Consider the following 230,686-nt stretch of genomic DNA (forward strand, 5'->3'; position numbering starts at 1 on the left):
CGATAATATTTAGGAGCTATGTAATTGAATTTATCGGAAAACGACTGTGACACACCGTATATCTCCTGCTGGTTTTCATCAGGAATATATTTGTAAATATCCCGGTTAAACCAGCCTACAAATCCGCGCAATACCTGTAAAAAAACAAAACTGGGAATGAGCTCATTGATCTGCCCTACAAAATGAACTTCCTGTTTTTCCATCAATTCCTTTGCAAGAATTCCGTAAATCAGCCCGCGTTCGTAAGGCGCACCTTCCAGGTACATCTCCCAGATACCGTGCTTATTTTTCCTGAGCCAGCAATTTCCAACCGCATAATGGTCTTTCCCAAGCTGCATGCGCTTGTAACTGTCGAGAGTTTTATTACTTTCAATTTTCGGAGTCGGCAGATTGATCCGCCACAGAAAAATGCCAAATAGAACGCCGATTACCAGGAGGATAATAGAAACAGCTTTGAGGGCAGATCTTAGAACTTTGTTTCTGGGCAACATAAATTGTTCATCACACAGCCGGATAAGAACAAGCTGTTTTACATTCAAAATTAACAATAAATGGGGATCTGTTATATAAAAACCATCGCACCCGGCGCCCTGCTGGGAATGTGGCACATGACAGAATCCTGGCAGGAGCTTGCATCCCAGGTCGATCTTCCTGCGCCGGAAATGGATAAATTGACTTCTATTCAAAAAGATAAAAGAAAAATCGAATGGTTATCCTGCCGGCTGTTACTTCAAAAAATGATCAGCTCGTCGCCGGTTGTGCGCCACGACTCGAACCGAAAACCGTATATCCCAGACAGTAATATTCAACTGTCTATATCCCATTCAGGTGAATATGCGAGTGTCTATATCAATAATTCCAGATCTGTGGGCGTGGATATCCAGGAAATGAAACCGTCGATTTCGAAGGGAATTGACTATTTTTTGAATGCGGAAGAACAGCAATGGATCGATGCGGCCGACAATCTGCTTTTGCATTTAATGTGGTCGGCCAAGGAATCGGCCTTCAAATATGCCGGTAATGCGGATCTGGATTTAAAAAAACACTTTACGATTAGCCATTTTGAACGCAACCAAAATGGTCAGTTTGAGGTTTTGATTTCAAATCAGAGAGAATTGGAGCGACTGGATATTGCTTACGATACTTTCGAAAATTACGTTTTGACCTGGACGCTGTAACTTCACTGCAAGCTCCCTAACCCGATCACCGATGCGCAGATCCTTTACTTTTCTGTTCCTTTTCATTGCCACTACCCTTTCTGCCCAAGTTCCCTCGCTTTCTTCCAGCGAAATTTTTCAGAATATCAAGAAATTAAATGTGCTGGGCTCGGTACTGTACATCGCCGCTCACCCCGACGATGAAAATACGCTGATGCTTTCCTATTTATCAAAGGATCAAATGGTTAGGACCGGCTACCTTTCACTGACCCGCGGCGACGGAGGCCAGAATCTGATCGGTGCGGAACAAGGTTACAATATCGGTGTGATCAGAACGCAGGAGCTGCTCGGTGCAAGAAGAATTGACGGGGCGCAGCAGTTTTTTTCGAGGGCCTACGATTTTGGTTTTTCCAAGACAAAGGATGAAACGCTGCATTTTTGGGATGCTGAGAAAGTGCAGGGCGACGTCGTTTGGATGATCCGGAAATTTCAACCCGATGTAATTATCACCCGTTTTCCGCCAGATCCAAGAGCCGGCCACGGGCATCACCAAACCTCCGCCTATTTGGCTGAGGAAGGTTTTAAGCTCGCCGCCGACCCAAATTCATATCCCGATCAGCTGAAATTTGTGAAACCCTGGCAGGCGAAAAGGTTGGTTTGGAACACCTATACACCCGGATTTACCAACAAAAAACCTGAGGAGGAAAAAACGCCGTTCATATCGATCGAGATTGGCGGTTACAATCCGATACTGGGAAAATCTTATACCGAAATTGCGGCCGAAAGTCGTAGTCAGCATAAAAGTCAGGGATTTGGCAGTGCGCCACAACGAGGTGAGCGGATTGATTTCTTTTTACATAAAGTCGGCCAGCCTGCGCAGAAAAGTCTTTTCGACAATGTAGATATTAGCTGGAAACGCATTAAGGGAAGTGAAAAAGTGCAGGCGCTAATCACGTCGACCATCAAAAACTTTTCGGTAAATAAACCATCAGCGTCGATCGCTGATCTGTTAAAAATCAACACAGAACTGAATCGACTGGACACTGCAAACATTTATATTAAGGCAAAAAAAGAAGAAGTCCGCGACCTGATCGTACAGTGTGCCGGGCTCTGGTTTGAATCTAATCCAAATGAGTTTTCAGCAGTTGCGGGCGATCTGGCGGCGGTGAATATTTCGGTTGTAAAACGGTCGGATGTTCCTGTAAAACTGGTTTCTCTGGGTTGGATTGGTAATAAAAAGGATAGCCTGGTCAACCTGGCATTGAACCAGAATGAACTCAATGCATTCGCTATTAAGGCAAAATTACCTGACAATCTGCCGATTAGTCAACCTTACTGGCTAGAAAAACCGATTGAAAAAGGCATATTCCAGATCGATAAGCAACAGGATATCGGTTACCCTGAAAATCGCCCGGCTACTGTTACCCATTTCACTTTTGATATTGGCGGTCAGCAGTTTACATTCACGAGACCGTGGATTTTTAAATACGCTGATCCGGCTGAGGGTGAAATTTACAGGCCTTTTGAAATTCGTCCGGCGGTAACCACAACCATTGTTGAGCCAGTTTATATTTTCGCCTCAGCCGAGCCTAAAACCGTTACTATGGTCGTGGAGGCACAAAAGAATAATGTGAATGGGACCGTTAAACCGGAAATCCCGGCGGGCTGGAAATCAGTTCCAGAATCTGCCAGCTTTACATTGGAGAACAAATACCAGCAACAATATTTCTCTTTCATTATCACTCCACCTATTGATAATCAGGAGGTTTCTTTAAAAGCTACCGCGATAGTCGACAGAAAAACGTTTGATAGGTCGATCAGAACAATCTCCTACCGGCACATTCCATCGCAGACCATATTCCCCGTTTCAGAGGCAAGACTTGCCAAGATTGATGTAAAAACCACGGCTAAAAACATCGGTTACATTGCCGGAGCCGGCGACGACGTTCCGACTGCATTGCGCCAGATGGATTGCCAGGTCACTATGCTGAATGCAGCAGGACTTTCGAAAGACCTTGGGCAATTCGATGCGATAGTAGTTGGGGTACGTGCTTATAACACAGAGGACTATCTTGCAAACTACCAGGCAAAACTGATGGATTATGTGAAAAATGGCGGTACTATGGTCGTGCAATACACGATTCCCGGACAAAAAGTAAAACAGATCGGGCCATTTCCGATACAACTGGGCAGGGAGCGAGTAACGGAGGAAGATGCGGAAATGCGTTTCTTAGTGCCCGAAAGTCCGTTGCTGAATACACCTAACAAGATCACGCAGAAGGATTTCGAAGGCTGGGTGCAGGAACGTGGCTTGTATTTTGCTGCGGATTGGGACAAACAAAATTATCAGGCATTGTTTTCGGCAAATGATGAAACCGAGAGCGCCAAGGAAGGCAGCGTTTTGTACGCAAAATATGGAAAAGGACATTACATATATACCGGACTATCCTTTTTTCGCGAATTGCCGGCAGGCGTTACTGGTGCCTACCGGCTATTCGCGAATATGATCTCCGTCGGTAAAAAATAGGTAGAGAACCTATTTGACGTTTTTCCGACGGTTTCTTTGAAAATCTTCTAAAACAAATCCACCGAGTCCCTGCAAATTACTGTAATACGCGCGGCCGTTATTTACTTGTGTGAAGTTTTGCACAAACTGCTTTAAGTATGGATCGGTGGCGATCATGAAGGTAGTCACCGGAATGTCCAGCCTGCGGCATTGTGCGGCTAGTGTAAGGGTTTTATTGATGATTTTACGGTCGAGACCGAAGCTGTTTTTATAATATCTGATACCTTCTTTCAAACAGGTGGGTTTGCCGTCGGTGATCATGAAAATCTGCTTGTTACGCGTCTTTTTTCTGCGTAAAATGTCCATTGCCAATTCCAGACCTGCCACTGTATTCGTGTGATAAGGTCCCACTTCCAGGTAAGGCAAATCTTTGATCTGGATCTGCCACGCGTCGTTTCCGAAGACAATAATATCCAGAGAGTCTTTTGGGTATTTGCTGCGGATCAGTTCGGCCAAAGCCAATGCAACTTTCTTTGCCGGCGTAATGCGGTCCTCCCCATATAATATCATCGAGTGGCTGATATCGATCATAACGACCGTTGCAGTCGTAGTTTTCTGTTCACGTTCCACGACTTCCAGGTCATTTTCCATCAAAGTGAAATCGCCGATACCGTGGTTAACCTGCGCGTTTTTGATAGATTCCGTCATCGCGATCTGATCCAGTGTATCGCCGAATTGAAACTGACGAATATCACTGCTTAGCTCGTCGCCCACGCCCATGTGCGGTGTGTGGTGATTTCCGCCTGTCTTCGATCTTTTTAGTTTACCAAAAATTTCATCGAGCGCACTTTTGCGGATACTTTTCTCCGCTTTCGGCGTCATAATAATCTTACTTTCGCCTTCCTGCTGCTCTTCGGTGATATAGCCTTTCTTTTTCAGATCATCGAAAAAGTCACCTATTCCGTACGAATCGTTGGTAAGGTTATATTGACGATCGAGCTCGCTGAGCCACGACATAGCTTCACTTACGTCGCCCGACGTCATAAGCAGTAACTGCTGAAAAATATCGAAAAGCTGATCAAACTTACTATTGGCTCCCTGCTCAGGTGGAGTATATTTAGAAAAACGATGTCCCCGCATTGTAATCTGGTGTTTTTTAGAAAGCCTTTAACAAATTCGGCTACTTCCAAGTTAATTGAAAGTAGCCGAATTTCAATAATTTATCCGCGATGAACTAAGCTTCTTCCGCGCAGAATTCTTCGAATGCCATTTGCAAATGTTGCGCGATCATCTCGGCAGAGCGACCCTCAATGTGGTGACGTTCAACGAAATGAATCAACTCACCATCTTTGAAAAGCGCAACCGCCGGAGAAGACGGAGGATAAGGAAGTGTATACTCGCGCATTTTCGCAGTAGCTTCCACATCAGCACCTGCAAATACAGTTGCCAGGTGATCCGGCTTGATCTCGCTGCGTGAAAGTGCCGCGCGAACGCCCGGACGAGCCGCGCCTGCTGCGCAACCACAAACTGAATTGATAACAACCAAAGCAGTTCCTTTGGTATTCTGCATGAAGTTGTCTACTTCTTCCGCACTTGTCAAATCCTGAAAACCAGCATTAACAAGCTCAGCTTTCATTGGGGCCACTAATTGTGGTGGATACATATCTCTAAAATTTTTATGGTTATACTTATTAAACTTCGGCTTTCGCCCTCACATAAATCCTAACTCCAGCTTTGCCTCTTCGGACATCATTTCAGTCGTGTAAGGCGGATCAAAAGTCAGCTCAACGCTCACATCATTTACACCTTCCACTTCCCTGATCTTTTGTTCCACTTCGCCTGGTAATGTGCCGGCAGATGGGCACGATGGAGAAGTTAATGTCATGGAAACGAACACGTTATTAACGGGAAATACTTTAAGGTCGTAAATTAGGCCTAATTCATAAACGTCAACCGGGATCTCCGGATCGTACACCGTTTTGATCGCCTTGACAACTTCTTCCCGCAATTCTGATTCTGACATTTCTATATTAGTTTCTAAATGACTTCCTATTGATTTACTGATTTCGCCTGGTATGCTATTCCGTACGCTTTCATTTGTTTCAGCATCGCGGCCAGCCCGTTTGATCTGGTTTGGGCAAGGTGCTGGTGTAACCCGATGCGTTCCATAAAGTAAAGATCTGCGCTTGCAATTTCCTCCGGTGTGTGCCCTGAAAGCACCTTTACCAGCATACTTACCAAACCACGCACTATAATCGCATCGCTATCCGCCTCAAACTTTAAAAGATCACTTTCCATATAAGCATTAAGCCAAACCCTGGATTGACAACCCTTGATAATATTTTCCTCCGTTTTGTATTGTTCTTCAAGCGGCGGGAATTGCTTGGCGAGATCTATAATATACTCGTACTTGCTCTCCCACTCATCAAACAATTCAAAATCCGAAATTAGTTCGTCCTGTATCTCGTTTATCGTCATTGTATCAAATTATTCAACGGACCTTTAAATTATGCAACGGCCGTTCTTGTCTCTACCCAGTTTATAATTGATTCCGCAGTTTCCAAGCCTGCCTTCGAAACATCTGAGATTGGATTACCATCATAACCCATCGCCAAATGCAGTGTGTCATAAGCACCATTGAATGCATTAAGCACTTTCTTGTCCATTTTCGAAAGGCGTTCCTTGTACCAGTCTACGTCTTTTCTCTTTTTGGACTTCTCATCAAATAGTGCATCCAACGCTACCAGAACGCCAGTATAGGCGGCGTGGCCTGCCAGCTTTACATACTTTTTATCCTGATAATAGCCATCCTCTTTTCTGGCTTTCTCCCTCAAAATTTCCTTCGCATTATTCAGATAACGCTTTGCTTCCTGTACTGTGTTGGGCATCTGTGTATATAGTTTGGTTCATACAAAGGATAAATTACAAAAATTATCCAAGCATCCTCTTCACCTTATGCAAGCCCTTTATCAGAAGGTCAATTTCCTCGGTTGTATTGTAAACAGCAAAAGAAGCGCGGGAGGTTCCGGTGATATTAAAGCGGTTCATGAGCGGCTGGGTACAGTGATGTCCCGTACGCACAGCAATACCCTGTTGATCGAGTAAAACGCCGATATCCTGGTGGTGAATTCCATCTATTACAAAGGAAAGTACACTTACTTTGTTCTTCGCTTTTCCAATAATCTTCAATCCTTCAATCTCGCTAACAGCCTCAGTGGCATATTTCAGCAGCCCATTTTCATAAGTGGCGATATTGGATTTGCCCAAAGTATCCACATAATCCAATGCGTATTTCGCTGCTACCACGTCTGCTATATTCGGCGTTCCGGCTTCGAACTTGTATGGAAGCTCGTTATAAGTTGTTTTTTCAAAAGTAACTTCCTTAATCATTTCCCCGCCGCCACGGTAAGGCGGCATTGCATTCAGCAGATCCTTTTTACCATACAAAATTCCCAATCCCGTAGGTCCGTAAATTTTGTGAAGGGAAAGTGCGTAAAAGTCGCAACCGAGATCCTGCACGTCAATATGAAAATGTGAACTCGCCTGAGCACCGTCAATTAGCACCTTAGCTCCTACCGCGTGTGCTTTTTCAATGATCTCTTTGATCGGATTAATAGTGCCGAGTGAATTCGAAACGTGCACGACAGACACAAACTTGGTACGCTCGGTCAGCAGCTTTTCATATTCATCCATCAGCAAATCGCCGTTATCATCGATTGGGATCACTTTTAAAATACATCCCTTTTCTTCACACAGCATTTGCCAGGGGACGATATTGGAGTGGTGCTCCATCGTAGAAATGATCACTTCGTCGCCTTCTTTCAGGAATTTCCTTCCATAAGTCGAAGCGACCAGGTTGATCCCGTCCGTCGTTCCATAAGTGAATATGATCTCCTCAGAAAACTCCGCATTCACAAAAGACTGCATCCTTTTCCTTGTCTGCTCGAATGCAGCAGTTGCCTTTTCGGCCAGGTGGTGGATTCCGCGATGGATGTTGGCATTGTAATGCTCATAATAACCCGACAATGCATCCAAAACCAATCTTGGCTTCTGCGTAGTAGCTGCATTATCAAAATAAACCAGTTGTTTTCCATTGATCACCTCATTCAGAATGGGGAAATCATTTCGGATCGAAGCAATATCTAAGGAAGTCTTCATGAGTGCTATTTTAGAAAAATACCCAACCCAAATAATTGAGTTGGGCGACAATAAGTGTGTCCTGTTATTGCAGAACTATTATTTTGAAGCTAATTTCTCAGCAATTACATTTTCAAGATATTCGCGGATGGAGTCTATTCTTATTTGCGAAACTACATCTGCGCAGAAAGCAAACATCAACAGGGATAATGCTTCTGGCCGGGATATTCCACGCGACCGCATGTAAAATAACGCTTCCTCGTCAATCTGTCCGGTTGTAGTTCCGTGCGAGCATTTTACATCATCCGCATAAATTTCAAGCTGCGGTTTTGTGTTCATACTTGCCTCGGGCGACAGCACGATGTTTTTGCAAGATTGAAAAGCATTCGTTTTCTGAGCGTCAGGCCGAACGAAGATTTTTCCATTGAAAACCCCTTTCGACTTATCTCTCAAAATCCCTTTGTATAATTCGTTACTTTCAGAATTCGGCTTGCGGTGATCAGCAACGGTATGATTATCAACGTGCTGCGTTCCGTCTGGAAAATACAGCCCATACATATGCGCCTCGCAGCGTTCGCCGTCGAGGATGATATTCAGGTTATTTCTGGTAAAACGACCATTTAATGTCACAGTACCTGCATAAAACTGGGACCTGGCGAGCATACGAACCTGCGTAGTGCCGATATGGTACGCCTGTTCACTCTCATTCTGAACCTTATAATATTCAACGCCAGCCTCTTCACCTACGTAAATTTCTGTTACCGCATTGGTGAAAGAGCGGCCGCTCCCCAGTGTCCGGAAAGCTTCTGCCATTTTCAAGTGCGAATTCCTGCCCACCGCGATGATATTTCTCGGCTGGTTTCCCACATTCTGAGTCCGCGCATCTGCTACAAAACGCAGGATTACAGGGTGCTCAACAGTTTGGTTATCAGGCACGTGAATGAATATGCCGTCTTGCGCAAAAGCCGTATTCAATTCGGTAAATCCTTCGCCGCTTTCTTTGGTAAGCTCGTTGAAATAAGTATTAACCAGCTGCGGATCTTTTTTTATAGCTTCCGAAAGTGAAGAAATCGTGATCTGGGCTTGCGAAGATACCATTCGCGACAGCTCCGCATTGTACCGACCATTTACGAAATAGATAATATTCGCATCCTGTTCCGGAATTTTAAGATCTTCCAGATCAGCCAGGACAACATTGCTTTCGGAATTAAAATTATAAGATTCATTCACCAACTCCTTTACACTTGAGTATTTCCACTCTTCATTCCGCACGGTTGGAAAGCCTAGCTGATCAAACCGGGCAAGGGCAGCACGCTTTTTCTGATGAAAAGCAGAGGCAGCCTCGCCATTCATGACAGATTCGCGGGCGTAAAAATCCGTGATCAGCTTGGTTTTTAAATCTATTGTCTCGGTAGTCATTGATTTTTGTATTAGGTAACTTTAATGTTAAGAAACTGTAAATTTGACGTTTACTTAACTTCTTAACTCAACGCTTCCACTTCTGCTTTAATCCAGTCGTAGCCTTTTTCTTCCAGTTCCAAAGCCAATTCTTTCGGACCCGATTTCACTATTCTTCCTTTATAAAGCACGTGAACAAAATCAGGCACGATGTAATCCAGTAATCGCTGATAATGGGTTACCACGATCGCAGCCCTCTCAGGAGAGCGAAGTGAGTTAACACCCTCTGCCACAATTCTTAATGCATCAATATCCAGACCGGAATCTGTTTCGTCCAAAATGGCCAGTTTCGGTTCAAGTACCGCCATTTGAAATATTTCGTTGCGCTTTTTTTCTCCGCCTGAAAATCCTTCGTTCAATGCGCGCTTCAAAAGTGAATCGTTCATGCTGACCAGCTTAGCCTTTTCACGTACCATTTTCAGAAACTGCGCAGCGTCAAGCGGGCTTTCGCCTCTGTACTTACGAATTTCATTTACAGCCGTTTTCAAAAAGTTAATAGTCGTAACACCCGGAATCTCAACAGGATATTGGAATGCAAGGAATATACCTTCTGCTGCTCTTTCCTCAGGTGCCATTTCCAGAATTCCTTTTCCTTCAAAAAGAACACTTCCGCCTGTCACTTCGTATTCCTCTCTCCCCGCAAGGACCGAAGCCAAGGTACTCTTTCCGGATCCGTTTGGACCCATAATCGCATGGACCTCACCCGCTTTCACTTCCAGATTGATTCCTTTTAATATTTCCTTGCCTTCAATTGAGGCACGTAAGTCGTTTATCGAGAGCATAACTGATTTATTCTTAATATGTAGTTCGTGGCAATTTTACCGCAAAAGTAACACGTTTTAGGCGTAAATGAAAATGGACAGGAACGAACGAAACGTGTGCCACAGTATACCTACAACCTTTTTAAACACACCCTTGTTCCCGTGAAAATGATATTCCGCAACAAAATCCGGCTAAGTCTGCCGGGCTGGTAGCAACAATTTTTAATTGCCACGGAAAGCCTTACTTTGCGGTTTTGGCAGCCACATCACTTCACTATAAATATGGATCAGTCAAGAGATTTCGGAATTAACGTTTCGACGGAAACAGGAACGCTCAAACGGCTCCTGATACACAGTCCTGACCGCGGATTAGGCAAAGTTGTGCCCAGCAAGGCGCAGGACTGGCTTTTTGAGGATATTGTGCACCTGGATACCATGCGCCGCGGCGAGTACGATTACTACGTGAAGCTGCTCCTGTATTTTCTTGATCCCGAAAAAATAAAGGGAAAATTGGCAGAGATCGACGCCGACGAAACCAGGTCATTTTATATCCCCGGTTCTGAAAAGTACTTCGATTCTGATCGCGTAGTTGATATTCAAAAACTGCTGGGCGAGATATTACAGGATAGCAATACTCGCATTAAACTGACTGCGGCGATCTGTGGTATTGAAAAATGTTCGTTCAGGATCCACGAAGAACTTAATACCTACGATCCGCACGAGCTGGCGAAAATATTCATTTCTGGCTCCTGCCCCGATAAAAAAATGCTGTTTGCCCCGCTCCCCAACCTGATTTTCATGCGGGATATAGGGATAGTGATTAACAAGCATATCTTGTTGAACAAACCAGCCAAATCGGCACGCACGCGGGAATCGATATTGGCCCAGTTTGTTTTCTTCTACCACCCGATGTTCGCGCAGATCCGGCAGAATCTGATTGAAATTCCGGATAACGAAAACCATTTCCTGCTTCCTGATGATGAAAAAGCCAGCGACTACCACCGCTGCACATTGGAAGGAGGCGATGTAATGACCGTCGCGCCGAACCACTTATTAATAGGTTGCAGCGAGCGCACGAGCATTTACGCGGCGCAGCAGGTGATGAAAATTCTTTTCGAACAAGATATAGTTCAAAAGATCACGATCATCAAAATCCCGAAGAAGCGGGATTACATGCATATTGACACCATATTTACACAGGTCAAAAAGAATGTGTGGGTACTGCTGGGCTCGCTCGCAAGACTGGGCGATGAGGCTAAAAAGAAAGATGTACTGCATTTTCTCGCGCCGGTCGACGTAAATAAGGAATTCAGGATATTGCAATTCAAAAAAGGAAGCGAACAGCAACCAAAGGAAATCGAGAATCTCGAAGAACTCCTCGCCGAGATCAGTACCGAAGATCTGGGCAGTACGGAACCGGTACAATTCATATACTCCGGCGACAACGAATTTCCCTATGGAGAACGCGAGCAATGGACAGATTCCTGCAACTTACTTGCCTTGAAAGACGGTGTGGTGATCGGCTACGACCGAAATGACAAAACGCTGGAAGCATTCCGAAAAAAGGGATTTACGATCATCAGCGCACAGCATCTGTTGCAGGAATTTGAGGCCGGCACCCTTTCACCCGACACATTAACTGACACATTTATCACACTCCCATCGGCAGAATTATCGCGTGCACGCGGCGGCTCGCATTGTATGAGCATGCCGATTTTACGTGAATCTTAATATTGTAATCGTGGGATATCAATTGTAAATTGCTGTTAAAAAATACTCCTATGCGCGTTATCACTTCATCTGCACAAATTCAGCCACAATCCACTCCCCGGATCATGATGATCCGGCCGGCACGATTTGGTTTCAATGAGGAAACGGCTGTCAGCAACACGTTCCAGCAGCAGACTTCCCCGATCGACGAGTCGCTCACCGATGCACAAACGGCAGAGGAAGAATTTGAGCTGATGGTTGACCAGCTCACCAAGGCAGGCGTAGATCTCCGCATATTTGATGATACCGACGATATTGTTCGACCTGACGCAGTTTTTTCCAATAACTGGGTTTCATTTCACCAGAGTGGAAAAGTGGTACTGTATCCGATGATGGCTCAAAATCGAAGGTTGGAACGCCGGCATGATATCATTGAAGCACTGGGAAATGATTTTAATATTGAAGAGATCATTGACCTGACCTATTTCGAAGAGCAAGGGAAATTCCTGGAAGGTACCGGCAGCATGGTGCTCGACAGGCGATATAAAATTGCTTATGCCTGCCTTTCTCCCCGCACACACCCGGAGGTACTGGCCGCATTCGCAGAGGCAATGGACTACGAAACCGTGTCATTTTCCGCATTTGATGAAAACGATAAGCCAGTCTATCATACCAATGTGATCATGTGTGTGGGCGATATATTCGCGATCATTTGTCTGGAAGCGATCAAAAATCCCGACGAGCGGCAAATGGTACGGGCTGCCCTGGAAGAAACAGGCAAATACATTGTAGAGATTTCACTGGAACAGGTTCGGCATTTTGCAGGTAATATGCTGATGGTGAGAAATAAGCTGCTTGAAAAGTTTCTAATTATGTCAACGCAGGCTTATGAAGCACTTACACCGCAGCAGATCAAGGAATTAAATGAATATGCGCGCCTGCTGCACACGGATCTTTCTTTCATAGAAACATACGGAGGAGGCTCTGCCCGCTGCATGATGACCGAAATACACTTACCTGTCAAATAAAAAAAATGCTCCTCACTGGGAGCATTTTTTGCAATTCATAACCCTACATTAAATGCCTAGTCTCTGATTTCCGCCTTAGCTTTTGAAATCTTTTCATTTGTCTTAGCCTTGAAATCGTCCCACTTATCAGCAGTTTCGTTCTCGACATCATTCCACGAAGCTTTCAGCTCCTCTTTTTCTTTATTAAGCTCAACTTTGCGCTCGCGCCATTTGGCTTTTTCCTTATCAGCAGCTTTATCCATTTTGGCGTCAGCTTCTTCAATTTTTCTATCCAGTTTCGCTACTGCTTCATCAATATCCTTTTTCAGTGAAGCTTTATCTTCCTTAACTTTTGCTTCAAAATCGTTCCCCGCATCTTTGATATCCGCTTTGGCTTCATCGACATTTTCATCCATGTCGTTTTTAGCTTCCTCAACCGTTTCGTTGGCCGAATCTTTCGTTTTTTCCGAACAGCTGGTCATTGTCAGCATTCCCATGGTCAGCATGGAAGCAACCATCAAAGTGATCTTTTTCATAATTGGGATTTTTAGTAAAATTCTCTTGGTTTGAATGTTCTTATTCAAAACGTATAGTACAAAAAGCTTACCACGCGTATATGGCTCGCTTTTTTAAGCATTTGTGGAACTTAATTCTCAAAGCAGCTTTTATCTGTCGCTGCACTGAACTTAGCGACGGTGTATTAAGTTTGTTGGTAAATACGCCCTCCTGATCTCCATACAATCATATTTGCATTTTATCGGTATTCAAAATAGTCCTATGCGCTTTATTTACCCGCTCATCCTGCCCCTTATACTATGCTTTGATAGCTTCCAGGCCACCGCACAAACAGATAGTTCTGCAACGCGTCAGTTGGAGGAAGTAACCGTGAATGCCTACGAATCAAGAAGCAACCCGCTCGCGACGACAGCCACAGTAGCACTTATCGGCCGTCGCGCACTCGACCGCTTTCCATCGACAACGTGGGCAAATGCGATTAATACGGTTCCCGGCGTAAAAATGGAAGAACGCTCACCTGGCAGCTACCGGTTCTCAGTAAGGGGCAGCCTGATCCGCTCACCATTCGGGGTCAGGAATGTAAAATTTTACTGGAACGGAATACCGTTTACAGACGCCAGCGGCAACACGCCCCTGAATACGATAGATTACAATGCAGTGCAGGGAATGGAGATTATCAAAGGTCCGGGCAGCAGCATTTACGGAGCCGGCACAGGCGGCGTAGTATTATTGCAAAGCCAGCCCGACAATGCATTTCAGAACCGGGTAGAGCAGAGCGTAAGTTTTGGTAAATATGGTTTTCAGAGCCGGAACACAGCTGTTCAGATCGGTGATATTTCTATTCAATATGGTCACAGTGAGCAGGATGGTTACCGAAACCACAGCGCTATGGCACGTGACGCGATCCGCTTCACATCTTCTTCTGCAATAGGAGAAAAAGGCACATTATCCCTGCTAGGAATGTATTCTGATCTATATTATCAAACGCCCGGCGGCATTAATCTGGCCCAATACCAAAATGATCCGCGACTTGCCCGCCAGTCGACACCGACTGTGCCTGGCAGTGAGGCGCAACGTGCAGCCATTTATACAAGATTAGCATTAGTAGGCGCCAATTATACCATTCAGCTTTCCGATAACTGGTCACAATCGACGGCCTTATACCTGACCTATACCGACTTTGCGAACCCATTTATTTCAAACTATGAAAAAAGGGATGAAAACGGAATCGGGGGAAGAAATTTCTGGCAAAACCGATCCGAGTTTGGCAATGTAAAAACCAAATGGACAAGCGGCTTTGAGTGGCAATACAGCAAATCCGCCCAACGGAATTACGACAATTTGGGCGGTATACCGGGCGAGCAACAGACTGTGGAAGATATCCGCACATCCAACATTTCTGCGTTTACCCAGCTGGAAGCTGTGCTGCTGACGGATCTGACACTGAGCGCGGGAGTGAGTTATAATTCATTTAAATACAAATACGAGCGCTTTTTCGAACTGCCTTATGAAAAAGACCAGCGGAATTTCGACGGCATTTTTGTACCCCGGTTCGCAGCCAACAAGATCATCGCCAGGAACTGGGCTGTTACCGCCTCTTACAGCGGCGGCTTCTCCCCTCCTACCCTTCAGGAAGTTCGTCCCTCGGCAGGCGGATTTCGCAAAGATCTGAATGCAGAGCGCGGAATGAATACCGAGATCGGTATCAGAAGAACCGGCAAACGCATTGCTGGTGAAGTAAGTCTGTACCATTTCGGACTGAAAGAAACCATCGTGCGCAGAACGAACGAGGCTGGCTCGGAGTATTTTATCAATGCTGGAAAAACCAGACAAAACGGGCTGGAATACACAATCTCGTATGATATTGTATCCAGTCCGCAACTGCCAGTCGCGCTGAAATTGTGGACGAATGGTACCTACACCAAGTATACTTTTGAGAATTTCCAGCAGGCGGATGTGGACCTGAGCGGCAAGTTTATTCCGGGTATCCCACGTTTCTCGCAAACTTCCGGACTCGATATATTGCTCAAATATGGCCTTTCTGCATTTTTGACTTACCAGAATGCAGATGCGATGTATTTGAATGACGCGAATACAGTCAAAAATACACCTTACAGTCAGTGGAATGCGCGTGTAAGCTGGAAGCGGAACTGGGGCAGCCATTTTTACAGCGAGCTTTCGGCATCAGCGGAAAAAGTGAATGCGGGAATTTACAGCCTTGGGTACGATCTGAATGCATTCGGAAACCGTTACTACAACAGTGCGCCAAAAAATAACCTCTGGGCTGGCGTGAAGATCGGCTGGGAGTGGCAGAAAAATCAGAAGTAATGCATTTATACATTCACATACCTTTTTGCAAACAGGCTTGTCACTATTGTGATTTTCATTTCAGTACCAATACTGCGGGCAAAGAGGCAATGGTGGAGGCGATTGCAAAGGAAATTGTACTCCGCAAATCGTACCTGCCCGATTCCAATATAGAAACCATTTACTTCGGCGGAGGCACACCGTCAGTGTTGAGTCGACTTGAATTAGAGCTGTTGATGCAGACAATCGGGGAGCATTTCACTATTGCTGCCGACGCAGAGATTACACTCGAAGCCAATCCAGACGACCTAAGTCAAAGTAAACTTGAAATATTTTTTCAGGCGGGTATAAATAGGTTAAGTATTGGAATACAGTCTTTTAATGAAGATCATCTCCAATTTCTCAACCGGGTGCATTCAGCGCAGGAAGCTGAAAATTGTGTAAGGCTGGCCAAACAGATCGGGATCAATAATATTTCCATTGACCTTATTTACGCAATACCTGCACCCGACCACAGCATTCTAAAAAGTGACCTTCAAAAAGCATTCGAACTGGACGTTGCGCACATTTCTGCGTATTGCCTTACCATAGAGCCGCAAACGGTTTTTGGAAACTGGCTGAAAAGGGATAAGATCAAGCCTATTAATGAAGAATTTGCGGCCGTGCAATTTGAAATACTTATTGAAACACTGGCCCAAAACGGCTATGAGCAATACGAGATCTCAAACTTTGCCAGAAACAAGCAATATAGCCGCCACAATAGCTCCTACTGGAAGCAGCGACCTTATCTGGGTGTAGGTCCGAGCGCGCATTCCTATAATGGTACAAGCCGCGAGTTCAATGTGGCTAACAATGCAAAATATGTGCAGGCTATTCAGGCTGGCAGCATTCCGGCAACTTATGAAATATTGACCGCGGCGGATCAGACCAATGAATACCTGCTAACCGGTCTGCGTACGAAATGGGGCGTAAACAGCGGGAAACTGGAAAGTTTATCAGGAGGTAAATTCGCAATGCTGCATCAAAAAGAGCTGGCGGATATGAAGAAAAATGGCTGGCTCAGGGAAGAATCGGGAAGTTTGCTGCTTACAGCATCCGGCAAGCTTTTCGCTGACCGTATCGCCAGCGACCTGTTTATCGACTGAACTTCCCGGAAAAAACCAGGAAGTTCAGTATGAAAGGTGATTAAACCAATTCTGCATTCAATGTAATCTCCGCATTCAATAACTGCGAGATCGGGCATTCTTTTTTAGCCTTTTCCGCGATTGTAGCAAATTGCTCAGCCGAGATATCAGGCACCGATGCTTTCAACTCGATCGCACTTTTTACTACCTGTCCTTTTGACGGATCCAGGCTCACAGTTGCAGTTGCGTTGAGCTCGTCGGCAGTAAAACCTTCCGCATTCAGCTCAAAGCTCAGTTTCATTGCAAAACATCCTGCATGTGCAGCTGCGATCAGCTCCTCAGGGTTAGTACCTTTTCCCTCTGCAAAACGGGTATTGAAAGAATATTGCGTGTTTTCAAGAACGGTACTTTGCGTGCTGATTGTACCAGCTCCTTCTTTTCCAGTTCCTTTCCAGACTGCTGTGGCCTTGCGATTTATCATCTGATTCGTGTTTGAAATTGATTGATTTAATTAAAAAAACTTGGTATTAGCGTAAAGTAACATGTCCGTAGCATCTACGCAAATTATTATATTATTAAGGCCCGGCAATAAAAAAGATATAAAATCAGTTCCAGAAAGTGCCTGTACTAACCGTTTTCGGCCAATTCGTTAATGAAAGTTAATGTTTCGCGTACGATTAAACTTTATTATTGCAGCACAATCTAAAACCATATTTTCACTTACTTTCAATTTTTAATTTTAGCATATCATGAACAAAAAACTCATCCCCCTGCTGCTTGTACTTGTTGCATTGTTTCAAGGCTGCCGCGGCCCGGAAGGAGATCCCGGCGCTGATGGTGTCAATGTAGTAGGTTCAACCATAGATCTGGTCGACGTGAATTTTAATGCCGGCAATAATTTTGAATACTCGATGTCTTATGACAGGGCTGAACTCGAAGTGTTGGAATCTGACGCACTACTGATCTACGTTCGCTGGGAAGACGTCGAATCGGGAAATCAAACTGTTAAGACTTTCCGCCTGATGCCGCAAACTGCTTTCTTAACTGGTAACCAGATCCTGACCTACAATTACGATCAGACGATCAGTGACTTCTCGATATTTTTGGACGGAACTGCAAACCTGGCGAATCTTCCTGCTGCCTATACACAGGATCAGGAATTCCGGATCGTAGTAATTCCTGCTGATTTTGTGGCCCGGAAAAACGGAGCCGTTGATTATAACGATTACGATGCAGTTGTAAAAGCATTCAATATCGACGAATCTAAAATCCGCAAAGTATCGGCAAAATAAGCTGGAACAATTTTTTAATTATATCTTACTGAAAATATAATCTCAAATCCGGTAATCAATTTACCGGATTTCCTTTTACCTATGAAAATCGCGTTCAACACACTTCTGTTTCTGTTTTTTTCGGTTTCCATCTGCTCAGCGCAAAGCTTTGCCGATGAAACCAACAAGTTTCGGGAGCACTATAAGAAAGAGTTTCTGACAACCGGAAATTCGCCTTTAAAAAAGAAAGATCTCCCCTACCTGCGTTTCTACGAGCCCGATTCAGCATTCAAGGTTAAGGCGAGGTTTGAGAAAGTAAAAGGTCAGCCTTTCGAAATGCCGACTTACAGCGGGATTAATAAAACTTATGTCAGGTACGGGATATTGAAATTCCGGGTGAATGGAAGAAGGCAGACACTTACCGTGTACCGGAGTTTGAGCTTGCAGGCGAACGCCAAATACAAGGATTACCTGTTTATCCCATTTAAAGACAAAACGAATGGAAGCGAATCCTACGGAGGCGGCCGTTATATTGACCTTAAAACGACTGATATCAAGGATAATAGCTATGTGATTGACTTTAACAAAGCATACAATCCATATTGCGCATATAGTGTAGGATACAACTGCCCGATCCCGCCAAGCGCCAATCACCTTGCCGTGGCTATCAGTGCAGGGGAAAAGAAATTTGGTAAAGAAAGCGAGGAAGCTAGCCTGAAATAGGAGTTTCTTTCCATTCAAAAAGGATATATTCCCCATCTTCCGAATCGCCGACCTGACTTCGAAAACCTTCATTTCTCAGATAAAAATCAACTGCCGGCCGGTTTTTTACCAAACATTTCAGAGTCGCTTTTCCGCTCAGTTTTTGGAGCGATTTATGTAAAAGCGCCTTTCCTATACCCTGATGCTGACGGGCTGCATTTACATACAAGTGGTGAATAAAATGACCCGGCACCCAAAGCGATGCAAATCCAACTATTTCCTCTCCTGACTTGGCAACAAGGATAAATTCGCCCTCGGTATCGCTGTCGAATGAAATCCTGCCAAGTTGCTCCTCGTTGAACCAGGTGAATGTGGCGCGATAAGAACCTTCATAAAGCCGCGCTACCGCCTCTCGTTCTTCCTCCTCAAAATCTGAAATAGTAATGGAGTTTAGCGTATGGTCGCTCATTAACATGATAGTAAGAACATAAAAAAAGCCTAACGAAACAGTCAGGCTCCAATTAGAATAGGCTTGATTATGCTGCAAGAAAGTTCTTCTGCTTCATAATGCGTTCAAATACTTTGATATCGTGTTCAGATGTAAATATGCTGAAAGGCAGATACAAAAACTGGCCTTTTGAAATCACCAGCACATAAGCGTCTTTGTCTTTATAAGCATCCATAATCTGCTCCCATTTCATCACACTGCCTTCTTTTTGATTCAGCTTCATCAAAATCTGGCGGTTGTCAATCTCGTACTGAAATTTCTCAAACATCGGCTTATACTGTGCGAGCTGGGTAATACCCGTAAACTGGATCAGCCAAAAAAGTACGTAAAGGATCACGCCGACAAAAACTGTAATATAGATCCAGTAGTTAGGATAAACGTCTGTCAGGTTCAGTACTGCGTTGACCAGGATCAGGGCAATAGGAAGAAGCGCCCATTTGATCTGCGTTTTGAAAAAGTAACGCATGGCCAGCGAAATGTATTTTTTTGTAGGTAATGCATACCTTTTTGTACGAACCGCCGCAGGGTTCGTGGGCATTTGATAAACGGGTTGGTGTTTGTTCACCGAAACTTTGGCCATAACTTAATTTAAATTAACAATTCTGATTTCTACCCGATAAGGATCAATAGGGTTGCAAAATAAAGTGCAAAGTTAGGAAAAACCGTCCGACATATCAGAAAGGCATTGAAATAAAAACCAGTTAAGAGATTTTAGTGTAATTTGTCTTTCTTAACTGCGTTGAAGAAGTAAATATGCCTTTTTGATCCGATCCGATGAGTTTTCTGTTTCCGTCTTTTTTGTGGGGTTTACTGGCCGTATCTGTTCCGATTGCGATTCACATCTTCAACTTTCGTCGCACAAAAAGGGTCTTTTTCACCAATGTAGCTTTCCTCAAAGCAGTTGATACCAAAACGCGCTCAGTCCGGCAGATCAAACACTGGCTGGTTTTGGCGACGCGTATTCTGGCCATTATCTGTTTGGCAATTGCTTTTGCCCAGCCATTTCTTCCCGCGAAAAATAACCTCTCAGTAAACAGGCAGGGCATTACCAGCCTTTATCTGGATAATTCGTTCAGCATGGAAAGCGAGCTGAACAACAAGAGGTACCTTGATATTGCCACGCAGCGGCTCAGCGATTTGCTGGGTATCTTCAAAAATTCGGCCTCGCTGCAACTGGTAACCAACGATTTCTCTGCACAGGAACAAGGACTTTACCCCGCGGAAAAGCTGCGCGACCGGCTTACTACCATCAATCTGTCCAATACCCCGAGAACATTCGAGCAGATTTACCTGCGCCAGCAAAATCTCATTTCCCGGCACCAGCAACAAGGAAGCAACCAGCTTTTCTGGTTCTCTGATTTTCAAAAAAGCACCGCGGGCGACTTGTCTAAAATCAAAGCAGATACAACGAACCAGCTCTTTCTGGTCCCGGTTCAGGCAGCGGCCGAGAAAAACATATTCGTCGATTCTACCTGGCTTAATACCCCGTTTATCCGCGAGCTTCAAAACAATATACTTTTTGTAAAAGTCAGCAACTCAGGGACGGAAGAGGCTAAGAATGTGGTACTTAAACTGAGCCTGGATAATACGCAGGCTTCGACCGCGTCCGTTAGTGTGCCTGCGAACGGCAGCGCTACCGCGAAATTCAACTTCAACCTGAAAGGGAAAGGTTACAAAAAAGGACAGATCACTTTCGACGATTTCCCGGTAACCTTCGACAACGATTACTTCTTCGTCCTCAACTCCTCTCCGCTGATCCGGGTATTGCATATTTACGGTCAGAAATCGGCCGGAAACTATATTGAAAATGTGTACGACAATGACAGCCTATTCACATTACAGAGTTACAGTGCGCAAAACGTCGATCCCGGACTGATTAAAAATGCAGATCTGGTAGTACTGGAAGGTGTCAATCAGGTCTCGGGCACTTTGCCTCAGGAATTACAGGATTTTGTTCGGAAAGGCGGGAGTCTGGCCCTGCTGCCTTCGGCTAACCCACAGGCAGAAAGCTACGGCGGATTTCTGGCTAACCTGGGCGTGAGAGGGTTGAATGTGGCTGGCAATGCGGCTCCTAATCCGGTTGACCTTGCTGCGCCCGATCGTAATAACCCGTTTTTCAGCGACGTTTTTGAAGAATCTGTCCGCCAGGAAATGAACCTGAATTTACCTACTGCTTCAACGGTACTCAGCTGGTCGAGCTCCGGCCAGCCGCTGCTTTCACTGCGCAATGGGCAAGTTTATCTGAGTCAAATTTCTGCCGGTCTAGGTAAATTATACCTTTTTGCTGCGCCCCTAAATCCGGAATATGGAAAAGTGGCTCAGCACGCGATCTTCGTTCCGGTCATGTATAAAATTGCCGCGGCCAGTGTCCGTGCGCAGCGTACTTCCTTCAAGTTTGACGAAGATCCGATCAGTCTTTCCGTGACCGGCACCGAAGCTAATTCAATATATAAGTTGCGAAGAAATAAAACGGAGGTAATCCCCGTGCAACGCCTGGCTGGCAACCAGCTGCTACTGGGTATTCCGCAGGGCGATCAGCTGGGAGAAGGATTGGCTGCCGGTTATTACGAGTTGGTGAAAAACGACAAAACAGAGCAGATCATCGCGCTCAACCACAACAGCGCCGAATCGAAATTGCAATTCTACTCCCCCACCGAGCTCCGGACGTTGTTTGCCGGACAGAAAAATGTCCAGGTATTCGACCGGATCGACGACGATGCATTTGCCACAGCGTTTCAGCAGCAAAACATGGGCACTTATCTGTGGAAGTATTTTTTATATGCCGCACTCTTCCTTTTATTGCTGGAAATCGCATTGATCAGGCTGATGAAGTGAGTCGGCTGCATTGTCGAAATTCTTCACATTTTTGCCAAAAGACGCCGTTTGTGTTTTATGTTAGCGGTTTTTACACCAATTTTGCGTGGTAAAATTTAATTATTAAATGCTTTCATACCGAATTGGAATTCTCGGAGGCGGCCAGTTGGGTTTAATGCTTTTGCAAGCTGCTGTCGACTGGAACCTCGATATCCATGTCCTGGATCCTGACGCTGAGGCTCCGTGCAAACAAATTGCCCCCCATTTCCGCCAGGGTTCCCTGCAAGATTTTGATACTGTTTATGATTTTGGAAAAGACCTTGATGTAATTACCATCGAGATCGAAAAAGTGAATGTAGACGCGCTGGAAAAGCTTGAAAAAGAGGGAAAGAAAATTTATCCCCAGCCTTCTGTAATTCGCAAAATCCAGGATAAGCGCATTCAGAAACAGTTTTATCTGGACAACAACCTTCCCACTTCCGATTTTATATTAACCGAAAATCGGGAAGAAGTTTCAAACCATATTTCATTTTTACCCGCATTTCATAAGCTGGGTAAAGATGGTTACGATGGCCGCGGCGTGCAGCGCATTGCATCAGCCGAAGATATTCCAAAAGCATTCGATCAGCCGGGCCTTTTAGAGAAAGCCGTTGATTTTGATAAAGAGCTGGCTGTGCTTGTCGCGCGTAACAGTGCGGGCGAAACGGCTACTTTCCCGACTGTGGAAATGGTTTTTCATCCCGAACTCAACCTCGTAGAATACCTTTTTGCACCTGCGGAAATCAATGCGCAGGTCAATGCAAAAGCACAGGAGATCGCTGTTAAAACTGCCGAGGCATTTCAGATAGTAGGTCTGCTGGCCGTTGAGCTTTTCCTCACCAAAGACGGTGAAGTACTAATTAATGAAGTAGCACCGCGCCCGCATAACAGCGGCCACCACACGATCCGCGCAAATGCAACTTCTCAATATGAACAGCATTGGCGGGCGATTCTGGGGTTACCTCTGGGAAGCACGCAGGCTTACGGACCGTCTGCGATGGTAAATCTGCTTGGCGAAGACGGTTTTCAAGGACCGGCAGTTTATGAAGGAATGGAAAAGCTTTTGGCGCAGGAACAGGTATTTCCTTTTTTATATTGGAAAAAACAAACCAAACCTTTCCGTAAAATGGGCCACATCACAATTATGGACAACAGTCTTTCTGCTTTGAAGGAAAAGGTGGAATTTGTGAAAAACAATATCAGGGTAATAAGTACAGAATCTAAGCATTGACCAGATGGTAGGTATAATAATGGGAAGTCTTTCGGATTCCAAAGTAATGCAGCTGGCCGCCGACGCACTGACCGAGCTGGGGATAGATTTCGAAATGGAGATCGTTTCTGCACACCGCACGCCGGAGCGAATGTTGGACTATGCAGCTACTGCCCGTTCGCGCGGCTTAAAGGTGATCATTGCCGGAGCAGGCGGAGCGGCACATTTGCCGGGTATGGTAGCCTCACTCACTTCTTTACCCGTAATAGGTGTACCGGTACTTTCAAGCAACTCGATCGACGGCTGGGATTCCGTACTTTCCATATTGCAAATGCCGGCTGGCGTACCTGTTGCCACTGTGGCTCTGGACGGTGCCCGAAACGCAGGAATTCTTGCCGCTCAGATTATCGGCGCCAGCGACGAAGCGACTGGAAAACGGCTGGATGCATTCAAGGAAAGCTTAAAAGACAAAGTTTCGACGATGAACGAGGAATTGAAAAAGCAACTTGCAAAGTAACCCTTGTTTATTATTTTCGTGTATTATATTAACTCCACTAAAAATTGAATAACGGCTAAATTATGGAAGACGAATTCGCTAAAAAAAGAAATATCCGTCCTACTGAAAAGTCTAATTTACCGGTCGTTACACTGTTGGTGTTAGTTCTTTTGGTATTAGCCATGCTTTATGTCGGCTATGAATATATCTCTGATAGTTCTTCCAATTCCGAGGAACTGACCTCCGTAGTGGTAGACTCTACATTAAGTGAAACCACTGTGGGTGAACCGGTTACCGACGAGCCGCTCGATGTAGTAGAAACCGAAAAAGCCGAACCTATTACCAAAGATCCTGTTGCAGAAAAGCCGGCAGTATCTGCAAAAGAAACCAAACCCACTGTATCTGCTGCTTCATTGGGCGGACAGGAAATCACGCATTCCGTACAAAGCGGCGAAACGTTTTCCAGCATTGCATCCAGATATAACCTCAAAACTGAAACTTTACAGGGCCTTAATCCTGGTGTATCTGATGTTAAGTCAGGGGTTACCAAGTTAAAAATCCAGGTGCAGACGGTCCACACGGTGGGGCCGGGCGATGTACTGAGGGTAGTTGCGGGAAAATATGGCGTGACAAAAGAAGCATTAATGAAAGCAAATGGCAGGTCGAAAGACTTTTCAGAGCGCGGCGAAAAACTGATTGTTCCTTTCGCTTCCAGAAAATAGAAAGCACTTTCCTTCAATACAAAAATCCCGACTCAAACCGAGCCGGGATTTTTTTGCACTTATAGGAAGGATTTATAATACTTTATCAAAAACCACCTGGTCCTCTTCCACCGTCTCCGCGGTTTCGGAAGCCGCCGCCTTCTCCCTCGTAATCACGTCTGCGGTTGCTGTCTCCAGATGGCATTTTACCGAAATTCTTCAATGTATAAGTGAAAGTCAGCATCGCATATTGGGTCAGCACACGGTTGGTAACGTCCTGCACGTAAGTTTCGGTTACATTACGGGTGATGCTGTTGTTTTGTTTCAGGATATCAAAAACGGTCAGTTTGAGCTCGCCAGCATTGTTTTTCAGGAATTTCTTACCCACGCTCGCATTCCATAAGGTGAAGTTTTGATTAAAGCCTTCTCCCAGCCCACGGTACGATTGATTGTTGATATCACTCTGCACCACAAATCCCTTACCAAATATCCAGTTTACCCGACCGGTAACACCCTGCGTATAATAGTTATTGTTCAGATTCGGCTGAATGGAGTTGCGGACGATATTGTAATTTCCGGAATAGGAAACCGTAAAATCCAGCTTTTCACTCACATTACTGCTTAGCACAAGTCCCTGAGATACAGCATAAGTATTAGAGAAATTGGGCACATTGTTGATCATCCCCGGCGATCGCACATAGTTGAATCCGGTCGTAACATTCAGGTTCAGTTTCAATGGCGCAATTGGTTTTCCATAAGCCAGGAACGAGCGTGCATTCCAGCTTCCGTCCACGTTGATCGGCGAAGTCAGTCTCGCGCCGCGTTCCAGTACAATTCCGCTCGGCAAAGTCGTTGGTTCCTGCGCGATAATCGTCGAATTCACGATAGCATTGTTAGTTTGTGTCAAAAAAACCATCGCATTCAGGCTGTACGGACGGGCTGCCCCTGCAAGTGAATAGCGCACATTGAACATATTGCGGTATTCCTGTTTCAGATTTGGATTACCTGCGGTCAATGAAAGCGGATTGCTGTTGTCGATCACATTCTGCAACTGCGAGATCGAAGGCTGGCTGGTCGAGCTGCGGAAAGATGTCCTGAACTGCGTACCCGTTTTCGAGCGGTAAGTCAGCATAAAGTTCGGCAGGAAATTAGTGAAAGACTGATCCACTTTCGTATTATAAGGCGCAAGCTGCTGACTATACAGACCTGTATTCTGAAAATCGACACCCAGGTTCGCCGACCAGCTGTTTTTCCGGTAGCGATAGCCCAGCCCGGCGCGGTTAGTCACATAGCGGTTGTCAAAATTGTTGGAAAGCAATGTGTCCAGATCCGTGTAAGTATTTTCGTCGAAACTCATATTGAAAGTCTCTCTGCTGGAATTACTGTTACTCACGGTCAGCCCGTAGTTCAGCTGTAACTGTCCCGTTTTGCTGATCGGCTCGGTGTAAATCACATTCCCGCCAAGCGTAACTCCGTCGGAATAGGTATAGCTCAACTGATCGGTTGTATCGCCTCTCACTGAAAACTCGGGAAGGCCGAAATTGGCATAATATAAGTTACGGGAATATAGATTCCGTGTTCCATTGCGGTCGTTCAGCTGGGTATTTACGTTCAAACTGATCGTGCGGCCCTTTTTCTCAAAACTGTGGCGAAACAAAAGATCATTTGAAAAATTGTAGCCTTTATTCAAATTGCTTTGCGTATTGTCCAGCCCATTGATCTTGCTCCCGTTGGCCAGTGTGGTAAGTCCCGTTTTGAAACTCCCCGACTGGTTATCCTGGAAATTGAGGCGCGGCGTTACGATGAGTGAATTTTTGGGGTCAATATTATATTCAACTCGAAAGTTCAGGCGGTGATTTGCATTGGTACTTGACGTGCGGCTCGCTTCATTGTAAAACTGGTTGCTGTCTGCCTGCGCCAGAAAATATTCCTGCGAAGTAGTTTGCTCATTTACATTCCCGGTGCGGTTGAAAAAATAGCTGCCGGTTACCTCCACTTTTTTACCAAACTTATTGGCATAGTTGAGTCCGAAAGAATTGGTACCGGTAATGCCGCTCTGGTTTCCAACCATAAAGTTACCCGAAGAGCCGCCGCCACGACCGCCGCCGCCTGTTACCCCCAGCAGATCCTGGCCCGAGAAATTCTGCATATTGATATTGTTACTCAACCCGATCACCGAAATGCGCTGGTCGCCTTTGAAGAAACTGACGTTACCGCCCGCCTGGTACCGGTTATCTAATCCATAACCAGCAAATACCTTCCCGAACTGGCCCATTTTGCGATCGGCTTTGGTCACGATATTGATCGTTTTCTGCCCGTTCCCATCGTCAAATCCAGTGAACTGCGCCTGGTCACTGAGCTTGTCAAAAACTTCGATTTTATCAACAATTTCTGCGGGAAGAGATTTTAAGGTAAGTGCGGCATCGTCACCGAAAAACGGCTTTCCATCCACCAAAACGCGGTTTACAGTTTCTCCATGCGCAGTTACCGTTCCATTTGTAACAGTAATGCCAGGCATTTTCTGGATCAGATCTTCTGTCGTTGCATCAGGATTCGTCTTGAATGCGGCCGCATTGAATTGGGTTGTATCACCCTTCTGCTCCATCGCCGTCACTTGCCCGATTACTTTAACTTCTTTCAGGTTTGCGACTGCTTCGGTGAGCTGGATCGTGCCCAGATCCTGCGATTCGCTGGTAAGTGTAATTATTTTGGTAAAATCCTTATAGCTGAGGTAAGTTACCTTTACCAGATAGGCGGTTTCTTTGGAAAGTCCCGTAAAAGAAAACTTACCATTTACGTCCGTAGTAACATATTCCGGCTTGGCATCAGGAACATTCCTGCTCACCGCGACATAGGCGCCTACCACCGCAGACCGGTTCAGGCTGTCAACAACGGTGCCCGAAATTTGGGCATTCTGTGCCTGAGCTAAGCTGCCAAATAGCAATGCCAGGATCAGTACGGCGGAGGAAATATATCGTTTCATGATTTCTGTAAAGGTTTCTGGAAGTTTAGAGCGATCCCCGCAGGGAAGGTTTAACTATAACTCCCAAATAACCCCCACAATCGATAGAAGCCCCAACTTTTACCGATCAATCAGCCATATACGTCGACGAGTTTCAATCACCTATTTAAGCCATTTTTTCAGCAAACCTTCGTATTGACTGAGAAATAGCTCGTACGCCCGTTTTAATTCCGGGAGCGCTTCGGCCAGCGTGCTCGTATCGTCAGATTTCAGGCGCCATTCTGCATCGCGCGCAATCTCGGCTACCTGTGAAACGCCCACGGTTCCGCCACTTCCTTTCAATGTATGCAGATTGCTTTTTACAGTCGGAATATCCCCCGCCGCAAATGCAGTGAGCGCCCCTTCCACGAGCTCATTGGATTCTGTAACGAAGTCTTCAAACACTGACCATACCAGATCTGCGCCTCCTATTCCATTCAGCTGGTCGATGATTTCTTTGTCCAAAACAGGAATCACAGGCTCGGCAACAGGCGCGAGCTGAACCGGTTCCGGCTTGGCGAGATGTTTATTTCCGATTAATTCACGCACTTTCTGTACCAAAGTCTGCGCGCGGATTGGTTTTGCAATATAATCGTCCATTCCCTGACTGATAAACCGGTCGCGGTCTTCCTTCATCGAATAGGCTGTCATCGCAACGATCGGCGGCAGTGCCTGAAATTTTTTGCGGAGCTCCTGCGAGGTTTCCACACCATCCATATCCGGCATTTGAATATCCATAAAAATGATATCATAAAACGGCTGCCCTGCATTGAAACGCGCCTCCACGATTTCAATAGCCTTGAAACCACTCTCTGCCAGATCCACTTCACAGCCCGACTTTTTCAGGATTTCATTAGCCACTTTCCTGTTCACCGCATTATCGTCGACCAGCAAAATGGTAGGATGATAATTGGCGAATACGTTCTCAATGGGTACCTCTTCCAGCTGCGCGACGTTACTTACAAGCGCGCCGGTGGTTTCAGTTGTTTCAAATGTAAACCAGAAAGTGCTGCCTTGGCCCAGTACCGATTCCACGCCAATATCTCCATTCATTAATTCACAAAGCTGCTTTGAGATCGCGAGCCCTAGTCCCGTTCCACCGAAGGATTTGCGGGAAGAATTGTCTAGTTGTGTAAAAGAAGTGAACAAAATCTGCCTGTCAGTAGCGCTGATCCCTATTCCCGAATCCTGCACTTCCACTTTGATCTTATTTCTGATCCCATCCTTCTTTAACAGTGTTAAGAAAACTTTCACTGCGCCATTTTCTGTGAATTTGAGCGCATTGGAGGTTAAATTCGATAGTATCTGTAAAAGTCGGGTTTGGTCGGCAAGAATGAAACGTGGAATATCTTCGGCGATATGGTAGGTAAGTGTATTGTTTTTGCTCTTCGCGGTCTGCCCGAAAAGTGAAACCAGTTTTAGCAAAAGCTCTTCGACCGAAATCGGGCTCTGGTGCAGTTCCATTTTCCCGGCCTCAATTTTCGAAAGGTCAAGAATATCATTTAAAATGTTGAGCAAAGTTTCCGACGAGCGTTTGATCGTCAACACATAGTCGCGCTGCTCTACATTCAAAGGCGTTTCGCCCAGCAAGTCGATCATCCCGATCACGCCGTTCATCGGGGTACGTATTTCGTGGCTCATATTCGCCAGGAAACCTTCTTTTACTTTCAACGACCTTTCCGCGTGCTCTTTCGCTTTCAGCAATTCGAGCTCATTCCGTTTCAGCTCGGTAATATCGCGGGCAAGTACCGCCACTTCTGTCGGCTTACCTTTTTCGTTCGAGAACATCAGCATATTGATCATAAACTGCCGCTCGGTACCGTCTTTTCGGGGCAGCGTGATCTCGAAATTGCGCAGACTTTTTGTTTTCCGAAGCCGGATCAATGCAGAGTGTATCCGTTTTTTATCCTGAAAAAATTCAAGCACTTTGTGCCCGATCACTTCCTCTGGCAAATATCCCAGCCTTTTCAGCACCGACTGGCTGATCATCGTGATCTCCCCCTGGCGGTTGATCCGGCAATAGATATCCTGTAAATTTTCAAATATCCCCCTGAAAAGCTCCTCACTATGCCGGAGCGATAATTCCGCTTCCTTACGCCGGGTAATATCCCGGGCGATACCCGATACTTCCTCGATCACTCCATCTGCGTAGTGAATAGGGTTCAGGTAAAATTCAAGCCACATATTCCCACCATCGTTCCGATCGATCTTGAACTCAAAATACTGCGCCTCGCCCCTAAGTGCCTGACGGTATTTGGTTTCCAACGTGCGGCGGTTGCTATTACCCACCATCCGCCAGCCGAATTTCTCCGTACTCGATTGCAGCGACGGTCTCACACCCAACTGGTTCTGAATCAGATCAGCATAGTTTCTATTAAAAGAAGTCAGTTGCAGCGACTTATTCACCGACCAGATTAAATGCGAACTGCTATCGAAGATCGCATTCAGCCGGGCTACATATTTGCTCAGTTCCTCCTCACTTTGCTTTCTGGCGATCGCGAGCGCAACCTGCCCTGAAATGAATTCCAGCAGTTCCAGGTCCCGCGCATCGAACATATTGGGATCGTCGTACGATTTCACGCCGATTATTCCGGTAACCCTGTCCCCGATGCGCAGCGGCACACAAAGCAGCTGCTTTGGTGTAATTCCGTATAAATAGAGGCTGTTGGTTTTGGCCAGCTGCTCGATATCTCCATCCGAAAGAAAGAGCGGCTTATTAGAGGCGATCGCATATTCAGTTACCCCATTTCCCAGCTTCCTTTTCGTAAATCTTACATTGCCCTGAAAGTACTGATCTACGTAATAGGGAAAATAAATGAAGCTTTTGCTCGGATCGTAAAGCGCAATGAAAAAGTTTTTAACATCGATAATCTTTCCTAGCTCTTCATGAATGCTTTGGTAAAAATCGTCGAGGTTCTGGGTGGTAACAGTCCAGTTTGCGATGCTGTAATACAGGTTCTGAGCCTTTTCAGCGCGTATTTTTTGGGTAAAATCATTTAAAATAAACCTGAAAGCATTCGGTTTCCCACTGTCGTACCGGCAGTTCACACTTCCAGCCACAAACACTTTTTTCCCTTCCCTGCTCAGAAAAACCGCCTCGAATCGCGGATTAGGATTGCCCAGCTCAATCTCTTTCAGCTGCGCGAGTGCTTCCTCCTTATGCTGTGGATGCAGAATATCTTCCATCCGCATCGACGCGATTTCGTCTAGGCCGTAACCCAGCACTTCGCGCCACGCTTTGTTGACGAATATGAACTTCCCGTCAATCGCCACCAGCTGGATCAGGTCGCTGGTATTGTCCACCAGGTCCTGCAATTGTGAGTTGGATTTGGAGATCGAAGATTCCATGCGCCGCCGCCGGGTAATATCATCTCCGACTAGCGTAATGCATTCTATCTCATCGTTTTCCCGCTGGATCAATACGGAATTGATAGAAAAAGTACGGACTGTTCCTTTTCGAGCGATAAATGGAATTTCGCGCTGTTCGAGCTTCCTTTTGCCCTGAATACCTTCTTCCAGCATTTGCCTTACTTCGTCTTCTTCATCCTTCGGGATCAACCTGTCGAATATACTTTGCCCCACCAGATCCGATTCCAGCCAGCCCGTTTTCATCAGTGCGTGGGCGCTGATATTTCGGATCACGAAGTCAGGCGAAAAGGTAATCCCAATCAAATTAAGGTGTTGCAGTGTAGCGTGTATAGTTTGCCAGTGAGTCTGGGACAATATCATTTCCATGGTTCGGGATCAGGGCATATTTAAGGTTCTCTACAATTCTTTATTCGATAAATCTACGAATTAAGACGTAATTTTGGTCTGTGAAAACGAATTATAAAAAACCCGATGAATGGAAAGTCAGGGCCAAAAAACACCTCGGCCAGCACTTTTTAAAAGACTTAAATATCGCACAACTCATAGCCGACGGACTGTCCGGTCACAGCGGTTATAAGCAGGTTCTGGAAATCGGACCGGGTATGGGCGTACTTACCCAATTCCTCTTGCCGAAGACTGAATTTACCACCTCTGTGATAGAAATTGACCGCGAATCGGTCGCCTATCTGCACGCACATTTCCCGCTGCTTTCAGAACGGATCATTGAAGGTGATTTTCTGAAATTCAATCCGGCGGACCACTTTTCGGAGCCTTTCGCGATCATCGGAAATTTCCCCTATAATATCTCTTCCCAGATCTTTTTCAGGGCGCTCGAAATCCGGGACCGCATTCCGGAGATCGTTTGCATGTTGCAGAAAGAAGTTGCGCAACGCATTGCTTCGCCGCCGGGAAATAAGGACTACGGAATCCTGAGTGTGTTTTTGCAGGCATTTTATGATATTGATTACCTGGTAACCGTGCCGCCGGGCGCGTTTAACCCGCCGCCAAAAGTCCAGTCGGGCGTGATCAGACTTCGACGTAATCAGGTTACGCATTTAGATTGTGATGAGAAAAAGTTCTTTACTGTTGTAAAAACGGGCTTTAACCAAAGGCGAAAGACACTGAGAAATGCCTTGAAGCCGATAGGCACATTTCCAGAACACCCACTGCTCGACAAGCGGGCCGAACAACTGAGTGTCAGCGACTTTGTTGAGCTCACAAAAATCGCCGAAACGCTCTCCAACGATCCAATATCCTCGTAGAAATCGAGTTAAGCTAAAAGCAAACCGCCCACCCGCTAAAAGCTGCGACAATGACATTTGAATTAACACAACTATACGTCGACCATATTCAGGAGCTGATCGAGAAGAAGGATTCTGCTGCCATCCGCGGCGAGATGGAGAACCTTTTTCCGGCAGATATTACCAGTCTGGTATACGAGCTCGAAACGGAGAGCGCGAAATTTCTGGTTAACCAACTTAACCTGGAAACCGGGGCGGCGATCCTGGCTGATATGGACCCGGACGAGCGCCGCGAGTTTTTGAAGGCATTTACTTCCGAGGAAATTTCGGGTTTTGTCAATCTTTTCGATTCTGATGATGCGGTGGATTTGCTGAATGAGCAGCCAATACGTGTCAGAGAGGAGGTTATTGCCCTTTTGGAAGACCGTGAGCAGGCGCGTTTTATCCTTGATCTGCTGCATTACGATGAAGATGTGGCGGGTGGTTTGATGCAGAAAGAGCTCGTGAAAGCGAATGTAAACTGGAATGTAAATCAGTGTATTGAAGAGTTACGGAAGCAGGCGGAGGATGTTGGGAAGGTGTATGCAGTGTACGTGGTGGACGATTTTGGCAAGCTGCACGGGATATTATCTCTCAAAAAGATCGTATTAGCCCATAAGAATACCAAGATTGAGAGTCTTTACGACAAGGATGTGATTTTTGTGGAAACGTACCGTCCTGCCGTAGAAGTAGCGGAACTTATGCAACGCTATGACCTTGATGCACTGCCGGTTGTGAATGTGCAGGGGAAGTTATTGGGCCGTATTACGATCGATGACGTGATCGACGTGATCACCGATCTCGCCAGTTCGGACACACTGGCAATGGCGGGTATTACGGGTGATGTAGAGGAAGATGATACGATCTGGCAACAAACCAAAGCTCGCCTTCCCTGGCTTCTGGTGGGAATGATGGGAGGAATACTCGCCGCGAAATTCATCAGTTTTTTCGAAGGTGATCTTAAAATAATCCCCGCAATGGCTGCATTTATACCTATTATCGGCTCAACCGGCGGGAATGTGGGCATTCAGACTTCTTCGATTATCCTGCAAAGTCTGGCTGATAAAACGGGGATTGATACCACGGTGGGCCAGCGTTTGATCAGAATGTTTGCAGTTGCATTTATCAATGGCATGATCATCAGCCTGATCGTTTTTGGATTTAATCTACTGATAGGCAATGAATTGAGTCTCGCAATTGTGGTTTCGACTGCGTTGATGTCTGTTGTGTTCCTTGCTTCCTTTATGGGCACGATAACCCCCATTTTACTGGAAAGAATTGGCATTAACCCGGCTGTGGCCTCGGGTCCGTTTATTACAACGGCCAATGACCTGATCGGTTACGGTGTATATTTCGGTCTGGCGCACATGCTGCTGCATTTATAAAACCGCAAATTTAGCATTCGCTTAGGCTGATCGGAATATTCACTGCCAGGCCACCTTCCGAGGTTTCTTTATAGCGATTGTTCATGTCCAGCGCGGTCTGCCACATGGTTTTCACCACATTATCAAGTGACACTTTCGCATTCTGAGGATTACTCTGCAATGCAAGCTGACAAGCAGTGATCGCCTTGATCGCGCCCATTGTATTCCGCTCAATGCAAGGGATTTGCACCAAACCACCCACGGGATCACAGGTAAGTCCGAGATGATGCTCCATTGCAATTTCCGCCGCCATCAGGCACTGCTCCACCGTTCCGCCCGAAACCTGGGCCAATCCAGCCGCCGCCATTGCAGACGATACACCGATCTCCGCCTGACAGCCGCCCATTGCCGCAGAAATTGTCGCGCCTTTCTTGAATATGCTACCTATCTCGCCTGCAGTAAGCATGAACTTGAAAATATCCTCTTCGGTACCTCCGCAAAAAGTGATACAGTATTGGATCACAGCCGGGATTACGCCCGCGGCCCCATTTGTTGGAGCTGTCACTACCCTGCTGAATGAGGCATTTTGCTCGTTTACAGCCAATGCAAAACAACTGACCCAGTCGAGCGTGTAATTAAATCCGGCGCCGCCGCTACGGATTCTGCTCATCCAGTCGGTACAGTCGCTGCACGTTTGTTCTTTGAGTAATTTCTGGTTTAATGCGGCTGCGCGTCTTCTTACCTGCAATCCGCCGGGAAGCTCGCCGCTGGTTTGGCAACCGAGGAATATGCTATCCTGCATGGCGTGCCAGATATGCATCAGCTCGCTTCGAATAGCGTCTTCATTCTTCCATACTTTCTCATTTTCCAAAACGATTTCCCAGATTGCCTTGCCAGAAGATTTGTGCCATTTTAGCAGATCTGCGGCATAGTCGACGGGATATGGTAATTGTACCGGCGTCGCAGAAGCATCCTTTTCACCTTCCTGAATGACAAAACCGCCGCCTATCGAGAAGTAGGTTTCTTCAACTATTCCACTAACGCCACAGTCTGCGACAAATTTTAAACCATTAGGGTGAAAGGGAAGCGACTCGTTTTTGTGGAAGATAACATTGTCTTTTTGAGCGAAGCGAACTTGCATTTCACCGTGCAGCATGGTGGTTTCGGTCGCAGCTATATCTGCCAGTATCTGGTCAATCGAAGTTGTCTCAATGGTAACCGGATCGTACCCGCTTAGTCCTAATATCACGGCGATATCGGTACCGTGCCCCTTTCCGGTTTTGGCCAGAGAACCGTATAAATGGACGTTAACCGAAATCACCTTTTCCAGGTCAACACGGCTTTTAATCACATTAAGGAACCGCTGCGCCGCCCGCCACGGCCCCAAAGTGTGAGAACTCGAAGGCCCGATACCAATCTTAAAAATATCAAACACCGAAATCCGTTCCTCCTTCATTTGTGAAAACTTGTGCTACTTGTCAACAATCACTTTCCCGGCGACCTGGCCGTTGATCGTTACAATGTACAATCCTTCTTTGAGTTCTGATATGTTTATTTTCTCTTCGCCTTTTTGTAAAATCCGCGAAATAGCCATGCGGCCGGACTGAGTTAATATTTGGACTTCTGACTCAGTTTCTTGATTCCTTGGTTTAATAACAATATAATCTTTGGCAGGCGAAGGAAAAACCTGAGCTGAACTATATTTCCCCAGATTACTAGCGGCGATTTTTGAATAGGCAAAGCTTCCATCCAAATCCTGCATTTTCAGGCGATAGTAATATAAATCGCTCGTCAGGTTTTTGTCAAGATATTCGTAATCCGTATTTTTTTGATTTTCCCCGGAAACAATAGATACTATTTTGATAAAATTGACACCATCCTCACTCCTCTCCACATCAAAGTGACTGAATCCGATTTCAATCGCGGTTTTCCAGCGTAACCGAATTGCATTTCTTTCTTCCTGCTGCGCTTCAAATGAGACCAGTTTTACGGGAAGCGGCGGTTCATTCAGACAAGCAATCTGCATTTTCTGCGCATTCGCAGCCAGTCCAAAATCTGGGTTATTAATGATCGTATTCCCGTAGGTCGATAAATTCGTAAAATCTCCGTTCAGGCTTACCCTGCGCCCATTCATTCCATCACACCAATCGTCGGTCCAAGTCCAGGCGAGCCAGCCTACATTGTGCGTTTTGCAGCTTTGAAGGAGATCGGTATAATTGGCAATCGCATTGGAACAGGGCCCGGTGGCATCCTGCACATTCGCAATTTCACCCAACACAACCGGAAAAGTCGCATCCGCGATTTGCTGAACCCGCGCTTCCATTGCAGCTGCATTATCCGCATACCAATATCCGTGTGCGCTCATGATCACATTATGAAGCGGATCCTGCGTTTTTAGTTCTTCTCCCGCTTGCAAAGCAATGTCAAGACTTTGCCCGCAATCCGGCGCATCTATCATGATCGGCACCTCTATTCCTGCCGTTCGAAGCTCAGAAATGACATTTTTATAATGATTCAGCCAGGTAGTGTATGCGGTAGTTTGGTTTGAAGCCCATTTGACATTCCCGAATTCATTGGCCACATTGACGATCACAAAACCCCGGTGCTTATTCACCAGATCGAGTACCTCCTGCTGTTTCCACCACGGAAGTACCATCGTATTGAATTTTGCATAATCATCTGAGCAAGTCACATCATGCAATTCAATAATCGACATAATACCAGCCTTGCGAAAGCGGGTTACGACAACATCTAAATCTGCTATTGAATACGTTTTCCAGCCGCTCTGCCTGTTTGCATACCATTGAATACGAACCGAATTAGGATTGGCTTTGATGATTTCGGCCGAAAGTTCGTCGTTCACATTCGTCGGATCTCCATTAATATTTGCTGGAAACTCCCAATCATCGGCCAATGAATAATTCACGCCCATTGGGACAAACGGTTGATCGCAGGGGCTCAGGATACTTTTGCCTTGGGTGTGAATGGTTCCTTCCGCGTGCGTCGGCTCCTCGGTTAAGGGAGCGCACGACGGAGCATCCGCAATGCTATAATTTTTAACAAAATCCCAGATTGCCTGGTTTGGATTGAAATTTGAAGTCACCGGCCAAGCGTGCCCCATTCCCTGCACCCTGATCAGGGAAACTTCCTTTGTTGCAGGCGGACTACCAACGCAAAATTTCAGCTTCGTTACATTGGGAGCGATCACCTCGTTGGGCAAAGTGTAAGTGGTTTTATTGCAACTGTAATACGACCATTGCGTCAGCGGCCACTCCGTCCAGGGTGTGGGTGTGTGATTGGGATCCGGATAAGTGACAACTGCATCTGCATCACCGTGAATGTGCAGGATCGGGACGGGTTTAAAATTGGGGCTGCTGAAATAAGAATAGTTTCCATTATTCGCATACATATTTCCGGCAACCGGCGCGAATGCAGCGATTTTACCGGGTAAGTTGACCGCCAGATTATAGGTCATAAATCCGCCAGCCGACAGTCCGGTCGCGTATACTTTCTTTGCGTCGATATGATAGGTATTGCAGAAATAGTCAATGAGGTCGGAAGTGAATACTGCATCTTTGGTTTGGTCGATCGCACGGTGCCAGCCGCCGCCATCTGAATCTGCATTTGGATAAACGACGATAAAATTATTTGCATCGGCAGTCGCATTGAACCCCGTCGTGTTCCTGATATTTGCGCCCGACCCGTTATCGCCGTGAAAAACAAATAGTAGCGGCAGGTCCTCCGGCACTGACGTGCCCGGCGCGTGAAAAATAAATGTGCGGGTTTTCCCCGAAGAAGTAATGGATCCACTTACGTCTAAACCCCAGGAAAGATTAAGATTGGTTAAACTAGATATCAAAAAAAGCGTTACTATGCGCATATATCTTTTCATAACCCACTCAATGTTAGTATGTAAGAACCAAAATCAAATTGAAGGTAGCATTAAAAAAAGAATATATTCTATCATAGCATTCAAACTAATTCGTCATTTATTTCTCGGTTTGGAGATTATTAGGTTCAGACTTAAAATTTTGAAAAAGCTATTTTAGAAGAATTAAGTGATCGGAATACTGGCTACTTTTGAATGTTACAATTCCAGGGTTATAAGCATTTTATGATAGCAGTTGTTCAGCGCGTCAGCAGCGCATCCGTCACGATCGACGGGATGGTTAGCGGAGAAATTCAGGCAGGATTTTTAGTATTAATAGGAATAACCCACCTCGATACTAGCGAGGACGTAGAATGGCTCGGGAAAAAGATTGTCGGCCTCAGGGTATTCGGCGACGAGGAAGGCAAAATGAATCTAGATCTAAAATCAGTCGATGGTAATATCCTGCTTGTAAGTCAGTTCACTTTGCACGCTAGTACAAAAAAAGGGAACAGACCTTCATTCATTGAAGCAGCGAAAGCAGATATCGCTATTCCACTATACGAGGAAATGATCAGATTTTTAACCAGAGAAACAGGTAAACAAATCCAATGCGGCCAATTCGGCGCCGACATGAAAGTAGCCATACTAAACGACGGCCCCGTAACCATCATCATCGACTCGAAGAATAGGGTTTAAAGGAGGAAGGGAGGAAAGGAGGAAGGGAGGAAGGGAGGAAAGGAGGAAAGGAGGAAAGGAGGAAGTTACTAAGTTGTCGACTCTCCGCGATCGCCTCATTCACAAAACACATAATGCCACACACCAAAGAAAGTCGCAGCGCGACGCAACACAAGTAGTCGCAGAGCGACGTAACATCGGTAAAACATGACAATACAGCAAGCCCAGGACGACGTTGATCAATGGATCAAAACCTACGGTGTCCGATACTTTTCGGAACTGACGAATATGACAATCCTGACAGAGGAAGTAGGCGAAATGGCCCGGATCATGGCGAGGACTTATGGTGATCAGTCTTTCAAAAAGAGTGATCTCGGAAAAGACCTGGGCGATGAAATGGCGGATGTACTTTGGGTATTGATCTGCATTGCAAACCAAACCGGCATTAATCTGACTGAGGCGCTGGAAAAGAATATCGCCAAGAAAACGGAGCGCGATAAAGACCGGCACAAGCAAAACCCGAAATTATTATAGCAGGTACGAAACGCAAAAAAGCCCGATAAATCGGGCTTTTTCACTGCTATATCTGCAAAATTACATATCAAGTAATAACCTCATCGGATCTTCCAAAAGCTGTTTTACACGAACCAGGAAGCTCACTGAATCTTTTCCGTCGATTGTACGGTGATCGTAGGAAAGTGCTACGTACATGATCGGGCGAACAACGATTTGTCCATCCACTACAACTGCACGCTCCACGATATTGTGCATTCCCAGGATCGCCGATTGAGGCGCATTGATAATCGGTGTCGACATCATTGAACCGAAGGTTCCGCCGTTTGTAATTGTAAAAGTTCCGCCAGACATTTCATCCATGCCCAATTTACCGTCCCGCGCACGCACTGCAAGCCGAACAATTTCTTTTTCAATAGCTGCGAAAGAAAGTGTCTCTGCATTGCGGATTACAGGAACCACCAACCCGCGAGGCGTTGATACTGCTACTGAAATATCCGCGAAATCGTTATAAACCAGCTCTTCTCCGTCGATAGACGCATTCACTACGGGGAAGTCTTTCAATGCAACCGTAACTGCCTTTACGAAGAATGACATAAAGCCCAGACCGACTTCGTGTTTCTCCTTAAACTTATCTTTGAATTTGTTACGCAGATCCATCACCGGCTTCATATCCACTTCGTTGAAAGTGGTGAGCATGGCTGTTTCGTTTTTCACAGCTACCAGTCGGCGGGCGATCGTTTTACGCAACGATGACATTTTCTCGCGGCGTTGCGATCTTGCTCCTGCTGGTGCAGGCGCGGCTGCAGCTGGTTTCGCAGGTGCACTTGCTGGCTGAGCCGCAGCGGCTGGCTTGCTGCCGGCTTTCAACGCATCATCCTTCATTATTTTTCCACCTGATCCCGAACCATTTACATCTTTCGGATCGATACCTCTTTCGGCAAGGATCTTAGCTGCAACCGGGGAAGCGTGTTTTTCACTATATGCTTTGTCGCCCTGGCCGGCAGATGGTGCCTGTCCGGCAGCTTGGGCTGCTGGCTGGGAAGCCGCAGATCCGCCTGCACCCGGCTCGATTGTACAAATAACTGCACCGATCGATAAGGTATCTCCTTCCTGGCCCACGATTCTTAACGTTCCAGCGGCTTCCGCAGGAAGCTCAAAAGTGGCTTTATCAGATTCCAGCTCGCAAAGGATTTCGTCCACTTCCACGTGGTCACCATCTTTTTTGCTCCAAGAAGCAATGGTAACCTCCGTGATCGACTCGCCTACTGCGGGCACTTTCATTTCGTATGCTTTGCCACCGGCAGCGGGAGCTTGCGCAACAGCGGCAGGTTCGGCAGCTTTATCTTCGACTTTATCTGCGGCCGGTTCTACTGGCGCAGCAGCTTCGGGTTTCGCAGCATTTGCATCTTGCTTGGGAGCAGACGGGGCGGCTCCGTTTGCGGCTGAATCGATCGTGGCGATCAGGTCACCGATGTTGAGCGTATCTCCTTCCTGTGCTTTTATGTGCAGGGTACCTTCTGCTTCCGCGGTCAATTCAAAAGTTGCTTTATCTGAATCCAGCCCGCAAATAACTTCGTCCATTTTAACAAAGTCACCGTCATTTTTGAACCAGTTCCCTATTGTAACCTCCGTGATAGACTCGCCAACAGGCGGTACTTTTATTTCAATTTCAGCCATTTTATCTGCAATCTTGTTGTCGAATTAAGTCTTAATTTATTGAAATTATCATTCAAAAGCTCTGGAAATAATCTCAGCCTGCTCTTTCGCATGAATTTTCGAGAAGCCGGTCGAGGGCGAAGCGCTTGATTCACGGGCGATTACTGACAGAGGTTTAGCACCTTTGTACATCCGCAACATGAACGTCCATCCGCCCATATTGAAAGGTTCTTCCTGTACCCAATATACTTTTGCATCAGGATATTGATTCAAATGCGCATCAACCTGCGTTTGCGGGAAGGGGTGCATTTGTTCAAGACGAATAATTGCGACATCGTCCCTCTTATCTGCCTGCTGTCTTTCGTAAAGTTCATAATACAGCTTTCCGGTGCACAGCAGCACTTTTTTCACTTTCTTCGGATCTGCGTAAGTATCTCCGATCGTTTCCTGGAAAGATCCGTTCACGAGGCTGTCCATCGGAGAAATACATAGCGGGTGACGCAGCATCGATTTTGGCGACATTACTACCAGCGGCTTGCGGAAAGGAAATTTCAACTGACGGCGCAGCAAGTGGAAGAAGTTGGCCGGTGTAGTTACATTGGCGACGATCAGGTTGTAATTAGCTGAAAGCTGCAAATACCTTTCCGGGCGCGCATTAGAGTGTTCCGGTCCCTGGCCTTCGTATCCGTGTGGCAACAGCATTACCAAGCCGGTCCAGCGATCCCATTTGGTTTCACTTGAAGTCACAAACTGATCAATGATCACCTGGGTGCCATTTGCAAAGTCTCCAAACTGCGCTTCCCAAATCACCAATGCATTCGGGTTCGCCATGGAATAGCCGAATTCAAAACCTAAAACCCCATACTCAGAAAGCAGCGAGTTGTAGATCATAAATGGACCCTGACCTTCCTGAATATGTTGCAAACTGTTGTAAGCCGCATTCGTTTCCACATCCCGTAGCACCGCGTGACGGTGTGAGAATGTACCACGCTGCACATCTTGTCCGCTCAGTCTTACAATATTTCCTTCAACAAGAATAGAACCGTAAGCAAGCAGCTCGGCTGTTGCCCAGTTCACTTCTTTTTTATCAAATATCATCTGCTCACGATCTTTCAGCAGCTTGTCAATTTGTTTTAATCTGTTAAAATTCTCGGGAGTTGTCGTCAGCGCCTTACCGATTTTTTGAAGTACGTCCAGCGGCACGCCAGTCTCAGGTGATTTTTCAAAATCCTCTGGTTTCGACTTGCGCAGCGTATGCCACTCCTGTTCTAATTTTGGTAAAGTATAAGGCAACGTCTTTTGCTTCACCATATCCAGACGCTCCTGCAACAGCTGTTTGAACTCTTTGTCCATATTAGCTGCGAGTTGCGCATCAATGTCACCACGCTCTGCAAGTGTTTTTTGATAGATTTCCCTCGGATTCTGGTGATTTTCGATCGATTTGTAAAGAACCGGTTGTGTAAACTTAGGTTCATCTGCTTCATTATGTCCGTGACGACGGTAGCAGACCATATCGATAAAGATGTCCTTATTGAATTTCTGGCGGTATTCCACAGCCAGTCGCATACAGTAAACAACCGCTTCCGGATCGTCACCATTTACGTGCAATACCGGCGCGTCAACGATTTTGGCGATATCAGTACAGTAAATACTAGATCTCGCGTCGATGAAGTCAGTTGTGAAACCAACCTGGTTATTGATCACAAAGTGAATGGTACCACCTGTGTAATATCCGTTCAGCGCCGACATTTGGGTTACTTCATACACGATACCCTGTCCTGCAACAGCCGCATCGCCGTGGATCAGAACAGGCAGAACGCGATCGTAATCGCTGTCGTACATGCCGTCAGCACGGGCGCGGATATAACCTTCAACCACCGGATTAACTGCTTCCAGGTGAGAGGGGTTTGGTGCAAGTTTCAAATGTACCTTGTTTCCGTCTTTCGTAGTTATCTGGCTTGCGAAACCCATGTGGTATTTCACGTCACCATCACCCCAAACCTGATCTGGCAAATTACCTTCGAACTCGTTAAAGATCTGTCCGTAAGTTTTCTGCATGATATTGGCGAGCACATTCAAGCGTCCGCGGTGCGCCATTCCGATCATCACTTCTACCACGCCCATTTCGGCGGCTTTGTTGATCATCGCGTCCAGTGCGGGAATTGTAGTCTCCCCACCTTCCAGTGAAAAACGCTTTTGGCCAAGGTATTTGGTGTGCAGGAAATTTTCGAAAACTACCGCCTCATTGAGTTTCGACAAAATATGTTTTTTCTCATCTACTGAGAAATCCATATGCAATGCTTCTTTCTCAATTTTCTTGCGCAGCCAGCTTTTTTGCTCGCGGTCGCGGATGTATAGATATTCGAAACCGATATTTCTGGTATAGATCGTTTTAAGCGATTCTACAATTTCTTTCAGTGTAGCCGGTCTTCCAAAAACCTCAACTCCCGCTTCAAAAACGGTTTCGAGATCTTCGGGGCCCAAATTAAAATCTGTGATTTCCAGTTGTGGCCGACGGTCTTTTCTCTTCTGAATCGGGTTGGTTGTGGCCATTAAGTGACCACGTGAGCGGAATCCGCGGATGAGGTGAACCACCTCCATTTCCTTGCGTATTCTGCCAGGATCGGGCTTTCCAACGGTGGCAGCTTCTTTGCCGGAAGCGGCTGCGCTGGTGTGTCCGTTTCCGTTTATCGGATACTTCTGAAAGAAGTCAAACCCTTCGAAAAATTTCTGCCAACCTTCGTCGACTGAGGTGGCATCTTGCTTGTAGGAATTGTACAATTCCTCTATGTAAGAGGCGTCGGAATTAGCTATATAAGTGTATTTATCCATCACAAAAGTGATTATTTCATTTATGGCACAAAGGTACGAGACTTATGTAAAGATTACGAATAAAATCTCCTTTTAACTTGATTGAAAAACATTTCCATTGGTCACAGGACTAATATTTTTGAAATCCTTTGGGGTTCGGAACAAATTTCAGCATAAGCTCGTGAACACCCTTCGGACCCGAATATGAGGCGTAAATTTGCTCTGCTGTACGGGTGCTGTAAAAATACCCCAGCCGCACATTCCGGCCCACCTGGACCTCGGCAGATAATTGCAAATAATCGACATTTGAAGAGAATCCACTATATCCTCCGCCAATCCGGTAGGAAGCACCAATACCCACTTTTTCACTAAACCAAAAACGCGTACCAAGGTCGAACCTCAGCTTGCGATCTTTCTCCTGAACAAACAAAACATGCGGCAACATCAATATCTCGTCGCCCACATCATAGCTGCCTCCGGCCATGATGTAGAGCGGCCGCCGGTAAACATCCAGCGCAGCCTGCTGTCCCAATCTCTGACTCAGCAATTCCGGCTTCGACACACCAATATATAATTGATCAGACCGAAGCCAGGCACCAATACCAAACGTCCCCAAAGCGCGGTTGTTGCTCAGATACCCCGATTGGTCCGCCACGGGCAGTACATTAATCCCGCCCTGCGCCCCTAATCCGAGTTTCCAATCATCAGAAAAAGCCAGGTGATAAGCAAATGAGGCCGAGAAACCGGTTGTTGTAAAATAACTCGTCTGATCATTAAGCGCCTGAAAACCAATACCGAATTTCCCATTCGCCACGGTACCGTCGGCCGCAAAAGTCTGACTCGAAGGTGAGTTCCGGATATTGATCCATTTCCGACGGAACATCGCCGTCATATTAAAATCTTCCCGAACGCCGGTAAATCCCGGGTTGATCGACATCGGATTCTGAACATATTGTTCGTAAAGCACCTCGCGTTGTGCAGATACTGACTGCCAGCCTGTTGCGAGAAAAAGCGCTGCGATAAGAAATCTCCTCAAAGTGTAATGTGTGTTCATTCTGTTCAAATTTTTGTAAATAATGCTGTACAGATACCAAAAATGGCAGAAGACGTGATCTTCTGCCATCTTAATAACCGTATTAATTTGAGTTTATACTTATCAAAACAATTAAAAATCGTAGCCTAATGTTACGTAAGGAATAGCTTTGTTTGTGTAACCGTTGTCAACTCCCCACGCATAATCGAACTTCGCGTAAAATCCGAACAATGTCGTTCTCACACCCATTCCATAGCCCATTAAATACGGGTTTTTATAGTTTGTAACTGTCGCGCGGAAAGGATCGTCCTCAGTACCAATGATCTGTGTATTCAAACTGTTGTTTTCACTAAACGGCCCCTTCCCTGTCCAGGCAGTTCCAATATCGCCAAAACCGACGATCTGGAAGTTCCGCAGGAAGCTGGAAGTAATAGCGCCGCGATACAGGTATTTCACCAGCGGAATGCGGAGTTCCGCATTTACGAGCATATAGCTGGTTCCTGAAAGCCTGTTCAGATTGAAACCACGCAGGTTGGTGGCAAAATCAGCAAAGAAAATATCCCGGTTATCTCTCTGAAAATTCAGCGGATTCTCGCCGGTACGGTTTTCCTTCCTATTTCCGAGCCAGTTTTCCATTCCGCCCAGAATATTTTGTTTTGGCGCTTTTCCCCCTGAGTGGCTGGCAGCCGCGCGGATCGCCAGGATCAGGTCTCTGTGAATTTTCTGATAGTGACGGAAATCAAGACTTACCCGATTGAAACTTTCATTTCCATTCGTCAGCCCCTGATGCATATCGTAGCGCAGTTTGAACCGCGTACCTTCCATCATATTCATTCCATTCACACGCGTATTATCGAACACATATTCACTCCGCAACCCGCCATAATTGGACGCCATATCCGGATTAGCCAGTATGTACACGTCGATCATTCGCGTCGATGAAAACATCGGCGATAACGAGAACCTGCTGGTTGTTGAAAACGGATACGAAGCCGTGAACATCAGTTGATTGAACCGGTATTTCTGAGGAGCACCCTCGGTATCGACATACAAACTCTTGCGGTCAAAACGAGCGCCGAAGTCGATGCGGTAGGTGTTATTCATGTATTCACCAAACAAATCGGTGTTCCTGAAATTCGACGAAAGGAATACCCCGGCTTTTATCACGTGGTTTTCCAAAAGGTCATTCATGGAGATCGACTGCGCGAAACCGAATCCTCTGATCGGATCGATGCGCCAATCGGAGCTGGCATCGTTTGTTATAAATAAACCTTTGTAATTGGTAGGTCCTTTAATTGCGATATTCTCACGAGTCGCCTTCGGTCGTGATAATGCGCCCGGAGTAGTCGGGAAGCTTCCGCGGTTTCTTCTGGATTCAAAGGATTTCAAAACATCCTCGTCGAATTCATAATTGTCCGTATCAACCTCTCCATTTTTCAAAGCCAGTTTCGGCGTTTCGGAGGCTTGCTGAGCTGCTTTTGCCGCGGTATCTGGTTGCGCAGCTGCATTACCACCGCCAGCCGCCGCAGTACCCGGGGTCAATGCCGGCGTATTGATCGCAGCGTCAATATTGAATGAATTCTTGTACGCAGCTACATAGTAACCATCGTTTAAATACGTGTACGCAAGCGCACCGCCCGATTTGGTGTTGACATCGGCGTTGCGGATATTCTGAATGTGATTGGTAAGCTGCGAGGTCGAGGAAGAAGCTCTGTTATATCTGAACAGATTATTCACTCCTTTTCCATTTGACAAATAGACAATATCAGTTGCGTCAGCATACACAGGCACTATTTTCGACTTTCCATCACCCTGCACCAGCTTGATCATATTGGAAGACCTTGGCGTACCGTCGTGCTCGAATATTGTATATAAAGAAGAAATCGATTTGTAATTTCCTTTGTCACCGGTACCCACAGAGTCAACAGGACGATTTGAAGAAAACACTACTTTCCTGGAAGAACCCTGAACGAACCTGGGTGAAAGGTCGTCATAAAGGTCATTGGTCAATGCAAGCGGCGAAGCGCGAGCTACGCTGATCAGGAACAAGTCATTCTGCCCGCCTTTGTCAGCGCTGACAGCCAGCATGGTACCGTCATTTGAAACGTCCATATCTACGATCTGGTCAAGTCCGCGGATATTGCGTTTCAACTTCACCTTCACCTTTTTAGTACCTATATTTTCATAGATATACAAATTCTTTCGATCGTTTTCGGTAGCAAGGATCGCAAGTTGGTTGTTGCGGAACCAACCCAGCAAAGGAGGCTGTGTTTTTGCTCTTCCACCTACCAGATCCAGCTTGCCCTGACGCACAATTTTCTTCGAACCGCTCTCACTATCAAATATATACACCCTATACCGGCCGTTTTTGATCTCGCTCACAGCAGTAAACTTTTTGTCCTGAGAGATCTTGATCACCGCACTTGCGTCGGACACATTGAATTCGTTCAGCTTATATTTCCACGACGGGCTGGGCTCGGCGTAAAACTGCTCGGCATTTTTGTTTTGGTTGAGATAATAGGCTTTCCATTCGCGCAGGAAGCGATTGTAGGATTGAATGCCCAATGTACTTGTGATACTGGTCTGCTCGGTGCGGATAATGCGGGTAAGGTTGAGAATATCAGATATTTTGTCCTTTCCGTAGCGCTCGGCAATGTAGTTCCAAATCGACTGTCCGACCAGCGTCGCGTCGTTTCCGGTCATTAATGTAGGCTTTCTTACATTCCGGTTTTTGAAAAAATCCCGCATGTAATCGTTCAGCTCAGGCGACCAGCCGTCGGCAATGTAAGCCGCGGTACCTGACATAAACCACTCAGGGAGCGTCAGAAGCAAGGAACTTTGCAGCGCCTCCTTCATATTGCCGCCGTAAAGCATATCGTAAACAAAGAGCAAACTAATATCCTTCACCAGCTTTTTACGAAAACCAACCTGATCTCCGGTATACGCCACTTCTACGCGCGACTGCGAAAGGTCCAGCTTTTGTTCATTGAGGTTATCCAGCGTAGACAGGCCCATATTGCTCTGTTCCAGCTCGGCGGGAGAATTGTAAAGGAAGATCTTAACGCGGCTGTAAGGAGTCCAGCCAAGAATATCTGTGATTTTATCGAACTCACTTTCAGCATATTGCGCAGTCAACTTGGCCAGCGCAGTTCCACCCTGATAGTGGTAAATTTCGAAATTGGTGGTCCGGAAAATCTTCCAGTTGAAGGTTTTGTACTGAATCCGGTTTTTGCCAAATGTTTCCTGAGAAGGATAGCGTTGCGCAACTGACTGGGATACAACTCCTAAAACCGCTAGTAAACCGACCGAAAAGGTTAATCTGTATATGTGTTTTATGCTCATAAATGCTTAGGCTGACTTCAACGGAAATATAACGAAAAATACCTCTGAATATTAACTAACGGATTCAATTCTTTGCCGTTTTCAAGATGCTCCGCAAGCTGCCTCGCAAAAAACGGTCCGAGCGTTACTCCCTTCGTTCCTAACCCATTGAATATAGCCACATTAGCATGATCCGGATGGATACCAATCAGCGGGCGGCGGTCTTTCACGGAGGGCCTCACTCCCGCGCTGGCAGAGGTAATCCGATAAGGTATCCTGATCAAAGCTTCCAGTTTTTCATTTATTTCCGCTGTCCCCGAATCAGTCGGTTCCCAGTCGAGCGGATCCCAGGAATACGTCGCTCCTACCCGCATTGAGTGCTCCTTTACCGGCAACATGAATATTCCCTGATTCACAATATACCCGGGCAATACCTGATCCGTGGCCACTTCCAGGATCTGACCTTTAACCGGCGCAAACGGCAGCCACTCAAAAAACGGATTATTTACACCAAAAAATCCCTGACAAAAAACAACTGTCCCAAAACTCAAATCCTTCCAGAATACACTTTCCGGCTCAACCCGGAGATCGGCAAGAGCGAATGTGGATTCCATGTAACTATCTAATTCAGAGAGCAACTCCCTGCTCTTTTCCAAAAACAAAGGCAGATCAACCCAGCCCGCCTGGATCACTTCCAAACCACCAAAGCGTGACTCGACATAATGCGATAAATCAGTTCGGTTGTCGGCGGCAATGTAGGGTGAAATGGAAGGGTCGGCTGTTTGAGCGAGATACGTATTCTGCTCTTCAATCGATCGGAACGGACGAAAAATGGGTGTGGAATAGATCAATTTACAGTTTAACCTGCTTTCAAGGTCACCGTAGAATTTTTGGGCATAAGGAAAAAGATCGTCTGCAAGCCAGGTTTTTACCAGCTTTTTGCCGGTTAGAGGATTAAAAATTCCGGCGGCTACTTTGGTTGAAGAAGGCATGGAAGAATCGCCGATCACTAATACCTTTTTCCCCATTTCCAGCAAATGCAAAGCCAGTGAGGTACCAGCGAGGCCTTGCCCGACAATCAGATAATCGTAGTCTTTTGGAGTCATTGCTGGATCTTGCTGGCATTTCGGCGACGTAGCGAAAGTCCGATCTGCTCGTCGGCTAGGCGTACTACCAATTCCACCTGCTCGTCGAGTGTCATCAGTGAATTGTCAATATAAACAGCATCTTCCGCCTGCCTGAGTGGACTTTCGGCGCGGTGCGTATCAATGTGATCGCGCATTTTCAGATTTTCGGCGATTTCGGCCAGCCCTACCAGCTCGCCCTTTTCCAAAAGCTCGGTTTGCCGGCGCTGGGCGCGGATCAGCGGGTCTGCGGTCATGAAAATTTTTAGTTCGGCCTGCGGAAAAACGACAGTCCCAATATCTCGACCATCCATAACAATACCTTTCATTTTCCCCATTCGCTGCTGCTGCGCAACCAATGCGTGCCGGACTTCCGCAATCGCGCTCACGTCGCTTACTTTTTCAGAAACATACATTTTCCGGATTTCATCTTCCACATTAATACCATTCAGATAAGTATCATTGCGGCCCAGCTCGGCGTGGCGACGGAAGGAAATTTGAATCGAGTTGAGCGCCTGTTCTACTTCCTTCGGGTTCGTAAGTGTAATATGGTTTTGTATAAAATAGAGCGTCACCGCCCGATACATGGCGCCTGTGTCGATATAAGGATAGTTGAGCTGCTTTGCAACCTGTTTTGCAGTTGTGCTTTTGCCACAGCTGGAATAGCCATCGATTGCAACAATGATTTTTGGCATAGTTTAGTGAAGTAATTTCTGGCCGCAAAGAAAATTCACAGAGCAGAAATGAGAATATCGTGAACTATGCAAAAATAGAGGAAAGTACCAGCCGAGGTCTTTTTTCAGCCAAGTTTTTAATCGTAAAAGAAATTATCACAGAGCGAGCCTGACAAACAAATGTTCATCTAATACGACTCCGTTTTTGATAATAGCTTTGTGATGAACTGCTTCCAGCTCGTACCCTGCCTTTTCGAGCACGCGTTTGGAAGCACTATTTGTTTCAAATACACCTGCAAACAATCTGGTAATGGAGGTATTTTGAAAGATCCAGTCGGTCATCTGAACCAATGCGGCGGTAGCTATATTCTTTCCCCAGTAAGGTTCGCCCAGCCAGTAGCCGATCTCTGCATTATTACGATAAATGTCTTCCTGGCGCAGCACACCTATTCCACCCACAAATTCGTCCTGATAAAAAACAGCCCGCTGAAATGCGTTTGCATTTACTTTGCTGCACATATCGATCCAGTAATGTGCATCGGCGAGCGAGTACGGACTCGGGAAATTATCCCGGACGTGGGCCGCTATTTTCGGGTTATCCGCAAGCAAAGCCAGCCGATCGACCATATTCCGATGAAATTGTCTCAGCTCGACCTGCTCTTGCATTTTTTAGAAGTCTTCAACCAAAAATATCACCATACTCCGGGCCCCGTGTGCGCCTACCACCAGTGACTGCTCAATATCAGCGGTTTTCGACGGACCAGCAATAAAACATCCCCAACCGGTGGTATCCGTCAATCGCTCGTAGGCGTCGTGCATATTGTTCACGATCGCGCTTCTGGGTATTGCCAGTGCCAGATTTTGGGTGATAAAAGGCAGAACGCGGTGTGGAAGATAATTGTCCGAGATCCACACCGCCCCATTTTCAGCGACACCGAATTCTGCTTTTAAGATCAATATCTCGATCATTTCCAGCTCGTGCGGATCCGCTACATTTAAACTGAAATCCGCCCAGATATTTAGCTCGGGAATGGTCGTGGCTTTATTTACAACCCCCTCATATAATTCACCCGCCTTTACAGCCAGTTCTTCCCAGTTTTTTACAATAACAACTTCGGTGTAAATAGCGGTCAGCGTTTCGATAAACTTGCTTTCCGTATCTTCATATTGACTGTCAAAGCGGATATTAGCCGGCAGCGAAGTGCGCTCAGGCTTGTTCAGCCGGATCTTGCGCAGCATTTCTTCTCTTGTTTGCATGTTACTCTTTACGGTTACGAACGTACCAGTCACGGAAACTTTCCTTCGGCGGCTCCGGCATATCCCGCTGCTTGTACCAGGGATTCAGGCTGTTATTGACCATAAATGGAACGGTCCGCATCACCGACCTGCCCAGCCTCCCCGACCACTGGTAAAAACGCGGCTGCGATAATACCATCGACATCGCACGGATCCCAATTCCTTTTGTCTGCGGCACGTGCCCGCCTTTCGCCAGTACCTGCCTCCATTTATATAGCTGATCGTGAATATCGATTTTGACCGGACAAACATTGGAGCAGCTTCCGCATAAAGTGCTTGCAAAAGGCAGATCGGCGTTTTTGGTCATATCCAGGTTAGGCGCCAGGATCGAACCGATCGGGCCGGCCACCGCATTGTGGTAGCTGTGCCCGCCGCTTCTGCGGTACACCGGACAAGTATTCATACAAGCGCCACAGCGAATGCATTTTAATGAATTCCGGAAATCTGCGCGCCCAAGTTGGGTAGTACGCCCGTTATCCACTATAATAATATGCATTTCCTGACCTTCACGCGGCTTTTTGAAGTGACTGTTATAGGCAGTAACGGGCTGACCGGTAGCACTTCGAGCCAGCAATCTCAAAAATACGCCCAGATGCTCCTGCTTAGGGATGATCTTTTCGAAACCCATACTTGCAATATGAATATCAGCCAGATGCGCACCCATATCTGCATTCCCTTCATTGGTTGCCACTACAAAAGCGCCTGTATCGGCAACTGCGAAGTTGACGCCTGTTAATGCCGCACGGCGGGTCATGAATTTGTCACGTAAATGCTGACGCGCCGCCTCGGCGAGGTATTGCGGGTCAGTGGCGCCGGCTTCCGTTCCAAGATGTTCGTGGAAAAGGTCGCCGATATCTTTCTTCTTTAAATGTATAGCCGGCAGCACAATGTGGCTCGGCGGCTCATTCCGGAGCTGCACAATCCGTTCGCCCAGGTCAGTATCAATTACGTCAATTCCGTTTTTCGATAAAAACTCATTCATGTGACATTCCTCGGTCAGCATGGATTTGCTTTTTACCATGGCGGTAATGCCGTGTTGTTTGAGCAGGTTCAGTACAATTTCATTGTGCTCTGCCGCATTGGCGGCCCAATGTACGTGTACCCCATTCTCTTTTGCCTTTTGCTCAAACTGAACAAGCAGCTCGTCCATTGCCGACAAAACGTAGTTTTTGATCTGCGATGCCGTTTCTCTCAGCTCTTCCCATTCGGGCAGCAACTTGGAGGATTTGTCCCGTTTCTGGCGCACAAACCATAGCGTTTCATCGTGCCAGTCTACGTACGGTTCATCCCTGTTGAAGACTTCCGAAGCCTCGGAATGCTCCATGATTGTTTTAGACATAGTTATCTTAACAATTTAGTAATAGTACTTTTAAAAGAATAAGAATTGTACTTTTCACATTCGTTGCATTATTTGAAGTTTTGAATTTGTTTAAAGAACAACTTTCAAAAATTAAAAAATTTCCTATTTCATTGTAATGCAATATCTTATACTTTTGAATCACAAAGTTTTTCGATCGAAGATCGGAGTCTTAAATAAAGTTTAGTTTAACTTTTTTTAGACACATTAAAATTTTCACTCCTATGAAAACCAAAAACACTCTCATTATCGCAGCCTTAACAGGCTTACTTCTATCAGGTTCTGCCTTGAATTCATTCGCGCAGGACACCAACGTATCTGTTGAAAACACAAAGTCAGCTTCTGACAACCTGAGCATTCTTCAGATTAAACCAATGCAATTCCGCGTTTCATATAATAACCCGGTTTCGAACACTGTTGCAGTGCGGATCCTGGATACTGAAAACAATGTTCTGTTCTCAGAAAACAAGCGTGTCAACACGAACTATCTGAAATATTTCGACTTATCGACCCTGAATGACGGTACTTATACCTTCGAAATCACGGACGGAAAAGAGAAAGCTTCACAATCGTTTGACATTTTGACTACAACCAGCCGCGTTGTTTCTTCAATCAACTAACAACAAGCTGTTCTCAGATTCTGATTAGCGTGGTACGCCACGCCTTCCGTAAACTTTGTAAATGCCGGGACTCACACGATGGGTTCCGGTATTTGTTTTTTTACCGCACTATTAAGAATTTCAGCAATGTGCTTGATCTGCACATTCGAGTTACTTCTTTTCAAAATCCCGCCTAAATGCATCAGGCAGCTCATATCCGAGCCGGTAATATATTCTGCATTGTGCCTGATATGGTCCGCTACCCTGTCTTTTCCCATTTTGACAGAAACTGCTTCTTCACTCACACAAAAGGTCCCGCCAAATCCGCAGCATTCGTCAGTCCTGTCCAGATCGATCAGTTCCAGTCCTTTTACCTGTTTCAATAAAAAAACCGGCTTCGAAAAGGGCGCTGCATTCAGCTCAGACATTTGTGAAAGATGCAGCCCGCGCTGACCGTGGCAACCCTGATGCAGTCCGACCCTGTACGGAAACTCGGCTTCTATATGTTCTATTTTTAAAATATCAGTCATAAACTCAACGAGTTCATACACTCTTTTTCTGAGCACTTTTGATTCGTCGGCCCTGTTATCTGCCTTCAAATGCTCTTTGATATGCAGTACGCAGCTTCCAGAGGGTGAAACCACATAGTCACAATCCGAAAACAGATCGAAAAAAAGGTTATCGCATGGACGGGCGAGATGCTCGAAACCGGAGTTGGCCATCGGCTGCCCGCAACAGGTTTGATTTGTTGGAAATGTAACCCGGCAGCCCAGCTTTTCGAGTAATTCAAGGGTAGCGATTCCTACCTGCGGATAAAACTGGTCCACGTAGCAGGGAATAAATAATCCGATTTTGAGGCTTGAGTAGTTCATTTTTACCAGAATTCAATGGTGGCAATTATAGGATAGTGATCGGAAACGCCGGGATAATTTCTAAGCACTTTATAGTTTTTAATGCGAACCTTGGTATTAAGCAATGCAAAAATATAGTCGAGCCGGTCGCCGGGAAGTCCCTCGTTCCAGGTCTGCAATTGTGATCCCTGCGCCGCGTCCTGCCAGTTTTTCCGGAAAGAGAAGTACGGCTGTTCGTTCGGTCTCGCGCCCATATCCATTCCGATCAATACCGGCTGAATGCTGTTGACGAGCATTTGGTTAATGTAAGCCGCCTGCAACGCCCTATCCATGACCGACGCATATTCCAGTCTCGAATTACACATCCGGAACGTGAGTCCGCGCACCGGGTTGACCAATCCGCACAACAACACTTTCGGATCTGCGCCGGCGGTCGTAGGAAGCTGAATGGTCTGGGTATTTTCGAAATGCCATTTAGACAAAATCCCCACTCCCTGCGACCCATTTTCCGACCTGTCGGCTTCACCGTACACATAATGCATTCCGGTTTGCACAGCAATTTGCCGGAGCTGGAACTGCGTTTTTCCTTTATCAACCAGACTATCAACCGCTTGCAATGCGATCAGATCAGGTTTATGGTCTGCAATAATTTTCAGAATATCCCGCAGATTCGACTCCTCGTCCATATTCAGTCCATGCCGGATATTGAAGCTCATCACTTTTACCTCCAAGGCACGGCGGGGTTGTGACGCAGATAAGCTGCACGATATGATTGTAATGAATAAAAAGTAGCCTAATCTGCTCAACCTGCTCAATTACTGGTACACAATCCGTTTTCTTTTATGGTCAGAGGGCAAATATCTGGTTCATCAAAACCCACTTTTCGCCAGGTTTCGCTTCGGGCAGCGCCTGCTGATATTTCCACATCAGCTGCTCCCATTCCTGGACTTTCTCATTCGCCGCATCCATTTCTGCTTTCTTTTCAAAACTAAAATCGTCTTCCGTTTCCATGATCATAAAAAGGCGGTTGCCGAGCCGGTAAATATCCATTACCGTAATGCCCGCGTCGCGTATGCTTTTCTCGATCTCCGGTCTGATCTGCTTATGGTAACCTTCGTATTCGCTGATCATTTCAGGATCATTGACCAAATCCACGGTAAGACAGTATCTTTTCATTTTTATTAAATATCAAGATTGTAAAAATCGACTGCATTCTGTCCCATTACGCGCTTCGCCTCAGAGTCTGAAAACATGCTCAGATAATCGGTCAGAATACCTTTTGCACCTTCGTATTCGGCGGCTACCAGACAAACCGGCCAGTCGGAGCCGAACATCAGCCGCTCAGTACCAAATGCTTCAAAAACAACATCGAGGTAAGGTCTGAAATCCGCTTTCTCCCAGTTTTGCCAATCTGCTTCGGTTACCATTCCAGACACTTTACAGCTCACATTCGGAAGCTCGGCCAGTGCCCGTATATCGTCGGCCCAAGGTTGCATTTGCCCATTTTTGATCAACGGTTTGGCAATATGATCAAGCACGAAATGCACATTAGGTAGCTTCACAGCGAAGTTGAATGCCTCTTTCAGCTGATTTTGATGGATCAGAATATCGTAAGTGAAATCAAATGCGACCAGCTGCCCTACTCCTTTTATAAAATCAGGTTGTAGTAAAAAACCTTCCGGCTGCCCCTGCGCTACGTGCCGGAACCCTTTCAGCTTTTCAAACTGAGAGTACTTTTCCAACTTATCATACAGATCCGCTGAAAACAGATCCACCCAGCCCACTACACCTTTTACAATATCATTCGCTTCCGCGAGTTGCAGCAAAAATTCAGTTTCCGAATCCGTGGAAGAAGCCTGTACCGCCACACAACCGTTTACGCCATTCGCTTTTAACACCGGTTTGAGATTTTCCGGCAAAAAGTTTTTGCGGATCACCCCCATTTCCGGCGTGATCCAAGAATCCCGCTCCTCATCAAATATCCAGAAATGCTGGTGGCTGTCGATTGTCATGATTTTGTTATTTAGTAGGTCATTAATTGTCATTAGTGGTCATTATTGGTCACTTGTTGTCATTGGTGGTCAGTGGTGGTTGGGTATTGTTATAAATTAAAGCAACAAATGACCCAATGACAATCAGTGACTATAAATGACAATCAATGACTATCAATGACTATACCTGACTCCTACTCCACCCCACCGCTTCCTGCTTCTGGCTTCCCAATTTCTCAATACCCAGCTCTACTACATCTCCTGGTTTCAGATAAACCTGCGGCTTCATGCCTAATCCAACTCCTGCCGGCGTTCCGGTGGTGATCATATCGCCCGGGAGTAATGTCATGAACTGGCTCAGGTAGCTGATCAGGAATGGTACCTGGAATATCATATCCGAAGTATTGCTGTCCTGGATCTTTTTTCCATTGAGACTCAGCCACAGATCGAGTGCATTCGCGTCGCCCACTTCGTCTGCCGTGACCATATATGGCCCGATCGGCGCGAATGTGTCGTTACTTTTTCCTTTCACCCATTGCCCGCCACGTTCCATTTGAAATGCGCGTTCGGAGTAATCGTTGTGAACTGCGTAACCGGCCACATAGTCAAGCGCGTCACTTTCTTCGACATAACTTGCTCTTTTACCGATAATTACGGCCAATTCTACTTCCCAATCCGTTTTTTCAGAATTTCTTGGAATAACAACCTGATCGAAAGGACCGCAAATCGCGGAGGTGGATTTGAAGAAAACAATAGGCTCCTTCGGCAGTTCGGTCGCGCCGGATTCGTAAGCGTGCTTGGCGTAGTTCATTCCAATGCAAACAATTTTGGAAGGACGCGCAATGCAGGAACCGTATCTGAACCCGTCTTCTACAACCGGCGCACTGGCTGCATTGGTATTCAGCCACTCGGACAAACGGTTCAAACCGTCCGTCGCAAAGAACTTTTCATTGTAATCCTCGCCGAATGCAGAGACATCTATTTTTTTACCGTCAGCAAGTTCAACACCTGGTTTCTCCTGCTCAAAAGCACCAAATCGGAATAGTTTCATGTTTTTTTTGGCCGTTAGCTATTAGCGGTTAGCAGTTAGCTATTGACCTTTATAGTTTATTAATCATTTCAAATTCAACTCAGCTAGAAGCTATCTTTTAAGAGCTAAAAGCTAATATCAAATAGCTAACAGCTAACAGCTAACATCCCTCTCAATTATTCAACTTCTCAAATCCTCCGTCGATCAGATAATCGCAGCCGGTGATGAAGCCAGCTTCGTCGGAGCAGAGGTATAATGCCAATGCGCCGATTTCTTCGGGTTTCGCCATTCTGCCGATCGGTTGTGTTTTGGAGAGTTTTTCAAACATTTCTTCTTCTTTGCCGGGATAATTTTTAGCAATAAATCCGTCTACAAAAGGAGTATGTACCCGCGCCGGGGAAATGCTGTTGCAGCGGATTCCGTCGTGCAGGTAGTCCCGCGCGACCGATAATGTCATTGAATAAACCGCTCCTTTTGCAGTAGAATAGGCAAAACGATCAGGTATACCCACGGTTGCAGCGATAGAAGCCATATTCAGGATCACACCACCGCCATTGGATTTCAAATGCGGAATAGTCGCCATCAGGCAGTTGTAAACACCTTTAACATTGACACTTAAAATCCTGTCAAAATCAATTTCGGAAGTAGTGTCCGCCTTACCAATATGCGCGATCCCGGCATTATTTACCAGAATATGAATAGGAGACGCGGTGGCGATCGCATTGATCACATTTACCACATCGGCTTGTTTGGAAATATCGAGCGCGTGCGCTTCGGCTTTTCCACCGTCGGCTGTGATCTCATTTACAACCTGATTAGCGAGTTCCAGATTGAGCTCTAATATATGTACCGTAGCCCCCTGCTTTGCAAAGGTTTTCGAGATCGCGAGACCAATGCCGCTTGCGCCGCCGGTTACAAGCGCTGTTTTTCCACTTAAATCAAACATGCATTAATGATTAGTATTTAAGAAAAAGGCCTTTTTTGACGATATCTACCTCGTTTTATCGTCAATTGATGCTATTCAAAATCAAAGTGACACCCCGCGTTTCCATGGAATGAAGTCGTCCTGACCCAGTTGCTGCGCTTTCGTTAGCTCCCCGCTGGCCACTTTGATGACGTATTCAAGTAATGCTTCGGCGTTCTGTTCGATACTCTGCGTTCCGTCCACCACCGGCCCGCAATCGAAATCGATCACGTCGGGCATTCGGTTGGCTAGTGACGAGTTGGTCGCTACTTTGGCTACCGGGCAAATCGGATTACCTGTTGGTGTTCCTAAGCCAGTTGTAAATAGGATAATGTTAGCGCCCGCGGCAGTTTGTCCGGTAGTCGCTTCCACGTCATTTCCCGGTGTACAAACCAACTGGAGTCCTGGGCCGGTCGCTCTTTCAGTGTAGTTCAAAACGTCGGCTATGTACGCGTTTCCGCCTTTTTTGGCAGCGCCGGCAGATTTAATCGCATCGGTGATCAGTCCGTCCTTAATATTTCCAGGAGACGGATTGAATGCAAATGCAGAACCAACTGCCTCGGCCTTACCGGCATAATCACGCATTAGTTTCTCAAACTTCGCCGCCTTTTCTTCGGTCACGCAGCGGTTCAGCAACTCCTGTTCTACGCCATTCAACTCAGGGAATTCAGCGAGTAAAGTTTGTCCTCCGATACCAACTACCAGGTCGGATAAATGTCCTAAAACCGGGTTTGCGGATATTCCTGAAAAACCGTCTGAACCGCCACATTTTAATCCAACTGAAAGTTTGGAAAGTGGCGCTGCTGATCTTTCAAACTCATTTATCTTGGTAAGTCCCAAAAACGTTTCCTTCGTCGCACCTGACATCAGCGAGTACTCGGTTCCTTTTTGGTGTTCAAATGCAAAAAATGGCTTATTGAAATGTGGATCACGCTTTTTGATCTCGTCTTCCAACGTTTTCAGTTCTGAATTTTGGCAACCCAAACTTAAAACGGTAATGCCCGCAACATTCGGGTGTACCGCATAAGCTGCAAAAAGTGCGCATAAAGTATTGGCATCGAGCCTGGTACCGCCGCAACCGCCTTCGTGCGTCAGGAATTTCACGCCATCCACATTTTGAAAAGGACGTTCTGGTTTCTTTTTTGCGGCAACCGGCGCGTCTACAAACGGTTGCAAATTCCGGATCGTCCGCATATCGCCCTGCTGATACAAATGCAGAAACTCCCGCACCTGATCGCGGTAAATATCGGTTTGCGCATAGCCCAGCTCGCGTTCAAATGCATCTTTCATGATCAGAACGTTGCGATTTTCGCAAAAAACGAGCGGCACTACCAGCCAGTAATTATAGGTACCCACGCGCCCGTCTTCTCGATGATAACCGTTGAAAGTGCGGCCAAGCCACTTGCTCACATCAGGTTGCGTATAGGAATATGGCTGGCGATTAGCAGTACTGTAATCGTGCGCGTCGTGTTTCAAATTGAAGGTTGTGATCGGCTCGCCGCGCTTGATCGGCTGCGTCGCCCGGCCCACCAGCACGCCATACATAATGATCGCGCCGCCTGTTTCAATATCTTCTGTAACAAACTTATGCTTCGCCGACACGCCATATTGAAGGTCGTAAGCAGCGCCGTCGAGCGATACCTGGGAACCCGCAGGCTGATCCCGCAACGCAACTATTACATTATCAGAAGGATGTACTTTTAAAAGCTGTGAAGCCATAATTTATTTACAATTAATACAGATCAGGATAGTGAATGATATTGAAATCTATCAACAAAACAACATAATATTTCAATACTATAAATGAATATGATAGCAAATTTTTCAACTATATTGGCATATATTAAGGCATTACACAACATTATTGTAATTATTTGTGAAACCCCAGCTGCTAAAAGTCCCGAAAGGGCTGCAAAAATCGTTCAGTATCAGGCAGGACGTGGTGCTGTATTTTTACAACCGCTGGCACTACCATCCCGAACTCGAACTGATTCATATCGAGCAAGGTTCTGGTACTCAATTTGTTGGAGATAATATCAGCAGCTTTCAAAATGGCGATCTACTTTTGATCGGACCAAACTTGCCGCATTACTGGCGCTGTGATGAGAAATATTTTCAGAGGGAAAGTCAGTTGTACGCCCAGGCTACGGTTGTCCATTTTTCCGAATCCATTTTTGGCAAAACATTTCTTGAACTTCCCGAAAATAAATCGATTGCCGAACTGCTCTTTAAGGCAAGATTGGGAATGAAAATATCAGGGAATGGTACTGAAAAAGTTAAAAAGCTATTGAAGGAGTTACTGAATGCACAAAATGGCAACTCGATTATTTCCCTCTTGCAAATACTGGAAAGCCTCTCCCATTGCCCAGGCGTGCAGCTTTTGACAGACAAACCTTATCTCGACGAATTCGACCAATTTGATACCGATCGAATTAACCATATATATCAGTACTCGCTGAGCAATTTCCAGAAGAAGATTTCGATCGAGGAAATTTCGGAAGTGGCCAATATCAGCCCGCATTCATTTTGCCGGTATTTCAAAAGTCGCAGCCGGAAAACGTATTCCCAGTTCCTGCTGGAATTACGGGTCGGGCATGCTTGTAAGTTGCTGTCAGAAGCCAAAATACCCGTTGCGCGCGTTTGTTTCGAAAGCGGGTTCAACAACTTTGCCAACTTCAATAAATACTTCAAACTGCATACGGGCAAAAGTCCGCTGCAATACCAGAAGGAATTCCGGAAAATCCCGATTTCCAGTCACCTCAACAACCTCGCTGCTACATTATGAAAGTGAATATTGTCAATATCCTGCAAAAAAACATTTACGAAGCCGAGCTGAAAATCTCAGGCAAACATATTGAATCCATTGTAAAGCTGGGGCCGGAAAATCCCGCATTATCTTATGCATTACCTGGTTTCGTAGATGCGCACGTACATATTGAAAGCTCGATGCTCACGCCCGCGCAGTTTGCCCGGTTGGCTGTGGTGCATGGTACCGTCGCCACGGTTTCTGATCCGCACGAAATCGGGAATGTACTGGGTTTGCCCGGGGTGGATTTTATGATTGAGGACGGAAAAAGGGTTCCTTTCAAATTTTGCTTCGGTGCGCCGTCCTGCGTTCCGGCTACGGTTTTTGAAACTGCGGGAGCTGTTATCGATGCAGAACAGGTGGGACAGTTATTGTCAAGAGAAGATATTGATTATCTGGCGGAGGTGATGAATTTCCCTGGGGTATTGAATGAAGATCCCGATATGATGGCGAAGATCGCCTGGGCCAGGCATTATAATAAGGTTGTTGACGGACACGCGCCAGGCTTACGGGGAGAAGCTGCCAAATTGTATGCATCCAATGGCATAAGTACTGATCATGAATGCTTTACGTATGATGAAGCCCGTGAGAAAATTGACTATGGCGTAAAAATCCTCATTCGCGAAGGAAGTGCTGCCAAGAACTTTGAAGCACTGATCCCACTGATCGCAGAGTTCCCGGAAAAAATCATGTTCTGCTCCGACGACAAACATCCCGATAATCTGGTGGAAGAACATATTAATGTGCTGATCAAACGTGCGTTGGCGTCGGGTTATGATCTATGGAATGTCCTGCTCGCTGCCTGCATTAACCCGGTGTTGCATTACAGTTTGCCGGTAGGATTGCTAAAAACGGGCGACGCAGCCGATTTCGTACTGATTGATAATTTGCAAGATTTCAATTTGCTGGAAACGTGGATCGATGGGGAGCAGGTCGCAAAAAATGGCATTTCAAATATCCCTGACCTAAAAAGTACGCATTTAAACCACTTCGACTGCGATTTCAAAACTGCTGCTGATTTTGCACTTAATAATGAATATGCCGGTGAGGGCAGAAATGAAGTAAGGGTAATCGAGGCATTCGATGGTCAACTGATTACCGGCCAGGCGATTGAGCAGCTGATAGTTTCGAATAAAACAATAGAAAGTGACCCGGAAATTGATGTATTGAAAATAGTAGTGGTGAACCGCTATCAAAACGCAATACCGGCTGTTGCATTTATCAAAAATTTCGGATTAAAAGAAGGTGCGATCGCATCTTCCGTAGCGCACGATTCGCATAATATCATTGCGGTAGGCGTGAATGATGAGCTTATAGCCCAGGCAGTTAACCTGATTATTGGTGCAAAAGGCGGTGTGGCGGCAGTGGGTAACGGAGAGGAGAAATTGTTGCCTTTGCCAATCGCCGGATTGATGAGTGACGAGGATGGATACAAGGTGGCTGCCAGTTATACAGAGATTGACCAGTTTGTAAAAAAGGAGCTGAAAGCAACGTTACAATCTCCATTTATGACCTTGTCTTTCATGGCATTACTGGTAATTCCCTCGCTCAAATTAAGTGATAAAGGCCTTTTTGACGGGGATAATTTTCGATTTGTCCCATTAAGTATTTGATAAGTTACATATAATTCGAAATAGCAGAATTAAACTTTGAAATATAATTTTAGGATGAAAATATTTTTTAAATACGTTTTTTTATAAATATATTTACAAGTGTTATAATGACCCTTATTTCAATATCCAATTCCTAACCCCAATCAAAATCCTTTCCAAACAATGGCTCACCTACGCTACAAGCAAGAAGAAGAACTCTGTTTTTGGGATCAGTTCAGAAAAGGCGATGAAAATGCTTATGCATGCCTGTACCGCTCTTACGTTCACATTCTTTACCAGTATTGCTCACAGTTTACGATTGACAAACCACTAATTAAAGATTGCATTCACGACCTTTTCGTGGAACTCTGGAGAAACCGAATGACGCTGGGTGATACCACTTCCGTTCGGTTTTATTTGATGGCGTCTATCAAGAGAAAGCTGGTTCGCCACCTGAACGCGCAGCAGAAGCATACAAGCAATGAAGATATTCCGGTTGAATACTGGCATATCAACACGCCTTCTCACGAAAATCACCTGATTTCTGAGGAAGAGTTCGAATCGACGAACCAGCATTTAAACGTAGCGATCAACGGGCTTCCCCGTCGCCAGCGTGAGGCTATTTTCCTGAAATTTTACATGAACCTGAACAACCACGAGATCGCGGACCTGATGAAAATCAATATCCAATCGGTTTACAATCTGGTTTTCGGTGCATTAGGTAATCTTAAAAAACAAATGACTCTGGACAGGCTTACATTCTAAGCTTACAAGATCTCAGAATACGAGCGTGGCGAACTTAGCCACGCTTTTTTTGTTACTTATTTTACCAAAAACAAACTAAATACACTTCAATGACCGCACTAACCACTCCCCTTGCCGAGCGCCTTCGCCCCAGAACACTGGACGATTTCGTTGGTCAGGAGAAATTGTTAGGCCCGAAAGGACCACTTCGCCGGGCGATATTACAGAATGCGATTCCCTCCATGATCCTGTGGGGTCCGCCGGGAGTAGGGAAAACTACTTTGGCGCTATTGATCGCGGAAACGACCAAAAGGCAATTCTACAATCTCAGCGCGATCAGCTCTGGTGTGAAAGATCTCCGGGAAGTACTCGCCCGGCCTTCCGGACTTTTTCCTGCTATTCTTTTTATTGATGAGATCCACCGTTATAATAAAAGTCAGCAGGATGCATTGCTTGGTGCGGTTGAAAAAGGGCAGGTTACATTAATAGGTGCTACTACCGAAAATCCCTCATTTGAAGTCAATTCCGCACTGTTGTCCCGCTGTCAGGTCTATATTCTGGAAGCATTTGGCGAAGAGGAACTTAAAAACCTGATCGCCCGTGCGCTTGAAAAAGACCAGTGGCTCAAAGAGAAGAGCATCACTTTCAAATCTTACGACGCATTAATGCGCCTTTCAGGAGGCGACGGGCGGAAGCTGCTGAACCTGCTTGAACTCGTTGTTCTGGGAAAAGGTGAGGCAAAAAAGATCGAGATCACCGACGAGTGGGTTACCGAAGTGGCGCAGCAGAACATTGCGCGGTACGATAAATCGGGTGAACAGCATTACGATATTATTTCTGCATTTATCAAATCATTGCGCGGCAGCGACCCTAACGCTGCGGTATATTGGATGGCGAGAATGATCGTAGCCGGAGAAGATCCTTCATTTATAGCGAGGCGAATGCTGATTATGGCTTCGGAGGATATTGGCAATGCGAACCCAACTGCGGTGATCATGGCGAATGCGTGCATGCAAGCGGTAAATGTGATCGGTTACCCGGAATGCAGGATCATTCTTTCGCAAGTCGCGATCTATCTTGCCACTTCGCCCAAGAGCAATGCGAGCTATATGGCGATCGGGGATGCGATGGAAGCGGCGAAAAATACAGCACATTTACCCGTTCCGCTACATTTAAGGAATGCGCCTACCAAACTGATGAAACAGATCGGGTACGGAAAAGGGTACAAATACTCTCACGATTTCGAAGGAAACTTCGCGCGACAAGACTTTTTACCTGACGAGATAAAAGGCAGTAAATTCTTTGAACCGGGAAAAAATGCCCGTGAAGAGGAGATCCGTAAAAAGCTTCAAGGCTGGTGGGGAGATTGGTACGGTTACTGATCCCCGTGCGACTTCATTTTCTCAGCAAATTTAGCAAATGAAAGGTCGGGTTTCTGGCCGTGGTTTTTCAGAGATTGCTTCCATTCTGCCAGCAGCTTTTCCGCCAGCATTTGCTTGTTATCTTCCGTTTCAAATTCGGCGACGATCCTGGCTAGTAGCTCCTGGTCTGGAAGCGGATCATTTTCGGTTGCCGGATTACTACCAGGCTCTTGCATAATGCAGGTATTCAAAGAGTTAGAAGAAGATTGAGTGTAATGGACTGCAAATATGCATTCAAGACGCGTAAAATCTCAATTTCTGACGATTTATAGGAATGTTATGCTTTGAATAGGTATATAAAAAAGCAAAATCTTCACGCTGGGATCTAGGATTTGAGTTATCAAATCGTTAAATTTGTCCCTGAAAGCCCGTAACAGGTTTTCAATAACGTTGAGTAAAATCGAACATCCCGGATACATTGCATCCGGGATGTTTTTTTATGTCTAAGGTATATGATGGTCTTAATGAATCTGTACTTTTCTCAATCTGGAAGCATTACGCTTCATGAACAGGCGGTCGCCAATAGAAAAATTCTGATAGGAGCTGTTTTTCTTTAATTGGGCTATCAACCACACTCCTATCGCCGCTGCCAGCATTAATAATGCTACAAAAAGATAGGGAATAAACAGGTAAAAATTTTGAAGGAGCTGTGCCATGATTTCGGTCAGTCAGGTTATCGTATGTACCTGAATAAGAAAATATCATACCAGCATAACCAGCTTCCTATTGCATGAAAATGAGGAATTTATGCCACAACTAACTTTAAAATTTGGCGTTTACCACCCTCGTGTCGCAACCTACCACACTCTGACTTACATAGCCGACACTTACTCCTGATACCTTAGATGATTTGTTGGCAGGGACTGAGGCTTTGATCGTGATGATCTTGGAAGTGACCACAGCCTGTGTTTCGGAAAGGTATTTAAATTCAACCTCAACATTCGTTAAAGCTTTGTTAGTACCGTTCACGATCGTCATATTGTGAATCGCAATCCCGCCCACTGACCGCCATTCATTATCCTGGATCTTTATCTTCCCGAGAAGCTCTTCTTTACTGCGCGAAGAAATCGTGTCGAGAGAATCGGTACCGCTCAGTACTTCTGTCTTTGAAACGACGACCGGCTTTTCCTTTAAAAAATCAAATTGCTTGTAATAGTATAGCAAATATATAAATGCGCAAACAGGAACGAGCGCGCTTATCCATTTGAGCAAGGGAATCAAAAACTTTTTCCACTTACCTCTCTTACTCTTTCTTCCGGGCATATCGGTGTGCTAAAGGTGGCTAAAATGCGGAACATTGGCCGCAAATATATATAATCTGAAATACCAAATTCATACTATATCTGTCGAATCCCTAGTGTCTCTAAAAAAAACAAACCGCTGGACAAAATCCCAGCGGTCTGAATGTGTATCGTGTTCAACAAGGCTACTGTCTTACAAACCTGTGCGTCAGCACACTTCCATCATTCTGTACTACCTTGACAACATAAGTACCTACGGCCAGATTTCTGGTGCTGATACCCGCTGAAAGAGCATTTGAGCTTTCGAATACAGTTTTACCAGCTGTATTGATCACTTGTACAGATTTAACATTTGACCAGTCGGTTAAAGTGAGTTTCAGATTTTCGTCCGCTCTTACCGGGTTTGGTGAAACGAAAGAAACTTCTGAGAATTTCACGTCTTTGATCTGGCTGAGCGAGAACGTTCCGTCCAGGTCAACCATTTTCAGACGGTAGAAATTCTGTCCGCCCGCCGGATTTGCGTCTGAGAAGTTGTAATACTGCGTAATCTTGCTTTCCTGATTAGATTTAACTGAACCGATTTTAGACCAGTTCTTACCATTTTTGCTGCGCTCGATATCAAAACGGTCGCTGTTGGATTCCTCAGCAGTTGACCATGACAATGAGGCTGTAGTACCCTCTGCTGCTGCATTGAAAGTCACAAGCGTAACAGGTAGCGGATCAATAATGCGGAGGTAGTACAATTCTTCTGCAACCTGAACACCGTCAGTTACATACAATGTGAAAGAATAATCATCTTCCCCGGCAGCCGATGGATCTCCGTTCAGGTCTCCACCTGCCGATATCGAGAACGAGCCGGGCGCTGCCATCACTCTTGCAGTTGGCGCTTCAAGTGAATAAACCAACGTAGCGCCTGTGCGGCCGCCTATTGCCGATCCGTTACCGTTTGCGTTTACCGATTCTGAGATATTTTTATTGTAGCTCGACACATTTTCCAAAGTGTATGGGAAAACGCCGCCTGGAAGAATCAGTTTCGGATCTACCAGGATCGTTTTAGTCAATGTCAGTCCCGTAGGGTTTCCATTTACCAGTATTCCAACTACCACGGTGTAAGTTGTGGTTTCAGTCACCTCATCAAGTTCGCTTGTCGGCAACAGCTCGCCTGTCGTTGTATTGAAACCTACCCCTGCCGGCAAGCCGGTTGGTGTATTATAGGTAACTGTATTACCGTCCGAAGAAGCTCTGATGAATACATTTGATGGAAAACTCTCTCCGCCTACTCCTGCTGGAATTACATCCGAAACGTCATTTAATACGACCACACGAAGTCTTGTAGAGTCCGAAGGATTCAATGTGCAACCAGCCCCCTGAACTGAAACTGCTACATAGTCACCATTTGCATTAACAGGAGTTGGGAATGCCGCTGGTGAAGCAATAGGATCTTCAGTCAGGTTTGTTCTTGAAGTCAAAGGCCCCTGCCAGTAGATCGGATCACCGGTTGTAGTACTTGCAGTAACATTAGGTGTTGCACCGGCAAACTGATAGACAAGTTCCGAACTCAGAGTTGGCTTAGGAGTAACTTGTCCTGCGCCGAAAATCCGCACACCCGTAGATCCAAGCAAAGAAAGATTAACTGTACTTCCAAGGCTTATCCTGATACGATCAAACTGGCCCGTAGACGTATAGTAGAATGGAATGACCACATTCGCAGGTATTCCATTAACCGTTATAAGATCAAGTACATTCGCATTCAACAAGCTTGATATCGCCGTTGCGGGACCTGCTGCCTGTTCTCCGTTAAATGCCTGGATAGTTAAACCATTAAGCAAATTCGCATTCACAAGAGCGGTTTGGAAAGACAGGTATACAACAGCCTGGTCGGTAGCCGCAGAAAGTTTTTTGAAATACAGTGATTGAGACAGAGACGCTATTGCAGTAAGATCCACTCCACCGCCCCCCAGGCCGGAAGAAGTCGTCAGGCTGTTATCAACGGCACCTGATGGAGTTGAAACAACAGAAGAGAGACTTACATTTAATACGCCATCGACCTCGCCAAGCGAAGCAAATACCGGCACACCACAAGCATCTTCCACGGCATCCTCATAGTAGAACGCATTGTAAATATTCAAGGTAAGCTCAGAAATAATGTCCAGTGCCTGAGCACGTACCTCTATACGAACCGCATTGAATGTAGCAGTATTGCTAGTAGGAGTAACCGCAATATAGAGATTCGTACCTCCCGCATCAGTAACAAGTCTTGCAGGCGCAGTTGCAACTGCTGTCCCTGAACTAGTCACGGTGGCACCAGTTCTCAATTGAGCTGTGATTCTGTTTTCAGTAAAAAGACTCACGATCCCGAGCAGGTTGGTCAGCAAACCTGTTGCTTCTGGAGCGTCAATTTTAATATAGACTGTCTTTCCGGCTGGAAGGTTTCCAGTAAACCGAATCGTCTGGAACACATTTCCTCCGGACACTCCAAGAATAGCTTTCCTTGAATAAAGCGTTGATTTTGTCGCATCACTACCAGACCCATCCAAAGCGCTTCCGGGCGAAGTAACTGCCGAAAATCCGCAATCTGGCTCTAATAAGTCTCCACAACCGAATGTGCCCGAAGGAGCGGTCTGATTAGCATAAACCTGCGCAAATGCTTTGTAGCCGGTCGACAATGTGAGCAGGAAAGCCAGTGCCAAAGCGGACCATGCGACCCGCATTTTGTTATTCAAATTGTAAGTAATGTGATGCTTCATACGTAATGTGATTTTAAAGTTTGAACATGAGTTTTCCGTTAGCCAGGTTGGCTTTTTTTTCGCAGGAAGTGCGCTTTTGAAGAATTTATGATTTGGAATGTAAAGTCTCTTCTATGTTGGTTTGGTTGATGATGATTAAAAAGTTTACGAAATGACTAATAACTATAAAATTATTTAAGGCCTTCAAATAAGAGTTACTTGCAAATTTATCCATAATTAGATCAAAATAAACCCGCATATTATTACTATGCATCAACCCACTATTTCTAGGGAGTAGCGAATAAATTATCGCTACACGGACGAATGCAGAAACAACTTTTGCCATCTTTACCACTAACCCCTCCCATAAATTGGATTAATCTTAGTATTTTGAATAAAAATCGGCGATAATATGCCATCGTGAGTTTTTAAGGCCGTTTACAACCAGAAGGAGTAAGCCCGGATAGGTGTTTTTTTTGGAAGCTAGTTTCCAGATAAGAATAGTAACGCAGAACATTAGTACCTACTTAGCACATCATGAACATTTCATTAGTCCATAAAAACCTACTGCTAGTTGATGCACTAAAAACCCTGTTTGAAATGATCCCTGAATTTGGTACCGTTAGTACATATACCTTAGGCGATACATTTCTCGAAGATGCGGAAGTTGCCCCACCAGACCTGCTGATCATGGATTTGGAAACGACGGTACTAGACGGTCGCGATTTGCTCGAAATCGGACGGAAGCGACTTCCTGAGGAACTGAAAATTGTTGTTTTTTCAGAAATAACCGATGTTCAGAACATCAAACTGATGATCAAGCGCGGAGTTCAGGGCATTCTTTCACAGTCAACTACATTCGAGGAACTGAAAGAATGTGTCAGCACAATTGCGGCAGGGAATCAATATATTGGAAATTCACTCAAAACCTCACTGATCAACAGCGTGTTTACAAGCGATAGCATTGCATTACACCTGTCGCCCAGGGAAAATGAAGTTCTGCAAAGAGTGTGCGGTGGCAGTACTATCAAAGAAATAGCCTACGATCTGAAACTGAGCGCACATACCGTTCAGTACTACCACCGCAGTGTGATGGATAAATTGAAAGTGAAACGCACTACCGATCTGATCGTTTACGCAATACAACATAAACTTTACGTTCCGGAATCTAAATAGCCCGGTTACGCAAGAGTGTACCATAAAAATCAGGCAGTGGATTGAGGTCAGGATTCTTACGCTGATGCCAGTACGGGTACACCGGTGCTTTTTCACTCGCTTCGTCGAGCCTCTTCACTTGTTCAAGACTGAGATTCCAGCCGATCGCCCCGAGGTTTTGCCGGAGCTGCTCTTCATTTCTGGCCCCGATTACGATATTGCTGACGGTAGGACGTTGTAAAAGCCAGTTCAGCGCAACCTGTGCGACCGTTTTCTCAGTTTCAGCCGCAACCTCGTCCAGCACATCGATAAGGTGAAAGAAAAATTCTTCAGGAATAGCTGGTCCTTCTCCACCACCTTGCGCGATACGCCCGTCGGCCGGAATGGGCTGGTTTCTGCGATATTTTCCACCCAGTCTGCCGGCAGAAAGCGGGCTCCAAACGATGGTGCCAATTTTCTGATCAATCCCCAGCGGCATCAGCTCCCACTCGAATTCCCTGCTGAGAAGCGAATAATGTGCCTGATGCGCAATGTACCTGGCGCAGCCGTAACGTTCTGAAACGGAAAGTGACTTCATTAAATGCCAGCCGGAGAAATTGGAACAGGCGATATACCTGATTTTTCCATCGCGGATCAGATCGCTTAATGCGCTCAGTGTTTCCTCGACCGGCGTAACGCCGTCGAAACCGTGCATATGGTAAATGTCAATATAGTCTGTTTGCAACCTGCGGAGGCTATCTTCACAGGATTTTACCAGACGAAATCGCGATGATCCGAAATCATTCGGCCCGCTGCCCATTTTGAAAGTAGCCTTGGTTGAGAGAATAATTTTATCCCGCATTCCGATAATCGCCTTGCCTAATATTTCCTCTGAAAGTCCCTGAGAATAAACATCTGCGGTATCAAAGAAATTGATCCCCGAGTCCATGCACAGGTTTATCAGGCGCGTGGCTTCATCGACCTGCGTATTACCCCAGGCTTTGAAAAAATCTCCGCCGCCTCCGAAAGTTCCTGTACCGAAGCTCAAAACCGGCACTTTCAAACCAGATGCTCCTAATTGCCTGAATTCCATATTGCCCGAGAAATGCGTTTAGATAAATATTTTCAAAGCCTAAGCAACAAAAATAACGCCAGAATGAAGGGGAAAGGCCAAAAAAATAACTTCCCTGAAAGTTCAGGGAAGTTATTCGCATTATTTACTCAACGTTCCTCTATTACTTAACCTTAAAACTGGCCTCGACCGGGGAGATCTGAGGCGCTATATAGTTTAGGTTCAGAATATGATTCAAATATGGCGAGCGCGGTCCGACCCAGCAACATCGGTTGAGCCAGCGGTTATATCTGATTAACGTTCGGAAAATTAAGGTCAGCCGCAGCCTATTTTGCTGGATCAATCACAGATCAGTGTTATATTTAAAGATCAATTATAGTTATTTGAATTTCACCATTAATAATCCTAATCCATGAACCGTAGAGAAGCTGTTCAAAAAATAACGCTCCTGATGGGAGGCACCCTGTCGGCCCCGCTAATGGCGGGTATTATGGGGGAAAAATTGAATTTTGGGCCTTCGATATCCATTTCGGAAAATCAGGAAGCGCTACTTGCCGAGGTAGCCGACGTGATCATTCCAACCACCGGAACACCAGGGGCAAAAGCAGCAGGGGCTGAGAAGTTCATTACCCGGATCATGCGTGACTGCTATCCGATCGACGAGCAAAAGAAATTTTATGACGGGCTGGATAAAGTGGAGGCACTGAGCAAAGAGACTTACAGCAAAGGATTTGTAGCTCTGGACCCAACCCAGAAAAACGAGATCATCAAGAAAACAACTGTGGCGGACAAGCCTTTTTTCCTGCAAATGAAAGGGCTTACTGTTACCGGATACTTCACTTCCGAAATTGGCGCGACACAAGCACTTGATTATGTGCCTATTCCGGGAAGATTTGACGGTTCGTGGCCGATGCCGAAAGGCCAGAAGAGCTGGGCGCTTTAATCTCTAAACCCTATTATAAAAAATCCAAAATGGCGAATCTTAATATTGACGCATTAAAAGAAGTAACCTACGATGCCATCGTAATCGGTTCGGGCGTGTCGGGAGGCTGGGCTGCGAAGGAGCTCACAGCCAAAGGTTTGAAGGTTTTGATGCTTGAAAAAGGCAAGAACCTGGAACATATTACCGGTTATGACAATGCATTAAAAGCACCCTGGGAAACCAAATACAACGGTCGGCTGACCATTAAACAAAAAGAAACGCACCCATTCCTTTCCCGCGATTATCCGTACAACGAGAACACGGAAAAGTATTGGATGAACGATATGGACGCGCCCTACGAAGAGAAAAAGCGCTTCGACTGGTTTCGTCCGGATATCGTTGGTGGAAAATCGATTATGTGGGGAAGGCAGTCTTACAGGCTGAGCGACATTGATTTTGAAGCAAATTTGAAAGACGGAATAGCCGTAGACTGGCCGATCCGGTACAAAGACATTGCGCCGTGGTATTCTTATGTGGAAAAACACGTGGGGATCTCTGGTGAGAAACTGGGGCTTCCGCAATTGCCTGACAGTGATTTCATTGCCCCGATGGAAATGTATTTTGTTGAGAAAGAAGTCAGAAAGCGCCTTGAAAAGGAATTCCCGGGCCGCAATATGACTATCGGCCGGGTAGCGAACTTGTCGCAGGCAACCAAGGAACAGCTCGAAGGCGGCCGCTCTCCGTGCCAGTACCGGAACAGGTGTTCGTTTGGCTGCCCCTACGGAGCTTATTTCAGTACGCAGTCGAGCACATTGCCGCCGGCTATGAAAACCGGATTACTGACTTTGCGCCCGGATTCTGCGGTTCGTGAGATCATTTATGACGGTAAAAAAGCAGGTGGCCGTGCGACCGGCGTCCGTGTTGTGGACACGAAAACTTTACAGGAAAAAGAATATTTCGCAAATATCATATTCGTCAATGCGAGCGCAATCGCGTCTGCTGCTTTGTTATTGAATTCTACTTCCGACCGCTTTCCAAATGGAATGGGAAATGATTCCGGCGAGCTGGGACATAACTTAATGGATCACCATTTCCGCACCGGCGCCAGTGGTGTTTGGGAAGGTGACCTGGATAAATACTATTTCGGTCGCCGCGCAAACGGGATATATGTACCGCGCTACCGCAATATCGGTAACGACAAGCGGGATTACCTGCGTGGATTTGGCTACCAGGGAGGCGGAGGCCGCCAGGGCTGGCAGCGCAATGTTGCTGAACTGGCTTTCGGTGCCGATTTCAAGGAGGAACTGACTACGCCGGGCAACTGGACAATGGGCTTCGGAGGCTTTGGAGAGACTTTGCCTTACCACGATAACTACATGTATCTCAGCAAAGAAAAGAAAGACAAGTTTGGTATCCCGACTGTCGTATTCGATGCGGACCTTCGTGAAAATGAGAAGAAAATGCGCGTGGATATGATGAATGACGCGGCTGAAATGCTTGAAAAATCAGGTGTGAAGAATGTAAAAACCTATGACAACGGATCCTATCTTGGAATGGCGATCCACGAAATGGGAACTGCGAGAATGGGCCGCGACCCAAAAACTTCGGTTCTGAACGGAAATAACCAGCTTCACGCTGTGAAAAACGTATTCGTAACAGATGGTGCTGCCATGACTTCGGCTTCCTGCGTGAACCCGTCGCTCACCTACATGGCGCTCACCGCCCGTGCAGTCGACTTCGCAGTCAAAGAAAGCAAGAAGAAGAATATTTGATCGTATAATTTTAGCAGAAACGGTTGCTTGTTTATTCAGGCAACCGTTTTTTTCGCATTAAATTGCGAAGTTATTTAACAACCTCCAATGGACGATAAGTCGAAGATTTCTGCTGCGCGCAGAGCAGTTTTACTCATTTTTTTAGTCTGCGGAATAGGGTTATCGAGCTGGGCTCCGATGGTTCCTTTTGCCAAAATACAACTCGCATTAAACGACGCCGACCTGGGTATCGTGCTCCTGGCGCTCGGTGCAGGCGCAATCCTTACCATGCCCGTCGCCGGATTTCTGATCAACAAATATGGCAGCCGGGCGATTGCCTTCATCGCTGCGATGGTAATTGCGGCGATACTTCCGGTTTTGCTGCTCACAACTACTTCCTATCAACTGGCTGGCGCATTGTTTGTTTTCGGCGCCGGAATCGGCTCTATCGATGTGGCGATGAATGCACAGGCGGTACTCGTGCAGGAGCGTTTCGGCCGGCATATTATGTCTTCCTTTCACGGAATGTTCAGCGTAGGCGGCTTGATCGGCGCGATCGGACTCGGGTTTTTGATCAAAATGGGCTTGTCGCCAAATATAGCCGCGATCACGATTTCTGCATTGCTCGTCATCATTACGGCCACCCAGATCCGGCATTTGCTGCCTCATTCACAGGAAGCAAAAATGGACAGCAGCAATTTCACGATACCAAAAGGCCCCGTGCTTTTCTTGGGTATTATGTGCTTTATTATCTTCCTGGCAGAAGGTTCCCTGCTTGATTGGAGCGCGGTATTCCTGCAATTTTCCAGAAACTTCGACCCTTCCTGGTCTGGTCTTGGATATGCTGCATTCTCTATTGCAATGGCGGTAATGCGTCTTACCGGAGACGGACTGATCCACAAACTGGGGCCGGCCAAAGTAGTCTTATACGGAACTTTGCTCGCTGGTGCCGGATTCCTGATCGCGGTCATAACCCCCTGGGCAGCAACCGCATTGATCGGATTTGTATTAGTAGGACTGGGTGCGGCAAATGTAGTCCCCGTATTCTTCACAGCTGCCGGCCGCATTCCCGGCATCCCGCCTTCGATCGCACTTTCCGCAGTTACAATTTTGGGCTATTCCGGACAATTGGCCGGGCCGGCTCTGATCGGGGTAATCGCTGAATTCACTTCACTTGCATTCGCGCTCGGATTGGTTGGAGTACTATTGTTTGTTGTTGCGTTTGGATACAAACACCGGGACTAGATCACTTAAAAAGCTTCCCCGGTAAACAGGTAAAAACCTGGTCCATCTTTGGTAAAACCTACGTCCAGACGCAGGAATATGTCTTTTCTCGGAAAAAGAAGGTAACGCAGCCCAACCCCGCCGGAGGGCCGGATGTATTTCAGGTTAAGTTCAGAAAGCTTGGGACCCACTACTGCCGTTCCCGCAAATGCAACCGCGCCGAACCGTTTACTAAATCCGAATGGAAGCCACCGATGTTCTATCTGCGTGGCAATCATGCCCTTATCCCGATATCTGCCATAGTAATATCCCCGCATGATCATTTCGCCGCCCATTAACGCAAGCTGGTTGAAAGGTACGTTACCTGCGCTGAAACTGCTGTAAACCTGCCACGCAAATACATTTCGGATACTTGTCGGGTGCGAGCCGCGGATATCCACATTGATCGAACGAAAATTCTGGTTGCTGCCGAGTGCCGGACTGTATTTCAAGAAAGATACTTCACCAAAAAACCCTTTTCTCACATTCAGCACGTTGTGACGGTTGTCGTAAACGAGCGCCGCTCCGAACCCTATATTGCGAGCCCCGTCGCTTCCCAGTGGTTTATCATAAAAATGATCATCGGGTTGCTCGAAGCCGGTATTATACAACTGCTGGTAGTCAATCTCCGGACCGACAAACAGGTTTGGCACTATTTTACGCAAAACCCTCTGCCTTAGAAGCAGGTAATTTGCATCGATCAGCGCCGGATCTTTGTCGGGAGTTTGAGGGCCGATACCATAATATAGTAGTGGAAAACGCTGAAAACGTGTCCTGCCGAGAAAAAACCATTTATCCTTATCTCCATAAATCGCATTGTCCAGCCAGATCCCGTACTGCGCTTCCAGCGTCAGAAACGTAAAAGCCTGCACTTCGCTGAGGCGGTTGAGTGTGTCTTTTTTAGCCTGAAAAATCAAAAGCGACGATAGCCCGAACTCAAAGCTTGTTTCCGGTGAATAGCCCAGAGTAGGATAAATACGGAAGCTGGATTCTCCCGGGGCTGTTGTGTCTGAAACTGTTTTTTTTACAAAACGCTTAAACCAATCCCCCTGCGCATTGGCGTGAGGAACGCGCGCAAGGCATAAGGTCAAAATCAGGAGGATAATGAGTTTATACAATATCAGAACACTTTAAGGTGAGTAAGTACTTTGGAAATACTATTTGTTAAAAAATTAAGCCAGACGAAACCGGTGCATAGGGATATTCAAGAAATACAAATTTCCCAGTAGATACAAAAGCGGTGGTACCTTTTCAGCCAAATGAGTTTACCCATGAAAAAACCACTTCTGCTGCTGTTCTGCCTGCTTTCCTGCCTTTCTGTTTTTGCTCAGAAAAACGATATAAAAGATCTCTGGTGGAAAAGAAATAATCTCCGCGTCATTCAAATGAACCTGCCCGACTACGAAGCGAAGACGATCAATGCGGATTCTATCGTGGAAGATCTCGTTCGCTTTTCGGCTAATACCCTGTTGATCAATGCCGGCGGGATCATGGCGTTTTATCCTACCAAACTGAATTTTCACTATCAAAATCCTTATGTAAAAGGAAATGTGCTGGGCGACGTAATCAGGAAATGCCACGAGCAGAACATCAAGGTGATCGTTCGTTTTGATTTCAGCCGGGTGCATGAAAGCATTTTTAAGGCGCATCCCGACTGGTGCTATATTTCTCCGAAAGGCGAGCGGATCATCAACACCGATATGTACGTAGTGTCAATCAACGCGCCTTATGTGCAGGAAAAAGCATATCAAATTATCAGCGAAGTAATGGATAATTTCCCGATCGACGGGATCTTCCTGAATATGCCGGGTTACCAGGTCAACAATCCGTACGAGGGGAAATACCACGGAATTGACCAGAATGAATATGACAAAAAACGCTTCGCCGAATTTTCCGGCGGGAAGCAGCTTCCGGTAGAGGAAAACAAGTCAGATCGGCTTTTTCAGAAGTATCTGGAATTTAAGAAACATACGGTGGAAGATTGGTCGGAGCGGCTGCACAAACTGGTAAAGTCCAAAAATGAGCAGATTGCGATCTGTACCTATTCTGATAAGTTCGTGGATATCATTCGCCATGAATCTCAGAGTATGACCACACTACCCTACTGGCCCTATTCGGCGTCAGACAATGTTTCGAATGCGGTTAACTCTTTTCCAGATCATATTATCAGCAATGCGAGTATCCAGCAGATCTCATTTCAGTCGAGATATAATGCAGTAGAACCGCAGGAAGTGCAGATCAGGTTGTATGAAAATATTGCAAACGGATCCGGGCTCGACCTGAGTATGATGGGCGATATGCGCGGCTATGAAGACGAGCGGAATTTTGAGGTTTTCAGGAAAGTATATGCGTTCCATAAAAAGCATGAGCCGTATTTTGGAAGGTATAAATCGGTTGCCAAAATCGCAGTCATAGCGCCGGGCGCCTGGCCAAATGGCGAGCCGATGCAGGAATACCGGGGCATTCAGCTGATGTTACGCGAGGCGCATATTCCTTTTGACATTATCGAAGACGGACAGATCCACAATCTGGCAGAAAAAGTAAAAGGCTACAAACTGCTGATCTTGCCAGAAATAACTTACCTGAAACCGGAAGCGATCGAGGTGTTGAAACAGGCGAGCCGCGAGGGTACCAACCTGATCGCCACCAACAGAAGTTTGTTCGATAGCCCCGAAACCTTACTGGACTTATTCGGAGCGAAAATCCAGAAAAAAGACAACGACGGTGCCGGCAATTACCTGGTACCGGACAACCGCGCGATCTTCAAAAGCTTTGCTGGACAGAAAATGCTTTTCTGGAAGTTTAACCTCGGTATCTATGATTTTCCGGGCGCTGATGAAAAGCTGTTACCCATTTTGGCAAAAGGTCGCCCCGGCCCGCCGGAAATAATCGGTGGCCACGACGCGACGGGCTCTTACGCGATGGCCATTAAAAATCATGAGAAAAGTAAAGCAGTGATCTTACCAATCAATCTTGGCAAAATATACTATATGCATGGTTATCAGGAACATAAAAACATATTATTGGATGTGATAGATCACATTCTGCCCGAGTCGAAACATACGATTCAAACTAATGCACCTGCGCGAGTGGAAACCATTTTAAAGGAATTTACGAAGAACAACGTCAGTAATAGTGAGAAGCAAACAAGCGACGGGATGATCCTGCATTTAATCAACCTGACAGGTTTCAGCGGCAATACCTATTTCGAGCCGCTCCCATTGTATGCGCTTAAATTTGGGATTGAATCAAGCAAAAAACCCAGGAAAGTGTTTTCGCTTTCGACTGGAAAAGCCATAAAGTTTGCCTGGAAAAGCGGAATCACCAATCTTGAAATTGCTGAGCTTGCCGGATTCGATGGAATTGTAATGGAGTGGAATTAATGGAGAAAAAATTGACCAAAATCCTATGGAAGAGCCAGTAAAACGGATTCCGACGCTCTTTGAATGGGCTGGCGGAATGCCTGCATTTGAGCTATTAACCGAAAAGTTTTACCAAAAAGTATTGCAGGATCCACTTCTTGAACCCGTTTTCAAGCACATGTCCACCGAGCACCAGCGCCATGTTGCACACTTCATTGCCGAGGTTTTTGGCGGACCGGAAATGTACAGTACCGAAGAAGGAAGTCATTTCAGAATGATCCAAAAGCATTTGGGCAAACACCTGACCGAGCAGCATCGGCAGCGTTGGGTTGCATTGCTGCTCGAAACAGCCGATGAGATCAGTCTGCCCGACGATCCCGAATTCCGTTCTGCATTTGTAGCTTACATAGAATGGGGAACACGAATCGCAATTCTAAATTCCAATGCCGAAACTCTTGAAATGAATCCTGAGGAGCCGATGCCAAAGTGGGGCTGGGGTGTTCCGGGCGGGCCGTATTTAGGGTGATACTGCCTGCACGGTCGCAAGTGATCACCGCATTACAAATAACTCAGCCACCACTTTTTCTCCCGAGCGCGATAATCACCAAACCATTTGCAGGGAAAATATAAAGCAAGCACGATCGCAATCCAGATCAGGTATACCCAGCCCAGTTCATAACCGAAATCGAATGGACGGAATTTGAAGAAAAGCTTGTCGTCGGTCGCCTGCTGCCAGGTATAGCCGGAGCTAAGTACTGCGATCATCGTGAACAAGTGGATGACGTAAAAATGCAGCATAAAGAAGAAAAAAGGTACTTTTCCGTAAACGGTGAAGAATTTCGCAAGCTTATTTTCGGCACTTTCAGTAAGTGCAAGTAAGATCAGAACTGGGCCCAATGTCATTAACGTAAACAAAAGTGACGGCGGATATTTGCTCACATTCATAAAAGAAAGGAATGTGCGAAACCCTTCCTTCTGCACTGTCCAGTGCGACGGATCTCCATAACCGTTCAGCAACCTCAATGCGATAAAAAGGACAATGGATACAGCGCCTGTGATGAGCAGTAACTTCCTGCGCTGCGCGACGGGAAAGCTTCTTTTAAATATAGAACCCAATCCATAACCCGACATCATAATACCGGCCCAGGGCAATATCACGTACAGAAATGCAATGTTACCACCGTCGCCACGCGGATAGAATTTGCCCGCGCCGGTGAGGAAAATACTAAGTAAAATATCGGGCACTGAATTAGGTGCAACTTTCGCGTAATCAAGCAGGTTGTGACCGAAAATCAATATCAGCCCGACCGCAAGAATCGCTTTGGGAGAAAGGAAACGAACGAGTAAACCCAGCGAGATCATACTCGTACCAAGCGCCCATAACACGGCCAGAAAGATCGTTTTGTAAGTAATATCGAAAGAAAAAGCGAAGGTCATGAATACGATTTCGACGAATATCAGCCAGAAACCACGCTTGATCAGAAAGGATGAAGTGGTGCGCGCGGATTTATTTTGTCCCGATAAATAAGCGGAGATACCCGACAGCAACATGAATGAAGGGGCGCAAAAATGCGTGATCCAGCGCGTAAAAAACAATATACCCGAAGTAGCTTCCGGGTTGAGCGGATCGGCAGTGAATGCGGAAATGTGAAAGAAATCACGAACATGGTCCAGGGCCATGATCACCATGATCAAGCCCCGGACGGTGTCTATCGATCGGATACGATATTGCATTCCCTTACAGTATTGAAATGGATGAAACTCCTTATTTCACTACAAAAGCGCCGCGCCGAAAACGCCTGCGCTATCCCCAAGCTTGGGTTTCACAATCGGCGTCGTAATCGTGCCGTTGTTGAAAATATATTTCCTGATCCGTTCGTAACCGGCTGTGTAAAGCAGATCCACGTTTCCTACCCCGCCGCCGATCACGATCAGGCCCGGGTCGATCACATTGATCAAAGTAGAAATTGCGCGGCCGTAAAATTCGAGAAGCCGTTCAATCGTGGCCGTCGCGTGCGGGTCTTTGCCTTCATTATATCTTTCCAGAATAACCTTCATCGTCAATTTCTGACCACTTTCACGCTCATAGAAACGTTCGAGCGCCGGGCCGGAAATGACTTGTTCCACGCAGCCTGCTTTTCCGCAATAGCAAGGCTCGCCGTTTTCTTCCAGGATATTGTGCCCCCACTCGCCGCCTATTCCGTGGTGGCCGGAGATAATCTTGTTGTTGACTACCAACCCGCCTCCGACACCAGTACCCATTATCACACCAAATACAACTTCCGCAGTGTGGTACTCTTTCCCGGCTCCCATTAAGGCTTCGGCAAGCGCAAAACAGTTGGCATCATTTGCCAGCTGACAAGGCACACCCAATATCTCCTGCAAATCCGTTTTGAGCGGCATTCCGTTCAGACAGGTTGTATTCGAATTTTTCATCAACTGCGAATCCGGCTCCAGAACACCCGGAGTAGCGAATCCGATCTTCGTCGGCTGCTCCCCTACCTGCTCCGCAACCATATCGATCAGTCTTTTGATCTGGGACAAAATGTGATCATAACCTTTCGCCGATTCCGTCGGCAGCCGCATTCTCGCGACTACTTCGAGGTTCCTTTTAGAGTCCAGAACTGCACACTCTATCTTGGTCCCGCCTAAATCTATACCCCAGAGATTCATGGATTTGATTGGTTTTTAGCTGTTGGCTGTTAGCTATTAGCTTTTTAGCTGTTAGTATTTAGTTTCAAAAAATATTTTCAATAATTGTTATTAATGGATCAGTAAAAAAAAGAATCCACCCAGCAAAGCCTAACAGCTAATAGCTACCCGCTAATAGCTAATAGCTACCCGCTAATAGCCAATAGCTAACCGCTCTACCTCACCTTGTAAAACCGATATCCGAACAGGAATATCACTGCATAGCAAATGATCGGAAGGTAATATGCGTGAGCTACGTCGGACTCTGCTACTGCGCCCATGGCGAATGGGAAAAATGCGCCGCCTACTACGCCCATTGAAATAAAGGATGAAGCCTGCTGCGTGTGTTTGCCCAAATTTTTCAAACCCAAACTAAAAATCGTAGGGAACATGATACTGAAAAAGAAATTCAGCATTAATAACGCGATGAATGAAGGCCAGCCCAGACTTTGCGCAATGATGAGGCACATCACAATGTTGCAGGCAGCGAAAATAGCGAGCAATGAATGCGGCGCAATGTAGCGCATCAGGAAAGTACCGATAAACCTTCCTGCCAGCATTAGCACAAAGAAGAGGATCATCCAGTTACCAGCCACAGCGTCGGTGAAACCCATTTTTTCGTGGCCGTAATTAATAAAAAACGCCCATGTACCTGCCTGCGCCGCCACATTAAAAAACTGCGCGGCAACTGCCCACTTGAAGTGGCTGTGTTCGAAAAGTCTCTTTCCCGGGTGAATATCAACGTTGGCAGCAGCCGGGTCGGCGGCTACGTGTGGATCCGTTAATGCAGGAACTTTTACAAATGAAAACAAAACCGCGATCGTAGCGATCACTGCGCCGATTACAATATATAGTGTCTTGACAGAAGTGAGGTCAGTGCTGCCTTCCACATTGTTTCTGAGCAGGAAATAAGAACCTACTGCCGGCCCGATGATGGTACCTACTGCATTAAAAGCCTGCGCAAAGTTAATGCGCATATCGCTGGTGCGCTGGTCGCCCAGAGAGGCTACGAAAGGGTGAGCGACTGTTTCAAGCGTGGAAATACCGCAGCCCAGAATAAACAGCGCGCCTCCGAAAAACGGAAACGAAGCCGCTGCCGCAGCCGGGACAAACAGGAAAGAACCGATTGCAAAAAGGGTCAGTCCAAACAATACGCCATTTTTATAACCGAAACGCTTCATGAAAAGCCCGGCAGGAATTCCCATTACCCCATAGGCACCAAAAATGGCGAACTGTACGAAGGCAGACTGGGTTTTGGTAAGGCTCAGAACGTGCTGAAAATGTTTGTTCAAAACATCTCCCATCGTAATGGCAATGCCCCAGAACATAAAAAGGGAGGTCACGAAAATGAGGGTAATGAGGTATTTTTTATCCGTGAATTTGGGGGCACTAGCTTGCGCAGACGAGGAAATGTTGCTCATTTAGCTGAATAGTAAAATTAAAAGGTAGGTTAATTCTATTTGTGCAAATGTAATTCGGGAAAATTTAAAAACTGAATGCATTCGAAAATACCCGTCACTTCACAGGAGCTTCTTTTTTACTGAAAAAATTATTCATAAAAAGCAGCTGGTATTGAATCGCATTGGTCCAGTAAGGCCAGTTGTGCGCGCCGGGGCGTACAATATAGTCGTGGGGAATGTTGCGGTACATGAGCTCACGGTGCAGGTTTTCATTTACCCCAAAGAAAAAATCCTCTTTACCACAGTCAATTATTATAGATAAGGTATTGGGTGTAAGTAAATGCAGCATATTGATCACCGTGTTCTCTTCCCACACTTTCGGGTTCTCTGCGTATTTACCCAGCCTTTTGGCCATATCCCAGTTGTTGGGAAACGGGCGGATATCCACGCCGCCGCTCATGCTGCCCGCAGCTCCGAATACATCCTGGTGCCTGAATGCGAGGTACAATCCGCCGTGTCCGCCCATACTTAATCCTGTGATCGCCCGCCCGCGCCGGTCTTTAATAGTTTTGTATTTGCTGTCGATAAATGAAACCAGCTCTTTGGAAACGTAGGTTTCATATTGAAACTGCGGATCTTTTGTGTCCCAGTACCAGCTTCCGAATCCTCCGTCGGGGCACACGATCATCATTTGGAAGGTATCGGCCGCTTTTTCAAAACCTGGGGCTCGTTTGACCCAATCCGCATAATTGCCGCTGTAACCGTGTAAAAGGTATACAACCGGCATTTCCCCGGCCGAAGCATAATTGTCTGGTCTGATTACAACTGCTTTGATATTTTTTTTCATCGCCGCGCTGTAAGTGTCAACTGTATCGACAACAGCAGCTTGCGAAGTTATTGAAAGAGAGGTGATCAGGAATAGGAGCTGTAAAAGGACTTTGTTCATAACCGGAATACTTTGAGATAAATTTCTACAACTTACTGCTATAAGATTACTGAAACACGCAAATATTGTAGAATCCGGGGAAATATCAGACTTAAAAACACCGAATTATTGCTGGCATCTAAATTGATATGATTATGACAGATCTATATTAACTCTAACTTAAAAATTTAAGACAATGGGAAATCTTCTTTATACAATAGCTGTCATCCTTGTAATCATTTGGTTGATAGGCTATTTTGGCTTCGCTAGCTTCGGAATGGGTAACATCATTCACATTCTGTTAGTGATTGCAGTTGTTGCAATAATTCTTCGTGTGATTCGTGGCGACAGGGTTGTGTAGGGAAAGACCATTTTAATAGAAAGGCCCGGAACTTAACGTTTCGGGCCTTTGCTTTTTTACAGCTTTAGCATTCATATTAAAGCAGGTCCTTGATCTCCACCCACACATTTTCTGCAAGTATTTTGTGACCTTCCGCAGTTGGGTGAATGCCGTCGGGCAGATTCAATTTTGCTTCGCCACCCACTCCTTCCAGTAAAAACGGGATCAGGGTGAGGTCATTTTTCTCTGCCAGATCCGCATAAACCGCCCGGAAATCCGAAGCATATTTCTGTCCGATATTAGGCGGGATCTGCATTCCTGCCAGTACCAGCTTGGCCTCAGGATATTTTGTATGTACCTTATCTATAATGGCTTGCAGGTTCTTTTTGGTTTCAGAAACGGGTATCCCGCGCAAACCATCATTGCCGCCGAGTTCGAGCACAAATATGTCTAGCGGCTGTTTCAAAAGCCAGTCGATGCGGCTATTACCTCCGGAAGTAGTTTCTCCGCTCACACCCGCATTGATTACCTTATAATTGAGCTTTAAGGAATCTATTTTCTTCTGGATCAGACCTACAAAACCCTGTGAAGGATCGTCGAGCCCGTAGGCGGCGGTGAGACTATTTCCGAAAAATACGATTGTCTTCTTCTTAGCGGCAGGTGTTTTGGCTGCGGTATCTGTTGAATCTCCGGCAGCGGCCGACTGCTCTTTTTGCTCCGTGTTACAGGCCAGTAGCAGGATTGGAATTAGAAGTGTGTAAAGAAAACTGGGAATTCGCTTCATATGGAACATTAGTTTTTACACTATATTTAGGTTTGGCATAAAATCAAAACAACCAAATTAGATCAAAACAGGTTGCGAAACGCAGCACCACAACTCATAAATTTAGAAAACAATAGATGGATACGATACTCGACCTGCATCAGGTAAGTAAAATATATAAAAGCGGGGACCGGTCCCTGACTGTTTTAGACAACATTCATTTTTCGGTAGAAGCCGGCTCAACGATGTCGATCGTGGGTCCTTCGGGAAGTGGGAAAACGACGCTGCTCGGTCTCTGCGCCGGCCTCGACCGCGCCACTTCGGGAACTGTGGAATTGCACGGGACTAAATTGAACGGATTAAATGAAGACCAGCTTGCCGCCGTCCGAAACCAATATGTAGGTTTTATATTCCAAAATTTTCAGCTGCTGCCGACACTCACTGCATTGGAAAATGTGATGGTACCGCTGGAATTGAGAGGTGAAAGAAATATCAAATCCCGCGCGCTTGATCTGCTTGATAAAGTCGGCCTTGGTGAGCGGAGTCACCACTACCCTACCCAGCTGAGCGGCGGCGAGCAGCAGCGCGTTTCGCTTGCCCGCGCATTTTCAAATCAGCCGCAGATCCTATTTGCCGACGAACCTACCGGAAACCTGGATGCAGAGACCAGCGAAAAAGTAGTGAAGCTGCTTTTCGACCTCAATAGAGAAGCAGGTACCACGCTCGTAGTCGTGACCCACGACCTCGAACTCGCCGCAAAAACCCAAAGGATTATCCGCATCAAAGGCGGTAAATTGGTAGCATAACCCGAATTCCTGATGAACCCAAATAAGCTGAATATAGCATGGCTGCTGCAAATGGCGTGGCGCGACAGTCGTAAAAACCGCTCGCGTCTGGTACTGTTTATTTCCTCCATTATCCTCGGTATCGCGGCCCTGGTGGCGATTTATTCCCTCGGCGACAACCTGAAAGAGAATATCGACAGCCAGGCAGCGACGCTGATCGGGGCGGACCTGGCACTTTACGGCAACCGGGCTGTGGACGGAAAAGCGAAGGAACTTGTAGATTCTCTGAGCAAGAACCGATCGGAAGAACGCAGTTTTGCTTCCATGGTTTATTTTGTAAAAAATGGCGGGAACAGACTGGCGCAGGTGAAAGCTTTGTCGGGCAGTTTTCCCTACTATGGAAAATTTGAAACGGTACCGGTTACTGCTGAAAATACATTTCGTTCACGCCAGGAAGCACTGGTGGACCAGACTCTGATGCTGCAATACGGAGCCAAAGTAGGCGACTCTATTCGCATAGGTGAAGTGACTTTTGCAATTGCGGGAATTCTTGAAAAAGCGCCCGGAGCGACAGGAATCACCAGTTCCGTTGCGCCGACGGTTTATATTCCCATGCAGTTTCTGGATCAGACGGGACTTATGCAGAAGGGAAGCCGCGTGGCTTACAGGTATTATTTCAAGTTTCCGGCGCAGACAGATGTTGAGAAACTGGTAAAAACGCTGGAACCGAAATTTGAAAAATACGACCTGGACTATAATACGGTACAGGAACAAAAAGAAGACACCGGCCGCTCGTTCCAGGACCTGACGCGCTTTTTAGCGTTGGTAGGTTTTGTAGCACTATTGCTCGGCTGCATTGGTGTAGCGAGCGCAATCCATATTTATATTCGTGAAAAGCTGAATTCCATTGCTATTCTCCGGTGCCTGGGCGTAAAAGCGTCGCAGGCTTTTATGATCTACCTGATCCAGATCGTGGGGATCGGTGTGATAGGATCGGTACTTGGCGCTGCGCTGGGAACCGCTATTCAGCAGTTTTTGCCTATTGTAATCAAAGATTTGCTGCCTTTCGAGCTCACAACGAGCATTTCGTGGCTGTCTATATTGCAGGGTCTGGCAATCGGAATATTGATATCGCTGCTTTTTGCATTACCTCCATTGGTTTCGATCCGCGGCGTTTCCCCCCTGAACGTACTACGCGTTTCGCTAGACCCGATCAAGCTGGACCGGGATCCGCTTACCTGGCTTTTGTACGGGCTGATCGTGCTCTTTATTTTCGGGTTTTCCTTTCTGCAAATGCGCACCTGGATCGAAGCGTTGGTTTTCACGGCCGGTATTCTGGGCTCATTTCTGGTTCTTTACGGCACTGCGATATTACTTACCTGGCTGGTCAGAAAGTTCTTTCCTGTATCGTGGAGCTATTTGTGGAGACAGGGGCTCGCGAATTTGTACAGACCCAATAACCAGACTGCGATATTGATTGTGTCTATCGGTTTGGGCACTTCGCTGATCTGTACTTTATTTTTTGTGCAAAGTATTTTGCTGGAACGCGTCAGACTTTCAACCAGCGGAAACCAGCCGAATATTGTACTTTTTGACATTCAGGGCAGTCAGAAAGAAGGTGTTATGGCGATTGCAAAAGCGCAGAATGTGCCTGTTAATCAAAGCGTTTCCATCGTGAATATGCGATTGGAAGAATTGAATGGAAAAACAGCTTCGGATTTTGAGGGAGATACTACTGCGGAACAATCAAGAAGAATTTTTGGCCGTGAATACCGCGTTACTTTCCGTGATTCCACGACTTCATCCGAGAAAATTGTAAAAGGAAAGTGGGAAGGTAAATATGATCCTGCAAAAGGATTGGTACCAATCTCCCTGGAACAAGGTTTCGCTGACCGCAGCCGCATTGACCTGGGTGACACGCTCGTTTTCAATGTGCAGGGCACTATGATGAATACGCGCGTTTCCAGTTTCCGGGAAGTGAACTGGGGTGAAGTCCAGACCAATTTCCTCGTCGTTTTCCCGACTGGCGTTTTAGAAGATGCGCCGCAATTCCACGCGATGCTTACCCATGTACCAAATCCGCAGGTTTCGGCTACATTTCAACAGGCTGTTGTTCGCAAATACCCGAATATTGCGATCATCGATCTTGCATTGGTCTTGCGTTTGCTGGATGATATTTTTAACAAAATCGGCTTTGTGATCCGTTTTATGGCGGGTTTCAGTATTCTGACGGGCTTGATCGTATTGATTTCCTCGGTACTGATCAGCAAATACCAGCGTTTGCAGGAAAGCGTTTTGCTCCGGACGTTGGGCGCAAGCAGGAAGCAGATCTTCGCAATCACAGCTCTTGAATACTTCTTTTTAGGCTCACTGGCGGCACTTACAGGTATTATCATTGCATTAATAGGAAGTTTTGCGCTGGCTAAATTCAGTTTCGAAGCAGAGTTCAAACCCGAATTCTTGCCTATTCTGGGCGTATTCCTGTTCGTCTCATTCCTGACCGTTTTCATCGGACTAATCAACAGCCGCGGCATCTTATCAAGACCTCCGCTGGAAGTTTTGAGGCAGGATGTTTAGAATTCAAGACACACTATCTCCTATCTAAAAATTTAGAAAAAAGTGGAATTTGACATTTATGGAAACCTTCAACCAGCAGAAATTATTCTGACAGATTGGGTAACATTTGAAAAAATGTTTGTCGAATCCTTTCCAGGCTCTGCAACCCGATCGGATCTATTCAACAATTTTGCTGACTATGTCACCAATGCAAAACAGATTTTCGGTATAAGCTTTTATCAGTGGATCGATGGCAGTTTCATTACCAATAAGCTGAATCCCCGGGATATTGATTTTGTGACCTTCGTTAATTTCGACGTGTATTACGCGAATGAAAGTGAGATTGACCGGTTGAGAGAGCTCAGGAACATTGGAAAGTTCGGGATGGATGGTTATTTTGTACCAATATACCCGCATCAGCACCCGAAACGGTTCTTGTACGAGGCAGACCAGCTTCAATGGCAATACCTTTTCCAAAGATCCCGGTCAGATAGAAAAAAAGGAATAATAGAACTAAAATATTGAGTCATGCAGGAACAAGAATTACCTCAGTTGCACGAATGGGGACTTCGGGTGTCCCGTTTGTTAGAATTGATTGCACTTACTAACCAGACCTTGAAGCTGCACGAAGCCCAGCAGGGTTCACAAGGTCAGATAAGGGATTACCGCGCTTTACTGGCACAGCACAAGTCAGAACTCGATGAGCTGATGCAAACCTACGGACTCAGCATCCAGATTAATCCGCTCGAAAGCGCTGCGTGACAACTCTTTACTCCCTGGATTCCCGGATTTAACAATTCCTTAAACTTCACTTTTGCATTCATTCGGGATGCAACAGCCACTTTTGCGCTCCCTTAAATGCGCCGGGCGCAGCTATGCTATTGATTTTATCCAATTCCTTCTTCATATTTTTTCAAACGTTTGCATAAAATTTCAAACGTTTGAAATGTGTATTAACTATATTCTATAATTTATTTTAAAAATACAAATGTAATCTTGCAGGAAATCCTCTCACTACCACTCCATCCTTTTATGTTGTTTCAATTTAATAATCCACAAGTATGATGAAAACTCTATCCCGATCGGTGAGAACTGGTCTTTGGCGAAGTTATTTGATGCTTTTCGCTGTCGCATGCTGCATGCAGGCGAACGCGGCCGCTCTCAGAGAGATAACACTCACTGGCAAAGTCCTGACCGAAGGCAATTCCGAACCGCTGCCAGGTGTGACTGTCGTAATTTCAGATGTGAATGGCGGCAACAAACAAGGTGCTACTACCGACGAAGCAGGCGCATTTTCCTTCGCTAACCTGCAAACAGAAACACGTTACAACCTGGAATTCAGCTACATCGGGTTTGAAAAACAATCCCTGAACAATTTCCTGCTCACAGAAGCGAATGCCAGCTCTATTGAAATTAAACTCAAAGAAACAGCTGCCAACCTGGGGGAGGTAGTTGTGGTGGGTTACGGAACTACGGTTAAAAAAGATATTACCGGCTCTGTGAAGTCTTTAAAAAGTGCAGAATTCAATCAGGGTATCATCAATTCCCCTGAGCAGCTTTTGCAGGGAAAGGTATCGGGCGTAAATATTACCTCCGCAACAGGTGAGCCAGGCGGAAAATCCAGCATTACCATACGGGGCCCGGGCGGTGTACGGACAGGCAGCACACCACTTTTCGTGGTCGACGGACTGGCGCTGGATAATAGCGGCACGGGCGGCGATACCAACCCGCTCAACTTCCTAAACCCACAGGATATCGAGTCGATGGACGTTTTGAAAGATGCGTCGGCAACTGCGATTTATGGAGCGAGGGGCGCGAATGGGGTTATTTTAATCACTACAAAAAAAGGAAAAACGGGCCAGGCAAGTGTTACCTATTCGGGAACACTGGGTATTTCAACATTGGCGCGCCCGCTCAATGTGCTATCGGGCCCCGACTTCATTTCCGAGGCGGGCAAGCTCGGCGGCACGATCATCAACAAAGGCGCAGATACAGACTGGCAGAAAGAAATTTCGAGAACAGCGACCACGCATAATCACAACGTTTCTATCGGAGGCGGTACTGATAAAATGACATATTATGGTTCATTTGGTGCGCAAAAACAACAGGGTATACTCAAAGGAAGCCAGCAGGACCGTTACACCGGCCGGATCAATCTTACCCAAAAACTGCTGAACGACCGTGTTTCACTTGACATAAACCTGAATGCGACGAATACGCAAAACAAAAAGCCAAACGTGCAAAGCATGATCGGCGGGGCTGTTACTGCCAATCCGACTTATGCGCCCTACGGCGAGGACGGTCTGCCTTTTCAATATGAGGACGGTACGAACCCCCTAATCTCGCTCAAACTTTACAAGGAGCTTTTGAGCACCAACCGTGTTCTGGCGAGTATTTCCCCTTCGGTTACGATCATTAAAGGACTGGTTTACAAACTGAATTTCGGTCTCGACCATGCCACTTCGGTACAGGACAAGCAGACTTTGCCAAATACAGTTCCTTACGAAATCGGCCGTTTGGAAAACTGGAGTAACAAAAACTCCAACAGGCTGATCGAGAATTACCTGACTTATACTACCAATACCAAAAATCATAGTTTCAGCGCCTTGGTAGGACATTCTTATCAGCATTTGCTAGTGCAGCAGCGCAATTTCAGTATTAATAAATTCCCGATTTCCGACATTGAGCCGATCTATAACCCGGGTCTCGGACAGGAAATCGACCTGGTACTGAACCAGCCAGGCGGTTTTGCGAGGATCAATGAGCTGCAATCGTTTTTCGGACGCGCAACCTACGGATTCAAAGACAGGTACCTCGCCACAGCCACGCTGCGTGTTGACGGTTCGTCTAAATTCGGAGCGAACAATAAATACGGTTATTTTCCTTCGTTCTCAGTAGGCTGGCGGATTTCGGAAGAGGCTTTTATGAAATCGTCGCCTTTTTCAGACTTGAAATTGCGTGCAGGCTGGGGATCGACGGGTAACCAGGAAATTCCTTCCAAGATCACACAGGCGCGTTTCACTTCGGTGGTTTCCGGAACTACGAGCTACCCGCTCGACGGAGGCGATACCTACCCGGCAGGAACTACCTACACCAGGCTAGCCAACCCGAATATCCAGTGGGAAGTATCCCGCCAAACCGATATAGGACTTGATTTTGCATTGTTCAAAGGTGCATTGAGCGGGGAAATCGATTATTTCTCGAAAACATCCCAAAAAATCCTTTTGGAAGTGATACCTGCCGATCCCGTTCAGCCGGCCGGTACTTTCTGGACCAATGTGCCAGATATGAAGATTGTGAACCAAGGACTTGAAATCGACCTTAATTACAGGAATTCAACCGAAAGCGGATTGAGATATGGTTTTGGCGGAAATATCACATTTATGAAAAACAATGTGACCAACTCCCCATATTCTGTAATACCCTCAGGCTCGGCGCAGGGATCCGGACTTACTTCGGCCACGATCAACGGTTATATCAATAATGAACCGATCGGAACATTTTTCCTGAAAGAACATATTGGTTTTGACGACAAAGGGATAAGCCAGTTCAGGGATGTGGATGGTGACGGTATTATTTCTGACAAAGACCGCATTGCAGCAGGTACCGCAATACCTACCAGAATGTACAATTTCAATGGTAATGTGAGTTTCAAAGGCTTTGACCTTTCAGCGAATTTCAATGGCGTGGCCGGCAATAACGTTTACGACAACACGGCCAACTCGAATTTCTATAAACTGAAATTATCGAAAGGTGTGAATGTGACAAGAGAAGCGTTGAACGATGCAGGAGAATCAGTAAATAACTCCGCTCCCGTTTCGACGCGCTATCTTAAAAATGGCGCGTACCTGAGATTGAACAACCTCGTACTGGGATACAACCTGAATACTACCAAACTGGGTATCAACAAATGGGTCCAGACCGTACGCTTGTCGGTTACCGGCCAGAACCTGTTCCTCTGGACAAAATACGACGGATACGATCCTGAGGTGAATAATGATCGTCAGATCAATGGGATCACCTCTTACGGTATCGACTACCTGAGCTATCCAAAAGCTAAAACTGTCCTTTTTGGTCTAAATGTTGGTTTTTAATATTTACCTCATGAAAAAGAAATTATCACTCATATTTACGGCTGCGGGTCTATTGTTATTTACAAATGCCTGCACGGATTTAAAAGAAGAAGTGCTCGACGAAACACTCAGCGTCGAACTATCTGACCAGGCTGCTGCAAACGGTCTTATAGCGCCGGTTTACGCACTTTTGCCCAATTTGTTCCAGCATACCACCTATTTTGCATTACAGGAAATTACCACCGACGAAGCGATCCTGCCTTACCGCGGGGGAACCGACTGGGGCGACAACGGCATTTATCAGGCGCTGCATCAGCACAATACTACCAGTACCGATCCGAATGTAAATAATACCTGGAATACGCTGGTACAGTCCATTTCAAGATCAATTACTGCGATTACCGGCTTTAAAGAATCGGCTGATCCGAATGCAGCGATCTATCTTGCTGAGGCGAGGGGAATGCGGGCCTACTATAACCTGGTTATGCTGGATATGTTCGGGATCGCCTTCATCAAAGAAGATCCGGGAACAACTTCGAAGATCGTAAGAGGAGAAGAAGCCGTGAGTTACATTGAAAGCGAACTGCTTGCAATCGAGCCGCTTGTCCAGTCCAAAACAGCAGTAGGTCCTGGCCGCCTCAATCAGGCCGCAGTATGGAGTCTGCTTACTCGGTTGTATATGAATGCAGGCGTATATCGCAATGTATATTCGCCTACGATCGAGTTCCGGCCGGAAGATCTGGACAAAGCGATCCAGTATTCCGACAAGGTAATTGCTTCGGGCCAGGCCAAGTTGTCAGCCGATTACTTTTCGATTTTTTCAAATAACAACCACACAAACCAGGAACTGATTTTTGCAGTGGATCAGCGCGCTGACCTGAACGGACACAACCGGATGGCGTACTTTTCGATCTCGGGAGACCAGTTTCCACTGGCCGAATTCCCTGCTGCAAACGGTACCGATGGGCCGGGTATTACCTCTGACTTTTACCAATCCTGGGTGCAGGCTTACGGCGCCGTGGACCCGAGTCGCGACCCGCGTTTTTATCAGCAGAATATGTCAATATATACCAATGCAGCCGACACTTGTATCAACGATGCAGATTACAAGATCAATCGCGGTATTCTGCGAGGTCAGCAATATGGTGCTTTGCGTGTAAATGGGGCCTTTACAAGGTGTGCGGACAATAAACTGAAAGTAGGAAAGCTTACATATGTAACGCGTAACCGTGCGGATCTGCCTGTCAGTTTTTCAGAACTGATTGACTACACAACTGCCGGCAGCAACTACAACACGGGTTATCGCGTAGCGAAGTACGAGTTTAGCAGCAAGTCGAATACTGGCCGGAACAAGGGAGAAGCGGATATTGTAATCGTTCGTCTGGCAGACATTTACCTGATGCGCGCGGAAGCGAAATTGCGCAAAGGTGATGCAGCCGGCGCGCTGGCAGATGTGAACCTGGTACGTGCTTCGCGTACAGCCACATTGGCTCCTCCGGCACTCACGAGCATGACGCTGGATATTCTTTTCCGTGAGAGAGGTTTTGAATTTTACTGGGAAATGCTGCGTCGTACAGATATGATTCGTTTCGGCAAATACGAAGGCAAATGGACTGAAAAAACCAATTCTGACGTCCACAAACGCATTTTCCCAATCCCACAAACCGCGATCGACGGCGCATCGAATTTGCCTGGGTACTTGTCTCAGAATGAGAGCTATTAAATAGAACCAAATCAATAAGTCCGGGGGCTGAAGCCCCCGGCAATTGATTTTATAGATCTATCAGGATCCTTACCTTTCCGCCTAATCCTTTCTCCACAATCTCATACAAAGTCCTCAGATTGAGATTACTGCCGTCATTCTCCACTCGGGAAATAAATTCGCGCTTCTTGTCAATAATCGTCGCGAGCTGTGACTGAGTCAGGTTCTTTTCCTCCCGCGCTTTTTTTAAGAGTAGCCCGATCCTGAAACCAGAAACATCCCGCTCTAACTCATCGCGCCGCTCAGTGCCCGTTTTCCCATAAACATCATCCTTTATTTCCGTCCAGCTTTTAGTGTCCACTGCCTGATGGTTTAGTTGCAAAATATTCTGTCATAAGTCTCACTTATTAGACGTAAAATATCTGGAAAGGTCACATTTTGCTGACAAATTATTCCCGGTCACAACTAAATCTAAACAAATCAATAAGTCCGGGGGCTGAAGCCCCCGGCAATTGATTTTCCTTTGCATTTTCTAATCAAACATTAACCCATTCCATTTGCGAGGCTTCGTATCTGGTTCCTGAGGCGGCTCCTATTGGGACGATGGATTCCAGCTTTTGCTTTTCCTCGGCGGTTAATGTTACCTCAGTTGCGGCGGCGTTTTCTTCAATATATTTAATGCGCTTCGTGCCGGGAATGGCGACGACATTGTTGGAAGCTACCCAGGCGAGCGCCAGTTGTGCAGGCGTAATGCCCTTTTCAGCAGCGATTGACTGTATTTCTTTCAGCAAATCAAGGTTTTTGTAAAAATTCTCCCCCTGATAACGTGGGATACTTCTTCTGAAATCGTCCGCAGCAAAATCGTCGGGACTTTTCAATTCGCCCGTTATGAAACCGCGTCCAAGTGGCGAATAGGCCACGAAACCGATCCCCAACTCTTTCAATACATCCAAAACACCATTTGCCTCGGGCTCGCGTTCGAAGAGTGAATATTCAGACTGAACAGCTGAAATAGGATGAACCTGATGTGCTTTCCGTATTGTTTCCGCAGACACTTCCGACAAGCCGATATACTTAACCTTACCAGCCTGAACCAGCTCCGCCATCGCGCCTACGGTATCTTCAATGGGGGTATTTGGATCCAGCCGATGCAGGTAATACAAGTCAATATAATCCGTTCCCAAATTTTGCAGCGACCTGTCGATCGACTTTCTTACATAATCCGGCTTTCCGTTGAAACCCCAGGTAAGCTGCTCATTATCATCGACTTCGAAACCGAATTTGGTAGCAACAATATATTTATCCCTGCTTCCGGAAATCGCTTTGGCGACCAGGCGCTCGTTTAATAGCGGCCCGTATAAATCGGCTGTATCCAGAAAATTGATACCCAATTCCAATGCGCGATGAATGGTGGCGATCGACTCTTTTTCATCTGCCTTTCCATATATATCGCCGCCCGCGATGGTCGTCATGCCCATGCAGCCCAGTCCTTGAACAGGTACTTCAAATCCCTGGCTTCCTAAATTGATCTTTCTCATTTTGCGTTTGTTGTTTATGATTAACAAGAGCAAAAGTAGCAGGTCAACTCTCGCGGCTCGCTACAAGTTTCAAAGCAAAAATTATAGTTTTCAAAGTGATTTTCTGAAAACGAGCGGCGTGTTACCTGTGTGCTTTTTGAAGAAATTATTGAAATAGGAAGCATATTCAAAACCCAGACTGAAAGCAATATCCGCCACACTCCAGGTAGTATATTGCAGTAAAGATTTCGCTTCTGTAAGCAGGCGGTCATTGATATGTGCGGTGGTTGATCTACCTGTAACTTCCTGTACAGCAGCATTCAAATGATTTACATGCACCGAAAGGTTTTCCGCATAATCACTTGCCTTTTTCAGTTTCAGCATATTCTCCGGCGAATCGACGGGGAATTGTTTTTCCAAAAGGGTAAGAAACAGTTTTGCAATCCGGGAAGATGCATTGGTATGTGTAAAATAAGCCAGCGCCGGCTGCATTTTGATTGCTTCGTGAATAATCAAACTGACCTGATTCCGAATTACATCGAGCTTGAAAACGTACTCGCTGTCAGCTTCCTGCTTGATTCTCTGGAAAATACTTTCGAGATAAGCGGTTTGTTCGGAATTCAGGTGATAGATCGGATCACCACCTACTTTAAATAGCGGTGACTCTTCCAGATTTTCCGTGCGGCCGTTATGATGCAGGAACGAATCGCTCAAAATGCAGAAATAGCCAGAAGGCTCTTCATGCAGCATTTCCCAGGAATAGGGGATCAGCGGATTGGTAAAAACCAGCGCAGGCGCGACGATTTCGATGCCCCGGTTTGCATATAATAATCTGCTTCTACCGGTCAGTATCAATGATATTTTATAAAAATCCCGCCGGTTGTACGAGGCTAATGTGCATTGGTCCTCTCCTACTACCGAAATCCTGAATTGCGCCGGCTTAAACAATATGTCCGGCGCCCGGCTCTCGGCCCGTTGCACTATTTCGAACTGCTCCATTTTCAAAATTAATCATTTCAAAGAATAAAGCAACCCGCTTTAAGCTTCGTCGCGCTGAACTGCTCCGGGATCGTTTTCTGCTGCTTCCGGCGTTTCTTCATACACATATTCCTCAGGCTCGGTGGGAGGATAGGTATTCACAAATGTCTGCGCGACCTGCTTGGACTGATAGTAATACGGCAGCCAGATCGCCGCTGAAATCAGCGCCCTGATAAATTGCTGGTAAATAATATCGCCGTTAAACCCTGCGACTTCTGCATAGATCGTCTGCGCCTCAATAAGTCCGACGATCGCAAAAACCAGATTCCCAATCAGAAAATATGAAAAAAGCTGTGGGAAAGAATCGCGTTTTTTGAAATACAAAATCGCAAGCAGGATTGAAAAACAAAAGATAACAGTGGAAACGACGATCTCAAAAACCAGCGAAACCTTATATAAAGAGCTCACTAAACCCGATTGTGCAGACATTGCATTCCAGCCAACCGTACTGAAATAGATCATTCCGCCAGACAAAGCGAGGTTAAAGAAAGCGACAATCGGATGAAGGACCATTTGAACCCCGGTCAGTAAAATCCAGGAGCCAAAAGGTAAAGCCGGTTCAGAAGCCTGGCCTTTGAGCGGGGAAAAGTAATAAAGTTTTCGCAGCAGCAACGCACAACCGGCCGCGGTAAACAGGGAAAGCAGCAGCGTCACCCAGTTGAGGGACCTGCCTGACGATGACCCTGAGGTTGGTGCCAGGAGTTCCAGACCGAGGTTTTTAGTCAGTCTGGACATATCTTCCCGAAACTCAGCTACACTTTCAGCCGCTACATGATCTTGCAGCACATTGTATTCATACGAAAGCTCCCACACGCCTTCCTTCGGAACAAAGTCCGAGCTGAAAGCAACCGTGTAGGCCGCCCGCTCAATCCGCCACGATTCCTTTTTGATATTCGAATACTCCGGCATATGTACCCGGATCTTGTAGGTATTGTGATACGGATATTGCAGGGATACCGGGTCTTTTCCGGACTTTTTAGGTAAAATGCGAAGCTGGTCGTAAAGCACTTTTCCCTGCAACCCAAAATACGCGCGACCGCTGACGGAATCATATTGCCAAGCGTTTTTCAGCGCATAATTTTCAAGCAACGAAAAGTTATTGGCGTCGCGCTGGTCGTAATAAGTGAGCGTATCGGCCAGTTCCAGTTCCGCGTGTTTGTATATTTCGCGGTAGTAATTCAGGTAAGCGTCTTCGGTCTTGGACATTACATTCTGCTGGAACATCGACCGTATTTCGTCAGCAAGGGACTCGAAATAAACGGTTTTCACCTGAATATGTCCCGACATCAGCGTGTCGCCGCGCTTTGGAAGGTAGATATCCTCGGTAATTGAAATATTTCCTGTACCCTGTAACGGGATCGAAATCGGTTGGATCTGTCCTTTTCGCAGCAATAAACCCTGACCATAAGGTGGAAAACTGATTGTGCTCAAACTCCCGCCCTGCAATGCGATGGTAGGATCTACAAACCGGAAGATTTTAGTATCCGATCTGCCCGGCACGCCGGAAAATTCCTCAATGCGCACTACCACGTGATTGAAATCGATCGGCGACGGCAGGAACTCCGACAAATGTGCTCTTTTATAAGTATTTACCAGCACTGGATCGCATTCAATTCCCTGGTCACGCAGCATCGCGCAAAGCAAAAATGCCTTGTCTTTGCAATCGCCGTAACGCTGCTGGAACACCTGTCCGGGCGAATGCGGCCGGTGCGTATTTTCACCCGTTTCGACGCCGAGATAGCGGATTTCATCCTGTACAAAACGCACGACCTTGCCAATAAACTCCGAATTGCTCTCGCCTTCTTTTCTCCAACAGGCCACTTTGCTTTTGAGCGGACCGGACAATTTTGTCTCTCCGTAAAAGCCTAATCCCCAATCCACAACTTCCTTCCAGCTCTTGAATTCGGTGACCTGTACAAACGGACTTTTACTGTACCACTCCGGCGCAAAGTCGTCGTAGGCAACAGGTTTGATATTTACTACCTCCCACTCGTACACATTTTTACCGTTGCCGGCAGTCAGTTTTCGGGTTGGAGGCTTATTAAATTCTTTGAAAATCAGTGCCCTTTTTTGATCTGCTATAATTGCAACATGCTGGTGTTGGGTATAGTCAAATGTATCAAAATGGAGGAAATCTGAGTATTTACCCTGAAACACCGGGTTCCAGCCTTTGCGGGAATAGGCTACTTCAATGCGGTCGCCTTTGCGGATATCTGTCAGAATTAAGGAAGCAGTGTAGTGCCCATTGTAAATGAAACGCTGCCTGTCAGTTTCCAGCGGCATTATTTTAATTTCTGCCGGTTGCAGTTGCGACGTACCTTTCCCGTCGCGCCAAACGGTAACCTGGTGAAAATCCAGTTTTTCATAAGTCGGATCGAAAGCCACGGTAATATCTGATCCGTTTTGAATACCGCTTTCAGAAATGATTTGTCTGGTATAATGCGTGTAGACAGACTGCTCGTCCAGATTTACCTGATAATCTGAAAAGGCAAGATAGTACCCGCCCGCCACATCTTTGGCCGAAGCCGGTTTGCCGGAAGCGGTGACCGGGATAACCCAAGCAGGTGCAGGCTTAATTTGAACACCGGGAGCCGCAAAAAGTGGAGATACAAGCAGCAGCAAGCAAAACAATGCGGAAAGGGAAACTCTGGCAAGAGTAGAATTAAAAATCAAGCGAAGTGTAGAATAGAGGTTTTGGATTTACCAAGATAAGTAATTCTACACTCTGCCTGAAAGATTTACAAGCTTAAATCCGCAAAGTCGATTCCCTGATCACCAACTCGGAAGGGAGGACGATACTCTCGTGAATGAAGTCACCGGCTCCGTTGACCTGATTGAGAAACAACCGCGACGCTTCCATTCCGATCTTGCGACCGGGCCGGCTGACGGTTGTGAGTGAGGGAAAAGTGTAGGCTGAGATAGGTGAATTGTCAAACCCGATCAGCCCGACTTCCTGCGGGATTTTCAGTTCTTTGTCTTTCACAACCCGCATTGCCCCGATCGCCACCTGATCATTTACACCAAAAATAGCATCAGGCGGAGCGGCCATTTCCAGCAATCTTTTGGTAGGAACGATCGCGCTTTCAACTTTGAAATTGGTATTGATAATCAGCTCTTCCTGAACCGGCATATCGTATTTCTTCAAACAATCCACATAACCTTTCAGCCGCTGCTCAGAAACGGTCAGCCCATTTGGTCCCTTTAAATGCGCTATCCTTTTGTAACCGATATTGATCAAATGCTCTACTGCCGCAAAAGCGCCGTGGTAATCGTCGACCGTGGCGCGACTGGTTTCAAAATCCTCATATTCCCGGTCAATAAAAATGAGAGGCGTTTTTCGCTGGATTACACTTTCCAAATGTTCGTAATAGCCTGAGTCATAAGTCTCCTGGGAAACGGAAAGAAAAATCCCTTCGGTCCGGTTGGAGAGCAGTTTGGAGAGATATTCCTTTTCCAGCATATAATTTTCATTGGTCACACAAATATTAAGCGTGTAGCCCAGTGGCTGCAAAATCGTGTGCAAGCCCTCGATCACCGCCGTTTCATAGTAATTACTGATCGTCGGAACCACGACTCCGAGCGACGCGGTCTTCTTATTTAACAAGCTGAGAGACACTTCATTCCGCTGGTAACCCACTTCCCGGGCATATTCCTGAATGTTCTTGCGGGTATCTTCATTGATCGCCGGATGGTCGTTCAAAGCCCTTGAAACTGTGGACGGAGAGCAGCGAAAACGACGTGCAATATCTTTAATAGTAATCGGACGGGAGGAATTCATGGATCGGATAGAGGCGATTAAATCTTATTTATTTTTTCAAACGTTTGCATTCGATATTAACATATTTACATTTTGTGTTTAATTTATACAACACTATCATTGTGCAAATCTATTCGATTACCGCGATGAGTGACTTATTGATCAAGCCGAAAAATGACAAAAACTACCATTCAATGACAGCCGAACAATCGGGTTGGACGTATTTGAACTTTGAGGCGAAAATACTGGATGTTAATGAACAAATATCCGGCAATACCGGAGAATACGAATATTGCATTGTTTTATTGGGAGGCAATTTTAAAGTGGAAGCCGCCGGGCAAACCTGGGAAACGCGGAATGGACGGAAAGACGTTTTTAGCGGCATCGGCCACGCGATGTATCTTTCCAGAAACACAGAATTTGTCCTCACTTCACAATCTGCTCAAACCGACATCGCGATCTGTAAAGTTCTTTCTGACGAAGATCACCCACCCAGAATGAAGCGCCCGGAAGAAGCCGCGATCGAGTACCGCGGGGGAGATAATGCTAACCGGCAGATAAACAGTTTGCTGGAACCTGGTTTTGATTGTCATAAAATCGTTTGCGTAGAAGTATATACACCTTCCGGCAATTGGAGTTCATTTCCGGCGCATAAGCACGATGAAAGAAAGGTTGATGCCGACGGTAACTTGCTGGAAGCGAACCTGGAAGAGATCTATTTTTATAAAATCGACAAACCGCAGGGCTACGCTATTCAGCAGGTCTACACCGAAGATCGCTCGCTGGATGAGATTGTTAGAGTGAAACACAACGAAGCGGTACTGGTTCCGAAAGGCTACCACCCGGTAGTAGCAGGCCACGGTTACAATGTTTACTACCTCAACTTCCTGGCCGGCAGCGACCAGTCACTAGCGAACACGTCCGACCCCGACCACGACTGGATTTACGGCACCTGGAAAGGCTCGGATCCAAGGTTACCGATTGTGACGGCGGAAATGAATGGGTAGTTAGCTGTTAGCTGTTAGCTGTTAGCTGTTAGCTATTAGCTGTTGGCCTGGGAGTCGATGAATAAGAATTTAATACTAAAATTTAAAGCGAAAGCAGAAAACCTAATTGCTAATAGCTAATTGCTAATAGCCAATAGTTCAAAGCTTTCAGCAAAACCCAAAGCCAAATGAAACCCCTCGACCTATTAACCCTCGGCCGCTCTTCTATTGACTTGTATTCAGCGAATGTAGGCAGCCCTTTTGAAAAAATTGAAGCGTTTAATGCATTCGTAGGCGGCTGTCCGCTGAATATCGCGACTGGCAGTCAGCGGCTTGGATTGAAAACTGCTATTCTTACCGGAATTGGAAACGACCAGGTCGGAAATTTTATCAAGCACTTTTTAGATAAAGAAGGCATTTCAACCGAGTGGGTACCGGTGATCGAAGGAACCAGAAGTTCCGCAGTGGTATTGGGCATAGAGCCGCCCGACCGCTTCCCGCTGGTTTACTATCGCGAAAACTGCGCTGATATTAATCTCAATATCGATCACGTAGCTGCTATTCCTTTTGAGAATTTCAAAGCGGCTGCTTTTTCAGGAACTGCATTCAGTAAGGATCCAAGTCGGACAGCGATGTTTTATGCATTGGAACTGGCCAAACAAAATGACGTGATCAGGCTCCTGGACATTGACTTCCGGGCCGATCAATGGTTCGACCCGCGTGCATTTGGCGTTACAATCCGGGCTGCATTGGGGAGTTTCAATATTGTAGTGGGCACAGAAGAAGAAATCCTGGCTACTTTTTTGACAGATAAAGAACAATTATTGATCAAACACCAGCAGATATCCGCACCTGAGATCAGAGGAAATATCGAGAACGGAATTAGTGAAATACTTGCTTCGGGCGTAGAAACGCTGGTTGTAAAAAGGGGAAAAGACGGCGCATCCATTTTCCAGCCGGGCAAGGAAGAAGTAAAGGTACCAGGCTTTCCGGTCGAAGTTTTGAATGTACTGGGAGCCGGAGACGCGTTCTGTGCTGGGTTCTCTTATGGATTATTAAATGACTGGGATCTATACAAAAGTGTAAGAATGGGCAACGCCTGCGGCGCAATCATAGTAACCAGAGAAGGCTGCGCCAACTTCATGCCAACACTGGAAGAAGTGACGGCGTTTACGGAATCTTACGGGGGGTTGTGAGGGGAGGAAAGGGAGGAAGGAGGAAAGGGAGGAAGGAAGGAAGGAAGGAAGGCGGCCCTCATAGGCAGCAAGGGGCAAATAATCAAAAAAGCAAATCATCAAATAAATAAACAGGGCTTCAGCCCAAAAAAGGGCGAAGCCCAAAAATCAATTGCCGTGGGCTTCAGCCCATGGATAACAGATAGATAGGATGGAAAAATTACAGAATTATATTAATGGGGAGTGGGTTGATAGCCATTCAGATCAGTTTGAAAAAGTGCTCAATCCGGCGAATCAGGAGGTATTGGCGCTGGTTCCTTTTGGTAACAGGCAGGATGTAGCTGACGCGGCAGCGGCGGCGCAAAGCGGTTTCCAGGAATGGAGAAGTATGCCGGTTTCGAAGCGGGTACAGTATTTATTCAAGCTGAAAACTTTACTCGAAGACAACATCGACGATATCGCAAAAACTATCACGCTTGAATCTGGGAAAACTTTTATAGAGGCAAGGGCTGAGATTGTCCGCGCGATTGAAAACGTGGAAAATGCCTGCGGAACCCCTACTTTGATCCAGGGAGAATTTTCAGAAGATATTGCCAAAGGAATTGACGAATACATGATCAGGCAGCCGCTGGGCGTTTGTGCATGTATCGCGCCGTTTAACTTTCCGGGGATGATCACGTTCTGGTTTTTGCCTTATGCACTTGCCTGCGGGAACAGCTATATTATCAAACCGTCCGAAAAGGTACCACTTACGATGACCAAGATCGTGGGATTAATGGAGCAGCTGGATCTCCCGAAGGGGGTATTGAATCTGGTACAAGGAGCGAGAGAGGTTGTAGATTCTTTGCTGGAACATCCTGTCATCAAAGCAATTAGCTTCGTTGGCTCTTCAAATGTCGCTCGTCACGTTTACGCCAAAGGAGCTGCAAACGGAAAACGCGTGCAAGCACAGGGCGGCGCCAAAAATCCTGTGATTGTATTGCCGGATGCGGATATTGAAATGACTTCCCAGATCGTGATCGACAGTGTGTACGGCTGCGCGGGCCAGCGTTGCCTCGCCGCTTCTACCATTATTACAGTTGGTGATCACAAGGATATTACGGAGAGTCTGGTTGAATCAGCAAAAGCCAGAAAAACCGGTTTTGGACTCGACAGCGACGTTTTAATGGGTCCGGTAATTTCTCCTGAAAGTAAAAACCGCGTACAAACGCTCATTGAAAGAGGTATTAACGAAGGCGGACGTTTACTGGTCGACGGACGTAACGCGAAAGTGGACGGTTATGAGCAAGGTAACTTTATTAATCCAACCATTATTGAAGATATTCCGCTTGACGGGGAACTGGCTTCAACAGAGATATTCGGTCCGGTATTGAGCCTGGTACATATCAATACGATTGACGAAGCGATACGCTATATCAATGCGGGAAAATACGGAAATATGGCCTGCATATTCACCAGCAGCGGCTCCAATGCCAGAAAATTCCGGCACGAAGCTGAGGCCGGGAATATTGGTATTAACATTGGCGTAGCCGCACCCGTCGCGCAATTCCCATTCTCAGGCTGGAAAGACAGCTTTTACGGCGACCTCCACGGCCAGGGCAAACACGCAATAGAATTTTTTACCCAAACCAAAGTAGTGATAGAACGCTGGCTGAAAGAATGGAACAGAAAATTCTAAATCAAGAAAAACAAAACATCAATTAACCCTAATCAATACCCGTCGACTTAAGTCGACGGCAAGGTATCCAAAATGGCTAAAAAACTTAAGACTGGCGTGATCGGACTTGGTCGGATCGGGCAGATACACCTGAGTAACCTGGTGCATCATATGCCTCATGCAGAGGTGATTATCGCTTCCGACGTTTCGCCGGAATCCCACGCTTTTGCATTGAATCTTGGCGTGAAAGAAGTTACTACCGATGCGTACGATGTGATCAACCACCCTGATGTGGAGGCAGTGATCGTATGCTCCCCTACCCCGTTTCACGTTCCGTACACCGTGGCGGCAGCTCGTCAGAAAAAGCATATCTTCTGCGAAAAACCGCTGGATGTGACATTGGAAGCGATCCACGAGGCAGAAAAAGCGGTGACCGAAAACAATGTCAAGCTCATGCTCGGTTTCAACCGCCGGTTCGACGCGAATTTTAATAATGTAAGAACCCTGGTCGAAGCCAACAAGATCGGCGACCCGCATATTCTGCGCATTACCAGCCGCGATCCTGCGCCCCCGCCGGTGGAATATCTTAAAATCTCTGGCGGCATATTCCTCGATATGTCGATCCACGACTTCGATATGGCGCGGTTTATCGTGGGCAGCGAAGTGACAGAAGTTTTTGTGAAAGGCGACGCGCTGATCCATCCAGAGATCAAGGAATTTGGTGATATTGATACAGCGGTGATCGTTTTAACATTCGAAAATGGTGCGATCGGCGTGATCGACAATAGCCGGAAAGCAGTTTACGGTTACGACCAGCGGCTTGAAATTTTTGGGTCAAAAGGAATGGCGAAAGCTGAAAACAATACGGCTGACACACTGATTCATTTTGACGATAATGGCGGCCACAGCTCACTTCCGCTTCATTTTTTCCTTGAAAGGTATGAAACTGCGTACCGCGTTTGCCTCAAATCTTTTATAGATTGCGTGCTAAACGACAAGCCTTCGCCGGTTGACGCGCATGATGGATTAATGGCAACTGCGATCGGCATTGCAGCAATGAAATCACTGACAGAAGGCAGGAGCGTGAAGATTAGTGAGGTGTTGCAGTATGCGGAGGTGTAAACAACACGTTTTGTCATTTATTGTCAGGTGTAGTCAGTAGTAGTCATTTTTGGTCATTTATAGTCACTTATTGTTCTAAACCCGAATGTCCACAACCGGTTTGCAATCGCTGGATTATGTTGTATTCTTTATTTATCTGATAGGCGTTTCTGCTTATGGTTACTGGATTTACAAGAAAAAAAGTGCGAAAGAAGTAAGCTCGACAGACTACTTTCTGGCTGAGGGTTCCCTCACATTCTGGGCAATAGGCGCTTCGATTATCGCTTCCAATATCTCCGCCGAGCACTTTATCGGGATGTCCGGCTCGGGATTTGCTATCGGGCTGGCGATTTCTTCTTATGAATGGATGGCTGCGGCTTCACTGATCGTGGTGGCCGTTTTCATTCTGCCGGTTTATCTCAAAAACAAAATTTACACCATGCCCCAGTTTCTGCGGGAAAGGTACAATCCTACCGTAGCCACGATTATGGCCGTTTTTTGGCTCTTACTGTATGTTTTTGTGAACCTCACTTCGATTCTCTATCTCGGCGCTCTGGCACTGGAAGTAACCGCGGGACTGAATTTTAATTACGGAATTATCGGTCTGGGAGTTTTCGCGGTCGTTATCACGATCGGCGGGATGAAGGTGATCGGCTATACCGACGTGGTGCAGGTGATCGTGCTCATTTTGGGCGGACTGGCTACTACTTACCTCGCGCTGGATCTGGTGTCAACGCATTTTAATAAACCGGGTATTTTCAATGCATTAGGCTTGCTGAGAGAGCAGGCGGATACGCATTTTCACATGATTTTGCCCAAAGAAAGTCCTTTTTACAAAGACCTGCCAGGCTTGACGGTGATTATCGGTGCGATGTGGATCAATAACCTGGCTTATTTTGGTTGTAATCAATACATTATTCAGCGCAGCCTGGGGGCCGATTTGAAAACCGCTCGCAAGGGGATTCTATTCGCTGCTTTACTCAAACTACTGATCCCGATCATCGTCGTTATTCCGGGTATTGCCGCTTTTGTTTTGTATCAAAATGGTATGTTTCAGCAAGAAATGCTAGACGGAACCGGAGCAGTAAAGCCTGATCACGCTTACCCGGTTCTATTGAACTTACTCCCGGCGGGCTTGAAAGGAATGGCCTTTGCAGCACTTACGGCGGCAATCGTCGCTTCCCTCGCCGGAAAAGCGAACAGTATTTCGACGATTTTTACACTGGATATTTACAAACAATACATTGCCCCGAATGCATCGGAGAAACAGCTGGTCAGAGTCGGTCGCTATACGATTTATGTGGCCATGGCGATTGGGGTATTGATTGCGCCGCAGCTGCGGGTTTTGGATCAGGCTTACCAGTTTATTCAGGAATATAGCAGCTTCATTACGCCGGGCGTGTTTGCGATTTTCATACTCGGAATGTTCTGGAAAAGAACCACTTCCGCCGCCGCGCTTACAGCCGCATTGCTCACTATTCCATTGTCGACTGCGGGAAAGTTTCTTGCACCGGAAATACCGTTTCTTGACCGTATGGGCTACATTTTCGTAATACTGTGCGTGATAATAGTTGTGATTTCACTTGCTGATCCGAAAAGTAAAAACAATCCTAAGAGCTTGGAAATCAGCCAATCCATGTTTATGCCCGGCAAAAGTTTCGTCATCGGATCGGTACTCATTTGCGGCGTGATCGCGGCTTTGTATACGGTGTTTTGGTAGGGATTGGCCGTTAGCTGTTAGCTTTTGGCTGTTAGCTTTTAGTCCAATATTACTGATACGCATTAAAAACAGAAGAATATAGCCAATAGCTAAAGGCTAACAGCTAAAAGCCAACAACCAAACATGCTGCTAACCACGAAACAGCTTTTTACCCAATGCTATTCCCGCTATGCGATTCCGGCGGTGAATGTGTTTTTTATGGAGGAAATCCATGGTTTGTTTGCGGCGGCGCAGGAGGCTCAGGCGCCGTTTATTGTTCAAACTACGCCTTTTGCAAGGGATTATGCGCACCCCGAAATGCTCTTATCCATGATCGGCGCCGCCGCACGAATCTATCCCGATGTAACCTACTCGATTCACATGGACCATGGGTATGAAGCACACATTTTTGACGCAATTCAAAAAGGCGGCTATACCTCCGTAATGATCGATGCGTCGCATGATGATTTTGACAAAAACATTGAAAGAACCAAAGCTGTTGTGGCGAAGGCGCACGCTAAAAACATTAGTGTAGAAGCTGAATTGGGGGTTTTGGCGGGAGTCGAAGATGATCTGACAATCGACGCGGCGCATTCATTTTATACCAATCCGCAGCAAGTGGAAGATTTTGTAAAAGCAACAGATTGCGACAGTCTGGCGATTGCGGTGGGTACGAGTCACGGCGCTTACAAATTTTCAGGTGGACAGGGTTTGCAGTTTCAGATTTTGGAAGAAATTCAAAAAAGATTACCCGGTTTTCCGCTCGTACTGCACGGCGGATCCAATGTAATTCCCGAAGTAATCGGACGTATTAATGCGGCCGGAGGAAAACTGAAAACGGATGCAAAGGGAGTTCAGGAAGATGAAATAAGAAAGGCTATTCCGCTGGGAATCTGCAAGATCAATATAGCGACAGATACACGTTTGCTCTGGACAATGGTAAATCGCGAGTTTTTCAGGGATAAGCCGGAAGAATTTGCGCCTACTACACCGGGGAAGATTTTTATGGAAGAATACAAAAAGTTTATGCTGAAAAAATTCGATTTGTTTGGCTGTGCAAACAGAGCCGGAGACTTCAAAACCAGCAATTCCTGAACCTGAGTGGGAGAATAAATTTCAAGATTATGACCAGAAGACTTACCGTAGCGCAGGCTACAATTACGTTTTTAAAGAATCAATATATTGAGCGGGACGGTATAGAGGAACCGTATTTTGGCGGCTGTTTCGGGATTTTTGGTCATGGTAACGTGGCCGGACTGGGACAGGCTTTGCAGCAGAATCCGGATTTCCGTTATTATCAATGCCGGAATGAACAATCGATGGTACATACTGCGGTTGCTTATGCCAAAGTAAAAAACAGGCTGGGCGCGTTTGTTTGCACTACTTCTATCGGCCCAGGCGCTACAAATATGATCACTGGCGCTGCGCTGGCTACTATTAACAGACTGCCGGTTTTACTTTTGCCCGGTGACATTTTCGCTACCCGCGAGCCGAATCCGGTTTTGCAGCAGCTTGAAAGTGCGGTGACACAGGATATTTCTGTCAACGATTGTTTCAAACCCGTTTCGAAATACTGGGACCGCATTAACAGACCGGAACAGCTTATTTACTCGCTACCGGAGGTAATGCGCGTTTTGACTTCACAGTCCGAAATGGGCGCGGTTACCCTATCAATGCCGCAGGATGTGCAAACGCACGCTTACGATTTTCCGGAAACACTTTTTCAAAAAAGAGTGTGGCACGTAGGTCGCCCGCGCCCGGATCTGGCTACGATTCAAAAAGCTGCGGAATGGATCAAAACGAGCAAAAATCCGGTGATCGTTTCTGGCGGAGGCGCTATTTATAGCGGAGCAAGTGAAACCCTTCACCAATTTGCTACCAAAACAGGCATTCCGGTCGGCGAGACGTTCGCGGGAAAAGGGTCAGTTCGCTATGATGCTCCGTATTGCGTCGGCGGACTAGGTGCGACGGGTACCAAATATGCGATTGAAATTGCCAATGAAGCTGATCTGGTAATCGGGATCGGCACGCGATACAGCGATTTTACAACTGCTTCCAAGTCCATTTTCAAAAATCCGGACGTCAGATTTATTAATATTAACATCAGCGAATTCGATGCTTTTAAGCATGCAGCTTTGCCGGTGGTCGGTGACGCAAAGGTGATTTTGGAAGAACTTTCCTGTTTACTAGCTGATTTTCAGGTAGATTCATCCTACCGCCAGCGCGTTGCGGATATGAACAAAGCCTGGGACGATGAGGTGACACAGATTTATCTGGACGGTAACAGTACCGCCCCTCCTATTGATCAGGCGGTTGTGATCGGAACACTAAATAGCTTCATGGATGACCGTGACGTGATGATCAATGCTTCCGGTAGTGCTCCGGGCGATTTGCACAAGTTATGGCGCGCGACTGACCCTAAGAATTTCCATTTGGAATACGGTTTCTCGTGCATGGGTTACGAAATCGCAGCAGGTTTAGGAGCGAAAATGGCTGATCCGAGCCGGGAAATATACGTTATCTGTGGCGACGGGGGCTATTTGATGAACAATAGCGAGATAGTAACTGCGATTCAGGAGGGTGTGCGGTTCACGATTTTGCTTTTAAATAACAACGGTTTCGCAAGTATCGGCGGCTTGTCGGAGAGTATTGGAAGCGAGCGTTTTGGAACGATGTATCAATATCGTGAAGAAACTTCTGGACAATTATCCGGTGGTTTCTTACCCGTCGACCTGGCGAAAAATGCAGAAAGTCTGGGTGCGAATGTGATCCGGGCAACTGATAAAACTTCACTGGAAGCAGCCTTAGCCGCCTCCAAAACTGCCAACCGCCTTACCGTTATCTACATCGAAACCAGCCTGTACCGCACCGTCAAAGGCTACCACGCGTGGTGGGAAGTCCCGGTAGCCGAAGTCTCCGAATCAGAAAGCGTGCAAAAGGCGTTTGAAACTTATCGCGAGAATAAGAAGACGCAGAGGGCGTTTTTGTGAAGGGAGGAAAGGGAGGAGGGAAAATGAACAAGAGAATAGAGAATTAGTGAATCATTAAAACGGGGTGCGGATTGCTGAAAGATTTGAAGATTAAACTTCCTCCTTTCCTCCTTCCTCCATCCTCCAAAATCATGAACTTCGAGAACATTAAACTGGGTGTTGCTCCTATTAACTGGACTAACGACGATATGCCTGAACTGGGCGGCGAGAATACTTTTGAACAGTGCGTGAGCGAAATGGCGCTGGCGGGATTTACTGGTTGTGAAGTGGGCAACAAGTTTCCACGCGAGATCAATGTACTGAAAAAAGCATTGGAAATGAGAGGATTGCAGATCTGCAACCAATGGAACAGCTACGAGCTCACCACCAAAAGCTTTGCGGAAAACCGCAAGAATTTCACCGAACTGCTTGATTTCTTGGAAGTAATGGGAGCGAAAGTGATCGGTGGCGGCGAAACCGGGAATAGCTGTCAGGGGAGCATGGATATTCCGGTTTTTGAAGGAAAAGGAATGCTGAATTCAAAAGACGAATGGGACAGCTTTACATTCGGGCTGAATGAGCTGGGTAAAATTGCGCGCGACCGCGGGATGAAACTCGCGTTCCACCACCACATGGGAACCTGCATTCAGACCATCGCGGAAACCGACAGGCTGCTTAATGAAACAGATTCGGAAAACGTGTTTTTAAACTACGATTGCGGGCATTTCCATTTTGCGGGCGAAGATCCTGTTGTTGCTTTACAGAAATATATTGGCAGGACAGCACATATTCACCTGAAAGATGTCCGCCCGAATATTTTGCAGCGCGTTCACGACGAGCGGCTTAGCTTTTTGACAGCTGTTAAGAACGGCGTATTTACTGTTCCGGGTGACGCAGAAGGCTGCATTGATTTTCCGTCCCTTTTCGCGATCATCAAGGAAAGCGATTATCACGGCTGGATCGTCCTCGAAGCCGAACAAGACCCGGCAAAAGCCAACCCGCTGGAATACGCAATCATCGCCCGGAATTTTTTCAGGGGATTGACCGGGATTTAACTAGTCTCATTGGATTTTCTCAGAGCCCTTCGGGGCTCTTTTTGTTTCCAAACTTTGTCGGAAAATGATCTTCTTCCGCCACATTCCCTCCCTCACATACGTATTACATTTCAGATTCGTTAATGTACTTCAAATCCCAAACCTGCTTATGATATAGCAGTTATACTTCATTTTAACCTACTAATATGCTTCGTTTTAATAAGTTGAGTTTTTTATATGTCCTGGCAGCGGGGCTGTTGCTGGGGGCTTGCAAGGATAAGGAAGTGGCGCCGGAAGTGAGTACAACAGTCGATTCTACGGCCGTTTCTGATTATGCGGCGATTAATAGCTGGTTGTACGAGATCATGAACGACGCGTACTTCTGGTACAAGGAAATGCCGACCGAAGCGAGTCTGAATGCAAATGTTAATCCAAATGAATATTTCGAGAAACTGGTCTTTCAGCGAGCGACCGTTGATCGTTTTTCTGGCGTGACCAATGATTTCGACGCACTTCAAAACGAATTCAATGGAATCAGTAAAGTGTTCGGTCTCAGCTATGCACTTTCTTATATTGACAATAGCAAGTCGAATATCGGCGCTTTTTTGAACCACGTTGTCAAAGGCAGCCCGGCAGATGCGGCAGGACTTAAAAGGGGCGATATCTTATTGAAAGTGAATGGAACGCAACTCACGGAAGCGAATTATGTAAACCTTCTCTCCAATGCCGAAACTGTCTCATTTACCCTCGGTACCGTCGAAGGCACGTCGATTATCCCAACTAATAAGACTGTGTCGATCACCAAAGCGGAAGTAACAGAAGATCCTGTCGCGTTTTCGAGCGTTATTTCCCGGCCAACTTACGGAAAAACGATCGGTTATATTGTTTACACCCAGTTTGTTCCGGGTACCGCGGCCGATGAAGAGAAATATGACAACGAACTGCGCCAGATTTTTGCGGATTTCAAAAGTAAAGGTGTGAATGAGCTGGTGCTTGACTTTCGACTCAATGGTGGCGGGTATATCAGTTCTGCGAAAACGCTGGCTTCGTTGATCGGGAAGAATATTTCTACTTCAAAAGTATTTTACAAAGAAGAGTGGAACGACAAATACAACGCTTACTGGCAGCGCACCAAGGGTGCCGAGGCGCTCAGCTATAAATTCAGTGGTGAAACGAACAATATTGGCGCGAACCTAAACCGGGTATTTGTGCTTACTTCAAATGGTACCGCTTCTGCCAGCGAGTTGGTTATCAATGGTTTGGAACCTTACATGGAGGTAATTACGATCGGTGAGAATACTGCCGGAAAAAATCTGTTCGGCTCGCTGATCAATGATGATCAGGAACGCTGGAACTGGGGTGCGTACGTGATGCTCGGCCGGACGGTAAATGCAAACGGGCAGTCGGACTACGGTACTGTGAATGGTATGACGCCCGATTATTTTGTAGAGGATTCCCAAGTCCCTTACCTGCCTTTTGGAGATGAAAATGAAACATTAATGCGGAAAGCGCTCGATGTAATGGGTGTACCCGCAAGTGGAAACCTGCGAACCGGGGCTGTCAAAACAGTGAATGCATTTAGAAAAACGCTGAGAGACAACTTGCAGGAGCCGCGAAACCTCATGATCAGAACGGGCAAGCTGACACCTGTCACGCAATAACTGCAGCTGGCGATATACGTGAAAAGAGGTCTTCAACGGCCTCTTTTTTTTATTGAATCAAAACAAAAAATCAAGAGGCAATAGGCATTTTCAACGCGTTTCAAGTACTTTTATGCTCCTTTCTACTCACGATTTCTCCTACCGGCTGTGGCTGTGATATGAAGTTCAGCATTTACTCTGCGTTACTTTTGATATTTTGCCTGGCTCATGCGGCAGTCAGCCAATCCGTGCGTCACACTTACCGTTTTTACGAAGATCTCGCAGTTGCAAAACCGGAATGCGGGCCGGGCTTAGAACCCTGGAAAGCATTGGGTTCTTGCCAGGCCAATCCACAGGAAGGGACTTATGTAGACGACCGGCTTCCGTGCGGTGTGCAGCGGAAAGTGTACCAGAATAATATGAACTGGGGGCTGATGTACCCTAATTCGGAAGGCGCGATCACGGATACTTACTCCATCCAGATGTACATTAAGGTTACGGATTGGGGTAACATTTGGGCGCGAATTATCGACTTCTCCAATGGTACGCTGGATGAGGGGATTTACTTTAAAAGTACCCCGGGCTCAACCGATCGCTGTCTCGATTTTTACCCTTCCGGCATTACCGGCGCTTGTCCGTTTTTCAACAAATCCACCTATTACCTGCTGACTTTTACCCGAAACGGACAAACGGGCATTATGAATGTGTATGTGGACAATACGCTTTTCACGTCCTATGACGATTCGGAGGGTAAATATGTAGGTAAAGCCGGAACGCCGATCTACCTGTTTCGTGACGATGCGCAGAAGCCCTGCGAATCGGGGACTGCCAATTTTGCTTACTTGTCTTTCACGAATAAGTATTTCGCACAAACAGATGTCGACAGCACTTTCAAGGATATTTGCTTCGTCGCCAACATTAACGCATACGCCGACTTTTCCATTTCCCCAAACCCAAGCTGCGGCTTCCCGCGGAATATCACGGTACAATACACCGGCATCCTGCCTTCGCCGGCAGCGGGTTACACTTTTAATTGGGAATGGGATGGAGCGAGAGTCATTTCAGGTTCAGGAATGGGCCCGTATGTAGTGAGCTGGGATACCGGTGGTTCAAAAAACGTGGCGCTGACTGTCGTAAATGAAGCTTGCGGAAATGAGCTTTATAACCGAAAACAGGCTGTGATCAGCAGTTTGGACCTGACGAGTACGATTGTTTCGGGCAATTGTGAGCTGGGGGAAAAAGGTACCATTACACTCCGCGGCCTTGAAGGTATTGAGCCTTACCAGTATTCGATCGATTCGGTCAACTACCAGACAGATTCCGTGTTTGTGGTACCGATCGGGAATTACCGGTTTTTTGTAAAAGACCAGAACGACTGTACGATTGCGAAGGATATGGTAGTTGAGTTCAATGGAGATATTGAATTGACTGCGATGGCCGATACGACAGTTTGCTTTGGTGAATCGATCAGCCTGAACGCCTCCGGAAACGGACAACAATATAACTGGTCGCCGGCGCTGGGACTCGATGATCCCGCTTCGAAAACGCCGGTGGCGTCACCGGTTGAAACTACCGAATATGTTGTGACAGCAATAAAAGGCTCGTGCTCAAAATCAGACACGGTTATTGTAGCAGTTGCACCAAAAGTGCAGGTGAACGTAACACCCGACGCGGTGGTAGAATACAATGTTCCTTACCAGCTTACCGCTTCGTCGCCGCAGATAATGGACCTGAATGGCGCGGTTTTCGCGTGGGCACCGCCCGAGGGATTGAATAATCCGGCAAGCCAGAGCCCGGTCGCGATTGTGCGGGACAATAGGTCCTATTCGGTAGAATTGACGGGACCAAATGGCTGCAAAGGAAGTGCTACGGTTAATTTGTCTGTCAAGAAAACGGAGAACATCTCTATTCCTGGCGCATTTACACCGAACGGTGACGGAAAAAACGAAGTACTGTTACCTGTTCTGTCTGAAATGGCTACGATCAAGTATTTTAAGATCTATAACCGTTGGGGCGAGGTAGTATTTTACACAGACCAGATTAATAATGGCTGGGACGGTAGGTACAAAGGTGCGAATCCGGTCAATGGGACTTATGTTTGGGAAATTGAAGGGACTTCACTGAAAGGAAAAGTGATTACCCGGAAGGGTTCGGTGCTGCTCATTAAATAAAAAAACGCCCTTCCGGAGAAAGGGCGTTACTATTCAATCTGATATTATTTTTAGCTGATCCAGCTGAATTCGTAAGCAAGTTCAGGAATGCGGGTACGGTCTGCGATCCGTCTTAATCTTGAAGGCAAAGCCATCAGATAGTCCCTCGCTTTCTCCGCTTTTTCATTAATTCCACCGAGCGTACCCAGCTCCCATTCTACCAGCAAGCTTTCGAGTATTTCAATATAATCGATCGTTGTATAAACGCCTAAACGCTGCGCCGCGTCGGAGAAATGGGCGAAGGTATCCCCCATCTTCACGCCCGATTCCCGCATGAAATGCGCAGGCATTACGATCTTCTTTTTCATCATATCTTCCAAAGCTATGACCATTTCCGAAGGATCCACTTCCAGAATACGCGATACAAAAGTTTTGTAAGCCTTTGCGTGACGCGCCTCATCGGAAGCAATTACGCCGCATATTTTGGATAAATGCGGGTTACCGAATTTTTTGGCCAAAGTAGCAGTACGCCGGTGTGAAACGTTGGTCGCAAGCTCCTGGAAAGAGGTATATATAAAGTTGCGATAAGGGTCGCGATCCGTCCCGATGTCGAAACCGTCGGCGATCAGGTATTGTGTGGAAACCTCCATCGCACGCATATTTACGCGGCCCGAGAGATACAGGTACTTGTTGAGCAGGTCGCCGTGGCGGTTTTCCTCGGCAGTCCATGCTCTTACCCACTTTACCCAGCCGGATTCTGGCTCGCCTACCTGATTCACCCCGATCACATCCATCAGCCAGGATTCGTAGGTTGGTAATGCTTCCTCAGTAATGGTATCCCCGATCAGGACAGCCATATAATCGTATGGTAAATCACGGCAGCTTTCCTGTAACAATTTTACCTCACGGAAGAAATCTTCATTCCTTGAATCCGGGAGAAAATCAGCAGGCTGCCAGTTCTGGTCGATTGGTTTTAAATATTCAGCTATCAGCCCATCCAGATCTTTCCCCAAATGTTTCATGACTTCTAGCCTTTCTGCTGAAAGTGCGGTGTCCATTGTCAATTCGTTTAAAACGCTCAGTTATATTTTACAAATAACGTCATAAATCTGTAAGTTTTATATGACAAACGTCATTTCGAATTCCAGATTTTGGGATAAAACAAAACAGTTTTAGGCTATTTTTGCAGAAAAAATAAGAATGAAAAAAATCCTCGATTACCTCCTTGGCAGCCTTTATCTCGTGCATTTCGGATTAACGCTTTTGATATTCCACGTAGTCCAGGCGGTTGCTTTCAATATATTCGGAAAGAAGGCACATAAGGTGGTGGTCGATTACATGAATTTTTCCCTTACCTATGGCCTGTATCTTACCGGCGCCCGGATTAATCTAATCAACCTTACCGAACTGCCCGATAACCGCCCGATCATATTTGTCGCTAATCACCAGAGCAGTTTTGATATTGCGGCTGTGTATTGGTTTCTGAGAAAATATCACCCAAGATTTGTTTCCAAAATAGAGCTTGCAAAAGGTGTTCCAGGCATCTCCTACAATTTGCGGAAAAGCGGCGCGGCGCTGATCAATCGCAAGGACGGTAAGCAGGCTGTCACAGAGATCGCCCGGCTGGGCAAGCTGATCCAGGACGAAAAAGCTTCGGTTATCATTTTCCCCGAAGGAACCCGCACCGCCTCCGGGATCATGCGACCATTCGTGACCGGCGGTGTTGCTACTCTATTAAAACGTGCACCCGATGCGCTGATCGTGCCGATTGCAATCGATGGAACCGGCGCATTTAACCCGAAAGGAATTTTTCCGCTGAAATCATTTTCCAACCTGAGCTGGACGGTGCTGCCGGGTATTGAACCGACCGGAAGAAAGGTTGAAGAGATACTCGCTGAGGCGCAGGAAGAAATCAGAAAAAAAATCCGCATTACTACCAACTAGCTGCTTCAAGCTGGTTTTCAATCACTTACTTATCAAAAGTAAGGTCAATTTCCATGACTTTTTAGGGGTTTACTTGCCTTAACAATTGTTAACAATGGCACTTTAAACCTATGTGGTTCGCGGCTCTCTAACCCACGAACTTTAACATTTATTGGTCATGAAAAAGATACTTTTTGCCGTCGCATTACTTGCTTTTGGATTCACATCAGCTTCTGCACAATATGGTCCCCGCCACGACGGTCGCGATCGCTACGACAACCGCGACCGTTACGATCATAGTGACAGAAACAGGCACGGATCGGATATCAACTATATGCAGCGGCAGGCGCGCCAGCAAATCGCGCAGGGTGTACAGCGGGGCACACTTAATTCCCGGGAAGCAAATGCATTAATTGGCCAATATGAAAGAATTGAGGCCAGAGAGCGCAGTTTCAGCCGTCGCGGAAGATTGTCGCCGCGTGAATCAAAAATCATTCGCCACGATCTGGAAAGATTGATGGCCGATACGCAAAGGCTGAGCAGCCGCCGGGGTGAGGGCTGGGCTCGCGAGCGCAGAAACAGATATTAAGTTCTTATGGCAGTTGAAGGTTTAGGGTAATGCAAAAAGCGCCGGATCATTGGTCCGGCGCTTTTTTTATTCTTCATTTTTAAAATAACGCACCAGCTTTACGTGCGACTTCTCAAACCCCGCCTGCTCGTAAAACCGGTGGGCTTGCTCCCTGGTGCTGCGGGAAGTTACTTCCATTTGCACAGCACCTGCTTTTCTGGCAAAATCAATAGCCCGTGCGATCAATACGCTGCCGATATTCTGAGACCGGAATTCCGGCTCCACATACATTTCCTGAATTTCAGAAACCAGTGCAGCATGGTGCAGCAAAGACTGAATATGACAACTGACAATACCCACAGCGACATTTTCATAAAATGCCAGGAAGTAACGGATGTTATTATTTTTTAGGTTTCTGTCAAATACAACGTTGAAATTCTGCCGGTCCAAAACCATATTTTCCAGTCCGCATATCATTTTATAAGCTATTTCACGGTCTTCGGCAGTAGCTGCCCGGATTTGGAGGTGGTTCTGATTCATTTGCTATCCGTATGTTGAGTAATAATTTGTCGACAGCAAAAATAAACTATTTCTCAGGCCAGAGTATCACGTGCCCGGCTTTATCTCTGCTAATATTCTCCCAGGACATTTTACCTACTCACAAAACAATGGGCTGGATATACAAACGGTGAGGTTTGAATATGACTGCAAAACGCTTTGGTACGATTGTTTAAAATGCACGCATCATTACTCGGCACACGATCATACTAACCGGAATATGACAACTCAACCAGTCAAACGCAGAACATCTAAAAGGAAACGCACCACGCAGATCGTCATTGGACTTATTCTCCTGATCGTCACGATCCGGCTGATTTTACCTTACGTGGTGCTTCATTTTGCAAATAAAAGTCTGGCAAATATGAGCGGTTACTATGGTCATATTGAAGATGTAGACCTGGCAATTATCCGCGGCGCGTATCGTGTCGACAGTATTTATCTGAACAAAGCCGATACGATCACAGGAAAGCAGACCCCATTTTTCGCATCCTCGGCGATCGACCTCGCGCTGGAATGGAAGGCGTTGTTCAAGGGAGAAATCGTGGGACAAGTATTTTTACAGCAGCCCTATTTGCGATTTACAAAAGACAAAGTGGAGCCAAAGGAAATTGTGAAGGACTCGGCGGATTTCAGGAAAGTGCTGGACAAATTCATGCCGCTCAGTATCAACCATTTCGAAATAAATGGCGGTGTTATCGAATATAAGGATTTCACGAGTAAGCCGGTAGTTGATATTTCAATGACCCAGCTACATCTGATCGCCCGGAATTTGCGCAACAGCTACGATTCCACAGCGCTGCTTCCTGCCACTGTCAATGCGACGGCCAATATTTATGAAGGTACCCTGCGGATGGACGCCAGGCTGAACCCGCTGGCCGATAATCCGACGTTTGATATGAGTGCAGAACTTAAGAATACGAACCTGGTGAAGCTGAACGATTTTTTCCAGGCCTACGCCAAAATAGATGTGAACGACGGGCGGTTTGGGTTGTATACCGAGGTCGCAGCAAAGAACAATGCATTTACGGGTTACGTAAAGCCGGTGATCCAAAACCTGGATATCTTGGGTAAAGAAGACCGTAAGGACAATCTATTCCAGAAAATGTGGGAAGCGGTTGCCGGTGGTGTCGGAGAGATTTTTGAGAATCAGCGTAAAGACCAGGTAGCGACTAAAATTCCATTCAAAGGGAAATTGGATGACCCGAAAACTAATGTCTGGGTTACTATTGCAACTATTTTACAAAATGCTTTCATCAGTGCATTGCAGCCTTCCATTGATAACGAGATCAGTATCGGCTCGGTAGAGTCTCCGGGTACAGAAAAGAAAACCTTCCTTCAAAAAGTTTTCGGTAAAGACGATAAGCCGGAAAACAGTACGAAAGAAGTAAAAAAAGAGGAAAAGAAGGAGGCTAGAAAGGAAGAAAGAAAGGAGAAAAAAGAGGAGCGGAAAGAAAAGAGAGCAAATAAGAAAGACTAATACTTTCGGGGTACGGCGAACATAACCGTACCCCGAATTTTCATTTCCCTTCGCCCAGCATTTTCCCGATCAGCATTTGGCTTTCGTGGTTTTCATGCGAGCCGGTGTGACCAAGTTTGTCATTCAGTTCTTTCAAAACCTTTTTAGAATCTTCCGTACCAATCGCGGCAACACGCTGGATTGTGTAAGGCAAAATTTTCGGCAGTTTCGATTTCTCCGCCATTTGTAATGCACGCTTCATATCAAGCGCAGCCAGAGGTTCAGCTGCGTACCACACCATCAGCGGCATATTATGATCGTCCCTATCTTCCGCCTTTTGCATTAATGCCTCTACTACTTCCCATCGCTGCGAGGGTTCAACTCTGGTCATCGCCGAGGCGAGGTACAACCTTACCAATGCAGAATTGTCGCTCTGTGCCATTTCAGCAAACTTTTTTAATGTTTCGGGAGAAAGGCTTTTGTCCTCCGCCAGCAATTGTATCGCCCAGCTTCTTACATATTCACTTTCATTTGTTAGGAGTTCTGTAAGTTCTTTGTCGTCGATACCTTTCGTTACATGCAGAGTCCACAGTGCGCGCAGCTTGCGGGTTGCGTCCGGGTTTTTAGCCAAAATTTCCTTTAATGCTTTGTGAACCTTCTTGTTCGGCCCCCTTTCCTGCAAGATCGTCCTCGCCTGGCGAACATACCATTCGTTTGTATTGAGTTGATAATTAACCAGTTCCAGGTCAGAAGCTTTGGTCAGATCTACTTTTATCCATTTGTCATTTTCGTGGGAAATTTTAAAAATCCGCCCCATGGTTTTGTCATGCACGTCGGGATTGGGACTGTGACACTGGTTTTTATCGTACCAGTCAATCGCCCAAACCGAGCCGCTGGCGTCGTACTTAAAGTTTAGCCACTGCGACCAGGAATCATTCATCGCCATGAAGTCCGGCCGGTGCTGCGCCACGTACCCCGACCCTTTTTTCTCAAAACGATCGATATTCATCCGCGCGCCATTGATATTATTCATGAATATCTCATTGCGATATTCTTTTGGCCAGCTGTCGGTCAGGTATATCATCGCCCCAGCGTGTGCATGTCCGCCCCCAGCCGCCGCCGAGCGGAAGTTGCCCGCGTGCGGCCCGCGTTCTCCCAGCCAATGCACGTGGTCGCCGATGGTTTTGATATCATCATAAGTATACGGATTGAAATGCTTGCCTGCCTGGCGCTGGTAGCGTGCGCCCTGGATCACGTGGTACATGTGCGGGATCACGCAAACCGTAATAAAGGGGTAACCGTAATCATTAAAATCGATTCCCCAGGGGTTGCTCGAACCTTCTGCGAACAGTTCAAATTTCTGGGTTGTGGGATGAAACCGCCAAACACCGGCATTCAATTTTGTGCGCTCTGAGTCCGGTGCGCCGGGTTTACCTACATTGGAATGCGTGAAAACGCCGTGTGTTCCGTACAGCCAGCCGTCGGGTCCCCAGCGGAGACTATTGAGCACTTCGTGGGTATCTTCCAAACCCCAGCCGTCGAGTAAGGTCTGCGCCGGACCGGCTGGTTTATCTGTTTTCGGGTCAATTGGGATATAGATCAAATAAGGCGCAGAGCCCAACCAAACGCCGCCCATTCCCACTTCAATGCCACTGATCAGGTTCAATTTGTCAGCAAAAAGCTTTTTGCTGTCTAGCTTCCCATCCCCGTCGGTATCCTCCATAATGAATATCTTGTCCCTACCCTGCCCTTCCGGCGCACGCACTGGGTAAGTGTGGCTTTCCACCACCCATAACCTGCCTTTTGCGTCGATCGTGAATGCAATCGGTTTAATTATCTCCGGCTCGGAAGCAGCGAGCGTAACCTTGAAACCTTTTGGAGGCGTCATAGCCGCAGCTGCTTTCTCTCCCGACAATCCTGCATTCAAAACGGGATCGAGAGGCGGCAAAATGATGATATCTGCGGCTTTTAATTCGTTGGCAAATGCAGGGCGGCTTGGGTAAAACAGGAATTCATCAAAGTTGATGTGTGCCCATTTATCGTTCGGAATGTAAGGGATTTGAGAAATGCCGGTCTCATTGTCTATAATGCGAATAAAAATCTCTTGTCCGAGGTACTTCTGCAAATCCACCACAGCAGGTTGCAGCGTGGCCCTACCCTGCCCGGTTATGTGGTAAATAATGCTGTCCGTTCCAGCGAGTACCAGCTCCACGCGCGTATCCTGCAATGCCCCGCCCGACACTTTAAATGCAGCAAAAGGCTGGGTAATCTTAAACGGAGCCGATATTAATGTACCTGTCAGCTTTGCATTCGTATTGCCGCCGCTGCTCAGGAAATACTTACCGTCAAATCCAATGTGTAAATCTTTGTCGTGAACCGGCGAAGGATCGGCGCTGATCAATGGATTCGCAAAAGCATCTCCCGTAGCAGTCCAGTCTTTCAGGGAGCCCGATTCGAAATTGAGGTTCAAAGGCTGTCCATCCTTCATCGGGAGCTGGCCCGCTACCGTTTGTTCGTTGATATCACCTTCTACTACCTCAAAGCTCCCCACCATTCCCGCAGCGCGGTGCCCGGGCACTGAGCAGAAATAGGTATCGCTGTCTTTGGCGACAAAATTGATGGTAGTACTGGCTCCTTTTTCGAGTATCACCTTGCTTTTTATCCCCAGTTTTTCCAAAGCAATATCATGCGTCATGAGCTCGCCGTTGGTAATCTTGATCCGCACCCTATCTCCCTTTTTGGCCTTCAATGTAGGATTTCGTGCACCGTCGGGTCCGAAGAAACCGAGCATGGTCGCTTCCAATGCAAAGTCCCTGTCAAACTTTCCTGTATCCTGTCTGGCAGTGGTGGTCTTCGCTGCGACAGCCTTCGACTTCTGGGCAGCCACAGGGATTTTTGATGTCGCCGCCACAGTTATCAATAAGGCGACAATAATGCGAAACGAGGTCATAAACTGGCAATTAGTGTTAGGAATATCTGGGGATAAAATCAAAAGAAAGCTCGATTACTAATTTACTTATATGCATTTCGTAACGCAAAGGAGCCGAATTATGACGATTCAGAAAAAATATAGTTGAAAAAATTCATTTTCAAATCAGAAAAAATTCAATATCTTTGGGGACTCAACAATGAAAAAAGGAAATGAAAAGCGTCAAAACTATATTCAGTGATCTTGACTTATCAAGCGATTTCGCGATTATCGTTTTGGCGCGTAAAGGTGTACACACGAAGGTATTTTATGAGTTTGCAGAAGCGATTAAAATGCCCGAAAAAAACTTAGCAGCTATGATCAATCTGTCTTCAAGAACAATCAGCAATTACAGCGAAGCCGGCAAGAGCCTGGACGCTCCTCAGGGAGAGCATTTATTAAAATTGATAGCACTTTATGAAAAGGGGGAGCTCCTTTTCGGGAATACGAGTGAGTTTAATTACTGGCTGGCGAAGCCTTCCTGGAATTCGGCCGAGAAGCCGGTGAGCTGGCTGACCACGAGCGGAGGTGTCGGGTTTATCAGCGCGGAGCTGGATCGTCTTGCTCAGGGATATCCTGCCTGATATGCTTGTTTACAGAATTGTGCACCAGGCTTACAGCTCAAATCTTCTGGCTTCGGGCGTCGCAGGCCGGTGGAACAGGGAAGGCAGCAAAGTAATCTATGCCTCTGAATCTATCCCCCTCGCACTACTGGAAAATTTTTTCAGAAGGCAGGGTGTCGGGTTTAATAGAGATTTCAAGATCATGTTTATCGAAGTGCCGGAGCCGTTTTCACTTAAAACCGTGAATATGGACGATCTGGGCTTAGCCTGGCGAGATCCTTATGATTATTCAGGATGCCAGCCCATAGGCGACCACTGGTTTCGGATGCTGCAATCGCTGGTATTACAAGTACCTTCTGCGGTGATGCCCGAAGCCTGTAATTATGTGATCAATACGCTGCATCCGCAGTTTAAGACGGTTAAAATTGTGGCGGTCACTGACCTGGTCCCCGACCCGCGCATTGAAGAAATACTGAAAAACTATTCGAAAAAAGGATAAACTTCCTATTGTTTCGCTATCCGGAGCACCAAGATTTTCCGGATCAGGTCGAGCGGCAGCGGCTTATCCAATGGGAAATGCACTGATCCTTTCGTCCCTTTGTAGCCCGACAACTCCTCTTTCAATGTTTCGGCCAACTGTACAGTAATGGGGTACAATGCAATATGCTTTTTCCAGCCGCCGAAATAGATCAGGTAGCTTCCATTCAGATTAAATGTTGGCATATCGTAGGAAATAGTCTCCTCAGCATCGGGCGCAACTTCGCGGATTATCTGCCTGATCTGTTCCAGCTTTTCAGATACTTCCTCTGGGAAAGCTGAAATGTATTCGTCGATTGTCTGAGATTTTGCTTTTGCCATCAGCAGAACACTTATTTAATTGTAATGATCTGACCCAGCGGCTCGCTGATTTTTATGGGAGCGGATTCCACTGCCGAGTAAATTTCATATTCCCCGTTCGGAACTTCTTTGGGAATCGTGTACTGGTCGAATGTGGGACCGAAACACATTACCCTAAATCTGGGGTTATTGCTGGTCAACAAAAACGCCTTCCTGGTCGCCCTGTTTACCAATTTCAACTTGATATCACTTTCCCCAGCCGCCCAGCTGTTACTGACAATATCCTGTATTCGGGATATGGTATTCGTCGGTTTGTAATAATTGCACCCGCTGGATATCAATAGCGATGGCTGAGAAACGAAGGAAATTACAGGCTGATTTTCGGAAGAGTTGATCAACAGATTTGTCGCCGGATCACCCTCATAAGTTGAAACATGATAAGGTTTATTATCAACCAGAATCTGCGCTTTGTAATTGCCGGATTTGATCTCGGCGGGTAATTTGAGACTTAATGAATTGTAATTGTCTCGGGTAAGTTCGTATCTCCTTAGCGGCATGAAATCGTTCTCGATCAGTATCTCATATTTACTGTCTGGATAAATATTATATCCTGAAACCAATATCTTATCTGTTTTGCTACGATCGAACGACCAGCGTTTCGCATCCAATGCAAGCTTACCGTATTTAATGTTGATAGGATACGGAACCTTTGCCAAGCGATTCCCCCACTGAACCTCCGCTTCATATTTGCCGGCCGAGGCAGTTACCGGCAGATTGAGCATCACAATCCCGCGATCCAGCGAATCGTGACCGACCTGGTATCTGTCAAGCACGATCGTGTCACCACTCTCTGTGTTTTTCAAGGTAACCTGCAATTTATCTCGTGCCACGTAGTCTGCACCGTGTGTTGATATAGTCCCGAAATTCTGAAAGGCCAAACTTACATAAGCCTCTGCGCCAACTGTAACATCACGAGCTCCCTGTGGGATTACCTTCAATGGAGCCGTCGGTTTCACAAACATTCGGAAGGATGCATTGCTGAAAGTCGGGCTCGCAACCGAAAGCAAAACATCTTTTGCCTCAAAGTTGATGCCGTTGCTCACATCTGTTTCGACTACGAAATCCCGATTGGTTTTGATCGCTACTTTTAGAACATTCCCATGGCGATAATCGGCTGGCAGTGTAACGAAAATGGAGGTCCCTCCAAACTTGATATTCCCATCCGGAACACCGGCGATCCGTAATTCCTTGATAGAAAAATCAACATAACTCACAACCGGAGCCAGCGTAAACTCTTCCTTTTTACAACCCAGAAATAGTATCAAAAACACTGGTAAGAGCTTTTTCATCGTTTCAGGCTATTGGCTATTGAATGTTGAGGATCTGATAATATTTTTCAGTCATCGTCGGCGCTTCCTCGCCTACAACGGAATAAGCTTCGTATTTGCCGGCCGGTATCTTAGTAATATTGAACCGGTAAAATGAAATAGCTGCGTCGAAAATATGGGTAAGAGTTCCCGTGTGGGTCAGATTGTTGAATTTCAGCGTATAGATCATCAGGTCCTCGTCTCTCCTGCTACCAACCCGGATAATCAGGGGAAATATAAGCTTAGAATCTGAAAAATAAAACAACGTATATTACAAAATCAAGCGGCAAGTAGCCGGGTGTATACTGAGGCTCCTGATTCTCCTAAACTATTTGCGAAGGTCTTTGGGCAGGTATCCGAACTTTCGTTTGAATGCGGCGGTGAAATGCTGTGGGTTCTTGTAGCCCGAAATAGCTGAAATTTCGGCTATCGTGGCACCGAATTTATTTTCAGCCAGCAGTTTATGAGCTTCGTCCAGCCGCGAATCGGTGATGTAGCCGAAGATCGTGGTACCGAAAAGCTGGCGGAACCCTTCCTGTAATTTGGTCCGGTTGATTCCGGCCAGGCGCGAAAGTTCTTCAATTGAAAAAGGGTCGTACATATTCCTCAGCAACAGCTCTTTTATCTCGTGCAGCTTATCAACATCAGTCTTTTTTAGCACTTTCCGCTTGTCTTCGATCGCATTGATCTGACTGATCTGAATAGTGAGCAGCTCGATCACTTTTGCTTCTACAAACAGCCTTTTCAACTGACCTGAAAACTGGCAATCCCGAATCTGTCCCAGGATCTGCCGCATGGCAGAGGTAATAGGAAAGCTCTTTCCGCCCATAATTGCGGGATGATTTTTCTCAATATTTCTGCCAAATTCTTCGAGTACTTCAAGGTCATTATTAAAAATCCGCCTGAGGAAATCCAGCGAAAGTTCAATTTCCACACTTTGCGACAGCGGCTTTTTGAGATAGTTCAGCCTGCCTTTCAGCGACGGATAAAAAAGCAGCGAGTGAGATCCGTTGTAAATCACCGTATCGATCTCCGCTCTGGCTTGCGGGTGATACAGGCAGCCGGTCGACGAGAGCTCAAAATGCATTTGAAGATAAGGAAAATCGCTTTCCAGCAAGTGTACTAGGTCTTTTTCCAATGAACCTTCGATCATTGAGACGATCATGCCGGGACAATAGATCCGGTGCGTGCGGGCATTCATTCCCTCGTGATTAAATTCTTCCCTAACCTCCCTGATCTGCGATTTGTCGCGCACTTCAAACCCTTCATCAAACTCCCGCACGTGGTTGAGTTCCGCGAAATCTTCGGATTTAAATACAACTTTCATCGAACTCCTGTTTTTGGCGGCATTAATACTGCTTTTGGCGTTAACCCAGCGGAAGGGATACCCTTACTTTTGCATTATTTTTAAACAGTCTTAATAACAAAACTATACAGATTTGACAAGAATTCGACTCCTCTTCTGCATTTTAATAAACTACCTGATTTTAAATCAAATAAATACGTACGCCCAGGAAGCCCGGATCGTGCGCGGAACTGTGAAAGACAGCCGCGGCGAAATGCTGACCGGTGCCGCAGTAATGCTGGAAGGTTTGGAAAAAAGTGCGTTGACAGATAGCAGCGGCCAGTTTCGGATCGCTGCCCCAGCCAGAGAATCTTACACGATCCATATTCAATATATCGGCTTCAAAAAACTCATCCAAACCATTTCGCAGAGGGATATACGCAGAAAAGAATTGATTCTCACGCTCGAAGACGACCATACCCAGCTTTCGGAAGTACAGGTAACAGGCAAAACTGAGACGCAACAGGCTAAACTTCAACCGATTAAAGCCGAAATCATCAACACAAAAGCAGTGCAGGAACAACCTTCTACGCTGGTGGAACTGATGAACCGGTCGGCTGGTATCCGCATCCGGCAAACGGGCGGGCTCGGTTCGAATGCGGGATTGATGATGAACGGTTTTCAGGATCGCGCGATTAAGAATTTCCGCGACGGTATCCCGCTCGATTACCTGGGCGCTGGCTACAACATTTCGCTCGTGCCGGTGAATATGCTCGAACGCGTGGAGGTTTATAAAGGCGTTCTGCCCACAGCATTAGGGGCAGACGCATTGGGCGGCGCGGTGAATATGGTGACCAAAAAATCACTCTATCGCTACGCAGAAGCTTCTTACGAAGTTGCCTCGTTTAACACGCACCGTGCGTCCTTGAATGCATTATATACAGATACCACGCGCCACTTCTTCGTGGGCGCAGATGCTTTTCTGAACAGATCAGACAACAATTATAAGGTTGATGTGATTGTTACCGACCAGGAAACCGCCGCACGGACACCTGCTACTGTTCGTTTATTTCACAATCAATTTACCAACTTTTATACCGAAGCTTACGGCGGGTTGACCAACCTGAAATGGGTGGACGAGCTGCGCGTGGGCCTAACCTGGTTTCAGATCAATCGCCAAAACCAGTACGGCGCTTCCATGTCGCAACCTTTTGGCGCTTCGGTGAGCAGACAGCATTCGGTGATACCGACACTTCGCTACCGGAAAAATTTTGGAAAGCTGGGCATTGACCAGTTTTTGACCGTGAGCAATATCAATACCGCGCAGGTAGATACGGCAAAAGGCACTTACGATTGGTACGGCAAATTTATTCCGAGCCCGTCGCGTAATGGCGAAATCTCCATGCAGGGATCGTTGTCGGATATTAAATTTTCATATTTCACCTCCCGCACGCATTTAGGTTACAGGATCAGGCAGAACCATCTTGCGGAAGTCAATGTGGTTTCAACAAATATCGGCCGCAGCGGTCGCGATCCGTTTGGCTTGAAGTTGCCGCAAACCGGTGAGGATATTTTGTCGCTTCCGGCTAAGTATTACAAAGTCGTTGCAGCGGCGGGTATCCAGTCTACGTTTTTGAATGAGAGGTTAACCAATAATCTCATCGCCAAGTTTTTCCACTATAACACTTCCACTATCAATGTTGATATATACGGAACGGCATTGGGCGCGCACCGGGCAACGTCGGAGAATAGCTTTGGCATTGCAGAGGCGCTGAAATTTGCATTGACAACCAACACATTTTTCAGGTTTTCGGCCGAGGCTGCTACCCGGCTTCCCGAGCAGGACGAGATGTTTGGCGACGGTAATTTTCATCGTTCCAATTTTCTGTTAAAACCTGAAAAAAGCACCAATATCAATCTCGGCTTCCGCACCGAAAGAAGAAACGCTTACAGTTTGGAAGTAAATTCATTTTACAGGATCACGAGAGACCTGATCCTCCGCATGCCGATCGACTTTTTGTTTACCCAAAACCAAAATGTGGAAAGTGTAAAAGGACTGGGTTTCGAAACTGACCTGAGCGTTTCACTAACCCGCTGGCTGCGCGCAAATGGGAATTTCACCTACCAGGATTTTCGCCTTTTCGACACCGGAAACCGGCTGAAAGAAAAATCGAGGCTGCGTAATACCCCTTATTTCTTTGCCAATCTCGGGTTGAACAGTACGCTCAGCAACATCGGTCGCGGTAAGCTCAATCTCTATTATTACTTCACATTTGTGCGGGAATATTACCTCGATTACGTACCTAAATCGCTGGAACCCGACGGTTTTCTGGGACTTTGGGGACGTGCCAAATTCGATGCACCCAACATTATCCCGGACCAGGGATTGCATTCTGCCGGTTTCACTTATAGTCCGGCAGGCGATCGCTTTTCTATCGGTTTCCAAGCCAAAAACTTCCTGAATGCACGCGTTTACGACAATTTCCGCATTCAGAACGCAGGCCGCAGTATGCATTTCAAAGTCAATTATACCCTCAAATAAAGTATAGTTTTTACAAATCAATTCATGTTTATGAAATCTCGTTTTAAGTTTCTTTCTCTCCTTTTTGCTGTTGCCGCGCTGGCTGGCTGTTCCGATGATAATGGTGGCGAAACGCCTGGACCTAAGGACAATAACAAGTTTGTCCTGATGACCAACGTTTCCCGTTTCGGCGACGGTTACCTGACTGGCCTTCCTGGTATTCCTTCCGGTTCAATAAAGTCTACCAATGAAAAAACGCTGGGGCTGAAATCCGCTTTCGGTTTCCGTACTTTCGGAAAATGGGTTTTCAACCGTACTAATGCAGCCGGGGATGAGGGTTTGCAAAAATTTACCGTCAATGCGGACGGTAGCATGAAAGACGAGGGTTTTATCGCAGGATCGACCCAATTTTTAATACTCAGCGAAACCAGTGGCTATTACCTGGACCCGACACGCGGGACATTGAAGCTGCAAAAGTTCAATCCTACTACAATGCTGCGTACAGGCGAAATTGACCTTTCGAGCCTGAAAAGAGCGGGAGTTGAATTCCAGTCGGTTGGTCAGCATACGTTGGCGGCCAAGGAAGGTAAACTTTACGCGGGTATCACTTACGGAACAACCGCTGGTGCCGGCTACGGTGACGATCTGTACAATACGATCGAAGTAGCGGTTATTGATATTGCTACTGACAAATACGAAAAAACGATCAAATACGATGGTTTCAGAAGTCTTGGCTGGGGATCGTCGGGTAACAAAATGTGGTCTGTCGGCGACGACGGCGCTTTGTATTTTTATGCGACCGGATTGGGTAAGATGGCGTTTGAGAGATCTTCGATCATTCGTATCAAAAAGGGAGAAACTGATTTTGACAAAGAATGGATACTTACCACGCCAAATGGTAACTCGGTGGTAATGGCGCTGATCAAAGGTGGAAAGCTATATTACGAAATCGCCTCAGTGCCACTGAAAACAGATTATACAAATCTTACTGCAAGTATTTTCGAATACTTCGTTTATGATTTTGCGACAAAACAATCAACCAAAATCGAAGGTATGCCGCTGCATGATTACGCTTATGCAAACGAGCAGGCAATTACTGAAATTGATGGTAAAGTATACCTTTGGGTGCGTAATACCACGGTGAATGGAACTGTGGTTACCGTTAACGAAGACGGATATTATGTGGTAGACGGCAATAAGGCAACATCTGTATTTAAGGTAGACCACGACGGCACGATCGAAGGTTTTGCCCGGGTTAGTGAATAAACGACTTACAATTTAATGGATAACTTTCGAAGTATGAGCTCTGTAAAAAAAATCCAGACCTGGTTCCAGATCCACAAATGGACGAGCCTGATATGCACAGCTTTTCTGCTGATGCTCTGCATTACCGGCCTTCCGCTGATCTTTCACGAAGAGATTGAGGAACTGGAAGGAAAGCCGCATCTGGCAAAGCAGGTCCCGGCCGGAACACCGGTTGCGAGTATGGACAAATTGGCTGAAAATGCATTGGCCAAGTACCCTACGAAGGTTATCCGTTACATTTACTGGGACGAGCACGAGCCGAATACCACCGCATTCAGTCTTTCCGACTCTATCAATGCGGCGCCCGAAAACTACACGACAGTGATCATGGACGATCACACGGCCGAAGTATTGGAAGAACCAAACTACCAGGAAGGCTTCATGTACATAATGTTCCAGATGCACGTCGATATGTTCATGGGAATCGGCGGGAAGCTTTTTCTGGGTTTAATGGGCCTGTTGTTTATCGCGGCAATCGTCTCGGGCATTATGCTGTACGGTCCGATCATGAAACGGTTTGATTTCGGAATGGTCCGCACGGAACGTTCGACCCGACTGAAATGGCTGGATTTGCACAATCTCCTCGGCGTGGTCACGGTCGTCTGGGGCGTTGTGGTTGGCTTCACCGGGGTTATTAATACAGCCTCGGAAATCGTGCTGGGACTTTGGCAAACAGGCCAGCTTTCTGAAATGACAGCGCCTTATAAAGATGCAAAACCGCTCACCGGCAAGCTCAGCTCACTTGACCAGGCTGTGGCACTCACCAAACAGGCCGCACCCGACATGGAACCGTCGCTCATCGCTTATCCCGGAACGCCCTTTTCCAGCCAGCATCATTACGCAGTGTTTGTAAAAGGCAAAACGCCGCTGACCAAACGGATTATCAAACCCGCGTTGATCGACGCAAGCAAAGGCGGGCTGACCGACCTGCGCGATATGCCCTGGTATGTGAATGCATTGTTTATCTCGCAGCCGCTCCATTTCGGCGATTACGGTGGGTTACCGATGAAAATCATCTGGGCGCTGTTCGATATTGCGACGATCGTGATATTGGGAAGTGGTTTGTATCTGTGGTTTGCGAGAAATAAGGCGACCAGAGCACATATCAGCCGGATCAATAAAGTCGAATCTGAAATCCTGACCGTGCAGGCGCAAAGTGAAAACGCTTAATCCAATCTCTTGAAATTATGAAAAGCAATTTTTGGAAAGTCTGGGGCCTTCCTGTGATCATCGGCATATTGTCGGCCATTGGTCTGCTATCCGCACTGACCGGCGACGGTTTCTACGATCTGCTATCCTGGCTGACGTTAGGAATTCCGGTAATATTGACGATCCGGTATTTAATGACTGCAAAAAATCTACCGATTAACAGAAAAATCCGATCGAGGTGATCTGAGGTTAGGTTTCGAGAATAATAATTATAAAAGACCAGCTACCTGAAAGTGATCAGCAGCTGGTCTTTTTGTGTTTAAATCAAGTCGATTTTAAAAGTTACTATTCCTTTACAAAAAGCTGGCTACTCTCCGATCCGTTTTTAAAAATGACCTTCATGATATATTGTCCGCTTGCGAGCTCCCTGATATCAATTTCCGCGCCCGGCTGCTTCAATTGGTATACTTTCCAACCGGCTTTATCGAATATCTGAACTTCGGAAATGATTTTGTCACCATTCATCAGGCGAATATGATCGTCGCCGCCAGCAGGATTTGGATAGATAAAGATTTTCTCTAATTCAAATTCCAGCTTCTGGATCTGACTGTACGCGAACGAACCGTCTTTGTCAATCATTTTCAGGCGATAGTAACTTTCTCCTTTAAGAGGAATTTGATCTGAAAAACTGTATTCAGAAGTCAGGTCTTCATTTGGAAACACCTTTCCAATATCATCCCATTTCTTCCCAGTCCCGCTCCGCTCAATGCTAAAATGATCAAAGTTCACCTCTGAAACCGTTTTCCAATTCAGCAAGGCAGTTTCACCTTCTTTTCTCGCCCGGAAACTACTCAACTTCACCGGCAGCGGCTCATCTTCACAAGCATCGACAGTCGCATTGAAAATTGAAACTTCATTCATGACCCAATCTGTCAGTTCGAAATGATTCGAAAGCGGAAACTTATGATCAAAATTACCGACAGTGGCAAATATCGATGAGAATGGCGTTTTAGCCAGTTTATTAGGGTCAGCGGCGATGTTATGGTACCAGTTGTCCGTATTGAAATCAAGCGCACTGACCGTTGGTATAAAGCAACCGTTGGGCATCCGGATATTTGAATTAACGCCAACTCCATTCAAAGCCTCTGCTACTTCAAGGAATATCGGAGCGAAACTCCCGGGCATTACATCTGCCGGTATCGGCGCATTGTAATAGCCCGTAATGTGGCTTGAATTAAATATCGCGCTAGCTACTGAAATATACATGATAGCAAAAGGGAAACCAGAAACTGGTATAGTAATATTATACGGAAGCGGGGAAGCAATCCCAGACAGTGCGTATCCAATAAAAGGCGCGTTCTTAGCACCGGAAAAGCTGAAAGCAAGCGGATTTGTTGGTAGCAAAGTGGCATTATGGTCTACCCAGTTGTTTGCATTATTCATATATGCCTGCCCAAGGCCTGTCCAGTTACCTAAGCTAGCCGCGATCATTTTGCATTTTTTCGGATAACCATTCCCGCCGATCAGCGCCTTCATTTGAGCGTAAAATGCAGTAAACGTTGGATTTACATTAACTACATCTCCCACAATGTAGTCCGTATGGTAAATCAACATCTGTTGCGCAGCATAAGAGTGTATCGATCTCGTCTGATCCTGAATGTCCGCACTTAAACCGTATGTGACCACATTGTTGTCCAGCCAGTCGACCATATTTTGCATACTTAACGGTACATTGGCTCCTTTTTGAGGAGCATCAAACGAGAAGAAAAGACCAACATTATGCGGCAGCGCATTAGCCTCCATGTAGTTCAGTGCATATCTGGAAACGATTCCTCCCATACTGAATCCGGCTAGAATTATCGGACAAGCTGAGGCTTTAGTAGCATTAATATGCTGGATCAGTTTCATTAACAGGAATGCATTTCTCTGTATGAGCTGGCCTCCATCACCGTAATCAAGCACAATTAAATCATAACCTTGCAAACGCAATTTGTCGGCCAGATTGTCCTGAGTAAACCTAGTTGAACCGTTCAACAACTCAACAACATCGTCACAGCTATAGTCATGGTTTGGATCAAAGCCCTCTGCTATGATAATAGGTTTCAAAATTTTCCCCGATGTATTGTTCGGAGCAAAGTATACCGAATAACTACCGCTTGCCACCTGATAGGAGTATGGATCGCCGGGAGACCCAGGCGTCGCGCCGGGTACTGAGAAATGCGTCTTGACTTCACTCATGGCGGCTGCATATCCAATATCTGCGGTGATTTGAAAATTCCCCTGCGCAAGAGCGGAAAGTGACAATAGATTTAAAACAACCAGCGTAATTCTTGTCATGATAGTGTTCTTTTTCATAGTTTTAAATCGAATGTTCCGTCTGTGAAATTTTTAATGTTGTTATTCTTTTCTCCCTTTAATTGAACTTTGAATGTGCCGGACACGACTTTGTTTACCGTATCTAACCGGGTTATATTGATCTCATTAATACCGCCAGGGTATGGATGGTATTCGTCATCGACCAAGTCACCGTCATATCTCGACGCACCAATACCTCCGGAGTTATCCTCCTTGAATTTGTAGATCCCCTCAGATCGTACATTGGTCACCAGGAGGATGATCGTCTCATCAGACTTTTTCCTTGCCTCAATTGCCAGGATTCCATCATAGATAGAGGCATCCAGGATCTTGGGCCCACCGAGCAGTCGAAACGGATATACCGGCAGCCAAACCTTCCCATCGATCTTTACTCCGAAGGTGTTCAGGCCCTCTTGCGTTGGCTCGGGCAGTATTTGCTTGGGCTTGCACCCTCCTATTGCATTTGCCAGAGCAATAGCAACTAATAGTAATTTCAGCTTTCTCATTTCAGTAAAGATTTAAATGTAAATCGACCGCAAACAGGCCAGCTAATGCGGATCTGCGGGCATAAAATGTTTGACTTTCGTACACAATCGTTTGATTCATGGCTTCATTTTTTAGATGATAAATGATGATTTTATAAGCAGCACTTATAAATTATTCTCGCAAATAATTCAGCAGTTACTTCGCCGGCAATATGAAGTTTATTTGTAATTCGAACGGTGATAATGATTGAACGGCAACCGATGAATTAATAAAAGGTAAAACAAAAAAAGGCGGGCAATTTCCATTGGAAATTGCCCGCCCTAATTAATTAAATGATGTAATATTACTTCTTAAATATCCTTTCTGTTTTACTGAAATCAAAATAACGATACTTACCTAAAACCGTCATTTCCAATGACAGAAAATAGGTTCCCCATGAATGTGTTACTTCCGTTTTTATCAATTCCTTTTTTGCATTGCCTATTTTTTTACCTGACTTTTTAAGAAGCTCCGAAACTGCTCTTCCGTCCATTTTTTCAGGCTGGGGAATGTTGTAAATGCTGAGTATCGTAGGCGCAATATCGATATTGGAAGTGGGCAGCTCGGTCACTGCGACATTCTTAAAATCGGGGCCTTTGGCAAACAGGTTAATATGTATTTCGTGTGGACTCGAACCGCCGTGCCCCGCCTTGCCTTTTGAATAGTCGGTTCCCGCAAAACCCGCCTCATTTTTCACATCGTTCCAGGCCGGCGCTACCAGGATATCTCCCGTGCGCTGCGGGTGATTGAAATGAATTGCATCAAACGAAAGTGTGCCTTCCACCCAGCCATTTACGTCGCCTTCCTGTTTGGCCTTTGTGAAAATCGCCCCGATCCACTCTTCCTCCTGCAATGCTGCGACGATCTTCCTAATTACCTCAGGATCATGGTTTTTAACATATATACTCCCCTCCGCCAATATCACATCGTCCGATTCCTTGTCTTTTTTCAATCCCTCCTGAATCAGGAAATCGGTCACGCTCATACTTCCGATCTGTGTCACAAAACCGTGATCCGTTGAGATAATGATATTGAATTTCTCTGTAAGCTCCTTATTCTGAATCTCTTGCAGGATCCGTCCAAACTGACCGTCAACAAACTTGATCGCTTCCACAGCCTCGGGCGAGCCGATCCCATGTTCGTGTGCGGCACCGTCGGGGTCCGAGAGCCAGATCGCACTCACCAGCGGACCGTCTTTCGCCAATCCATATTTCAGCAATGCATCTGTTACCCATTTATGCCGGTTAAAATCTTTGTCCCCGTCTTTGGAAATTTCGCCTATATCAACCAAAACCTGCGCTTTAAATGCTTCCGGCAAAATCAGATCCGGGTTAACGATCGCGCCGCCGCTCACTTTATTATTTTGCAAAAAAGCCTGTCCGGTGGTCCCTGAGCTGAATATCATCATTTTCTCCCCAGCCGCTTCGAGGATTTCACCTATTGAAGCAGCAGTTAAAATCGGCCCACCGGTTGCAGCGGGTATTCTGGTCAGATCCGGATAGCCGGTACCGATGCTTTTGGACGCATCCACCTCCGGAATGTAAATCGCATTACCCAGCAAACCGTGTGTACCCGGGTAAGATCCTGTGGCATAAGAAGCGGAGTTGACCCGCGTCACCGTCGGAAAAACGCTGTGGTGATTTTTTGCAAAACAGGCTTTTTCCTTGAACGCGAACAGATTCGGCATTTGCTCCTGCGTAATATAGTCCGGCCGCAATCCGTCGAAAAACACGATCAGTGTTTTGTTCCTGTTCGTCCCGGCGGACTTTCCTTTTTGAGCAAAAACAAAATTTTGAGAAAAACCTATACTTAAAATTGCAATTAACAGCGAAGAGAATCTAATCATAAAAATGCCTTTAATCGATTTTAGAAACAGTTACAGCATTAGCCGATCTTTTAATTCCATACAATACCACGCCACTTTTTACAGATTGGTCAAAGGCAATGCCCTGGCCTTCAACAGGCGCCGGCAAAGTGGCCAGATGTTCCAGGGTGTAACCCGATTTAGGTATTTTCAGCACATACAATTCAGGCCGGTCGTGGCCGGTGCAATAGAGTTTTCCATCGTTTCCCCAGCCGCCGCCGGAATTACTTTTAGGCGTAAAAAGAGCGATCAGATTTTTAGGAAACACCCAGGATTCGAGCTCGCGCCACTCCATATCATATTTCACAAGCGCCGTCCAGCGCACATCCCTGCCCTCGCTGGCTTCCTTGCCCGCATAATGCGCGAAGCCCGCCCACCAGAATCCGTCTTTCTGGTCAATCCAGGTCAGAGATCCGTGCGGGGCGATGCCAAAACTATGGTTACCAATATGCTGCATCGTCTTCACATCGAATATCTCGATCGAGCTGGCCATCGGAATTTCAGGATAATTGGTATTGGCACAATAAAGCTTCCCTTTGATCACCACGCCGCTGTTCAGGTGCTTGATCCCCTCCTTTTCTCCATCCCAGGTTTTAATCAGCTTCGCATCTTTTTTACTGTATTTGCTGATCGTACTATTGTTGATCGCATAAAAGAAATCGGCGTCCACCGCCACTGCCTGCTTTGCTTCGGCGACCTGGAAACTTGAAATTTCGGTGACCGTCTGGGCTGTCAGCAAGTGCGCGCCAAACAGTGTAATCAGGAGTAAAAATCCGTGTAATAGCTTCATTTGAAATTGTAATAACATTGAAAAGTAAAAGTAGCCAATCGCCCTCCTTACTCGTCAAGTATTTCAAATATCCATTGCACTGAATATTTGTCGGTCAGCGTCGCCCATTCGCCTGTCTGAATATCGTGCGACAAGGGACCTGTTACTTCACCTTTGCGGGAAAGTCTGGCAAAGATCGTTTGCAATTGGTCGTCTCTTTTCATGCTGATCAGCAGGGAAATGCTGTTTCCCGCGTATAACCCTTCGTTACTGCTCATGTCAGACGCAAAAAGACTAATATGCTCGGATACCAGACTGGCCTGCACGACCAGCTTTTGCATATCCTCGGGCAGGTCGCGACCGAAAGGCGCTTCGCCGAGGTAGGTAAACCGCAATTTGCCGCCGAAGCAAGAATGGTAGAACCGCATCGCCTCTTTGCAGTTGCCATTGAATGTAAGAAATGGGAAAATGGCCATGACAGAATCTCCGAATATTGGCTGGGGCGTTTTATCGGCAGTTTGCAATCCGTATGTTGCACACCGGTAACATATTACAAATTTGCGCGTCTTATAACCTAAAAGCAGGGTGTGTTTACGGCGATATTAGGGGGTAAAAGCGTCAGCTACTCAGGCGCGATTTTTTGGTATTTTGTCCAAAATAGCGAAATCAATAATAGCCGACTAACTTTCCACTGAGCATTTTGAAGACAATATATCTGGCAGATGATGACGAAGACGACCGGATGCTGATCCGCGAAGCGATCGAACGCGTCATTCACGACGTGAGGATACTGGAAGTGAGCGATGGAGAAAGTCTGCTGGCCATGATCAATTCCCAGAAAGGCTCTGCGGATTCGGAGTTGATCCTGATGGATATGAATATGCCCCGCCTCAATGGGCTGGAAGCACTTTCTGTATTAAAGGCGGATACAGACACGCAGCATATTCCGGTACTGATGATGTCGACCACATCAAGCCAGGAGCTGGTTAGAAAAGCATACGAAGAGGGGATCAACGCCTACATCGTTAAGCCGGTGAGCTCTGCCGAATTCACACATCTGGCCCAGTCGATCGACGTTTGTTTTTTGCACTCTAACCTCCATATTCAGGATACTTTCGACAAGCCGAATCTGAAAGACACCAGTATTCTGGTGATTGAGGACAACAAAGATCATCTGTTACTGATCCGTGCGGATATCCGTCAAAGCATGCCCGATGTACAAGTGATTACAATGAGCGAGGAGGCCAAAGTGCTGGATTTTTTCAGGACCGAGCTTCCGAGAATGCCGCAAAAACCGCATCTGGTTTTGCTGGATCTGTATTTTCCAAGCCGGGAAGCGGGGATAGATCTGCTGCAAAGGGTACGGGAAATACTGATCATGCACAAATTACTCAGTATCCCGCTGATCGTTTTCAGCTACTCCGACGATCCCCGGGATATTCATGCCAGCTATCAGAACAATGCGAACGGATATATGGTAAAAGGCGTCGATATAGCGGACTGGGAAAGCGATTTCAAAAGTCTGCATAACTTCTGGTGGAATACCGTTTCCCTGCCAAAATGATGCAATTTCTATTATAAGCCTGGGGCCTCCCGACCCTTTCGCTGATGTCATTTCCAAAACTAATCCTTGCACAAGCCACGATACCGACCTAATTTAGTATCGTGAAAAGGCTCATTTTACATATTATGCTGACGATCCTGATCCTGGATACAACTTCTTTGTATCAGGTTTTCAAGGCTCCTACGCTATTCCGGCATTATATTGAGCATAAGGCATTGAACCAGAATATCAGCTTCATGGACTTCCTTTCCATGCATTACTGGGGCGATGATATGGATGATAATGACGACGAAAAGGACATGCAACTGCCTTTCAAGAAATTTGAGATCCAGCATACCAGTTTCCTTTTCGTACCCTTTTCAAATTCTTTTACTTTCAAAAATACCTACTGGCCGATCAAGCCGGATTACGGTCCCGACCAGCCGCAGGGACATTACAATGCCGCATTAGGCTCTCTTTTTCGCCCGCCGCGAGTTTAAATACCAACATACAGCAGGATAGTTCTGTCCTGTCACGACTATGCGCTCACCGTTTGCTGAGCCCGTAGCCTGTTTGCTATGTATTTATACTCAATAGGTTATGCTTAATAAAATCATACAATTTTCAGTTCATAATAAACTAGTAATTGGTCTGTTCATGCTGCTGTGGGTTGCCCACGGTACTTATGAAGTGACGCAGTTACCAATCGACGCAGTTCCCGATATTACCAACAACCAGGTACAGGTGATCACCACCGCGCCTGCTTTGGGTGCCGAAGACGTAGAAAGACTAATCACTTTTCCGATCGAACAGGCTATCAGCAACATTCCCGGCTTAAAGGAAAGCCGAAGCCTCTCGCGTTTCGGACTTTCCCTGATCACCATCGTTTTTGAAGACGGTTCCGACATTTACTGGGCGCGGCAGCAGGTTACCGAGCGGCTCGCCCAGGTAGAGATCGACGAAAATGCTGAAAAGCCTGAGCTAGCGCCTGTTACGACGGGTTTGGGGGAGATATATCAATACGTGATCAAGCCGAAAGCAGGATTTGAGAAGAAATTTTCACTCGCCGACCTGCGTACTACCCAGGATTGGATTGTGAAACGCCAGCTCCTCGGCACCCCCGGCGTGGCCGACGTTTCCACCTTCGGCGGCGAGCTTAAGCAATATGAAGTGGCCGTGAATCCGGCCAATTTGAAAGCGGTTAATCTCACGATCAGTGACGTGTTCACTGCATTGGGGCGAAACAACCAGAATACCGGCGGTGCGTATATAGAGAAGGGTCCCGCTGTTCTATACATCAGAAGTGTAGGTTTAGCCGGTTCGCAGGCGGATATACAGGATATTGTGGTCAAAAATAACGCGAACGGAACGCCCGTACTGATCCGCGATATTGCCGAAGTGCGGCTTGGCTCGGCGATCCGTTATGGCGCGCTCACTATGGCCGGTACCGGTGAAGTTTCGGGGGGAATTGTGATGATGCTCAAAGGCGGCAACTCTTCGGATGTGATCAAAAATGTCAAAAAACGCATTGCTGAAATCCAGAAAACCTTGCCCGAAGGATTGGAGATCGAGCCATTTCTCGACCGCACCAAAATGGTCAATAACGCGATTGGCACCGTTGAAAAGAACTTATCTGAGGGCGCGTTAATCGTAGTCCTGGTATTGGTACTGTTTCTGGGAAACCTTCGCGCGGGCCTCATCGTAGCCTCCGTGATCCCGCTTTCCATGCTTTTCGCGATCACAATGATGAACACTTTCGGCGTGAGCGGTAACCTGATGAGCCTCGGCGCGCTGGATTTTGGATTGATCGTCGACGGCGCGGTGATCATCGTCGAAGCGATTTTACACCACTTGCATTCCTCTAAAAAGTATGCGGGCGTCCATGCAATCTCGCAGGATGAAATGGACCGTGAAGTCACCGGCTCGGCCTCGCGCATGATGAATGCGGCGGTTTTTGGCCAGATCATCGTTCTGATCGTGTACCTGCCGATCCTTTCTCTTTCAGGTATTGAGGGAAAAATGTTCAAGCCGATGGCGCAAACCGTCGCCTTCGCAATCCTGGGTGCATTCATACTTTCGCTTACCTATGTGCCAATGATTAGTGCACTGTTTATCAGCAAGAAAGTCACGCACAAACCGAACATTTCTGACAGGATGATGGCGAAGCTCGAAGCCGGTTACCATAACATGCTGACCCGCGCGCTGCATTTCAAAAAGTCTATGGTAGTTGCTGCATTTGCATTGTTCGGCATTGCTGTTTTTATATTTTCCCAAATGGGCGGAGAATTCATTCCGCAGCTTGAAGAAGGCGATTTTGCGACTGAAACGAGGTTGCTGGTGGGTACCAACCTGAGCACGACGATAGATGCGATCAACCGCGTTTCTGAAAGGTTGCAATCGCAATATCCCGAAGTGGAAAAGGTAGTTTCCCGGATCGGCAGCGCCGAAATCCCGACTGACCCGATGCCGATCGAAGGCGGGGATATGATCATCGGTTTGAAAGATAAATCCGAATGGACTAGCGCGGAGACATTCACCGAACTCGCCGACAAAATGGCGCAAACTGCCCAGGAAGTGGTGCCGGGCATTACCACCGGCTTCCAGTATCCCGTACAAATGCGTTTCAACGAGCTGATGACGGGCGCAAAACAGGATGTGGTATGTAAAATTTTTGGCGAGGATCTAAACAAGCTCGCAACCTACGCCGAGCAGCTGGGCACTATTTCGAAAACCGTAAAAGGTACTGCCGACTGGTACGTCGAAAAAGTGACCGGCATGCCGCAGATCGTCATTGAATTCAACAGGCGCGAGATTGCGAAATACGGATTAAATATCGACGATATCAACCGCACGATCAATGCTGCATTTGCAGGCGCAGCCGCAGGCCAGATCTATGAAGGAGAGAAGAAGTTTGACCTGGTAGTACGAGTTGGGAATGAAGGCCGCAAGAGCATTGCCGATGTGCAAAACCTGCCGATTTCCACGCCTTCGGGCATGCAGATACCCCTTTATCAGGTTGCGACCATTCAGGAAATCGAAGGCCCAAACCAGATCCAGCGGGAGAATACGCGGCGGCGGATCATCGTCGGTTTCAACGTCCGCGGCCGCGATGTACAGTCGATCGTGGAGGAGCTGCAACAAAAAGTGGAAGGAAAAATCCGCTTCGAGCCAGGGTACACCGTTACTTACGGAGGCGCTTTTGAAAACCTGCAACAGGCAAAAGCGCGGCTGATCATAGCAGTTCCGGTGGCGCTGCTGCTGATTTTCGTCATGCTCTATTTCGCATTCTCGTCAATCCGCGAAGGTGCGCTGATCTACACGGCGATCCCGCTTTCGGCGATCGGCGGCGTGTTTGCGCTGGCGATGCGCGGTATGCCTTTCAGTATCTCGGCCGGCGTAGGCTTTATCGCATTGTTTGGGGTTGCTGTTTTAAATGGCATCGTGCTGATCTCGGAATTCAACCGCCTCAAAACGGAAGGTACGATCACCAATGCACTGGAACTGGTACTGACCGGCACCCGAAACCGCCTCCGACCGGTACTGATGACCGCCGCCGTAGCTTCGCTGGGATTTTTACCAATGGCGCTCAGCAATGGCGCCGGGGCAGAAGTGCAGCGACCGCTCGCGACCGTGGTGATCGGCGGGCTAATCACCGCTACCTTGTTGACGCTCTTTGTGTTACCGGCTTTGTATCTTTTGTTTGAGGGTAAAAAGAAGATAGCATCGGTGCCGAAATCGCTGGCTTTACTCCCACTACTTTTTGCGGCTACCCTGGTCAATGCACAGCCAAAACCGATCGACCTGCCAACCGCGATCACAATTGCCAAACAAAGAAACCTGCAAGTACAAAGTGCGCGGCTGGGAGAAAAAAGTAGTGAGCAGTTACAGAAAAGCGCGTTTGATATCCCTAAAACGAATTTCAATGCAGATATCGGAAAGTTTAATAGTGTCAACAACGACACCCGTTTCGGGGTGAGTCAAACGTTCAGTTTCCCGGCAGTTTATACCAATCAGCGCCGAACACTGGAAGCTAATTTTACAGCAGCACAGGCACAAACGCGGTTGACCGAGCTTGAAATTCGCACCAGCCTGCGTCAATTGTTCTATGAATATGCCAGCTTGACCGAGCGTAGGAAACTGCTCATTTACGCCGACAGTATTTTCACACTTTTTGAAACAAAGTCCAACCTGCGTTTTGAAAAAGGCGAAGCTAATGTGCTGGAAAAAACCGCAGCCCAATCACAGCGCCAGCAGGTAACCAATCAACTGAATATGCTGGAAAGCGACCTGGCAGTCACGGTCAGATCGTTTAATCTTTTGATTCGCGACAGCATTCAGTATGTACCCCAGATCGGTAGCGCACGCATTGAAAATGTGCTGACAGTCCAGGACTCCGCATTGCATAATTTTCCTCTGCTCGACTTGGCGAAAAGCCAGCAGCAAGCTTCCGAATTCCGCTGGAAAACGGAAAAAGCGCGACTGCTGCCCGAGCTGACTCTCGGTTATAACAATCTCAGTATTGTAGGGTCGCAGCTGGTAAATGGGCAGGAACTCACTTATACCGGCAGGAACAGGTTTAGTTATGTCAATGCAGGAGTCGCAGTTCCGCTATTTTTCAAAGCGCAGTCTGCGAGAGCAGCAGCGGCAAAAACGGAATTTGAAAAAACCCAAAAAGAAACCGAATACCTCACGCAGCAAATCCTGACCGAGCGCGACAATGCACAAACCCAGGTCCGGAAATTCCTCCAAAGTCTTGACTATTTCGAAACCCAGGGCCTGAAAAACGCAGAAGCCATTATCACCACCGCCGACGAACAGTTTCAGGCGGGCGAAATCGATTATTTACAATGGGTTATCCTTGTCAATCAATCGATTACAATACGCAGCGAATACATTCAATCACTCAGCAGCTACAACCAGGCTGTGATCCAGTTACTCAAACTTAACAATCTGTGAAAACCGATATGAAGACTTACCTCATCCCTGGCATTTGCGTTTGGCTGCTCACTGCGTGTGGTGGCAAAACAGATAATATCGAAAACGAAAAACATGATTCCGCCGCCTCCGCGCAAGTAGTTTCTTTCAGCTCAAAACAATTGGAAAACGTAGGAATCGAGGTTGGGCAACCTGAAATGGAAAATATCAGTGGCGTACTGAACCTCCACGGCAAAATCGACGTGCCGCCGCAAAGTACCATCAGCCTCAGCTTTCCGCTTGGCGGGTATTTGAAGTCCACCCGCATGCTGCCCGGTATGCACGTGCGGAAAGGCCAGGTATTGGCGGAATTGGAAGATATGCAGTTTATCCAGCTGCAACAGGATTATCTCACCGCGAAAGAAAAGTTTACACTGGCAGAAAGTGAGTTTAACCGTCAGAAAGACCTGAATGCGACAAAAGCGAGCAGCGACAAGATATTCCAGCAAGCCCGGGCAGAAATGGAAACGCAGCGGATTTTGACGCACGCACTGGCACGAAAACTGGAAGTGATCGGCATTAACCCCGCCAATCTCAAACCGGATAATATCTCCAAAACGGTTTCTATTATTTCTCCGATCGACGGTTTTGTTTCAAAGGTCAATGTGAATGTGGGTAAATACACGGCACCTACTGATATGCTTTTTGAGCTCGTCGACCCGAAAGATATTCACCTTGCATTGAGTGTTTTTGAAAAAGACCTGAGCACACTCTCCGTTGGTCAGCGTGTGACAGCTTATACAAACGGCGATCCCGAGCGGAAATTTCAAGCAAAAATTATACTCATCAGCCGGAACCTGGACGATGACCGGATGGCGGAGGTGCATTGCCATTTTGAAAAATACAATCCGCTGCTTGTGCCGGGAATGTTTGTAAATGGAGAAGTGGCGATCAATGGTACCAAGGCATTAACAGTACCCGAAGAGGCGATTGTGCGCTGGGAAAATAACTTTTACGTTTTTACGGATAATGGAAGCGGGAAATTTGAAATGGTGGAAGTAAAGCCCGGAACGATCAGCGGCGGCAAGCAGCAAATTGAAGGAAGCGGGATAAATGGAGATACCCGGCTCGTTGTCAAAAATGCTTATGCTTTGCTCATGAAAATCAAGAATACCGAAGAGGAAGGATAGCGTTTCAAACAACCGGTAGCCAGATATGAAATGTCGCTCCTTCGCCCGGGCGGGATTCGGCTGACACATATCCGTCGTGCTGCTCCACGATCTTTTTCACAATACTTAACCCAATACCGGTACCTGAATATTCGTGTTTCCCGTGCAGCCTTTGGAATAGACTGAATATCTTCTCATTAAACTCCGGCTCGAAACCGATTCCGTTATCCGAAAACGTAAGGTGAACAAAAGTGCGTCCGTCAACCGGCAAGTGCGGGTCTTTGGTCTCGTAAGACGCGACCAGCTGTGAGGTGATCGTGATCCGCGGATTGGTCTGTGAGAATTTCAGGGCATTACTAAATAAGTTTGAGAACAACTGGTTGATCTGGAATTTGTTGGCGCGTATCTGAGGCAGATCGCCGCAAATCACTTCCGCTCCTTTTTCCTCGATCAGCAACTCAAAATCTATTTGAATATCCCTGACGATCTTATTCAGGTCCACCATTGAAAAACCTTCCCCGGATTGCGCCAACCGACTGTAAGTCAGCACCGACTGGATCAGCTCGCTCATGCGCTGGGCCGAGGAATTGATCTTTTGAAAGTATTTCTCGACTGCTTCCCGGTTGTCCTTATTTTTGTCGATAAGATGAATAAAAGTCTGGATCTTCCGCAGCGGCTCCTGCAAATCGTGGCTGGCCACGTAATTGAACGATTCCAGTTCCTTGTTCGCCTTGGTGAGTTCTTCCGTTCGCTTCCGCACTTCGTTTTCCAGTTCCTCTGTAAACTGACGCCGTGTTTTAGCAATTTTAAGCTGCGATTTTATTCTTGCCAATAATTCATTGGAAGAGAACGGTTTGACCAGATAATCGTCAGCGCCGATTTCATAACCTTCGATTTTCGACTCTTCACCTGCACGGGCTGTGATCAGAATGATCGGTATCTGCGCACTTTCGGGTGTGTTTTTAACATGTCTGAGCAGCTCGATACCGTCCATTTCGGGCATCATAATATCACTCAAAATAAGGGAAGGCCGGTGTTTCTGGATCATTTCCAGTGCATCGATCCCGTTTACCGCGCCGATCGTTTTGTACCACGGGCCAACCAGTGACTGAATGTGCTCGCGCATATCCGTATTATCATCTACGACCAGAATCGTCTCATATTCAGTCCTGTCGGGCGCCGATGCAAGCGGGGCAGCGTTCGCCAGCGGAGTTTCCGAGGGCAGTAAGGTAGCCGCTTCTTCGACAAAAAAACTGGAAGTTATCTCTTCGAAAGCAGGTGCTGCCGCAAATACTTGGGCGGGATCAAGATGCGCACTGCCTGTGGGGATCGTCACCGTAAACCTGCTACCCTTCCCTATTTCACTTTGAACGTTTATATTGCCGCGATGTAGCTGCACCAGCTCTTTTACCAGCGATAACCCGATCCCGGTGCCTTCATAAGTCCGGCCGGTCGTGTTCTGGACCCTGTGAAAACGCTCGAACATATGCGGAAGCTCATGTTCCGGAATGCCCAAACCGCTATCTTCCACGACCAGCTGTACCTCGTTCCCTATCTGCTCTACCGACAGTTCAATACCTCCTTCAAGGGTATATTTGAATGCGTTGGACAGTAAGTTGAAAACGATCTTTTCCCACATTTGCTTGTCGACATACACGGGCTGGCTGATCGGCTGCACGTTCACATGCAGGTACAAATCGGCTTTTTCAATGACTGAGCGGAAGTTACCAGCCAGGTTTTGAGTGTACGTGGCAATATCGGTCAGCACGTAAGTGGCCATATTCCTGCCGCTCTCGATCCTGCTGAAATCAAGCAAAGTATTAACCAGTTTCAATAGCCGGATCGCATTGCGGTGCGTTACTTCCAGATTATGCTTTTCGTCAGTACTTAACCCGATCAGCGGCTTGCTCAACAGTTCTTCCAGCGGACTCAGCATAAGCATCAGCGGCGTCCGGAATTCGTGGCTTATATTGGTAAAAAACAGCGTTTTTGCTTTGTCAAGTTCTTCCAGCGCTTTTGCACGCTTGCGTTCCTCCTCATAGGCCAGCGCATTATTTACGCCGAGCGAAATCTGGTCTGCTACGAGCTGGATGAAATTGCGGTATGCATCATCAAAATTCCTGTAAGGGTTTAAACCGATCGTCAGGATCGCGAGCGGAAATTTCCGGTTGGCAGATTTGATCGGAACATCCACAAAATGACGCGGTACTACATCCCAGTGCCCTTTTGGCAAAGAATGCCACCTGTTTGGGTCAATCGACTCTACGATTTTATTCCCAAAAACGGCTTCCGAAACAGTAATGGCTTCCTCACGGGGGTTATCAAGGTCAACAGGCGCGTTAATGGTAAGATTTTCAGGACCAATACCTGACATCGCGGTGATCTCGGCGGTATTCGATTCGCTGTTTACCTGATAAATGACCGTAAAAGGAAAATCCCTGTTATTACTGCCCAGCGCTTTGACCGCCTGTGCATACACGTCCTGTTCCGTTTTCCGCTGTGCCAGACTATCCAGCTGCTGCATCGTACGCAGCGACCTTTCATTGATGATCCGGTCGGTATCGGCTGTGTTATAGCATATTATCCCGGCCGGGCGACCGTCTTCGCCGAGTACGGGCGTGTAGGAAAATGTGTAATAGGTTTCCTCGGGAAAGCCGCTGCGCTCCATAATCAGCAGCTGCGATTCCACGTAAGTACCTTCGTCTCTGGTCATTGCGAGCGAAAGCATGGGTTCAATATCCCGCCAGATATCCTTCCATACCACAGAAGCAGGCTGTCCCAATGCGCCGGGATGTTTCCCCCGCACAATATCCACATAAGCGTCATTGTATAACTTGATCAGGTGCTCGCCCCACCCGATCCAGATCGGCTGCTTGGAGCTGAGCATGATCCGAATACACGTTTTCAGGCTCTGCTGCCATTGTTCCGGCGGACCGAGCGGAGATTTATCCCATGGAAAGCGGCGTATGCGTTCGCCCATTTCGCCGCCGCCAACGAGAAATTCAAGTGATGTTACCGCGACCTGATCCATTAAGAGCGTGAGGTAATGTTGTGGATAATTTTTTGAAACTCCCGCTTTACCTCATCCGTGTCTGCATATTTTTTCACAAAACCGGTTGCCCCGAGATCCGTGCATTGACTAACGATCTCCTTCTCATCCGAGGTGGAGTACATAAAAACCGGTACTTCTGCCAGGCGGGGCATTTTTTTGAACTCCACCAGGAATTCGATACCGTTCATCCGCGGCATATTGATATCGGCGAAAATGACGTCGGGGAAAAACGTTTCGTCCTGTAACCGGTGCAGCGCCTGCATTCCATCGCTGGCGAAGGTGCATTCAGCATGCTCGAAAGAATCTTCCATAATAGTAGCCAGTATTTCCTGATCGTCTATGTCGTCGTCGATTAAGAAGATGCTGATACGAGGGCGCATGCTGATCCGGTTTTAGTTTAGTTGTAGCTGATCAATATAAAAATCCATTCCAAGACCCGTTTTTCTGAAAACTACTACACGGGAATGTTGTGGTTTATGGATTAATGATAAGGATTTACGACGAAAATACAAGCAGCCCTGGCCGCAGCTAGCGCGACAGTTTTGAGAGGTATTCGAGCGCCTGCTTCACATCGGGCATATTGTTGTTCCAGTTGCCTTCCCGCTCTATATAGGCCATTCCATTGAAGTTCTGGCGTTTAAGCTCCTTTACTATCGCCGGATAGTCGAGTACGCCGGTACCTGCCACTACGTCGTTTGCTTTCAGGTTATTAGCCCCGTCGAGGTCTTTTACGTGCACACAAATGATCCGGCCTTCCAGGGTTTTCAAACATTTTACCGGGTCAAGTCCGCTCCTGACCCAGTGTCCGAGGTCGGCGCAGGCCCAGATGTTCGGGCGGCCTTTCATCGCGGCAACCACCGAATCAGGGTGCCAGTAATAGCTCGATCCTTTGGCGTGTTCGTGGATCGCAATTCTCATTTTGTAGGCACCGGCCAGGCTGTCGAGCAAATTCCAGTCCTTCTTTTCCGGCTCGCACGTCAGGAACTCGATACCCATTTTCTTGGAAAAAGTGAAATAGGTATTCCATTCCTCCAAATTCTTCCCGTTACCCGAATACAACGATTTCATTTGAATGCCCTTTTTATCAAGCATTGATTTCATCTTCGAGATCTCCTCGTCGTTCAGGTTTGGAATAGCGTGACCGTTGAAATCCTTTCCCAGATTATGGAAGAAAAAACCTTCAACGAACTTAGCCCCGGCACTATCCGCTTTCTCGATCGTCTCAGCAAAAGAGAATTTATTAAAGGAATAGAGCGCCACGCCGGTTTTCCAGTTCAATGCTTTTTTGGACAAATCGTTTTTAACAAAACTGATCTGAACCAATGCGGCCACGGCGATTAACGCCAGTAAAGCCAGGTTTTTAGTGTTTTTCATAGAAACTATTTATTGTTTTTTAAACCAAAGATTCTTGACCCTTCCGCCCGAAAATGTAAGCCCCGTCACTTTTTGCGCGCTATCCCTCACAAAACTCACACTGCCGATCCTGCTGCTGAACTGTCCGCTTCCGGTCAGGTCCGGGATCAACTCAAAATCGCCGTTTCTCATGTGGTGCATCCGCAGCGTATCGGCTTTCATATCCACTTTATATTCTGTCAAAAGTTCAGGGCTGTAATAGCTACCTGCGAGCGACGAGAACGTTTTTCGGTCGGGCAGCTGCACATAGATCCGGTTGGCCTTAATATCCTTATATTTAAGCATATTGATGTTGCCAAGACTGTTTTTCACAAAAGTCATCGGCGCACTATATGCATCGATCCAGATCAGAGAATCAGATTTCGGCTCGACTGGAAACTTAGGCTCGCCTGTGGCTTGCACCATCAGCTTTCCATTTTCGAGTGTAAATGTCACCGCCCAGCCCGGCCCCAGTTCATAGGTACCCGTATATTTTCGGGCTAATGCGGTATCCAGTTTCACAACCGGCATATTCCGTACATCTGGCTCATTCCCAACCTTTTCTTCCACTTTTTTACCCGGCTGCAAATACAGCGCCGCCACCTCCGAAGCGAACCTGCCGATACTGAAATCGTCCGAATTGCTGAGCAGGATCACAGACAATTGCTTTTCGGGATAATTCATGATAATAGTCCGGTATCCCTGCCAGCCGCCCGTGTGCGAAATGGTTTTCAGGCCGCCTTCCACATCCCGCGCCAGCCCAAACGCATATTCCACTTTATCCCCATTGTTCAGCGCCCCGTCTTTGAGCATGTTGGTGTATACCGGGTTTCCGTCTGCAATTTCTTTGTTAAAATGGATCACCCATTTGCTCAGATCTTCCACCGAAGTAAAAAGTGAGCTGGAACCGTAGGCGGTCAGCGAGCCCGTAACTTTCACGAAACGATCCCCCTTTTTCGAGTAAGAATAGGCAACGTTTTTTATGGGCCGCGTATAATCGTCCTGCGACCACGTGTTTTTCATATTCAGCGGCCGGAAAATATGTTCCTCTGTCCATTTGGTGAAAGACTGGCCACTTACTTTTTCAACGATCGCCGCAAGCAGATTGTAGCCTGTATTGCAATAGGAGAACTTTTCACCTGGCTCGAAATCGAGGTCGCGCTGGTTTCTAATCATGCGCATAATGTCTTCAAATGAAATCACCTCGTCCCAGCGCCAGCCTGCAATGCGGAGTGCTTCTGGCCAGTCGCGAAGTCCGCTCGTGTGGTGTACCAGGTGCCCGATTGTGATCGTTTTCTTAAATTTCGGAACCTCGGGAAGGTATTTACGGATATCATCGTCGAGTGATATCTTGCCTTCCTGGACCAATGTAGAAATGGCCAGTCCCGCGAATTGCTTGGAAACGGACGCAATATCAAAAACCGTTGCGCGCGTGATCGGTATGCCATATTCCAGGTTCGCAGTCCCGTATCCTTTGGTAAAAACCACTTTCCCACGCTCCACAACTGCAACCGCGCAGCCCGGGCTTTCGGCACTATTGTATTGTTTGAATATCTTGTCAATATCCATTTCCGCCGCATTTTTTTTCTGCGAACAGCCCGATAGACACACGATCAGCATCAGAAATGCGATCAGCTTGTCAACCGTGATCGGCAGTTCCCTTACCCGCTTACCCGTGGCATGAAAAACAGCATTGGCGACCGCTGCTGCCACACCTACGATCGCGATCTCACCCAGCCCTTTGGACCCGATCGGGTTTACGCGCATATCTGGTTCGTCGATAAACATTACCTCCATTTGCGGAATATCGCTGTGAACAGGAATGTGGTAGCTGGCAAAATCGCTGGTAACGTACCTTCCAAAACGGTGGTCCATTACGGAAGCTTCCATGAGCGCCATGCCGATGCCGCCCACCAAACCGCCAATGGACTGGCTGCGGGCAGTTTTGTGGTTGATGATCTTGCCTACGTCGGCGCAGGTCACTGCTTTTGTAACTTTCACTTCCATGGTGAGCGGATTTACGTTAACCTCTATAAAATGACAGCCAAACGAATACATCGAGTACTGATCGCGCTCCGGCCCCGATTTCGATTCTTCCTGCGCTTCCAGCTCGGTGAGTTTGTGGAATTTCAATATATCCTGATAGGATGCGCTATTGCCGCCGGGCATTTCAGCAGCGAGTTTTGCCAGTTTGTTTTTTAAAGATTCACAAGCCGCATGCACAGCCGAACCTACACTCGGGATCGTGGAAGAACCATTTTGTCCCGGCGCGTCTGGCAGCGACGAGTCGCCGAGGTCGAAGCGGATATTGCGGGGGCTGATATTCATCACTTCCGAAGCAATACGAGTCATAGCAGTGCCGGTACCAGGACCAATATCCATCGTCGCACTTTGCACGACCAGCGTACCATTCGCCATTATAACTGCCCTGGCAAGAGACGGATGCCGGTGAAAACCGTACAAGCTAGATGCCATTCCATAACCCACCAGCAACCCTTTATTTTTCATCGAACCCGGTTCAGGCTGCCTGTTTTTCCAGCCAAAAGCCGCTGCTCCTTTTTCGTAACATTGCCGCAGGGACTTGGCGGAAAAAGGCAGGTTCCTTTCAGGGTCCGTTTCGGCATAATTGCGCAAACGGAGTTCTAGCGGATCAACTTTCAAAGCATAACTGAGCTCGTCGAGCGCCGATTCCAGCGCAAACATGCCGGTTGCGTCGCCGGGGCCGCGCATCCACGTCGGAGTGTTCACGTCTAGGTTGAGAAGCCGGTATTTGGTCACCACATTTGGACAGGCGTAAAGCGACCTTCCGGCAAGGATTGTTCGTTCCAAATGCTCCTCGTACTGCGAAGTCTGCCCGGTACCTTCGTGCACGATCGCGGTCAGTTTACCCTCCCTATTCGCTCCGATCGCCACTTTTTGCACCGTATAAGGCCGGTAACCCACCGAAGTGAACATTTGCTCACGACCCAGAACAAGCTTGACCGGCCGTTTTAAATGCTTCGCGGCGAGTACCGCAGCGATCGTATGCGGCCACACGCGGATCCCCGACCCGAAAGCGCCGCCGATAAAAGGCGAGATCACTTTGACATTGGGCCGCGGCAGTTTAAAAGTCTGCGCCAGACTACCCTGGGCAGACTTTACGCCCTGATTTTTATCATAAACCGTCAGCCTATCCTCCGCTTCCCAAACCGCGATGACCGCGTGCGGTTCGAGCGGCTGGTGGTGCTGCGTGGGAATGGTGTACGTATTTTCAATTTTTACTTCCGCCCGGTCGATCGCGCCGGTATCTCCCCTTTCGTAATCTTTGAATGGAGAATTTTGGCTGCGCTGCACACTTTGCGGCACCACCGCACTCACTGCATTCGCCTCGAAATCAGTACTATGCAATTCTTTTTGATAAGATATTTCCATCAGCGACGCCGCGTGCTTCGCCTGTTCCAGCGTTTCCGCCACAACCATTGCTACTGGCTGTCGGTCGAAATAAATGTAGTGATCGTAAAAAAGGCGGAATGCAGTGCCAATCGGCGCGCGCCCGGCAGGCTGCTTTTTTTCGGGGTAACCGGGTATCAATGGGGAATTCAAATGGCTGATCACCGCGAGTACACCCTTTGCGGTTTCGGCTTGCTGCGTGGCAATTCCGGTTATAGTGCCTTTTGCTATTGTGCTGGTGACCAATACTGCGTGGGCGAGGTTACTTATCTGATATTCTGCCGAATACGTTGCAACACCTGCCACCTTAACTGCCCCGTCAACCCTGTCCAGCGATTCTTTTTCTTCCACAGTTACTTTTTCCATCATACCATTATTCAATGCCGGCGGCGGTCAGTAATGCCTGAACGATTGCGTTTGGGGCCAATTTTAGTTTAAAATCATTTTGTCCAAAACCCCTGGCACCAACCATCGCCACTTCCGCCGCCTTTCTGAAACTGCTTTCGGTCACCGGCTGGCCTTCCAGCGACTTTTCGGCTGCTATTAATCTCCAAGGCTTGTGCGCCACGCCGCCCATTGCCAGCCGCGCCGATCGTATCTGACCGTTATCAATATCCAGCGCAGCCGCCACCGATACGATCGCAAATGCGTACGAAGCGCGGTCACGGACTTTGAGGTAATGTGAATTGCGTGCAAATGCATTGTCCCGAATCTCCACCGCCGTGATCAGCTCGCCGCGTTCGAGGTTGGTATCCAGCTCGGGATTAGCGCCGGGTAAGCGGTGCAGGTCTGCTATCTTGATTCGTCTTTCGCCTCCCGGTCCGCTCAGCAATACATCGGCATCCAATGCGGCCAGCGCCACGCACATATCGCTCGGATGTACCGCAATGCAGGTTTTTGCAGGATTTTCAGTCTCAGTTCCAAAAATCGCGTGCAGCCTGTTTATTCCCTCCAAGGCGCTGCAACCGCTCTCCGGTTCGCGTTTGTTGCATGGTAATGCAGTGTCGTAAAAGTAGGTACAACGCGTTTTTTGCAGGATATTTCCACCCACTGTGGCCATATTCCGCAATTGCCCGGAAGCTCCGGAGTCGAGCGCCTGCGCCAGTAGCGGATGCTTTTGCAAAACGGTTTCATGCGCGGCTACCTCACTATTCAAAGCCAATGCGCCGATACGCAGCACGCCGGTTTTGTATTCAATTTTTTTGAGTGGCAAATGATTGATATCGACCAGCTTCTCAGGCGCAACGATTCCCCTTTTCATGAGGTCTATGAGGTTGGTACCGCCGGCAATATAGCGCGCCTGCGGGTCACCGGAGACCATTTCGATTGCAGCTTTCAATTTCGACGGGCGGAGGTATTGAAATGGCTTCATACCTTTTCCCCGCTATTTTTTACTTCTAATATCGCATTTACTATATTCGGATAAGCGCCACAGCGACAGAGGTTTCCGCTCATATATTCCCGAACCTCAGCCTCGGAGCCTGCATTTCCTTCTCGAATGCAGCTTACCCCCGACATGATCTGTCCCGGCGTGCAATACCCGCATTGAAAACCGTCGTGCCTGATAAATGCTGTCTGTAACGGGTGGAGCTTTTCCGGCGTGCCGATGCCTTCGATCGTCGTCACTTTGGTACCGTTTTGCATCACCGCGAAAGTGAGGCACGACAATGTACGCTGGCCGTTGATATGCACCGTACAAGCGCCGCAATGACCCAGATCGCAACCTTTTTTGGTGCCTGTTAATGCGAGTCGCTCGCGAAGCAGGTCCAGTAAGGTAGTTCTTGGGTCGATATTCAGCTGGTGCTTTTTCCCATTGATCGCAATACTGAGCTTTACATTTTCAGTATCTCCGAAAGATTCAGGCAGCGCATTTTCTCCGCCTGCAACCAGTGATCCAGGCACAAATGCAAGTCCGGCAATGGCGACGGATTGTTTTAAAAAATAGCGACGATCTTCATCAAAGCGGTTTTCAACGCCACATACCAGTTCCTCGCCTGCCGGAATTTCTTCATCTTTCATTCACACCAAGGTTTAGGCTTTCCAAAAAAGTAAAGGCCGCCCGGTTTCCGGATTACTCAATGCGGGAGTTTATTTATTGCTTTTCCAGCTGGTGGCTTATTCTGCTTAGTTCCGAAAAATTCAACTGCCTTTTCGGTGTTTACTTTTTCGTAACATGCGTCTGGTCTTCCGGCCTCTTCCATTCGTTGGAATAAACAGGAGGCGCCGCCGGGGCCTAATATGGATCCGACGTATTTCCCTAGAAACAGGGAGCCGCTCTGCAGCTTTGCAGCTATTCAAAAAGGTGCCGGCGGAGCCTCCTGTTTCTGGAAATATGTTTTGCGAGATAAGCGTGGGTACGGAGGAGCGTCCTGTTTCTAGGAATATGTTTCGCAAGGTTAACGTGGCTGCAGCGGAGCTCCCTGTTTCTAGGAATACGTTTTTTTTACAATCTGCGTCTGGTATTCCGGCCTCTTCCATTCATCTGAATAAACAGAAGGCCCCGCCGGGGCCTAATATGGATCCGACGTATTTCCCTAGAAACAGGGACCCGCTCTGCGGCTTTCCAGCTATTCAGAAAGGTGCCGGCGGAGCCTCCTGTTTCTGGAAATATGTTTCTCTAGATAACGCGGCTCCGGCGGAGCGTCCTGTTTCTAGGAATATGTTTCGCAAGGTTAACGTGGCTGCAGCGGAGCCCCCTGTTTTTAGGAATACGTTTTTTTTATAATCTGCGTCTGGTCTTCCGGCCTATCCCATTCATCTGAATAAACAGGAGGCCCCGCAGGGGCCTAATATGGATCCGACGTATTTCCCTAGAAACAGGGACCCGCTCTGCGGCTTTCCAGCTATTCAGAAAGGTGCCGGCGGAGCCTCCTGTTTCTGGAAATATGTTTCGCGAGATGAATGTGGCTCTAGAGGAGCCCTTTGTTTCTAGAAATATGTTTCGCGATAAACGCGGCTCCGGAGGAGCCCCTTGTTTCTAGGAATATGTTTCTTTTTCTCAATCTGCGTCTGGTATCCCGGCCTCTTCCATTCGTTGGAATAAACAGGAGGCCCCGCAGGGACCTTATATGGATCCGACGTATTTCCCTAGAAACAGGGAGCCGCTCTGCGGCTTTGCAGCTATTTAGAAAGGTGCCGGAGGAGCCCCCCTGTTTCTAGAAATACGTTTCGCAAGATAAACGCAGCTCCGGAGGAGCCTACTGTTTCTAGAAATACGTTTCGCAAGATAAACGCGGCTTCAGCGGAGCCCCCTGTTTCTAGAAATACGTTTCGCAAGATAAACGCGGCTCCGGAGGAGCCCCCCTGTTTCTAGAAATACGTTTTGCGAGATAAACGCGGCTCCTGCGGAGCCCCCTGTTTCTAGAAATACATTATCCCGAGGTAAACGTGGCTCCGGAGGAGCCCCCCTGTTTCAAGAAATACATTTCGCAAGATAAACGCAGCTCCGGAGGAGCCCCTGTTTCTAGAAATACGTTATCCCGAGGTAAACGTGGCTCCTGCGGAGCCCCCTGTTTCTAGAATAGTCTTTCAAACACTCGCCGCGCCCATTAACGGGTCTGTGCTACTTTCCTTGCCGGTCTCGACGTGCCCGGCGTACGTCCACACCATACCCGAGTCGAATTTTAGGCTTACGTCGTACCAGTTATGGCTTTTTCTGAGCTTTTTGACAATCACTCCTTTTCCACCCGCACCACTTATACCTCCCGGCTCTTCACCATACGCGTTATCAATAATAGACACCGCCATTGATTTGCCACTGCGGCTGCCAACCGTAAATTGCAAGTCGCCATTTGGTTTTCCCGACTTATCAGTCAGATAGGTGCAGGCAACATCGATATCCTCGCCTTTATCGCCTGCGAATTCGCGGTAAAATCCATTTGGTCCATACACGCGCAAATGGTATTTCCCACCTTCAAAATCGGCGATTTTAAAACTTTGCGTTAAAGTATCCCCTGCTTTCACAGCAAAATTCCATACACGCAACGCTTCGCCCTGGTAAGTATTTATTGCATAAATAATAAATGGCGCGCCGGCTGATTTTTCACCAAAGGCTTTCTTTCCAGCATGCAAACTGATGTCGAATGCGGTTTTATCATTTGAAAAACTACCTTCCGCATAAAGCTCGTAGGGAATGGCGCAGGAGCGGCGCGTACCGGGCTCCTGTTTGGGCAAATGCGCCGATTGCAGCGCATTTCGATTAATGTCGGCTATTTCTCCCGCAGATAGCGCCTTGAAATTGGAAGGTGCATTGCGAAACTGCGCCTGGTGAATGGAAGTAACGAATTCATCGCGGTTAACCGGCTTCGGTTTTTCGTAAGCCGATGCATCGAAAGGCTGGAAAACGGAACTGATATTGCCACAGATCGTGCGCCGCCATTCAGAAATATTGGTTTCCTTCACCGTCTTTTTCGACTTGTGACTCGTGAATTCTTCCAGAAACTGAATAATGGAAGTATGGTCAAAAACCTGAGAACAAACCTTGCCCCCGCGCGACCAGGGCGACGCCACCACCAGCGGAACGCGGAAACCCAGCCCGATCGCCCCTTCCCGCGCATTCCCTTTCGGCACCTGCGAGAGATCCTGATCGAGCGTCACGTATTCGGCTTTGATATCAATGCCTTCGGACACTTTTCCTGAGTCTGATTTGAATGGATTTGGAATGGAGAACGGCGGAATATGGTCGTAGTAGCCGTCATTTTCATCATAACACAAAATAAAGATCGTCTTTTTCCATACCTCCGGGTTTTTGGTCAGGATGTCGAGCGTTTCCGACACATACCACGCACCATACCAGGGCGCAGACGGATGATCCGAGAAGTTCTGCGGCGCCGCCAGATACGATACCGCCGGCAGTTTCCCTTCATTTACATCTTTTCTGAATTGATAGAAAATATCACTTTTCGGAACCTGAACAGTCTTTTTCTCCCCGTTTTCTTCGTAAGTAACCGTGCTCAGTTTAAGATAATCAGGATCATTTCGGTTGGTCACAAAGGCGCGCTCGTGCAGGCTGCGATCGGTAACCGACAACTTTTTAAGGTTTTCCTCACTGTACTGCGCCAGGTCCGCTTCGTACTTTTCCACTAATGCGACTTTATTATCAAAGCTCTTGGTAAGCTTCGTTTTTTCTTCATCTGTTGCAGCCGCCAGCTTTTCTTTCAATGCCGGCATTTCACCTTTCAGCTTCTCCACTTCGGCCTTTGCGTAGCGGATATAGTCTGGCGATGATTTTACGTGGTATTGCGCATATCTTTCCAGCGGATTACAACCGAAATTACTCAGCCACGAGCCCAGCCCCGAGTGAAACTGCATGATTGCACCGACCTCATTCTGATAAAATTTCCACGGTACACCGGCTTCCTCCATCCGCTCGGGGAAAGTCTTCCATTTCACGGGTTTGTTAATGGAAAAATAACTGTTACGAACCACCGCCAGCGAGTCAATACTAGGTTCTTCCCTGATCGTACCCGACCACAAATAATAGCGATTGGGGTGCGTAGGCGTCATCGAAGAACAGAAATTCTGGTCGCAGATGGTGAAGGCATCGGCTAATGCGTAATAAAAAGGGAGGTCTTCCCGGTCATAATAGCCGAGTGTGAGCGGCATATCCGAGTATTCCTTGTGGCTCGACCGCTTCGATGCCAACCATTTATCATATTTACCCCCATTGTAAGCATCCACCTGCGACTCCCGGGAATGCGGCAGATCGTGCATCCAGGTAGCTTTCGTGTTCTTGATATCGAGGTGAAAAGGAGCATAAGTATCCCCTTTGTTATCCGTTTGCAGCCAAACCTTGTTCTTGTTCGGCAGCGAAATCGCACGCGGATCGTTGAACCCCCTTACACCCTGCAACCGCCCGTAAGTGTGGTCGAATGAACGGTTTTCCTGCATCAATATCACCACGTGCTCGGCATCGAGATAAGTAGTGCCGGGATCGGGACTGATCGCCATTGCGCGCTGAACGGACTCGGGCAGAAACGCCATCATACCTGCGCTGCCGGACAACAAAGCGGCTTTTTTCAGAAACTCTCTTCTTGAATCCATGTCAGTGGTTTTGGTTATGGACTACCAAAGAAAGCACGTTTTTCACGTTCGATACTTAGTGTTAATAATAAGATAATGCTACGCGAATGGCGGATACAGCACCATGCCGCTCGCAAAAAGTTGTTAATTTGCGGTTCAATTCAGCATACATTGAGAAAGAGAATCAGAAGGCACATGCGCATGGCGCGTTATGTGATTTATAAGGAAACACTGGTCGATTACAAAGATCATTTCTGGACATTTTTAGGATCTTTTGCAGGCATTGCGCTGATCGGTTTCGTCAATAACAACATGTTTTCAGCCTCCGACAGCGTATTCCTAATCGGCTCGTTCGGCGCTTCTTCGGTACTTATTTATGGAATTGTGAATAGCCCGCTTGCACAGCCGCGCAACCTGATCGGCGGCCATCTTGTGTGTGCTATCGTGGGTGTGACGGTGCATAAGCTCGTTCCCGGGAATATCTGGCTGGCTTCTGCATTCGCCGTTTCCATATCTATTGTATTGATGCAGATTACCCGCACGCTGCACCCGCCGGGAGGCGCCACGGCGCTGATCGCCAATATTGGTTCAGACAAAATCAAAAGTTTGGGCTATGAATATGTACTCAGCCCGGTACTCACGGGCGTGCTGATTTTACTGCTTGTGGCGCTGCTTGTCAATAACCTGGCGACGAACCGCCATTACCCGAAAAACAAAAACTGGTACAAGATCTGGAACCGTCGCTACCGGTAGCCAGTTAATTAATCATGACTTTACATTCTTACCAGATCAAAAAATCGCGGCGCGTCGCAGCCGTTCTCTTTGCGGCTTCCATCACGGGCGTATTATCCGCACTGATCGCCGACACGCTAAAAGTTGCTACTGAACACTACGAAGAGCTTTTTATCGAAAGCATTCACCACAGACCCTACCTGATTTTCATACTTCCTTTTATCGGTCTGGCAACAATTTACGTGTTGAGGCATTTTTTGTTTCGGAATAAAGCCAACAAAGGAATCAAAGAAGTGATGGACACGATCAATAAGGACGCGCACATGCTGCCGGCTTACAAAATTCCGTCGCATTATTTCAATGGTTTGCTCACGGTCGTTTTTGGCGGCTCGACGGGCATTGAAGTATCCACGGTCGTTTCCACAGCGGCGATTGGCGCATTGTCGTCGCGGAAGGCGAGCTTTTTGAAAAAGTACCGCACCGACCTGATCTGCTCGGGCCTGGCAGCCGGACTTACCGCACTTTTCAACGCCCCGCTTGCCGGTTTTCTGTTTGCATTTGAGGTTTTCACGAAACGTCGAAGTAAGCTGCACCACGTCAGTGTAGTCACTGCAATCGTCACTTCCTGGCTCATCACGCACTTTTTATTTTACAAACCCCTATTCCAATTCAATATCAAAGCCTGGCATATTCAGGCGCTTCCTTATATGGTTTTGCTTGCTGTTCTGGCGGGATTGAATGCGGTGTACCTTACTAAATGTGTGTTGTTCTTCAAGAAGCTATTCGGTTCTTTTAAAAATGACATGGTCAAAATTGCAGTAGGCTCGCTGTCAATCTCCGCGCTCGTTTTTATGTTTCCCGGATTGTATGGAGAAGGGTATGCGGGGATCAAAACGGCGATTGCAACTACCAATCTCACTTCTCTCACCCTATTACTCCCGCTGCTCATCGTGATGTTACTCAAACCCGTCGCGACTTCGGTGACGCTCGGTGCGGGCGGTGATGGCGGTGTTTTTGCACCCAGCCTGTTTATGGGTGCATTTCTGGGCCTGATTGTGAGCCATGTTCTTAATATGTACTTTCACCTGGGACTGATCCCGATCAATTTTGTGGTGATTGGAATGGCGGCGGTATTGAGCGGAAGCATTCATGCACCTTTTACTGCCATTTTTCTGGCTTGCGCCATCGCCGACAGCTACGTGCTTTTTATACCGATCGTATTAGCCTGCCTCATTTCAAGATGGGTTGCCGGCCTGATCCTTCCCTATTCGGTGTACAGTTACCGGCCAGCGGTGCGCCCGTTACCCTGATTTTCAGGTTATCAGGAACAAGTTTAAATACTCAGATCAATCGCGCCGGGCAGTCACACGCTCCATATTTCTCTTTATCAGCGCCTTCTCAGAATCGGTAGCGGCCAGCGCGAGTGCCGTTTCAAAATGCTGTAACGCTTTGGCATCATTCAGCCCGGAATATAAATGTCCGAGCAGTGAAAAATAGAAATGGTTATCTGTCAGTTGCAGTTTTTCCGCCTCGGCAATCGCCTGTTCCTTCCCCCGGCTTTTGCTCACCGCAAATGTCCGGTTCAATGCGGCGATCGGAGAATATTCGAGGATCAGCAGGTTGTTGTAGAGTTGGAGAATGCTTTCCCATTTGTGCTGCGTATCCTCTTTTTGAGTATGCCAAAATGCGATTCCAGCTTCGAGGTGATATTTTGAAACCTCGTTTCCAGTGGAAGCTTTGATCAGAAAATCCTTGCCGAGCCCGATCAGCTCCTGGTTCCAGCGCGTTTCATCCTGGTCTTCATATAAAACAATTTGTCCGATTTCATCAAGGCGGGCGTCGAAACGCGAGGAGTGAAAGCACATCAGCGACAGCAATGCATTCACTGCGGGTTTGTTAGTCGTGGGATTGTCGAGCAGCAGGGAATTAAGCCGCATTGCCTCTGCACAAAGGTCTTTCCGTAAAGTTGTATTCTCATTTTGGGAATAATATCCTTCTGAAAACAGCAGGTACAAGGTAGTAAGCACCGTGTCAAGCCGGCTGTTGATCTCGGATAAGGTAGGCTGCTCGATCCGGATATTGGCTTCTTTTAGCTTTTCTTTGGCGCGGTTAAGTCTTTTGTAAACAACCGTTTTGCTCGTCAGAAACGCATCGGCGATCTCCTGAATACCAAACCCGCAGAGCAGATTCAATGCAAGCGAAATCTGAGATTCGGCAGAAATGATCGGGTTACAAACCGCAAAAATCATCGCGAGCTGACTGTCTGCAATGTTTTTTATCGAAAGATCGATCTCAATCTCCTCTGAAGTTTCAGCGCTATACCTGATCTCAGCCGCGAGTTTTTTCTCGAAAAGCGCGTTCCTTTTCAGGTGATTCCTGGTCTTATTCTTAGCGACCGTATACAGCCAACCCACCGGATTCTCCGGGATCCCCTCCGTGCCCCAATGCTCCGTAGCCGACAAAAAAGTATCACTAACAATATCCTCCGCCACCTCAACATGCTCAATACCAAACCGATAACAAAGCACCCCTACGATGTTCCGGTATTCGGTTCGGAAGAGGTGAGGGAGGAGGGGGGAGGGGGAGGTGTCATTGGTAGTCATTGGTAGTCATTGGTAGTCACTTGTTGTCATTAATAGTCATTTATTGTTTAAGGTGCAACCTGAAACACAATCTCAAACCGTTCCTAATAATCCCGAACAACCTCCAAACAACCATAATGACTATTAATGACATTAATGACTATCAATGACTATTAATGACCACCAATGACCACCAATGACCACCAATGACCACCAATGACCACCAATGACTATAAATGACCACCAATGACCCAATGACCATAACCCGCCGTCACCCCACCGCCATCCTCACCTCCACCGACGCGCCCCATTCCAGGACAGGGCAGCCTTTGGCGATTTCTACGGCTTCTTCGTAGTTTTCGGCGCGGATGAAAAACAGGCCGCCGATGGATTCTTTGATTTCTGCAAATGGCCCGTTCAGAACGGTACTGTCTTTTTTAACCACCCGGCCGTCGAGGTCCCAGCGTTTGGGCGGGGCTACGAGTTTGTTTTGTGCTGCAATGCTGCCGATCCAGTCCTGGAAAGGTTTGATCGAAGCCTGCATTTGTTCGGGAGACGGACTTGCGTCTTTGCTCTTAATATCCCGGTGTATTGCGATCAGGAATTCATTCATTTCGTTTCAATTTATATGTTTCTGAAAAAAATTTCAACCGAACTGGCCTACCTGGTAACTGCCGACTTCTCCCGGGAATGAAATATTGAGGCGGTTCCAGGTATTGATATTGGTTACGACCATAGTCAGATCTATCAGCTCCTCGTCGGAAAACTGCTGTTTTACTTTGGCATAAATTGCATCGGGCACTTCACATTTGGTCACAGCTTCTGCCCAGGCAAACGCTGCTCTTTCGCGATCGGTGTAATAGGGTGCTTCGCGCCACGCGCTCAGTCCGTAAAGGCGCTGCTCGGTCTCCCCTTTTGCTCGGGCATCTTTGTAATGCATATCCAGACAATACGCGCACTGGTTGATCTGCGATACCCGAAATACGACCAGCTCGCGCAAAGGCAGTTCGATCGAAGATTTATGAAGATAGCCGCCCATTCCAAAAAGCGCTTTCAATGCATTTTTTCCTTTTTCCTGAAGATTTAATCTTGCTTCCATTTTGTAAAGATTTTAACGTTTAAAAACCAATGACAACCGAAGATCCAGGATTAGACAAAGTCTGAAAGAAATTTTTAATCTTTTGAGAGAAATTAAAATACTGTAACATAATGGATTGGAACACACGCTGAATATGACAAAATCAATGCAAATACCATTTAAAAATCAACCCAATTCCCAGCACCGAAATTCTGAGCAAACCATGAATACCGTCACAATAACCCCTATAAAAACAGAAAAGGATTACCAGAACGCACTTCAAAGAATTGATGAATTGCTGCTTCTGGATCCTGCTCCATACTCTGAATTGGATGATGAACTGGATGTTCTGAGCACATTAGTGCATGCTTATGAACAAACGCATTATGCAATACCATACCCGGATCCGATTGACGCTATCAAATATCTGATGGAAGAAAACGGCTGGAAAAATAAAGACCTTGAGCAATTGATCGGCCCAAAGTCCAGAGTGTCTGAAATACTGAACCGAAAGCGCTATTTTACTTTGCAGCAAATCCTGAATCTTCACAAACATCTGGGATTACCCCTGGAAATTTTCATAAATGATAAAATGCCGCAGATAGCAAAACAAAACAGCAGATAGGAAATCCTACCTGCTGTCCGATCAACTTAAACCTAATATATTATGGGTTTTGGACCAGGTTTTTGTTCTGGTCCACTTCGTTTTGAGGGATAAAGAACACTACCCGCGGGTCGGTCGGTAATATTGTCTGGTTCACATTCGTGGTTGGTGTATTGTTTTGCGAATGCGTGCCCGGGTAGTTTCGTATCATCGGGCGGTTGTTGCGGAACAGGTCGTAAATGCGGTGACCTTCAAACGCAAGTTCCAGGAAACGCTCTTCCAATACCACGTCCAGTACCGTTTTTCCAGCCAGGTTTCCGGCAGTATACAATGCAGCTCCTGTGAGCCCGGCGCGGGTGCGGATCAGGTTCACGTCGGCCAGGGCGGCGGCGGTATTGTTCAGTTTCGCATTTGCCTCCGCACGTACCAGGTACATATCAGCAAGGCGCAGATACACCGGCGACGATGCATTGATCACATTATCCTGCAACGTGTATTTGTTGATATAATACATCGGCGTGGCAGGTGTCAGCTTTTTGTTCGTCTGCAACTCTCCATTCAGTACATAAGGTGTCACAAACGATTTCCGCAAATCTTCCGGATGCTTACCCAGGAAGTCAATATATTTTTGCGAAGCATACAATTCCGCCCAGCCGCTCACACCCTGCGCAAGTGGCGCACCCGAGCGATCGGAGCTGATGTACATGCTGCTGATCTCCGCGATCTGCACGCTCGTGTGGCGCACCGCGAATATCGTTTCCGTATTGTTTTCAGGTACCAGCTTGAAATAGTTAGGGTAGTTGGAAGAAGAAAGCAGCGTATACCTGCCGCTATCGATCACCAGATTTGCGTATTTCAATGCATTCTGATTATCTCCTTTAAACAAATACACCTTCGCAAGCAGCGCATAAGCCACTTCTTTGGAAGCGTAGATATTCGTCTTTTTTACCGTCATCAGGTCGGCAGCGGCTAGCAGGTCAGCGATCACGAAATCGTAAACTTCCTTCACCGACGACCGTGGCAATGCGGTAGCTTCGCTGTCGCTCAATCCGTCGCGCAGGATCGGTACGCCCGGGTTGTTACCTTCGTTCTGAGGGTAAGGCCTGCCAAACATCCGCACCATGTTGAAATGCGCCATCGCACGCAGGTAAAGGTTCTCCCCTTTCAGCTGTTTCAACTCGGCGGAAGCGTCATTTGCAACAAAACCAATCACCTTATTCGTCGCCGCGATGATCTTGTAGCACTGGCTCCAATAGGCAGTTGCATGCGAAGAGGTATTGATGTGGGTATACCGATAAATCCGCGTGAAATCATTACCCGATATCTGCCCCTGGGCGATCTCATCACTTGGATATTCCATCATAATGTGGCCCGTGTACACATAAGGCGATTTGTTCAGAAACGCGTAAGTCCCGATCGTGACAGTCTGCACGTCCGACTCGCTCGCGAGCGCCGTCGTTTCATCAATATTGGTGGTAGGATCGAAATATTGTTCGCAGGACAGCATCGACACCAATCCAAGTGCCAATACCAGTTTTGATTTTATAAATTTCATAGTGGCTGAGCTATTACAATGTGAAATTGACACCAAAAAGCAGTTTTCTGCTGATCGGATATTTGATACTGGAAGCACCCGGGGTGTCTTCAAATGAGAAAGAAGCCTCCGGATCCGGACCTGTGAACTTGGTTCCTGTCCAAAGGTTATCCGCACTTACGAAGATGTTCGCGCGCGCAAATCCGATGCGCTTGATGGTATTCACCGGGATATTATAGCCCAGGCGCACGTTACGCAGGCGGATGTAACTTCCATCTTCCAGGTACCGCGTCGAAGACTGGTTGGAATCCTTGTTACCGCCCACGATCGGTTTCGGGTGCGTGGCAATATCACCCGGCTTCTCCCAGCGAGAATATTGACTTGGCAGTACCATCTGGTTGTAGCTTTCGTACAAACCGTCGTTGTCAAAATAAACGCGGCTTTCATTGTAAACCCAGTTACCAGATACGAAATTGAAGAATGCAGAGAGTGTAAACCCTTTGTAACCCAACGTATTGGTCAAACCGCCTGTAAAGTCAGGGTTGGTTGATTTTCCTGTAAACTGCCGGGATTGTGCGGTTTGAACTGTGCTATACGCATTTGTCAGTTCTTTGGTCACATTTCCATTTGCGTCGGTCACAAGCTTTTCCCACTGCGGATCGCCGTTTTCGGGATTTACGCCCGCCCAGACCGGCATATTAAATTCGCCCATATCGTGGCCGGCTGCCAGAGGTAAGCGGTTACCCGGGCGGAAAGTAGCTGCGCCGCCGCTGAGTTCAAGGATCTTGTTCCGGTTGAAGGCCATATTAAAATTGGTCTCCCAGGTCAATTGCTTTCCTGTGATATTATTCGAAGTAAGGCTGAATTCAACCCCGCGGTTGCGGACAGAACCTGCATTTACCCAAACATAACTGTAACCCGTAGTCGCCGTTAATGGTCTCTGGTAAAGCAGATCTTCGGATTTTTTGTTATAGATATCCACGGCCAGATCAACCCGGTTCCATAAACTGATATCAAATCCGAGGTTGGAAGCACGGATCTTTTCCCAAGTCAGGTCAGGATTTCCTTTCTGAAAAGGCTGCGCACCCGGCACACCTGCATAGCTGGCCGACTGTGAAATCGTGTACAAGCCGAGCGACGCGAAATTCGGAATAGCCGCATTTCCCACTGTACCATGGCTCAAACGCAATTTCGCAAAGGTCAATACCTTATTGTTTTTCAAAAATTCCTCATTACTCAATACCCACGAAGCACCCAGCTGGAAGAAGTTAGCGGTCGAGTTATTTTTCCCGAACAAAGAAGAAAATTCATTCACCAGCGAACCCACCAGGAAGTAGCGGTTGTCATAATTGTAGTCAGCCTGGCCGAGGAATTTACGGAATGCGACCTGCTCGTTGTAACTGGTCGGAGACACGAGAATATCTGTCGCAACTGACAATACATCCTGCCCAGCCGGTAACCCTTTACCCGAAGTGGTATTGAATTCGTTGAAAGAAGTCTCTGCTTCCGCAACACCCAGCAATGTCAGACTGTGCTTTCCGAATTCTTCCGAATACCGGATACGGTTGGAAGTCAGCAGGCGGTAATTGTTGTTATTGTTATTGTAAAGTTCTCCGCCATTTGCTCCGCCCTGTTTTGTACGGCGGTCATAATAAGTAGCGCCCGACCCGTTTCCGAAATTGGCGCGGTTGTAGCTCGAAAGCGTGATCTTGTCGGTCAGGTCATAGTCCAGATTTACATCCAGGCTGGTTCTCAAACTCCTTGCATTTGCAAAATTGTACTGGATCGAATGCAGGAAGTTTTCCCGATCGCGGCCGAGCCAGTTTGGATAAGAGCGACCGTCGGTAGGGACACCGTTATCATAAGCCGGATCATACGGAAGGTTGGTATAAGCATCATACAAAGTATTGCTATTCTGATAGTTATCCCTCGTGTACTGCGCATTGAAAAGTATCGCCGCCGCCAGTTTGTTGGTCAGTTGCGATTTCAGGTTGGTGCGGAAGTTGAAGCCCGTTTTATCGTTTTCAACCACTGTACCCTGCTCTTTGTAGTAGTTACCCGAAACGTAGAAGGTCGTTTTGTCCGAACCACCGGAGATAGAAACGTTGTGGTTGTTCACAAATGCGGTACGGAAAGCTTCATTCCACCAGTTGGTATTCGTGCGCAACACTGATTCGTTCCGCGGATTGAAAGTGCTGTGAAAATCAAACAGTTCCTGCGAATCCATCAGGCGGAAATTACCTGTTGTTGCCTTCGCCCAGCCAAATGTATTGTTGAAGTTGATCTCCGTTTTACCCGCCTTACCCATTTTGGTATTGACGATAATAACCCCGTTTGCCGCGCGTGAACCGTATAAACCCGTCGCCGCCACATCTTTCAGTACCGTTACGCTTTCCACGTCGACCGGGTTGTAGCTACCGTCAATATTACCGTCGACCACGTAAAGCGGCGAGCTGTTTGCCGAGATCGTACCCGATCCGCGGATCACAACCCTGGCCGGACTGGTAGGATCTCCTGAATTCGTGGAAACCACAACCCCCGGCGCCTTACCTTGCAACAGGTTGGGCAATTCGTTGGAAGTCACGTCGCGCAGCTTCTGGCTGCTGATCGTCGAAACTGAACTCGACAGGTACCGCGCCTTTTTAGCCGAATATCCTACCACTACCACCTCGTCCAAACCTTTTGCATCCGATTCCAGCACGATATCCAGGTTTGTGGCACCGTCCACAGCCACTTCTTTGGTCGCATATCCGATGAAGCTGAAAATGAGCGTCGTGCCGGGACTCGTCAGGTTAATGGTGAATGCGCCGTCGATATCCGTCGTGGTACCTTTATTCGTTCCTTTTTCTACAATGCTCACACCAGGTAAAGCTTCATTTTCGCTGGAAACGACTTTTCCAGTAACCGTATAATCCGCTTGTCCGGCCCGTTTTTTCACATTGTTATCGGGTGAAAAGGCCACAGCGCTTTCCAGTCCGTTTGCCAGCGAAAGCGCGGCAAAAAGGGAAAGCCTGATTAAAAATTTGTATTGATTTCGCATAGTTGACATTGTTGGTCTGTTAACTGAAAATCCTCTAAGAGTTTAGAATAATTAAATCGTGCATGCTGCTTTGTTGAACAGGCCGCCCCTCCCGCGCGAACATGTCCCTGATGAAGTTTTGATTTTTACATCGATAGCTACTTTATATTGTGATATCTCTTGTGTAACCAGTAGTAATAGTAATAAAATTTTCTAAAACTTAATTTTTAAAGAATATTATTTTAACATTCACAGGAAAGGTTCTTTTATTATTTACATAGCAGTTACCGTAAAATACAAAAAGTGTGCACGTGCACACTTTTTACCTGCCCGACAGGGCGCTATTTAAAATTTCATTTTTTCACCTCTGTTTTGCCATAATATCCGGTCTTAATTCAAGATCACAAAAAGGAAAATTAACGGTAAACCAGCTCAGTGGTCGCTTGGCAGGACTTGTCAGTTTTGAAACGGATCCATCTTGCTGCAAATGCGGCTGGAAATTCAAAGTCAAGCGATTTTCCCGGCTCCACGGTGAAGGTTTTGTATTCCATCCACGGACCATTTCCAACCGGGTCAGCTTCCAGCGTGAAAGTGACAGGTGTTGTCGCATTGTGGGACAAAGTCATTTTTTTCTTGTCGTAAAAACCGATCAGGTAAGGATCCGAAGCTTCGTTTGCATTCACCTTCGCGTTTTTCCAAGGACCGCCGTGACCGGTAGGTTTGCCCAGTTTCCAAAGATCATCGATCGCTCCTGCCCAAACCGCCGCTTTTTTATCGTTTGAAACGATAATGTGCTTGTTAGCAGCAGCTTTATCCGCGTCAAGACCGGTCATCACTAGCAACCCGCGGTAGGAAGCGTAATCGTTGATCCGGAAATTATGAGAAGAAACCGGCCTGATCTTGGCATAACCGTCTGCATTTTCAGCAGGCAGCTCGTAAAAAGTACCGTGGCAATTGAATAGGTCACGCTCGGTCGCTACTTCGCGGCAAATGCGCAATGCAGACTGGTCAGTAAGTCCTGTAAAAGCCTCGTTACCAAGTGGTAACCGCCACCGGCGACCTTTGTCATCGACAACCAATACCGAAGATGCGTCTACTGTCACCACTTTCTGCGGAATAGCAAATTTTGTTTTTACAAAATCCAGTGTCTTCTGATCCTCTTTTCGTACGAGCTTCATATCCGCGTCCAATTCATAGTAACCCACTTCCTTGGCTTTGCTACCTTCATAATCTCTGGCAGCCAGCGCCAATGCGCGGCGGTCGTCGCCAAGTCCGTAAATAAGCCCGGCGGTTGACTTACCGGTAGTTGCTTGTGTCAAACCATTGAAAATAGCATCCGGGCTGGTGGTACGTTTGTCGTCGGTAGAATAGTAAAAGTGCGCTGAAACATTAGTCGCTTTGCCCGACTTAATGCGCACCCACTCCCCTTTTTCGCCATTTTTAAAATCAATGCGCTGTGAAGCTTTGGGCTTAACTGAAACGGATTTCAACTCCGACCAGCTGCCATTTCCATCTTTATCAGCTTCCAATGCAAAACTCACCTCGGTATCCCCGTTATTCTGGATCCAAACCGACCGGTGCGGCCAGCCGGCAAACAGCATAGGGTCCGAAACGTCGCCTGCATTCACAGCTTCATTCAGCCACACAGAACCTTCGGCGGTGTTCGGGCCAAGCTGATCGGGCAGATTCAGCGAAGTGAACCACAAATTTGAATTCGATTGTCCGGGACCTTCAATGCCACCTTTTGCTTTTCTTTTGTTCAAAAATTCGCGTTGCGCCGAATCATCGCAGCCGAACACAAGCTGATCATTCCAGCGCGTATAATCGCCGATCACTTTCAGGTACGACGAGCGCGGACGAATTCCCGCCGAACTTTTGGAAGTGAACTTGCCTGGAAACTGCCAGAACATTCCGTGCATTGTCATCAGATAATCGGACTTGGCAGCAGTACCTACGTCGCGGATGCGCGGCCACTCTGTGTTCCAGCCGTGTGCGCCGTCGTAAGAGTGACTGGCTTTTGGAAGGCGGTAAAAAGTCCATTTATTATTGTCCCTAACCCCCAACAGCACCGACTTATGATCCCAACCCGTAGCCCAGATCGGGTCGGTTTCAGGATTTTTATTTCCGTAAATGCCACCCGGCCCCGTTACTTCCACGAATTGGTTGCGACGAACTACTTTCCAGTCTTTCCCGTCCCATTCCGCCAGCACGCCCGACTCAATATCAAAATCGATTTCCGCCCGCTTTCCGGGTTCGCCGTTATTGGAATAAACCGCCACGCCCTGGCCGGAATAAAAGCCTTTTCCGTGGGTTCCGGGAAGTAACCCTTTGAACTGATAGGTAGATTTGTCAGCCGCTTTGGCGCGGTCGATATTCCCATCTTCATAAAGCATGGTCGGTTTCAGCGTGGCTACATCTACTTCATAAAAACCCTCCTCCATCGTCCCGTAAAGGATTTTTTTGGTTGGATCTGTCAAATGTCTCGCATTGCCGGTGTGCCTGCCGGGCATTGCTTTGTACGGGATCACGCGCACATTCGACTTATCATCAATCGCATAAGGCCCGATAAAAAGCTGCTTGCTTTCCGAGTGGATCATCCGGTTGGCCGGGGTACCTCCGATACTGCCCGGAAATACGGTTTGTTTCAGATCCGCACTCACCTCATACAATTTATCAGAAGAACCAAAAGGTAAATGCGGGCCGTATGTGATCACCCAAAGCTTTCCCGCCCAGGGTACCACCGCACCCGTGCCGCATTCGCCCTCCTTGTTGTACATGGCCAAATGAGGATAAATGCCACTGAAAGATGGTTTGTTCGGGGTTTGCGCTTTTGCAAATTGGCCACACAGGACCAGCCACCCCAGCAGGGTCAGAAGCGAATACTTTTTCATTAAAAAACGATCGTTAAGCCCTTTAAAAAAAGGAATATTGGTAATAGGAAAAATAATTAGTAGCCTGGATTCTGCGTCACATTGGTATTCACACGCCGCTCGACGGCGGGTATTGGCCAGAGGTATTGTCTGCTTTTGTCAAAACTCCGCTGCGCGAGCACTTTCACGTCGGTACCAAATCCTGAATAGTCAGGAATGCCGTCAGCATCCAGCGGCGTCACGCCGGGAAATGGCCATTTCGCACGATTTTGAGCGGCGGGATCAGGAAGGCCGATCACTGGTTTTGTGAGTACCTTTTCAGCCAGCTGCCAGCGGATCAGATCCATGTAGCGCAAGCCTTCACGCGGGAATTCCACGCGCCTTTCTCTCCGCAAAAGTTGGCGCAATGCATTTGCATTGGTACTTGTTACCACCGGGTAAGACTTTGTTTCTGCAGCACTCACCCCATAAGCCCGCGCGCGAACCTGGTTGATCGCATCTGCCACGCTAGCATCGATTTCACCCAGCTCGATCTTCGCTTCCGCGTAGGTGAGCAGGATTTCGGCGTAGCGCACGATGATCAGATCGTTGTCTTCCACGCGCCGGTCGGCCCAGGTCTGGTCGATGCCTTTTTTCCATAACAACCCGGTGAAACTTGCAAACGCAGCTACTGCACGGGTATCCTTGTTCTGTACCTTCCTGTTTTCCTTTGCGCTGAATACCAGTAAGGAATCCGGGTGAGGCGTATAATTGTAGCCCAGCCACTGGGTATTAAACTCAACGATACTGGCAGTCAACCGTGGGTCGCGGTTTTTAAATGGCGCCAGCGGGTTGTAAAGCGGCGATTCGTCAATGGGTTTTCCATCAATGCATTCGTAAGCATCCATCAGCTCACGTGTAGGAAGCTGCGCGCCAAAGCCGCCCGCATTTCTTGAAATATTATCCTGCACATAAGCCGCAGCACCGAAAACCTGCTGGCTCTCGTCCCTCGGAATACTGATGATCAACTCGCTGCTGGATTCTCCGGCTCTTGTAAAAAGCTGCGAATAGCTCGTGTGCAGCTTATAACCCGCCGCCGATTCCATGATCGCTTTCGAAGCGTCACGGGCAATATCCCATTTACCCAGATACAAAGCAGTACGCGCCTTGATAGACAGCGCAGCCCCTTTTGTCAACCGTTTCGTTTCCGCGGCGGCATAGCTTTCGGGTAAATTAGTAGCTGCAAAGTCAAGCTCGGCGAATACGAATGCAAGAATTTCATCCCGGTTTGTACGCTGTACCGAATACGAAGCATCAAGCGCCAGCGGCTCGGTGAGCAGCGGCACGTCGCCAAAATGGGTGATCAGCCGGGAATACTGGTAGGCACGCATCAGGCGCATTTCAGCTTCCAGCCGGGTCATGATCGACGCAGGTGTAGTGGCTGCGGCGCGGTCTTTATTGGCCAGAAATGAATTGGCGCGGGCAATTGCCCTGTACGCATTCAACCAGAAAGTCTGAACAGCGGCATCGTCCGCATTCATCGTGCCGCCAATCACCGCATTCGTCAGCTGGCCGCGGTGCCATTCATTATCGCTGAAAAGCTCGTTGTCGTTCGACCAGAAAGTAGCGCGGTACAGGTCATTCACCGCCAGTTCTAGTTCAGTTTGATTAGAGTAAAAAGTTCCGGTTGAGGCTTCCGACAAAGGGTTAAGGTCGAGCGTATGACAGGATGAAAGTCCCACCGCCACGAGAAAAGTCAATGCTATTTTTTTCATGAGAATAAGTGCTTCCTGTTAATTAAAATCGGATAGTTGCGCCCGCCATCAGGGTGGTCACGATCGGGTACGCGTAGCTCGTCGACGATTCAGGATCGACGTATTTCGGGAATTTGCTGAATGAAAGCACATCGTTGGCAGACACATAAAGCCGCAATCCCTGCACGCCGGCCCGCTTCAACAACGTCTGCGGAAGCGTGTAACCCAGCGTCAGGTTTTTCACCCGGAAATATCCGCCATTGAGCAGCCAATAGTCCGAAAGCGCATAGTTGGCGGCGTTGGAAGTGCGTGAAAGACGCGGATAAGTAGCCCGCAGGTTTTGCGCGGCATCGTTGTTCAAACTCCAAAACTTACCCACCATTTCCGAAGGCATATTGCCAAATGCTTCTGCAAAAGGTTGCGTAATATCACTGTTGAGGCGCGAAAGCTTCTTGCCTACACCCTGAAAACTGATCCCAAAATCGAAACCTTCATAATCCAGGCGCAGGTTACCGCCGTACAAATACCTTGGCAGCGCGCCGCCCAGCAGCACTTTGTCGTCAGTCGTGATCTTACCGTCTTTGTTCACATCCACATACCGAACGTCGCCCGGTTTGGTGGTTACATTCAGCACGGGTGCGCCGGTGATCTCGTCCTGGGTTTGAAAAAGGCCATTTGACAAATACCCAAACCATTCGTTGTATTCACTACCGTTCCGGATGATCTGGTCGCCGCGGAACTCCGTGCCGCGCAGGTCGCCGACGGTGGATTTGGCGTCGGACAAGTTAGCCGCGACCGAATAGCCCAGCTTGTTGATCTTATCGCGCCACGAAGCTTCCAGCTCCCAGCCGTGCACATTGAGCGTACCTGCATTCTGGTTGGGCTTGTCGTAACCGAGGTACAATGGAATATCGAGCGGGAGGAGAATATCCGTCGTCTTTTTCTTGTAATAATCTGCGGCAACGGTCAGGCGATCGTTCAGGAAAGCTGCATCGAGCCCGAAATCGAGCGTCTGGCTGGTTTCCCACGAAATGTTCTCAACCGCATAAACCTGCTGTCCGCCACCGGTAAGCGGTATTACGCTTCCATTCTGGTAAAAAAGCGCAGTCGTGAAATCGACTGTCGCCAGGTAAGGATAGTAGGCCGGATTGTTGTCTTTATTCAGCAGCCGCTCATTTCCGGCCGCGCCCCAGGAGCCCCTTACTTTCAGGAAAGAAAGCCACGAATTGTCTTTAAGAAAACTTTCTTCCGAAATCGTCCAGCCTGCTGATATTGACGGATAAACAGCCCGGCGGTAAGCCGCTGCAAATCGCGAGGAAAGGTCCGAGCGCAGGTTTCCCTGAATAAAATATTTGCTCTTGTAATTGTATTGTAATCTCCCGAAAAACGAATGCAGTCCCGATTCATTTGCATACCCGGAATTGTCGCGCAGCTCGGTGGAGCCGGAATTGAGGTATGGAAAATCGGTCAGCGCAAACCCGCTTCTGGACGCGGTCAGGTTTTCCAGCGAGCGGTAGTTTTCTTCAAATCCGGCAAGAATATCAATGGTATGCCCGCCGTTCAGCTCTTTCACATAATTGGCGAGCAGCTGTCCGTTCATACTTAAACCCTCCGTGCGGCCCTCGGTCAAAATAGTCCGCGCCTGGTTCACGACCGTGCTCGGCGTTCCGTCGGGGTTCGTGTAGCGTATTTGTTTGGAGAAGTATTTGTTTTTATCAAGATCAAAAACAGGAGCTACCAATGCAGTTACCGTGAGACCGTCCACCGGTTTGTAACTAAAAGATACCCGCCCTCCGATCTGATTTTCGAGTGACCTGGTAAATCCACCATCGCGCACTTTGGCCAACGGATTCCGCCCGTCCTTACCAAATGCCACGCGACCGTCGGAATACACATCATCATAAATAGGCGGCATGACCCGGCTTTCGTAGATCGGATTGAAATCATTGTTCGGCAGCTCGTTTGCATTGCCTTTGTTGGCTGTCCTTTTGTAAAAAACATCCAGGTTCACAGCAATCTTCTTACTCACCTGCAAATCGTTATTGACCCGGAACAAATAGCGGTCGAAAGATCTGTTATCGTAAAAAGCCCCGGATTTGGAGTAACCCAGCGAGGCCTTGGTTTTGATCTTGTCGGTACCCATTGTGAATACCAGGTCGTGGCGCTGGCGGGGCGCATTTTTGCGCGTGATCAGTGCTTTTTGCCAGTCGGTATTCGGAAACTCGTCGGGATTCGCACGGTTATTTTCAAGGTATGAATCAATAAATGGCTGCGCAAATGGGCCGGTACTGGCGCCATCGTTGGTGGTTTGCTCATTAAAATACCGCATATAATCTTGTACACCTACGTACTCGGGCATGGCGGTAGCGCGCTGCACACCGTATTCATAAGTGTATTCCAGGCTACCCTGTCCGCTTTTCGCCCTTTTTGTCGTAACCAAAATTACCCCTGCGGCACCTCTCGAACCATAGATCGCTGCGGAAGCGGCATCTTTCAATACCGTAATATTTTCCACGTCGCCCGGATTTACATTATCAATGCTGCTCACTGGCACGCCGTCGACGATCACGAGCGGATTATTGGTACCAATTGTTGTGATACCCCGGATCAGAATGTTGGAGCTGGCTCCCGGCGCGCCGCTGCTGCGTGTAACCGAAACGCCGGCAATACTACCCTGCAATGCTTCGGAAACCTGGATCGTTTGCCTGCCTGCAACTTCTTTGGAACCAATGGAAGAAATGGCCCCGGTCAGATCCTTCTTCCTTTGCGTACCATAACCTACCACGACCACCTCGGACAACGCATTGTCTTCGGACTTCATGGACACGTCCAGGGTCGATTGCCCCGTCGGGGAAACTTCCTGGCTCTGGTAACCTACAAATGAGAAAGTAATCGTGACCGGGCCCTGGTCAGGAATAGCCAGCTTATATACACCGTTGGCGTCGGTGACGGTACCACGCTGGGTACCTTTGATGACGATGCTCACTCCGGGAAGTTCCGTTGCGGCGTCGTCAGTAACTTTGCCGGTAATTTCACGGGTTTGCGCCATTGCGGGAACAAGCCAGAGAAGTACCAGGACAAAACTCAGTAGAGCTTTTTGTCGCATATTTTTCAGATATTTAGGTTTAGTGCAAAATCGGAACGGCGATCGTGCTTTGGAATAAATTTGAGTTAGCAAATATAAATTTGCATAATACGAAGATTACAGAAAGACGTTAACCAGCTGCCTGTACAAAATTATGGACAACCCAATTATTTAGCTATCAGGATATTAGAGTGCAATTATAATGGAAAATGGAAAAGGTCAGGCTACGCAGATCGACCACCTGGACTACGGATGTCAGCTGATCAGTGAGATTTATGGCAAACCTGATATTGCCGAATGGACGAACAGCGACTTTATCCGGCTGAGCCACATACTGTACAAGAAAACGCGCGTTCAGATCAGTCCGAACACGCTGAAACGCATATTTGGCAAAATAAAAACAGACGCGCGTTACTACCCTCAAAAGGCCACCAGGGACGCGCTGGCCAACTATATCGGGTATCCCGACTGGGATAGCTTCGCGACTGCAAAGCCTTTGCCGTCGTTACAGCAGCCGGTTGTTCACGAGGCTGAAAGTCCTGTAACTGGACCTTTCGCGGCTCCGGGAGGCGGACAGGTAGTATCCGGAAAATTACCAGTTTCGAGGAGGTACGCATGGAAAATCCTGGCCGGACTGATCGTTCTGATCGCCCTGATCGGCGTGGCGGAATACTATGCAGCGGTGAGCGGCGAAGGTGATGTGACTGCTGAAATGATTTGCAGAAACCCGGAGGGAGGAAACCCGCATTCAGCGTTTTTTGCATTAAAAGGAATCCGGACAGCCGGGGGCGCTGCGGATTACCATATTGAATTCGGGGATGGAAGGAAGATGAAACTGACAGACTCGGACAGCGTTGTGTCGCACTATTATGAAGTACCCGGGCGGTTTCTGGCTGTGCTTAAAAAAGATCAGCAAGTCCTTGATTCAGCAACCATTTACCTAAAATCTACTGGCTGGACGGCCACAGCGCGCATGATGTACGATTCCAGCCGCGTGTATCCGATCGAGATCCCAAACCTGCTTTCCGGCGGAAAACACAGTGTGACCGCCGAAGAAGTAGCGCGTGCCGGCGTGGATACCAACCGCACATTTTTCATTGACTTTATCAACACCCACCTGACCGATATCAACGGCGACAATTTTGATCTCGTCGCCCGTGTCCGTACCTCGCACGACCGGGCCGGTGTGCGCTGCTCGCAAGTAAAACTGACCGTTTTCGGCGAGTCGACGCTGCATATGATCGACATTATGAAGCCGGGCTGCGTGCATTGGAGCAAGCTGCAATTCTCGGAAGTCAAAAAAAGCGGGCGGAATGACGGGCTCGAATTCTTAGGCGCCGACCTCCGAGAGGGCGGTACGATCCGGCTGAGCGTGAAAGAGAAGCACGCCAAGCTGTACATTAACGGCGAGCTGGTGCACGAGGCCAGCTACCGCCACGCGCTCAACCGCGTGTACGGTCTCGGACTGATGTTTGCGGGAATAGGTACGATTGAGAGCGTTACTTTGACCGACCTGAAAACGGGTAAGGCATTTGACGGTAACTTTTAGAGATGCAAATTTTATTTATCACTAAAAAACCCCGCATAATCACGGGCGAAATCATCGAAGCTTCGTGGCTGCAAACCGGTAGCTTCATGAAAACCCTGAGCAACGTCAGCTGCTTCGCCGAGCGCGTAATGCGCATAATCCTCGATCAGCCCGTCGGCCTGCCATTCTGGAAGACCAACATATAAAAGCATATCGCGCAATGCGGCTGGCGGTACGTCTACGAATCGGACCGGGCGGCCAATTGCGGTTGACAATTTTTCAGCGAGCTGCGCGTGGGACAAAGCTACCGGGCCGGTCAGATTATAAATTTTGTTTTCATGACCTGGCTGAATCAATGTTTCACCTGCTGCGGCGGCAATATCCCTGCTATCGATCAGGCTCACTTTCGCTTCCCCGATCGCGCCGAAAAACTGTCCTTGCCCGATAATTGAATCCTTAAAACCCAACAATCCCTGCATAAACAAGTTAGGACGCAGAAATGTGAATGCAATTCCTGAGTTTTCGATCGCCCGCTCCACCACCGCGTGATATCTCAGAAACCGGACGGGCGAATTCACATTTGCGGCCCACTGCGACAGTTTTACAATATGCTTCACGCCAGCTTCAGCGGCTGCATCGACAAACCGCAGCTGCTGCTCTTCCGCAAGCTCCGACGAATTGGTCAGCAGGAATGCTTTGTCGATCCCGGTAAGCGCCTTTTCCAGTGATTTTGGGTCGTTGAAATCGCCGGTAACATATTCCGCACCTGTCAGTTTTGCGGCTTTATCCAGCGAGCGTACCATCGCGCGGAACGGTATTCCTCCGGCGGAAAGATATTTAACAACTTCCGAACCGACATTTCCAGTAGCTCCGGTAATCAATATGCGGGGTGATTGCGCGTTTTCCATTTTAGTAAGTGTTTTGGTTTGATTTATTTTTTACCAAAATTAGAGTCGGCCACGGGCTGAAAATTGTAAGAAAACGAAATGCCTTGCCTAGTCACCTATGCCAGAGATCGGAGAACATATTGAAGTAACGGGCGCGCTCGGCGAGGTGATCAAGCACTTGTATTGTATTAAAACCGACAGTGATTTCAATACAATTACGCAGCATCTGTCGCCGAGCCTCGAAATAATGCTAGCTTTCAATTTTGGGTTACCAGTCCGTATATCGTTTGGGGATCAGGATTTGGGAGAAAAAAGAATAGAAAAAGTCGGCGTGATCGGTCCGCTGCGCAAAATGCTGAACTATGAAGTACTACCGGCGACGGATATGATCGTGGTCGCATTCAACCCAAATGGATTTTACCGGCTTTTTCAGATTCCGGTGGATCGGATGCAAAATGAAATGGTACACGATCCCGACTCACTGCTGGGTATTTCGGGATTCGAAGAGTTGTGGGAAATGCTTAAAACACTGCCGGCACAGCAAAGCCGGGCAAATTTGCTGATCGAATATGGACTAGCTTTTATAAAAGAAGCAGATGCAGGAAGCCAGCCGCTGCTGGAAGGGATACTGGATCTCGAAAATGCATTTAATCAGCCTTCGAAGGCGATTGCCGTAGAAACCGACCTTTCCACGCGGACTATCCAAATGCGATTTCAGAAGTACCTCGGTTTTTCAACAAAAGAACTCACGCGATTTGTCCGTTTCAAACAGGTTATCGATTTTATCCAGAAACAGGAACATTCCGTAGATTGGCTTGCGGTCGTCACCGAATTCGGCTACCACGATCAGAGCCATTTGATCAAGGATTTCAAACACTATCTCTCTACTACCCCGCGGAAATTTGTGCAGGATTTTCTTGGCAAAGAATTTTGCGTCAGCAAACCATCGGGTGATCCGCATTAAACCAAAAAAAGGCTGCCGACCAGTGGTCAGCAGCCTTTTTGAACCTATAATCCACCATCAGAAAGAATATCGCATTGTCACTCCGTATGTGCGCTGATCGCCCACGATACCTGCATATTGTCCGTAGCTTCCCGGCGCAGCGAGCAGCAATTCGTAGTAATCTTTGTTGAATATATTTCTTGCCCAAACGAAGAATGAAAGTCCGTTGGAAGCTCTGAAACCGGCGCGTCCGTTTGTCAGCGAATAACCTTCTATATTCAGGTACTGCGAAGGCGACGGGCTGGATGAGAATTTCGAGCGGTAAAATGCGTCGATTCCCAGGAAGTAATTTCCTTTTAAACCCAGAAACGCACCTTTTGTATTCGCCTCACCACCCACAGAACCCGACCATTTAGAAATACCCGGCAGCACACCGCCCGAAATATCCTTGAAAGCCTGCGGGCCGCCTACTTCTTCCAGGGGCACCGGCGCATTTTTAAAGCTCACATATTCACCGTCCGTATAAGCCACGGCCGCATTGAAAGTGAAGTGTGTGAAACGGATATTTCCATCCAGCTCAGCACCCTGCACGCGCACTTTTTCTGCATTGGCCAGGTAGCCGCGGTTTACACCCGGATCAGGAGTTTGAACCTGCGTCTGAAAATCCCTGATATCGGAACGGTAGAAGGTAAGGTTCAGGATCGAGTTGGCACTTGGTTTGGTTTTGATACCAAATTCCTTGTGGTCGACATACTCGGGCTTTACATTCGCCAGGTCTAGCAAAACTGCACCGTTTGCTGTCGGCAAGCCGCCCACGTTTACGCCAATAGGCTTATAACCAATAGAGTAAGTTGCGTATGCATTGAACCGGCTTGAAGCGCGGTACTGTAAAGAAAGTTGTCCTGAGAAGTTACCCTGATCGTAGTTTGTATTAAATGCCTGGTCTGAATAAACGCCTCTTTTGAGTGCCAGCAGGGCAGCGTCGCTGGTCTGCAAACCTCCGTAAACCTCTCTTTTATAATCCACTACCTTTTTGTCGTAGTTATAACGAACACCCGGCAATACGTGCAGTTTGTCGGTAATCGACCAGTCGGCCTGACCAAAAACGGCGAGCGAAGTGCTCTTAATGCGGTTGGAAGTACGGATACCGAAGTTATCGAACAAGCCTGGTGTTTTCCACAGCTCGCTGGTCGAGCTCTGGGCAAAACGCCATTGTGCCGAGCCCGCTTCCTCAGTTTGTACAGGGTCAGATTTCAGATCCTGCCAAAGTCCGAAGACACCAATTACCCCGCTTAATTTAGAAGAAATTTTCCCGGAGTAACGAAGCTCCTGGGACCACTGATCGTGCACCGAGTTACCCGAAGAAATCGTGAATACCGGCAGACCAAGGTAATCACGGTCATTCAATGGTACCCATTTCCAGAATCTCCACGCCGAAGTGGAAGTAAGTGTTCCGTTTCCTATTTTAATATCTGCATTCACAGAAACACCGCCCAGCCTGTTATCCGCTTTGGAAGGTGTGTCCAGGTCTACCTTTCTTTCAAATGCACTTGCATAAGGGAGTTTGTAATTCAGATCTGCAATGATCGCATCGAACTGGCGGTAGGCCGCGCGCTTGGTCGGAACCACGCCCGCCACCGGCCAGCCGTAGCCGGTTGGTTTTTGGTCAGAAACGTCACCGATCACTGTAATATTCACTTTGCTGCTCGGGGTGTAAAGGAATTGTCCGCGCACGCCGATGTTGTTGATATCGTTGATCGGAAGCTGCGTATGTTCATTAAAGAAAAGCCCGTTCCGCTGGGTCCCGGTAAATGAAACGCGTGCAGCCAGTTTCTTGCTGATCGGCCCGGTGAACGATCCTTTTGCCTGTATGTAGCCAAAATTTCCGTAGCTCAGCTCAAAGCTGCCACCCGGATCGAAGCTAGCGCCGCGGGTGGTGATGTTGAAAGCACCTGCGGTTGTATTTTTTCCAAAGAGCGTTCCCTGTGGTCCGCGCAATACTTCAATTCTTTCTATATCAATAAAGTCCAAAGCGGTTGCGGCGGGACGGGCGTAGTAAACACCGTCCACATAGAAGCCCACACCCGGATCTATCCCGTCATTTGTGAGTCCGTAAGTCGAGCCTAACCCGCGGATATTCAGGGTTGTGTTCCTTGCATTGGATACATAGAGCTGCACGGTAGGGACGAGTTCTTTCAGACGGTTTACGTTAAACGCACCAGCATCTTCCGCAGCCGATCCGCGGATAATGGAAATCGGAATAGGTACTTCCTGTGCCGATTCCTGACGGCGGCGCGACGAAATGATCACGTCTTCAAGCTGATTGCTGTTCGCGTCCAGCGTAATTTCCACATTGGTCGCGCTTACATTCACCTCTTTTCTTACATACCCAACATAGGTAACAATCAGTGTAAAAGGCAGTCTCTGGCCGGTAATCAACGAAAAGTTACCGGCAGCGTCGGTCGTAGATCCGTTGGTAGTTCCTTTAATAGAAACAGTAGCGCCAACCAGCGGCTCGCCCGAGCTTCCATCAAGTACTTTTCCCGAAAATGTAGAGTTAACAACGGCATTGTCCTGCGCCAGCAAGGAGGAGGGGAAGATCGTGGCAATGACGATCGTAGCGACGACCGAGAAAACTGAGGTAAGGAGTTGCTTCATAACAAATTATAAACTGGTGGTAGTAATACTGTTTTCGATAAACTATATAGAGTTTGTAGATTAGAATCGCGCTTGAAGTGAATATTCCTGCGTTCTATCCGGAGGCAAATGTATTAAAACTATTTAATCTACCAAATTGATAGTCTAATAAAAGTATAATTTTGTTCGACGGCTGCAAACTGGCTGGCGCGGTTTTTATATTTCACTCAAAATATAACTATCAGGGAATTACACTTTTTTATGACCAGTAAACCCGCGCGGAAGCGCATTGCAATTATCGGAGGTGGGCCAAGTGCCTTGTTCGTCTACAAGCGGCTGGTCCGCTCCCCTGCCAGGTTTGACATTGACATATTTGAGAAAAGCGATATGCTGGGTGCGGGAATGCCTTATAGTAAAGCGGGCGCCAATACAGAGCATATCACCAATGTTTCGCACAACGAGATCCCGAAGATGTCCAGCTCGATCATTCAGTGGATCAAGGAGCTGTCTGTCGCGAAGCAGAAGCAATTCAATATCGACCCGGCGAAATTCACACAATACAAGGTTTTCCCAAGACTGCTTTTCGGCGAATACCTGGCTGCGCAATTTGCCATGTTCAGGGACGAAGCTGATAAGAACGGGATCGTAACGCGCGTACATTACAACAGCGACGTGACCGATATGGCAGATCAGCCGGAAAATGGCGTGGTACAGGTTGCTGTAAACGGCACAGTACTGGAATTTGAACGGGTGATCATTTGTACCGGGCACAAATGGCCGGAGAAGTATGAAGGCGAAATACCGGGTTATTTCGCGTCACCCTACCCGCCCGCCAAGCTGCGGCTGGCGATCGACCACCCGGTGGCGATCAAAGGTTCGTCCCTGACTGCAATTGACGCGATACGGACGCTCGCGCGTGAAAACGGCCGGTTTGAATGGGTTGAGGAGGATAAATTGATGTATATACCTAACGAAGACAGCCCCAAATTCAAGCTGGTGCTGCATTCACGGAGCGGCCTGCTTCCTGCGATCCGGTTTCACCTAGACGAACCTCGGATAACCAGCGACTCGCTGCTGACGGACAAGGAAGTGGCAGATAATATGAAGAAGAACGGCGGTTTTCTTTCTCTCGATTACATTTTTGAAAAGAACTTCAAAGACGCATTCAAAAAGTGGGACCCGAAGCTTTATCGTCGCATTAAGGATATGAAGATCGAGGAATTCGTACATACCGTGATGGATATGCGCGAGGGCAAGCCGCCGTTTGAGCTGTTTAAGGATGAATACAAGGAGGCAAAAAAATCGATCGAAGAGCGCAAATCGGTGTATTGGAAGGAGATACTGGCAGAGCTGAGTTTTTCCATCAACTATCCTGCCAAATATATTTCTGCCGAAGATACGATGCGCCTCGGAAAAGTGCTGATGCCGCTGATCGCGACGGTTATCGCGTTTGTCCCGCAAAGCTCCTGCGACGAGCTTTTTGCATTGCACGACGCCGGGAGACTGGAAATGGTAGCTGTCGGCCAGGAAGGCAAAGTGGAGCCGAAAAAGGAAGGCGGTATTGTGTACCGTTACGTCGATGAACAAGGTAAGAAGCACAACGTTTCGTACAAAACCTATGTGGATTGTTCGGGGCAGCGCCACTTTTCCTACGAGGAATTTCCATTCAAAGGTTTGGTATTAAAAAGAACTGTAAGCCCGGCGCATATTTGCTTCAAGTCAGGAGAAGTGGGTAAAAAACTGATGGATGAAGGCAATGAGGATGTGATCACCAACTCGCACGGGGACTATTTCCTGAAAGTACCCGGCGTGGCGATCAATGATTGCTTCCAGGTGGTGAATGAATATGGCGCAGCCAACGAGCGCTTGTTCATTATGGCAGTGCCCCATATCGGCGGTCACAATCCCGACTATTCCGGACTTGATTTCTGCGAACAGGCTTCACAATTTATTGTTGAGAAATTAGAAGAAACGGCTTCATGGTAGCATTGGGGCCGTTTTTGTCTGAGATTTGGGTTTACCCCGTTAAGTCACTGGGTGGCGTCAGATTGGAAACGGCGCAGGTGGAGGAGCGCGGGTTACAATATGACCGGCGCTGGCTGATCGTGGACGAAGAAGGTAAGTTTTTGACGCAAAGGTCACATCCTGAAATGGCGCTGATCGATGTGGCTATCCTTGAAAACGGCCTGCTCCTCTCCCATCGGAATTATCCCACAAATGCGGTGAAAGTATCGTTCCAGCCTGATACTTCAATGGAAGTTACTGTCAGGATATGGAAAGACTGGGTACCCGCGCAAACCGTTTCCAAAACTGCCGACGATTGGCTCAGTGCCCAGCTGCAAAGGCAGGTACGCATTGTGGCGCTTTCAGAAAACGCAGACAGAAGATCGCCTGCTATTGGTGGCAAAGAATCTTCCCTGATCAGTTTCGCAGATGATTTTCCTTTTTTGTTAACCTCCTCAGAATCCCTCAACGATCTCAATAGCCGCCTTCCCGAGCCCGTTGGAATGAATCGCTTCCGTCCTAATTTCGTGATCGGCGGTGCAGCTGCATTTGCAGAAGATACCTGGAAATCGATTCGCATTTCGGGTATTGGATTTGACCTGATCTCGCCTTGCGAGCGCTGCGTTGTAGTTACGATCAACCAGGAAACGGGAAGAAAAGGACTGGAACCGCTGCGGACACTTTCTAAGTTTCGCCGGCAGGAAAGACACATCATATTTGGACAAAACGTTACCGGCAGCGGAGAAGGAATAATCCGAACGGGCGACGCAGTCGAAATACTCCATTGACCTCTGCATTTAATCCCGACCCAAATGTGATCTGACTCCCTGTTGCATCAGTTATCGCACTATATTTGCCGCACATGATGCTCGCAAATTACATTCTGGCGCTCTACACGATCCTGCTTTCCTGCATTCCCTGCCAGGATGAGGTCATCGCTGTGCTTCATGAAGATCAAATTACCAGTATCAGTACCAATACCCACGACAACGGGCAGGAAGCTGTCGATCTGTGTTCCCCGTTCTGCATTTGCGCTTGCTGCGCAGGCATAACCTTGCAACAGGTACCTGGCTCCCTGCCGGAAATTTCTTCCTCCCCTTTCTTCAATGACAGATCTTACGCGTACCTGGCACCGGGTATGAGCGAAAATCTGAGCGCGATCTGGCAACCGCCCAGGGCTTAGTGTATCCACTTTTTTGGGTTTGTTAACTGCCGGACTTGTCTTCGGCGGTAACATTTTTTACACGCAATCTAAGCTCAGATGTTAGATAAGATCATTCATTTCTCAATTCATAACAAGCTGATCATCGGTTTGTTAACATTCGCACTGATCGCCGCCGGGGTATATTCTTTTACCCGATTGCCGATCGATGCGGTGCCGGATATTACCAATAACCAGGTGCAGATCATTACCACCAGCCCGTCGCTCGCGGCGCAGGAAGTGGAGCGGCTGGTCACTTTTCCTGTTGAAACGGCGATAGCGACGATTCCTTACACCGAAGAGATCCGGTCGATTTCCAGGTTTGGGCTGTCGGTGGTTACCATTGTTTTTCAGGATAAAATCGACGTTTACTGGGCGCGTCAGCAGGTATCGGAGCGGCTGCAAGGTGCGGCGCAACAGATTCCGCCTAGCGTCGGTATGCCCTCACTCGCACCTGTCACGACGGGGCTGGGTGAAATCTATCAATATGTGTTGCACACCAAAAAGGGTTTCGAGGACAAATATCCGCCGATGGAACTGCGCAGCATTCAGGACTGGATCGTGCGCCGGCAGTTGCTGGGCACAGAAGGTGTGGCCGATGTGAGCAGCTTTGGCGGTTTTTTGAAACAATACGAGATCGCGATTGATCCCTTTAAGTTAAGGAGTGCGCAAATATCGATGTCGGAGGTTTTTTCTGCATTGGAAAAAAACAACCAGAATACCGGCGGCGCTTACATTGACAAAAAACCGAATGCGTATTCGATCCGGAGTGAGGGTTTAATAGGAAGCATTCAGGATATTGAAAGTATTCAGGTAAAAGAAACGGCAAACGGACTGCCCGTGCTGATCCGCGATATCGCCAAAGTGCAGTTTGGATCGGCGGTGAGGTACGGCGCGATGACCCGCAACGACGAGGGCGAAGTGGTGGGTGGACTGGTACTGATGCTCAAAGGCGCAAATGCGTCGAAAGTGATCGGCCACGTGAAAGAGCGTGTGGCGCAGATCAGCAAAACGCTGCCCGAGGGTGTGGTGATCGAACCGTTTCTGGACAGGACAAAGCTGGTCGACAAGGCGATCGCTACGGTTTCGAGAAACCTGATTGAAGGCGCGCTGATTGTCATTTTTGTATTGATCTTGTTGCTGGGAAATTTACGTGCGGGCCTGGTAGTAGCGTCTGTGATCCCGCTATCAATGCTTTTTGCAGTCACGATGATGCATATCTTCGGCGTTTCGGGCAACCTGATGAGCCTGGGCGCGATCGATTTCGGGCTGATCGTCGACGGGGCGGTGATTATCGTGGAAGCTACTCTGCACCATATTGCGGGCAGGAAGTTTACTCACCGGCTCACGCAGCGGGAAATGGATAAGGAAGTTTACGAATCTGCTTCGAAAATCAGGAACTCCGCGGCTTTTGGGGAAATCATCATTCTGATCGTTTACCTGCCGATCCTTGCACTGGTAGGTATTGAGGGAAAAATGTTCCGCCCGATGGCGCAGACCGTTGGCTTCGCAATTCTGGGTGCCTTCATTTTGTCAATCACCTATGTTCCAATGGCCTCCGCATTGTTTTTAAGCAAACTCAATGAACATAAGCCAAATATCTCAGACAGGATCATCGCCTTTTTTCACAGACTTTACCGGCCCGCGCTGGCATTTGCATTAAACCAAAAACTCCTGATCGTTGCAAGTTCTGTGATATTGTTCGTTGCTGGCCTCGTGCTTTTTCTGAACATGGGCGGCGAGTTCATCCCGCAGCTGGACGAAGGCGATTTCGCGGTTGAAATGCGGGTGCTGACCGGCAGCTCTTTGTCGGAAACCGTAGATGCCAGTCAAAAAGCGGCCGCACTGCTCAAAAAGAAGTTTCCCGACGAAGTTATAGAGGTAGTTGGTAAAATTGGCTCCTCCGAAATACCGACCGACCCGATGCCCGTGGAAGCCGCGGATCTGATGGTCATATTAAAAGAAAAATCGGAATGGACGCAGGCAAAAGGCCGTGTGGAGCTGGCGGAAAAAATGCAGCAATACCTTTCAGAATCCATTGCCGGCGTGACTTTCGGTTTTCAGCAGCCTATTCAAATGCGTTTCAATGAGCTCATTTCGGGTGTAAAGCAGGATGTTGCCGTCAAGATCTTTGGCGAAGACCTGACTGTGCTTTCCGAACAGGCGAAGAGAATTGGAAGACTGGCAGGCTCGGTGGAAGGTGCGGAAGATCTGTATTTGGAGGCAGTAAGCGGGCTTCCGCAGATCGTAGTTAAATTTGACCGAAGCAAAATGGCCGTTTTCGGGATCAATATTGAAGACGCCAACCGCACGATCAATACTGCATTCGCGGGCAGCAGCGCGGGGCTGGTGTATGAAGGTGAAAAACGTTTCGACCTCGTGGTGCGCCTCGATCAGACCAGCCGACAAACGGTTGAAGATGTAAGAGAGCTGTTTGTCACCAACCAGCACGGACAGCAGGTTCCGCTCGGCCAGATCGCGGAAATCGGAATGGTAACCGGTGCGAACCAGATCCAGCGCGAAGACGCGAAACGGCGGATTATCGTCGCATTCAATGTCCGCGGCCGCGACGTGGAAAGCGTGGTGACCGAGCTGCAAGCCAAAATCAATAGCCAGCTGAAACTTCCTACCGGCTACTACATTACTTATGGCGGACAATTTGAGAATCTGAAAGAAGCGAATACGCGCCTGGCGATCGCAGTACCGATTGCGCTTCTGTTGATTTTCGTGCTGCTCTATTTCAGTTTCAATTCACTGCGCCAGAGTTTTCTGATCCTCTCCGCGATCCCGCTTTCGGCAATTGGTGGCGTTTTTGCGCTCTGGCTGCGTGATATGCCTTTCAGTATTTCGGCCGGGATCGGGTTCATCGCCTTGTTCGGCGTGGCGGTATTGAACGGGATCGTATTGATCGCGGAGTTTAATTTTCTTCGGAAACAGGGTATCACAGATCTGAAAACGATCATTTTCCAAGGTACCGAAACGCGGCTCCGCCCGGTATTGATGACGGCGCTGGTGGCTTCACTTGGGTTTTTACCAATGGCGTTATCGGGCAGTTCCGGCGCGGAAGTGCAGCGGCCACTCGCTACTGTGGTGATCGGTGGGCTCGTGTCGGCTACCTTGCTGACGTTGCTGGTACTACCGGTTCTATATTGGTTGATCGAGACAAGATTTGACAGAAAAATAAGTGTTAATGCATTGATTATATGCCTATTACTTTCAACCTCGACACTTACCGGGGCTCGTGCGCAGGATAGCAATACACCTGCAAAGCAACTTTCTCTCGCAGAGGCTATTCAGCAGGGTACCGCCCAAAATCCGGAGATCCGCTCGGGTACTTTCCTGGTCGATTATCAAAAAGCAATGCTGGGTACTGCTGTTGAAATCCCTAAAACGGAATTGATGTGGATGGGCGGGCAATACAATAGCAGCCGGTTTGACAACCATTTTCTCCTATCGCAATCCCTGCCGAATCCGGGCGTGACGAAAAAGCGGCGTGCACTGCTTTCCGCCCAGGTCGACGGGGCGCAGGTGCAACAGGAAATCACGAAAGCGGAGCTGATCCGGCGCATTAAATCTGTGTATTACCAGCAGCTATTTGTAAAAAGCAGTCAGCAACTGCTCGTTCAGGAAAGTGAGCGCGCGGCACGTTTTGCAAAGGCGGCACAACTCCGGTTCAAAAGTGGTGAGGCCAATATGCTGGAACAGGCAGTAGCGCAAAGCGGCGAGAGTGAGATACAGACGCGGCTTACGCAAAACCAGACTGCCCTGAAAAACCTGCAACGGGAACTGCAAATGCTCTTGAACAGCACTGAGCCGATTGAGGCGGCTGAGGATAGTCTGACCAAACGCAGTCTCACCGTTGCATTGTCGGATACTGCGGCGCTAGGCAACTCGCCTTATCTGCGCCTTTTGCGTCAGCAGATTATGATTGAGAACAGATCCACTGCGATACAGCGCGCAAACCGGCTGCCCGATTTTTCGCTCGGCTATTTCAACCAATCGCTCACTGGCTTCCAGAATCCAAACGGTACCGAGATTTTTTACGGGTCCGGCAAACGGTTTCAGGGTGTACAGGCGGGCATTGCGATCCCGGTTTTCAATGGCGCGTCGAAAGCCAGGATTAAAGCCGGGGCAGTGAGTGAACAGCTCGCCAGGAACCAGGCGGAAGTGGCCCGGTTGCAGCTCGAAAGCAGGCTGGCGCAGGCATTTAACTCCTATTTAACTGACCAACAGAATATTGAACGCTACGAACAGCAGTCGCTGACACTTGCCGCTGCAATCCAGAACAGCGCGACGAAAGCTTATGAGGCTGGCGAAATCGGTTATGTGGAATATGCCCAGGCATTTTCGCGCGCATTTGAGATCAGGGCCGGCTACCTGGAATTGATCGACTCGCTGAACCAGTCTGTGATCGAAATAGAGTTCCTGCTCGACAAACAATGAATCCGCTAAATGAAATTTTTATGAAAAATATATTAATGCTTTTCTGCCTGCTGGCGACACTTACTTTTTGTGCTAAAAAAGAAGAAAAAGAACCCGAAAGTGCTGAACACGAGCACCATGAGGAAGAAACCAATGTGGTAGAACTGACGCAGGCGCAGTATGAGAGTGCGAAGATCCGGACGGGCGCGGTCAGTATGCGCAGCCTCAGCGATGTGATCAATGCGAATGGTGTGATCGATATTCCACCCCAAAACCTGGTCAGTATCTCGGCTCCCCTGGGTGGTTTTGTTCGTAAAACGGATCTTTTGCAAGGTATGAATGTCAAAAAAGGACAACTGATCGCGACGATTGAGAATCCGGATTTTATTCAGATCCAACAGGATTATCTTGAAACAGAAAGCAAGCTGGAATACGCACAGCTGGACCTGGCGCGGCAGACGGAGTTAAGTAAAGAGAATATCAATGCGCAAAAAATCCTGCAACAGGCGGCTTCCGAAGTGAAAATTCAGAAATCAAGACTGGCTGGTCTGCGCGAACGATTGAAAACCGCCGGTATCGATCTGACTGCGCTGGAAAAGGGTACGATCAGCAATCGTGCTGCCATTTACGCGCCGATCAGCGGCTCGGTAACCACAGTGAATGTGAATATCGGGAAGTATGTAAACCCGACCGATGTCATGTTCGAGATCGTCGATACTGACCATTTGCATGTGGAACTGTCTGTTTTTGAGCAGGATATCCCCAGAATGAAACTCGGCCAGCTGGTGCGGTTTACGGTCAGCAACAATCCGCAAAAGGAGCATCTGGCCAAGGTGTATCTGATCAACCAGAAAATAAATGAAGACCGCACCGTGCGCGTGCATTGTCACCTTGAAAAAGATGATCCCGGACTTTTACCTCAAAATTTCGTAAAAGCAACAATTGAAACCGGCGCCAGGCCGCTACCCGCATTGCCCGATCAGGCGATCGTCGATTTTGAAGGTAAGTCTTATGTTTTTATCCAAAAAGAAAAAGAGGGTAACGATACGCATTTTGAGATGACGGAAGTAACAAAAGGCATTTCGGAAAACGGCGTTACACAGATCACCGCGACGGGGAATACAGAGATTGAAAAGGCGGGTATTGTGGTCAATGGAGCCTATGCATTGCTTTCAAAACTCAAAAATTCCGAGGAAGAAGGTCACGCACACTAGGCAGGCGGCAGCGCAAAACGGGAGTAGAACGGGCGCTGAAAAAGACTTATAGGGGCGTCTGCCAAAATCCTTTGGGCAGACGCCAACCTAAAACTCTTAACATGAAGAAGATTCTGTTCCTCCTCTTGCTGGGCGCATGGAGCGCCACAGCGCAGATTACCTCTCGCAATATCCTGGAAAAGGCTTATCCCATTGAATCCGTGCAACAAATGCTCGTGCCGCGTGACCAGTGGAAACCCTACCCGACCGATCCGGCTGCCTGGAAAGCGGCGGTTCCGGATTCTGTGCTGGCGCGGATCATCAACGAAGCGGAGAAACTTCTTGAATATAAGTTCGAACCCGTTTCAGCCAGTATCTCCCTCGATTTTGTGCGCTCCGGCGACCGGCTGCGGCATTCCGCAATTTCTTTTGATAAGCGGAATGTGCTGACGAAACTGGTCCTCGCAGAGAGTATGGAGGATAAAGGCAGGTTTACCGAGGCGATCATGAATGGGGTTTGGTCGATTTGTGAAGAGAGTTTTTGGGGCGTGCCGGCACATATCGGGAAAGCGGGTCTGCCTGATCCGGAGAAGCCGATCGTCGACCTTTTTGCAGCAGAAACAGCGGCGGTTTTGGGATATGCAGACCATTTTACGGGCGAGAAGCTGGATAAGATCAACCCGCTGATCAGGAAACGTATTTATTTTGAAACTAATAGAAGGATATTCATCCCGATGCAGACTTACGGCGATGAATTTGTGTGGATGAGCAAAACGAAGGAAGTGAACAACTGGAATCCGTGGATTATGTCCAACTGGATCGCGGCTACCCTATTGCTCGAAAAAGATGAAAAGCGTCGGGCTGAAATGGTACGCGGGTCTATGGTGGGGCTGGATCGGTATATTAATAGTTTGGGCGTAGATGGCGGCTGCGACGAAGGGCCAAGTTACTGGTTTGCGGCTGGCGCGAGCGTGTACGACTGTCTGGAACTGCTTGCCGGCGCGACGAACTCAAAAATCGACATTTACAAGGAGGATATCATCAAAAAAATGGCTTCCTATGTGTATAAAACGCATATTGACGGTCACTACTTTGTGAATTTCGCAGACGCCGACCCCAAACTTCGCCCCGACGGGCTGCTGCTGTACCGGCTCGGAAAAGCTGTAAAAGACGAAAAGCTGGTAGAAATGGGACAGTGGGCGTTTCAGGATTTTCCTGGTGTATCTACTTCACCCGAAGGATTTCATCGCCCGAGAAAAATTGAAAATTTACTGACAATCAATAAAATGAGCACTGAAAAGGTTACGTTAAAACCCGTTCAGGATGCGTGGATCAGCGATATTCAGGTACTGACAGCCCGCGCTGGAAACGGGCTTTTTCTGGCAACCCACGGCGGCCACAATGCCGAAAGTCACAATCATAATGACGTGGGCGATTTTATTATCTATGTCAAAGGCCAGCCGATGATCGTGGATGCGGGCCGGGGAAACTATACTGCGCGGACATTTTCCAACAAACGTTACGAGCTGTGGTTTACACAATCGGAATACCATAACCTGCCGATTGTGAATGGGATAGGTCAAAAAGCGGGGCGCAAGTTTGAAGCAAGATCGGTTAAAAGTACTTTGAATGCGGAGGAAGCAAGTCTGCAAATGGACATTGCGGCCGCGTATCCGCCCGAGGCTGGCATTACTTCCTGGAATCGGCTGGTGCGGCTCAACAGGGTCAAAAATCAGGTGGAGATTTCAGAAGATTACAACCTCAAAACCCAGCCAGAATCTGTGCAGCAGATATTCATGACGGTCTGCGACGTGGACACTTCTGAGCCGGGCAAAGTCAAATTAAAAGGCGCAGCGGACACAAACCTGACACTTTCTTACGACCCAAAATCCTGGACCGTTTCCACGGAGCTACCATCTACGGACGGAATGGAATACGAAAGTTTCAAAACCAAATGGGACAGCCGGCCAGTGACCCGCATTGTGCTGGCGAGCAAGCAGTTAAAACAGAAAGGGAAGTATTTGCTGGTGTTTGATACGAAGGAGTAATCCCGGGCGGGCAGGTTACTCAAGGCTTCTTGGCATAAACCTTGTCGATCTCCGCGCCCGCATCTCCCTGCTGCTTCATCCAATTTTGCAGCTCGTTTTTGAGCTGTGATCCTTTTCTGATAGGTTGGATCGCCGGCCAGATTATTTAGTTCGAAAGGGTCTTTTTGCGTATCGAAGAATTCAACGGGCGGGCGGTTTTCAAAACGGTCCGTCAGCTTTTTTGCAGCTGGGTTCGTCTCTGCTTCGGCAAGCCACGAAAACCAAACGGTATTTCGGTCCTTACGCTCGCGGTTCATCATAAACTTGTTATAGTAAGGTTTATCCGCTATCAGGTTCAGAATCAGCTTATAGCGGTCATCACGAATACTGCGAATGGGGTAAGGATCACCTTCCGGAATATTATTATGAATGCCAAATGCATATTTACGTTCACCTTTACTTTTTCCCAAAATAGTAGGCAGGAAGCTTTTTCCGTCGAGCTCTGTAATCGTTTTTCCACCTGCAATGTCGATGAGCGTTGGCGTAATATCCTCATATTGAGCCATCGCTGCCGTTTCAGTAGCCGCTTTTACATTTCCCGGCCACTTGACGATCATCGAGCTCCGCTGGCCGGAATCGTATAAACTCCATTTTGCTCCGGGAATTTGTGCGCCTTGTTCTCCCAGAAAGATCACGATCGTATTCTTGTCCTGACCCGTTTCTTTGAGCAGCCCCTGGATATCGCCCACCTGATCGTCGAGCCGCCTGATTTCGGCGAGGTACTTTACATATTGCCTGCGCGTCACCGGTGTATCGACCCAGTCTTTCGGCAAAATCAAATTTGCTGCATTAAATTCCGAAGTATCCCCAACTGTCCAGGGCATGTGCGGGTTAATGCTCATCACGAAAAGGCAATATGGTTTCTCAGAGGTGGTAATGTATTTCTTGATATCACCCAATTGGTACTCGTCCGTCGGCGCGACGCAGTTCGGCTCGAAGCCGGTTATGATATCGAAAGGAAATACGCTTTTCGGCTTGGTAACGTGGTCTTTGCCGGTTAATCCGACCCTGTAACCCAAGTCTCCCAGGTAATGTCCGACGCTTTTCAGGTGATCATAAACGGGCTTGTGATTTTGAAAAGAACCATGTTTCACCGGATACAAACCTGTAAAAAGAGAAGCCCGCGTAGGCACGCACATCGCTTCCGACGCGATCAGGTTCGTAAATTTCAAGCCTTCCTGGGCCAATGCATCGATGTGAACCGTTTTCAGATTTTTTCCGCCATAACAGCTTAACTGCCTGCTATCGAGATCATCGGCCATTATGATGATGATATTGGGCTTGGTGGTTTGGGCTTGGGTGGTGGGTGTCAGTAAGAAAATTATGAACGCCAGACCTAAGTGTTTCAGTTTCATAAATCAATGTTACCTGATTGTATTAAAGTCGCAAATTAAACTTCACCACCACAAATCCTACTAAATTAGTAGAGAAAGCTACGAAATGCTATTAAGATAGCCACTCCTGACCTATTTGCGCCCAATACTCCCTCGTATTTGCCAGTGTTATCTCAGGCGTGATCATGCCAGGGTCAAACGGTACTACTTCCTGCGCAGTCAATATTTTATTTGGAAAATCGGGGTTTGCGATTGCTGCGCGGCCAATTGAGATTAAATCGGCGTGGCCGGTTGACAGCAACTTTTGCGCGAGGTCTTGATCGTGCATGCCGCCGTTCGCGATCACCGGTACTCCCGCAAGTTCACGCGCGATAGAATTGGAAGAGCTTCCGTCGGGGAACAAGCATTCCCGCGCCCATTTCCCGCCTTCCGCAGCAATGTGAATGTAGTCCGGTTTGATTTTCGCAACTTCTCTGTAAATGGCGCGGGCAGTTTCAGCGCCTCCTTCCCAGCGGTAGGCAAGGTCATTCACTTTTCCCTCAGAAAAGCGGATTCCGATCAAAAAATCCGGTTTCACCACTTTTTTGATCGCATTAAAAACCTCCGCGAGCAGCCGCAGCTGGTTTTCGACGGGGCCGCCGTAATTGTCCGCACGCTGGTTCGTCTCGGGTGTAATAAACTGGTCGAACAGATAGCCGTTTGCTGCGTGCAGCTCCACTCCGTCAAAACCCGCTTCCTGAGCCAGTAATGCTGCCTTTACAAAACCTTCCCGGATCTTTTCCATGTCTTCAAAATCCATTTCCCGCGGCATAGGATAAGGTTTTTCCCGCATTTCTGATTCAGTCGGGAGGCTGTCCAAGGGTAGCACTGCGGAAGGGGCGATCGTATTTTCGAGAAACCGGGAAAGTGCACCGGCGTGCATTAACTGGCTGATAAATACAGTATCGGATCGCTTCACTTTCTGCACAACATTCTTCCAGCCAGCAAGTTGCGCAGTGTCGGTCAACCCGGGCTGGTTGGCGCTCGCCTGACTGTACAGATTGTCTGTGTAAGTACCTTCCGTGATGATCATTCCAAATCCGCCTTTGGCGAAAGCAGCGTAGTAATCACGCATCTGCGAAGTTGGAACCCCGGCAGCATCTGCGCTTACGCGCGTCATCGGCGCAACTGCAAACCGGTTCGGTAACCGCCTGTCTTTAATGTAAACAGGATTGAATAATGGAGATTTCTGAGCTTTCATTTCGTTTGTATTTTTGATACAAATTTCCATGTTAGCAGTCAGGTGCGGGGAATAACTAATTTAAGAAATGGCATTAAACTAGTTTAATTTTTCTGCTGATTTAGCCGGTTTCACTTTCCTGATTTTGCTCAAAAAAACTGGCGTAATACCGAGATAGGAAGCAATATGCCGCTGCGGAAGTCGCTGCTCAATTCCGGGATATTTACTTAAAAGCGCCTCATAACGCGCTGCTCCGCTCATCATAATCGCATTCAATATCCGCTCATCCTGAGCCAGACAGGCGCTTTCATTCATAATCCGCCAAAACCGTTCGAAAACCGGAACCTGCCGGTAGAGCATTTCAATGGACACTTTATCCAGCTGCAAGACCGTGGTCGGTTCCAATGCGACGATATTTCTGGTAGCAGGTATTTCCCGCACGAAACTCGCCGAGTCGGAGATCCACCAGTCTTCCATTGCAAAATGCAGCGTGAAGTCATTTCCTTTTGAATCCACATAAAAAGATCTCAGAAAACCCTTTACTACAAAGGATTCAAACCGACAGACTTCGCCCTGCTGCACCAGGTATTGTCGCGGTAATAAATGGCGGATTTTGATCAGCGAACACACGTATTCCTGCTCTTCCGGCGTAAGCGGAATGCGTTTCAGAAAATGATTGATAATGGTTTTGAAATCGTCGTTTTGCATTGACTGATTGCTAGTTCATATTGAGCGCCCTTTTCATAAATCCTCCCAAAAAACTGGCCACAAATGTGAGGATAACAGACCCGTAGAGACTGAAATTTTCGAGCTCTGTGGCACTGGTTGTTTCGGGTAGTTTGGTAAACAAAAAGTAGCCGCTTAGTACCAGCACAGACTGCACCAATGCCAGAAACCAACCTTTTCTGGGTTCCGCAAATCCAATCGCAATAGCCGCACAAACTGCGACGAGATAAGGCATGTGCACACTTTCAGCCTGCTTCACCACAGCCACAACCAGAACACTTGTAAAAACCACCATCACAAGACCGGCGATCAGTTTTTTGTCGAGAAATGGCGATTGGCGGTTTTGAGGAATATCAGCCTGCTCTTTTTCTGACTTGGAGCGAAGGTCTGAGTAATTCCGCAGGTAAAGGATATAACCGATAAACGTGATAACAACGACAGCTTCAAGCATAGAATAGTAACAGCTTTTATCAAACCGTGAATGTGAATGCCTTTCTCAACATTTCGAGACTTTTCGGGACGGATGTTTTCGGGTCTTCTTTCCCTTCCATTTCAAGTGAAACAAAACCTTTATAATTCGCTTTCTGGAATATCTTACCGATCCGATCGTAGTCCATTGCTTTATCATAAAATGTACCTCCGCCGAAATACGTTTTTGCCTGAACGATCGTGGCGTAGGGAGCCAGTTTTTCCAGGCCAGCGTAAGGTTCGCCTACAAAATTGCCGGTATCTACGTTCAAACCCATGGAAGGCGAGCTTTTCAGCGCATTGTACATTCTCAGCAGATATTCAATGTTAGAAGAAAGCCCCCAATGATTTTCCAGCGCGAGCACAATACCTTGTTTCTCAGCATATTGCAAACACTCCCCCATTCCGTCAATCGTCCATTTGATCCCATCTTCGTCGGTATATCCTTCAATCGGTGGTTCTACGCCGTGGGTATAGTAGTCGGTTTGCCGCTTATTTTTAACCGTACCCCAGGAACCGGTGTTCATTCGCACGCAGGGAATGCCCATTTGCGACGCCATATCAATGCATTTATAGGTATGCTCAATATCCGCTTTCCGCTTGGCGACGTCGGGTTGCAGGAAATTCTGGTGGATAGAAAGCAGCGGGAGCGCCATGCCGTTATCGAAGGCGATGCGCTTCAATTTGTTCTGGTACGCCACCGTATCTTCTTCCATGGATCTGTGCAGAATTTCCACTCCGTCGAAACCGAGGCGGGCCGCGTCTTCGATCACATTTTTGATCGGGTACTTGGGGCCGGAGAGCGGCCAGTATGAATAGGTCGAAACGGCAATCGGCAAGCGTCTTGTAGCCGCCAGTTTGGCTTCGGGGGCTGCTTCTGCTAGTGAGCCGGTTAATAAGGCAGAGCCCAGCACAGCGGTTTTCTTGAACCAAGAACGTCGTGAATCAGCGCTTTCAGATACGTCAAAATTTTTCATAGGAAAAGGTGAATGGTGGTTGAATGGAATAGCTTTGACCGATGTGCGGTCTTGCAAAACAGCTTAATATACAAAGCATATTTTCAAAGACACTACCCCATCCTACCCTTGCCTTTTTTATACAAAAACCCCTTCACCAAGTGCCATTTTCTATCGGATCAGGTCCTCGGCAAATGACTGCCACTGTATTTTTGAGAATATCTCTTTCCCAAAAAAGCCTGTCACTGCATTCCTCACCTTATCTATCAGGTTTTCTGCCTCAACATTTTCTTCCAGATCCCGGTCGTAAATGCCCGCGGTAACCGTTTGAAATTCCCTTGTTACCGTAAATGTGCTTGTTGATTTCTCCGAATAAAAATGAGCAGGCGCTTCCTCGTCTGATGTCGGCGCAGCCACGGGGCGCACGCGGATCGCCAGACTTTGCACGTCCTCGGACTCGAAATTCTTGACCTTTTCGATCCTTACCCAGTCGAAACCATCGGCCGCTTTCGTGCCCGGGCCGGGTACATCTATGCGGATCAATAGCCCTTCCTCCGCATTTTGCTGCAACGGATTCCCGGCCTGGTCCATCAATGCAAACTCTCCGGCGCTACCTGTTTTGCCCCAGTTATTTACGTCCAACAACCTTTCTCTGGCAACCTGATAAAGGTTACGAGCTTCTTCGATGGTTGACAAATCCTTTTTACTTTCTGCGTTGACGACGCTGCCGTCTGTATTTTCGGGCACGGCGCCTGTATAGTTTTTCTCGTCCATTTTTCAAATTTTTTATTGTGAAGTTGGCCGGATCTGAAAAGAAATATGCCAGCCGGATTTTGGCACGGTTTTTAGATTGAACACACGTTTCAGATCAACAAACTATCCTTAGAATTATGGAAAATACAGGAAAATACGCACTTGTTACCGGCGCTACGAGCGGCATTGGATTAGAACTGGCGAAGTTATTTGTGAAAGACGGGTACAATCTGGTCATCACCGCAAGGGATTTGACGGAACTGCACGAAACTGCGAGCCTATTACAGAAACCTGGTATTGAAATAGTTATCATTCCGAAAGACCTTTTCGACCGCGAGCAGGCATTTTCACTTTATGCGGAAATCAAGCAGCGTGATATTGAAATTGATGTGCTCGTCAATAATGCCGGCCAAGGCGTTTACGGAAAATTCGACCAGACCGACATCGACCGTGAATTGCAGATCATTGACCTGAATATCGGCTCGCTGGTGATCCTGACCAAATGCTTTCTGACAGATATGGTGGCGAGAAATTCAGGTAAAATTCTGAACCTGGCTTCTATTGCGAGTAAGGTTCCTGGACCTTGGCAAGCTGTTTATCACGGCACAAAAGCATTCGTTCTATCCTTTACGGAAGGGATACGCGAGGAATTGAGGGAGACGGGCGTTACAGTCACCGCATTGTTACCGGGCGTCACGGATACCGACTTTTTCAATAAAGCGGATATGCAGGACAGCAAGGCAGTGCAGGACGAAAGCAGCAAAGCAGATCCCGCAGATGTGGCTTCGGACGGTTACAAGGCATTAATGGCCGGCGACGATAAGGTGATATCAGGGCTGAAAAACAAACTGCAAATGGCAATGTCCGCTGTGACGCCAGACAGCATTTCTGCGAAACAGATGAATGAGCAGCAAAAACCTGTGGACAAAGACGATTTGTAGCAAATGTAAAACGAGGCTGGTTTCAAAATCAGCCTCGTTTTTTTTACAGAGTGTTCCTGCTACGAAAGATCAAAGTTGCATTGAGAGTGATTTCGACCGTTAGTTCATTTAAAGAGAAAGTTTCTGGAAAAAGAGTTTACATTGTCCGCAATCAAAATGGGTTAGTAGTTAAATTAAACACATCATTGCGTCGACACAACTATGGAGAACCAGCAATCGGATATCATTTTTTATAGCTCGCCAGCCGGCCACGTTAAGGTTGAAGTTATTTTTAACGATGAAACTTTTTGGTTGAGCCAGAAACGGTTAGCCGAGTTGTTTGCAGTGGAAGTGAATACTATTAACTACCATCTGAAAGAAATTTACAAGTCCGGCGAATTAATAGAAGAAGCAACTATTCGAAAAATTCGAATAGTTCAGAAGGAAGGAAATAGGGAAGTTGCACGTGAAGTAGATTTCTTTAATCTCGATGCAGTAATTGCAGTTGGTTACAGGGTCAACAGCTTCCAGGCTACACAATTCAGGATCTGGGCGACAAAGACGCTGCGGGAATTTATTATCAAAGGTTTTGTGCTGGACGACGAGCGGCTTAAACAGGGTAAGCGATTTGGGAAAGATTACTTTGAGGAGTTACTAGAACGAATCCGCGAGATTCGCGCCAGTGAGCGGCGGTTTTATCTCAAAATCACTGACATCTACGAGCAGTGCAGTATTGACTATGTGAAAGGATCAGATATTACCGTGAAATTTTTCAAGACGGTGCAAAACAAGCTGCATTATGCCATTTCGGGGAAGACTGCCGCCGCCCTGATCGCAGAGCGGGCAGATGCCGAAAAGCCAAATATGGGACTGCAAACTTTTCGAAATGCGCCCCATGGGAAAGTTCAGCGAACAGATATTGGCGTCGCCAAAAATTACCTGATCGAGAAAGAGATCAAGGAGTTGCAACGCATTGTTTCCATGTATCTCGACTATGCCGAAAATCAGGCAGCACGGCAGATTCCAATGAAAATGGCGGACTGGGCTGCCAAGCTGGATGGTTTTTTGCAGTTCAATGAATACCAGGTTCTCTCGGATGCAGGAAAAGTGAGCCATGAAGTGGCCTTGAAACTTGCCGAGAAAGAGTTCGAAAAATTTCGGATTGGACAAGACCGTAGCTTCGAAAGCGACTTTGACCAGGAACTGAAAAAACTGAACATTACAAACCAACCGCCGAACTAATTCCCGCTACGAAGCCAGGATCTCAGCAGTTTCGTGACGTTGGGCATCACGATCCAGGTTAATATTCCTACCATGCAGGCGGCGATTATCAATGTCCGCAGTGACGCAGGCAGCTCTTTAATAAGCGGCCCGACGGTAAATTGAAGAAACAGACTTGTGGGATAAACACCGCACAAAGTAGCGACGGCCATTTTCCAGCGCGGCGGCTGGACAGGTGCACGGAACCACGCTTCCAGGCCGGTAAGCTGGCGGTAATTCGGCTCCTCGGTCAGTGTTGACGCAAATGCTTCCCAGTCTTTGAACAATTGTGAATGATAGAATGCATCGCGCTCGGCTTCATCTGCGAATGTCCGCAGAATACCTATTTCCCCGCTGTCGTCTCCTGGCAGCGGCGTGATCATACCCGCGCCCTGCACGCCCCCGTGCAAAAAGGATTCGCCCAGAAACCGGCGAAGCGCCTCTTTGAATTCCGCTTCTCTTCCCGGAAGAACCTTGCGCGTAATGGAGACGTGAATGGGCATAGTTCGTGTAATTTTGTCTGATTCGGTTTAGATCCACAATATAACACGCGTTAAATATTCTTCTTCCATAAATTAGATTTTTGACCAGATACTGCTTTAACTTTAAAATCTGCGCAAAACAACCAGCCGCGCCCAGCCTTAATATTCCGGATTCATGACAAAAGCGAATACGCTGCTATGTGTTTTTATTGTTTTGAAGTTTGTACTGCAATATTTACTGATCATTCCTGAATACGATCTGCACCGCGATGAATACCTGCATCTGGACCAGGCGAACCACCTGGCGTGGGGCTACCTATCTGTCCCGCCTGTCACATCCTGGATTGCGACCCTGATCAAATGGCTTGGAAATGGCGTTTTCTGGGTCCGGTTCTTCCCTGCCTTGTGTGGCGCACTGACGATCTGGGTCGTCTGGAAAACAACCGAAACTTTGAAAGGCGGCTTATATGCTTGCGCACTTGCCGCTACGTGTACCTTATTTTCTGCGCTGATGAGATTGAACCAGCTTTTTCAGCCCAATTCGGTGGATGTCCTTTGCTGGGCAACGCTGTATTTTCTTTTGATCAAATACATTCAAACTAACAAACCAAAGTGGCTGTACTGGTTTGCGGTCGTTTTCGCATTCGGTTTTTTGAATAAATACAATGTCGCATTTCTGATCATAGGGTTACTTCCTTCCATTTTACTAACCAAACACCGCCAGCTGCTGGTTACCCGCCCATTCTTTCTGGCAGTACTGATAGGCCTTGTATTGATCTCACCCAACCTGATCTGGCAGTATCGAAACGATTTTCCAGTGTTTCACCACATGAAGATATTGGCCGAAACACAGCTGGTAAATGTTACGCCCGCCGATTTTTTCAAAGAGCAATTTATATATTTCATTGGGGGGATGATCGTGCTGGTGCCTGGCTTGTACGCACTTCTTTTTTATAAGCCGTTTGAAGAATACCGCCTGTTTTTTTTCTCGATCATTTTCACACTGGCTGTGTTCGTTTTTTTGAGAGCAAAAGGATATTACGCGATCGGCATTTACCCCATTTACCTGGCTTTCGGAGCAGTTTTTGTTTCGGCGAAAATTAAGTCGCAGTGGATCCGTGCTGCATATATCATCATTCCCGCGACTATTTTTATCCCGGTCGCAAGGGTGGCTTTCCCCAATCAGACACCTGAAAAAATCGTTGCTAACTCTCAACGTTTCAAACGGGCCGGTTTGCTTCGCTGGGAAGATGGAAAAGACCATGAGATTCCGCAGGATTTTGCTGATATGGTCGGCTGGAAAGAGCTGGCAGAAAAGGTTGACGCCGCTTATGCCAAATCACCCGACCCTGAAAATACACTCGTACTCTGCGACAACTACGGGCAGGCTGGCGCGATTAATTACTATTCAAAAAAGGGAATCCGTGCGGTGACTTTCAATGCGGATTATGTCAATTGGTTTGATCTTAGCAAGAAATACAAACACCTGGTTCGCGTCAAAAATGGGTGGGAAACGGAAGCGGAAATGAAGGAAACAGGGCAGCTTTTTACCAGCGGAGCAATTACGGATTCGGTCACCTATCGGTACGCCAGAGAGCGCGGCGCGGCTATTTTTTTGTTTTTAAATGCTAAATCCGACATTAATGGCAGACTGGCCAAAGAAATAGAAGAAATGCGCTGGTAAGAAAATTGATTTTTTGGGACAATTAAGCTATCTATATTATGCCAGAAATAGAACTTACGGGGCTTCAAAAGAGAGCTTCGAAATACATTGATAAAACGATTACTTACAAAGTCCGGCCGGGCGAGGTAATTGAAGGCTACTTTGCGGGCTTTGATGAAAAAAACAACGAACGCGCAGTGATTCAAATGTCCAATGCAGCGGATACAACCACGTTACCGTTGATGACGGTGGTCAATTATTTTGAGGGGGTTGAAGATGATGAGGAGTGATTACTGTTCGCCCGGACGAGGGTATTTTTTTAAATTTTCAGTCATGCGAACAGTCTTTTGCACGATGCTGGTCTGGCTGTAATCGACTGTAACAGATTTTAAATCCGCCTTTTCGCTCGTTGCAGTCACTTTAACTTGCTTGATAGTTGCGGTTGCCATATTTGATAGAAATGCTTGATTTAAAAATAAAGTATTATCTCCTCGATAACAAAAAAGCGTCAAAGTTTGTCCCTCGCTTAAACTCTATGAAGCCCACTTCATCTTGCTTGACCAGTCCATAAATGCAAAGATCTGGCGGCACGTAGCTTAGCACTTTGGCTATTTCGCGCTGGTACAATCTTGTCCTGGAAATTGTGCTTCCCTCTGCATAAAGCCCGGCTGCCGGATATTTTTTCAAGAAGCTGAGCGCATAGTCAGCTAACGTTCCCAGAATTTTTGGCATATCATCATTCTTAGTCTGAACAGAATCATCGATGATTTGCAGAGTTTCGTCCCAAACGCCAAAGCCAATGTTGAAAAGATCAAGATCCCAATTGCCTTTCGATCTTGTAACTATAATTCGAAGCTCGAATTTACCATTCCTTCCTTGACTGTAAAATTTACGCAAGTCTAAAATATCGACAAACTCTGAGTAGCCTGTATACTCACGCGAATCAACCGGAGTTGTATCATATCTAGCAACAGCCATTTACAGCTTCGGTTATAGTGTGTTATTTGTGAAAAACGGGCATTAAAAGAGCCTCCCATTCGTGTGGTGGTTCCTACCGGACTCGAATGTACTTTGAATATTCTAATAGGAAGATCTTAATTATCAAAGGGTGCGTTTACTTTTCCAACTACCTCCAACCTCCCAATTTCCCGCTCTACAAACCTTCTCTCAAAAGCATTGACCGGGCAGCTTAGTGCTTTTTTGTAGCTGGCTAGTGCGTTGGAAATTTCGTTTCTGTCCACATATATTTTTGCCCAGAAACAATGGATGAGGTGATAGTTCTGAAAAAAGCGGTTTGCATTGAGTTGCTTTAAAATTTCGATAGCGCCGGCTTCATTTCCGCCGAAATACAAGGCAGCTGCCTGACCGAGTTTCGTGAACGGAGAAGAATTGAGTAACACAAGTTTCCCGTAAAGCTTGGCAATACCGGGCCAGTCGGTTTCGTCAAATGTGCGGGCCTGCGTGTGCTTGTAGGCAATCGCCGCTTCCAACTGCCAGGCGCTTGCGAATGCAGATTCCTTTTGAGAAAGTAAGAGGTAATGGTTGGCCACAGCGATCATTTCCTGGTCCCAGCGGCTTCGGTCCTGTGTAGCGAGCGTGGTCAGTTCGTCGGGCTGGTTGGTCCTTGACTCCGCCCGCGCCAGGTTGTACAGGAGTAACGCATACAAAGCTTTCACTTCCCCGTTTCCAGCAATGCCCATTTTCATCATTTCCTGTAACAGGCTCAGCGCATCTTCGCAAAGCCGCTCGTCCGACAATTTGCCGGAATCAGAAAGCTGATATCCTGCGGTAAACATCACATAAAGCACTTTCAACGCCATTCTGACTTTCTGCCCACTGATATTTTCCGGCATTTCTACGGCGGTGAAATCATCACGCGACTGTTCCGCACGCCAGCGATAAATGATCTTTTGAATGGTATCCTCGCCCGAAGCCAGGAGCGCCGCGATTTGTTTTGTCTTTAATCCGCACACATATTTCAATACCACCACCAGCTGCACCTTGGGAGGAAAAGCCGGTTGCAGGCAGCCAAAAAGCACGCGGAGCAAGTCATGATCATCGGTAAACCGAGCATCAACAACCAGATAATCATCCGTTTCCAGTCGGGCCGGTTTCTGTTTTTTCAAATGCTTGTATGCGATGTTCCGGATCGTAGCGTAAAGCCACGCTTCGGGCTGATCGGGTACATTTTCCCGCCATTTATCCGAGGCGATTGCAAAGGCTTCCTGCACGATATCCTCCGAAAGCGAGATCTCTTCAATGCCGGTATGATACATCAAAACCGCCACCATTTTTCCGAAATGATGGCGGTGAAGCTCAGAAATCAAGTCCGAAATATTCTTCGTCACGGCTCTTGCTGCGTATCCATGATCGGCCGCACTTCAATGCTGATCTTGTCCTGGATTATCTGCGGGCATTGTGCGGCGATCGCAGCGGCCTGCTGTAAAGTTTCCGCCTGGATGATCAGGTAGCCGCTGATTCCTTCTTTCGCGTCCATTAACAATCCGTCGGTGTCGACCTGCTTTCCTACGATCCTGGATTCGTTTTCCAGCGGTTCGCCCGCGATGAAGCTGTCGAACTTGATCAGTTCTTCCACCCAGCTATTCATCTCGGCAATATCCTGCTGCATTTCTTCTTCCGACATCCCGGAAAGCCGCACAAGGTCTTCACGGATAAGCAATAAGAATTTTTTCATAGTCAGATTTTCTGGTATAGTCCCTGACCGGCAGTTTTCCGGACAAGTTTTTCGAAATAAAATTATTTCGTGTTGCCAATCTAACCAAATGGGGTCAAAAGTCCCGGCCTGTTTTGCGGCCGGGACTTTCAATTATAGCGAAGTCGCGCCGGCTTCGGCCACTTCATGATCGTCGTCTACGGTACTGCCACTGACACCGATCGCGCCAATTATTTCTCCGCCTGAGTTTTTAATCACAACACCACCGGGGAACGTAATAAGTCCGCCATTCGAATGCTCAATGTTATATAGCGGTGCGCCAGGCTGTACCAGCGGGCTGAGTGCGGCAGTGTCCATAGTAAACCAAACGGCCGTTTTCGCCTTTTTTAACGAAATATCAACCGATCCGAGCCAGGCTCCGTCCATACGTGCGAACGCTACCAGATTTGCTCCGGTATCTACTACGCTGATGTTCATTTTTGTATTGATTTCCGTCGCTTTTGATTTTGCTGCGGCAATAATAGCTTCTGCCTGTTCCAATGTAATGTTCATGATCTCCCCGGTTTAAATTTTTTTTAAAATCAGTTTCCTACCTCAACCTAAAAAGACCGTACCCTACACACTAAACGTAACTGAGAGCATCCTCTGTTTCACTTTGAAATACAGTTCCTTTTCTCAATTTCAAAGGTTATTTTGCATTAAAAAAGCAGGCTAAACTTTTCCAGAATAGAAGCAAATGCGGCAACATCACTATAAAACTACCATCGAATGGACCGGCAATACCAGCCGGGGTACGGCCGACTACCGCGCCTATGAAAGAAGTCACACTGCAAAAATTGAAGGTAAGCCCGGCATCGATCTCTCCTCGGATCCAGCATTCCGGGGCGACCGGACCAGGCATAATCCGGAAGAATTGTTTGTAGCCTCGATCGCTTCCTGCCACATGCTCTGGTACCTGCATTTGTGCACCGAAGCGGGCGTGGTAGTGCTCGAATATCAGGACCGAGCGACTGGAACGATGGAAGAAACTGACAATGGCAGCGGCCGTTTTACGGAAGTTATATTATATCCCGTGGTAAAAGTGTCGGATGAAAGTATGCTTCAAAAAGCGAACGAACTGCACCATAAGGCACACGAATATTGCTTTATCGCCAATTCCTGCAACTTTCCGATCCGGCACGAGCCAGTTTCGACAATTTAAGATTATTCGCTGCGCAAACTTTTCACCGGATTCATCAAAGCCGCCCGAATGCTCTGATAACTGATAGTGAGCATAGCGACAGCGAGCGCCATTCCTCCGGCAGCCGCGAACATCCACCAGGATAGACTGATTTTATACGCAAAATCCTGCAACCAGCTATTCATACTGTACCAAGCAACAGGTACCGCGATCACGATGGCGACCAGGATAAGCTGGATGAAATCCTTTGCGAGCAAACCTACAATACCGGCCACACTGGAACCCAAAACCTTCCGGACCCCGATTTCACGCTTGCGCACCTGCGCTGTGTAGGCGGCCAGACCAAATAATCCTAGGCAGGATATCAGGATCGCAATACCTGCAAACAAATTGAAAAGTGTGCCGCTTTGCTGCTCGGACCTGTAAAGATCATTGAATGCCTGATCCAGAAATGCGTAGTGGAACTCGAAATCTCCATTATATTTTTTCCATGAACGGCCGGCGGCTGCGATTGCATTTTCCGCATTCTGGCCGGTAGTTTTGATGTAAATCTGATAGGAATCGCGGGGCTCGTAGTAAAATACCGCCGGGTCTATCGTTTGCCGCATCGAGGAAGCGTGAAAATCTTTGACCACACCAATAATAGTACCTTCCCTATCCCAGAGCTTAAACCGCTTTCCGATCGGATCTGTCAACCGGGCCGCTTTCACAGCTGTTTCGTTTAGTATAAAATGGGTGCTGTCCGAAACCGAACCTTTAAACCCGGCTCCGTATGCGAGTTGCATTTTAAAAAATGACAGGAAATCCTTTTCGATCGCCATCGGCCTTATCATCATGGTTTCGCCCTTTTCCTTTCCATCCCAGTCGTTGTTGCCCGTTTGGCTACCGATGCTGATAATGAAGGAACTCGCCCTTGTCACACTGGTAATGCCCGGCTGACTGAGCAGATCCGCTTTTACCGCCTCGAAGTGCTTGCCCATTTCCCGCATATTGAATGAAAGCACATGCGCTTTGTCGTAACCCAATGCTTTGGAACGAATGTATTGGAGCTGGCTGCTGATCACAAACGTGCCGATGATCAGGATCACGGAAACTGCAAACTGGGTTATAACGAGCACCTTACGCAATGCAACGTCGCTGATCTGCGCCGAAGCCTTGCCTTTAAAAGCCCTGAGGGGATCGAAAGACGATAATAATACCGCCGGGTAAATGCTTGATACCGCTAATGTGCCCAGAAGCGTCAGCGCGATCACTTTCCAGATCTGGATATTTGTCAGGTCAAAGGTCAGGTCTTTTCCCGAAAGCTGATTGTAAAGGGGTAGTAATGAGTAAATAAACAATACCGCAAATGCGGAGGCAATCCCGAAAATTAGTGCAGTTTCTACAATGAATTGCGTAAAAAGCTGCCTCCGTGCCGCACCGACAATTTTGCGCATACTCACTTCCTTTGCCCGCAACATCGCGCGCGCTGTCGACAGATTGACGTAGTTAATGCAGGCAATGCCCAATATTAGCAGCGCAATCACGACAAACATCCGCACGGTTTCGATGCCTCCATTCGATCCGTCGGATTGATAAAGGTGCCTTTTCACAAGCGGCACCAGCAGGTAGGTAAGGTCGGTATCGTCGGGTTTATTGCGCAAATGGATGTTCCGGAGCTTAACGGCCAGCTTGGCAATTTGTACGTTTGGTTGCAGCAGAAAATAAGTATCGTAGTTGAATTGATGAAAATCATTGTCCCTGTTCCTGCCGTCGGGCCGGTTGCTGTACATATCCTTAAAAAGCTTTCCGATAGGCAAAAACATTTCACCCTGAACCGTGGAGTTTTTGGGAAGATCCCGCACTATTCCGGTCACTGTGAAATTACGCCGATCGTTTGCACCCATTACCTTACCGATCGGATCCTCGTCGCCGAAGTATTTCCTGGCAGTGGTTTCGGTCAGAACGATCGAATTATCGTCTATAAATGGTTTCGCAGGATCTCCTTTTATGAGGTTAAAATCAAAAACTGAAAACAAGCCAGGGTCTGTAAACATCGATTTCTCTTCGTTGAAAACCTTGTCTTTGTACCGGAATAAAATGTAAGACTGATTATAAGACATCCGCACAGCCGCTTTGATCTCAGGCAGTTCGCGCGTCCCCAAAACAGCGATTGGCGCGACGGTACTGGTCCAGATCTGCTTGCTGGAACCGGTACCGACCAGATTTTCTAGCTTATAGATCGATTCCGAATTTTTATGGAAACGGTCAAAACTGAGTTCATCCTGTACCCAAAGCAAGATCAGTATCCCCACTCCCAGCCCTAGTGTAAGCCCGGCTCCATTGATGAGCGTGTAAAACTTGCTTTTCAACAGGTTACGCCAGGCAATTTTGAAATAGTTACTGATCATGGTTGCATTGAGTGAATGAGTTGACAGGAAATCCGTTACCGGACGATGCGTTTGGTCTGGTAGGAAAATAGATATGCCAGCGACATTAGAACCGTCTTTCAGCTTTATAATCAGTACGATAGCCTATATCATAGAATATCGGTTGTCCAGAATCGGACAAATTACGTCCGGCGGTGGACATAGCTGAAACGCTATTTTACAAAACAAAGAATTAATAAATAAAGGAAAATAAAAGTTAGTAATTGAAAATATAATATTACAATTGCAATACTAATTCCGGAATTCAGACTATGTCAGCTGTTGCGATATTTAATTCAAGATACCTTCAAATTGTGTTCATTGCTGTGTTTTGCTTGCTGAATGCAGCTGCCACAGCACAGATCACTTCCCTCCCACTAACCAAGATCACGCTCAACGATTTGAGCGCATTTAACAAAACGAACGGAACCAGCTGGCAAATCGCAGGAAACCTGACCGCCAGCCGCTCCGTTCCGGGCGACCTGAAACCGGAACCCGGAAAGGGAATTTTGATATATAAACCCGAAAAACAGCCGTCTCCCTCGCTGATCTCTCATTTACCGCACGGAGATATCGACCTTGAATTCAATTTTCTTTTGTCAAAAGGAGCTGCTTTTGAAGTGCTTTTGCAAAATACATATCCTGTTAAAATAGCCGATTTGTGGCTTGCAAAAGAAGGCCCGGCTTACAAAGCGCCCGGCCTCTGGCAGCACATTGCGATTCATTTCCGGGCTGCAAAGTTCGACGGATCAGGAAAGAAAATAAGTGATGCAAAATTTGAAAAGATATTGCTGAATGGTCAGCCGGTAGCATTGCGGGAACTTCCATCCACAGCAGCTGCGGAGGCAGGATTTGCGATCAGAGGATTGGACAAATCGTTTGCTATCAAGGAATTACAATATAAAACATATCAGGAAAAAAAGATCAATATGTCCGGAATGACATTTAAAGTATATCCCGGTTTACACAAAAACCCGGACACCCTCGCCAGCCTGACACCCCGGCGCACAGGCACTACCGACACGATTTCGCACCGCGTCGGCGACCGTAAATCCCAACTTGTGATCGACGGAACGATGGACGTTCCCATCGACGGAAATTACCTATTCAAACTCACTGCCGGCGGCGGCGCCTGGTTTTATATTAATGGAAAATTAGTGGTACAAAATCGCGGCTCACGGGATTTTGAAAAGGCATTTTACAACCAGTCCGCATTGAAAAAAGGAAAATTCCCATTCAAGATCGTGTATTCCAATTCGGATGAATGCCTTGTGCTGCATTATGAAGGCCCGCATATTCCCTGGCAGTCGCTCACCACGCCGGCTTCCGTGCGGCTGAGCGAAAGTTTTGATCCGCTGGAATATGATGTACATAGCAAACCTGCGTTACAGCGCGGGTTTATGATGCATCAAAACAAAGTAAATCCCTACGTGGCGGCGGTCGCATTGCCTGCGAAAGCGAGCGGAAAAACTGTCCCCGGCAACAATTACGCTTGTGATCTGCACAAATACACACTTCTCTCCGCCTGGCACGGCAGGTTTATCGAAGTGTCTAATATGTGGACGGAGCGGGGCGAAAAGCAGCTCGAAATCCCGCTGGGTGCGAAAATGGAATTCTCCGGAAAACCGCTCATTGCTTCACTTGCAAACCCGCAAGCAACCTGGCCCGACTCGGTTTTCTCCGCCGACGGATCTTATGCGGCGAGAGGGTATCAGCTCAATAAAGAGGGTATTCCAGCCTATTTCTATGAACTGAATGGGAACAAGGTGCAGGATTTGATCACGAATCTGGCTGCAAATGACGGGCTGGCGAGGCAGCTGACGATCCGCAATGCACGCAGTAAATTATATGTGCTTCTGGCAGAAGGAAGGAAAATCGAGAAGTTGGGAAGCGGCAACTATGCGGTCGACGACAAGAATTACTACCTCGAAAAGTTGCTTTGTGGCAAATTTAAGCCGGTTATTAGAAAAGATAAGGATATGGAACAGCTCATCATCGAGCTACCGAAATCAGATCAGTCAATTCAAATCAGTTATCAGATCGTATGGTAGTGAAGAAGAATGTGATAATTGCGCTCGTCGCTTTGCTTTTTGCGACAAAATCAGTCGGCCAGGACGCTGCTAACCAGGCTGAAAGCCCGTTTTACAGAATCTCCAATATCCCTATTCCCGATAGTGTGAAGCTGGAAGTGGGCGGACTGGCCTTCAATGAAAAAGACCAGCTGGGCATTGCCACGCGCCGGGGCGAAATATGGGTGATCGACGATCCTTACCTGAAAAAAAGCAAAAAACCGAAGTATTCGTTATTTGCGAGCGGACTGCACGAGCCGCTTTGGCTGGCCTATAAAAACGGTGCCTATTATACGACACAAAGATCGGAGCTGACCAAAATTTCGGATACTGACAAAGACGGGCTGGCGGACTTGTACAAAACGGTCTATTCCTGGCCGATCTCTGGCAATTACCACGAATATTCGTACGGACCTTTGATATTGCCAGACGGAGATATGCTGGTTACATTGAATCTTTCGTGGGTTGGTCGCGGGGAAAGCCTGACCAAGTGGCGTGGATGGATGCTGAAAATTAAGGAAAATGGCGAAATGACGCCATTTGCGACCGGAATGCGCTCGCCGGCGGCATTTGGACTGGATTCAAAAGGGGAAATTTTTCTGGCTGAGAACCAGGGCGACTGGATTGGTTCGGGCAGGATCACGCATTTGAAACAGGGCGACTTTGCGGGTCACCCGGCGGGGTTGAAATGGTCTGCCGAAGCGGGTTCGCCTGTTGAATTGAAAAGGTCTTCATTTAAGGATTCGATCGGTATTCTCTACGATTATGCGAAGGGAAAGCCGAATTTCAAAGTGCCCGCGATCTGGTTTCCTCACACGGTTATGGGCATTTCCACTTCGGCGATTTTGTCGATCAATTCCGATGCATTCGGACCCTTTAAAGGTCAGTTACTGGTTGGAGATCAGGGACATAGCAAGATCATGCGCGCATTTTTGGAAGAAGTAAAAGGAGTGTACCAGGGGGCTTGCTTTCCCTTTCGCGAAGGGTTTTCGTCGGGGATACTGCGCATGGCGTGGGGAAGCGACCAGTCACTTTTTGTAGGTATGACCAGTCGCGGCTGGGCTTCCACGGGCAAAGAACCCTACGGCTTGCAGCGACTCACCTGGACTGGCAAAATGCCGATGGAAATCGCAGCCATGCGGATCACGACCACCGGCTTCGAACTTGAATTTACAAAGCCTGTCAAAAAAGAACTTGCAGCGCAGGCGAGTCAATATCAAATGACGGGATTTACATACAGTTACCACAAAAAGTACGGCAGTCCGGTGATCAACCAGGCGGGTTGCAAGGTGACAAAAGCCGAAGTTTCAGCCGATGGATTAAAGGTAAATCTGACCGTCGCCGGACTGCGGGAAGGTTATATTCATGAACTGAAAATAAACGGAGTTACCTCTGCCGAAGGCGACGCGATACTGCATCCGCAAGCATATTACACCATCAATGCATTCCCCGAAGGTACCGAGCATCACCATCACCAAATGGCCGGATCCGACACAGAAAAAGGAGCGGCCGGGTGCGGAAATGATGCCTCCAAGTCAGTGAGCGAGCAGCCAGCCAGCTGGACGAGCGGACCGGATATTACGATCTCCATGGCTACCAAGCCGGGCCTGAAATTCGACAAAGAATTAATTGAAGTGAAAGCGGGTAGCAAAGTGAAGCTGACCTTCAATAACAACGATGATATGCTTCATAATCTGGTGGTTACACAGCCTGGCAATGGCGAAGATGTAGGTCAGAAAGCAATGGATATGGGACTTACCGGGACCAACGCAGGCTACATTCCCGACTCGCCGGAAGTGCTTTTTCACACCTGTCTGATCCAGCCGGAGGCTTCGCAAAGCATTTATTTCGTGGCGCCGAAACCAGGAGACTATCCTTTTATTTGCAGTTTTCCTGGACACTCATTTGTGATGAAAGGAATCCTGAAAGTGCGTTAAAATAGAGCCTGATTTTGTGCTGCCGGATCTATTCAAATAACCAGTCGATATTCCTGACTCCGCTACCATCGCCCATTGCGGCAGCGTGCGGTTTCATCTCGGTATTGCCGTCTATAAAACCAAGCACTGTAAAGATCCCTTTTCCGGGAACCAGCGTGTTATTTCCGGCTGGAAAAGTGTAGGAATGCACGTTAATATTTGGAAGCCCTTTTGCCGTAAGCGCCGCAGTAATTTTCGCTTCCGCCTGACCGAAATCGTTACCAGTTGCGTCCGTTTCCAGATTTGGCACAGCGAGAAAGGGTTTTTCCTTAGATTGAAAATAACCCACCAGCACTTTCACAGGTGTTTTGCTGGAAAAAGAAATCGAAGTCTGCTTATCCGCCAATTCGCCTGCATTCAAGCGTATTCCTTTCAGCCCTGAAAGCTCTTCAGCCAGGCCGGTAATTGCCGATTCTCGATCTGAGAAAAGTGGCTCTCCTTTCGCCAAAGTGAACATTTCTGTATTTTTGTCTTGCAGCCTCACAGCTACGGGTTTCAATTTCGCAACGAGTTCTTCCGCACTTTTCCCGCTTTCCAGCAAGGTGAGATTCTTCTTAAATTGTTCTAATTCTTCCTCATAAAACGGCAGCAGCTCGACCCACGTTTTGTTTTTTCCATCATTTCCACCCACAGGAACGCGGCGCTGGGCAGTTTGCATGCTATTTGCGTACAAATAAGTATCCTTTGTCAATTTGGCCAGCTCTTTAAAATGCGTTACACTTTTTTCCAGATGCGGCACTGCGTTTTTCAGATCAGTAATGTTTTTTGAGTGGGTATATTTCAAAACGAGCTCCGCCGCCTGCACCTTTTCCGAGAAGAAATCCGCCAGTGCCCGGTGGCAATACATATCGTTTCTGATCCGCTGAAATTCCTCTTTCTCTTTCTTTACAAAAGGCTGAGCGCGGTCGATTGCCTCTACTGAAAGCTTTCCGTGCTGCACTACTTCCCTGATAATCTGCTCTGGCGTCTCGCCAACGTGCTTTTCACCTTTCAAATTTTTCTCAACATATTCAGTCAAAGTTTCGCCTTCCGGCCCGTCAGAATTATACAGCTCTGGCCACACGCGGTGTTTTTTCGGGTTCACCAGCTGGCTCATCGTCATACCCAGCGTAAGCGTCTGCCGGTTTCCATTTGTAATCCCAAACCGGCGCAGCAACTTGGGCGTAATTTCTCCGGCCTGCTCGTAAGCTTCCAGTATATCGCCTCCGTGATTTTGGGTATCAAATGTCTTATCCAGCTCCTCTGACCAGTATTTCACTTCCTCACTGCGGTCCCTCCGGCAATTCCAGGCATAACGCGCCCATGCTTTGTACCACACCCAATCACGATCGATCTGTAACTGGCGCGGGCTTACATTGTCGGCTGAATAGGGCCAGTCCCAATACGAAGCTTCCGGATAAATATGCAGTCCGTTTGCTCCGTGCACGTCGTGCATTGCCTGCACACTTTTTTGGATAAAGTCCGCCGATCCGTAGCGGAAAGGTTCCAGATTGGCCAGAATGTGCACATTTTCAATATGAATAGAACCCAGCTCGCTCATTTCCTGGTGCATTTTTGCCCACGGCCCGCGCGGCTGGTAGGTCGTCAGCGCCTCGCCGTTATACTTGTTCATCGTGTACAAACTTTTGTAGATCGGCAGTGAAGCTTTCATCACCATTTGCGGATTCGTGTCGTGGCCCCGCAGCACGATCGGCGGCTGAATGTCCGTTTTCAATGCCGCCAGCCCATCTTTTACACCCGGAATAATGGTTTTGGTAAACCACTCCACATCCGTATCGTCGCCTTCCATCGCTTCACCCAACGTGATCAGCAAACCTACATTCGGGTATTTCTCTACAAATGCAGCGATCGACTTCCGGGTATAATCAGAGATCAGCGGCGTGATCGGACGTTTTCTGTCCTGCGTTTTGATATTGTGTTTTTCGGCAAATGGTTTTGAAACGATGATATTATAAAACATCTGGATAACCCAGATACCCCGCTTGTCCGCCTCTTTCGTCAGGAAGCTAAATATTTCTTCATTTTTCTTAAAAGTCTCCTCGTCCACTTCCAGCGCGTAAGGGTAATCTTTGAGTTTTACCAAAGACGCAAAAGGATGTCCGTTCCACAAGTACAAGGAATTCATGCGGTTGTCTACCAACATATCCAGATAATTGATCCACAATGCTTTATCGTACAGCCAGGGGAAATTTTCGGGTGTATAAGGATATTCGTAAACTGTCCGTCCGGGCAGATATTCCGGTTTTTGAATTCCGATACACGCGCCCCGCATGACCATTTCAGGCTGGTCTTTCACAGTAAGCTGCGCAGGCAGTTTGCCGGACTGGGCAATGCGCTCCGCCAGGTCCAGACAACCGTACAATGCCCCCGACGCATCGGCGCCCGCGATCACGGTCTGGTTTGCATTTGTATTTAAAATATACCCTTCCTTACCCGGCTTATCAGCGCCTTTTTTTGCAAGAATTTTCTGAATATTTGCTTCATCCAACAACCCGACTATCAGCTGTTTTCCAGCACCTTTTTTCAACGATTTACCTGAATTTACCACATATCCAGCTGCATTTAATGCCGTAGTCAGGCGGGTTACTCCGAAATCAATGCGGTCGTTTTTTGCGCCTGTCAAAACGATCTCGATCGCCTCTTTCACCGGTTCGTTTTCATTGGCAAAAACAGTGTTTCCCAAACCCACATTCAGCAGCAAAATATTCAGGAATAGATAGTTGCGCATTAGGTTAATCAGTTGCATGTTAAGAACTATTCAGTTTCAATTTTGAAAACATAAGCAATATCAGAAGGCACGCGCGTTTTGGCCGGCACTGTCAGTTTCAGCCCCGCTCCGCTGAGCTGGCTTTCGCATTTCACCAGATTTTTGAGACCTAATAAATTGACAGCCTTTACTTTACCCAGTAGTGACTTTGCATTTAATTCCTTTAAACTAACTGCCACGCCCGCTTCCGGCCATTGCAGGAAAATCGCGTAAATCGTTTTGCCTTTTTGTGTGTAAAAAACCTGTTGTTTTGCCGCGGTAGTTTCCCCAAAAACCGAAAACGGCCGCGTTTCGTACAGCGACTCGCCAAAAGACCACATCCAGCGCCCAACTTTGTAAACTACCTCTTTCTGTTCCTCAGGAAAAGTCCCGTCGGCGCGCGGCGACAGGTTCAAAAGCATTTGGCCATTCTTGCTCACCACCTCCACAAGCGTATGGATAATTTCCTTTGCCGGCCTGATTTCCATACCGTCGGTGTAGCCCCACGAATAGGATAGCCCGGTCCCGATCGAGTAATCGCAGAGCCACGGTTTTTCGATGATTTTATCGGGATTCGAATTTTCGTGATCCTCCATTCCGACGCCCGCCGGCAGGTCTTCGCCCTTGTAAGTCACGATCACATCCTGCTTCCGCTTGTCGGCTTCGTTGAAATAATGTGCGAGGTATTTCTGTATATTTTGCGTCGGGACCTGTTCGAGCCAAGCGTCGTGGTAAATCACATCGGGGTGGTATTTGTCGATCAGCTCGTTGCATTTGTCCATCCACATTTGCTCCCATTCCTCCTTTTTCATCGTCGATCCGTATAGTTTGGCATATTTCGGATCGCTACCAGCCCAGCCGGGCTTCATTTTCACATTGGTATAATTGAGTTCGTGGTGCAGGGATGTGAAAAATTTCATCCCGCGTTTCCGTATTGACTTTTCCAGCTCACCTACTACATCGCGCTTTGGCCCCATATCCTTTGCGTTGAATGGGGTAAGGTCGCTGTCCCACATTGCAAATCCGTCGTGGTGCTCTGCTACCGGCCCTGCGAAACGCGCGCCACCTTTCACGAAAAGATCAGCCCACTCTTCCGAATCGAACTTTTCACCTTTGAACATCGGGATAAAATCGTGGTAGTCAAACTTTTCCAGCGGCCCGTAAAGCGCCAGGTGCCGCTTATAAGTTCCCAGCTTCGAGTGGTCGGGACTGTCGTTGTGCATGTGCTGAATGTAATGTTCATTATTATAAGCAGGCACGGCATAAACACCCCAGTGACAGTAAATCCCGAATTTCGCATCGCGCATCCATTCAGGTACCTCCTTATGTTTTTCCAAAGACTGCCAATTAGCCTGATAAGCTTCCTGGGCAAAAGCATTCTCCCCAATCAGTAATGCAACAAGGAGTGTGATTCTTGACAAATAATGCATTGGCTTTCAATAGTTTGTTAAAAAAAACAGGCAGCACGCACGCCACCTGACGAATAGATAGTACCGGAACCACGATGCTGAACACCGCCGACTCTTTAAAGTCTTACTAATTGTCAGCATAAGCCTATTACCTTCGATCTATACTTCGTTTTTAATGACTTTATTTTCTATTTTTTTCGATTGATTTTTATTTTTAATCAATTTTACAAAAACACTACTTACGTAAGAAAGCAAGTGTGAGTTGTTGAGTAAATATCTGCGCTCCCTGATTTTGGTAGTGAGCGAACGAAACTTTAAAAACTATGAAACACAACGCCATATCAATGCGTCCGTTTATTGGGGCGAAGGATTTTGAGGTATCGAGGCGGTTTTATCGGGATCTTGGATTTGAGGAAGTTGTATTGGAGCACAACTTTTCCGTGTTCAAGCTCGATCAGCTGGCCTTTTATTTGCAGGATTATTATATCAAAGATTGGATAGATAACAGCATGATCTTCCTCGAAGTGGACGATGTGGAGCGTTATTATGCTGATCTGCAGGCGCTCAGAAGTCCTCTTGCAGTGGAATAAGACAGGTCGAATATTTTCAACATTAAATCCTTATTGCGGATTTTATGGTCCCCCAAATTCAACACGCTATCAATGTCTTTGACCTTAAAAACTGATGATATGGTTGCCTCTAATTTGGCTGCTTCACTTGTAGGCTTCTGAGAGATTGCAAAGATTTCGACCCGGCTGGTTACCATCAGTAATCTATGCTCACCAGTCTCAATTTGAGCTCTGAATTTGTCAAACTTAAAGCGAAAGGAGGCGACGGAATCTTTTGTAGTTGGATTCTCTATATATAGCTTGTCAAGGCTACTGTCGATGATTTTTATATCAATGTTTTCTATCACGACGATTCAAGAAACAGAGTATTCAACAAATTTAACCGGATTTTCAGTCCTTAAATAAGGAACGTCCAAATGGTCTAAACAGCTCTCACAATCAACAAAATCAGCGATTGGCGCCTTATCTTCATACTCAATTACATTGTTCTCCAAGCTGTCATTCATAACTGCCATGATAACTTCTTCCAATACAACCTCCAAATGTGCAATAGTCTTGATAGTGAAATTATGAGTACCCGATAGCCATTTGCTTACTTCCGACTCACTTTTCCCTAACATTGCTGCAAACTGCCTCTGGGTTATCTTTTTCCGAGTCAGGATTTCAACGATCCTGTCTGAAATATCAAAACTCTTGTCAACAAATCTGCTGATTGACTTATTAGCTTCTATTGAATCTAGTCTACCCATAGCTAAGTTATATCTACAAAAAGTTCACCTGACAAATCCATCTTATCGAAAGAATATACAATGTCCCGGTCCTTGATTTTTTCCACAAATGCGATATCTACTGCATTCATCAGTTCCATAGCTGCGTTCGTTTCTGCTCCATCCTGCGTTTTCTGGCCTTTTTTCTCTCCGCCTCCATCCAAGATAATCAGATTCTCATGGCAGCGAATGCAGTAAATTCTCAATTTTGAAAATCTAATCGGCCCGGCGTTTGCCCTTTTCTCGTGTCTTAAATAATGTTCCTTGGCTCCCCTATTTTCAAGGTTTCTGAGCCAACTTTTTATCATCATTATATCTTCTTCAAAGCCCAGACGAAGGTACTTATCCAAAAATCTATCCGTCTGATTTTCAACACAATCATCATATCTGACAGTGTAGATTGACAGTTTTTTATTTTTAGAGTATTTCTCAATATGAATACGCTTCACTTATAAGTTAAGTTCAAATGTAGAAAAATCGGCATGACTAATATCACGAAACTCCCATAACTGACAATTTTGTAGTGAACTCGTTTACTATTAGGCTGTATTAAACAGATTAGCGGTCAAAAACCGGATATATTTAAATAAAAACTATGAAACACAACGCCATATCAATGCGTCCGTTTATTGGGGCGAAGGATTTTGAGGTATCGAGGCGGTTTTACAGGGACCTTGGATTTGAGGAAGTTGTATTGGAGCACAACTTTTCGGTGTTTAAGCTCGATCAGCTGGCCTTTTATTTGCAGGATTATTATATCAAAGATTGGATAGATAACAGCATGATCTTCCTCGAAGTGGACGATGTGGAGCGTTATTATGCTGATTTGCTGGCGCTGGATCTGCCTGGAAAATATGAAGGTGTGAGATTGACGCCGATTAAGACCGATTATTGGGGCAGAGAATGCTTCCTGCACGATCCTTCCGGCATATTATGGCATTTCGGTGAGTTTTTCAGAAAGGATTAATTAGGGGATATCAAAAAAACCTGGCGGGTTCCGGAGATCCCGCCAGGTTTACTATCTCATCCTATTCCGCGTCTTCTTCTGCGACACTGGCGATGACTTCCGCCTGGTAAGTATCCGCATATTTGATCTCGTCGAGCCAGTAAGACGAGCTGACGATATCGTAGGTAACTGACTTTTCATCCCGGGAAATCGTTTCCAGTTTCCAGAGAATATCCTTCGCTTCTTCAAATTTGCCCCCTTCAAGCTGGTCGGTAAATAGACGGTGAATCAGGCTGCGATCGGACATTCCCGCTGCAAGTATTCTCACGATCGCCGCTTCCGGTTGCTCGCCTAATTCAGCTATTTCACCGGTGATACTGAGCTGAAAATGAACCGCTTCTCCGCGTGGAAACTTTCCATTATATGCTTCGTACAGTAACTGCGTGGCACGGAACAGATCGGGATGCAGGGACAGTTCGGGATATTCTTCCCATAACTTTTCAGTCAATATCTCGTGTGAAAGATTCTCGATCTGACCTTCCGTCAACCGGCCGTCGATCACGTAATCGAGGACAATTTTTGCTGCTTCTTCGGGCTCGAAATCTGTGAGCGACATCATGCACATTTCTTTCAGCTCCCCGTCTTTGATCTCCTGAGGATTATCGTAGTCCATGGTGATCAGCAGGTTAACGTAGTCAACTCCCGACCAGGAATCGGGCAACTCCCGGACTTGTTCAAATGACAAAACCTTTGCTTCAATTTGGCTCATGCTCTTGGTTGTAATGCGCAGTGAATCCTGCGCGTAGCTTTGATAATCATTTACAGCAAAAGCATGCCAACCGGATTTACGACATTCTGCATTCAACCAAAAAAATCGCAAATTGTGATTGATATCCATAAGTCGTTTTCATGAAAAGATATAGCTTGCTCCTGCTATTGATCTGCTGCATTTCAAATGCCGCATTTTCCCAAACTGAAAGATCTCCCACGTTTCCCGATGGAACCCGGATACCAGCCTGGTTTTCTGACAGTTCAAAAATCAACCTGCAAGATTTGGGCAAACAGTTTGTCATTACCAGACACGGCGCGTCAGCGGACAGCAGCGTTTTGCAAACTGCCGCTATTCAAAAAATCATCGATCTGGCGCACAGTGAAGGCGGCGGCGTGATCGTGATCCCGAAAGGTACATTTCTGAGCGGCGCTTTGTTTTTCAAACCAAAAACACATTTGTACCTGTCGGAAGGCGCGGTATTGAAGGGATCCGACCAGATCGGGGACTACCCGAAAATGCCTTCACGAATGGAGGGACAAACGCTGGATTATTTTCCAGCATTGGTAAATGCGTATGGTGTAAATGGCTTTACGATCTCGGGAAAAGGGATTATCGACGGCAATGGGCTTAACTACTGGAAGGCATTCTGGCAACGGAGGAAGGAAGATCCCAACTGCACGAACCTGGAAGTATCGCGCACGCGGCTGGTTTTTATCTGGAAAAGCAACGATGTGCAGATGCAGGACGTGACGCTCCAAAATTCAGGTTTCTGGACGAGCCACTATTATCAATGCAATAATATCAAGATCCTAAATGTACGGATCACAGCCCCGCACGAGCCGATCAAAGCGCCGAGTACCGACGCGATCGACCTGGATGTGTGCAATAATGTGCTGATCAAAGGCTGCTATCTGGCTGTAAATGATGATGCGATCGCATTGAAAGGCGGAAAAGGACCTTATGCAGATACCCAAGCCGGCAACGGCGCGAACACCAATGTGATCATCGAGGACTGTACTTTCGGATTCTGCCACGCGGCGCTTACGTGCGGCAGCGAGGCGATCCATAATAAGAATATTGTCATGCGGAACTGTCACATTACCAACGCAATGCGTGTGCTGTGGCTCAAAATGCGGCCCGACACGCCACAGAAATATGAGTTTGTGAGCGTTGAAAATATCGACGGCTACGCACATAGCCTGATCTACGTAAAACCCTGGAAGCAGTTTTTTGATTTAAAAGGAAGAAAAGACGTCCCGCTATCCTATTGCGACAATATCAGCCTTAAAAACATTAACCTGAAATGCGAAGTTTTCTTCGACGTAAGCCCTGGCGATTACGATAAACTGTCAAACTTCAACTTCGAAAATCTAAACATAACCGCCAAAAACGCCGACTACGACAAAAAAACTGTCAAGAATTTCAAAATGAAAAATGTAATAGTCAACAAAACCCAACTAAACTAACCCACTCCTCCATCCTCCGCCCCCCTTTCCTCCCTTCCTCCCTTCCTCCTTCCTCCCTCTACCCTTTCCTCCCCCTACTCCCCATAAGTCAACTCCGCCAGCTGGTCGATTAGCTCATCACTCTGATCCAGATAGTCGGCTTCATCGAGCAGACCAAGTTGGTATGAACGGTAAAGTACGTCCAGATCGGCTTTGATCTCACGGCGACGTTTGGGCCGGGGCGGCTTGATTTTGGGTGGGAATTTCGTCTCTACCCATTCGGCGATAAGGCTGACGATGAACACGAACGTTCCGACTACAATAAAAAGAAGAAGTTCAAATAGCAGCACGATAAAAGCCTGTTTCCGATCCTAATATCCCTGACAGGGTATAAGTTATAAACTTAACAAAAACGGACGGAGAGGCAATATGTCATTCAAATAGTTTTTTGAACCAGACTAAAAAGGAAAGTCTTTGACAAGAAAAAGGCCGCCTCATTTAGATTTGAGACGGCCTCTGCATTCAATACACAATCAATTGATCGATACTATTTATTCGATTTCGATTAACCGGGGACCTTTTTGCTTCGCCTCTTCTTTTTTCGGGATAGTCAGGCGGAGCAGCCCGTTTTCATAGCCGGCCAAAATACCGTCGTGATCAACCACATCTTTTGGCAATAAGAAACTTCTTTGGAAAGACTGGTAGCTGAACTCCCTGCGATTATATCCATTATGCTCCGTTTCTTCCTCGCTTTCTTTTTGGGAAGAAATGGTCAGCAAATTGTTATCCAACTGAATTTTGAAGTCTTTTTTGTTCATACCAGGCGCCGCAACTTCGACTTCAAAGTTTTCAGCGGATTCCTTGATATTCACCATCGGTATCGTGGTCTGCGTTGATGAATAGTTGGAGTTACCCCAGTTAAAAAGTTCGCGGCCAACGAAATCGTCGAATAGAGCTGGGATCGTGTTGAATGAATTCCGGTTCTTTTTGATGAGTGACATGACTTTATCCTTTTTAGGTTAAACAATAAAACTATCATATCGATGCTTTCGCATACAGAAGCTAATAATCAAAGTGTATTCCAGCAGCAATATGTTGTGTCAAATTTTCACTTAACACTGAAATTTTGACAATTGACCCCCGAATATCGAAATTCAAATTCTGTCAAATTTTCAGTTTTGAAGTCGATTATCCTCAACCGCGCTGACGGAAAGAAGCGGGAGACACACCTGCATATTTGCGGAATTGCCTGCAAAGGTGGCTCTCATCGGTGTACCCAAATTCGTCTGCGATTTCGGTCAGTGACCGTTTACTGTAAAGCAGCCGCGATTCGATGATCCTTACTTTACTCCTTATAATATATTGTTTGAGCGACTCGCCGGTATGTCGCTTGAAAAACAGGCTGATATAGGCAGGAGCATAATTGAACTGCCTGGCCAGATGCGCGATAGTGAGGCATTCGGGCTCGAAAATATGTTGCCGAACGTACATCAGAATCGCCTCCACGGAGTATTTTTTTGCCTCGCTTGCCGGGGAATGACTGAAAAGATTGCGCGCGAGTACGAGCAGCATACTTCGCAAAATGTTGTCGCGGACCATATCGAAGTAAGCGGACTTTTCATTCGCGCATTCCGCTTCCAGCACGGCGAGCAAATGCAGTAACTTTTGTTTTTCGTTCTTGTCGGTCACGATGGAATTGGAGCTTTGCGAAGACGTACTGAGCAAAGTTTTGATGATTGGCTGCCACGCCGCTTCCGGCTGCTGCTTCTCAACGGTTTCATGAAATCGAACAAAGCAGAATTCAGTGATTTCACTGATTTCGAAATGGTGAAAATCCTCCGGCCCCAGCAGGAAAACGTCACCGCTCACATATTCGTAGGCGTGGCCGTTGATATGATGCAGCCCGCTTCCATTCAGAATGAAAATGATCTCGAAATAGGTGTGCTTATGCACAGAATGCTGCCACATATCCGCTTCGAAGTGGTAGATACTGAATGGTTCATGGAGCGTATATCTTTTCATGTGCATAGAGGTTAATGTAAATCTACCGGCAAATAATGGATTTGTACAAAAGCGCCGTCTTTCTCATTTCTATTTTTGTAAAAAAACAGATTAACGGACTTACAACCTGAATCGAATATGAGATTAGCAATTTTACTCCTGGCTGCATTCACGACTATTTGCACCCTTTCTTCTGTGCAAGACAAAGAAGAATGGGAAGTTCTTCTGGATAAAGATCTCAGTCAATGGGAAAATTACCTGAGCTATAAACACAAAGATAACTATAATGGAAAAATACCGGTAGACGCAGCCGGTAAAGCAATAGCGCCGGTGGGATACAACAAAGATAAAGGGCAGGTTTTTTCAGTTATAAACGAATCGGGCGGACCGGTTTTGCGGGTCAGCGGGGAGATTTACGGGTGCCTGATCAGCAAACAGTCGTACAAAAACTACCACCTCAAATTGCAGGTTAAGTGGGGCAAGCAGAAATACGAGCCGAGGTTGCAAAAGCTGCGCGACTCAGGCATTTTATACCATTCAAACGGGGAAGCGGGCGCCGAATACTGGCGTACATGGATGCTTTCGCAGGAGTTTCAAATTATGGAAGGACACATGGGAGACTTCTGGTGCCAGGCAAGCTCTGTGATCGATATCCGGTCATTTCCTTCCGAAGGTGTGATGAACCGCGTCGCAGATGAAGGTCAGCCTTATGGTACATTCAAATCAGGAAGTGACTATTTCTGCATGCGTTCGGGCAATTTTGAAAAGCCTGATAATGATTGGAATACGCTGGAACTGATCTGCTTTGAGGGACAAAGTCTGCATATTGTGAACGGCCACGTGGTGATGGTCTTGAAAAATTCACGCTACATTAAAACCGGCGGCGAAGAGGTTCCGATGATCAGCGGCAAGATCCAGCTGCAAAGCGAAGCCGCGGAAGTTTTCTTCCGCGACGTTCGCATTAAACAACTTGCCACATTACCGGCGGCGTATCAGAAGTATTTTCTGTAAAATGCTTTGATACTTACATATTCGCCTGTTTCCGTCAATTCTTGGTAGCCATTGCATCCATCAGCACATACCGACCCTTGTGCTTATCGGTTTCGAGCCGGCTATCCACATCCAGGTACATATATTTTGCACCACCCTCAGGCGTCACAGGCGACCATTCGGGAAGACCTTTTCCATTGGGATTTGATGTTTTTATAAAATTGGCGAAGTACTCCTGCATGGTCGCAGATACCTTATGGTCTTCCGGTGTCCAGGCGTACACTTTATTGTATGAGAGGTTGCCCATTGCGTACTCGATTTCAGCCGAATGCACCGCACCTTTGGGCAGTGGCGCTTTTGGGGCAGCATCTGTACTTTTGGAAACACCGCCGGCCAGGTTCGCTGTTACATTTCCAGCTTCGGCATTCATAGCAGGGCGCGGACGGCCGTACAGATAGCGGTAAACTGGTTTTCCTCCGCCTGTTTTGCTCTGGATATCAATCCATTTCCACGTACCGAAACCGATAAAACGGTCGCCGGCCAGGTCAGTTGCCACTTGCTCCACCTCTGCGTCCGAGGTAGCTGCATATTCCTTCAAAACTTTATCAGCCTGCTCCCCGTAAAGTTTCTGAACAGCTTTTGTGTAGTTTTCCAGCGTCGGCGCTTCTTTGCCCAGGATCATCCGGTAGTTCATTTCCTCGGTATTCCATCCTGCCAGCAACGGCACCTGCGATTGTTTTCCTTCCTGAAATGTCTTCAAAGGCGGCTCCGGAAAAAAGTAACCGTCTACCGCAGATGAAAACCTTGGTACGCCCGGACCAGCTGTCGCTTTCAGCAATTCTTCGGCGGGTATCGCGCGCATTTCTGCCAGTGTTTTCTTGCCAACCTGCTCATTGAATTTGGCACCCGCCTGCTCCGCCTGCGCCAAAGGCACGGGAGGAAGTGTACCCAATACAGAGCCACTTTCGCCTATTGCCGCTGCAAACAGATCTTTGGAAAGCGGCGATGCCATCAAGGCACTTACCGAAAGTGAGCCGGCTGATTCCCCTGCAATAGTTACTTTGTTAGGATCACCTCCGAATGCGGCGATGTTTTGCTTTACCCACGCCAGCGCAGCCGCCTGATCCAGATAGCCGTAGTTTCCTGATGCTTTGTGCGGTGATTCCTTTGTAAGATCTGCTGACGCATAAAAGCCGAATGCACCCAGCCGATAGTTTACAGTGAGACTGACAATGCCCTTTTTGGCCATACTTTCGCCATCGTACCTTCCTTCGGAACCATCTCCGGCAATGAAACCGCCGCCATAGAAATAGACCAGAACAGGAAGTTTTTCATTCGCTGACTCAGCAGGTGTCCATACATTCAGGTACAAACAATCTTCACTCATTCCGTCCGAGCGAAAGCCCATATCCCCGAACACTGCGTTTTGCATTGCCCGCGGCCCAAATTTGACCGTTTTACGAACGCCCGTCCAGTTTTTGGCGGGTTGTGGCTCGCGCCAGCGCAATTCACCAACTGGTGGAGCCGCAAAAGGAATACCCTTAAAAGCCCGCACACCTGACGTTTCCAGCACACCTTCCACGGTTCCGTTAGCAGTTTTAGCCTGCGGAGGCGACGTCGCACTTTTGGATTGGGCCGAAGCAGCGTGCATGATCTGCACCGCCAGCACCATGGTAATAAAGATAGTTTTCATCTAAAAATAGAGTTAAATCCGATTCTGGAAAGCAATGTAGTAAATAGAAATATATTGTCTTAGGATAAGACATTAATAAGAAGATTACCTCCTAAATTTTCTTTTGTGACAAAACGCGAATGCCAGCTTACTGAGCCGCACGGGCAAAACATTTGAGCCGTAGAAGCAACTCGCGGCCATGCTGATGTATGACCTTTGTATCATGAAAAACATCAAAAAAATCCACCTGGGCCAAAACGGCCCGCTTGTGTCCAAACTAGGTTTGGGCTGTATGCGTATGTCTTCCATCTGGGGCGGGCCCACGCCTGACGAGACAGAAAGTATCGCGACGATCCATGAAGCGCTCGACAGCGGAATTAATTTTTTGAACACCGGAGACTTTTACGGTGCCGGGCACAATGAAATGCTAATTGGAAAAGCGATTAAAGGAAGACGGGATGATGCTTTTATCAGTGTAAAGTTTGGTGCTATCTTTCACAATGGTCAATGGCTGGGGCTGGACCTGCGCCCGATCGCGATCAAAAATTTCATTAACTACTCGCTGACTCGCCTGGGGACTGAAACAATTGATCTTTATCAGCCCAGTCGAATGGATGAAAGTGTGCCTGTGGAAGATATCATCGGAACGGTCGCCGACCTGATCAAAGAAGGTAAAGTTCGTTATATTGGCGTGTCGGAAATTTCGGCAGACCAGCTTAGCAAAGCCAACAGCACTTACCCGATCAGTGCGCTGGAAATCGGCTATTCACTGGCCGACCGGCAGATTGAAAGTGAACTGTTGCCAACTGCCAGGGAACTGGGTATTGGTGTAGTTGCATTTGCCAATACCGCCGAAGGTTTACTGACCGGCGAACTAAATGCGCCGCTTCCGGAAAACGATTATCGCGATCATTTCTCTCGTTTTCAAGGTGAAAACTTACGCCATAACCTGCAAAAAGTAGAAGTATTAAAGCAGCTCGCCCGCGACAAAAGTTGTACTCCGACACAGCTTGCGATTGCCTGGGTGAAGGAACAGGGCGAGCACATTATGCCTTTGGTGAGCATGAGCCGCAGGTCGCGGTTGCCGGAAAATACAGCGGCAATGGATATTGTATTTACACCGGAAGAAATGAATACCTTAAATACTACTTTTGCCGCAGGCGCCATCCTTGGCGGCACTTACTTACAACGTTAAAATGGAAAGTCCAGCAGAAATCCTTCCCGGCGTGATCTTTTATTCTTACCTCTCTACTGAACGGCGGGAGAAGGTCTGTTTCTGGAACCACCATACGCTGATTTTGCAGGTTTCGGGCCAATTCACGCTAGAAACATCTGTGCAAACCATTTCAATGAACGGGGGTGAAATGCTGCTGATCGGCAGAAACCAGCTCGGTACGCTCACGAAAACGCCGGCCGCCAGCGATCCTTCGGCCGGCGGAGGCCACTACGAAACAATCGTAATTTCCCTGCAGGAAGATCTCATGCGCAGGATTGCGCTGGAAGAAAAGCTGGAAGCTCAACAGAAGTATATTGGTCCGCCCAATCTGCTGATCCCGTCCAATGAGTTCCTGCGGGGATATTTCCAATCCATTATCCCGTACGCCCGAAACTCCGGGGCTGCCATGACAGACGAAATGGGTATATTAAAAGTAAAGGAAGGGGTTAAATTGCTGCTGCTTGCACTTCCGGGGCTTCGCAACTTTTTGTTCGACTTTTCCGATCCCAGCAAGATCGACCTGGAAAAATTCATGCTGAATAACTTTCATTTCAATGTCCCGATCGAGAAGTTCGCGCAGCTTACCGGTCGCAGTCTGGCCGCATTCAAGCGCGATTTTTTGAAAACATTCGGTGCCCCGCCCCGTCACTGGCTGCAAGACAAACGGCTTAACGAAGCCAGGCACCTCATCGAAACCAAACATGTAAAACCTTCGGCTATTTATCTTGATCTGGGCTTTGAAAGCCTGTCGCACTTTTCACATTCTTTTAAAAAGAAATTTGGCTTCGCGCCTACTTCACTGGTTATTTAAGAAAAATGAAATCAATTCTCATCTATTCCTTTCTCGTTTTCTCTGCATTGCAGGCCCTTGCTCAGTCGAATCAAGAGATTTTCTTTGCGGATGTGACCATTTATGTGGAGGGTGGCAAATACTATCTTACCGGTTCCAAAGGCGGGGGCGACGGGCCGCAGGGATTCGCTTTCTTAGAATCAAAAGAACTGAAAACATGGGCGGTGCCTGCGAAATCGCAGGATTCGCTTGGTATGATCCTGACCAAAGGCGACAATACATTCGGCACTAAGGGTTTCTGGGCACCGCAGATATTCAAAGATAAAGGTACTTATTACCTCACTTACACGGCCGATGAACAAACCGTTTTGGCTGAGTCGAAATCGTTATTAGGTCCATACAGACAAAAAGAAGTCGGGCCTATTGATGGGTCTGAAAAGAATATCGACTCCTATATTTTCAAGGATACTGATGGTAAATACTATCTCTATTGTGTGCGTTTTGATAGAGGAAATTACCTGTATGCAGCCGAGTTTGACATGAAAACCGGAAAGACAAGGCCCGAGACCCTGAAAAAATGTTTTGAACAGACAGAACCCTGGGAAGCTACGCCAAATTACAAATCGGCGCCTATCATGGAAGGCCCGACCGTTATTAAACTAAAAAATAAATATTACCTATTCTATTCCGCCAACCATTTCGAGAACATCGATTACGCGATTGGCTATGCCGTAGCCGATTCACCATATGGTCCGTGGATTAAAAATGAGAATAACCCCATTATCCATCGCTCGATAGTTGGTGAGAACGGATCGGGACACGGTGATCTTTTTGAAGGGATTGACAAGCAATTGTATTACGCATATCACATTCACAACGCATCAGACAAAGTAGGCCCGCGCAGAACGCGCATCGTGCCGGTAGTGAAAGAATGGGATGAAAAAGCAGGTGTTTATAATTTCAGCGTAAAAGGAAAAGAGGTAATTGTACCGGTGATGGCCGAGAAATAGGAGTCGGTCAGTAAGTATCTCTTGTGAATTCCTTTCTCGGTAAAGCTCATTTTATTTTCAGATACTGAACCATTAAAAACGTGGAGCATACCCAGCAGCAAGAGCAGAAGTGGGGTTTCTGGCTTTTCATGTTAAATTATTTTAGTCTGGATTCAATTGCCAGATCTCTTCTCTTTAAGACGCTGAATACACCCGAAACTACTTTCAGCCAGTATTTCATCACGTTCATTATTGCGGTCAGTTTGACTTTCGGAATCAAATATGTGCTACGGCATCGACCCTGGAAGGATAAGGTTTGGACTACGGGCATTATTGTCATGATTTCGCTCGCCTTGTACATTCTCAGGTTTGTTTAACTACCACAACTTGTTACCTATATTATCGCGTAATAAGGCAATGCGTAATATCCGGGAATGGGACGTTTCGTTGAAAATTTCCAAAACTCCCGACGAGCTCCCTGTTTCTAGGAAAAACAATCGATAGTAAATATTTGCCCCGCTGGGCCCTTATTCAATGAACTCGGCTGCCTTTCTAGAAACAGGAAGCCCCGCTGGGGCTATGCCGTAAATGTCAAACGTAATTCTAGAAACAGGGAGCCGCTCTGCGGCTATGCGAAACTCTATGGAGTGAGGCTGGGAATTGATTCGGTAAATGAGCTCCGGAGGAGCTCCCTGTTTCTAGAAAAACAATCGATAGTAAATATTTGGCCCCGGCGGGGCCTCCTGTTCCTTTTTGATTGCAATTCACAGGATCCCGGCGGGGCCTCCTGTTCCTTTTTGATTGCAATTCACAGGATCCCGCCGGGGCCTTATAAATCCGGCTGCCTTTCCCAAAACAGGAAGCCCCGCTGGGGCTATGCCATAAATGTCAAACGTAATTCCAGAAACAGGAAGCCGCTCTGCGGCTGTGCGAAACTCTATGGAGTGAAGCGGGAAATTGATTCGGTAAATGAGCTCCGGAGGAGCTTTCTGTTTCTAGAAAAGACAATCGATAGTGAATATTTGGCCCCGGCGGAGCCTCCTGTTCCTTATTGATTGCAATTCACAGGAAGCCCCGCTGGGGCTATGCCATAAATGTCAACCGTAATTCTAAAAACAGGAAACCGCTCTGCGGCTATGCTAAACTCTATGAAGTGAGGCGGGGAATTGATTTGGTACATGAGCTCCGGAGGAGCTCGCTGTTTCTAGAAAAACAATCGATAGTGAATATTTGGCCCCGGCGGGGCCTCCTTTTCCTTATTGATTTGCAATTCACAGGGGCCCCCGACGGGCCCTTATTCAATGAACTCGGCTGCCTTTCTAAAAACAGGAAGCCCCGCTGGGGCTATGCCGTAAATATCAAACGTAATTCTAGAAACAGGGAGCCGCTCTGCGGCTATGCGAAAATCTTGAAGTTAGGCGGGAAATTGATTCGGTAAATGAGCTCCGGAGGAGCTCCCTGTTTCTAGAAAAACAAACGATAGTGAATATTTGGCCCCGGCGGGGCCTCCTGTTCCTTGTTGATTGCAATTCACAGGGGCCCCGCTGGTGCCTTACCAATGAACTCGGCTGCCTTGCCAGAAACAGGAAGCCCCGCCGGGGCTATGCTATAAATGTCAAACGTAATTCTAGAAACAGGGAGCCGCTCTGCGGCTGTGCAAAACTCTATGGAGTGAGGCGGGGAATTGATTTGGTACATGAGCTCCGGAGGAGCTCCCTGTTTCTAGAAAAACAATCGATAGTAAATATTTGGCCCCGGCGGGGCTACGCCATAAATGTGAAACCTTTCCAGAAACAAGGAGCCGCTCTACGGTTGTGCGAAATTCTATGAAGTGAGGCGGGGAATTGATTTAAATACATGCAATGAAACGCGATTGACGAAATCGGTTCTGGAACGGAAATTGCTAAACGAACTACATTCATCAACATTAACCATACCATGAAAAAAATAACAACAGGTATCGCCGCATTGATGCTTATTGCAGGCGGAACGCTTTATGCACAAAGTACGACCAATCAAAATATGCCGAAACAGGGATCAAATACCACAACCCAGCAGGGTAGCTCCACTTCCGGAACACAAAATAACAGCACTACCAACAATGCAATCAATCCTACGGGACAGCGCACTGGTAGTCAGGATATTCCGGCGACGCAGAGCAACAGCGGAACCCAGGATAATTCGAACTCAGGAACGCAGAATAACAAGACAACCAACAACGCTATAAATCCCACAGGACAGCAGCCTGCGAGCCAGGGTAATACCAATTCCGCAATTCCGAACAACAGCGGTACGCAGGGAACCAGCGAAACCTCGACTCAGTCGCAGGGAAGCAGCGCTGGGGGCACTTCAGCGTGGCCGCAGGCAACAGGTACCACAGGTGCTATCACACCTCAGTCGCAGACGCCCGCAGCAGGTAGCAATACGGATAAAACAAGCAATACTACCGGCACCCAAACCCAGGGTAACAGCGCAAACGGAACATCCGCATGGCCGCAGGCAACAGGTACCACAGGCAGCCCGGTTCCTGCCAACGAAACGGATTCGACCAAAAGTAATCTGAACGAAAGCTCAGGCAATACATCAAAGTCTGATATGTCGGACAGCAAATCGAAAAAGAAACGGAAAGATAAAAAAGGGACTTCCGATCCGAATTGATCCGAAGTATAACTTTTGAGAATAACCCTGACTGTCAGAAGTCGGGGTTATTTTTTTGTTTGAATTACATTAAAAATCAATCCTTACCGCGCATTACCCGCAAAGCGAGCCGCCGCTGCCAGTACATAATCAGGATTGGCGAAAGGAGTTCCAGAACCAAAGAGGCGCTGATAAAAAAAGGCGGTATACCCAATTCGTAGATCGATATTAACCTCGCAAGCCCACCCAATAATATTGCGCCGCAAATCACCCTGCACGCAAAAGTCTCCTTTTCAATTACCGGTAGGATACAATAAAATGATATCGCAACTGCGACAGACACAGCATTCAGGAACCGCAAGTTACTATCCAAAACCAGGTCAGCCGGAAGCGTCTCAGAAAAGAGTGGATTATAGATCCCCGCTAATCCCAATATGCCCGACACCAGCGGAGCAGCTGCTAAAATAGCAATCACGATCTGGAGTGTCCTCTTGCTTTTGAACATATAGGGTATTTAAATCCTACTTATTTGGGTTGAATCTCGTTCAGTCTGCTGACTTGCAGTGTGCCCGAATTGATAGCAGTGAATAGCAGTCGTTTCTGATCAGCGCCCTTTATAAAAATACTGTTCCTGGCATCGCCTTTAATTATCAATCCGCTTTCGGCACAATCCGTTGCCGTGAATTGCCCTTTTCCATTTCCGAGCAAAAGCAGCCCGGTTGACGCATCCTGTCTGCCCATATTCACTTCGTTGGGATAAAAATTACCCGTCAAA

At 47.2% G+C, this 230,686-nt stretch carries 185 protein-coding genes and 1 pseudogene (2 of these 186 only partly in view); 84 read left to right on the forward strand and 102 right to left on the reverse strand.

Annotation, left to right across the window (positions count from 1 at the left end):
• A protein-coding gene (locus KOD92_RS19720; protein WP_215235313.1) for a C45 family autoproteolytic acyltransferase/hydolase crosses the window boundary here: on the reverse strand, positions 1–491 show its beginning. The gene continues 1,225 nt to the left of window position 1, outside the view; 491 of the gene's 1,716 nt are visible here — the first part of the coding sequence; it begins with the start codon at positions 489–491; its stop codon lies beyond the left edge, outside the window.
• Positions 492–551: 60 nt separating this feature from the next.
• On the opposite strand from KOD92_RS19720, the gene KOD92_RS19725 reads away from it, so the two are divergent.
• Both KOD92_RS19725 and KOD92_RS19730 read left to right on the forward strand, forming a co-directional pair.
• Entirely contained in the window at positions 552–1,178 is a 627-nt protein-coding gene (locus KOD92_RS19725; RefSeq protein WP_215235314.1) for a 4'-phosphopantetheinyl transferase family protein, read from the forward strand.
• 31 nt (positions 1,179–1,209) lie between these two features.
• A complete protein-coding gene (locus tag KOD92_RS19730; RefSeq protein WP_215235315.1) occupies positions 1,210–3,684 on the forward strand; it encodes a PIG-L family deacetylase in 2,475 nt (824 codons plus the stop codon).
• A 9-nt stretch (positions 3,685–3,693) separates the two neighbouring features.
• Here the strand turns inward: KOD92_RS19730 and KOD92_RS19735 are convergent, their stop codons facing one another.
• The 8 genes from KOD92_RS19735 to sufC form a co-directional block, all read right to left on the reverse strand.
• The gene (locus KOD92_RS19735; RefSeq protein ID WP_215235316.1) at positions 3,694–4,803 is read right to left on the reverse strand and encodes a vWA domain-containing protein; all 1,110 of its coding nucleotides are present in this window, start codon (positions 4,801–4,803) and stop codon (positions 3,694–3,696) included.
• Between the two features lie 94 nt (positions 4,804–4,897).
• Positions 4,898–5,326, reverse strand: a complete 429-nt coding sequence (locus KOD92_RS19740; RefSeq protein WP_215235317.1) for a BrxA/BrxB family bacilliredoxin — start codon at positions 5,324–5,326, stop codon at positions 4,898–4,900.
• Between the two features lie 48 nt (positions 5,327–5,374).
• Complete coding sequence (locus tag KOD92_RS19745) at positions 5,375–5,686, reverse strand: SUF system Fe-S cluster assembly protein (protein WP_215235318.1); 312 nt, start codon at positions 5,684–5,686, stop codon at positions 5,375–5,377.
• Between the two features lie 26 nt (positions 5,687–5,712).
• A complete protein-coding gene (locus tag KOD92_RS19750; protein ID WP_215235319.1) occupies positions 5,713–6,141 on the reverse strand; it encodes a SufE family protein in 429 nt (142 codons plus the stop codon).
• 29 nt (positions 6,142–6,170) lie between these two features.
• Positions 6,171–6,551, reverse strand: a complete 381-nt coding sequence (locus tag KOD92_RS19755; protein ID WP_215235320.1) for a DUF5618 family protein — start codon at positions 6,549–6,551, stop codon at positions 6,171–6,173.
• A gap of 43 nt (positions 6,552–6,594) precedes the next feature.
• Positions 6,595–7,821, reverse strand: a complete 1,227-nt coding sequence (locus KOD92_RS19760; protein ID WP_215235321.1) for a cysteine desulfurase — start codon at positions 7,819–7,821, stop codon at positions 6,595–6,597.
• A 78-nt stretch (positions 7,822–7,899) separates the two neighbouring features.
• Positions 7,900–9,219 (reverse strand): Fe-S cluster assembly protein SufD, encoded by a 1,320-nt coding sequence (sufD, locus tag KOD92_RS19765; RefSeq protein WP_215235322.1) that lies wholly within the window; start codon positions 9,217–9,219, stop codon positions 7,900–7,902.
• Positions 9,220–9,281: 62 nt separating this feature from the next.
• Positions 9,282–10,040 (reverse strand): Fe-S cluster assembly ATPase SufC, encoded by a 759-nt coding sequence (gene sufC / locus KOD92_RS19770; RefSeq protein ID WP_215235323.1) that lies wholly within the window; start codon positions 10,038–10,040, stop codon positions 9,282–9,284.
• A gap of 261 nt (positions 10,041–10,301) precedes the next feature.
• Between sufC and KOD92_RS19775 the strand changes: the two genes are divergently transcribed.
• Together KOD92_RS19775 and ctlX are read left to right on the forward strand one after the other, a co-directional pair.
• Complete coding sequence (locus tag KOD92_RS19775; protein ID WP_215235324.1) at positions 10,302–11,750, forward strand: arginine deiminase family protein; 1,449 nt, start codon at positions 10,302–10,304, stop codon at positions 11,748–11,750.
• A gap of 50 nt (positions 11,751–11,800) precedes the next feature.
• On the forward strand, positions 11,801–12,757 hold the full coding sequence (gene ctlX / locus KOD92_RS19780; protein ID WP_215235325.1) for a citrulline utilization hydrolase CtlX: 957 nt from the start codon (positions 11,801–11,803) through the stop codon (positions 12,755–12,757).
• A gap of 56 nt (positions 12,758–12,813) precedes the next feature.
• Here the strand turns inward: ctlX and KOD92_RS19785 are convergent, their stop codons facing one another.
• A complete protein-coding gene (locus KOD92_RS19785) occupies positions 12,814–13,272 on the reverse strand; it encodes a hypothetical protein (RefSeq protein WP_215235326.1) in 459 nt (152 codons plus the stop codon).
• A gap of 241 nt (positions 13,273–13,513) precedes the next feature.
• On the opposite strand from KOD92_RS19785, the gene KOD92_RS19790 reads away from it, so the two are divergent.
• Both KOD92_RS19790 and hemW read left to right on the forward strand, forming a co-directional pair.
• Positions 13,514–15,580: a TonB-dependent receptor gene (locus KOD92_RS19790; protein ID WP_215235327.1), complete on the forward strand. Its 2,067-nt coding sequence runs from the start codon at positions 13,514–13,516 to the stop codon at positions 15,578–15,580.
• Entirely contained in the window at positions 15,580–16,704 is a 1,125-nt protein-coding gene (gene hemW / locus KOD92_RS19795) for a radical SAM family heme chaperone HemW (RefSeq protein WP_215235328.1), read from the forward strand. Before KOD92_RS19790 ends, hemW begins: the two co-directional genes overlap by 1 nt.
• Before the next feature lie 40 nt (positions 16,705–16,744).
• Here the strand turns inward: hemW and KOD92_RS19800 are convergent, their stop codons facing one another.
• Positions 16,745–17,164: an OsmC family protein gene (locus tag KOD92_RS19800; protein ID WP_215235329.1), complete on the reverse strand. Its 420-nt coding sequence runs from the start codon at positions 17,162–17,164 to the stop codon at positions 16,745–16,747.
• Positions 17,165–17,432: 268 nt separating this feature from the next.
• Between KOD92_RS19800 and KOD92_RS19805 the strand changes: the two genes are divergently transcribed.
• Both KOD92_RS19805 and KOD92_RS19810 read left to right on the forward strand, forming a co-directional pair.
• Positions 17,433–17,975, forward strand: coding sequence for a hypothetical protein (locus KOD92_RS19805; protein WP_215235330.1), 543 nt, complete (start codon positions 17,433–17,435; stop codon positions 17,973–17,975).
• A gap of 81 nt (positions 17,976–18,056) precedes the next feature.
• Positions 18,057–18,677, forward strand: a complete 621-nt coding sequence (locus KOD92_RS19810; protein WP_215235331.1) for a DUF1684 domain-containing protein — start codon at positions 18,057–18,059, stop codon at positions 18,675–18,677.
• Here the strand turns inward: KOD92_RS19810 and KOD92_RS19815 are convergent.
• On the reverse strand, positions 18,664–19,125 hold the full coding sequence (locus KOD92_RS19815) for a GNAT family N-acetyltransferase (RefSeq protein ID WP_215235332.1): 462 nt from the start codon (positions 19,123–19,125) through the stop codon (positions 18,664–18,666). The two genes, KOD92_RS19810 and KOD92_RS19815, sit on opposite strands and share 14 nt — an antisense overlap.
• Before the next feature lie 67 nt (positions 19,126–19,192).
• Entirely contained in the window at positions 19,193–19,702 is a 510-nt protein-coding gene (locus KOD92_RS19820; protein ID WP_229254766.1) for a YcxB family protein, read from the reverse strand.
• 236 nt (positions 19,703–19,938) lie between these two features.
• Here KOD92_RS19820 and KOD92_RS19825 point away from each other — a divergent pair, with 236 nt between their 5' ends.
• The 4 genes from KOD92_RS19825 (at position 19,939) to KOD92_RS19840 (ending at position 24,445) form a co-directional block, all read left to right on the forward strand.
• A complete protein-coding gene (locus KOD92_RS19825; protein ID WP_215235334.1) occupies positions 19,939–21,999 on the forward strand; it encodes a BatA domain-containing protein in 2,061 nt (686 codons plus the stop codon).
• A gap of 106 nt (positions 22,000–22,105) precedes the next feature.
• Entirely contained in the window at positions 22,106–23,248 is a 1,143-nt protein-coding gene (locus tag KOD92_RS19830) for a 5-(carboxyamino)imidazole ribonucleotide synthase (protein WP_215235335.1), read from the forward strand.
• A 4-nt stretch (positions 23,249–23,252) separates the two neighbouring features.
• Positions 23,253–23,744, forward strand: coding sequence for a 5-(carboxyamino)imidazole ribonucleotide mutase (purE, locus tag KOD92_RS19835; protein WP_215235336.1), 492 nt, complete (start codon positions 23,253–23,255; stop codon positions 23,742–23,744).
• Positions 23,745–23,806: 62 nt separating this feature from the next.
• Complete coding sequence (locus KOD92_RS19840) at positions 23,807–24,445, forward strand: LysM peptidoglycan-binding domain-containing protein (protein ID WP_215235337.1); 639 nt, start codon at positions 23,807–23,809, stop codon at positions 24,443–24,445.
• An 85-nt stretch (positions 24,446–24,530) separates the two neighbouring features.
• Here KOD92_RS19840 and KOD92_RS19845 read toward each other — a convergent pair whose 3' ends face one another.
• Both KOD92_RS19845 and KOD92_RS19850 read right to left on the reverse strand, forming a co-directional pair.
• Positions 24,531–27,407 (reverse strand): TonB-dependent receptor domain-containing protein, encoded by a 2,877-nt coding sequence (locus KOD92_RS19845; RefSeq protein ID WP_215235338.1) that lies wholly within the window; start codon positions 27,405–27,407, stop codon positions 24,531–24,533.
• Positions 27,408–27,548: 141 nt separating this feature from the next.
• Entirely contained in the window at positions 27,549–31,160 is a 3,612-nt protein-coding gene (locus KOD92_RS19850; protein WP_215235339.1) for a PAS domain S-box protein, read from the reverse strand.
• Between the two features lie 80 nt (positions 31,161–31,240).
• On the opposite strand from KOD92_RS19850, the gene rsmA reads away from it, so the two are divergent.
• Together rsmA and mgtE are read left to right on the forward strand one after the other, a co-directional pair.
• The gene (gene rsmA, locus KOD92_RS19855; RefSeq protein WP_215235340.1) at positions 31,241–32,056 is read left to right on the forward strand and encodes a 16S rRNA (adenine(1518)-N(6)/adenine(1519)-N(6))-dimethyltransferase RsmA; all 816 of its coding nucleotides are present in this window, start codon (positions 31,241–31,243) and stop codon (positions 32,054–32,056) included.
• A gap of 50 nt (positions 32,057–32,106) precedes the next feature.
• Positions 32,107–33,459 carry a magnesium transporter gene (gene mgtE / locus KOD92_RS19860; protein WP_215235341.1) on the forward strand — a complete coding sequence of 451 codons (1,353 nt, stop codon included), beginning with the start codon at positions 32,107–32,109 and terminating at the stop codon, positions 33,457–33,459.
• A 10-nt stretch (positions 33,460–33,469) separates the two neighbouring features.
• Here the strand turns inward: mgtE and KOD92_RS19865 are convergent, their stop codons facing one another.
• Together KOD92_RS19865 and KOD92_RS19870 are read right to left on the reverse strand one after the other, a co-directional pair.
• The gene (locus KOD92_RS19865) at positions 33,470–34,894 is read right to left on the reverse strand and encodes an L-serine ammonia-lyase (protein WP_215235342.1); all 1,425 of its coding nucleotides are present in this window, start codon (positions 34,892–34,894) and stop codon (positions 33,470–33,472) included.
• 15 nt (positions 34,895–34,909) lie between these two features.
• Positions 34,910–37,330 carry a cellulase family glycosylhydrolase gene (locus tag KOD92_RS19870; protein WP_215235343.1) on the reverse strand — a complete coding sequence of 807 codons (2,421 nt, stop codon included), beginning with the start codon at positions 37,328–37,330 and terminating at the stop codon, positions 34,910–34,912.
• A gap of 222 nt (positions 37,331–37,552) precedes the next feature.
• Here KOD92_RS19870 and dtd point away from each other — a divergent pair, with 222 nt between their 5' ends.
• Both dtd and KOD92_RS19880 read left to right on the forward strand, forming a co-directional pair.
• Positions 37,553–38,005 carry a D-aminoacyl-tRNA deacylase gene (gene dtd / locus KOD92_RS19875; RefSeq protein ID WP_215235344.1) on the forward strand — a complete coding sequence of 151 codons (453 nt, stop codon included), beginning with the start codon at positions 37,553–37,555 and terminating at the stop codon, positions 38,003–38,005.
• A gap of 186 nt (positions 38,006–38,191) precedes the next feature.
• Positions 38,192–38,518, forward strand: coding sequence for a nucleotide pyrophosphohydrolase (locus tag KOD92_RS19880; RefSeq protein ID WP_215235345.1), 327 nt, complete (start codon positions 38,192–38,194; stop codon positions 38,516–38,518).
• Positions 38,519–38,578: 60 nt separating this feature from the next.
• Here the strand turns inward: KOD92_RS19880 and odhB are convergent, their stop codons facing one another.
• The 9 genes from odhB to KOD92_RS19925 all read right to left on the reverse strand — a co-directional run bounded on the left by odhB (position 38,579) and on the right by KOD92_RS19925 (position 51,754).
• Positions 38,579–40,177 carry a 2-oxoglutarate dehydrogenase complex dihydrolipoyllysine-residue succinyltransferase gene (gene odhB, locus KOD92_RS19885; RefSeq protein ID WP_215235346.1) on the reverse strand — a complete coding sequence of 533 codons (1,599 nt, stop codon included), beginning with the start codon at positions 40,175–40,177 and terminating at the stop codon, positions 38,579–38,581.
• 48 nt (positions 40,178–40,225) lie between these two features.
• On the reverse strand, positions 40,226–42,988 hold the full coding sequence (locus KOD92_RS19890) for a 2-oxoglutarate dehydrogenase E1 component (protein ID WP_215235347.1): 2,763 nt from the start codon (positions 42,986–42,988) through the stop codon (positions 40,226–40,228).
• Between the two features lie 109 nt (positions 42,989–43,097).
• Positions 43,098–44,021, reverse strand: a complete 924-nt coding sequence (locus KOD92_RS19895; RefSeq protein WP_215235348.1) for a PorP/SprF family type IX secretion system membrane protein — start codon at positions 44,019–44,021, stop codon at positions 43,098–43,100.
• 111 nt (positions 44,022–44,132) lie between these two features.
• On the reverse strand, positions 44,133–47,342 hold the full coding sequence (locus KOD92_RS19900; protein ID WP_215235349.1) for a hypothetical protein: 3,210 nt from the start codon (positions 47,340–47,342) through the stop codon (positions 44,133–44,135).
• A 17-nt stretch (positions 47,343–47,359) separates the two neighbouring features.
• The gene (locus tag KOD92_RS19905; RefSeq protein ID WP_215235350.1) at positions 47,360–48,427 is read right to left on the reverse strand and encodes an NAD(P)/FAD-dependent oxidoreductase; all 1,068 of its coding nucleotides are present in this window, start codon (positions 48,425–48,427) and stop codon (positions 47,360–47,362) included.
• Positions 48,424–49,140 carry a (d)CMP kinase gene (cmk, locus tag KOD92_RS19910; protein ID WP_215235351.1) on the reverse strand — a complete coding sequence of 239 codons (717 nt, stop codon included), beginning with the start codon at positions 49,138–49,140 and terminating at the stop codon, positions 48,424–48,426. The genes KOD92_RS19905 and cmk overlap by 4 nt, the downstream gene beginning before the upstream one ends.
• Before the next feature lie 135 nt (positions 49,141–49,275).
• Complete coding sequence (locus KOD92_RS19915) at positions 49,276–49,785, reverse strand: GNAT family N-acetyltransferase (protein WP_215235352.1); 510 nt, start codon at positions 49,783–49,785, stop codon at positions 49,276–49,278.
• 3 nt (positions 49,786–49,788) lie between these two features.
• On the reverse strand, positions 49,789–50,376 hold the full coding sequence (locus KOD92_RS19920) for a LutC/YkgG family protein (RefSeq protein ID WP_215235353.1): 588 nt from the start codon (positions 50,374–50,376) through the stop codon (positions 49,789–49,791).
• A gap of 1 nt (position 50,377) precedes the next feature.
• Positions 50,378–51,754: a lactate utilization protein B gene (locus KOD92_RS19925; RefSeq protein ID WP_215235354.1), complete on the reverse strand. Its 1,377-nt coding sequence runs from the start codon at positions 51,752–51,754 to the stop codon at positions 50,378–50,380.
• 242 nt (positions 51,755–51,996) lie between these two features.
• Here KOD92_RS19925 and KOD92_RS19930 point away from each other — a divergent pair, with 242 nt between their 5' ends.
• On the forward strand, positions 51,997–52,392 hold the full coding sequence (locus KOD92_RS19930) for a hypothetical protein (RefSeq protein WP_215235355.1): 396 nt from the start codon (positions 51,997–51,999) through the stop codon (positions 52,390–52,392).
• 71 nt (positions 52,393–52,463) lie between these two features.
• Here KOD92_RS19930 and KOD92_RS19935 read toward each other — a convergent pair whose 3' ends face one another.
• The 7 genes from KOD92_RS19935 to KOD92_RS19965 all read right to left on the reverse strand — a co-directional run bounded on the left by KOD92_RS19935 (position 52,464) and on the right by KOD92_RS19965 (position 58,926).
• Positions 52,464–53,243: a (Fe-S)-binding protein gene (locus tag KOD92_RS19935; RefSeq protein ID WP_215235356.1), complete on the reverse strand. Its 780-nt coding sequence runs from the start codon at positions 53,241–53,243 to the stop codon at positions 52,464–52,466.
• Positions 53,244–53,245: 2 nt separating this feature from the next.
• Complete coding sequence (locus tag KOD92_RS19940; RefSeq protein WP_229254767.1) at positions 53,246–53,953, reverse strand: endonuclease/exonuclease/phosphatase family protein; 708 nt, start codon at positions 53,951–53,953, stop codon at positions 53,246–53,248.
• 115 nt (positions 53,954–54,068) lie between these two features.
• A complete protein-coding gene (locus KOD92_RS19945) occupies positions 54,069–54,398 on the reverse strand; it encodes an L-rhamnose mutarotase (protein WP_215235357.1) in 330 nt (109 codons plus the stop codon).
• Positions 54,399–54,403: 5 nt separating this feature from the next.
• A complete protein-coding gene (locus KOD92_RS19950) occupies positions 54,404–55,234 on the reverse strand; it encodes an amidohydrolase family protein (RefSeq protein WP_215235358.1) in 831 nt (276 codons plus the stop codon).
• A gap of 160 nt (positions 55,235–55,394) precedes the next feature.
• Entirely contained in the window at positions 55,395–56,264 is an 870-nt protein-coding gene (locus tag KOD92_RS19955) for a fumarylacetoacetate hydrolase family protein (protein WP_215235359.1), read from the reverse strand.
• A 151-nt stretch (positions 56,265–56,415) separates the two neighbouring features.
• A complete protein-coding gene (locus KOD92_RS19960; RefSeq protein ID WP_215235360.1) occupies positions 56,416–57,189 on the reverse strand; it encodes an SDR family NAD(P)-dependent oxidoreductase in 774 nt (257 codons plus the stop codon).
• 81 nt (positions 57,190–57,270) lie between these two features.
• Positions 57,271–58,926: a UxaA family hydrolase gene (locus KOD92_RS19965; RefSeq protein ID WP_215235361.1), complete on the reverse strand. Its 1,656-nt coding sequence runs from the start codon at positions 58,924–58,926 to the stop codon at positions 57,271–57,273.
• Positions 58,927–59,083: 157 nt separating this feature from the next.
• Between KOD92_RS19965 and KOD92_RS19970 the strand changes: the two genes are divergently transcribed.
• From KOD92_RS19970 to KOD92_RS19985, 4 genes are all read left to right on the forward strand, one after another.
• Positions 59,084–59,992: an AraC family transcriptional regulator gene (locus tag KOD92_RS19970; protein WP_215235362.1), complete on the forward strand. Its 909-nt coding sequence runs from the start codon at positions 59,084–59,086 to the stop codon at positions 59,990–59,992.
• Positions 59,989–61,626 (forward strand): adenine deaminase, encoded by a 1,638-nt coding sequence (gene ade / locus KOD92_RS19975; RefSeq protein ID WP_215235363.1) that lies wholly within the window; start codon positions 59,989–59,991, stop codon positions 61,624–61,626. The genes KOD92_RS19970 and ade overlap by 4 nt, the downstream gene beginning before the upstream one ends.
• A 162-nt stretch (positions 61,627–61,788) precedes the next feature.
• Positions 61,789–62,370: an RNA polymerase sigma factor gene (locus KOD92_RS19980; RefSeq protein ID WP_015815162.1), complete on the forward strand. Its 582-nt coding sequence runs from the start codon at positions 61,789–61,791 to the stop codon at positions 62,368–62,370.
• Between the two features lie 89 nt (positions 62,371–62,459).
• Positions 62,460–63,731 carry a replication-associated recombination protein A gene (locus KOD92_RS19985; RefSeq protein ID WP_215235364.1) on the forward strand — a complete coding sequence of 424 codons (1,272 nt, stop codon included), beginning with the start codon at positions 62,460–62,462 and terminating at the stop codon, positions 63,729–63,731.
• Here the strand turns inward: KOD92_RS19985 and KOD92_RS19990 are convergent.
• From KOD92_RS19990 to KOD92_RS20005, 4 genes are all read right to left on the reverse strand, one after another.
• A complete protein-coding gene (locus KOD92_RS19990) occupies positions 63,725–63,946 on the reverse strand; it encodes a hypothetical protein (RefSeq protein ID WP_215235365.1) in 222 nt (73 codons plus the stop codon). The genes KOD92_RS19985 and KOD92_RS19990 overlap by 7 nt on opposite strands.
• A gap of 285 nt (positions 63,947–64,231) precedes the next feature.
• Positions 64,232–64,426 carry a hypothetical protein gene (locus KOD92_RS19995; protein WP_215235366.1) on the reverse strand — a complete coding sequence of 65 codons (195 nt, stop codon included), beginning with the start codon at positions 64,424–64,426 and terminating at the stop codon, positions 64,232–64,234.
• A gap of 106 nt (positions 64,427–64,532) precedes the next feature.
• Positions 64,533–65,033 carry a hypothetical protein gene (locus tag KOD92_RS20000; RefSeq protein ID WP_215235367.1) on the reverse strand — a complete coding sequence of 167 codons (501 nt, stop codon included), beginning with the start codon at positions 65,031–65,033 and terminating at the stop codon, positions 64,533–64,535.
• 163 nt (positions 65,034–65,196) lie between these two features.
• Positions 65,197–67,758, reverse strand: coding sequence for a T9SS type A sorting domain-containing protein (locus KOD92_RS20005; RefSeq protein WP_215235368.1), 2,562 nt, complete (start codon positions 67,756–67,758; stop codon positions 65,197–65,199).
• A gap of 516 nt (positions 67,759–68,274) precedes the next feature.
• Between KOD92_RS20005 and KOD92_RS20010 the strand changes: the two genes are divergently transcribed.
• Positions 68,275–68,913, forward strand: a complete 639-nt coding sequence (locus tag KOD92_RS20010) for a response regulator transcription factor (RefSeq protein WP_215235369.1) — start codon at positions 68,275–68,277, stop codon at positions 68,911–68,913.
• Here KOD92_RS20010 and KOD92_RS20015 read toward each other — a convergent pair.
• Complete coding sequence (locus KOD92_RS20015) at positions 68,906–69,964, reverse strand: aldo/keto reductase (protein WP_215235370.1); 1,059 nt, start codon at positions 69,962–69,964, stop codon at positions 68,906–68,908. The genes KOD92_RS20010 and KOD92_RS20015 overlap by 8 nt on opposite strands.
• A 391-nt stretch (positions 69,965–70,355) precedes the next feature.
• Here KOD92_RS20015 and KOD92_RS20020 point away from each other — a divergent pair, with 391 nt between their 5' ends.
• The 3 genes from KOD92_RS20020 to KOD92_RS20030 all read left to right on the forward strand — a co-directional run bounded on the left by KOD92_RS20020 (position 70,356) and on the right by KOD92_RS20030 (position 73,861).
• Positions 70,356–70,886 carry a gluconate 2-dehydrogenase subunit 3 family protein gene (locus tag KOD92_RS20020; protein WP_215235371.1) on the forward strand — a complete coding sequence of 177 codons (531 nt, stop codon included), beginning with the start codon at positions 70,356–70,358 and terminating at the stop codon, positions 70,884–70,886.
• A gap of 29 nt (positions 70,887–70,915) precedes the next feature.
• Positions 70,916–72,637, forward strand: a complete 1,722-nt coding sequence (locus KOD92_RS20025; RefSeq protein WP_215235372.1) for a GMC oxidoreductase — start codon at positions 70,916–70,918, stop codon at positions 72,635–72,637.
• Positions 72,638–72,724: 87 nt separating this feature from the next.
• Entirely contained in the window at positions 72,725–73,861 is a 1,137-nt protein-coding gene (locus KOD92_RS20030; RefSeq protein WP_215235373.1) for an MFS transporter, read from the forward strand.
• A gap of 5 nt (positions 73,862–73,866) precedes the next feature.
• Here the strand turns inward: KOD92_RS20030 and KOD92_RS20035 are convergent, their stop codons facing one another.
• Complete coding sequence (locus KOD92_RS20035; RefSeq protein ID WP_215235583.1) at positions 73,867–75,000, reverse strand: BamA/TamA family outer membrane protein; 1,134 nt, start codon at positions 74,998–75,000, stop codon at positions 73,867–73,869.
• A 150-nt stretch (positions 75,001–75,150) separates the two neighbouring features.
• Here KOD92_RS20035 and KOD92_RS20040 point away from each other — a divergent pair, with 150 nt between their 5' ends.
• Together KOD92_RS20040 and KOD92_RS20045 are read left to right on the forward strand one after the other, a co-directional pair.
• Entirely contained in the window at positions 75,151–77,262 is a 2,112-nt protein-coding gene (locus KOD92_RS20040; protein ID WP_215235374.1) for an alpha-amylase family protein, read from the forward strand.
• Between the two features lie 25 nt (positions 77,263–77,287).
• A complete protein-coding gene (locus KOD92_RS20045) occupies positions 77,288–77,767 on the forward strand; it encodes a group II truncated hemoglobin (RefSeq protein ID WP_215235375.1) in 480 nt (159 codons plus the stop codon).
• Between the two features lie 32 nt (positions 77,768–77,799).
• On the opposite strand, the gene KOD92_RS20050 is transcribed toward KOD92_RS20045, so the two are convergent.
• From KOD92_RS20050 to KOD92_RS20065, 4 genes are all read right to left on the reverse strand, one after another.
• Positions 77,800–78,975, reverse strand: coding sequence for a DUF1624 domain-containing protein (locus tag KOD92_RS20050; protein ID WP_215235376.1), 1,176 nt, complete (start codon positions 78,973–78,975; stop codon positions 77,800–77,802).
• A 39-nt stretch (positions 78,976–79,014) separates the two neighbouring features.
• Positions 79,015–79,914: an ROK family protein gene (locus tag KOD92_RS20055; RefSeq protein ID WP_215235377.1), complete on the reverse strand. Its 900-nt coding sequence runs from the start codon at positions 79,912–79,914 to the stop codon at positions 79,015–79,017.
• 194 nt (positions 79,915–80,108) lie between these two features.
• A complete protein-coding gene (gene fucP, locus KOD92_RS20060; protein ID WP_215235378.1) occupies positions 80,109–81,353 on the reverse strand; it encodes an L-fucose:H+ symporter permease in 1,245 nt (414 codons plus the stop codon).
• 94 nt (positions 81,354–81,447) lie between these two features.
• Positions 81,448–82,278, reverse strand: a complete 831-nt coding sequence (locus KOD92_RS20065; protein WP_215235379.1) for an alpha/beta hydrolase — start codon at positions 82,276–82,278, stop codon at positions 81,448–81,450.
• 175 nt (positions 82,279–82,453) lie between these two features.
• Here KOD92_RS20065 and KOD92_RS20070 point away from each other — a divergent pair, with 175 nt between their 5' ends.
• Entirely contained in the window at positions 82,454–82,618 is a 165-nt protein-coding gene (locus KOD92_RS20070) for a lmo0937 family membrane protein (protein ID WP_215235380.1), read from the forward strand.
• Positions 82,619–82,694: 76 nt separating this feature from the next.
• Here the strand turns inward: KOD92_RS20070 and KOD92_RS20075 are convergent, their stop codons facing one another.
• A complete protein-coding gene (locus KOD92_RS20075) occupies positions 82,695–83,381 on the reverse strand; it encodes an arylesterase (RefSeq protein ID WP_215235381.1) in 687 nt (228 codons plus the stop codon).
• Positions 83,382–83,497: 116 nt separating this feature from the next.
• Between KOD92_RS20075 and KOD92_RS20080 the strand changes: the two genes are divergently transcribed.
• From KOD92_RS20080 to KOD92_RS20105, 6 genes are all read left to right on the forward strand, one after another.
• Positions 83,498–84,166: an ABC transporter ATP-binding protein gene (locus tag KOD92_RS20080; protein ID WP_215235382.1), complete on the forward strand. Its 669-nt coding sequence runs from the start codon at positions 83,498–83,500 to the stop codon at positions 84,164–84,166.
• Between the two features lie 12 nt (positions 84,167–84,178).
• Complete coding sequence (locus KOD92_RS20085) at positions 84,179–86,722, forward strand: ABC transporter permease (RefSeq protein WP_215235383.1); 2,544 nt, start codon at positions 84,179–84,181, stop codon at positions 86,720–86,722.
• 42 nt (positions 86,723–86,764) lie between these two features.
• Entirely contained in the window at positions 86,765–87,226 is a 462-nt protein-coding gene (locus tag KOD92_RS20090) for a DUF6932 family protein (RefSeq protein WP_215235384.1), read from the forward strand.
• 3 nt (positions 87,227–87,229) lie between these two features.
• Positions 87,230–87,463: a hypothetical protein gene (locus KOD92_RS20095; RefSeq protein WP_215235385.1), complete on the forward strand. Its 234-nt coding sequence runs from the start codon at positions 87,230–87,232 to the stop codon at positions 87,461–87,463.
• A 353-nt stretch (positions 87,464–87,816) separates the two neighbouring features.
• The gene (locus KOD92_RS20100; protein WP_229254786.1) at positions 87,817–90,795 is read left to right on the forward strand and encodes a SusC/RagA family TonB-linked outer membrane protein; all 2,979 of its coding nucleotides are present in this window, start codon (positions 87,817–87,819) and stop codon (positions 90,793–90,795) included.
• A 10-nt stretch (positions 90,796–90,805) separates the two neighbouring features.
• A complete protein-coding gene (locus KOD92_RS20105) occupies positions 90,806–92,497 on the forward strand; it encodes a RagB/SusD family nutrient uptake outer membrane protein (RefSeq protein WP_215235387.1) in 1,692 nt (563 codons plus the stop codon).
• 49 nt (positions 92,498–92,546) lie between these two features.
• Here KOD92_RS20105 and KOD92_RS20110 read toward each other — a convergent pair whose 3' ends face one another.
• The 5 genes from KOD92_RS20110 to KOD92_RS20130 all read right to left on the reverse strand — a co-directional run bounded on the left by KOD92_RS20110 (position 92,547) and on the right by KOD92_RS20130 (position 98,809).
• Positions 92,547–92,837 (reverse strand): helix-turn-helix domain-containing protein, encoded by a 291-nt coding sequence (locus KOD92_RS20110; protein ID WP_215235388.1) that lies wholly within the window; start codon positions 92,835–92,837, stop codon positions 92,547–92,549.
• Positions 92,838–93,012: 175 nt separating this feature from the next.
• Positions 93,013–94,014 (reverse strand): aldo/keto reductase, encoded by a 1,002-nt coding sequence (locus tag KOD92_RS20115; RefSeq protein ID WP_215235389.1) that lies wholly within the window; start codon positions 94,012–94,014, stop codon positions 93,013–93,015.
• Between the two features lie 90 nt (positions 94,015–94,104).
• Positions 94,105–94,992 carry a helix-turn-helix domain-containing protein gene (locus KOD92_RS20120; RefSeq protein ID WP_215235390.1) on the reverse strand — a complete coding sequence of 296 codons (888 nt, stop codon included), beginning with the start codon at positions 94,990–94,992 and terminating at the stop codon, positions 94,105–94,107.
• A 39-nt stretch (positions 94,993–95,031) separates the two neighbouring features.
• The gene (locus KOD92_RS20125; RefSeq protein WP_215235391.1) at positions 95,032–97,704 is read right to left on the reverse strand and encodes a DUF3857 domain-containing protein; all 2,673 of its coding nucleotides are present in this window, start codon (positions 97,702–97,704) and stop codon (positions 95,032–95,034) included.
• Between the two features lie 73 nt (positions 97,705–97,777).
• Complete coding sequence (locus KOD92_RS20130; protein WP_215235392.1) at positions 97,778–98,809, reverse strand: LacI family DNA-binding transcriptional regulator; 1,032 nt, start codon at positions 98,807–98,809, stop codon at positions 97,778–97,780.
• Between the two features lie 125 nt (positions 98,810–98,934).
• Here KOD92_RS20130 and iolB point away from each other — a divergent pair, with 125 nt between their 5' ends.
• The 10 genes from iolB (at position 98,935) to KOD92_RS20180 (ending at position 113,220) form a co-directional block, all read left to right on the forward strand.
• Positions 98,935–99,795, forward strand: coding sequence for a 5-deoxy-glucuronate isomerase (gene iolB, locus KOD92_RS20135; protein ID WP_215235393.1), 861 nt, complete (start codon positions 98,935–98,937; stop codon positions 99,793–99,795).
• Positions 99,796–99,962: 167 nt separating this feature from the next.
• Positions 99,963–100,970, forward strand: a complete 1,008-nt coding sequence (gene iolC / locus KOD92_RS20140) for a 5-dehydro-2-deoxygluconokinase (RefSeq protein ID WP_215235394.1) — start codon at positions 99,963–99,965, stop codon at positions 100,968–100,970.
• A 190-nt stretch (positions 100,971–101,160) separates the two neighbouring features.
• On the forward strand, positions 101,161–102,627 hold the full coding sequence (locus KOD92_RS20145; protein ID WP_215235395.1) for a CoA-acylating methylmalonate-semialdehyde dehydrogenase: 1,467 nt from the start codon (positions 101,161–101,163) through the stop codon (positions 102,625–102,627).
• A gap of 72 nt (positions 102,628–102,699) precedes the next feature.
• Complete coding sequence (gene iolG / locus KOD92_RS20150; RefSeq protein ID WP_215235396.1) at positions 102,700–103,728, forward strand: inositol 2-dehydrogenase; 1,029 nt, start codon at positions 102,700–102,702, stop codon at positions 103,726–103,728.
• 85 nt (positions 103,729–103,813) lie between these two features.
• A complete protein-coding gene (locus tag KOD92_RS20155; RefSeq protein ID WP_215235397.1) occupies positions 103,814–105,427 on the forward strand; it encodes a sodium/sugar symporter in 1,614 nt (537 codons plus the stop codon).
• A 123-nt stretch (positions 105,428–105,550) separates the two neighbouring features.
• Positions 105,551–106,501 carry a class II fructose-bisphosphate aldolase gene (locus KOD92_RS20160; protein WP_215235398.1) on the forward strand — a complete coding sequence of 317 codons (951 nt, stop codon included), beginning with the start codon at positions 105,551–105,553 and terminating at the stop codon, positions 106,499–106,501.
• A gap of 29 nt (positions 106,502–106,530) precedes the next feature.
• Complete coding sequence (gene iolD, locus KOD92_RS20165; protein ID WP_215235399.1) at positions 106,531–108,396, forward strand: 3D-(3,5/4)-trihydroxycyclohexane-1,2-dione acylhydrolase (decyclizing); 1,866 nt, start codon at positions 106,531–106,533, stop codon at positions 108,394–108,396.
• 131 nt (positions 108,397–108,527) lie between these two features.
• Positions 108,528–109,430: a myo-inosose-2 dehydratase gene (gene iolE, locus KOD92_RS20170; RefSeq protein ID WP_215235400.1), complete on the forward strand. Its 903-nt coding sequence runs from the start codon at positions 108,528–108,530 to the stop codon at positions 109,428–109,430.
• Positions 109,431–109,615: 185 nt separating this feature from the next.
• Complete coding sequence (locus tag KOD92_RS20175) at positions 109,616–111,070, forward strand: S41 family peptidase (protein WP_229254768.1); 1,455 nt, start codon at positions 109,616–109,618, stop codon at positions 111,068–111,070.
• A gap of 158 nt (positions 111,071–111,228) precedes the next feature.
• Entirely contained in the window at positions 111,229–113,220 is a 1,992-nt protein-coding gene (locus tag KOD92_RS20180) for a T9SS type B sorting domain-containing protein (RefSeq protein ID WP_215235401.1), read from the forward strand.
• 50 nt (positions 113,221–113,270) lie between these two features.
• Here the strand turns inward: KOD92_RS20180 and KOD92_RS20185 are convergent, their stop codons facing one another.
• Positions 113,271–114,257, reverse strand: coding sequence for an acyl-ACP desaturase (locus tag KOD92_RS20185; RefSeq protein WP_215235402.1), 987 nt, complete (start codon positions 114,255–114,257; stop codon positions 113,271–113,273).
• Positions 114,258–114,399: 142 nt separating this feature from the next.
• Between KOD92_RS20185 and KOD92_RS20190 the strand changes: the two genes are divergently transcribed.
• Entirely contained in the window at positions 114,400–115,143 is a 744-nt protein-coding gene (locus KOD92_RS20190; RefSeq protein ID WP_215235403.1) for a lysophospholipid acyltransferase family protein, read from the forward strand.
• Between the two features lie 157 nt (positions 115,144–115,300).
• On the forward strand, positions 115,301–115,711 hold the full coding sequence (locus KOD92_RS20195) for a hypothetical protein (RefSeq protein WP_215235404.1): 411 nt from the start codon (positions 115,301–115,303) through the stop codon (positions 115,709–115,711).
• A gap of 66 nt (positions 115,712–115,777) precedes the next feature.
• Here KOD92_RS20195 and KOD92_RS20200 read toward each other — a convergent pair whose 3' ends face one another.
• Positions 115,778–116,230 (reverse strand): GNAT family N-acetyltransferase, encoded by a 453-nt coding sequence (locus KOD92_RS20200; protein ID WP_215235405.1) that lies wholly within the window; start codon positions 116,228–116,230, stop codon positions 115,778–115,780.
• A 238-nt stretch (positions 116,231–116,468) separates the two neighbouring features.
• Here KOD92_RS20200 and KOD92_RS20205 point away from each other — a divergent pair, with 238 nt between their 5' ends.
• Positions 116,469–117,728, forward strand: coding sequence for a DUF748 domain-containing protein (locus tag KOD92_RS20205; protein ID WP_215235406.1), 1,260 nt, complete (start codon positions 116,469–116,471; stop codon positions 117,726–117,728).
• Between the two features lie 40 nt (positions 117,729–117,768).
• Here KOD92_RS20205 and KOD92_RS20210 read toward each other — a convergent pair whose 3' ends face one another.
• Complete coding sequence (locus KOD92_RS20210; protein ID WP_215235407.1) at positions 117,769–120,657, reverse strand: PVC-type heme-binding CxxCH protein; 2,889 nt, start codon at positions 120,655–120,657, stop codon at positions 117,769–117,771.
• Between the two features lie 191 nt (positions 120,658–120,848).
• On the opposite strand from KOD92_RS20210, the gene KOD92_RS20215 reads away from it, so the two are divergent.
• Complete coding sequence (locus tag KOD92_RS20215) at positions 120,849–121,259, forward strand: antitoxin Xre-like helix-turn-helix domain-containing protein (protein WP_215235408.1); 411 nt, start codon at positions 120,849–120,851, stop codon at positions 121,257–121,259.
• A complete protein-coding gene (locus tag KOD92_RS20220) occupies positions 121,204–121,737 on the forward strand; it encodes an RES family NAD+ phosphorylase (protein ID WP_215235409.1) in 534 nt (177 codons plus the stop codon). Before KOD92_RS20215 ends, KOD92_RS20220 begins: the two co-directional genes overlap by 56 nt.
• Positions 121,738–121,742: 5 nt before the next feature.
• Here KOD92_RS20220 and KOD92_RS20225 read toward each other — a convergent pair whose 3' ends face one another.
• The 4 genes from KOD92_RS20225 to KOD92_RS20240 all read right to left on the reverse strand — a co-directional run bounded on the left by KOD92_RS20225 (position 121,743) and on the right by KOD92_RS20240 (position 124,769).
• The gene (locus tag KOD92_RS20225; protein ID WP_215235410.1) at positions 121,743–122,096 is read right to left on the reverse strand and encodes an iron chaperone; all 354 of its coding nucleotides are present in this window, start codon (positions 122,094–122,096) and stop codon (positions 121,743–121,745) included.
• A gap of 11 nt (positions 122,097–122,107) precedes the next feature.
• Positions 122,108–123,424 (reverse strand): hypothetical protein, encoded by a 1,317-nt coding sequence (locus KOD92_RS20230; protein ID WP_215235411.1) that lies wholly within the window; start codon positions 123,422–123,424, stop codon positions 122,108–122,110.
• A 16-nt stretch (positions 123,425–123,440) separates the two neighbouring features.
• Positions 123,441–123,632, reverse strand: coding sequence for a hypothetical protein (locus tag KOD92_RS20235; protein ID WP_215235412.1), 192 nt, complete (start codon positions 123,630–123,632; stop codon positions 123,441–123,443).
• Between the two features lie 138 nt (positions 123,633–123,770).
• Positions 123,771–124,769 carry a helix-turn-helix transcriptional regulator gene (locus tag KOD92_RS20240; RefSeq protein ID WP_215235413.1) on the reverse strand — a complete coding sequence of 333 codons (999 nt, stop codon included), beginning with the start codon at positions 124,767–124,769 and terminating at the stop codon, positions 123,771–123,773.
• A gap of 112 nt (positions 124,770–124,881) precedes the next feature.
• Here KOD92_RS20240 and KOD92_RS20245 point away from each other — a divergent pair, with 112 nt between their 5' ends.
• From KOD92_RS20245 to KOD92_RS20260, 4 genes are read left to right on the forward strand one after another with little or no spacing between them, the layout of a single operon-like run.
• Positions 124,882–127,269, forward strand: coding sequence for a TonB-dependent receptor (locus KOD92_RS20245; RefSeq protein WP_215235414.1), 2,388 nt, complete (start codon positions 124,882–124,884; stop codon positions 127,267–127,269).
• 30 nt (positions 127,270–127,299) lie between these two features.
• The gene (locus tag KOD92_RS20250) at positions 127,300–128,514 is read left to right on the forward strand and encodes a hypothetical protein (RefSeq protein ID WP_215235415.1); all 1,215 of its coding nucleotides are present in this window, start codon (positions 127,300–127,302) and stop codon (positions 128,512–128,514) included.
• A gap of 33 nt (positions 128,515–128,547) precedes the next feature.
• Positions 128,548–129,723: a PepSY-associated TM helix domain-containing protein gene (locus KOD92_RS20255; protein WP_215235416.1), complete on the forward strand. Its 1,176-nt coding sequence runs from the start codon at positions 128,548–128,550 to the stop codon at positions 129,721–129,723.
• Positions 129,724–129,740: 17 nt separating this feature from the next.
• Positions 129,741–129,944 (forward strand): hypothetical protein, encoded by a 204-nt coding sequence (locus KOD92_RS20260; RefSeq protein ID WP_215235417.1) that lies wholly within the window; start codon positions 129,741–129,743, stop codon positions 129,942–129,944.
• Positions 129,945–130,047: 103 nt separating this feature from the next.
• On the opposite strand, the gene KOD92_RS20265 is transcribed toward KOD92_RS20260, so the two are convergent.
• The 5 genes from KOD92_RS20265 to KOD92_RS20285 all read right to left on the reverse strand — a co-directional run bounded on the left by KOD92_RS20265 (position 130,048) and on the right by KOD92_RS20285 (position 135,739).
• Entirely contained in the window at positions 130,048–132,057 is a 2,010-nt protein-coding gene (locus KOD92_RS20265) for a T9SS type A sorting domain-containing protein (RefSeq protein WP_215235418.1), read from the reverse strand.
• Positions 132,054–132,563, reverse strand: coding sequence for a DUF6252 family protein (locus KOD92_RS20270; RefSeq protein WP_215235419.1), 510 nt, complete (start codon positions 132,561–132,563; stop codon positions 132,054–132,056). Before KOD92_RS20270 ends, KOD92_RS20265 begins: the two co-directional genes overlap by 4 nt.
• A 323-nt stretch (positions 132,564–132,886) precedes the next feature.
• Positions 132,887–134,428, reverse strand: a complete 1,542-nt coding sequence (locus tag KOD92_RS20275; protein WP_215235420.1) for an alkaline phosphatase family protein — start codon at positions 134,426–134,428, stop codon at positions 132,887–132,889.
• A gap of 10 nt (positions 134,429–134,438) precedes the next feature.
• On the reverse strand, positions 134,439–135,236 hold the full coding sequence (locus tag KOD92_RS20280) for a YncE family protein (protein WP_215235421.1): 798 nt from the start codon (positions 135,234–135,236) through the stop codon (positions 134,439–134,441).
• 47 nt (positions 135,237–135,283) lie between these two features.
• Positions 135,284–135,739 carry a VOC family protein gene (locus KOD92_RS20285; protein WP_229254769.1) on the reverse strand — a complete coding sequence of 152 codons (456 nt, stop codon included), beginning with the start codon at positions 135,737–135,739 and terminating at the stop codon, positions 135,284–135,286.
• A gap of 176 nt (positions 135,740–135,915) precedes the next feature.
• Between KOD92_RS20285 and KOD92_RS20290 the strand changes: the two genes are divergently transcribed.
• The 4 genes from KOD92_RS20290 to KOD92_RS20305 all read left to right on the forward strand — a co-directional run bounded on the left by KOD92_RS20290 (position 135,916) and on the right by KOD92_RS20305 (position 142,862).
• On the forward strand, positions 135,916–136,779 hold the full coding sequence (locus KOD92_RS20290; protein WP_215235422.1) for a response regulator: 864 nt from the start codon (positions 135,916–135,918) through the stop codon (positions 136,777–136,779).
• Positions 136,780–136,880: 101 nt separating this feature from the next.
• Positions 136,881–137,258, forward strand: a complete 378-nt coding sequence (locus tag KOD92_RS20295) for a hypothetical protein (RefSeq protein WP_215235423.1) — start codon at positions 136,881–136,883, stop codon at positions 137,256–137,258.
• 100 nt (positions 137,259–137,358) lie between these two features.
• On the forward strand, positions 137,359–141,714 hold the full coding sequence (locus KOD92_RS20300; protein ID WP_215235424.1) for a CusA/CzcA family heavy metal efflux RND transporter: 4,356 nt from the start codon (positions 137,359–137,361) through the stop codon (positions 141,712–141,714).
• Positions 141,711–142,862, forward strand: a complete 1,152-nt coding sequence (locus KOD92_RS20305) for an efflux RND transporter periplasmic adaptor subunit (RefSeq protein WP_229254770.1) — start codon at positions 141,711–141,713, stop codon at positions 142,860–142,862. Before KOD92_RS20300 ends, KOD92_RS20305 begins: the two co-directional genes overlap by 4 nt.
• Before the next feature lie 4 nt (positions 142,863–142,866).
• Here the strand turns inward: KOD92_RS20305 and KOD92_RS20310 are convergent, their stop codons facing one another.
• The 7 genes from KOD92_RS20310 to KOD92_RS20340 form a co-directional block, all read right to left on the reverse strand.
• Positions 142,867–145,872: an ATP-binding protein gene (locus tag KOD92_RS20310; protein ID WP_215235425.1), complete on the reverse strand. Its 3,006-nt coding sequence runs from the start codon at positions 145,870–145,872 to the stop codon at positions 142,867–142,869.
• Positions 145,872–146,273: a response regulator gene (locus tag KOD92_RS20315; protein WP_215235426.1), complete on the reverse strand. Its 402-nt coding sequence runs from the start codon at positions 146,271–146,273 to the stop codon at positions 145,872–145,874. Before KOD92_RS20315 ends, KOD92_RS20310 begins: the two co-directional genes overlap by 1 nt.
• 148 nt (positions 146,274–146,421) lie before the next feature.
• Entirely contained in the window at positions 146,422–147,267 is an 846-nt protein-coding gene (locus tag KOD92_RS20320; protein ID WP_215235427.1) for a sugar phosphate isomerase/epimerase family protein, read from the reverse strand.
• A gap of 9 nt (positions 147,268–147,276) precedes the next feature.
• Positions 147,277–151,083: a serine hydrolase gene (locus KOD92_RS20325; RefSeq protein ID WP_215235428.1), complete on the reverse strand. Its 3,807-nt coding sequence runs from the start codon at positions 151,081–151,083 to the stop codon at positions 147,277–147,279.
• Between the two features lie 4 nt (positions 151,084–151,087).
• Positions 151,088–152,086 carry an FAD binding domain-containing protein gene (locus KOD92_RS20330; RefSeq protein WP_215235429.1) on the reverse strand — a complete coding sequence of 333 codons (999 nt, stop codon included), beginning with the start codon at positions 152,084–152,086 and terminating at the stop codon, positions 151,088–151,090.
• A complete protein-coding gene (locus KOD92_RS20335; RefSeq protein ID WP_215235430.1) occupies positions 152,083–152,733 on the reverse strand; it encodes a (2Fe-2S)-binding protein in 651 nt (216 codons plus the stop codon). The genes KOD92_RS20330 and KOD92_RS20335 overlap by 4 nt, the downstream gene beginning before the upstream one ends.
• Before the next feature lie 1,509 nt (positions 152,734–154,242).
• The gene (locus KOD92_RS20340) at positions 154,243–156,756 is read right to left on the reverse strand and encodes a phosphocholine-specific phospholipase C (protein ID WP_215235431.1); all 2,514 of its coding nucleotides are present in this window, start codon (positions 156,754–156,756) and stop codon (positions 154,243–154,245) included.
• Positions 156,757–156,936: 180 nt separating this feature from the next.
• Here KOD92_RS20340 and KOD92_RS20345 point away from each other — a divergent pair, with 180 nt between their 5' ends.
• Complete coding sequence (locus KOD92_RS20345) at positions 156,937–157,488, forward strand: HPP family protein (protein ID WP_215235587.1); 552 nt, start codon at positions 156,937–156,939, stop codon at positions 157,486–157,488.
• A gap of 14 nt (positions 157,489–157,502) precedes the next feature.
• The gene (locus KOD92_RS20350; RefSeq protein WP_215235432.1) at positions 157,503–158,777 is read left to right on the forward strand and encodes a chloride channel protein; all 1,275 of its coding nucleotides are present in this window, start codon (positions 157,503–157,505) and stop codon (positions 158,775–158,777) included.
• A gap of 36 nt (positions 158,778–158,813) precedes the next feature.
• Here the strand turns inward: KOD92_RS20350 and KOD92_RS20355 are convergent, their stop codons facing one another.
• From KOD92_RS20355 to KOD92_RS20365, 3 genes are all read right to left on the reverse strand, one after another.
• Positions 158,814–160,070, reverse strand: a complete 1,257-nt coding sequence (locus KOD92_RS20355; protein WP_215235433.1) for an RNA polymerase sigma factor — start codon at positions 160,068–160,070, stop codon at positions 158,814–158,816.
• 250 nt (positions 160,071–160,320) lie between these two features.
• Positions 160,321–160,662, reverse strand: a complete 342-nt coding sequence (locus KOD92_RS20360) for a YciI family protein (RefSeq protein ID WP_215235434.1) — start codon at positions 160,660–160,662, stop codon at positions 160,321–160,323.
• Positions 160,663–160,695: 33 nt separating this feature from the next.
• A complete protein-coding gene (locus KOD92_RS20365) occupies positions 160,696–161,148 on the reverse strand; it encodes a carboxymuconolactone decarboxylase family protein (protein ID WP_215235435.1) in 453 nt (150 codons plus the stop codon).
• A gap of 202 nt (positions 161,149–161,350) precedes the next feature.
• Here KOD92_RS20365 and KOD92_RS20370 point away from each other — a divergent pair, with 202 nt between their 5' ends.
• Positions 161,351–161,752, forward strand: coding sequence for a helix-turn-helix domain-containing protein (locus KOD92_RS20370; protein ID WP_215235436.1), 402 nt, complete (start codon positions 161,351–161,353; stop codon positions 161,750–161,752).
• A 40-nt stretch (positions 161,753–161,792) separates the two neighbouring features.
• Here the strand turns inward: KOD92_RS20370 and KOD92_RS20375 are convergent, their stop codons facing one another.
• The 5 genes from KOD92_RS20375 to KOD92_RS20395 all read right to left on the reverse strand — a co-directional run bounded on the left by KOD92_RS20375 (position 161,793) and on the right by KOD92_RS20395 (position 173,993).
• A complete protein-coding gene (locus KOD92_RS20375; protein ID WP_215235437.1) occupies positions 161,793–163,286 on the reverse strand; it encodes a RagB/SusD family nutrient uptake outer membrane protein in 1,494 nt (497 codons plus the stop codon).
• Positions 163,287–163,299: 13 nt separating this feature from the next.
• Positions 163,300–166,305 carry a SusC/RagA family TonB-linked outer membrane protein gene (locus tag KOD92_RS20380; protein ID WP_215235438.1) on the reverse strand — a complete coding sequence of 1,002 codons (3,006 nt, stop codon included), beginning with the start codon at positions 166,303–166,305 and terminating at the stop codon, positions 163,300–163,302.
• 395 nt (positions 166,306–166,700) lie between these two features.
• Positions 166,701–169,175 (reverse strand): hypothetical protein, encoded by a 2,475-nt coding sequence (locus KOD92_RS20385; RefSeq protein WP_215235439.1) that lies wholly within the window; start codon positions 169,173–169,175, stop codon positions 166,701–166,703.
• A gap of 56 nt (positions 169,176–169,231) precedes the next feature.
• Positions 169,232–170,908: a RagB/SusD family nutrient uptake outer membrane protein gene (locus KOD92_RS20390; RefSeq protein ID WP_215235440.1), complete on the reverse strand. Its 1,677-nt coding sequence runs from the start codon at positions 170,906–170,908 to the stop codon at positions 169,232–169,234.
• A gap of 22 nt (positions 170,909–170,930) precedes the next feature.
• Entirely contained in the window at positions 170,931–173,993 is a 3,063-nt protein-coding gene (locus KOD92_RS20395) for a SusC/RagA family TonB-linked outer membrane protein (RefSeq protein ID WP_215235441.1), read from the reverse strand.
• Between the two features lie 181 nt (positions 173,994–174,174).
• Here KOD92_RS20395 and KOD92_RS20400 point away from each other — a divergent pair, with 181 nt between their 5' ends.
• The gene (locus KOD92_RS20400) at positions 174,175–175,521 is read left to right on the forward strand and encodes a hypothetical protein (RefSeq protein WP_229254771.1); all 1,347 of its coding nucleotides are present in this window, start codon (positions 174,175–174,177) and stop codon (positions 175,519–175,521) included.
• Between the two features lie 11 nt (positions 175,522–175,532).
• Here the strand turns inward: KOD92_RS20400 and KOD92_RS20405 are convergent, their stop codons facing one another.
• Positions 175,533–176,408 (reverse strand): SDR family oxidoreductase, encoded by an 876-nt coding sequence (locus KOD92_RS20405; protein ID WP_215235442.1) that lies wholly within the window; start codon positions 176,406–176,408, stop codon positions 175,533–175,535.
• Between the two features lie 97 nt (positions 176,409–176,505).
• On the opposite strand from KOD92_RS20405, the gene KOD92_RS20410 reads away from it, so the two are divergent.
• Positions 176,506–177,351 carry a helix-turn-helix domain-containing protein gene (locus tag KOD92_RS20410; RefSeq protein ID WP_215235443.1) on the forward strand — a complete coding sequence of 282 codons (846 nt, stop codon included), beginning with the start codon at positions 176,506–176,508 and terminating at the stop codon, positions 177,349–177,351.
• A 57-nt stretch (positions 177,352–177,408) separates the two neighbouring features.
• Here KOD92_RS20410 and KOD92_RS20415 read toward each other — a convergent pair whose 3' ends face one another.
• A complete protein-coding gene (locus tag KOD92_RS20415) occupies positions 177,409–179,988 on the reverse strand; it encodes a TonB-dependent receptor (RefSeq protein WP_215235444.1) in 2,580 nt (859 codons plus the stop codon).
• Between the two features lie 240 nt (positions 179,989–180,228).
• Here KOD92_RS20415 and KOD92_RS20420 point away from each other — a divergent pair, with 240 nt between their 5' ends.
• The 6 genes from KOD92_RS20420 to KOD92_RS20445 all read left to right on the forward strand — a co-directional run bounded on the left by KOD92_RS20420 (position 180,229) and on the right by KOD92_RS20445 (position 190,835).
• A complete protein-coding gene (locus KOD92_RS20420) occupies positions 180,229–181,953 on the forward strand; it encodes an FAD/NAD(P)-binding protein (protein ID WP_215235445.1) in 1,725 nt (574 codons plus the stop codon).
• Positions 181,947–182,759 carry an MOSC domain-containing protein gene (locus tag KOD92_RS20425; protein WP_215235446.1) on the forward strand — a complete coding sequence of 271 codons (813 nt, stop codon included), beginning with the start codon at positions 181,947–181,949 and terminating at the stop codon, positions 182,757–182,759. Before KOD92_RS20420 ends, KOD92_RS20425 begins: the two co-directional genes overlap by 7 nt.
• A 74-nt stretch (positions 182,760–182,833) precedes the next feature.
• Entirely contained in the window at positions 182,834–183,154 is a 321-nt protein-coding gene (locus KOD92_RS20430) for a DUF6660 family protein (protein WP_215235447.1), read from the forward strand.
• 78 nt (positions 183,155–183,232) lie between these two features.
• A complete protein-coding gene (locus tag KOD92_RS20435) occupies positions 183,233–187,615 on the forward strand; it encodes a CusA/CzcA family heavy metal efflux RND transporter (protein WP_215235448.1) in 4,383 nt (1,460 codons plus the stop codon).
• Positions 187,616–187,635: 20 nt separating this feature from the next.
• Positions 187,636–188,808, forward strand: coding sequence for an efflux RND transporter periplasmic adaptor subunit (locus KOD92_RS20440; protein WP_229254772.1), 1,173 nt, complete (start codon positions 187,636–187,638; stop codon positions 188,806–188,808).
• Between the two features lie 101 nt (positions 188,809–188,909).
• The gene (locus KOD92_RS20445) at positions 188,910–190,835 is read left to right on the forward strand and encodes a heparinase II/III domain-containing protein (RefSeq protein ID WP_215235450.1); all 1,926 of its coding nucleotides are present in this window, start codon (positions 188,910–188,912) and stop codon (positions 190,833–190,835) included.
• A 332-nt stretch (positions 190,836–191,167) separates the two neighbouring features.
• Here the strand turns inward: KOD92_RS20445 and KOD92_RS27455 are convergent.
• The 6 genes and pseudogenes from KOD92_RS27455 to KOD92_RS20470 all read right to left on the reverse strand — a co-directional run.
• Positions 191,168–192,229 (reverse strand): annotated as a pseudogene (locus tag KOD92_RS27455) (sulfatase family protein); the annotation flags it as partial.
• A gap of 91 nt (positions 192,230–192,320) precedes the next feature.
• A complete protein-coding gene (locus KOD92_RS20450; RefSeq protein WP_215235451.1) occupies positions 192,321–193,448 on the reverse strand; it encodes an oxidoreductase in 1,128 nt (375 codons plus the stop codon).
• A 78-nt stretch (positions 193,449–193,526) separates the two neighbouring features.
• Positions 193,527–194,135 carry a Crp/Fnr family transcriptional regulator gene (locus KOD92_RS20455; protein WP_215235452.1) on the reverse strand — a complete coding sequence of 203 codons (609 nt, stop codon included), beginning with the start codon at positions 194,133–194,135 and terminating at the stop codon, positions 193,527–193,529.
• A gap of 10 nt (positions 194,136–194,145) precedes the next feature.
• The gene (locus KOD92_RS20460; protein ID WP_215235453.1) at positions 194,146–194,604 is read right to left on the reverse strand and encodes a hypothetical protein; all 459 of its coding nucleotides are present in this window, start codon (positions 194,602–194,604) and stop codon (positions 194,146–194,148) included.
• 19 nt (positions 194,605–194,623) lie between these two features.
• On the reverse strand, positions 194,624–195,598 hold the full coding sequence (locus KOD92_RS20465) for a sugar phosphate isomerase/epimerase family protein (RefSeq protein ID WP_215235454.1): 975 nt from the start codon (positions 195,596–195,598) through the stop codon (positions 194,624–194,626).
• 150 nt (positions 195,599–195,748) lie between these two features.
• Positions 195,749–196,351 carry a hypothetical protein gene (locus KOD92_RS20470; RefSeq protein ID WP_215235455.1) on the reverse strand — a complete coding sequence of 201 codons (603 nt, stop codon included), beginning with the start codon at positions 196,349–196,351 and terminating at the stop codon, positions 195,749–195,751.
• Between the two features lie 116 nt (positions 196,352–196,467).
• Here KOD92_RS20470 and KOD92_RS20475 point away from each other — a divergent pair, with 116 nt between their 5' ends.
• Positions 196,468–197,271, forward strand: a complete 804-nt coding sequence (locus tag KOD92_RS20475) for an SDR family NAD(P)-dependent oxidoreductase (protein ID WP_215235456.1) — start codon at positions 196,468–196,470, stop codon at positions 197,269–197,271.
• 201 nt (positions 197,272–197,472) lie between these two features.
• Positions 197,473–198,492, forward strand: coding sequence for a virulence RhuM family protein (locus KOD92_RS20480; protein WP_215235457.1), 1,020 nt, complete (start codon positions 197,473–197,475; stop codon positions 198,490–198,492).
• Here the strand turns inward: KOD92_RS20480 and KOD92_RS20485 are convergent.
• Complete coding sequence (locus KOD92_RS20485; RefSeq protein ID WP_215235458.1) at positions 198,489–199,013, reverse strand: antibiotic biosynthesis monooxygenase; 525 nt, start codon at positions 199,011–199,013, stop codon at positions 198,489–198,491. The genes KOD92_RS20480 and KOD92_RS20485 overlap by 4 nt on opposite strands.
• A 154-nt stretch (positions 199,014–199,167) precedes the next feature.
• Between KOD92_RS20485 and KOD92_RS20490 the strand changes: the two genes are divergently transcribed.
• Together KOD92_RS20490 and KOD92_RS20495 are read left to right on the forward strand one after the other, a co-directional pair.
• Positions 199,168–200,676, forward strand: a complete 1,509-nt coding sequence (locus tag KOD92_RS20490) for a glycosyltransferase family 39 protein (RefSeq protein ID WP_215235459.1) — start codon at positions 199,168–199,170, stop codon at positions 200,674–200,676.
• Between the two features lie 38 nt (positions 200,677–200,714).
• Positions 200,715–200,945 carry a hypothetical protein gene (locus KOD92_RS20495; protein ID WP_215235460.1) on the forward strand — a complete coding sequence of 77 codons (231 nt, stop codon included), beginning with the start codon at positions 200,715–200,717 and terminating at the stop codon, positions 200,943–200,945.
• Here the strand turns inward: KOD92_RS20495 and KOD92_RS20500 are convergent, their stop codons facing one another.
• The 5 genes from KOD92_RS20500 to KOD92_RS20520 form a co-directional block, all read right to left on the reverse strand.
• Positions 200,946–201,104, reverse strand: a complete 159-nt coding sequence (locus KOD92_RS20500; RefSeq protein WP_215235461.1) for a hypothetical protein — start codon at positions 201,102–201,104, stop codon at positions 200,946–200,948.
• Between the two features lie 34 nt (positions 201,105–201,138).
• Positions 201,139–201,633 (reverse strand): DUF6934 family protein, encoded by a 495-nt coding sequence (locus KOD92_RS20505; RefSeq protein ID WP_215235462.1) that lies wholly within the window; start codon positions 201,631–201,633, stop codon positions 201,139–201,141.
• 116 nt (positions 201,634–201,749) lie between these two features.
• Positions 201,750–203,003 (reverse strand): RNA polymerase sigma factor, encoded by a 1,254-nt coding sequence (locus KOD92_RS20510; protein WP_215235463.1) that lies wholly within the window; start codon positions 203,001–203,003, stop codon positions 201,750–201,752.
• Positions 203,000–203,350, reverse strand: coding sequence for a YciI family protein (locus KOD92_RS20515; RefSeq protein WP_215235464.1), 351 nt, complete (start codon positions 203,348–203,350; stop codon positions 203,000–203,002). Before KOD92_RS20515 ends, KOD92_RS20510 begins: the two co-directional genes overlap by 4 nt.
• Positions 203,351–203,482: 132 nt before the next feature.
• A complete protein-coding gene (locus tag KOD92_RS20520; RefSeq protein ID WP_215235465.1) occupies positions 203,483–203,881 on the reverse strand; it encodes a GlcG/HbpS family heme-binding protein in 399 nt (132 codons plus the stop codon).
• Between the two features lie 184 nt (positions 203,882–204,065).
• Between KOD92_RS20520 and KOD92_RS20525 the strand changes: the two genes are divergently transcribed.
• Positions 204,066–204,530, forward strand: coding sequence for an OsmC family protein (locus KOD92_RS20525; RefSeq protein WP_215235466.1), 465 nt, complete (start codon positions 204,066–204,068; stop codon positions 204,528–204,530).
• Positions 204,531–204,532: 2 nt separating this feature from the next.
• Here the strand turns inward: KOD92_RS20525 and KOD92_RS20530 are convergent, their stop codons facing one another.
• Entirely contained in the window at positions 204,533–206,899 is a 2,367-nt protein-coding gene (locus KOD92_RS20530; RefSeq protein WP_215235467.1) for an ABC transporter permease, read from the reverse strand.
• Between the two features lie 290 nt (positions 206,900–207,189).
• Here KOD92_RS20530 and KOD92_RS20535 point away from each other — a divergent pair, with 290 nt between their 5' ends.
• Positions 207,190–208,968 (forward strand): PA14 domain-containing protein, encoded by a 1,779-nt coding sequence (locus tag KOD92_RS20535; RefSeq protein ID WP_215235468.1) that lies wholly within the window; start codon positions 207,190–207,192, stop codon positions 208,966–208,968.
• Complete coding sequence (locus KOD92_RS20540; RefSeq protein WP_229254773.1) at positions 208,962–210,923, forward strand: plastocyanin/azurin family copper-binding protein; 1,962 nt, start codon at positions 208,962–208,964, stop codon at positions 210,921–210,923. The genes KOD92_RS20535 and KOD92_RS20540 overlap by 7 nt, the downstream gene beginning before the upstream one ends.
• Positions 210,924–210,951: 28 nt before the next feature.
• Here the strand turns inward: KOD92_RS20540 and KOD92_RS20545 are convergent, their stop codons facing one another.
• Positions 210,952–213,708 (reverse strand): alpha-d-galacturonidase, encoded by a 2,757-nt coding sequence (locus KOD92_RS20545; protein WP_215235469.1) that lies wholly within the window; start codon positions 213,706–213,708, stop codon positions 210,952–210,954.
• Positions 213,709–213,716: 8 nt separating this feature from the next.
• The gene (locus tag KOD92_RS20550; protein ID WP_215235470.1) at positions 213,717–215,138 is read right to left on the reverse strand and encodes an alpha-L-fucosidase; all 1,422 of its coding nucleotides are present in this window, start codon (positions 215,136–215,138) and stop codon (positions 213,717–213,719) included.
• Between the two features lie 302 nt (positions 215,139–215,440).
• Here KOD92_RS20550 and KOD92_RS20555 point away from each other — a divergent pair, with 302 nt between their 5' ends.
• Positions 215,441–215,707 carry a VOC family protein gene (locus tag KOD92_RS20555; RefSeq protein ID WP_215235471.1) on the forward strand — a complete coding sequence of 89 codons (267 nt, stop codon included), beginning with the start codon at positions 215,441–215,443 and terminating at the stop codon, positions 215,705–215,707.
• A gap of 332 nt (positions 215,708–216,039) precedes the next feature.
• Here KOD92_RS20555 and KOD92_RS20560 read toward each other — a convergent pair whose 3' ends face one another.
• Both KOD92_RS20560 and KOD92_RS20565 read right to left on the reverse strand, forming a co-directional pair.
• On the reverse strand, positions 216,040–216,435 hold the full coding sequence (locus tag KOD92_RS20560; protein ID WP_215235472.1) for a helix-turn-helix domain-containing protein: 396 nt from the start codon (positions 216,433–216,435) through the stop codon (positions 216,040–216,042).
• 2 nt (positions 216,436–216,437) lie between these two features.
• Entirely contained in the window at positions 216,438–216,902 is a 465-nt protein-coding gene (locus KOD92_RS20565) for a hypothetical protein (RefSeq protein WP_215235473.1), read from the reverse strand.
• Between the two features lie 146 nt (positions 216,903–217,048).
• Here KOD92_RS20565 and KOD92_RS20570 point away from each other — a divergent pair, with 146 nt between their 5' ends.
• The gene (locus tag KOD92_RS20570) at positions 217,049–217,420 is read left to right on the forward strand and encodes a VOC family protein (protein ID WP_215235474.1); all 372 of its coding nucleotides are present in this window, start codon (positions 217,049–217,051) and stop codon (positions 217,418–217,420) included.
• A gap of 61 nt (positions 217,421–217,481) precedes the next feature.
• On the opposite strand, the gene KOD92_RS20575 is transcribed toward KOD92_RS20570, so the two are convergent.
• Positions 217,482–218,168, reverse strand: a complete 687-nt coding sequence (locus KOD92_RS20575; protein WP_215235475.1) for a hypothetical protein — start codon at positions 218,166–218,168, stop codon at positions 217,482–217,484.
• 140 nt (positions 218,169–218,308) lie between these two features.
• Between KOD92_RS20575 and KOD92_RS20580 the strand changes: the two genes are divergently transcribed.
• Complete coding sequence (locus KOD92_RS20580; protein ID WP_215235476.1) at positions 218,309–219,637, forward strand: rhamnogalacturonidase; 1,329 nt, start codon at positions 218,309–218,311, stop codon at positions 219,635–219,637.
• 74 nt (positions 219,638–219,711) lie between these two features.
• Here the strand turns inward: KOD92_RS20580 and KOD92_RS20585 are convergent, their stop codons facing one another.
• The 3 genes from KOD92_RS20585 to KOD92_RS20595 form a co-directional block, all read right to left on the reverse strand.
• Positions 219,712–219,966, reverse strand: a complete 255-nt coding sequence (locus tag KOD92_RS20585; protein WP_215235477.1) for a hypothetical protein — start codon at positions 219,964–219,966, stop codon at positions 219,712–219,714.
• 201 nt (positions 219,967–220,167) lie between these two features.
• A complete protein-coding gene (locus KOD92_RS20590) occupies positions 220,168–220,617 on the reverse strand; it encodes an Hsp20/alpha crystallin family protein (protein WP_215235478.1) in 450 nt (149 codons plus the stop codon).
• A 193-nt stretch (positions 220,618–220,810) separates the two neighbouring features.
• A complete protein-coding gene (locus KOD92_RS20595; protein WP_215235479.1) occupies positions 220,811–221,638 on the reverse strand; it encodes a helix-turn-helix domain-containing protein in 828 nt (275 codons plus the stop codon).
• A 117-nt stretch (positions 221,639–221,755) separates the two neighbouring features.
• Here KOD92_RS20595 and KOD92_RS20600 point away from each other — a divergent pair, with 117 nt between their 5' ends.
• The gene (locus KOD92_RS20600; RefSeq protein ID WP_215235480.1) at positions 221,756–222,628 is read left to right on the forward strand and encodes a 3-keto-disaccharide hydrolase; all 873 of its coding nucleotides are present in this window, start codon (positions 221,756–221,758) and stop codon (positions 222,626–222,628) included.
• Between the two features lie 34 nt (positions 222,629–222,662).
• On the opposite strand, the gene KOD92_RS20605 is transcribed toward KOD92_RS20600, so the two are convergent.
• Complete coding sequence (locus KOD92_RS20605; protein ID WP_215235481.1) at positions 222,663–224,300, reverse strand: carboxylesterase/lipase family protein; 1,638 nt, start codon at positions 224,298–224,300, stop codon at positions 222,663–222,665.
• 202 nt (positions 224,301–224,502) lie between these two features.
• On the opposite strand from KOD92_RS20605, the gene KOD92_RS20610 reads away from it, so the two are divergent.
• From KOD92_RS20610 to KOD92_RS20630, 5 genes are all read left to right on the forward strand, one after another.
• Positions 224,503–225,474, forward strand: coding sequence for an aldo/keto reductase (locus KOD92_RS20610; protein WP_215235482.1), 972 nt, complete (start codon positions 224,503–224,505; stop codon positions 225,472–225,474).
• Position 225,475: 1 nt separating this feature from the next.
• Positions 225,476–226,306, forward strand: a complete 831-nt coding sequence (locus KOD92_RS20615; RefSeq protein ID WP_215235483.1) for a helix-turn-helix domain-containing protein — start codon at positions 225,476–225,478, stop codon at positions 226,304–226,306.
• Positions 226,307–226,311: 5 nt separating this feature from the next.
• Entirely contained in the window at positions 226,312–227,295 is a 984-nt protein-coding gene (locus KOD92_RS20620) for a glycoside hydrolase family 43 protein (protein ID WP_215235484.1), read from the forward strand.
• Between the two features lie 80 nt (positions 227,296–227,375).
• The gene (locus KOD92_RS20625; RefSeq protein ID WP_215235485.1) at positions 227,376–227,651 is read left to right on the forward strand and encodes a hypothetical protein; all 276 of its coding nucleotides are present in this window, start codon (positions 227,376–227,378) and stop codon (positions 227,649–227,651) included.
• A gap of 1,561 nt (positions 227,652–229,212) precedes the next feature.
• Positions 229,213–229,932, forward strand: coding sequence for a hypothetical protein (locus tag KOD92_RS20630; RefSeq protein WP_215235486.1), 720 nt, complete (start codon positions 229,213–229,215; stop codon positions 229,930–229,932).
• 76 nt (positions 229,933–230,008) lie between these two features.
• Here the strand turns inward: KOD92_RS20630 and KOD92_RS20635 are convergent, their stop codons facing one another.
• Entirely contained in the window at positions 230,009–230,416 is a 408-nt protein-coding gene (locus tag KOD92_RS20635) for a DUF4345 domain-containing protein (RefSeq protein ID WP_215235487.1), read from the reverse strand.
• Between the two features lie 20 nt (positions 230,417–230,436).
• Positions 230,437–230,686, reverse strand: partial view of a VCBS repeat-containing protein gene (locus KOD92_RS20640; protein ID WP_215235488.1) — the 3' portion only. Its footprint extends 3,164 nt past the window's final position; the window shows 250 of its 3,414 coding nt (coding positions 3,165–3,414); its start codon lies beyond the right edge, outside the window; it ends in the stop codon at positions 230,437–230,439.

Source organism: Dyadobacter linearis (assembly GCF_907165045.1).
Classification (GTDB): Bacteria; Bacteroidota; Bacteroidia; order Cytophagales; family Spirosomataceae; genus Dyadobacter; species Dyadobacter linearis.

What these genes read in the sequence shown, in the direction of transcription:
- KOD92_RS20070 (WP_215235380.1), top strand. Translation starts at nt 82,454, where the DNA reads ATGGGAAATCTTCTTTATACAATAGCTGTCATCCTTGTAATCATTTGG.
- KOD92_RS20480 (WP_215235457.1), top strand. Translation starts at nt 197,473, where the DNA reads ATGGAGAACCAGCAATCGGATATCATTTTTTATAGCTCGCCAGCCGGC.
- iolB (WP_215235393.1), top strand. Translation starts at nt 98,935, where the DNA reads ATGAGTGACTTATTGATCAAGCCGAAAAATGACAAAAACTACCATTCA.
- KOD92_RS20465 (WP_215235454.1), bottom strand. Translation starts at nt 195,598, where the DNA reads ATGAAAAATTTTGACGTATCTGAAAGCGCTGATTCACGACGTTCTTGG.
- KOD92_RS19915 (WP_215235352.1), bottom strand. Translation starts at nt 49,785, where the DNA reads ATGCAAGAGCAGGTCGAGCTGAGACAATTTCATCGGAATATGGTCGAT.
- iolD (WP_215235399.1), top strand. Translation starts at nt 106,531, where the DNA reads ATGACCAGAAGACTTACCGTAGCGCAGGCTACAATTACGTTTTTAAAG.
- KOD92_RS20120 (WP_215235390.1), bottom strand. Translation starts at nt 94,992, where the DNA reads ATGGAGCAGTTCGAAATAGTGCAACGGGCCGAGAGCCGGGCGCCGGAC.
- KOD92_RS20255 (WP_215235416.1), top strand. Translation starts at nt 128,548, where the DNA reads ATGAGCTCTGTAAAAAAAATCCAGACCTGGTTCCAGATCCACAAATGG.
- KOD92_RS20320 (WP_215235427.1), bottom strand. Translation starts at nt 147,267, where the DNA reads ATGAAAAACACTAAAAACCTGGCTTTACTGGCGTTAATCGCCGTGGCC.
- KOD92_RS20535 (WP_215235468.1), top strand. Translation starts at nt 207,190, where the DNA reads ATGTCAGCTGTTGCGATATTTAATTCAAGATACCTTCAAATTGTGTTC.
- KOD92_RS20530 (WP_215235467.1), bottom strand. Translation starts at nt 206,899, where the DNA reads ATGATCAGTAACTATTTCAAAATTGCCTGGCGTAACCTGTTGAAAAGC.
- KOD92_RS20350 (WP_215235432.1), top strand. Translation starts at nt 157,503, where the DNA reads ATGACTTTACATTCTTACCAGATCAAAAAATCGCGGCGCGTCGCAGCC.
- KOD92_RS20315 (WP_215235426.1), bottom strand. Translation starts at nt 146,273, where the DNA reads ATGCGCCCTCGTATCAGCATCTTCTTAATCGACGACGACATAGACGAT.
- KOD92_RS19815 (WP_215235332.1), bottom strand. Translation starts at nt 19,125, where the DNA reads ATGAGCGACCATACGCTAAACTCCATTACTATTTCAGATTTTGAGGAG.
- KOD92_RS20240 (WP_215235413.1), bottom strand. Translation starts at nt 124,769, where the DNA reads ATGAAAGTTGTATTTAAATCCGAAGATTTCGCGGAACTCAACCACGTG.
- KOD92_RS20550 (WP_215235470.1), bottom strand. Translation starts at nt 215,138, where the DNA reads ATGCATTATTTGTCAAGAATCACACTCCTTGTTGCATTACTGATTGGG.
- KOD92_RS20430 (WP_215235447.1), top strand. Translation starts at nt 182,834, where the DNA reads ATGATGCTCGCAAATTACATTCTGGCGCTCTACACGATCCTGCTTTCC.
- KOD92_RS19745 (WP_215235318.1), bottom strand. Translation starts at nt 5,686, where the DNA reads ATGTCAGAATCAGAATTGCGGGAAGAAGTTGTCAAGGCGATCAAAACG.
- KOD92_RS20055 (WP_215235377.1), bottom strand. Translation starts at nt 79,914, where the DNA reads ATGAATCTCTGGGGTATAGATTTAGGCGGGACCAAGATAGAGTGTGCA.
- KOD92_RS20345 (WP_215235587.1), top strand. Translation starts at nt 156,937, where the DNA reads ATGGCGCGTTATGTGATTTATAAGGAAACACTGGTCGATTACAAAGAT.
- KOD92_RS19995 (WP_215235366.1), bottom strand. Translation starts at nt 64,426, where the DNA reads ATGGCACAGCTCCTTCAAAATTTTTACCTGTTTATTCCCTATCTTTTT.
- KOD92_RS20515 (WP_215235464.1), bottom strand. Translation starts at nt 203,350, where the DNA reads ATGAAAAAATTCTTATTGCTTATCCGTGAAGACCTTGTGCGGCTTTCC.
- KOD92_RS19775 (WP_215235324.1), top strand. Translation starts at nt 10,302, where the DNA reads ATGGATCAGTCAAGAGATTTCGGAATTAACGTTTCGACGGAAACAGGA.
- KOD92_RS20260 (WP_215235417.1), top strand. Translation starts at nt 129,741, where the DNA reads ATGAAAAGCAATTTTTGGAAAGTCTGGGGCCTTCCTGTGATCATCGGC.
- ctlX (WP_215235325.1), top strand. Translation starts at nt 11,801, where the DNA reads ATGCGCGTTATCACTTCATCTGCACAAATTCAGCCACAATCCACTCCC.
- KOD92_RS20370 (WP_215235436.1), top strand. Translation starts at nt 161,351, where the DNA reads ATGAATACCGTCACAATAACCCCTATAAAAACAGAAAAGGATTACCAG.
- KOD92_RS20555 (WP_215235471.1), top strand. Translation starts at nt 215,441, where the DNA reads ATGAAACACAACGCCATATCAATGCGTCCGTTTATTGGGGCGAAGGAT.
- KOD92_RS20610 (WP_215235482.1), top strand. Translation starts at nt 224,503, where the DNA reads ATGAAAAACATCAAAAAAATCCACCTGGGCCAAAACGGCCCGCTTGTG.
- KOD92_RS20475 (WP_215235456.1), top strand. Translation starts at nt 196,468, where the DNA reads ATGGAAAATACAGGAAAATACGCACTTGTTACCGGCGCTACGAGCGGC.
- KOD92_RS20635 (WP_215235487.1), bottom strand. Translation starts at nt 230,416, where the DNA reads ATGTTCAAAAGCAAGAGGACACTCCAGATCGTGATTGCTATTTTAGCA.
- KOD92_RS19965 (WP_215235361.1), bottom strand. Translation starts at nt 58,926, where the DNA reads ATGGCTTCACAGCTTTTAAAAGTACATCCTTCTGATAATGTAATAGTT.
- KOD92_RS20105 (WP_215235387.1), top strand. Translation starts at nt 90,806, where the DNA reads ATGAAAAAGAAATTATCACTCATATTTACGGCTGCGGGTCTATTGTTA.
- KOD92_RS20200 (WP_215235405.1), bottom strand. Translation starts at nt 116,230, where the DNA reads ATGAATCAGAACCACCTCCAAATCCGGGCAGCTACTGCCGAAGACCGT.
- KOD92_RS19920 (WP_215235353.1), bottom strand. Translation starts at nt 50,376, where the DNA reads ATGCAAACAAGAGAAGAAATGCTGCGCAAGATCCGGCTGAACAAGCCT.
- KOD92_RS20085 (WP_215235383.1), top strand. Translation starts at nt 84,179, where the DNA reads ATGAACCCAAATAAGCTGAATATAGCATGGCTGCTGCAAATGGCGTGG.
- KOD92_RS20015 (WP_215235370.1), bottom strand. Translation starts at nt 69,964, where the DNA reads ATGGAATTCAGGCAATTAGGAGCATCTGGTTTGAAAGTGCCGGTTTTG.
- KOD92_RS19725 (WP_215235314.1), top strand. Translation starts at nt 552, where the DNA reads ATGGGGATCTGTTATATAAAAACCATCGCACCCGGCGCCCTGCTGGGA.
- KOD92_RS20235 (WP_215235412.1), bottom strand. Translation starts at nt 123,632, where the DNA reads ATGATCTATACGCTGAAATTCAACAATCTGACCCACACGGGAACTCTT.
- KOD92_RS20505 (WP_215235462.1), bottom strand. Translation starts at nt 201,633, where the DNA reads ATGGCTGTTGCTAGATATGATACAACTCCGGTTGATTCGCGTGAGTAT.
- KOD92_RS20195 (WP_215235404.1), top strand. Translation starts at nt 115,301, where the DNA reads ATGAAAAAGATACTTTTTGCCGTCGCATTACTTGCTTTTGGATTCACA.
- KOD92_RS19905 (WP_215235350.1), bottom strand. Translation starts at nt 48,427, where the DNA reads ATGACTCCAAAAGACTACGATTATCTGATTGTCGGGCAAGGCCTCGCT.
- KOD92_RS20500 (WP_215235461.1), bottom strand. Translation starts at nt 201,104, where the DNA reads ATGGCAACCGCAACTATCAAGCAAGTTAAAGTGACTGCAACGAGCGAA.
- KOD92_RS20445 (WP_215235450.1), top strand. Translation starts at nt 188,910, where the DNA reads ATGAAGAAGATTCTGTTCCTCCTCTTGCTGGGCGCATGGAGCGCCACA.
- KOD92_RS20380 (WP_215235438.1), bottom strand. Translation starts at nt 166,305, where the DNA reads ATGCGAAATCAATACAAATTTTTAATCAGGCTTTCCCTTTTTGCCGCG.
- dtd (WP_215235344.1), top strand. Translation starts at nt 37,553, where the DNA reads ATGATAGCAGTTGTTCAGCGCGTCAGCAGCGCATCCGTCACGATCGAC.
- purE (WP_215235336.1), top strand. Translation starts at nt 23,253, where the DNA reads ATGGTAGGTATAATAATGGGAAGTCTTTCGGATTCCAAAGTAATGCAG.
- KOD92_RS20620 (WP_215235484.1), top strand. Translation starts at nt 226,312, where the DNA reads ATGAAATCAATTCTCATCTATTCCTTTCTCGTTTTCTCTGCATTGCAG.
- KOD92_RS20335 (WP_215235430.1), bottom strand. Translation starts at nt 152,733, where the DNA reads ATGAAAGATGAAGAAATTCCGGCAGGCGAGGAACTGGTATGTGGCGTT.
- KOD92_RS19800 (WP_215235329.1), bottom strand. Translation starts at nt 17,164, where the DNA reads ATGATAAATCGCAAGGCCACAGCAGTCTGGAAAGGAACTGGAAAAGAA.
- KOD92_RS20065 (WP_215235379.1), bottom strand. Translation starts at nt 82,278, where the DNA reads ATGAACAAAGTCCTTTTACAGCTCCTATTCCTGATCACCTCTCTTTCA.
- KOD92_RS19890 (WP_215235347.1), bottom strand. Translation starts at nt 42,988, where the DNA reads ATGGATAAATACACTTATATAGCTAATTCCGACGCCTCTTACATAGAG.
- KOD92_RS19730 (WP_215235315.1), top strand. Translation starts at nt 1,210, where the DNA reads ATGCGCAGATCCTTTACTTTTCTGTTCCTTTTCATTGCCACTACCCTT.
- KOD92_RS19810 (WP_215235331.1), top strand. Translation starts at nt 18,057, where the DNA reads ATGAAAATCGCGTTCAACACACTTCTGTTTCTGTTTTTTTCGGTTTCC.
- fucP (WP_215235378.1), bottom strand. Translation starts at nt 81,353, where the DNA reads ATGAGCAACATTTCCTCGTCTGCGCAAGCTAGTGCCCCCAAATTCACG.
- KOD92_RS20145 (WP_215235395.1), top strand. Translation starts at nt 101,161, where the DNA reads ATGGAAAAATTACAGAATTATATTAATGGGGAGTGGGTTGATAGCCAT.
- KOD92_RS20080 (WP_215235382.1), top strand. Translation starts at nt 83,498, where the DNA reads ATGGATACGATACTCGACCTGCATCAGGTAAGTAAAATATATAAAAGC.
- KOD92_RS20450 (WP_215235451.1), bottom strand. Translation starts at nt 193,448, where the DNA reads ATGAAAGCTCAGAAATCTCCATTATTCAATCCTGTTTACATTAAAGAC.
- KOD92_RS20075 (WP_215235381.1), bottom strand. Translation starts at nt 83,381, where the DNA reads ATGAAGCGAATTCCCAGTTTTCTTTACACACTTCTAATTCCAATCCTG.
- KOD92_RS20115 (WP_215235389.1), bottom strand. Translation starts at nt 94,014, where the DNA reads ATGAGAAAGATCAATTTAGGAAGCCAGGGATTTGAAGTACCTGTTCAA.
- iolE (WP_215235400.1), top strand. Translation starts at nt 108,528, where the DNA reads ATGAACTTCGAGAACATTAAACTGGGTGTTGCTCCTATTAACTGGACT.
- KOD92_RS20340 (WP_215235431.1), bottom strand. Translation starts at nt 156,756, where the DNA reads ATGGATTCAAGAAGAGAGTTTCTGAAAAAAGCCGCTTTGTTGTCCGGC.
- KOD92_RS19750 (WP_215235319.1), bottom strand. Translation starts at nt 6,141, where the DNA reads ATGACGATAAACGAGATACAGGACGAACTAATTTCGGATTTTGAATTG.
- KOD92_RS20265 (WP_215235418.1), bottom strand. Translation starts at nt 132,057, where the DNA reads ATGAAAAAGAACACTATCATGACAAGAATTACGCTGGTTGTTTTAAAT.
- KOD92_RS20045 (WP_215235375.1), top strand. Translation starts at nt 77,288, where the DNA reads ATGGAAGAGCCAGTAAAACGGATTCCGACGCTCTTTGAATGGGCTGGC.
- KOD92_RS20395 (WP_215235441.1), bottom strand. Translation starts at nt 173,993, where the DNA reads ATGCGACAAAAAGCTCTACTGAGTTTTGTCCTGGTACTTCTCTGGCTT.
- KOD92_RS19950 (WP_215235358.1), bottom strand. Translation starts at nt 55,234, where the DNA reads ATGACAATCGACAGCCACCAGCATTTCTGGATATTTGATGAGGAGCGG.
- KOD92_RS20615 (WP_215235483.1), top strand. Translation starts at nt 225,476, where the DNA reads ATGGAAAGTCCAGCAGAAATCCTTCCCGGCGTGATCTTTTATTCTTAC.
- KOD92_RS20485 (WP_215235458.1), bottom strand. Translation starts at nt 199,013, where the DNA reads ATGCCCATTCACGTCTCCATTACGCGCAAGGTTCTTCCGGGAAGAGAA.
- KOD92_RS19955 (WP_215235359.1), bottom strand. Translation starts at nt 56,264, where the DNA reads ATGAAACTATTCCGATTTGGTGCTTTTGAGCAGGAGAAACCAGGTGTT.
- KOD92_RS20095 (WP_215235385.1), top strand. Translation starts at nt 87,230, where the DNA reads ATGCAGGAACAAGAATTACCTCAGTTGCACGAATGGGGACTTCGGGTG.
- KOD92_RS20420 (WP_215235445.1), top strand. Translation starts at nt 180,229, where the DNA reads ATGACCAGTAAACCCGCGCGGAAGCGCATTGCAATTATCGGAGGTGGG.
- KOD92_RS20440 (WP_229254772.1), top strand. Translation starts at nt 187,636, where the DNA reads ATGAAAAATATATTAATGCTTTTCTGCCTGCTGGCGACACTTACTTTT.
- KOD92_RS20605 (WP_215235481.1), bottom strand. Translation starts at nt 224,300, where the DNA reads ATGAAAACTATCTTTATTACCATGGTGCTGGCGGTGCAGATCATGCAC.
- iolG (WP_215235396.1), top strand. Translation starts at nt 102,700, where the DNA reads ATGGCTAAAAAACTTAAGACTGGCGTGATCGGACTTGGTCGGATCGGG.
- KOD92_RS20050 (WP_215235376.1), bottom strand. Translation starts at nt 78,975, where the DNA reads ATGCAATATCGTATCCGATCGATAGACACCGTCCGGGGCTTGATCATG.
- KOD92_RS20470 (WP_215235455.1), bottom strand. Translation starts at nt 196,351, where the DNA reads ATGGACGAGAAAAACTATACAGGCGCCGTGCCCGAAAATACAGACGGC.
- KOD92_RS20330 (WP_215235429.1), bottom strand. Translation starts at nt 152,086, where the DNA reads ATGAAGCCATTTCAATACCTCCGCCCGTCGAAATTGAAAGCTGCAATC.
- iolC (WP_215235394.1), top strand. Translation starts at nt 99,963, where the DNA reads ATGAAACCCCTCGACCTATTAACCCTCGGCCGCTCTTCTATTGACTTG.
- KOD92_RS20130 (WP_215235392.1), bottom strand. Translation starts at nt 98,809, where the DNA reads ATGAATTCCTCCCGTCCGATTACTATTAAAGATATTGCACGTCGTTTT.
- mgtE (WP_215235341.1), top strand. Translation starts at nt 32,107, where the DNA reads ATGACATTTGAATTAACACAACTATACGTCGACCATATTCAGGAGCTG.
- KOD92_RS20455 (WP_215235452.1), bottom strand. Translation starts at nt 194,135, where the DNA reads ATGCAAAACGACGATTTCAAAACCATTATCAATCATTTTCTGAAACGC.
- KOD92_RS20540 (WP_229254773.1), top strand. Translation starts at nt 208,962, where the DNA reads ATGGTAGTGAAGAAGAATGTGATAATTGCGCTCGTCGCTTTGCTTTTT.
- KOD92_RS19735 (WP_215235316.1), bottom strand. Translation starts at nt 4,803, where the DNA reads ATGCGGGGACATCGTTTTTCTAAATATACTCCACCTGAGCAGGGAGCC.
- KOD92_RS20385 (WP_215235439.1), bottom strand. Translation starts at nt 169,175, where the DNA reads ATGAAAAAGTATTCGCTTCTGACCCTGCTGGGGTGGCTGGTCCTGTGT.
- KOD92_RS19960 (WP_215235360.1), bottom strand. Translation starts at nt 57,189, where the DNA reads ATGTTTGATTTAAGTGGAAAAACAGCGCTTGTAACCGGCGGCGCAAGC.
- KOD92_RS19785 (WP_215235326.1), bottom strand. Translation starts at nt 13,272, where the DNA reads ATGAAAAAGATCACTTTGATGGTTGCTTCCATGCTGACCATGGGAATG.
- KOD92_RS20580 (WP_215235476.1), top strand. Translation starts at nt 218,309, where the DNA reads ATGAAAAGATATAGCTTGCTCCTGCTATTGATCTGCTGCATTTCAAAT.
- KOD92_RS20025 (WP_215235372.1), top strand. Translation starts at nt 70,916, where the DNA reads ATGGCGAATCTTAATATTGACGCATTAAAAGAAGTAACCTACGATGCC.
- KOD92_RS20495 (WP_215235460.1), top strand. Translation starts at nt 200,715, where the DNA reads ATGCCAGAAATAGAACTTACGGGGCTTCAAAAGAGAGCTTCGAAATAC.
- KOD92_RS20185 (WP_215235402.1), bottom strand. Translation starts at nt 114,257, where the DNA reads ATGGACACCGCACTTTCAGCAGAAAGGCTAGAAGTCATGAAACATTTG.
- KOD92_RS20590 (WP_215235478.1), bottom strand. Translation starts at nt 220,617, where the DNA reads ATGTCACTCATCAAAAAGAACCGGAATTCATTCAACACGATCCCAGCT.
- KOD92_RS20405 (WP_215235442.1), bottom strand. Translation starts at nt 176,408, where the DNA reads ATGGAAAACGCGCAATCACCCCGCATATTGATTACCGGAGCTACTGGA.
- KOD92_RS20630 (WP_215235486.1), top strand. Translation starts at nt 229,213, where the DNA reads ATGAAAAAAATAACAACAGGTATCGCCGCATTGATGCTTATTGCAGGC.
- KOD92_RS20270 (WP_215235419.1), bottom strand. Translation starts at nt 132,563, where the DNA reads ATGAGAAAGCTGAAATTACTATTAGTTGCTATTGCTCTGGCAAATGCA.
- KOD92_RS20570 (WP_215235474.1), top strand. Translation starts at nt 217,049, where the DNA reads ATGAAACACAACGCCATATCAATGCGTCCGTTTATTGGGGCGAAGGAT.
- KOD92_RS20020 (WP_215235371.1), top strand. Translation starts at nt 70,356, where the DNA reads ATGAACCGTAGAGAAGCTGTTCAAAAAATAACGCTCCTGATGGGAGGC.
- KOD92_RS20300 (WP_215235424.1), top strand. Translation starts at nt 137,359, where the DNA reads ATGCTTAATAAAATCATACAATTTTCAGTTCATAATAAACTAGTAATT.
- KOD92_RS19840 (WP_215235337.1), top strand. Translation starts at nt 23,807, where the DNA reads ATGGAAGACGAATTCGCTAAAAAAAGAAATATCCGTCCTACTGAAAAG.
- KOD92_RS19930 (WP_215235355.1), top strand. Translation starts at nt 51,997, where the DNA reads ATGAAAACCAAAAACACTCTCATTATCGCAGCCTTAACAGGCTTACTT.
- odhB (WP_215235346.1), bottom strand. Translation starts at nt 40,177, where the DNA reads ATGGCTGAAATTGAAATAAAAGTACCGCCTGTTGGCGAGTCTATCACG.
- KOD92_RS20410 (WP_215235443.1), top strand. Translation starts at nt 176,506, where the DNA reads ATGCCAGAGATCGGAGAACATATTGAAGTAACGGGCGCGCTCGGCGAG.
- KOD92_RS20525 (WP_215235466.1), top strand. Translation starts at nt 204,066, where the DNA reads ATGCGGCAACATCACTATAAAACTACCATCGAATGGACCGGCAATACC.
- KOD92_RS20600 (WP_215235480.1), top strand. Translation starts at nt 221,756, where the DNA reads ATGAGATTAGCAATTTTACTCCTGGCTGCATTCACGACTATTTGCACC.
- KOD92_RS19820 (WP_229254766.1), bottom strand. Translation starts at nt 19,702, where the DNA reads ATGCCCACGAACCCTGCGGCGGTTCGTACAAAAAGGTATGCATTACCT.
- KOD92_RS20010 (WP_215235369.1), top strand. Translation starts at nt 68,275, where the DNA reads ATGAACATTTCATTAGTCCATAAAAACCTACTGCTAGTTGATGCACTA.
- KOD92_RS20545 (WP_215235469.1), bottom strand. Translation starts at nt 213,708, where the DNA reads ATGCAACTGATTAACCTAATGCGCAACTATCTATTCCTGAATATTTTG.
- KOD92_RS20365 (WP_215235435.1), bottom strand. Translation starts at nt 161,148, where the DNA reads ATGGAAGCAAGATTAAATCTTCAGGAAAAAGGAAAAAATGCATTGAAA.
- KOD92_RS20425 (WP_215235446.1), top strand. Translation starts at nt 181,947, where the DNA reads ATGGTAGCATTGGGGCCGTTTTTGTCTGAGATTTGGGTTTACCCCGTT.
- KOD92_RS20225 (WP_215235410.1), bottom strand. Translation starts at nt 122,096, where the DNA reads ATGGCAAAAGCAAAATCTCAGACAATCGACGAATACATTTCAGCTTTC.
- KOD92_RS19760 (WP_215235321.1), bottom strand. Translation starts at nt 7,821, where the DNA reads ATGAAGACTTCCTTAGATATTGCTTCGATCCGAAATGATTTCCCCATT.
- KOD92_RS20460 (WP_215235453.1), bottom strand. Translation starts at nt 194,604, where the DNA reads ATGCTTGAAGCTGTCGTTGTTATCACGTTTATCGGTTATATCCTTTAC.
- sufC (WP_215235323.1), bottom strand. Translation starts at nt 10,040, where the DNA reads ATGCTCTCGATAAACGACTTACGTGCCTCAATTGAAGGCAAGGAAATA.
- KOD92_RS19945 (WP_215235357.1), bottom strand. Translation starts at nt 54,398, where the DNA reads ATGAAAAGATACTGTCTTACCGTGGATTTGGTCAATGATCCTGAAATG.
- KOD92_RS20435 (WP_215235448.1), top strand. Translation starts at nt 183,233, where the DNA reads ATGTTAGATAAGATCATTCATTTCTCAATTCATAACAAGCTGATCATC.
- KOD92_RS19865 (WP_215235342.1), bottom strand. Translation starts at nt 34,894, where the DNA reads ATGAAGGAGGAACGGATTTCGGTGTTTGATATTTTTAAGATTGGTATC.
- KOD92_RS19880 (WP_215235345.1), top strand. Translation starts at nt 38,192, where the DNA reads ATGACAATACAGCAAGCCCAGGACGACGTTGATCAATGGATCAAAACC.
- KOD92_RS20575 (WP_215235475.1), bottom strand. Translation starts at nt 218,168, where the DNA reads ATGAGCCAAATTGAAGCAAAGGTTTTGTCATTTGAACAAGTCCGGGAG.
- KOD92_RS19935 (WP_215235356.1), bottom strand. Translation starts at nt 53,243, where the DNA reads ATGAACTACTCAAGCCTCAAAATCGGATTATTTATTCCCTGCTACGTG.
- KOD92_RS20205 (WP_215235406.1), top strand. Translation starts at nt 116,469, where the DNA reads ATGACAACTCAACCAGTCAAACGCAGAACATCTAAAAGGAAACGCACC.
- KOD92_RS19825 (WP_215235334.1), top strand. Translation starts at nt 19,939, where the DNA reads ATGAGTTTTCTGTTTCCGTCTTTTTTGTGGGGTTTACTGGCCGTATCT.
- KOD92_RS20180 (WP_215235401.1), top strand. Translation starts at nt 111,229, where the DNA reads ATGAAGTTCAGCATTTACTCTGCGTTACTTTTGATATTTTGCCTGGCT.
- KOD92_RS20030 (WP_215235373.1), top strand. Translation starts at nt 72,725, where the DNA reads ATGGACGATAAGTCGAAGATTTCTGCTGCGCGCAGAGCAGTTTTACTC.
- KOD92_RS20250 (WP_215235415.1), top strand. Translation starts at nt 127,300, where the DNA reads ATGAAATCTCGTTTTAAGTTTCTTTCTCTCCTTTTTGCTGTTGCCGCG.
- KOD92_RS20490 (WP_215235459.1), top strand. Translation starts at nt 199,168, where the DNA reads ATGACAAAAGCGAATACGCTGCTATGTGTTTTTATTGTTTTGAAGTTT.
- KOD92_RS19990 (WP_215235365.1), bottom strand. Translation starts at nt 63,946, where the DNA reads ATGCAAGAGCCTGGTAGTAATCCGGCAACCGAAAATGATCCGCTTCCA.
- KOD92_RS20520 (WP_215235465.1), bottom strand. Translation starts at nt 203,881, where the DNA reads ATGAACATTACATTGGAACAGGCAGAAGCTATTATTGCCGCAGCAAAA.
- KOD92_RS19740 (WP_215235317.1), bottom strand. Translation starts at nt 5,326, where the DNA reads ATGTATCCACCACAATTAGTGGCCCCAATGAAAGCTGAGCTTGTTAAT.
- KOD92_RS20040 (WP_215235374.1), top strand. Translation starts at nt 75,151, where the DNA reads ATGAAAAAACCACTTCTGCTGCTGTTCTGCCTGCTTTCCTGCCTTTCT.
- KOD92_RS19830 (WP_215235335.1), top strand. Translation starts at nt 22,106, where the DNA reads ATGCTTTCATACCGAATTGGAATTCTCGGAGGCGGCCAGTTGGGTTTA.
- KOD92_RS19980 (WP_015815162.1), top strand. Translation starts at nt 61,789, where the DNA reads ATGGCTCACCTACGCTACAAGCAAGAAGAAGAACTCTGTTTTTGGGAT.
- KOD92_RS20415 (WP_215235444.1), bottom strand. Translation starts at nt 179,988, where the DNA reads ATGAAGCAACTCCTTACCTCAGTTTTCTCGGTCGTCGCTACGATCGTC.
- KOD92_RS20155 (WP_215235397.1), top strand. Translation starts at nt 103,814, where the DNA reads ATGTCCACAACCGGTTTGCAATCGCTGGATTATGTTGTATTCTTTATT.
- KOD92_RS19755 (WP_215235320.1), bottom strand. Translation starts at nt 6,551, where the DNA reads ATGCCCAACACAGTACAGGAAGCAAAGCGTTATCTGAATAATGCGAAG.
- sufD (WP_215235322.1), bottom strand. Translation starts at nt 9,219, where the DNA reads ATGACTACCGAGACAATAGATTTAAAAACCAAGCTGATCACGGATTTT.
- KOD92_RS19900 (WP_215235349.1), bottom strand. Translation starts at nt 47,342, where the DNA reads ATGAGCATAAAACACATATACAGATTAACCTTTTCGGTCGGTTTACTA.
- KOD92_RS20560 (WP_215235472.1), bottom strand. Translation starts at nt 216,435, where the DNA reads ATGGGTAGACTAGATTCAATAGAAGCTAATAAGTCAATCAGCAGATTT.
- KOD92_RS20215 (WP_215235408.1), top strand. Translation starts at nt 120,849, where the DNA reads ATGAAAAGCGTCAAAACTATATTCAGTGATCTTGACTTATCAAGCGAT.
- KOD92_RS20000 (WP_215235367.1), bottom strand. Translation starts at nt 65,033, where the DNA reads ATGCCCGGAAGAAAGAGTAAGAGAGGTAAGTGGAAAAAGTTTTTGATT.
- KOD92_RS20400 (WP_229254771.1), top strand. Translation starts at nt 174,175, where the DNA reads ATGGAAAATGGAAAAGGTCAGGCTACGCAGATCGACCACCTGGACTAC.
- KOD92_RS19845 (WP_215235338.1), bottom strand. Translation starts at nt 27,407, where the DNA reads ATGAAACGATATATTTCCTCCGCCGTACTGATCCTGGCATTGCTATTT.
- hemW (WP_215235328.1), top strand. Translation starts at nt 15,580, where the DNA reads ATGCATTTATACATTCACATACCTTTTTGCAAACAGGCTTGTCACTAT.
- KOD92_RS20310 (WP_215235425.1), bottom strand. Translation starts at nt 145,872, where the DNA reads ATGGATCAGGTCGCGGTAACATCACTTGAATTTCTCGTTGGCGGCGGC.
- cmk (WP_215235351.1), bottom strand. Translation starts at nt 49,140, where the DNA reads ATGCCAAAAATCATTGTTGCAATCGATGGCTATTCCAGCTGTGGCAAA.
- KOD92_RS20190 (WP_215235403.1), top strand. Translation starts at nt 114,400, where the DNA reads ATGAAAAAAATCCTCGATTACCTCCTTGGCAGCCTTTATCTCGTGCAT.
- KOD92_RS19790 (WP_215235327.1), top strand. Translation starts at nt 13,514, where the DNA reads ATGCGCTTTATTTACCCGCTCATCCTGCCCCTTATACTATGCTTTGAT.
- KOD92_RS20390 (WP_215235440.1), bottom strand. Translation starts at nt 170,908, where the DNA reads ATGAAAAAAATAGCATTGACTTTTCTCGTGGCGGTGGGACTTTCATCC.
- KOD92_RS20230 (WP_215235411.1), bottom strand. Translation starts at nt 123,424, where the DNA reads ATGAAAAAGCTCTTACCAGTGTTTTTGATACTATTTCTGGGTTGTAAA.
- KOD92_RS20005 (WP_215235368.1), bottom strand. Translation starts at nt 67,758, where the DNA reads ATGAAGCATCACATTACTTACAATTTGAATAACAAAATGCGGGTCGCA.
- KOD92_RS20360 (WP_215235434.1), bottom strand. Translation starts at nt 160,662, where the DNA reads ATGAATGAATTCCTGATCGCAATACACCGGGATATTAAGAGCAAAGAC.
- KOD92_RS19870 (WP_215235343.1), bottom strand. Translation starts at nt 37,330, where the DNA reads ATGAAAAGATATATGCGCATAGTAACGCTTTTTTTGATATCTAGTTTA.
- KOD92_RS19895 (WP_215235348.1), bottom strand. Translation starts at nt 44,021, where the DNA reads ATGAACACACATTACACTTTGAGGAGATTTCTTATCGCAGCGCTTTTT.
- KOD92_RS19985 (WP_215235364.1), top strand. Translation starts at nt 62,460, where the DNA reads ATGACCGCACTAACCACTCCCCTTGCCGAGCGCCTTCGCCCCAGAACA.
- KOD92_RS20160 (WP_215235398.1), top strand. Translation starts at nt 105,551, where the DNA reads ATGCTGCTAACCACGAAACAGCTTTTTACCCAATGCTATTCCCGCTAT.
- KOD92_RS20595 (WP_215235479.1), bottom strand. Translation starts at nt 221,638, where the DNA reads ATGAAAAGATATACGCTCCATGAACCATTCAGTATCTACCACTTCGAA.
- KOD92_RS19925 (WP_215235354.1), bottom strand. Translation starts at nt 51,754, where the DNA reads ATGTCTAAAACAATCATGGAGCATTCCGAGGCTTCGGAAGTCTTCAAC.
- KOD92_RS20210 (WP_215235407.1), bottom strand. Translation starts at nt 120,657, where the DNA reads ATGACCTCGTTTCGCATTATTGTCGCCTTATTGATAACTGTGGCGGCG.
- KOD92_RS20355 (WP_215235433.1), bottom strand. Translation starts at nt 160,070, where the DNA reads ATGACTACCAATGACACCTCCCCCTCCCCCCTCCTCCCTCACCTCTTC.
- ade (WP_215235363.1), top strand. Translation starts at nt 59,989, where the DNA reads ATGAAAGTGAATATTGTCAATATCCTGCAAAAAAACATTTACGAAGCC.
- KOD92_RS20280 (WP_215235421.1), bottom strand. Translation starts at nt 135,236, where the DNA reads ATGAAGCTATTACACGGATTTTTACTCCTGATTACACTGTTTGGCGCG.
- KOD92_RS20375 (WP_215235437.1), bottom strand. Translation starts at nt 163,286, where the DNA reads ATGAAATTTATAAAATCAAAACTGGTATTGGCACTTGGATTGGTGTCG.
- KOD92_RS19850 (WP_215235339.1), bottom strand. Translation starts at nt 31,160, where the DNA reads ATGGAAATGATATTGTCCCAGACTCACTGGCAAACTATACACGCTACA.
- KOD92_RS20325 (WP_215235428.1), bottom strand. Translation starts at nt 151,083, where the DNA reads ATGATGGAAAAAGTAACTGTGGAAGAAAAAGAATCGCTGGACAGGGTT.
- KOD92_RS20175 (WP_229254768.1), top strand. Translation starts at nt 109,616, where the DNA reads ATGCTTCGTTTTAATAAGTTGAGTTTTTTATATGTCCTGGCAGCGGGG.
- KOD92_RS19805 (WP_215235330.1), top strand. Translation starts at nt 17,433, where the DNA reads ATGAACAAAAAACTCATCCCCCTGCTGCTTGTACTTGTTGCATTGTTT.
- KOD92_RS20275 (WP_215235420.1), bottom strand. Translation starts at nt 134,428, where the DNA reads ATGATTAGATTCTCTTCGCTGTTAATTGCAATTTTAAGTATAGGTTTT.
- KOD92_RS20100 (WP_229254786.1), top strand. Translation starts at nt 87,817, where the DNA reads ATGCTTTTCGCTGTCGCATGCTGCATGCAGGCGAACGCGGCCGCTCTC.